This window comes from Aliihoeflea sp., assembly GCF_052435475.1.
Lineage (GTDB): Bacteria > Pseudomonadota > Alphaproteobacteria > Rhizobiales > Rhizobiaceae > Aliihoeflea.
Genome location: NZ_JBQVMV010000003.1, coordinates 1 through 227,269, shown reverse-complemented (window position 1 = coordinate 227,269; position 227,269 = coordinate 1). Strand labels below are relative to the sequence as shown.

At 64.5% G+C, this 227,269-nt stretch carries 206 protein-coding genes, 1 other RNA gene and 4 pseudogenes (1 of these 211 cut by a window edge); 76 read left to right on the top strand and 135 right to left on the bottom strand.

The genetic code is table 11. The features are described 5' to 3' along the window. The 10 genes in view from ACT6QU_RS06575 to ACT6QU_RS06530 are tightly spaced (at most 60 nt apart) and all read right to left on the bottom strand, a layout consistent with a single transcriptional unit that may run on beyond the window. Positions 1 to 110, bottom strand: partial view of a hydantoinase B/oxoprolinase family protein gene (locus ACT6QU_RS06575; protein WP_444563319.1) — the 5' portion only. 1,582 nt of this gene lie to the left of the window's left edge; 110 of the gene's 1,692 nt are visible here — the first part of the coding sequence; its start codon is at positions 108 to 110; its stop codon lies off the left edge, out of view. Continuing rightward, positions 103 to 981, bottom strand: a complete 879-nt coding sequence (locus ACT6QU_RS06570) for an isocitrate lyase/PEP mutase family protein (RefSeq protein WP_444563320.1) — start codon at positions 979 to 981, stop codon at positions 103 to 105. Before ACT6QU_RS06570 ends, ACT6QU_RS06575 begins: the two co-directional genes overlap by 8 nt. Further along, positions 978 to 1,481 carry a LeuD/DmdB family oxidoreductase small subunit gene (locus ACT6QU_RS06565; RefSeq protein ID WP_444563321.1) on the bottom strand — a complete coding sequence of 168 codons (504 nt, stop codon included), beginning with the start codon at positions 1,479 to 1,481 and terminating at the stop codon, positions 978 to 980. The genes ACT6QU_RS06570 and ACT6QU_RS06565 overlap by 4 nt, the downstream gene beginning before the upstream one ends. Beyond that, on the bottom strand, positions 1,478 to 2,755 hold the full coding sequence (locus ACT6QU_RS06560) for a 3-isopropylmalate dehydratase large subunit (protein WP_444563322.1): 1,278 nt from the start codon (positions 2,753 to 2,755) through the stop codon (positions 1,478 to 1,480). Before ACT6QU_RS06560 ends, ACT6QU_RS06565 begins: the two co-directional genes overlap by 4 nt. A gap of 2 nt (positions 2,756 to 2,757) precedes the next feature. Beyond that, positions 2,758 to 3,459, bottom strand: a complete 702-nt coding sequence (locus tag ACT6QU_RS06555; RefSeq protein ID WP_444563431.1) for an ABC transporter ATP-binding protein — start codon at positions 3,457 to 3,459, stop codon at positions 2,758 to 2,760. Positions 3,460 to 3,470: 11 nt separating this feature from the next. After that, positions 3,471 to 4,220: an ABC transporter ATP-binding protein gene (locus ACT6QU_RS06550; RefSeq protein WP_444563323.1), complete on the bottom strand. Its 750-nt coding sequence runs from the start codon at positions 4,218 to 4,220 to the stop codon at positions 3,471 to 3,473. Beyond that, positions 4,213 to 5,190 carry a branched-chain amino acid ABC transporter permease gene (locus ACT6QU_RS06545; protein WP_444563324.1) on the bottom strand — a complete coding sequence of 326 codons (978 nt, stop codon included), beginning with the start codon at positions 5,188 to 5,190 and terminating at the stop codon, positions 4,213 to 4,215. Before ACT6QU_RS06545 ends, ACT6QU_RS06550 begins: the two co-directional genes overlap by 8 nt. A 9-nt stretch (positions 5,191 to 5,199) precedes the next feature. Continuing rightward, positions 5,200 to 6,072, bottom strand: coding sequence for a branched-chain amino acid ABC transporter permease (locus tag ACT6QU_RS06540; protein ID WP_444563325.1), 873 nt, complete (start codon positions 6,070 to 6,072; stop codon positions 5,200 to 5,202). Positions 6,073 to 6,132: 60 nt separating this feature from the next. After that, complete coding sequence (locus tag ACT6QU_RS06535; RefSeq protein ID WP_444563326.1) at positions 6,133 to 7,353, bottom strand: ABC transporter substrate-binding protein; 1,221 nt, start codon at positions 7,351 to 7,353, stop codon at positions 6,133 to 6,135. Positions 7,354 to 7,382: 29 nt separating this feature from the next. Then, positions 7,383 to 8,252, bottom strand: coding sequence for a GntR family transcriptional regulator (locus ACT6QU_RS06530; RefSeq protein ID WP_444563327.1), 870 nt, complete (start codon positions 8,250 to 8,252; stop codon positions 7,383 to 7,385). 114 nt (positions 8,253 to 8,366) lie between these two features. Here ACT6QU_RS06530 and ACT6QU_RS06525 point away from each other — a divergent pair, with 114 nt between their 5' ends. From ACT6QU_RS06525 to ACT6QU_RS06515, 3 genes are all read left to right on the top strand, one after another. Then, positions 8,367 to 8,942: a tautomerase family protein gene (locus ACT6QU_RS06525; RefSeq protein ID WP_444563328.1), complete on the top strand. Its 576-nt coding sequence runs from the start codon at positions 8,367 to 8,369 to the stop codon at positions 8,940 to 8,942. Positions 8,943 to 9,110: 168 nt separating this feature from the next. After that, on the top strand, positions 9,111 to 10,133 hold the full coding sequence (locus ACT6QU_RS06520) for a TAXI family TRAP transporter solute-binding subunit (protein WP_444563329.1): 1,023 nt from the start codon (positions 9,111 to 9,113) through the stop codon (positions 10,131 to 10,133). A 97-nt stretch (positions 10,134 to 10,230) separates the two neighbouring features. Then, entirely contained in the window at positions 10,231 to 12,273 is a 2,043-nt protein-coding gene (locus ACT6QU_RS06515) for a TRAP transporter permease (protein ID WP_444563330.1), read from the top strand. Positions 12,274 to 12,283: 10 nt separating this feature from the next. Here ACT6QU_RS06515 and rfbD read toward each other — a convergent pair whose 3' ends face one another. From rfbD to ACT6QU_RS06490, 5 genes are all read right to left on the bottom strand, one after another. Next, positions 12,284 to 13,165 carry a dTDP-4-dehydrorhamnose reductase gene (rfbD, locus tag ACT6QU_RS06510; protein WP_444563432.1) on the bottom strand — a complete coding sequence of 294 codons (882 nt, stop codon included), beginning with the start codon at positions 13,163 to 13,165 and terminating at the stop codon, positions 12,284 to 12,286. Positions 13,166 to 13,172: 7 nt separating this feature from the next. Beyond that, on the bottom strand, positions 13,173 to 14,231 hold the full coding sequence (gene rfbB, locus ACT6QU_RS06505; RefSeq protein WP_444836569.1) for a dTDP-glucose 4,6-dehydratase: 1,059 nt from the start codon (positions 14,229 to 14,231) through the stop codon (positions 13,173 to 13,175). Then, positions 14,228 to 14,830: a dTDP-4-dehydrorhamnose 3,5-epimerase gene (gene rfbC, locus ACT6QU_RS06500; protein WP_444563332.1), complete on the bottom strand. Its 603-nt coding sequence runs from the start codon at positions 14,828 to 14,830 to the stop codon at positions 14,228 to 14,230. Before rfbC ends, rfbB begins: the two co-directional genes overlap by 4 nt. Beyond that, positions 14,823 to 15,701, bottom strand: a complete 879-nt coding sequence (gene rfbA, locus ACT6QU_RS06495) for a glucose-1-phosphate thymidylyltransferase RfbA (protein ID WP_444563333.1) — start codon at positions 15,699 to 15,701, stop codon at positions 14,823 to 14,825. The genes rfbC and rfbA overlap by 8 nt, the downstream gene beginning before the upstream one ends. A 126-nt stretch (positions 15,702 to 15,827) precedes the next feature. Continuing rightward, positions 15,828 to 17,198 carry an aspartate aminotransferase family protein gene (locus tag ACT6QU_RS06490; protein ID WP_444563334.1) on the bottom strand — a complete coding sequence of 457 codons (1,371 nt, stop codon included), beginning with the start codon at positions 17,196 to 17,198 and terminating at the stop codon, positions 15,828 to 15,830. A 164-nt stretch (positions 17,199 to 17,362) separates the two neighbouring features. Here ACT6QU_RS06490 and doeA point away from each other — a divergent pair, with 164 nt between their 5' ends. The 4 genes from doeA (at position 17,363) to ACT6QU_RS06470 (ending at position 22,149) form a co-directional block, all read left to right on the top strand. Continuing rightward, the gene (gene doeA / locus ACT6QU_RS06485) at positions 17,363 to 18,547 is read left to right on the top strand and encodes an ectoine hydrolase DoeA (protein WP_444563335.1); all 1,185 of its coding nucleotides are present in this window, start codon (positions 17,363 to 17,365) and stop codon (positions 18,545 to 18,547) included. 4 nt (positions 18,548 to 18,551) lie between these two features. Further along, complete coding sequence (argE, locus tag ACT6QU_RS06480; protein WP_444563336.1) at positions 18,552 to 19,718, top strand: acetylornithine deacetylase; 1,167 nt, start codon at positions 18,552 to 18,554, stop codon at positions 19,716 to 19,718. 109 nt (positions 19,719 to 19,827) lie between these two features. Then, positions 19,828 to 20,355: an LPS assembly lipoprotein LptE gene (gene lptE / locus ACT6QU_RS06475; RefSeq protein ID WP_444563337.1), complete on the top strand. Its 528-nt coding sequence runs from the start codon at positions 19,828 to 19,830 to the stop codon at positions 20,353 to 20,355. 213 nt (positions 20,356 to 20,568) lie between these two features. Continuing rightward, positions 20,569 to 22,149, top strand: coding sequence for an alginate lyase family protein (locus ACT6QU_RS06470; protein ID WP_444563338.1), 1,581 nt, complete (start codon positions 20,569 to 20,571; stop codon positions 22,147 to 22,149). 6 nt (positions 22,150 to 22,155) lie between these two features. Here the strand turns inward: ACT6QU_RS06470 and ACT6QU_RS06465 are convergent, their stop codons facing one another. Further along, positions 22,156 to 22,740 carry a sugar transferase gene (locus ACT6QU_RS06465; protein WP_444563339.1) on the bottom strand — a complete coding sequence of 195 codons (585 nt, stop codon included), beginning with the start codon at positions 22,738 to 22,740 and terminating at the stop codon, positions 22,156 to 22,158. 3 nt (positions 22,741 to 22,743) lie between these two features. Here ACT6QU_RS06465 and ACT6QU_RS06460 point away from each other — a divergent pair, with 3 nt between their 5' ends. Further along, on the top strand, positions 22,744 to 23,598 hold the full coding sequence (locus ACT6QU_RS06460) for a glycosyltransferase family 2 protein (RefSeq protein ID WP_444563340.1): 855 nt from the start codon (positions 22,744 to 22,746) through the stop codon (positions 23,596 to 23,598). On the opposite strand, the gene ACT6QU_RS06455 is transcribed toward ACT6QU_RS06460, so the two are convergent. Genes ACT6QU_RS06455 through wecB form a run of 3 tightly spaced genes read right to left on the bottom strand, consistent with a single transcriptional unit; the run spans position 23,577 to position 27,135 of the window. Continuing rightward, positions 23,577 to 24,683, bottom strand: a complete 1,107-nt coding sequence (locus tag ACT6QU_RS06455; protein WP_444563341.1) for a glycosyltransferase family 4 protein — start codon at positions 24,681 to 24,683, stop codon at positions 23,577 to 23,579. The genes ACT6QU_RS06460 and ACT6QU_RS06455 overlap by 22 nt on opposite strands. Before the next feature lie 51 nt (positions 24,684 to 24,734). After that, entirely contained in the window at positions 24,735 to 25,991 is a 1,257-nt protein-coding gene (gene wecC / locus ACT6QU_RS06450) for a UDP-N-acetyl-D-mannosamine dehydrogenase (protein WP_444563342.1), read from the bottom strand. A gap of 4 nt (positions 25,992 to 25,995) precedes the next feature. After that, positions 25,996 to 27,135 (bottom strand): non-hydrolyzing UDP-N-acetylglucosamine 2-epimerase, encoded by a 1,140-nt coding sequence (wecB, locus tag ACT6QU_RS06445; protein ID WP_444563343.1) that lies wholly within the window; start codon positions 27,133 to 27,135, stop codon positions 25,996 to 25,998. Between the two features lie 228 nt (positions 27,136 to 27,363). On the opposite strand from wecB, the gene ACT6QU_RS06440 reads away from it, so the two are divergent. Together ACT6QU_RS06440 and ACT6QU_RS06435 are read left to right on the top strand one after the other, a co-directional pair. After that, positions 27,364 to 28,443 carry a DUF2793 domain-containing protein gene (locus ACT6QU_RS06440; protein ID WP_444563344.1) on the top strand — a complete coding sequence of 360 codons (1,080 nt, stop codon included), beginning with the start codon at positions 27,364 to 27,366 and terminating at the stop codon, positions 28,441 to 28,443. Positions 28,444 to 28,534: 91 nt separating this feature from the next. Continuing rightward, the gene (locus ACT6QU_RS06435; RefSeq protein ID WP_444563345.1) at positions 28,535 to 29,971 is read left to right on the top strand and encodes a hypothetical protein; all 1,437 of its coding nucleotides are present in this window, start codon (positions 28,535 to 28,537) and stop codon (positions 29,969 to 29,971) included. Here ACT6QU_RS06435 and ACT6QU_RS06430 read toward each other — a convergent pair. The 7 genes from ACT6QU_RS06430 to ACT6QU_RS06400 all read right to left on the bottom strand — a co-directional run bounded on the left by ACT6QU_RS06430 (position 29,955) and on the right by ACT6QU_RS06400 (position 42,767). After that, positions 29,955 to 31,148, bottom strand: coding sequence for a polysaccharide pyruvyl transferase family protein (locus ACT6QU_RS06430; protein ID WP_444563346.1), 1,194 nt, complete (start codon positions 31,146 to 31,148; stop codon positions 29,955 to 29,957). The two genes, ACT6QU_RS06435 and ACT6QU_RS06430, sit on opposite strands and share 17 nt — an antisense overlap. A 51-nt stretch (positions 31,149 to 31,199) precedes the next feature. Continuing rightward, positions 31,200 to 33,179 carry an acyltransferase family protein gene (locus ACT6QU_RS06425; RefSeq protein WP_444563347.1) on the bottom strand — a complete coding sequence of 660 codons (1,980 nt, stop codon included), beginning with the start codon at positions 33,177 to 33,179 and terminating at the stop codon, positions 31,200 to 31,202. Positions 33,180 to 33,297: 118 nt separating this feature from the next. Then, complete coding sequence (locus ACT6QU_RS06420) at positions 33,298 to 33,876, bottom strand: methyltransferase domain-containing protein (RefSeq protein WP_444563348.1); 579 nt, start codon at positions 33,874 to 33,876, stop codon at positions 33,298 to 33,300. Between the two features lie 72 nt (positions 33,877 to 33,948). Further along, the gene (locus tag ACT6QU_RS06415) at positions 33,949 to 37,314 is read right to left on the bottom strand and encodes a glycosyltransferase (RefSeq protein ID WP_444563349.1); all 3,366 of its coding nucleotides are present in this window, start codon (positions 37,312 to 37,314) and stop codon (positions 33,949 to 33,951) included. Between the two features lie 33 nt (positions 37,315 to 37,347). Then, on the bottom strand, positions 37,348 to 39,180 hold the full coding sequence (locus tag ACT6QU_RS06410) for a hypothetical protein (RefSeq protein WP_444563350.1): 1,833 nt from the start codon (positions 39,178 to 39,180) through the stop codon (positions 37,348 to 37,350). 115 nt (positions 39,181 to 39,295) lie between these two features. Continuing rightward, the gene (locus tag ACT6QU_RS06405) at positions 39,296 to 40,600 is read right to left on the bottom strand and encodes a glycosyltransferase family 4 protein (protein WP_444563351.1); all 1,305 of its coding nucleotides are present in this window, start codon (positions 40,598 to 40,600) and stop codon (positions 39,296 to 39,298) included. A gap of 223 nt (positions 40,601 to 40,823) precedes the next feature. Continuing rightward, positions 40,824 to 42,767, bottom strand: a complete 1,944-nt coding sequence (locus ACT6QU_RS06400; RefSeq protein WP_444563352.1) for a polysaccharide biosynthesis protein — start codon at positions 42,765 to 42,767, stop codon at positions 40,824 to 40,826. Positions 42,768 to 42,937: 170 nt separating this feature from the next. Between ACT6QU_RS06400 and ACT6QU_RS06395 the strand changes: the two genes are divergently transcribed. Next, entirely contained in the window at positions 42,938 to 43,879 is a 942-nt protein-coding gene (locus tag ACT6QU_RS06395) for an NAD-dependent epimerase/dehydratase family protein (protein ID WP_444563353.1), read from the top strand. On the opposite strand, the gene glmS is transcribed toward ACT6QU_RS06395, so the two are convergent. Both glmS and ACT6QU_RS06385 read right to left on the bottom strand, forming a co-directional pair. Then, positions 43,866 to 45,689: a glutamine--fructose-6-phosphate transaminase (isomerizing) gene (gene glmS / locus ACT6QU_RS06390; RefSeq protein WP_444563354.1), complete on the bottom strand. Its 1,824-nt coding sequence runs from the start codon at positions 45,687 to 45,689 to the stop codon at positions 43,866 to 43,868. The two genes, ACT6QU_RS06395 and glmS, sit on opposite strands and share 14 nt — an antisense overlap. A 158-nt stretch (positions 45,690 to 45,847) precedes the next feature. Continuing rightward, the gene (locus ACT6QU_RS06385) at positions 45,848 to 47,212 is read right to left on the bottom strand and encodes a phosphomannomutase (protein WP_444563355.1); all 1,365 of its coding nucleotides are present in this window, start codon (positions 47,210 to 47,212) and stop codon (positions 45,848 to 45,850) included. A gap of 120 nt (positions 47,213 to 47,332) precedes the next feature. Here ACT6QU_RS06385 and ACT6QU_RS06380 point away from each other — a divergent pair, with 120 nt between their 5' ends. After that, positions 47,333 to 48,736, top strand: a complete 1,404-nt coding sequence (locus ACT6QU_RS06380) for a mannose-1-phosphate guanylyltransferase/mannose-6-phosphate isomerase (RefSeq protein WP_444563356.1) — start codon at positions 47,333 to 47,335, stop codon at positions 48,734 to 48,736. On the opposite strand, the gene ACT6QU_RS06375 is transcribed toward ACT6QU_RS06380, so the two are convergent. Genes ACT6QU_RS06375 through ACT6QU_RS06365 form a run of 3 tightly spaced genes read right to left on the bottom strand, consistent with a single transcriptional unit; the run spans position 48,721 to position 55,292 of the window. Continuing rightward, on the bottom strand, positions 48,721 to 49,605 hold the full coding sequence (locus ACT6QU_RS06375; protein ID WP_444563357.1) for a transglutaminase family protein: 885 nt from the start codon (positions 49,603 to 49,605) through the stop codon (positions 48,721 to 48,723). The two genes, ACT6QU_RS06380 and ACT6QU_RS06375, sit on opposite strands and share 16 nt — an antisense overlap. Before the next feature lie 6 nt (positions 49,606 to 49,611). Then, positions 49,612 to 51,990, bottom strand: a complete 2,379-nt coding sequence (locus ACT6QU_RS06370) for a circularly permuted type 2 ATP-grasp protein (RefSeq protein WP_444563358.1) — start codon at positions 51,988 to 51,990, stop codon at positions 49,612 to 49,614. Continuing rightward, positions 51,987 to 55,292, bottom strand: coding sequence for a transglutaminase family protein (locus ACT6QU_RS06365; RefSeq protein WP_444563359.1), 3,306 nt, complete (start codon positions 55,290 to 55,292; stop codon positions 51,987 to 51,989). Before ACT6QU_RS06365 ends, ACT6QU_RS06370 begins: the two co-directional genes overlap by 4 nt. Positions 55,293 to 55,430: 138 nt before the next feature. On the opposite strand from ACT6QU_RS06365, the gene ACT6QU_RS06360 reads away from it, so the two are divergent. Continuing rightward, entirely contained in the window at positions 55,431 to 56,165 is a 735-nt protein-coding gene (locus ACT6QU_RS06360; RefSeq protein WP_444563360.1) for an SDR family oxidoreductase, read from the top strand. Here ACT6QU_RS06360 and ACT6QU_RS06355 read toward each other — a convergent pair. The 3 genes from ACT6QU_RS06355 to ACT6QU_RS06345 form a co-directional block, all read right to left on the bottom strand. Further along, positions 56,143 to 57,375 carry an O-antigen ligase family protein gene (locus ACT6QU_RS06355; RefSeq protein ID WP_444563361.1) on the bottom strand — a complete coding sequence of 411 codons (1,233 nt, stop codon included), beginning with the start codon at positions 57,373 to 57,375 and terminating at the stop codon, positions 56,143 to 56,145. The two genes, ACT6QU_RS06360 and ACT6QU_RS06355, sit on opposite strands and share 23 nt — an antisense overlap. Beyond that, entirely contained in the window at positions 57,372 to 58,130 is a 759-nt protein-coding gene (locus tag ACT6QU_RS06350) for a glycosyltransferase family 25 protein (protein ID WP_444563362.1), read from the bottom strand. Before ACT6QU_RS06350 ends, ACT6QU_RS06355 begins: the two co-directional genes overlap by 4 nt. Before the next feature lie 91 nt (positions 58,131 to 58,221). Beyond that, positions 58,222 to 58,791, bottom strand: coding sequence for a TetR/AcrR family transcriptional regulator (locus ACT6QU_RS06345; protein ID WP_444563363.1), 570 nt, complete (start codon positions 58,789 to 58,791; stop codon positions 58,222 to 58,224). A 138-nt stretch (positions 58,792 to 58,929) separates the two neighbouring features. Here ACT6QU_RS06345 and ACT6QU_RS06340 point away from each other — a divergent pair, with 138 nt between their 5' ends. The 5 genes from ACT6QU_RS06340 to ACT6QU_RS06320 all read left to right on the top strand — a co-directional run bounded on the left by ACT6QU_RS06340 (position 58,930) and on the right by ACT6QU_RS06320 (position 75,316). After that, a complete protein-coding gene (locus ACT6QU_RS06340; RefSeq protein WP_444563364.1) occupies positions 58,930 to 60,081 on the top strand; it encodes an efflux RND transporter periplasmic adaptor subunit in 1,152 nt (383 codons plus the stop codon). Then, entirely contained in the window at positions 60,078 to 63,155 is a 3,078-nt protein-coding gene (locus ACT6QU_RS06335; protein ID WP_444563365.1) for an efflux RND transporter permease subunit, read from the top strand. The genes ACT6QU_RS06340 and ACT6QU_RS06335 overlap by 4 nt, the downstream gene beginning before the upstream one ends. Positions 63,156 to 63,365: 210 nt before the next feature. Beyond that, positions 63,366 to 71,885 (top strand): GH36-type glycosyl hydrolase domain-containing protein, encoded by an 8,520-nt coding sequence (locus ACT6QU_RS06330; protein ID WP_444563366.1) that lies wholly within the window; start codon positions 63,366 to 63,368, stop codon positions 71,883 to 71,885. A gap of 215 nt (positions 71,886 to 72,100) precedes the next feature. After that, positions 72,101 to 73,876, top strand: coding sequence for a glucan ABC transporter ATP-binding protein/ permease (locus ACT6QU_RS06325; protein ID WP_024586641.1), 1,776 nt, complete (start codon positions 72,101 to 72,103; stop codon positions 73,874 to 73,876). A 252-nt stretch (positions 73,877 to 74,128) separates the two neighbouring features. Then, positions 74,129 to 75,316: an OpgC family protein gene (locus ACT6QU_RS06320; RefSeq protein WP_444563367.1), complete on the top strand. Its 1,188-nt coding sequence runs from the start codon at positions 74,129 to 74,131 to the stop codon at positions 75,314 to 75,316. Between the two features lie 73 nt (positions 75,317 to 75,389). Here ACT6QU_RS06320 and ACT6QU_RS06315 read toward each other — a convergent pair whose 3' ends face one another. The 10 genes from ACT6QU_RS06315 to ACT6QU_RS06270 all read right to left on the bottom strand — a co-directional run bounded on the left by ACT6QU_RS06315 (position 75,390) and on the right by ACT6QU_RS06270 (position 83,399). Continuing rightward, complete coding sequence (locus ACT6QU_RS06315) at positions 75,390 to 76,319, bottom strand: branched-chain amino acid ABC transporter permease (protein ID WP_444563433.1); 930 nt, start codon at positions 76,317 to 76,319, stop codon at positions 75,390 to 75,392. A gap of 65 nt (positions 76,320 to 76,384) precedes the next feature. Continuing rightward, entirely contained in the window at positions 76,385 to 77,272 is an 888-nt protein-coding gene (locus tag ACT6QU_RS06310) for a branched-chain amino acid ABC transporter permease (protein WP_024586644.1), read from the bottom strand. Positions 77,273 to 77,348: 76 nt separating this feature from the next. Continuing rightward, positions 77,349 to 78,542 (bottom strand): ABC transporter substrate-binding protein, encoded by a 1,194-nt coding sequence (locus ACT6QU_RS06305; RefSeq protein ID WP_024586645.1) that lies wholly within the window; start codon positions 78,540 to 78,542, stop codon positions 77,349 to 77,351. 45 nt (positions 78,543 to 78,587) lie between these two features. Then, positions 78,588 to 79,334: an ABC transporter ATP-binding protein gene (locus tag ACT6QU_RS06300; protein ID WP_444563368.1), complete on the bottom strand. Its 747-nt coding sequence runs from the start codon at positions 79,332 to 79,334 to the stop codon at positions 78,588 to 78,590. After that, a complete protein-coding gene (locus tag ACT6QU_RS06295) occupies positions 79,327 to 80,082 on the bottom strand; it encodes an ABC transporter ATP-binding protein (RefSeq protein ID WP_024586647.1) in 756 nt (251 codons plus the stop codon). The genes ACT6QU_RS06300 and ACT6QU_RS06295 overlap by 8 nt, the downstream gene beginning before the upstream one ends. A 255-nt stretch (positions 80,083 to 80,337) precedes the next feature. Continuing rightward, positions 80,338 to 81,048 carry an arsenical resistance protein ArsH gene (arsH, locus tag ACT6QU_RS06290; protein WP_444563369.1) on the bottom strand — a complete coding sequence of 237 codons (711 nt, stop codon included), beginning with the start codon at positions 81,046 to 81,048 and terminating at the stop codon, positions 80,338 to 80,340. Position 81,049: 1 nt separating this feature from the next. Further along, positions 81,050 to 81,454: an arsenate reductase (glutaredoxin) gene (gene arsC, locus ACT6QU_RS06285; protein WP_444563370.1), complete on the bottom strand. Its 405-nt coding sequence runs from the start codon at positions 81,452 to 81,454 to the stop codon at positions 81,050 to 81,052. A 10-nt stretch (positions 81,455 to 81,464) separates the two neighbouring features. Next, positions 81,465 to 82,532 carry an ACR3 family arsenite efflux transporter gene (gene arsB, locus ACT6QU_RS06280; protein WP_444563371.1) on the bottom strand — a complete coding sequence of 356 codons (1,068 nt, stop codon included), beginning with the start codon at positions 82,530 to 82,532 and terminating at the stop codon, positions 81,465 to 81,467. A 12-nt stretch (positions 82,533 to 82,544) separates the two neighbouring features. Continuing rightward, entirely contained in the window at positions 82,545 to 83,054 is a 510-nt protein-coding gene (locus tag ACT6QU_RS06275; protein ID WP_444563372.1) for an arsenate reductase ArsC, read from the bottom strand. 12 nt (positions 83,055 to 83,066) lie between these two features. Then, positions 83,067 to 83,399 carry an ArsR/SmtB family transcription factor gene (locus ACT6QU_RS06270; RefSeq protein ID WP_024586652.1) on the bottom strand — a complete coding sequence of 111 codons (333 nt, stop codon included), beginning with the start codon at positions 83,397 to 83,399 and terminating at the stop codon, positions 83,067 to 83,069. 100 nt (positions 83,400 to 83,499) lie between these two features. On the opposite strand from ACT6QU_RS06270, the gene ACT6QU_RS06265 reads away from it, so the two are divergent. Further along, entirely contained in the window at positions 83,500 to 84,627 is a 1,128-nt protein-coding gene (locus ACT6QU_RS06265) for an AI-2E family transporter (RefSeq protein WP_444563373.1), read from the top strand. Here the strand turns inward: ACT6QU_RS06265 and ACT6QU_RS06260 are convergent. The 6 genes from ACT6QU_RS06260 to ACT6QU_RS06235 form a co-directional block, all read right to left on the bottom strand. Next, complete coding sequence (locus tag ACT6QU_RS06260) at positions 84,591 to 85,976, bottom strand: MATE family efflux transporter (RefSeq protein WP_444563374.1); 1,386 nt, start codon at positions 85,974 to 85,976, stop codon at positions 84,591 to 84,593. The genes ACT6QU_RS06265 and ACT6QU_RS06260 overlap by 37 nt on opposite strands. A gap of 97 nt (positions 85,977 to 86,073) precedes the next feature. Beyond that, a complete protein-coding gene (msrB, locus tag ACT6QU_RS06255) occupies positions 86,074 to 86,592 on the bottom strand; it encodes a peptide-methionine (R)-S-oxide reductase MsrB (RefSeq protein WP_444563375.1) in 519 nt (172 codons plus the stop codon). A gap of 216 nt (positions 86,593 to 86,808) precedes the next feature. After that, the gene (locus ACT6QU_RS06250; protein WP_444563376.1) at positions 86,809 to 87,369 is read right to left on the bottom strand and encodes a fasciclin domain-containing protein; all 561 of its coding nucleotides are present in this window, start codon (positions 87,367 to 87,369) and stop codon (positions 86,809 to 86,811) included. Positions 87,370 to 87,531: 162 nt separating this feature from the next. Continuing rightward, the gene (locus ACT6QU_RS06245) at positions 87,532 to 87,684 is read right to left on the bottom strand and encodes a hypothetical protein (RefSeq protein ID WP_161632250.1); all 153 of its coding nucleotides are present in this window, start codon (positions 87,682 to 87,684) and stop codon (positions 87,532 to 87,534) included. A 116-nt stretch (positions 87,685 to 87,800) separates the two neighbouring features. Continuing rightward, a complete protein-coding gene (locus ACT6QU_RS06240) occupies positions 87,801 to 88,523 on the bottom strand; it encodes an anti-sigma factor (protein ID WP_444563377.1) in 723 nt (240 codons plus the stop codon). After that, entirely contained in the window at positions 88,520 to 89,059 is a 540-nt protein-coding gene (locus ACT6QU_RS06235) for a sigma-70 family RNA polymerase sigma factor (RefSeq protein ID WP_024586658.1), read from the bottom strand. The genes ACT6QU_RS06240 and ACT6QU_RS06235 overlap by 4 nt, the downstream gene beginning before the upstream one ends. Positions 89,060 to 89,191: 132 nt before the next feature. Between ACT6QU_RS06235 and argB the strand changes: the two genes are divergently transcribed. From argB to ACT6QU_RS06220, 3 genes are read left to right on the top strand one after another with little or no spacing between them, the layout of a single operon-like run. Beyond that, positions 89,192 to 90,088, top strand: a complete 897-nt coding sequence (argB, locus tag ACT6QU_RS06230) for an acetylglutamate kinase (RefSeq protein WP_444563378.1) — start codon at positions 89,192 to 89,194, stop codon at positions 90,086 to 90,088. Between the two features lie 4 nt (positions 90,089 to 90,092). Continuing rightward, a complete protein-coding gene (locus ACT6QU_RS06225; protein ID WP_444563379.1) occupies positions 90,093 to 90,344 on the top strand; it encodes a DUF4160 domain-containing protein in 252 nt (83 codons plus the stop codon). Continuing rightward, positions 90,319 to 90,579 (top strand): DUF2442 domain-containing protein, encoded by a 261-nt coding sequence (locus tag ACT6QU_RS06220; protein WP_444563380.1) that lies wholly within the window; start codon positions 90,319 to 90,321, stop codon positions 90,577 to 90,579. The genes ACT6QU_RS06225 and ACT6QU_RS06220 overlap by 26 nt, the downstream gene beginning before the upstream one ends. Here the strand turns inward: ACT6QU_RS06220 and ACT6QU_RS06215 are convergent. Further along, the gene (locus ACT6QU_RS06215; RefSeq protein ID WP_444563381.1) at positions 90,576 to 91,481 is read right to left on the bottom strand and encodes an EamA family transporter; all 906 of its coding nucleotides are present in this window, start codon (positions 91,479 to 91,481) and stop codon (positions 90,576 to 90,578) included. The two genes, ACT6QU_RS06220 and ACT6QU_RS06215, sit on opposite strands and share 4 nt — an antisense overlap. 92 nt (positions 91,482 to 91,573) lie before the next feature. Here ACT6QU_RS06215 and ACT6QU_RS06210 point away from each other — a divergent pair, with 92 nt between their 5' ends. Then, entirely contained in the window at positions 91,574 to 92,278 is a 705-nt protein-coding gene (locus ACT6QU_RS06210; RefSeq protein WP_444563382.1) for a pyrimidine 5'-nucleotidase, read from the top strand. On the opposite strand, the gene ACT6QU_RS06205 is transcribed toward ACT6QU_RS06210, so the two are convergent. Genes ACT6QU_RS06205 through ACT6QU_RS06195 form a run of 3 tightly spaced genes read right to left on the bottom strand, consistent with a single transcriptional unit; the run spans position 92,275 to position 94,001 of the window. Then, positions 92,275 to 92,541, bottom strand: coding sequence for a hypothetical protein (locus ACT6QU_RS06205; RefSeq protein ID WP_444563383.1), 267 nt, complete (start codon positions 92,539 to 92,541; stop codon positions 92,275 to 92,277). The two genes, ACT6QU_RS06210 and ACT6QU_RS06205, sit on opposite strands and share 4 nt — an antisense overlap. A 50-nt stretch (positions 92,542 to 92,591) precedes the next feature. Beyond that, positions 92,592 to 93,128, bottom strand: a complete 537-nt coding sequence (locus ACT6QU_RS06200) for a copper chaperone PCu(A)C (protein ID WP_444563384.1) — start codon at positions 93,126 to 93,128, stop codon at positions 92,592 to 92,594. Positions 93,129 to 93,149: 21 nt separating this feature from the next. Next, a complete protein-coding gene (locus ACT6QU_RS06195) occupies positions 93,150 to 94,001 on the bottom strand; it encodes an LOG family protein (RefSeq protein WP_444563385.1) in 852 nt (283 codons plus the stop codon). 189 nt (positions 94,002 to 94,190) lie between these two features. Between ACT6QU_RS06195 and dapD the strand changes: the two genes are divergently transcribed. From dapD to ACT6QU_RS06175, 4 genes are read left to right on the top strand one after another with little or no spacing between them, the layout of a single operon-like run. After that, the gene (dapD, locus tag ACT6QU_RS06190) at positions 94,191 to 95,045 is read left to right on the top strand and encodes a 2,3,4,5-tetrahydropyridine-2,6-dicarboxylate N-succinyltransferase (protein WP_444563386.1); all 855 of its coding nucleotides are present in this window, start codon (positions 94,191 to 94,193) and stop codon (positions 95,043 to 95,045) included. A 4-nt stretch (positions 95,046 to 95,049) separates the two neighbouring features. After that, positions 95,050 to 95,418, top strand: a complete 369-nt coding sequence (locus ACT6QU_RS06185; RefSeq protein WP_024586668.1) for a DUF805 domain-containing protein — start codon at positions 95,050 to 95,052, stop codon at positions 95,416 to 95,418. A 12-nt stretch (positions 95,419 to 95,430) separates the two neighbouring features. After that, the gene (gene dapE, locus ACT6QU_RS06180) at positions 95,431 to 96,618 is read left to right on the top strand and encodes a succinyl-diaminopimelate desuccinylase (protein ID WP_444563387.1); all 1,188 of its coding nucleotides are present in this window, start codon (positions 95,431 to 95,433) and stop codon (positions 96,616 to 96,618) included. A gap of 7 nt (positions 96,619 to 96,625) precedes the next feature. Then, on the top strand, positions 96,626 to 97,219 hold the full coding sequence (locus ACT6QU_RS06175; RefSeq protein WP_444563388.1) for a transporter: 594 nt from the start codon (positions 96,626 to 96,628) through the stop codon (positions 97,217 to 97,219). Here the strand turns inward: ACT6QU_RS06175 and truA are convergent. The 4 genes from truA to def are packed head-to-tail and all read right to left on the bottom strand — an operon-like array spanning position 97,210 to position 99,926. Then, on the bottom strand, positions 97,210 to 97,956 hold the full coding sequence (gene truA / locus ACT6QU_RS06170) for a tRNA pseudouridine(38-40) synthase TruA (protein ID WP_444563389.1): 747 nt from the start codon (positions 97,954 to 97,956) through the stop codon (positions 97,210 to 97,212). The genes ACT6QU_RS06175 and truA overlap by 10 nt on opposite strands. Next, complete coding sequence (locus ACT6QU_RS06165) at positions 97,956 to 98,459, bottom strand: GNAT family N-acetyltransferase (protein WP_444563434.1); 504 nt, start codon at positions 98,457 to 98,459, stop codon at positions 97,956 to 97,958. The genes truA and ACT6QU_RS06165 overlap by 1 nt, the downstream gene beginning before the upstream one ends. Beyond that, positions 98,459 to 99,391: a methionyl-tRNA formyltransferase gene (gene fmt, locus ACT6QU_RS06160; protein ID WP_444563390.1), complete on the bottom strand. Its 933-nt coding sequence runs from the start codon at positions 99,389 to 99,391 to the stop codon at positions 98,459 to 98,461. Before fmt ends, ACT6QU_RS06165 begins: the two co-directional genes overlap by 1 nt. Positions 99,392 to 99,395: 4 nt before the next feature. Continuing rightward, complete coding sequence (gene def, locus ACT6QU_RS06155; RefSeq protein ID WP_444563391.1) at positions 99,396 to 99,926, bottom strand: peptide deformylase; 531 nt, start codon at positions 99,924 to 99,926, stop codon at positions 99,396 to 99,398. Positions 99,927 to 100,028: 102 nt separating this feature from the next. On the opposite strand from def, the gene ACT6QU_RS06150 reads away from it, so the two are divergent. Continuing rightward, positions 100,029 to 101,264, top strand: a complete 1,236-nt coding sequence (locus ACT6QU_RS06150; protein WP_444563392.1) for a DNA recombination protein RmuC — start codon at positions 100,029 to 100,031, stop codon at positions 101,262 to 101,264. Positions 101,265 to 101,339: 75 nt separating this feature from the next. After that, a complete protein-coding gene (locus tag ACT6QU_RS06145) occupies positions 101,340 to 102,395 on the top strand; it encodes an Atu2307/SP_0267 family LLM class monooxygenase (RefSeq protein ID WP_444563393.1) in 1,056 nt (351 codons plus the stop codon). A gap of 299 nt (positions 102,396 to 102,694) precedes the next feature. Here the strand turns inward: ACT6QU_RS06145 and ACT6QU_RS06140 are convergent, their stop codons facing one another. Then, positions 102,695 to 103,480 carry a tetratricopeptide repeat protein gene (locus tag ACT6QU_RS06140; RefSeq protein ID WP_444836568.1) on the bottom strand — a complete coding sequence of 262 codons (786 nt, stop codon included), beginning with the start codon at positions 103,478 to 103,480 and terminating at the stop codon, positions 102,695 to 102,697. A 131-nt stretch (positions 103,481 to 103,611) separates the two neighbouring features. Between ACT6QU_RS06140 and ACT6QU_RS06135 the strand changes: the two genes are divergently transcribed. After that, a complete protein-coding gene (locus tag ACT6QU_RS06135) occupies positions 103,612 to 104,988 on the top strand; it encodes a leucyl aminopeptidase family protein (protein WP_444563395.1) in 1,377 nt (458 codons plus the stop codon). Continuing rightward, the gene (locus tag ACT6QU_RS06130; protein WP_444563396.1) at positions 104,985 to 105,842 is read left to right on the top strand and encodes a C40 family peptidase; all 858 of its coding nucleotides are present in this window, start codon (positions 104,985 to 104,987) and stop codon (positions 105,840 to 105,842) included. The genes ACT6QU_RS06135 and ACT6QU_RS06130 overlap by 4 nt, the downstream gene beginning before the upstream one ends. Before the next feature lie 158 nt (positions 105,843 to 106,000). On the opposite strand, the gene ACT6QU_RS06125 is transcribed toward ACT6QU_RS06130, so the two are convergent. From ACT6QU_RS06125 to ACT6QU_RS06095, 7 genes are all read right to left on the bottom strand, one after another. Next, the gene (locus ACT6QU_RS06125; RefSeq protein ID WP_444563397.1) at positions 106,001 to 106,951 is read right to left on the bottom strand and encodes a 2-hydroxyacid dehydrogenase; all 951 of its coding nucleotides are present in this window, start codon (positions 106,949 to 106,951) and stop codon (positions 106,001 to 106,003) included. A 22-nt stretch (positions 106,952 to 106,973) separates the two neighbouring features. Continuing rightward, positions 106,974 to 108,602 (bottom strand): ABC transporter ATP-binding protein, encoded by a 1,629-nt coding sequence (locus ACT6QU_RS06120; protein WP_444836864.1) that lies wholly within the window; start codon positions 108,600 to 108,602, stop codon positions 106,974 to 106,976. Beyond that, the gene (locus ACT6QU_RS06115) at positions 108,599 to 109,750 is read right to left on the bottom strand and encodes an ABC transporter permease (protein WP_444563399.1); all 1,152 of its coding nucleotides are present in this window, start codon (positions 109,748 to 109,750) and stop codon (positions 108,599 to 108,601) included. Before ACT6QU_RS06115 ends, ACT6QU_RS06120 begins: the two co-directional genes overlap by 4 nt. Then, a complete protein-coding gene (locus ACT6QU_RS06110) occupies positions 109,750 to 110,838 on the bottom strand; it encodes a microcin C ABC transporter permease YejB (RefSeq protein ID WP_444563400.1) in 1,089 nt (362 codons plus the stop codon). Before ACT6QU_RS06110 ends, ACT6QU_RS06115 begins: the two co-directional genes overlap by 1 nt. Before the next feature lie 36 nt (positions 110,839 to 110,874). Next, positions 110,875 to 112,749, bottom strand: coding sequence for an extracellular solute-binding protein (locus ACT6QU_RS06105; RefSeq protein ID WP_444563401.1), 1,875 nt, complete (start codon positions 112,747 to 112,749; stop codon positions 110,875 to 110,877). Continuing rightward, positions 112,746 to 114,641: an extracellular solute-binding protein gene (locus ACT6QU_RS06100; protein WP_444563402.1), complete on the bottom strand. Its 1,896-nt coding sequence runs from the start codon at positions 114,639 to 114,641 to the stop codon at positions 112,746 to 112,748. The genes ACT6QU_RS06105 and ACT6QU_RS06100 overlap by 4 nt, the downstream gene beginning before the upstream one ends. Positions 114,642 to 114,799: 158 nt before the next feature. Then, on the bottom strand, positions 114,800 to 115,759 hold the full coding sequence (locus ACT6QU_RS06095; protein ID WP_444563403.1) for a c-type cytochrome: 960 nt from the start codon (positions 115,757 to 115,759) through the stop codon (positions 114,800 to 114,802). Positions 115,760 to 115,966: 207 nt separating this feature from the next. Here ACT6QU_RS06095 and ACT6QU_RS06090 point away from each other — a divergent pair, with 207 nt between their 5' ends. Beyond that, positions 115,967 to 116,692, top strand: a complete 726-nt coding sequence (locus ACT6QU_RS06090) for a 3-deoxy-manno-octulosonate cytidylyltransferase (RefSeq protein ID WP_444563404.1) — start codon at positions 115,967 to 115,969, stop codon at positions 116,690 to 116,692. Positions 116,693 to 116,709: 17 nt separating this feature from the next. Then, on the top strand, positions 116,710 to 117,573 hold the full coding sequence (locus ACT6QU_RS06085) for a prephenate dehydratase (protein WP_444563405.1): 864 nt from the start codon (positions 116,710 to 116,712) through the stop codon (positions 117,571 to 117,573). Here ACT6QU_RS06085 and nudC read toward each other — a convergent pair. Then, complete coding sequence (gene nudC, locus ACT6QU_RS06080; RefSeq protein WP_444563406.1) at positions 117,570 to 118,508, bottom strand: NAD(+) diphosphatase; 939 nt, start codon at positions 118,506 to 118,508, stop codon at positions 117,570 to 117,572. The two genes, ACT6QU_RS06085 and nudC, sit on opposite strands and share 4 nt — an antisense overlap. Beyond that, complete coding sequence (locus ACT6QU_RS06075) at positions 118,505 to 118,927, bottom strand: HIT family protein (RefSeq protein WP_024586693.1); 423 nt, start codon at positions 118,925 to 118,927, stop codon at positions 118,505 to 118,507. The genes nudC and ACT6QU_RS06075 overlap by 4 nt, the downstream gene beginning before the upstream one ends. A gap of 118 nt (positions 118,928 to 119,045) precedes the next feature. Between ACT6QU_RS06075 and ffs the strand changes: the two genes are divergently transcribed. From ffs to ACT6QU_RS06040, 7 genes are all read left to right on the top strand, one after another. Continuing rightward, positions 119,046 to 119,143, top strand: an RNA gene (gene ffs, locus ACT6QU_RS06070) — signal recognition particle sRNA small type. A 120-nt stretch (positions 119,144 to 119,263) separates the two neighbouring features. Beyond that, a complete protein-coding gene (locus tag ACT6QU_RS06065; RefSeq protein WP_444563407.1) occupies positions 119,264 to 121,105 on the top strand; it encodes a DNA polymerase III subunit gamma/tau in 1,842 nt (613 codons plus the stop codon). Between the two features lie 15 nt (positions 121,106 to 121,120). Then, on the top strand, positions 121,121 to 121,444 hold the full coding sequence (locus ACT6QU_RS06060; protein WP_444563408.1) for a YbaB/EbfC family nucleoid-associated protein: 324 nt from the start codon (positions 121,121 to 121,123) through the stop codon (positions 121,442 to 121,444). 173 nt (positions 121,445 to 121,617) lie between these two features. Next, positions 121,618 to 122,397 (top strand): cell wall hydrolase, encoded by a 780-nt coding sequence (locus tag ACT6QU_RS06055; protein WP_444563409.1) that lies wholly within the window; start codon positions 121,618 to 121,620, stop codon positions 122,395 to 122,397. A 43-nt stretch (positions 122,398 to 122,440) separates the two neighbouring features. After that, the gene (gene recR, locus ACT6QU_RS06050) at positions 122,441 to 123,046 is read left to right on the top strand and encodes a recombination mediator RecR (RefSeq protein ID WP_444563410.1); all 606 of its coding nucleotides are present in this window, start codon (positions 122,441 to 122,443) and stop codon (positions 123,044 to 123,046) included. A gap of 172 nt (positions 123,047 to 123,218) precedes the next feature. After that, positions 123,219 to 124,415, top strand: a complete 1,197-nt coding sequence (locus ACT6QU_RS06045; RefSeq protein ID WP_444563411.1) for a lytic murein transglycosylase — start codon at positions 123,219 to 123,221, stop codon at positions 124,413 to 124,415. 78 nt (positions 124,416 to 124,493) lie between these two features. Further along, a complete protein-coding gene (locus ACT6QU_RS06040; RefSeq protein ID WP_444563412.1) occupies positions 124,494 to 124,952 on the top strand; it encodes a Kazal-type serine protease inhibitor family protein in 459 nt (152 codons plus the stop codon). A 44-nt stretch (positions 124,953 to 124,996) separates the two neighbouring features. Here ACT6QU_RS06040 and ACT6QU_RS06035 read toward each other — a convergent pair whose 3' ends face one another. The 10 genes from ACT6QU_RS06035 to ACT6QU_RS05990 all read right to left on the bottom strand — a co-directional run bounded on the left by ACT6QU_RS06035 (position 124,997) and on the right by ACT6QU_RS05990 (position 135,914). Continuing rightward, on the bottom strand, positions 124,997 to 126,007 hold the full coding sequence (locus ACT6QU_RS06035) for an LLM class flavin-dependent oxidoreductase (RefSeq protein ID WP_444563413.1): 1,011 nt from the start codon (positions 126,005 to 126,007) through the stop codon (positions 124,997 to 124,999). A 59-nt stretch (positions 126,008 to 126,066) separates the two neighbouring features. Then, the gene (locus ACT6QU_RS06030) at positions 126,067 to 127,230 is read right to left on the bottom strand and encodes an AI-2E family transporter (protein WP_444563414.1); all 1,164 of its coding nucleotides are present in this window, start codon (positions 127,228 to 127,230) and stop codon (positions 126,067 to 126,069) included. 99 nt (positions 127,231 to 127,329) lie between these two features. Beyond that, the gene (locus ACT6QU_RS06025) at positions 127,330 to 128,319 is read right to left on the bottom strand and encodes a type II secretion system F family protein (protein ID WP_444563415.1); all 990 of its coding nucleotides are present in this window, start codon (positions 128,317 to 128,319) and stop codon (positions 127,330 to 127,332) included. A gap of 9 nt (positions 128,320 to 128,328) precedes the next feature. Then, entirely contained in the window at positions 128,329 to 129,333 is a 1,005-nt protein-coding gene (locus ACT6QU_RS06020; RefSeq protein WP_444563416.1) for a type II secretion system F family protein, read from the bottom strand. A 22-nt stretch (positions 129,334 to 129,355) separates the two neighbouring features. Next, positions 129,356 to 130,846, bottom strand: coding sequence for a CpaF family protein (locus ACT6QU_RS06015; protein WP_024586704.1), 1,491 nt, complete (start codon positions 130,844 to 130,846; stop codon positions 129,356 to 129,358). Between the two features lie 70 nt (positions 130,847 to 130,916). After that, positions 130,917 to 132,200 carry an AAA family ATPase gene (locus ACT6QU_RS06010; protein WP_444563417.1) on the bottom strand — a complete coding sequence of 428 codons (1,284 nt, stop codon included), beginning with the start codon at positions 132,198 to 132,200 and terminating at the stop codon, positions 130,917 to 130,919. 21 nt (positions 132,201 to 132,221) lie between these two features. Next, positions 132,222 to 132,920: a CpaD family pilus assembly protein gene (locus ACT6QU_RS06005; RefSeq protein ID WP_444563418.1), complete on the bottom strand. Its 699-nt coding sequence runs from the start codon at positions 132,918 to 132,920 to the stop codon at positions 132,222 to 132,224. A 14-nt stretch (positions 132,921 to 132,934) separates the two neighbouring features. Beyond that, entirely contained in the window at positions 132,935 to 134,467 is a 1,533-nt protein-coding gene (locus ACT6QU_RS06000; RefSeq protein ID WP_444563419.1) for a type II and III secretion system protein family protein, read from the bottom strand. Next, entirely contained in the window at positions 134,464 to 135,279 is an 816-nt protein-coding gene (gene cpaB / locus ACT6QU_RS05995) for a Flp pilus assembly protein CpaB (RefSeq protein WP_444563420.1), read from the bottom strand. The genes ACT6QU_RS06000 and cpaB overlap by 4 nt, the downstream gene beginning before the upstream one ends. A gap of 116 nt (positions 135,280 to 135,395) precedes the next feature. Next, positions 135,396 to 135,914 (bottom strand): A24 family peptidase, encoded by a 519-nt coding sequence (locus ACT6QU_RS05990; RefSeq protein ID WP_444563421.1) that lies wholly within the window; start codon positions 135,912 to 135,914, stop codon positions 135,396 to 135,398. Between the two features lie 161 nt (positions 135,915 to 136,075). Between ACT6QU_RS05990 and ACT6QU_RS05985 the strand changes: the two genes are divergently transcribed. The 11 genes from ACT6QU_RS05985 to moeB all read left to right on the top strand — a co-directional run bounded on the left by ACT6QU_RS05985 (position 136,076) and on the right by moeB (position 146,792). Next, positions 136,076 to 136,507 carry a pilus assembly protein N-terminal domain-containing protein gene (locus ACT6QU_RS05985; RefSeq protein ID WP_444563422.1) on the top strand — a complete coding sequence of 144 codons (432 nt, stop codon included), beginning with the start codon at positions 136,076 to 136,078 and terminating at the stop codon, positions 136,505 to 136,507. 106 nt (positions 136,508 to 136,613) lie between these two features. Beyond that, the gene (locus ACT6QU_RS05980) at positions 136,614 to 137,195 is read left to right on the top strand and encodes a TadE/TadG family type IV pilus assembly protein (protein ID WP_444563423.1); all 582 of its coding nucleotides are present in this window, start codon (positions 136,614 to 136,616) and stop codon (positions 137,193 to 137,195) included. 10 nt (positions 137,196 to 137,205) lie between these two features. Next, a complete protein-coding gene (locus ACT6QU_RS05975; RefSeq protein ID WP_444563424.1) occupies positions 137,206 to 137,805 on the top strand; it encodes a TadE/TadG family type IV pilus assembly protein in 600 nt (199 codons plus the stop codon). An 80-nt stretch (positions 137,806 to 137,885) separates the two neighbouring features. Then, positions 137,886 to 139,115 (top strand): phosphopentomutase, encoded by a 1,230-nt coding sequence (locus tag ACT6QU_RS05970; protein ID WP_444563425.1) that lies wholly within the window; start codon positions 137,886 to 137,888, stop codon positions 139,113 to 139,115. Beyond that, positions 139,108 to 139,980, top strand: coding sequence for a bifunctional DNA-formamidopyrimidine glycosylase/DNA-(apurinic or apyrimidinic site) lyase (mutM, locus tag ACT6QU_RS05965; RefSeq protein ID WP_444563426.1), 873 nt, complete (start codon positions 139,108 to 139,110; stop codon positions 139,978 to 139,980). Before ACT6QU_RS05970 ends, mutM begins: the two co-directional genes overlap by 8 nt. 43 nt (positions 139,981 to 140,023) lie before the next feature. Next, positions 140,024 to 140,797, top strand: a complete 774-nt coding sequence (locus ACT6QU_RS05960) for an enoyl-CoA hydratase (protein WP_444836567.1) — start codon at positions 140,024 to 140,026, stop codon at positions 140,795 to 140,797. Between the two features lie 143 nt (positions 140,798 to 140,940). Then, entirely contained in the window at positions 140,941 to 141,207 is a 267-nt protein-coding gene (rpsT, locus tag ACT6QU_RS05955; protein WP_444836566.1) for a 30S ribosomal protein S20, read from the top strand. 798 nt (positions 141,208 to 142,005) lie between these two features. Beyond that, positions 142,006 to 143,553 carry a chromosomal replication initiator protein DnaA gene (dnaA, locus tag ACT6QU_RS05950; RefSeq protein ID WP_024586717.1) on the top strand — a complete coding sequence of 516 codons (1,548 nt, stop codon included), beginning with the start codon at positions 142,006 to 142,008 and terminating at the stop codon, positions 143,551 to 143,553. Positions 143,554 to 143,721: 168 nt separating this feature from the next. After that, positions 143,722 to 144,840: a DNA polymerase III subunit beta gene (gene dnaN / locus ACT6QU_RS05945; protein WP_444836565.1), complete on the top strand. Its 1,119-nt coding sequence runs from the start codon at positions 143,722 to 143,724 to the stop codon at positions 144,838 to 144,840. Between the two features lie 16 nt (positions 144,841 to 144,856). Beyond that, the gene (recF, locus tag ACT6QU_RS05940) at positions 144,857 to 145,996 is read left to right on the top strand and encodes a DNA replication/repair protein RecF (protein ID WP_444836564.1); all 1,140 of its coding nucleotides are present in this window, start codon (positions 144,857 to 144,859) and stop codon (positions 145,994 to 145,996) included. A gap of 31 nt (positions 145,997 to 146,027) precedes the next feature. After that, the gene (gene moeB, locus ACT6QU_RS05935) at positions 146,028 to 146,792 is read left to right on the top strand and encodes a molybdopterin-synthase adenylyltransferase MoeB (protein ID WP_444836563.1); all 765 of its coding nucleotides are present in this window, start codon (positions 146,028 to 146,030) and stop codon (positions 146,790 to 146,792) included. Here the strand turns inward: moeB and ACT6QU_RS05930 are convergent. Continuing rightward, positions 146,782 to 147,783, bottom strand: a complete 1,002-nt coding sequence (locus tag ACT6QU_RS05930; RefSeq protein ID WP_444836562.1) for a 2-hydroxyacid dehydrogenase — start codon at positions 147,781 to 147,783, stop codon at positions 146,782 to 146,784. The genes moeB and ACT6QU_RS05930 overlap by 11 nt on opposite strands. Before the next feature lie 142 nt (positions 147,784 to 147,925). Between ACT6QU_RS05930 and ACT6QU_RS05925 the strand changes: the two genes are divergently transcribed. After that, a complete protein-coding gene (locus ACT6QU_RS05925) occupies positions 147,926 to 148,501 on the top strand; it encodes an SH3 domain-containing protein (RefSeq protein WP_444836573.1) in 576 nt (191 codons plus the stop codon). A 14-nt stretch (positions 148,502 to 148,515) separates the two neighbouring features. Here the strand turns inward: ACT6QU_RS05925 and irrA are convergent, their stop codons facing one another. Next, positions 148,516 to 148,944 (bottom strand): iron response transcriptional regulator IrrA, encoded by a 429-nt coding sequence (irrA, locus tag ACT6QU_RS05920; protein WP_444836561.1) that lies wholly within the window; start codon positions 148,942 to 148,944, stop codon positions 148,516 to 148,518. A 224-nt stretch (positions 148,945 to 149,168) separates the two neighbouring features. Between irrA and fabA the strand changes: the two genes are divergently transcribed. From fabA to ACT6QU_RS05900, 4 genes are all read left to right on the top strand, one after another. Continuing rightward, a complete protein-coding gene (gene fabA, locus ACT6QU_RS05915; RefSeq protein ID WP_024586724.1) occupies positions 149,169 to 149,684 on the top strand; it encodes a 3-hydroxyacyl-[acyl-carrier-protein] dehydratase FabA in 516 nt (171 codons plus the stop codon). A 53-nt stretch (positions 149,685 to 149,737) separates the two neighbouring features. Continuing rightward, the gene (gene fabB, locus ACT6QU_RS05910) at positions 149,738 to 150,958 is read left to right on the top strand and encodes a beta-ketoacyl-ACP synthase I (protein ID WP_444836560.1); all 1,221 of its coding nucleotides are present in this window, start codon (positions 149,738 to 149,740) and stop codon (positions 150,956 to 150,958) included. A gap of 4 nt (positions 150,959 to 150,962) precedes the next feature. Continuing rightward, positions 150,963 to 151,784, top strand: coding sequence for an enoyl-ACP reductase FabI (gene fabI / locus ACT6QU_RS05905; protein ID WP_444836559.1), 822 nt, complete (start codon positions 150,963 to 150,965; stop codon positions 151,782 to 151,784). 72 nt (positions 151,785 to 151,856) lie between these two features. Continuing rightward, a complete protein-coding gene (locus tag ACT6QU_RS05900) occupies positions 151,857 to 153,380 on the top strand; it encodes a putative bifunctional diguanylate cyclase/phosphodiesterase (RefSeq protein WP_444836558.1) in 1,524 nt (507 codons plus the stop codon). Here the strand turns inward: ACT6QU_RS05900 and ACT6QU_RS05895 are convergent, their stop codons facing one another. The 11 genes and pseudogenes from ACT6QU_RS05895 to rimP form a co-directional block, all read right to left on the bottom strand. After that, complete coding sequence (locus ACT6QU_RS05895) at positions 153,381 to 154,373, bottom strand: class I SAM-dependent methyltransferase (RefSeq protein ID WP_444836557.1); 993 nt, start codon at positions 154,371 to 154,373, stop codon at positions 153,381 to 153,383. Positions 154,374 to 154,436: 63 nt separating this feature from the next. After that, positions 154,437 to 156,587 (bottom strand): polyribonucleotide nucleotidyltransferase, encoded by a 2,151-nt coding sequence (gene pnp, locus ACT6QU_RS05890; RefSeq protein WP_444836572.1) that lies wholly within the window; start codon positions 156,585 to 156,587, stop codon positions 154,437 to 154,439. Between the two features lie 248 nt (positions 156,588 to 156,835). Then, positions 156,836 to 157,219 carry a 30S ribosomal protein S15 gene (gene rpsO, locus ACT6QU_RS05885; protein WP_444836571.1) on the bottom strand — a complete coding sequence of 128 codons (384 nt, stop codon included), beginning with the start codon at positions 157,217 to 157,219 and terminating at the stop codon, positions 156,836 to 156,838. 38 nt (positions 157,220 to 157,257) lie between these two features. Then, positions 157,258 to 158,970, bottom strand: a complete 1,713-nt coding sequence (locus ACT6QU_RS05880; RefSeq protein ID WP_444836556.1) for a sensor histidine kinase — start codon at positions 158,968 to 158,970, stop codon at positions 157,258 to 157,260. Positions 158,971 to 159,131: 161 nt separating this feature from the next. Beyond that, positions 159,132 to 159,362: pseudogene (locus ACT6QU_RS05875) on the bottom strand (tRNA pseudouridine(55) synthase TruB); the annotation flags it as partial. 42 nt (positions 159,363 to 159,404) lie between these two features. Then, positions 159,405 to 160,031 (bottom strand): annotated as a pseudogene (gene truB / locus ACT6QU_RS05870) (tRNA pseudouridine(55) synthase TruB); the annotation flags it as partial. A gap of 70 nt (positions 160,032 to 160,101) precedes the next feature. Next, positions 160,102 to 160,509: a 30S ribosome-binding factor RbfA gene (gene rbfA / locus ACT6QU_RS05865; RefSeq protein ID WP_024586732.1), complete on the bottom strand. Its 408-nt coding sequence runs from the start codon at positions 160,507 to 160,509 to the stop codon at positions 160,102 to 160,104. Between the two features lie 104 nt (positions 160,510 to 160,613). After that, positions 160,614 to 163,271, bottom strand: coding sequence for a translation initiation factor IF-2 (gene infB / locus ACT6QU_RS05860; RefSeq protein ID WP_444836555.1), 2,658 nt, complete (start codon positions 163,269 to 163,271; stop codon positions 160,614 to 160,616). Then, the gene (locus ACT6QU_RS05855; protein ID WP_444836554.1) at positions 163,268 to 163,942 is read right to left on the bottom strand and encodes an RNA-binding protein; all 675 of its coding nucleotides are present in this window, start codon (positions 163,940 to 163,942) and stop codon (positions 163,268 to 163,270) included. The genes infB and ACT6QU_RS05855 overlap by 4 nt, the downstream gene beginning before the upstream one ends. Positions 163,943 to 163,953: 11 nt before the next feature. Then, positions 163,954 to 165,567: a transcription termination factor NusA gene (gene nusA, locus ACT6QU_RS05850; RefSeq protein WP_444836553.1), complete on the bottom strand. Its 1,614-nt coding sequence runs from the start codon at positions 165,565 to 165,567 to the stop codon at positions 163,954 to 163,956. A 53-nt stretch (positions 165,568 to 165,620) separates the two neighbouring features. Further along, on the bottom strand, positions 165,621 to 166,253 hold the full coding sequence (rimP, locus tag ACT6QU_RS05845; protein ID WP_444836552.1) for a ribosome maturation factor RimP: 633 nt from the start codon (positions 166,251 to 166,253) through the stop codon (positions 165,621 to 165,623). A gap of 234 nt (positions 166,254 to 166,487) precedes the next feature. Here rimP and ACT6QU_RS05840 point away from each other — a divergent pair, with 234 nt between their 5' ends. Next, positions 166,488 to 166,649, top strand: coding sequence for a hypothetical protein (locus ACT6QU_RS05840; protein WP_444836551.1), 162 nt, complete (start codon positions 166,488 to 166,490; stop codon positions 166,647 to 166,649). Here ACT6QU_RS05840 and trmB read toward each other — a convergent pair whose 3' ends face one another. The 17 genes from trmB to ACT6QU_RS05755 form a co-directional block, all read right to left on the bottom strand. Next, entirely contained in the window at positions 166,650 to 167,351 is a 702-nt protein-coding gene (gene trmB, locus ACT6QU_RS05835) for a tRNA (guanine(46)-N(7))-methyltransferase TrmB (RefSeq protein WP_444836550.1), read from the bottom strand. A 2-nt stretch (positions 167,352 to 167,353) separates the two neighbouring features. Continuing rightward, entirely contained in the window at positions 167,354 to 168,640 is a 1,287-nt protein-coding gene (gene metK / locus ACT6QU_RS05830; RefSeq protein WP_444836549.1) for a methionine adenosyltransferase, read from the bottom strand. A gap of 123 nt (positions 168,641 to 168,763) precedes the next feature. Continuing rightward, positions 168,764 to 169,183 (bottom strand): helix-turn-helix domain-containing protein, encoded by a 420-nt coding sequence (locus tag ACT6QU_RS05825; RefSeq protein ID WP_024586739.1) that lies wholly within the window; start codon positions 169,181 to 169,183, stop codon positions 168,764 to 168,766. Between the two features lie 130 nt (positions 169,184 to 169,313). Continuing rightward, positions 169,314 to 170,906 carry an apolipoprotein N-acyltransferase gene (gene lnt / locus ACT6QU_RS05820; RefSeq protein ID WP_444836548.1) on the bottom strand — a complete coding sequence of 531 codons (1,593 nt, stop codon included), beginning with the start codon at positions 170,904 to 170,906 and terminating at the stop codon, positions 169,314 to 169,316. A 143-nt stretch (positions 170,907 to 171,049) separates the two neighbouring features. Then, positions 171,050 to 172,099 (bottom strand): hemolysin family protein, encoded by a 1,050-nt coding sequence (locus tag ACT6QU_RS05815; RefSeq protein WP_444836547.1) that lies wholly within the window; start codon positions 172,097 to 172,099, stop codon positions 171,050 to 171,052. A gap of 29 nt (positions 172,100 to 172,128) precedes the next feature. Further along, a complete protein-coding gene (gene ybeY / locus ACT6QU_RS05810) occupies positions 172,129 to 172,599 on the bottom strand; it encodes an rRNA maturation RNase YbeY (protein ID WP_444836546.1) in 471 nt (156 codons plus the stop codon). A 2-nt stretch (positions 172,600 to 172,601) separates the two neighbouring features. Next, entirely contained in the window at positions 172,602 to 173,597 is a 996-nt protein-coding gene (locus ACT6QU_RS05805; RefSeq protein WP_051375802.1) for a PhoH family protein, read from the bottom strand. A 74-nt stretch (positions 173,598 to 173,671) separates the two neighbouring features. Further along, positions 173,672 to 175,057, bottom strand: coding sequence for a tRNA (N6-isopentenyl adenosine(37)-C2)-methylthiotransferase MiaB (miaB, locus tag ACT6QU_RS05800; protein WP_444836545.1), 1,386 nt, complete (start codon positions 175,055 to 175,057; stop codon positions 173,672 to 173,674). 49 nt (positions 175,058 to 175,106) lie between these two features. Further along, positions 175,107 to 175,886 (bottom strand): lysophospholipid acyltransferase family protein, encoded by a 780-nt coding sequence (locus tag ACT6QU_RS05795; RefSeq protein WP_444836544.1) that lies wholly within the window; start codon positions 175,884 to 175,886, stop codon positions 175,107 to 175,109. Between the two features lie 3 nt (positions 175,887 to 175,889). Continuing rightward, positions 175,890 to 176,378: a GNAT family N-acetyltransferase gene (locus ACT6QU_RS05790; protein ID WP_444836543.1), complete on the bottom strand. Its 489-nt coding sequence runs from the start codon at positions 176,376 to 176,378 to the stop codon at positions 175,890 to 175,892. Beyond that, positions 176,375 to 177,049, bottom strand: coding sequence for a tRNA (adenosine(37)-N6)-threonylcarbamoyltransferase complex dimerization subunit type 1 TsaB (tsaB, locus tag ACT6QU_RS05785; RefSeq protein ID WP_444836542.1), 675 nt, complete (start codon positions 177,047 to 177,049; stop codon positions 176,375 to 176,377). Before tsaB ends, ACT6QU_RS05790 begins: the two co-directional genes overlap by 4 nt. 234 nt (positions 177,050 to 177,283) lie before the next feature. Then, positions 177,284 to 179,455, bottom strand: a complete 2,172-nt coding sequence (locus ACT6QU_RS05780; protein ID WP_444836541.1) for a malate synthase G — start codon at positions 179,453 to 179,455, stop codon at positions 177,284 to 177,286. Positions 179,456 to 179,571: 116 nt separating this feature from the next. Beyond that, on the bottom strand, positions 179,572 to 181,587 hold the full coding sequence (locus ACT6QU_RS05775) for a hydantoinase/oxoprolinase N-terminal domain-containing protein (RefSeq protein WP_444836540.1): 2,016 nt from the start codon (positions 181,585 to 181,587) through the stop codon (positions 179,572 to 179,574). 59 nt (positions 181,588 to 181,646) lie between these two features. Then, positions 181,647 to 182,267: a DUF1236 domain-containing protein gene (locus ACT6QU_RS05770; protein ID WP_444836539.1), complete on the bottom strand. Its 621-nt coding sequence runs from the start codon at positions 182,265 to 182,267 to the stop codon at positions 181,647 to 181,649. 112 nt (positions 182,268 to 182,379) lie between these two features. Then, entirely contained in the window at positions 182,380 to 182,688 is a 309-nt protein-coding gene (locus ACT6QU_RS05765) for a hypothetical protein (protein WP_444836538.1), read from the bottom strand. A 12-nt stretch (positions 182,689 to 182,700) separates the two neighbouring features. Continuing rightward, positions 182,701 to 183,084, bottom strand: a complete 384-nt coding sequence (locus ACT6QU_RS05760; protein WP_444836537.1) for a hypothetical protein — start codon at positions 183,082 to 183,084, stop codon at positions 182,701 to 182,703. 556 nt (positions 183,085 to 183,640) lie between these two features. Then, the gene (locus ACT6QU_RS05755; RefSeq protein ID WP_444836536.1) at positions 183,641 to 183,913 is read right to left on the bottom strand and encodes a type II toxin-antitoxin system Phd/YefM family antitoxin; all 273 of its coding nucleotides are present in this window, start codon (positions 183,911 to 183,913) and stop codon (positions 183,641 to 183,643) included. A gap of 101 nt (positions 183,914 to 184,014) precedes the next feature. Between ACT6QU_RS05755 and ACT6QU_RS05750 the strand changes: the two genes are divergently transcribed. After that, complete coding sequence (locus ACT6QU_RS05750) at positions 184,015 to 185,703, top strand: ATP-dependent nuclease (RefSeq protein WP_444836535.1); 1,689 nt, start codon at positions 184,015 to 184,017, stop codon at positions 185,701 to 185,703. Between the two features lie 154 nt (positions 185,704 to 185,857). On the opposite strand, the pseudogene lepA reads toward ACT6QU_RS05750, so the two are convergent. Next, positions 185,858 to 187,666: pseudogene (gene lepA / locus ACT6QU_RS05745) on the bottom strand (translation elongation factor 4). Between the two features lie 68 nt (positions 187,667 to 187,734). On the opposite strand from lepA, the pseudogene ACT6QU_RS05740 reads away from it, so the two are divergent. The 5 genes and pseudogenes from ACT6QU_RS05740 to proX all read left to right on the top strand — a co-directional run. Beyond that, positions 187,735 to 188,502: pseudogene (locus ACT6QU_RS05740) on the top strand (type IIL restriction-modification enzyme MmeI); the annotation flags it as partial. A gap of 111 nt (positions 188,503 to 188,613) precedes the next feature. Then, the gene (locus tag ACT6QU_RS05735) at positions 188,614 to 191,388 is read left to right on the top strand and encodes a class I SAM-dependent DNA methyltransferase (protein ID WP_444836865.1); all 2,775 of its coding nucleotides are present in this window, start codon (positions 188,614 to 188,616) and stop codon (positions 191,386 to 191,388) included. Positions 191,389 to 191,605: 217 nt separating this feature from the next. Continuing rightward, positions 191,606 to 192,802 carry a quaternary amine ABC transporter ATP-binding protein gene (locus ACT6QU_RS05730; protein WP_444836532.1) on the top strand — a complete coding sequence of 399 codons (1,197 nt, stop codon included), beginning with the start codon at positions 191,606 to 191,608 and terminating at the stop codon, positions 192,800 to 192,802. 32 nt (positions 192,803 to 192,834) lie between these two features. Next, positions 192,835 to 193,755 carry an ABC transporter permease gene (locus ACT6QU_RS05725; RefSeq protein ID WP_444836531.1) on the top strand — a complete coding sequence of 307 codons (921 nt, stop codon included), beginning with the start codon at positions 192,835 to 192,837 and terminating at the stop codon, positions 193,753 to 193,755. Positions 193,756 to 193,831: 76 nt separating this feature from the next. Further along, the gene (proX, locus tag ACT6QU_RS05720) at positions 193,832 to 194,860 is read left to right on the top strand and encodes a glycine betaine/L-proline ABC transporter substrate-binding protein ProX (RefSeq protein WP_444836530.1); all 1,029 of its coding nucleotides are present in this window, start codon (positions 193,832 to 193,834) and stop codon (positions 194,858 to 194,860) included. A gap of 60 nt (positions 194,861 to 194,920) precedes the next feature. Here the strand turns inward: proX and ACT6QU_RS05715 are convergent, their stop codons facing one another. The 4 genes from ACT6QU_RS05715 to ACT6QU_RS05700 form a co-directional block, all read right to left on the bottom strand. Then, on the bottom strand, positions 194,921 to 196,552 hold the full coding sequence (locus ACT6QU_RS05715; protein ID WP_444836529.1) for a BCCT family transporter: 1,632 nt from the start codon (positions 196,550 to 196,552) through the stop codon (positions 194,921 to 194,923). Between the two features lie 119 nt (positions 196,553 to 196,671). After that, positions 196,672 to 197,436 carry a CPBP family glutamic-type intramembrane protease gene (locus tag ACT6QU_RS05710; protein WP_444836528.1) on the bottom strand — a complete coding sequence of 255 codons (765 nt, stop codon included), beginning with the start codon at positions 197,434 to 197,436 and terminating at the stop codon, positions 196,672 to 196,674. 15 nt (positions 197,437 to 197,451) lie between these two features. Then, a complete protein-coding gene (locus ACT6QU_RS05705) occupies positions 197,452 to 198,456 on the bottom strand; it encodes a cytochrome d ubiquinol oxidase subunit II (RefSeq protein WP_444836527.1) in 1,005 nt (334 codons plus the stop codon). Between the two features lie 194 nt (positions 198,457 to 198,650). Continuing rightward, positions 198,651 to 200,012 (bottom strand): cytochrome ubiquinol oxidase subunit I, encoded by a 1,362-nt coding sequence (locus ACT6QU_RS05700; protein ID WP_444564336.1) that lies wholly within the window; start codon positions 200,010 to 200,012, stop codon positions 198,651 to 198,653. 165 nt (positions 200,013 to 200,177) lie between these two features. On the opposite strand from ACT6QU_RS05700, the gene ACT6QU_RS05695 reads away from it, so the two are divergent. Then, complete coding sequence (locus ACT6QU_RS05695; protein ID WP_444564335.1) at positions 200,178 to 201,755, top strand: cryptochrome/photolyase family protein; 1,578 nt, start codon at positions 200,178 to 200,180, stop codon at positions 201,753 to 201,755. A 228-nt stretch (positions 201,756 to 201,983) separates the two neighbouring features. On the opposite strand, the gene ACT6QU_RS05690 is transcribed toward ACT6QU_RS05695, so the two are convergent. Next, positions 201,984 to 202,955, bottom strand: a complete 972-nt coding sequence (locus ACT6QU_RS05690; RefSeq protein WP_444564334.1) for an adenosine deaminase — start codon at positions 202,953 to 202,955, stop codon at positions 201,984 to 201,986. Positions 202,956 to 203,071: 116 nt separating this feature from the next. Here ACT6QU_RS05690 and ubiE point away from each other — a divergent pair, with 116 nt between their 5' ends. The 7 genes from ubiE (at position 203,072) to ligM (ending at position 209,691) form a co-directional block, all read left to right on the top strand. Then, complete coding sequence (gene ubiE / locus ACT6QU_RS05685) at positions 203,072 to 203,848, top strand: bifunctional demethylmenaquinone methyltransferase/2-methoxy-6-polyprenyl-1,4-benzoquinol methylase UbiE (RefSeq protein WP_444564333.1); 777 nt, start codon at positions 203,072 to 203,074, stop codon at positions 203,846 to 203,848. A 13-nt stretch (positions 203,849 to 203,861) separates the two neighbouring features. Further along, the gene (gene ubiB, locus ACT6QU_RS05680) at positions 203,862 to 205,436 is read left to right on the top strand and encodes a 2-polyprenylphenol 6-hydroxylase (protein WP_444564332.1); all 1,575 of its coding nucleotides are present in this window, start codon (positions 203,862 to 203,864) and stop codon (positions 205,434 to 205,436) included. Between the two features lie 59 nt (positions 205,437 to 205,495). Further along, complete coding sequence (locus tag ACT6QU_RS05675; RefSeq protein WP_444564331.1) at positions 205,496 to 205,774, top strand: FitA-like ribbon-helix-helix domain-containing protein; 279 nt, start codon at positions 205,496 to 205,498, stop codon at positions 205,772 to 205,774. After that, a complete protein-coding gene (locus tag ACT6QU_RS05670) occupies positions 205,774 to 206,178 on the top strand; it encodes a type II toxin-antitoxin system VapC family toxin (protein WP_444564330.1) in 405 nt (134 codons plus the stop codon). The genes ACT6QU_RS05675 and ACT6QU_RS05670 overlap by 1 nt, the downstream gene beginning before the upstream one ends. Positions 206,179 to 206,188: 10 nt before the next feature. Beyond that, positions 206,189 to 207,412: a bifunctional phosphopantothenoylcysteine decarboxylase/phosphopantothenate--cysteine ligase CoaBC gene (gene coaBC, locus ACT6QU_RS05665; protein ID WP_444564329.1), complete on the top strand. Its 1,224-nt coding sequence runs from the start codon at positions 206,189 to 206,191 to the stop codon at positions 207,410 to 207,412. A 5-nt stretch (positions 207,413 to 207,417) separates the two neighbouring features. After that, positions 207,418 to 208,149 carry a GntR family transcriptional regulator gene (locus ACT6QU_RS05660; RefSeq protein WP_029660312.1) on the top strand — a complete coding sequence of 244 codons (732 nt, stop codon included), beginning with the start codon at positions 207,418 to 207,420 and terminating at the stop codon, positions 208,147 to 208,149. Between the two features lie 144 nt (positions 208,150 to 208,293). Then, positions 208,294 to 209,691 (top strand): vanillate/3-O-methylgallate O-demethylase, encoded by a 1,398-nt coding sequence (gene ligM, locus ACT6QU_RS05655; protein ID WP_444564328.1) that lies wholly within the window; start codon positions 208,294 to 208,296, stop codon positions 209,689 to 209,691. Between the two features lie 62 nt (positions 209,692 to 209,753). Here ligM and ACT6QU_RS05650 read toward each other — a convergent pair whose 3' ends face one another. The 12 genes from ACT6QU_RS05650 to ACT6QU_RS05595 form a co-directional block, all read right to left on the bottom strand. Continuing rightward, the gene (locus ACT6QU_RS05650; protein ID WP_444564327.1) at positions 209,754 to 209,918 is read right to left on the bottom strand and encodes a VOC family protein; all 165 of its coding nucleotides are present in this window, start codon (positions 209,916 to 209,918) and stop codon (positions 209,754 to 209,756) included. Further along, a complete protein-coding gene (locus ACT6QU_RS05645) occupies positions 209,915 to 210,145 on the bottom strand; it encodes a VOC family protein (protein ID WP_444564326.1) in 231 nt (76 codons plus the stop codon). Before ACT6QU_RS05645 ends, ACT6QU_RS05650 begins: the two co-directional genes overlap by 4 nt. Next, on the bottom strand, positions 210,142 to 210,615 hold the full coding sequence (locus tag ACT6QU_RS05640; protein ID WP_444564325.1) for an SRPBCC family protein: 474 nt from the start codon (positions 210,613 to 210,615) through the stop codon (positions 210,142 to 210,144). Before ACT6QU_RS05640 ends, ACT6QU_RS05645 begins: the two co-directional genes overlap by 4 nt. Further along, a complete protein-coding gene (locus tag ACT6QU_RS05635; protein ID WP_444564324.1) occupies positions 210,612 to 211,598 on the bottom strand; it encodes an SRPBCC domain-containing protein in 987 nt (328 codons plus the stop codon). Before ACT6QU_RS05635 ends, ACT6QU_RS05640 begins: the two co-directional genes overlap by 4 nt. Next, on the bottom strand, positions 211,591 to 211,941 hold the full coding sequence (locus tag ACT6QU_RS05630; protein WP_444564323.1) for an ArsR/SmtB family transcription factor: 351 nt from the start codon (positions 211,939 to 211,941) through the stop codon (positions 211,591 to 211,593). The genes ACT6QU_RS05635 and ACT6QU_RS05630 overlap by 8 nt, the downstream gene beginning before the upstream one ends. Before the next feature lie 113 nt (positions 211,942 to 212,054). Continuing rightward, positions 212,055 to 212,714, bottom strand: a complete 660-nt coding sequence (locus ACT6QU_RS05625; protein ID WP_444564322.1) for a peroxiredoxin — start codon at positions 212,712 to 212,714, stop codon at positions 212,055 to 212,057. Between the two features lie 167 nt (positions 212,715 to 212,881). Next, the gene (locus ACT6QU_RS05620) at positions 212,882 to 214,468 is read right to left on the bottom strand and encodes a peptide chain release factor 3 (RefSeq protein WP_444564321.1); all 1,587 of its coding nucleotides are present in this window, start codon (positions 214,466 to 214,468) and stop codon (positions 212,882 to 212,884) included. 51 nt (positions 214,469 to 214,519) lie between these two features. Next, positions 214,520 to 215,416: a ribokinase gene (locus ACT6QU_RS05615; protein ID WP_444564320.1), complete on the bottom strand. Its 897-nt coding sequence runs from the start codon at positions 215,414 to 215,416 to the stop codon at positions 214,520 to 214,522. Positions 215,417 to 215,548: 132 nt separating this feature from the next. Then, positions 215,549 to 216,427 (bottom strand): methylated-DNA--[protein]-cysteine S-methyltransferase, encoded by an 879-nt coding sequence (locus tag ACT6QU_RS05610; RefSeq protein WP_444564319.1) that lies wholly within the window; start codon positions 216,425 to 216,427, stop codon positions 215,549 to 215,551. A gap of 71 nt (positions 216,428 to 216,498) precedes the next feature. Next, positions 216,499 to 216,780, bottom strand: a complete 282-nt coding sequence (locus tag ACT6QU_RS05605; protein WP_444564318.1) for a helix-turn-helix domain-containing protein — start codon at positions 216,778 to 216,780, stop codon at positions 216,499 to 216,501. Beyond that, positions 216,777 to 217,118 (bottom strand): type II toxin-antitoxin system RelE/ParE family toxin, encoded by a 342-nt coding sequence (locus ACT6QU_RS05600; protein WP_444564317.1) that lies wholly within the window; start codon positions 217,116 to 217,118, stop codon positions 216,777 to 216,779. Before ACT6QU_RS05600 ends, ACT6QU_RS05605 begins: the two co-directional genes overlap by 4 nt. 48 nt (positions 217,119 to 217,166) lie before the next feature. Next, positions 217,167 to 217,652 carry a DUF2244 domain-containing protein gene (locus tag ACT6QU_RS05595; protein ID WP_444564316.1) on the bottom strand — a complete coding sequence of 162 codons (486 nt, stop codon included), beginning with the start codon at positions 217,650 to 217,652 and terminating at the stop codon, positions 217,167 to 217,169. Between the two features lie 22 nt (positions 217,653 to 217,674). Here ACT6QU_RS05595 and nth point away from each other — a divergent pair, with 22 nt between their 5' ends. Then, positions 217,675 to 218,460 carry an endonuclease III gene (gene nth, locus ACT6QU_RS05590; protein ID WP_444564315.1) on the top strand — a complete coding sequence of 262 codons (786 nt, stop codon included), beginning with the start codon at positions 217,675 to 217,677 and terminating at the stop codon, positions 218,458 to 218,460. Here the strand turns inward: nth and ACT6QU_RS05585 are convergent, their stop codons facing one another. The 4 genes from ACT6QU_RS05585 to ACT6QU_RS05570 all read right to left on the bottom strand — a co-directional run bounded on the left by ACT6QU_RS05585 (position 218,461) and on the right by ACT6QU_RS05570 (position 221,896). Continuing rightward, positions 218,461 to 219,534 carry a GGDEF domain-containing protein gene (locus tag ACT6QU_RS05585; protein WP_444564314.1) on the bottom strand — a complete coding sequence of 358 codons (1,074 nt, stop codon included), beginning with the start codon at positions 219,532 to 219,534 and terminating at the stop codon, positions 218,461 to 218,463. Between the two features lie 207 nt (positions 219,535 to 219,741). Continuing rightward, positions 219,742 to 220,686 (bottom strand): CHAD domain-containing protein, encoded by a 945-nt coding sequence (locus tag ACT6QU_RS05580; RefSeq protein ID WP_444564313.1) that lies wholly within the window; start codon positions 220,684 to 220,686, stop codon positions 219,742 to 219,744. Further along, positions 220,683 to 221,147 (bottom strand): CYTH domain-containing protein, encoded by a 465-nt coding sequence (locus ACT6QU_RS05575; protein ID WP_444564312.1) that lies wholly within the window; start codon positions 221,145 to 221,147, stop codon positions 220,683 to 220,685. Before ACT6QU_RS05575 ends, ACT6QU_RS05580 begins: the two co-directional genes overlap by 4 nt. Before the next feature lie 239 nt (positions 221,148 to 221,386). Next, positions 221,387 to 221,896, bottom strand: coding sequence for a YciE/YciF ferroxidase family protein (locus tag ACT6QU_RS05570; RefSeq protein WP_444564311.1), 510 nt, complete (start codon positions 221,894 to 221,896; stop codon positions 221,387 to 221,389). A gap of 318 nt (positions 221,897 to 222,214) precedes the next feature. Between ACT6QU_RS05570 and ACT6QU_RS05565 the strand changes: the two genes are divergently transcribed. After that, positions 222,215 to 222,355 carry a hypothetical protein gene (locus tag ACT6QU_RS05565; RefSeq protein ID WP_173401401.1) on the top strand — a complete coding sequence of 47 codons (141 nt, stop codon included), beginning with the start codon at positions 222,215 to 222,217 and terminating at the stop codon, positions 222,353 to 222,355. Positions 222,356 to 222,362: 7 nt separating this feature from the next. Here ACT6QU_RS05565 and ACT6QU_RS05560 read toward each other — a convergent pair whose 3' ends face one another. The 5 genes from ACT6QU_RS05560 to ACT6QU_RS05540 form a co-directional block, all read right to left on the bottom strand. Further along, a complete protein-coding gene (locus ACT6QU_RS05560; RefSeq protein WP_444564310.1) occupies positions 222,363 to 222,977 on the bottom strand; it encodes a LysE family translocator in 615 nt (204 codons plus the stop codon). A gap of 127 nt (positions 222,978 to 223,104) precedes the next feature. Beyond that, positions 223,105 to 223,668, bottom strand: coding sequence for a type 1 glutamine amidotransferase domain-containing protein (locus ACT6QU_RS05555; protein WP_444564309.1), 564 nt, complete (start codon positions 223,666 to 223,668; stop codon positions 223,105 to 223,107). 106 nt (positions 223,669 to 223,774) lie between these two features. Then, positions 223,775 to 224,239 carry a dUTP diphosphatase gene (gene dut, locus ACT6QU_RS05550; RefSeq protein ID WP_444564308.1) on the bottom strand — a complete coding sequence of 155 codons (465 nt, stop codon included), beginning with the start codon at positions 224,237 to 224,239 and terminating at the stop codon, positions 223,775 to 223,777. A 32-nt stretch (positions 224,240 to 224,271) separates the two neighbouring features. Continuing rightward, complete coding sequence (locus ACT6QU_RS05545; protein ID WP_444564307.1) at positions 224,272 to 224,724, bottom strand: pyridoxamine 5'-phosphate oxidase family protein; 453 nt, start codon at positions 224,722 to 224,724, stop codon at positions 224,272 to 224,274. A gap of 55 nt (positions 224,725 to 224,779) precedes the next feature. Further along, a complete protein-coding gene (locus ACT6QU_RS05540; RefSeq protein ID WP_444564306.1) occupies positions 224,780 to 225,250 on the bottom strand; it encodes an Lrp/AsnC family transcriptional regulator in 471 nt (156 codons plus the stop codon). Positions 225,251 to 225,352: 102 nt separating this feature from the next. On the opposite strand from ACT6QU_RS05540, the gene ACT6QU_RS05535 reads away from it, so the two are divergent. From ACT6QU_RS05535 to ACT6QU_RS05525, 3 genes are all read left to right on the top strand, one after another. Further along, entirely contained in the window at positions 225,353 to 225,574 is a 222-nt protein-coding gene (locus ACT6QU_RS05535) for a DUF6356 family protein (protein ID WP_444564305.1), read from the top strand. Positions 225,575 to 225,658: 84 nt separating this feature from the next. Beyond that, positions 225,659 to 226,288 carry a uracil phosphoribosyltransferase gene (upp, locus tag ACT6QU_RS05530; protein ID WP_024586792.1) on the top strand — a complete coding sequence of 210 codons (630 nt, stop codon included), beginning with the start codon at positions 225,659 to 225,661 and terminating at the stop codon, positions 226,286 to 226,288. A gap of 103 nt (positions 226,289 to 226,391) precedes the next feature. Continuing rightward, on the top strand, positions 226,392 to 226,943 hold the full coding sequence (locus ACT6QU_RS05525) for a TIGR02281 family clan AA aspartic protease (RefSeq protein ID WP_444564304.1): 552 nt from the start codon (positions 226,392 to 226,394) through the stop codon (positions 226,941 to 226,943). Positions 226,944 to 227,269 lie beyond the last annotated feature (326 nt).

Below are 227,269 nucleotides of genomic sequence, written 5' to 3'. Positions count from 1 at the left end.
GCCTCGGCGATGATCGGGTTGAACGCGGAGCGGAACAGGGTCGCGTCCATCTCGTCGGCGATCTGCTCTAACCGGCCTTTCAGGATCGCCAGAAGGACGGGATCAATCATGGGTGAACCTCTTTTCGTCATAGGCGTTTCCGGCTTCGAGCAAGTCGTCGGTGCCGACGACATCGTTGATGCCGGCAAAATCGTACATCTGGTCGCGGAACGGCGCGTTGGAGCCGGATTTCAGCAGGCTGTCGAAATAGGCGCGGCTGATCTTGGCGACCGCGCGGGTCAGCCCGCCGGGGAAGATCACCAGCGAAAAGCCAAGCGCCTCGAGATCCGTCGCCGTCATCGGCGGCGTCTTGCCGCCTTCCACCATATTCGCCATCAGCGGCACGCGCTCGCCAAGGGTGGCGACGATCTGCTTCATCTCGTCCAGCGAGCGCGGGGCCTCGACGAACACCATGTCCGCGCCGGCCTCGGCATAGGCAGCGGCCCGGTAGAGAGCAGCCTCGAACCCCTCGACGCCGATGGCATCGGTACGGGCGACGACGACGAAGTCATCAGCCGCCCGAGCATCAGTCGCGGCCTTGATCTTGCCCATCATCTCGCCGGTGGAGATCAGCGACTTGCCGTTCAAATGCCCGCAACGCTTGGGCATGGTCTGATCTTCGAGCTGGATTGCCGCAGCGCCCATGCGCTCGAACATGCGCACCGTGCGCTGCACGTTGAGCGCGTTGCCGAAGCCTGTGTCGCCATCGACAATCAGCGGTAGTGCGACGCGGTCGCAGATGACGGCGACCGCGTCGGCGACCTCGCTCATCGAGACGAGGCCGATATCGGGGCGGCCGAAGCGCGTATAAGCGAGCGAGGCGCCGGACAGGTAGATCGATTCCGCGCCGGCCTGCTCTGCGATCAGCGCCGAAAGGCCGTCATAGACACCGGGTGCGACGATTATGCCTTCGTCGCCGAGGCGCGCTTTCAGGCGCTTCATTGTTGTTCTCCTCGGTTCATGCGCTCGCGCGCGAAGCGTTTTTCGAGATGCGGCACCAATCCGCCATCGGCGATCATCTCGATCAGAAAATCAGGCAAAGGCTCTAGTTCGATCGTCCCGCTTACGGTCGTTAGCCGGCTGTTGCGAACGTCCAGTTCTACGTCGTCGCCAGCCTCTATGCCGCCGATCTCGTCGCCGCCGACAAAGGCCGGCAGGCCGAGATTGATGGCGTTGCGCTGGAAGATGCCGGCAAAGGATCGCGCGACGATGCCGGCGACGCCCAGATGCTTGAGCGCCTGCGCGGCCTGCTCGCGCGACGAGCCCATACCGAAATTTTTGCCTGCAACGATGACGTCGCCCGGCTTCACCGACGATGCGAAGTCGGGATCGACGGCTTCGAGGCAGTGCTGCGCCAGCACCTCGATTCCGCCGCCCATATATTGGCCGGGGGCGAGCGCGTCGGTGTCGATGTCGTTGCCGAAGACGAAGGCCCGGTTCATGCCGCGTCCCCGAATTCGCGGGGGTCCGCGATGCGGCCGGCGATGGCGGAGGCTGCGACCGTGTATGGCGAGCCGAGATAGACCATCGAGGACTTCGCGCCCATGCGGCCCTTGAAGTTGCGCGCGGTGGTGGAGATGCAGGTCACGTCCTCGCCGAGCCGCGCCGACCCATAGCCGGCGCAGATGCCGCAAGCGTTCGGCAGCACCCTGGCGCCGGCATCCTCCAGCACCTTCATGATGCCGTCTCGCTCCGCGCGCTCCTGGTCACGCTTTGACGAGGGCGCGACGAGGAGTTCGACGCCTTTGGCCAATGTGTGGCCACGGATGATGTCGGCGGCGGCTTTCAGGTCGACATATTTCGCGCCGGTGCACGCGCCGATATAGGCGACGTCGATGCCGGTCGGCTCGTAGTCGGATATGCCTGCGGAATTCGCTGGCGAATGCGGCGCGGCGACCTGCGGTTCCAGCGTCGAGGCGTCGAAGCGATGCGTTTCGGCAACCGTCGCGCCTTCGTCGCTCTGCCAGTCTGCCGCGTCCGGCAAATCGGTCGCGCCATGCTCGGCGAGCCAGCGCATCGTCATCTCGTCGGGCGCGATCAGGCCGGCTTGTGCGCCAAGTTCGGCGGCCATGTTCGACATAGTCATGCGCTCCTGCATCGGCAGCGCGCGGACCGTTTCGCCGGCATATTCGATCGCCTGATAGCGCCCGCCATCCATGCCGAGCTTGCAGCACATGGCAAGGATCATGTCCTTCGCCATCAGCCGTTCGCCGAGCGTTCCCGACCATTCGATGCGGATGGTCTCGGGCACTTTCAGCCAGATTTCGCCGGTTGCGAGCACGCCTGCCATCTCGGTCGCGCCGACGCCGAACATGTAGGCGCCGAACGCGCCGCCGGTCGGCGAATGGCTGTCGCCGCCGACGACGAGCATTCCGGGCTTCAGATGCCCCCGCTCGGGTAGGACGACATGGCAGATGCCCTCGCCGTCATAGAAGGACACGCCCTTTTCCTGCGCCCAAGCCCGCGTCAGAGCAAGGATCGCCGCGCCCTCCTCCGTGTCGCCGGGCACATAGTGGTCGGAAATCAGCACAACCTTGCTCGTATCGAACAGCCCGACACCGAGCCGTTTCAGGATCGGCTCGACCCGGCGCGGGCCGCCGGAATCGTGGATCATCGCGAGGTCGACCTTCGTCGTCACCACCTCGCCCGGGGTGACCGCCTTGCGGCCGGCAGCGCGGGCGATGATCTTCTCGGCAAGGGTCATCGGGCGGGACATGGTCATATCCCCAGATAGGAACGCTGGAGGTTCGGATCGTCCATCAGCGTCGCAGCGGGGCCGGAGAGGCTGATCGCGCCATTTTCCAGCACGTAGCCGGTGGTCGCGATCTCCAGCGACTGCGCAACGTTCTGCTCGACCAGCAGGATCGTCAGGCCCTCGGCGTTCAGGCGCTTGATGAGGTTGAACATTTCCTCGACCAGCAGGGGTGACAGGCCCAGCGACGGCTCGTCGAGGATCAGCAATTCCGGCTCCGCCATCATGCCGCGCCCGATCGCCAGCATCTGCTGCTCGCCGCCGGACAGCGTCCCGGCCTTCTGCTCGAAACGCTCCTTCAGGCGCGGGAAGATCGCGACGATCTTGTCGATATTGGCGTCACGATTGTTCTTCGCGCGGCGATAGGAACCGAGGATCAGGTTCTCCTTCACCGTCATACTCGGGAAGATCAATCGGCCTTCCGGCACGAGGCTCATGCCCGCATCGACGACGCCTGGAGCATCGACGCCCGTCATGTCTCTGCCCTTGAAGGACACGCTGCCCGCCCATGGACGCAGGAGGCCCGACAACACCGAATTGAACGTCGTCTTGCCGACGCCGTTCGAGCCCAGGAGCGCGACGATCTCGCCGCGCCTAATGGTCAGGTCGACGCCGCGCAGCACTTCGACGGCGCCGTAGCCGGCGCGCAGGCCGGAGACTTCGAGAATGGCTTCACCGCTCATGCCTGCACCTGTGGCGTTTGCGCTTTCAGGCGGGCGGCCATTCCCGGCCCGAGATACGCCTCGATGACGGCCTGGTCGTTCGCGACAGCGCGCGGCTCGCCTTCGGCGATCAGCCGGCCCTGATTGAGCACGAAGGTGTATTCCGACAGGCTCATGACGGCCTGCATGACATGCTCGATGAGCAGGATCGTGACGCCGCTGTCGCGCACCGCCCGGATCACCGGAATGACGTCGCGGATTTCGCTTGGATTGAGACCGGCCAGCACCTCGTCGAAGAGGACGAGCTTGGGGTCGGTCGCCAAAGCGCGCGCGACTTCGAGGCGTTTGCGCCCCGCCACCGTCAGATCGGCGGCGTCCTGGTCGAGCCGATCGCCAAGGCCGACCTTCTCTGCCACTTCCCGCGCCCGGTCGAGCGCATCGCGGCGCGAGGCGTGGCGCAGATGCGCGCCGACGGCGATATTCTCGCGCACGGTCTGGCCGGCGAAGGGCTGCACGATCTGGAAGGTGCGAACCATGCCGGCGCGGGCGATATCACTCGGCTTGACGCCCAGAATGTCGTTGCCGGCAAACTTTACCGTGCCGCTGTCGGGCTTGTGGAAGCCGGTCACGAGCGCGAAGAACGTCGTCTTGCCCGCACCGTTCGGCCCGATCAGCGAGACTAGGCTGCCTTCCGCGATCTTCATCGACACGTTGTCGACCGCCTTCAGCCCGCCGAAGGATTTGGAGATGCCGCTGACTTCAAGCATTGGCCGGCCTCCGCTTCGAAAATACCCGTCGCGCGACCGAGAAAATGCTGATCAGCCCGCGCGGCAGGAACATGACGATGACGATCAGAAGCACGCCGTAGATCGCCAGCGCGACGCCGGGCACGTCGCCAATATTGTGACGCGTGACTTCGGACAGCGTGTGGATGACGGCGGCGCCAATCAGTGGACCGAACAGCGTCCCCATGCCGCCGATGATCGGCACCAGCAGCGACTCGATCGAGATCGCCGAGCCGTAGGCGATCAGCGGGTCGAGATAGAGATAGAACTGCGCGTAGAAGACGCCCGCGAGCCCGGAGAAAAAGCCGGAGAGCGCGACCGCGCCCATCTTGGTCTTGAACACGTCGACGCCCAATGCACGCGCTGCATCCTCATTGTCGCGCACGGCCATCAGCCAGGCGCCGAAGCGCGAGCGACCGAGCCACCAGACGGTGAGGAAGCAGGCAAGGCACAGCGTCCAGATCAGCCAGAAATAACCGCGATTGTCGGCGAACTGCATGTTGGCGATGTCGCGATCGAGCGGGATCAGAATGCCGACGCCGCCACCGGTGAAGCCGACCGAGTTCGACAGGATGCGCAGCACTTCTGCGAAGGCGAGCGTCACCAGCGCGAAATAGGAGCCGCGCAGGCCGTAGCGGAACGAGGCGAAGCCGACGAAGAGCGCGACTGCCATGGCGAGCAGTCCGCCGGCGACCATGCCCAGCCACGGATTGATGCCGAACTGGATCTGAAGCACCGCCACCGTATAGGCGCCGGTGCCGAAGAAGGCCGCGTGGCCGAACGAGAACTGCCCGCCATAGCCGCCGAGGATGTTCCACGCCTGGCCGAGCAGCGCGATGTAGAGGATCGCGATCACCGTGTTCAGCGTCGATGGCGAGACGATCCAGAATGGACAGGTTGCGATCAGGCCGAAAATGACGAGAAGCGCGACGAGTTGCTTGGTGTTGATCATCAGCCAGCCTCAGACCTTGTGGCCCAGAAGTCCCGTCGGGCGGAACATCAGGATCAGGATGAAGATGGCGAAGATGCCGAACTGGCCGAGACTGTCGCCCAGGAACAGGCCGCCCATGGCTTCGACCACGCCGATCACCAGCCCGCCGATCATCGCGCCGACGAAGGAGCCCATGCCGCCGAGCACGACCGTGGTGAAGGCGATCAGCACGAAGCCGTAGCCGACCTGTGGGTTGACGTAGTAGCTCGGCATCAAGAGGCAGGCCGCTACGCCGAGGCAGGCGACGCCGATGCCGAAGCTCATCGCAAAGACGTGGTCGACATTGATGCCGACGAGCCGCGCGCCCTTGCGTTCCTTGGCGAGCGCGCGGATGGCGCGGCCGAGATCAGTCTTCGACATGAAGGCCCAAAGCAGCGCGGCCGTCACCAGCGCGCCGAAAAAGGCGACGACCTTGGCTACGGGAACGAATGCACCGGCAAACTCGACCACCTCGAAGGAATAGGGCGTCTCGATGGTTCGCGTGTCGGAGCGGAATAAATAGAGCGCCATGTTCTCGATGATGATCGACAGGCCGAGCGTGACGAGCAGGATGTTCTCGTCGCGGCCATGGCTGGCGCGGCCGATGATGCCGCGCTGGAGCGCGTAGCCGATCGCGAACATGGCCGGCGGCACGATCAAAAGCGCCACATAGGGATCGATGCCGAACAGGCGGTTCAGGAAGAAGACGCCATAAAGCGCCATCATCAGCATCGCGCCATGGGCGAAATTGATGATGTGCAGGACACCGTAGATCAGCGTCAGGCCGAGCGCGACGAGCGCATAAAGCGCGCCCGTCGTCAGCCCGTTGATCAGCGATGGTATCAGGATGACCGGATCGATCATGTCACAACCTGTGATGCGGCGCGGAGCCCTGCCCCGCGCCCGTTTCGTTCAGGCGGAAGGTCAGGCCGGGACCGGGAAGATCACCTCGGCGGAGGCGAACTCTTCCGGCAGGACCACCTGGATCTCCCCGCCCTGCACCTGCGTATTGACCGCCTGCGCCCCAGTGTTCTGGCCGTTCTCGATCTTGGTCGGCCCGTAGGGCATGCCGTGATTGTCCCAGGTCGAGGCGTTGAGCGCCTCGATGATGGCCTCGTTCTCGGTCGAACCCGCGCGTTCGATCGCATCGGCGAGGAAGGCGACGGCGTTGTAGGCAAGGAAGATCTCGTAAGTGTAGAACAGGCCCTTCTCCTCGGCGGCTGCGCGACGCTGCACCGCGACTTCGGAATTCGGGTCGTACCAGTGGTTGCAGTCCATGATGTTCTCGGCCGCTTCCGGGAATTCCTGGACGAATTGCAGGTTCGAGGCCGCGCCGCCGAGCACCGAATAGATGCCCTTGGCCGCGATGCGCTGCTGGCGCAGCGTGCGGGCGAGGAGCACGTATTCGTTGTAGTAGTTGGCGGGGATGATGAGGTCCGGCTGCAGCGAGCGGAGCTGGAGCGCGATGTTGGTGAAGTCCCGCGTCGGGTTCGCGTGGCGAATGACCTCCAGAACCTCGATGCCGATATTCGGCAGTTCCTTGGCAAGGAGTTCGGCGGTGCCGGTGCCGAACAGCGACTCCTCGTGGATGATGACGGCGGTCTTGGCTTCGCCGCTGGCATTGATCGCCTTCAGCGCCTCGACGGCCGAGCTCGCCACGGAGCCGAAGCCCGGCGCGAAGCGGAACGTGTTTTCGAGGTTGCGCTCCATGATGTTGTCGGCGACGCCGACATCGACGATGTGGGGCGTCATCGTCTTGGCCGCTTCCTGCGAGGTCGCCAGCGAAATCGCCGACGAATAACCCGCGATGATGCCGGTCGCGCCGGCCTCGATCAGGCGGGCAGTCTCGGATGCGCCGAGTTCCGGGCGACCCTGGCTGTCGGCGAGCATCGCTTCCAGCTTGGCGCCGTTCATCGACTGGATGCCGCCGGCGGCATTGATGTCGGCGATGGCCATCTCGGCGCCGACACGGCACTGCGTGCCGGAAAACGAGACGAAGCCGGTCACTGGATGAACCAGGCCGAGACGGATCGCGTCCGGCTCCTGCGCACGCAGGACGGCCGGAAAGCCCGTCACGAGGGCTGCGGTTCCCGCTCCTGCCAGAAACTGCCGGCGTTTGATGGGCGTATGGATAAGCGTCTTCATGTCAGTTCCTCTCTTTTCTTATGATTGGATCACTTGTCGTTCGAACGGCCGGACGGGTCCTGGCCGAGCGATTGCCACTGCATTCCCTCGCGGCGGCGCACGCGTTTCAGGTTCATCTCGAACTGGTACTTGTCGGGCCGGTAGAGCACGCGGATGAACTCGACCGGCCGGTCGTCGACATCGCGGACGATGCGCCTGACGTCGATGAGCGGCGAGCCGGCATGGATCGACAGCGCGCGCGCGATCTCCGGTTCGGCCAGGGTCGCGGAGACGCTCTGGCGCGCATCGGCGACCTTGACGCCGTGACGCTCCATCAGCGTCAGGAGCGGGAAGCTTCCCATCTCGTCACGATCGAAGGACCGTCCGATGTCCTCCGGGACGTAGGTAACCAGATGCGACATCGGTTCGCCGTCCAGCGAGCGCACGCGCACCGTCCGCTGGACGATCGTGCCCTGCTTGACGAGCAAGGCCTCGGCCACCTCGGCCAGAGCCGGGACGTAGTCGAACTCCAGCACCTCGACATCGGTCGCTACGCCCATCAGCGAAATGTTTTCCAGCCAGCCCTCGACCGAGGTCTTGATCGTCGGCGCGGGCGGCGCATCGGAAACGCGCGTTCCGCGACCACGCTCGCGCACCGCAAGCCCGGCATCGGCAAGTTCGTTCAGCGCACGCTTGGCCGTGATGCGCGATACGGCGAAGCGCTCGGCCAGTTCCTGCTCGCCCGGCAGTGCCGCGCCGGGACGCAGTTCACCCGAGAAGATCTGGTTACGCAGGATGATCAGGATCTGGTGGTAGAGCGGCACGCGCGACGTCGGGTCGATCAGCACACGGCGCGGAACGGCCGTGCCCGCCGACTGCGACTTCTGCTCCCGATCCGTATCGCCCGTGAATTCCGCCATGCCCTCTCCCGCTCGACCGAGCTCCGCGACGGCATTGCCGCTGCGTCATTGACTAATGATATAACAATATACCATTATAGCAAGCAACTAAATTCGCCGAAACGGAGCCAGACCATGCCGATCATTCGCGGAACGCTGATCCGGGGCTATGCAGCCGACGTGCGCAGGCGTCTTGCGGAGCGGCTGACCGATGCGGTCGCGGCGACGCTGCACGCACCGCTCGACGCGATCACCGTGGTGTTCGAGGAGGTCGATGCGGACAGCTATATGCGCGGACGCACGCCACGCTCGCCCGGCGCAGCCCTGCGTCCAGCCGGCGATATCGTGCTCGAATTTCTGCGCCTGATGGAAGCGCGCGACCTCGACGGGGCGCGCAGGCATTTGAGCCCGGACTTCGAGATGGTGTTTCCCGGCCCGACTAACGGTACGCGGATGACCCGACTGGAGGACCTGGTCGCCTTTTCCGCGCCGCGCTACCGCTTCGTGCGCAAGACGGTCGACAGCGTGAACGAAAGCCATTCGGGCACGACGACCACTGTGTTCGTTTCTGGCACGCTTCACGGCGAACAGCCGGACGGCACGCCGTTCGCCGATGTCCGGTTCATCGACCGGTTCGAGGTGGAAGCCGAGAAGATCCGCCGGCAGGAGGTCTGGAACGACTTGGCGACGGCGCTTCGACCGGCCACTTGAGAGCGCTGGCACAGGGCGACAAATCGACTGGCGCAGCGGCGCAATTGCCCGCAAATCGGTGGGCTGGCGTCAATGATGGCGAGAATGAGGCTTGCACTCCCACGTTCGAACGGAAACATTGCGGCCCTGGGAACATCCGGGAACGTCTCGGCCAATGAGGAGAGAACCATGAGCCTTTCATTCACCGGGCTTGCGAAAGCCGCAGCCATTCTTTCGATCGCGGGCGGCCTTGCCGCGCTGCCGGCCGTGGCGCAGGACATCCAGTTCTTCCGCATCGCGACCGGCGGTACGGCCGGCACGTATTTTCCGATCGGCGGCCTATTGTCCAACGCCATCTCCAACCCGCCCGGCTCGCGCGCCTGCGAGGAAGGCGGGAGCTGCGGCGCGCCCGGCGTGATCGCGACGGCCCTTGCGTCCAACGGCTCGGTCGCCAACATCAACGGCATTGCCAGCGGCCAGATCGAATCCGGTTTCTCGCAGTCCGACGTCGCCTACTGGGCGCACACGGGGACAGGCGTCTTCGAGGGCAAGGGAGCGCTCGAAAACGTGCGTGCCATCGCCAATCTTTATCCCGAAAGCATCCATCTGGTCGCACGCGCGGATGCCGGCATCGCCTCGGTCGCCGATCTTGCCGGCAAGAAGGTTTCGCTCGACGAGCCGGGTTCGGGAACGCTCGTCGATGCCCGCATCATCCTCGAGGCCTATGGCCTGTCCGAAGACGACGTCGAGGCCGAGTTCCTCAAGCCGAACCAGGCTGCGGACCTCATGCGCGACAACAACATGGACGCCTTCTTCTTCGTCGGTGGCTTCCCGGCCGGTGCGATCACCGAACTGGCGACCAGCCAGGACATCGTCCTCGTTCCGATCGAAGGACCCGAAGCAGACGCGCTGCTCGAAGAATACGGCTTCTTCGCCGAGCACACCATCCCCGGCGGCACCTATGAAGGCGTGCCGGACGACGTCCAGAGCATCAGCGTCGGCGCCCAGTGGGTGACCAGCGCGGAGCAGCCCGACGATCTCATCTACGAGATCACCAAGGCGCTTTGGAACGACAATTCGCGCGCGCTGCTCGACAATGGACACGCCAAGGGCGCGTCGATCGTGAAGGAAACCGCGCTCGAAGGTATCGGCATCCCGCTCCACGCCGGCGCCGAGCGCTTCTACAAGGAAGCCGGCCTGCTTCAGGAATAGCCGGCGCGCCATCGTTGCCGACGACCGCAATGCCCTGCCATTCGCCGAGCTTCGGCGAATGGCATCTTCTTTTCCATGAACCGACGAAACGACGCCGATGACCCAGTCCGCAAGCCAGATCGACCAGCCCGACCTTGCGGAACTGGAGGAGAAGTTCGACCCGGAGGTGCGGTTTCGCCCGCTGGGCCCGGCAGTCGGCTGGCTGGTAGCGGCTCTCCTCTTTACCCTTTCGGTCTTCCACTACTACACGGCCGGCTTCGGCCTCCTGCGCGAGGTCACGCATCGCGGCGTCCACATGGCGTTCGTGATCGGGCTGATCTTTCTCGTCTTCGCAGCGACCCCCACCGGCCAGAAGTCGCTCTACCGATCGTCATTGCTGCGACCGGGCGGCATTCCCCTCATCGACTGGGCATTCGCGCTCGCAGGCGCGGTATCCGTCATGTACGTGCCCTGGATTTTCAACGATCTCGCCTTTCGCGTCGGCAATCCCCTGCCGATCGACGTCGCGATGGGCACCATCCTGATCGTCGTCCTGCTCGAGGCCACGCGGCGCTCGATGGGCTGGCCGCTGCCCGTCATCGCGTGCCTCTTCATGGCCTATGCGCTGTTCGGGCGCAGCGCACCCGGCATTCTGGTCCATCCGGGCACGAGCTGGTCGGGGCTGGTGAACCACCTCTATCTGACCAGCCAAGGCATCTTCGGCCTGCCGGTCGGCGTCGTCGCCACCTATGTCTTTCATTTCGTGCTGTTCGGCGTGCTCGCGACCCGGATGGGCCTAGGCAAGCTGTTCATCGATCTCGCATCGGCCGTCGCCGGGCGCTTCTCGGGCGGGCCGGCCAAGGTTTCCGTCCTGTCGTCTGCACTTCTCGGTTCGATCTCGGGTTCTTCGATCGCCAATACGGTGACGACGGGATCGTTGACCATCCCGGCGATGATCCGCGTCGGCTATCCACGGCACTTCGCTGCCGCCGTCGAGGCCGCGGCCAGCACCGGCGGCCAGATCACGCCGCCCGTCATGGGCGCCGCCGCGTTCCTGATGGTCGAGTTCCTCGGCATTCCCTATACCGACATCCTCATCGCCGCCCTCGTGCCCGCCTTCATGCACTTCTTCGGTGTGTTGATGCAGGTCCATTTCGAAGCGAAACGGCTCGGCCTGCGCGGCCTGACCGCCGACGAACTGCCCCGCGTCTGGCAGGTGCTGCGCCACGATTGGCCGACGGTGATCCCGCTCTTCGTCCTGATCGGCGTTCTGATGAACGGCTACACGCCCTATCTCGCCGCCTTCTGGGGCATCACCGCGTGCATGGTCATCGGCATCGCGAACCCGAAGAACCGCATCACGATCCGAGACATCTTCGACAGCTTCGTCCTCGGCGCGAAATTCGCGCTCGCGGTCGGCGCCGCGGCCGCGACGGTCGGCATGGTGATCGGCGTCGTCACATTGACGGGCGTCAGCTTCAAGGTGTCCTACATCGTCACCTCGACGGCTGCCGCATGGGCCGGCGCCCTTCAGCCCTTCATACCGTTCGAACTGCTCCAGCCGCAGACGCTGACGCTGGTGATCACGCTCGTACTGACGGGGGTCGTGTGCGTGCTCATGGGCTGCGGCATCCCCACGACCGCCAACTACCTGATCATGGTGACCGTGGCCGCGCCGATCCTGGGAATGCTCGGGGTCCAGCCGCTCGTGGCACATTTCTTCGTCTTCTATTACGGCGTTCTCGCCGACATCACGCCGCCCGTCGCCCTCGCCGCCTACGCGGCCGCCGGCATCGCCAACGCCAACCCGTTCCGGGCCGGCAATACGGCCTTCAGGCTGGGCATCGGCAAGGTGCTGATCCCGTTCGTCTTCGTCTTCTCGCCGTCCCTGCTGATCGTCGTCGAAGGCTTTTCGCTCGACGCATTCCTCCTCGCCATTACAGGCGCAGCGCTGGGTATCACCGCCCTGTCGGCGGCGTTTTCGGGCTACCTCATCCAGCCCCTGCGCGCGTTCGAGAGACCGCTGCTCGCGGTCGCGGCGATCCTGATGGTCGCGCCTGAACTGACGACGACGCTGATCGGAGCGGCAGTTCTCTTCGCCGTAGCGCTGATGCAGATCGTCCAGATGCGCATGGCGAGGGTCGGCGCGGGAACGCGCTGAACGAGGATGTTCAGCCTTTGCGTATGGCGTCCATGAAGCGGCGGACGCCATCGCGCCAGTGCGGCAGCTCATGTCCGAACGTCGCGTTGAAGCGGCGATTGTCGAGACGCGAATTCGGCGGCCGCTTCGCGGGGGTCGGATATTGCGCGGTGGCGATCGGCTCCACCGCGGCAAAGGCTCCGCCCGCTTCCCGCGACCGCGCGAACACCTCCTCGGCAAAGCCAGCCCAACTCGTTTCCCCGCCATTCGTCATGTGAAAGACGCCGTGCCAGTCGGCTTGCACGGGCCGCTCGGCGATCGCACCGCAGACCGCGAGAATGCCGGCCGTGATGTCGGGCGCATAGCTCGGCGCCCCCCACTGGTCGGCGACGACGCGGACCACGTCCCGATCCTCGGCCAGACGCAGCATCGTCCGGGCGAAATTGTTGCCCCAAGGGGCATAGACCCAGGACGCGCGCAGGATCACATGTCGGTCGTTGGCGCGTGCGACCGCCGCCTCTCCGGCCAGCTTGGACGCACCATAGACTCCGACCGGACCGGTCGCGTCCGTCTCGACATAGGGTGCGCTCCCTTCGCCGGAAAAGACATAATCCGTCGAGAGATGGATGATCGCCAGTCCCGCTTGAGCCGCCTCCTTCGCAACGTTGCCCGCTCCATCGCGGTTCACCGCGAAGGCGATATCCGGATCGCTCTCGGCCTTGTCGACCGCGGTATAGGCGGCAGGGTTGATGACGATGTCGGGGCGATGGCGCGCGATCGCGGCGCGGATCGAGGCGGCATCGGTGACGTCGAGTTCGGGCCGGCCGGCGCAGACGATTTCGACTTCCCCTGACGCCGCCCGGGCAAGCGCCATAGCAATCTGCCCATCCCTGCCCGTCACGAGAAGCCGCAGCGCCATGTCAGGCGACCTTGCCGAGCCTTTCCCCGGCATAGGAGCGCTCCCGGATCGGCTGCCACCAAGACCTGTTGTCCAGGTACCAGTCGATGGTCCTCGCGATGCCGGTCTCGAACGATTCCTGCGCCCGCCATCCGAGTTCGCGCTCGATCTTTGAGGGGTCGATGGCATAGCGGCGATCGTGGCCCGGGCGATCGGCGACGAACCGGATCAGGTCGCGATAGCTCCTCGCTCCGCCCCGCGGCCGGCGCTGGTCGAGAAGATCGCAGATCGTCTCGACGACCTGAAGATTGGTGCGCTCCGCACGTCCGCCGACATTGTAGCTTTCGCCCGGCCGACCCTTCGTCACCACGAGTTCGAGCGCACGCGCATGGTCTTCCACATAGAGCCAGTCGCGCACGTTGCTGCCTTGCCCGTAGACGGGAATTTCGCACTCGTGCAGCGCGTTCAAGATGACGAGCGGGATGAGCTTTTCGGGAAAGTGGCAAGGACCGTAGTTGTTGGAGCAGTTCGAAAGGACGACCGGGAGGCCGTATGTCACATGCCAGGCGCGGACCAGATGATCGGACGCGGCCTTGGAGGCCGAATAGGGCGATGACGGATCGTAGGGCGTGTCTTCCGTGAAGACGCCGCTCTCGAATGGCAGATCGCCGAAAACCTCGTCGGTCGAAACGTGATGAAAGCGGAACGCATCGCGCCGTTCGCCGGGCAATTCGCGCCAATAGGCCAAGGCCGCGTTCAAGAGCTTGAACGTGCCGACGATGTTGGTCTGGATGAACTCGGCTGGCCCGTCGATCGAGCGGTCGACATGGCTTTCTGCAGCCAGGTGCATGACATGCGTGATCTCTTCGGCCCTCAGGATGTCGAGCACCGCAGCATCGTCGCAGATGTCGGCCTGGTGAAAGCGATAGTGCAGCGACGACGCTGCCGCACCGAGCGAGGCGGGATTGCCGGCATAGGTCAGCTTGTCCAGATTGACGATCCTGACACCCTGTCTTCCGGCCAGGTGGCGAATGACGGCAGAGCCGATGAAGCCCGCACCGCCGGTGACGAGAATGTTCATGCCATCCCCTCCTGCTCGCGTTCGCGAAGGCCGGGCGTCGCTGCCCGGCCGAAAAGCTCGGCTGCCTTGAACGAAGGCGCCGCCTCGTCCTTGGTGGAAAGCTGGAGATCGGCCGCATCGACCGGCCACGCGATCCCGATCTGCGGATCGTCGTAACGAATGCTCCGGTCGCAGGCCGGGACGTAGAGGTCCGTCACCTTGTAGACGACCTCCGTGTCCGGCTCGAGCGTGACGAAGCCGTGGGCAAAGCCGCGCGGGATGAGGATCTGGTTCCATCTGGCGGCAGAAACCTCGAGGCCCACCCAGCGGCCGAAGGTCGGCGACGCCGCGCGGATATCGACCGCGACATCGAAGATGGCGCCTCTGACGACGCGAACCAGCTTGTCCTGCGCATGGGGCGGCAACTGATAGTGCAGCCCGCGCAAAACGCCCCTGGCGGCAGAATAGGAATGATTGTCCTGGACGAAGACGAGATCGATCCCGGCTTCCTGCAGGTGCTGCGAATTGTAGGTTTCAGAAAAGAAGCCGCGCGCATCGCCGAACTTGCGCGGCACGATTTCCAGCACTTCGGGAATGGCGAGCGGGCGCACCTCAAGCACGGACGATATCCTTCAGTCGCCGCAGATAGGCCGCGTATTCGGTCTTGCCGAGCGCATCGGCCCGCTTCATGAGCTGCTCGTCGGTCAGGTAGCCCAGCCCGAAGCCAATCTCCTCGGGGCACATCACCTTGATGCCCTGTCGCTTCTCGATCGTCCGCACGAAGGCGGTGGCTTCGTGCAGGCTGTCATGCGTTCCGGTGTCCAGCCACGCATAGCCGCGGCCGAGCCGCGCAACGTTGAGGTCGCCGCGTGCGAGATAGGCGTTGTTGACGTCGGTGATTTCCAGTTCGCCGCGGGCCGATGGCTTGATGCCGGCCGCGATGTCGAGCACGTCGTTGTCGTAGAAATAGAGCCCGGTCACGGCCCAGTTCGACTTCGGGACGGCGGGCTTTTCCTCGATCGTCTCGGCCATCCCGGATTGGGGATCGAACGAGACGACGCCGTAGCGCTCCGGATCGTCCACCCAATAGGCGAAGACCGTCGCACCTGACGTCCTCGCCCGCGCGTCGCGGCAAAGCTCCGAAAGCCCCGCGCCGTGGAAGATGTTGTCGCCGAGAACGAGGGCGACGGAGTCGGTGCCGACGAAATCCCGCCCGATGATGAAGGCCTCGGCCAGGCCGTTGGGGCTTGGCTGTTCCGCATAGGAGATGTCGACGCCGAACATCGAGCCGTCGCCCAGCAACATCTCGAATGCGGGCCTGTCCCGCGGCGTGCTGATGATGAGAATTTCACGAATTCCCGCAAGCATCAGAACGCCGATGGGATAGTATATCATCGGCTTGTCGTAGACCGGCAGAAGCTGTTTCGACACGGAAATGGTCAGCGGAAACAGCCGCGTGCCGGTGCCACCCGCGAGGACGATACCCTTCAAGACCCCACCCCAAACCCTAGTATTCATTGATCGAATTACATCAATAATACTTCAGGTTTGGGGCCGCAATTATATATATATATAGACCGAATTACCTATATAAGATCAGATCGACGTCAACCGGGGTCAACCGAGCACTTCGCCCACCGCCTCCGCGGTCTTTTGCACGATCTCGTCGGCTTCCGCGCGCGTCAGGCAAAGTGGCGGGGCAAAGCCGAGGATATCGCCCTGCGGCATCGCTCTGGCGATGACGCCGCGCTTGAGCAGAGCGGCCGCGACCGACGGCCCGATCTTTCTCGCCGGATCGGAGAACGAGCGCTTGTCGCGATCCTCGACGAACTCGACCGCGCAAAGCATCCCCTCGCCGCGCACGTCGCCGACATGGGCGTGGTCGCTCACCGCCTTGCGCATTTCGGCGTTCAGATACGCCCCCGTCTCGCCGGCATTCTTCACCAGCCCCAGGCTGTCGATCAGCTTCAGGTTGGCAACGCCCGCCGCCGCCCCGATCGGGTGCGCCGAATAGGTCCAGCCATGGCCGATCGGTCCGTTCTCATCCGTCCCACGTGCCAGCACGTCCCAGACCTTCTGCGAAATGATCGAGCCCGAGAGCGGCGCATAGGCCGAGGTCAATCCCTTGGCGATCGTGATCATGTCGGCCTCGATGCCGTAATGGTCCGAGCCGAACATGGTGCCGAGGCGGCCGAAACCGGTCACGACCTCGTCGGCGATCAGCAGGATGTCGTGCTTGCGCAGCACCGCCTGGATCGCCTCCCAGTAGCCCGCCGGCGGCGGCACGATGCCGCCCGTGCCCAGCACCGGCTCGCCGATGAAGGCGGCGATCGTGTCGGCGCCTTCGCGGGCGATCAGCTTTTCCAGTTCGCCTGCGCAATGCGCAACGAAATCGGCCTCGCTCATGGCCGCATCGGGCCGACGGAAATAATAGGGCGCCTCGGTGTGCAGGATGCGTTCCAGCGGCAGGTCGAACTTGTCGTGGAAGAGCTTCAGCCCAGTCAGCGAGCCCGTCACGAGCCCCGAGCCGTGATAGCCGCGCCAGCGCGAGATGATCTTCTTCTTTTCTGGCCGGCCGAGGATGTTGTTGTAATACCAGACGAGCTTGACGTTGGTCTCGTTCGCATCCGAGCCGCCGAGGCCGAAATAAACTTTCGACATGTTCTTGGGCGCCCGCTCCAGCACCATCTGCGCCAGCGTGATCGAGGCCTCCGTGCCGTGGCCGACATAGGCGTGATAGTAGGCGAGTTCCTTCGCCTGGGCAGCGATCGCCTCGGCGATCTCGGGCCGCCCATAGCCGACATTGACGCAATAGAGCCCGGCGAAGGCGTCGAGCAGACGGTTGCCGTCGCGATCCTCGATATGGACGCCCTTGCCCCCGGTCACGATCCGGTTCGGCGTCTCGCCCCGCTCATGCTGGGCGAGATGGGTCGACGGGTGGAAGAAATGCGCACGGTCCCACTGGTCGAGCATGTCGTTCTTCAGCATCGCTTGGGCTCCTTGAGTTGAGGTCGCTCCGGTTATGGACCAGCGGTGGGGGATAAGAAAACCCTTGTGCCAATGATCCGTCACCGATAGTCGCAACTGCCGCTTTTCATCGCGGCTGCGGTTCGGATAGCGTGCAGCGTCACTTCCTCCTTGCGAGCCCTGCGATGCCAGCGATCGACCTGCCCTTCTCCCGCCCCGAATATGACCGCCGCCTCGCCAAGGTGCGAAAGGCGATGGCCGACAAGGAGATCGACGTCCTTTTCGTCGAGGACCCGTCCAACATGTCGTGGATCACCGGCTATGATGGATGGTCGTTCTACGTCCACCAGGGCGTGATCGTCTTTCATGACCGCGACCCGATCTGGTGGGGCCGTGCGCAGGACGGCAACGGCGCGCTGCGCACCGTCTGGATGTCGCCCGACAACGTGCAGCCCTATGGCGAGCAATATGTGCAGTCGACCGTGCGCCATCCGATGCAGGATCTGGCAGAGATCCTGACCCGCCATGGTTATGCCGGCAAACGCATCGGCCTCGAACTCGAAAACTATTACTTCTCCGCCAAGGCATATCTGACGCTCGAAAAGGCGCTTGCCAATGCGACCTTCGTCGACGCCACGGCGCTTGTGAACTGGCAGCGCACCGTCAAGTCCGAGGAGGAAATCGTCTTCATGCGCCGTGCCGCGCGCATAGCCGAGGTGGTCGTCGACGGCATCGCCGAGCGCATGGAGCCGGGACTGAAGAAGAACGAGCTCGTCGCCGAAATCTATCGCGATGCGATCCGTGGCGCGGACGGCCACTGGGGAGACTACGCCGCCATCGTGCCGCTTCTCCCCTCGGGCACCGATGCCGCAGCGCCGCATCTTTCCTGGGACGGGCGCGAGTTCAAACGCGGCGAGGCGACCTTCTTCGAGATCGCCGGCTGCTATCGTCGCTACCACACTCCGTTCTGCCGCACCGTCTTCCTCGGCAAGCCGCCGCAATATCTCGTCGACGCGGAAAAGGCGCTCGTCGAAGGGTTGGAGGCCGGCCTCGAGGCCGCGCGGCCCGGCAATCGCGCCTGCGACGTCGCCAATGCGCTTCACGCCTCGCTGCTCAAGGCCGGCATCAAGCGCGACGCGCGCTGCGGCTATCCGATCGGCATTTCCTATCCGCCGGACTGGGGCGAGCGCACCATCTCTTTCCGCAAGGAGGACGAGACCGTTCTGGAAGCCGGCATGACCTTCCATTTCATGCCGGGCCTTTGGATGGACGATTGGGGGCTCGAGATCACCGAAAGCATCCTGATCCGCGACAACGGCGCGGCCGAATGCTTCTGCGACCGCCCGCGCAAGCTCATCGTCAAGGACTAGGCCGTTGAGCGATCTTGCCCGGACCCGCGCGATCCTCGCCGATCTCGTCGCTTTCCCGACGGTGTCGGCCGACAGCAATCTGCAACTGATCGCCTATGCCGGCGATCTGTTGTCGAGCGCGGGCGCGCGGCTTTCCGTCTCGCTCGATCCATCCGGCACCAAGGCCAACCTCTTCGCCACGATCGGCCCGGAAGGCGATGGCGGCATCGTGCTTTCCGGTCATTCGGACGTCGTCCCGGTCGAGGGACAGGACTGGTCCAGCGACCCATTCACCCTCACCGAGCGCGACGGAAAGCTCTACGGGCGCGGCACCTGCGATATGAAGGGCTTCATCGCGGCATCGCTCGCGATGGCACCGCGCTTCGCCGCCGCGAGGCTGAGGCGCCCGCTCCACTTCGCCTTCACCTATGACGAAGAGGTCGGCTGCCTCGGCGGCCAGGCGCTCGTCGCCGAACTCGCCAAGGCCGACATCAAGCCGTCGGTCGCCATTGTCGGCGAGCCGACGCTGATGGGCGTCATCGAGGGTCACAAGGGCTGCTACGAATACACGACCGAATTCACCGGCATGGACGGCCACGGCTCGCAACCGGACAAGGGCGTCAACGCAATCGAATACGCGGTGCGCTACATCATGCGCCTCCTCGAACTCGGCGAGGAACTGAAGCTGCGCGCGCCTGCCGGCAGCCGGTTCTCGCCGCCCTGGACGACCGTGCAGGTCGGCAAGATGGCCGGCGGCAATGCCCGCAACACCATCGCCGGCCAATGCTCGGTCGAATGGGAGATGCGGCCGGTCCACACCGACGATTCCGACCATGTGAAGGCCGAACTCGCCGCCTATGTCGACGACGTGCTGCGCCCCGCCATGCGCAAAGTCTGCGCCCATGCCGACATCGTTACCCATGTCGTTGGCGAGGTGCAGGGCCTTTTGCCGGTTTCGCAGTCCGAAGCCCGCGACATCGTCTTCGAACTGACCGGCGCGCATGAGGCCGAACTCGTCTCTTTCGGCACCGAAGCCGGCCTCTTCCAGAGCATGGGCATGTCGGCCGTCATCTGCGGCCCCGGATCGATCGCGCAGGCGCACAAGCCGGACGAATTCGTCGAAATCGCCCAGCTCGACGCCTGCCTCGGCATGCTGGAAAGGCTGCAACAGCAGCTCAGCGCGAAAGACTGACGATCGAGCCCTCGCCTGCCGAGGCTGCGGCAACTCACTGGTGTCTTTCGTGTTGCCCGGTGGCGGATTTTCACGGTAGGTGTACGCAACGGCGAGGGAACCACACGGTATGATGCGCGGAATTACACTAGCTGCGACCCTGATCGCCTTGTCAGGATGCACGGTACAACCTCTCTACCAGGGCGATGGATCGGTCGTGGCGAGAACGGTCTCGAACGCCGGCGTGGTCGATCTGTCCAGGATTTCGATATCCCCGGCCCGAGACCGCACGACGCAGGACGTTCGCAATCATCTGATATTCCTTTTCAGCGGCGGCGCGGGCGAGCCGGCGCAGGCGGATTATGATTTGGCGATTTCGGCGCGGACCTCACGAACCTCTGCAGCCGCCATCCAGCGCAGCCGAGAGCAGGAGCCGACCTCGGCCGTATCGACGGTCACGGTGCAGTACAGCCTGCGCGATCGCGATGGTCGCGTCGTTGCCGAAGGGCGCACGTCTTCCCGCGCTGCCTTCGACGTCAGCCGGCAACAGTTCGCCGCAAGGAGAGCCCAACAGGACGCACAGGACCGGGCAGCACGAGAGGCTGCCGAAGCCGTTCGTCTTTCCCTGATACGGGACCTCAACAGGACGGGTAGCTGAGCCTTTTGCGCGCCAGCCAAAGGCTTCGCACAATGAGGCATCGGAGGGACTGACGCAGCGTCGTGGACATCACGGCGCAGGCCGCTTGGCCATAGTTTTGATTCAGAAAGACGTGGCGGCGGAAGCGTGAACACACAATTGGAACTTGTCGACCGGAAGCCTGCGCCTTCCAGCAGGATTTTTCTTTTTGCCCTCGTGGCGCTAGTCGCGACCATGATCGGGCCGAAGAGCACTTTCGCCATCGAGCGCGACGACCTGTTCCTGATGCAGACCGCACACAATTTCGAGCAGCAACGCGAGCTCGGCTTTCGGCCGAGGCGCGACGTGGAGCCGTGGCCACTCGAACTTCCGCTGAACTGGGCGGCCGATCCGTTCGAAGATCGCAATTGGCGCTTTCAGCTCAATGCGTGGCGGATGGTCGATCCCTACATCGTCGAGTATTTCAAGAGCGGCGACGTGCAGCTTCTCGCCGAAGCGCTCACATACGTGGAAGACTGGCACGCTTTCCACGCCGATGACGATCATGGCAACAATTTCGCCTGGTACGACATGTCGACCGGCATCCGGGCACTGCGGATCGCATTCTTCCTCGACCTCATCGAGAAGTCGGAACTGGTGGTCACGCCGCAGCAGCGGCAAGCGCTGGACGAAATGGCGGGGGAGCATGCCGAACGCCTGCAGGACCTCAACTTCCTGACCACCGGCAATCACGGCCTGTTTCAGGTCTTCGGGCTGAACCTCCTTTGCCTCGTCGCCTCCGATGTCGAGGAGTGCGAAGGTGGTCGCGAGCTTGCCGCCACCTACCTCAAGGACGAAATCCTGCCGGCGCAGTTCACGCCACAGGGCGTTCACAAGGAAAATTCGCCGACCTACCATTATTTCACGATCCGCTCGATCGAACGGCTCGGGGGCACACGGCACATCGACGTGCCGGAGATCCGCGAGATCCTCGACAGGGCGGCGGCGATCACGCCGTGGTTCAGTTTTCCGAGCGGAAACGTGGCGCGGATCGGCGACAGCGAGGGCCGGCTGGCAACGCTGGCGGAAGATCCGGCCGAGCCGGAATGCCTGACCGACGACGCCTGCTATGCCGTCGGCGACTTCACGGATTCGGGCTATGCCATCGTCCGTTCGCTTCCCTCAGGCGACCCGCAATCGATGATCTTCATGGCGGGGATGGGTTTTTCGACCTCGCACAAGCACGCTGACGACCTGAGTTTCGAGCTCTTCGAGTTCGGACAGCTCATCTTCGCCGACAGCGGAAAATACGGCTACAATGAAGATGCCATGCGGTCTTACGTCGTCAGCGCCGCCGCTCACAACACGATCAGCATCGACGGCGTCGAAACGCGCCCGAAGGATGTCGACCTGACCGGCTCGCAACTCGATCCGATCGACGTGACGGATGACGGTTTCGTTCTTGCGGGACGGATCAACCGACCGTCGAATTTCTCGCAGGACCGCACGATCATCTACTGGCCCGGCCGGCATCTGAAAATCAGCGACGAAGTGGCCTCCTTTCCATGGCGCCGGCAGTTCGTCAGCAGCCTCCACCTCGCGCCGGACCTCGAGCCCGAGCTGACGGAAAACGGGTTCACGATCGCCGTCGGCGAAAACCGCGTCGAAGCGGTCCTGGTCGAGGATGATTGCCGCATCGAAACCGTTCGCGGGCAGCAAGAGCCGCTGCTCGGGTGGTTTTCCGAATCTTACCTGAAAATGACGCCAACGAGCGTCGTTCGCGCCATCTGTCCCGGCTGGCGGCGCTCGATCTCGTGGGAGATCGGCTTCAAATAAGCTGCGCTATGCCGTCCGGTCGCCCTGCCCCTTGCCAATAAGGGTCTGCGCCAGGATGCCCAGATCGCCCGCGATCGACATCGTTTCGACGTAGCGCGCGTCGAGCTCGGCGAGCCGCTCCGGGTCCGACATGTCGATCCCCCTCACCTGCGCAAGGCCGGTGATCCCCGGGCGGGCGAGGAACACGCCACGCCGGCGGCGGGCAGCGATCAACTCGTCCTGCGAGGGAAGGCAGGGGCGCGGACCCACCAGGCTCATCTCGCCCTTGAGAACGTTCCAAAGCTGGGGAAGCTCGTCGAGCTTGGTCCGCCGCAGGAACCCGCCCATGCGCGTTACCTGTTCGGCCGAGGTCAAATGCGTGGCGCGATCGCCCGTATCCGCCCGCATGGTCCTCAGCTTCAGGCACGTGAACGCACGCTCCCCTTGCCCGACCCGCATTTGCCGGAACAGCCCCGGCCCCGTCGAATCCCACCTGATCGCAAGCACGAGGACGGCGAGCACCGGCGAGGCGACGAGCAGGAGCGGCAGCGCGACCGCGATGTCGAGCAGGCGCTTGCCGCCGGGGGCCGGATCGCGAGAGACGGCGGTCATGCCATGTCCTGTGTGAAGCTGCGCATCAAGGTGCTATCACGAGCGGAGCACCCGTTTGTCAACCTCGCCGTTCTTCGCTCCAAGGCCGATTCCATGCCCCTCGTCAGCGTCGTCATGCCCGCCTTCAATGCCGAAGCGACGATCGCGCAGTCCATCGAGTCCGTCCTGTCGCAGACCGTTCAGGACTTCGAACTGATCGTCGTCGACGACATGTCGAGCGACGGCACGGCCGATGTCGTCGGGCGCCATGCGGAGCGCGACGCGCGTATCCGCCTCCTGTCGACCGGGCGCAACAGCGGTGGTCCTGCCGTGCCGCGCAATCTGGCGCTGGCCGAGGCAAATTCGCGCTACGTCGCCTTTCTCGACGCCGACGATTTGTGGTCGCCGCGCAAGACCGAGCTCCAGTTGAGCGCAATGGAAAAAGCAGGCGCGGCGATCTCCTGCACGGGCTTTGACGTCGTCGATACCAGCGGCGGAAAGATCGGCGCCTTCATGCCGCCTGCCTTCGCCGACTATGCGAGCCTCCTCAAAGGCAACAGCATCGGCTGCCTGACGGCCGTCTACGACGCGGAAAAGTTGGGCCGTCCGCCCTTCCCGATCTGCGGCCATGAAGACTACGCGCTGTGGCTGGAACTGACGCGCGACGGCACGCGCATCCTCGGATTGCAGCAGAAACTCGCGACCTACCGCGTGGGCGCGCAGAGCGTGTCGTCGGACAAGATGAAGGTGCTGCGCTTCTTCTGGCACATCTACCGCCATCGCGAAGGCTTCGGGGCGCTTCGAAGCGCCTATCTGTGCGGGCGCTATGCAGTACTCAATCGCGCCAAATATTCTCGCTACGCCGCAAGTTCCTCGTAGAACGCGACGAGCTTTTCGGCCTCGGCATTCCAGTTATAGCGCGCGACCACCGCCCGCCGACCAGCTTCGCCCATGCGCCTCGCGCGTTCTGGATCGGCGTTCAGGGCGTCGATCGCCGCGGCGATGGCGCGCGGGTCGGTCGGGTCGACGCAGATGCCGCATTCCTCGCCTTCGATGATGGTCTTCCATAGCGGGAAATCAGAACCGATCACCGCAAGTCCGGCGGCCATGTATTCGAACAGTTTGTTAGGCTGCGCCGCGACATGGTTCGCGACGGGAAGGAACGTGACGAGACCGGCCACGCACCGCGCCATCTGATCCCTCATCGCCGCGCGATCGAGCCTGCCGAACGCCTCGACCCGGCTCCAGCCGGGGCTCACCTCGCACATCGCCTGCCCGCGCCTTTCCGTGAACGGGCCGACGAGCAGCAGTTTCACCGGCGTCCTGCAAAGCGTCATGGCGTCGACGAGCTTCGGAACGCCGCGAATTTCCGTGACCGCACCCGTGTAGCAGACGAAACCAGGGGCGATCGTTCGGCCGCCTTCAGGGACGATTTCCTCTTCGATCGGATAATTGTTGATGACGCGCGACGCGATACCCCGCGCGCGGTAGGCATCGGCGATGGCGTCGTAGGCCGAAACGACGCCGTCGAACCGGGAAAGCGCCCCTTTCTCGAACCAGCCGAACGCTGCCGACACCGCCCGCGCGGAACCGAATTTCAGATAGGGCTTGGTCAGGATGTCGGTGATGTAGTCTTCGTGGGAATCGAAGACGATCTTCGCGCCGTCGCGCTTCAGCCGCAGCCCGGCCGGAATCAGTTCGGGGTCGTGCAGATGATAGATGTCGGCGCCGGTCGAACGCGCCGTCTCTTCCACGCGGCGCGTCGTCTGTGTCATGCGCTGCGGGCGCGATGCAGCCCGTCGGCCGGCATCGACGATGCGGACGCCCTCTCGCGTCTCCGGCCCACGGCCGTCCGCAACGACCAGCGTCACCTCATGACCGGCCCTTGCAAGGGAGCGGCACTGCTTGAGGAAGATGCGGATATCGTAACGCTCGTGAACGGATGTGAGATGGCATATCTTCATGACGTCTGTCCGTTCTGCCGAGCCGCCCTCCCGCCTGTCTTCCAACTGCCGCTAGAGCGCGGTCGCCTTGAAGAGCGTCTGGCCGGGGCGGACCATGGTGCCGAGCTTCTTGAACTCGTTATGCGCCACCAGCAAGAGCAGGACGTCGGCCGTCTCGACAGCCGTCGCGAGATCGACCTTCTCGCGGCCTGCAAGGCCCTTCGGCAGTTCTTCCACGTTCGGCTCGACGAAGAGCAGCCGGCTTTCCAGCGTTCGCGCCAGTTCCTCGGCGATCTCGACGGCGGGGCTTTCGCGCAGATCGTCGATGTTCGGCTTGAAGGTCAGGCCGAGGCAGGCGATCGTCACATCCCGCGCCGTGCGGTCGGGATTGTCGAGAAGAAACGCGCCGACCGCTTCCTTGACCTTCGAAATCACCCAGTGCGGCTTGGCGTCATTCACCTCGCGTGCGACGCGCACGAGACGCGCCTCGTTCGGCGTGCGCGCGACGATGAACCACGGATCGACCGCGATGCAGTGACCGCCGACGCCGGGGCCCGGCTGCAGGATGTTGACGCGCGGATGCCGGTTCGCAAGGCTGATCAGTTCCCAGACATCGATGTCCAGCTTGTCGCAGATCAGCGAGAGTTCGTTGGCGAACGCGATGTTCACGTCGCGAAAGCTGTTCTCCGTCAGTTTGCACATCTCGGCCGTCCGGGCGTCGGTGACGATGCACTCGCCCTCGACGAAGATCTTGTAGAGATCGACCGCCGCCTGCGAGCATTTCGGCGTCATGCCGCCGATGACGCGGTCGTTCTGGACGAGTTCGCGCAGAACGTGGCCGGGCAGGACGCGCTCGGGACAATGGGCGATGCGAATGTCGGACGCCTCGCCATGTGTCTGCGGGAAGGTCAGGTCAGGCCGCGCCTCGGCCAGCCATGCCGCCATCTCCTCCGTCGCACCGACGGGCGAGGTGGATTCCAGGATGACGATGTCGTCCGCCTTCAGAACCGGCGCGATCGCCTTCGACGCCGCCTCGATATAGGCGAGGTCCGGCTGGTTGCCGTCCTTGAACGGCGTCGGCACCGCGATCAGGAACGCATCCGCCGGCTTCGGCGTCGTCGTCGCGCGCAGCCATCCTTCCGTCACCACCGCGTGGACCACCACGTCGAGATCGGGCTCGACGATGTGGATCTTGCCCTGGTTGATCGCCTCGACGGCGCGCGTGGAGACGTCGACGCCGATCACCTTGGTCTTGCGCGAGGCGAAGACGGCGGCGGTGGGAAGGCCGATATAGCCGAGGCCGATGACGGAAATTGTCTTGTAGGTCATGAAATCAGTGCTTCTCAAATCTAGTGGCCAGCGCGTCGAGGATGCGCTCGCAGGCCTTGCCGTCGCCATAAGGATTGTGTGCCATGCTCATCCGGTCGTAGGCGTCGCGATCGCGCAGCAATTCGCCGATCTCGCCGACGATCCGGTCGACATCCGTACCCACCAGCCGAACCGTCCCCGCATCGACCGCCTCGGGCCGCTCCGTCGTCTCGCGCATGACGAGGACGGGCTTGCCAAGCGAAGGCGCCTCTTCCTGGATTCCCCCCGAATCCGTCAGGATCAGATGCGCCCTGTTCATCAGCCAGACGAAGGGCAGATAGTTGACCGGCTCGATGAGATGCACGCGATCGACGCCGGCGAGCAGCCGGTTGACCGGCTCGCGGACATTCGGATTGAGATGAACCGGGTAGAGGATTTCCACGTCGTCGAAATCCTGCACGATCTCCAAAAGCGCCTGGCAGATGCGCTCGAACCCGCCGCCGAAGCTCTCGCGACGATGGCCGGTGACGAGGATCAGCTTGCGATCGTCGCTGAGGAAATCGAACTCCCCGGCGAACTCGCCCTGCAGCGTCGCGTCGGTCTGCGTCTTGTCGACGACATGCAGCAGCGCATCGACCACCGTGTTGCCGGTGACGTGGATGCTGGCCTCGTCGATGCCCTCGCGCAGAAGGTTGGTGCGCGAGCCGTCCGTCGGGGCGAAATGCAGCGCGGCGAGCGCGCCCGTCAGCTTGCGGTTGGCCTCCTCGGGCCAGGGCGAATAGAGATTGCCTGTGCGCAGGCCCGCTTCGACATGGCCGACCGGAATCTTGTGATAATAGGCGGCCAGCGTGGTCGCCAGCGTCGTGGTCGTGTCGCCGTGCACCAGCACGATGTCCGGCTTGAAGCTCTCGAAAACCTCGCCGATCGCGGTCAGGATCGAGGCCGTGATGCCCGACAGGTTCTGTCCCGGCTTCATGATGTCGAGGTCGAAATCGGGCACCAGATCGAAAAGTTCGAGCACCTGGTCGAGCATCTGGCGGTGCTGGGCGGTGACGCAGATGGCCGATTCGAATCTCGCGTCGCGCGCCAGCGCCTGGATCAGCGGCGCCATCTTGATGGCCTCGGGTCGCGTGCCGGTAACGGTCAGCACTTTGAGTGCACTCACGGACAAACTCCTGGGTCGGTTCTGGAAAAGCCCCACACGAGGTCCTTGTGGACGTCAAGCATGATGGAAGGCCGGCCGGCGGCATTGAATGGCGGGTCGGGTGTTACGCGATCTGGTTCCCCCTGACAATCCCCGCGCCCGCACCGTGCAGAACCGGGCGGGGCGCATTCGGCGAACTTATCCCCTTTCCTTCCCGCTGCATTAGGATCGGCACAAAAGGAGAACCCGATGACCGCCACCCCCCATCTCGACCTGCCCTTCATCCTCCCGTCCCAGGCGCAGAAGCACGTCACCCACAATGAAGCGCTGCGCATCCTCGACGCCGTGGTGCAACTGAGCGTCGCCAGCCGGACCGAATCGACACCCGAAGGCGCCGTTTCCGAAGGCGCGCGCTACATCGTGCCTGCGGGCGCAGAAGCACCATGGGCCGGCCAGGACGGGCGCGTCGCCCTTGCACAGGACGGCGGCTGGACGTTTCTGATGCCCCGCGAAGGCTGGCTTGCCTGGGTCCGCGACGATGGCGAGTTCGTCGTCCATGACGGCGCTGCGTGGACCAACGTCACCTCGGGCGGCACCGATGCCGACATGCTCGGCCTCAATGCCACGGCCAGCGAAGCCAACCGCCTCGCGGTCAGCTCGCCCGCCAGCCTGTTCAGCCACGACGGTGACAGCCACCGGCTCACCGTCAACAAGGCGGCCACAACCGATACGGCGAGCCTCCTCTTCCAGACGGGCTTTTCCGGGCGGGCGGAAATGGGAACGGCTGGAACGGACAATTTTCATATCAAGCTGTCGCATGACGGCACGACATGGAAGGAAGCGGTCGTCATCGACGCCGCCGATGGCGCGCCCGCCCTGCCGCACGGCCTGCGAATCGGCGATGGCTCGCTTCTTTCGACCTTCCAATCGGGTGATTTCACACCGACGCTCACCTTCGCCTCGCCCGGCGACCTTTCCGTCAGCTATGCGACGCAAGCCGGCGCCTACTGGCGCATCGGCGATCTCGTCATTGCCTTGGTGCATGTTGCTGCCACCCCGGTTTACGGAACCGCCTTCGGCCAGCTTCGCATCGCCGGCCTGCCCGTCCTCGTCGACGACCCGATGGTCGCCAACACGTTCCAGCACGGCAGCGGCACGACCTATCCAGCCAATGCGCAGACGCTGGTCACGCGGCCGGAATCGGGCACGACCTACTTCACCTGCCTTGGCCTTGGACCCGGCGTCGCGAGCGCCCTCACGGTCGCCAACGTGCCGTCCGGGCAAGGTTTCGTCGCGCGCGGATTGCTGGTCTACCGCGCCGCGAGCTGAGCGAACCCTGCCGTCGGGCTGGTCAGGCGGCGGCACTCCTCATATATGGGGGTGCCTGCCGCATGAGGGCTTGCTACAGCAAGAGGACGACTTGGCCGAAGCCGCATTCGACGAAAGTGCCATCGCGCGAATCAAGCAGCCGCTAGCACGTGGGCGAGCATATCAGCGCGCCGGCCAATGGGCGGCAGCCGCGCGAGCGTACGAAGAGGCCGTCACGATCGAAGAAGCTAAAGAACGACCGAGGCGCAATCCGTTCGCGCGTACTTTTCCCGGAGGGGGATACCGTCTGGACGGCAGACATCGCGTCGCATTCGCTTTGGCCATGGATCGAGATATGGTTGGCGCCCGCAGTGCCTGGCTGGACGCGTCACGCACCGATGAAGCACTGGCTTCCTGGGTCGACCGGTTCGGCCACCTGCTGCAGCAGGACAGTCACCGCACGACCGCAACGTCACTCTGGCGATTGATCGACGACACGCCCGCAATGGAAGGGGAAGCAGCGGCCCTGGCGCTCATCCAGTCCGCGCGTGACCCCGAGGTTCTTCCCGAGAGTTGGTGGTTCGTCGCCTATGTGCATCTGTACCGCCAGGGTTGGCCGCGCGCGGCCTATGCGGCGAAGGCACAGGCATCCATGGTCGCGCGGCGTTCAAGCGCTCCGCCATCGACAATCCTGGATACGCTGCGATGCGATACGGCGACTGCATTTGCCGATGCTGGCGACCTGCCCACGGCACAATCCTATCTCAATGGTCACCAGACAGATGAGGCGCGCGAACTCGCCATCGGCCTTGCACGTCTTGCCGCAAACACGAATACCGCTGCCGCACTTGGTGCGAACGCTGGCCGTGACGACGATGACGAGAGGTTTTGCCGGCTTGTGGCCGGTCGAAGCATCGCGATCGTGGCGCCCGGCAATACCGGCATTGCGCATGGCGCCGAAATCGACGCTTTCGATCTCGTCGTACGCACCAATTTCCGCGCTCACGAGACCATTTCCGCCCATGCACCCCTAATCGGCACGCGCACCGACGTCACCTATTTCAACGGCAATTTCGAGCCGGAAAACCGCGAGGAGATTCTGACCAGCCTGCGCGAGCGGCCCTTGTCCTTTGCAGTGATGCGCTTTGACGATCCCGAGGCTCTCGCCCTTTATCGGGCGATCCTGCCGGTGCGCGTCGGCACGATCTTCAATCCATACTACCGGATGAACGCCTACGCGGTGCCCAAGATCGTGCACGATCTGAGCCGTTTCGGCCCCGCCCGCATAAAGATTTTCAACGCCGATTTCTTCCTCGGCGACGCTCCGCATTACAGCGGCTATCTGAATTACGACATCAAGCTCGTTCAGTCTTTCCTCGGCCATGACGTGCTGCGCAACTTCCGGCTCGTTCAGAAATGGTTTCGCGCTGGCATCGTCGAGGCAGACGACGTCCTTACCGCCATTTTGAATCTCTCCGAAGACGAGGTGATCAACCGTGTAGCAAAACGCCTTGCGGCTCCTGAGGGGTCAGCTACGCCACAGGTTTAGGACCGTTGAGAACTCGGAAGTAGTCAGCGTCCTCGACGACGGGCTCGTCCACCGATCCGGTAGGCCGGAAATCGACGTCCGCCGATGACGCTTCGAAAATATTCGCGCTGTCCAGGAAGCGCGAGATCGCATCGCGGCTCTTTACCAGCGTCCCGACCAGTTCATCGCGATGCGCCTCGATCCAATCGAGGTCAGCGCGGAGATCGTAATTCTCGTCCAGCAGTTTCGGGCTCAGAGGATATCCGAGCATCTGATTGAGCCCGTGGTTCTTGTGCGTGTTCGAAAGAAACGACAAAAACGGCGTTACTGCTTTGGCCGCGAAAATGTTCATGTGGTAGCGGCCACTGACGAATACTTCCGCATCCCGGATGGCCTCATAGGCGCGCTGACGTGGTTGGTCAGCTCCGATGATCTCCAACTGATCGCCGAAGCGAGCCTTGGCCCGAGCCGCCATTTCAGTATCCATATTGGTGGATGCCACTATCACAACGCGCGAATAGCGATCGATCAACTGGCCGGCGATGTTCAGAAAGGTCGCTTCGGGGAGACGTTCGATACGGGCCATGCCGGACAGCGCGGCATAGGTTCCGCTGGCGGCCGACTGCGTACCGTCGCTGGCAAGATCGTCGTAGAACGCCATGTCCGGCACGAGCGAGCACTCAACACCCATTTCTTGCAGATATGACCGGGAAGCAGCTTCACGGACGAAGTTTCGCTCGAACACGGTCCGATAGACTTCGGCCATGAAGCCGGTGAATGTCGGCTCGATTGAAAAGACGGTTTGATTGATTGACCAGACCGGCTTTTCAAAAAGCTTGGTGCACACGATGGGAGCGACGAGCAGATTCTCCCCATTGTAGAAAGTCGTCCCAACCATAGTCCCTTCGCCTTGAAAGAGGACGAGGTCGGCGTGCTCCAACTCATGAAGCTCTTCTTCGGTGTAGATCGCGCGCGCGATACGGAGCGATTGGCTTCGCCCGTGCAGGATATCGTCGAGCTCTTGCCTCAGCTCGGCACGCGGAATTCCTTTTAGATCGGGAAATTTCGAACGCAGTGGAAGAGTCGTGATCTCTGCACCCGGTGCATGCTTCGTCAAGAAGCGCTCCAGTCCACGGCTGGTCGATTGGCACCCCCAATTCTGACGGTCGCCGGTATAGTTCGTGATGGCAATCTTCAAATCTTCATCCTCGGAGCCCGCGTTACGCCTTCGCCGTTTAACGCGATCCCGTCAACTCCCCGCCTCCACCCTCGGCAAGCGCTCCGCCAGGTAGGGCGCGAGCATTCGCGAGTAGGTGGCCGTCAGATGATGGGCGTCGCGCCAGACGACGACGTTGCCGATGACCATCGGGCACTCGGTTTCGGTGCACAGCCCGTCATTCATGTCGATGAGTTGCGGCGATGAAGCGTCGCCGAGCGCGGCGATCATCGGGTCGGGACGCATCACCTCGGCGCGCGGCGAGGCGCAGGCCGGGTCTTCCTCGATACATTCGGCCGGCTTCACCTTGTGCCGCGGCGTGTCCGCGATGAGGACGAGGCGCGTGCCTGTCTCCTCGATCCGGGCCCAGGTGCGGCGAAGGCTGTCGCCCAGCTTGGCTTTCCGGTCATCGAGCCGCGCGCCGGCGGACATCGACAGAACGACCATGTCGGGCTTTTCGGCCTCGATCATCTCCAGCACGCGCTCGCCCCAGTCGCGGCATTCGTCATAGGTGCGGCCCGCCGTGCGCAGTGCGTCGACCATCACCGGGCAGCCCGACTTCGTGTGCGTTTCGACCGACCAGTTTTGGCGGCCGGCGATGGCCTCGAAGGCGGGTATCCAATTCGCGGCGTGGGAATCGCCTGCCAGAACGACGCGAACCGGGCTGTCGGCGGGGCCGAACCGGCACGGATTGAGTTCGGTCGTCTCGATGTCGAGGTGACAGCCGGAGCCATAGGCTTCGGGCAAATCGTCCCAGGAGTCGATCTCGACCGGCATGAAAGCGTCGACCTGCGGCACCGATGCGCCATCGATCAGGGCGGCTGGCCCCGGATAGGAACCCGCAGCGGCGACCGCGCTGGATGCAGGCTGCAGTGCGGACGAGCCATAGATGGCGAAGGCCGCGGCGATGCAGGCACCGATCGAGGCCGCGCCGGCTGCCACCACGCGCAGCGGCGGCGTTGCGCCGGGGCGGCGGAAGCGGTCTTCCAGATGGTGTTTCGTCAGATGCGCCAGAACGATGGTCGCCGCGATCAGCGCCAGTCCGACATGCAGCGGCATCGGCCCTTCCAGATGCACCGTCGCGAACACGATGAGCGGCCAATGCCACAGATAGGCCGAATAGGAGATGTCGCCGACATATTGCGCGGGACGGGCTTCGAGAAGTCGCATCGGGCTGAAGCACACGGATGCCGAGCCGGCGAGGATGACGGCGGCGCAACCGAGGGTCGGCAGGAGTGCGGCATAGCCGGGAAACGCCGTGGCGCCTGAAAGGACGAGCGCAGCGGCGAGGATCGCGAGAAGTCCACTCCAGCGCAACAGCTCGGCCAATAGCGGGCGCGGCGCAGGCAGGCGAGCCATCGCCAGAAGCCCGCCGATGCCCATTTCCCAGATGCGGGTGTGGGTGACGAAATAGGCCTGCGCCGGGTCGGTGCGCGTCAGCACCAGCGAGGCGACGAAGGAGATGGCGGTGACGAGCGCCAGGAGCGCCAGAAGCACGCTGCGCACCTGCGCGCCCATGCGCCGCGCCAGAACCGCGCCGGCGACCATCAGCAGCGGCCAGAAGATGTAGAACTGCTCCTCGATCGACAGCGACCAGTAATGCTGGATCGGGCTCGGCGGGTTTTCAGCGCCGAGATAATCGACCGCCAGCCAAGCGAGGCGCCAGTTCTCGACATAGAGCGCGGACGCCGCGATTTCGATCGCCGTGTCCTCCCAGCGCGATTCGGGCAGCAGCGGAATGGCGAGCGCGACGGCCAGAAGAACGAGCGTCGCGGCCGGAACCAGCCGGCGCACCCGCCGCTCGTAGAATTGCAGGATCGATATGCGCCCGCTCGCCTCGATCTCGCGCAGCAGCAGCCCGGTGATCAGATAGCCGGAGATGACGAAGAACACATCCACCCCGACATAACCGCCGGGCAGGGCCCACGGCCAGACGTGGAAGACCACCACGCTGACGACGGCGATGGCTCGCAATCCTTGGATTTCAGCGCGAAACGAACGGTCTGGCGTCATAAAATGGTCTCTGGTGAGGAAGGTATAGGGGCGCAAGCGATCAGAATCGCGACATATCGAGTGCGCAAGTCATCGCCGACCAGCGCTCCCAAACAGCTTGGTGCGACCACCGTGCTTGCTACACGCTCTTGTAGATATCCACCAGCGCCCATGCAGTGCCGCCACCCTTGTCCATGACTTCGATGGTGCCATCTGGAAACAGGGAATTGAGGCGATCCAATGTAAATCTCTGGTGGTGATACGGCGGAATGGGCTCCGGCTCCTCATATGGAACCGTTATGATGAGACGTTCGGTGGCAATATTCCGCAGATGGTCGACTGCGAGGTCGAACGCTGGATTCGGAATGTGCTCAATGCACTCCAAACACGTCACGACTTGGGAACGCAGCTCGTTTGGAGGCTGAGCAAGGTCGTAACTTACGACCTCGAAACCGCTGAGATTGCGAAAGGCGCTGTGCAGCTTCTTGTCAGCTCCGCGCACTCTGGAGAAACGACCACTTCGAGCGGCAGCATCGCAGAACTGGCCCATGCCCATGCCTATATCGAGGAGATCACCCTTACCTAAGCGGTCCAGTATAACCGACCAGCGGCGGTAATCCGCAATCCTCAAGCCATTCGCAGGCGTTTTGCCATCGTTGTAGGCAGCGTAGGTCTGTTGAACTTCGGGCGACAAATTAACTGAAGCATCGAGTTTCATATTTCGGCCTATGGCAACGTCATCCCAATTGGTCGCCAATGTACCCGCCAACTAACTAGACCGGAAGAAGGTCTAAGATTTTCCCTGCATAATAGTTGCGATTCTGTCGGCCGCGATCTTGGCGGTAGCACCCCACGTACGCTCTGCTACCACCCATCGGCGTCCCTCTTTGCCGAGCCGTGCGCGCAATTCGGGATCACGGATCAGCCGGGCCAGCGCGTCAGTCAGGCTGCCAACGTCATCCTTTTCGAAAACCAGCCCGGTCTTGTCGTCCAGAACCATCTCACGAAGTGCGCCAACGCTCGATGCAACGACCGCCTTTTCCATGGCATATGCTTCGAGCGGCTTCATCGGCGAGACCATTTCCGTCACCGGCTGAGCTTTGCGCGGGAATGGCGCGATGTCGATCAGAGAGTAATAGGATTCAACCTGATCGTGCGGCACGCGGCCAGGCATGATCAACCAGTCCTCTAGCCCGCGCTCTTGCGAAATGTGCTGAACCTCGGTGGTGATCGGACCGGCATCGCCTGCCGAGACGTTCTCGTTTCCGACAAGTAGCAGCCGAAAAGCAAGGCCGCGGTCGCGCAGATTCGCTGCCGCCTCGACGAGAAGCTCGAGGCCTTCGTACTGGACGAACGTGCCGATGTAGCCGATCACGGCAACGTCTTCCGGAATTCCAAGCTTTGCCGCAAGCACCGCGTCGCGTGGGCGCGGGACGAAACTTTCGGGCTCGCAGGAATTTGGGAGAAGCGTGATATGATCGGCTGGAACGCCGCGGCGTACCAATTCCTGCTTCATCGGGCCGGTCAGCGTGAAGACGTGATCGGCATGTTTGGCGGTTTCGGCTTCGAGGAGCTCCTGGATTTTGTAGCTGGGCGTGTGGATGAATTCCGGCTCGCGGGATATGCGCGTGATCTCCCAAAACCCACGGATTTCGTATGCGAACGGAATTCCCAGCCGGCGCGCCGCGATGAGGGCGGGCAACGCTGTCTGATAGTTCGACGCCGCCATCACGAATGCGGGCCGAATGACTTCAAACTCGGCTGCTATGGAGTCGGCAGCGGCCTCCATGTATCCCACGGCCGAACGTCCTTGCCGAGAAGGCGTGAGTAGCCGACGGTAGGTTATACCTTCTATCTCGTCCTGAAACGGAACTGCATCTGCTGTGAGTTCGGGCTTGGCATCCAAAGGAAATCCGGGTCGCGTCAAAGCGACGACATCGAACCCAGCCTCTTTCAGGCCGAGAGCTACACCTTGCGCGCGTGTTGCGTATCCCCCAGACGCGAACGGCAAACTGTTGTGAAGAACGTAGCAAATCCGGTTATGGATCGGTGCAATCTGGGCGAGCGGGCTCGACGGGATCTTGTCGACCACTGACAACTGAGAAGCGGCACTTCTACGGAGTTTGTCGAGTATCTCATTTTGAGACGCTGACGGTGCGTCTCCATAAATTCTTTGCAGTCTGCGGATCGTCTGCCAAGCCTCCTTAAGATCGCCATCACGTTGCAAAGCCCAGTAAAGGGCGCGAAGCGACGCATCAGACACGTCAGAGGCAGCCGCTTCCCGCAAGAGCGTGATTTCGTCTTGGGGATGACCGTCGTCCCGCAATGCTTTCCCCGCGGCAATTAGTGCATTGCGAAGCCCAACCTCGTCCGACGAGTACTTTGCGGCAAGCACTTGACTGACCCCAACCACACCTCTGTCGCGATGTAATTGCAGGAGATGGTCGCGTTCTCGAGCTTTAGTCGTAACGTGGGGCGTTCCGTCCGCAACGTTTTCGCGGTCCTTGCTTGATCGATAGATGCCCCAAATCCGGCGGGGCAGCTTGGCGGCACTTCTCGGCTGTTTGGCAGCGAGCACCAGTGCATTTCCGATCTGGAAGGACGTCGAATCTTCCAACGCCACCAGACGCCGTTCAAGCGAAACGATTTGCTGGTCGCGTTTTCGTATTTTTGATTCAAGCTGAGTGTGTTTCGACAGTTCTTCCCGGTACGCGATACATTTGGCGTGCTCGGCGTCGAGCTTCTCTTTCAAAGAACGGCATTGGGCGGTCAGTTCGTCGACCTCGACGGACCGCTGCGCCAATCGTTCTTCCATGCTGATTTGCTTTCGACGCGAAGCATAGGCATCCGCGCTGAACTTCCCCGCCTGCTCTTGATAGAAACCGCCAGCAATCGCCGTCAGGGCGGCAATATCCGTCGGGGTCATCTCAGCCCCCCGCCGCTCCGGCCAATCCGCCTCCAGCCAATCCATCGTCGCAGCGCGCAACGCTTCGAGCCGGGCGGCGGTCTGGGAGAAGTCGAGCGGGGCCGTCGCTGCGTCGAACGCCGCCTGCACGGCCGGGCCGACCTCCATAGCAGACAGGTCGAGACAGTCGCCGGGGCGGCCGACGAGTTCCATCAGGCCGGGGATCTTGTGGCCGTGGCTTGCGAAATAGAGCCCGTAGCCCGACTTGCCGCAAACCATGCCCAAAATGAGCGCGTGGAAACGGGAGGCGACGACGTGGTCGGCTGCGTTCAGTGCGTCGAGATAGTCGTCGATCGTCGCGACTGGGCGCTTGAGGAAGCGCGCGGCATGCGGGGAGCCCGAAAGCTCGCGCTCCACCGCTTCTGCGATCGCGCGGTCGGCATCGGTCTGGACGAACATGGTGACGCGGTGTTCCGTCTCCTCCAGGACCTTGCGACAGAAGTCGAGGCTGAAACGGTATGCGGTCTCCTGCGCGGCCATCTGGGGATCGTCGGCCTTGATGTTCAGGCGCGCGTCTTCGGCAATGCGCATGCCCCAATGCCCCGAGCGCATGACGAGGGCGATGTTGCGCGCGGCCTCGTTTTGCGGCCGCGCCGGCGGCGGGACGATGAAGAAGGCCGGATCGAGCAGCGCCTGCGGTTCGAGCCCCGGCGCAAGGTCGCGCAAGACATTAAGCGAGCGCGTCTCCCGCGCCGCAATGCGCGGCCCGCCCGCAACGAGCGCTTCCATCAGGGCGCGGGCGGATTTCGTCTCGTAGGGACCGAAGGTCGAAGGCATGACGAGGCATGCCTTGCCGGCCTGTCGGGCCGCGAACGCTGGCAGCGTGCGCCAGAAGAGATTGCGCGGGTTCGCATTGCCCTCGTAGCTGAACAGATGTTCGCCGGCGGCAAGCACGATCAGATCGGCCTCCGCGACCCCGCAATGGTCGAGCCAACGCTCCGGCTCGAGCGCCATGTCGACGCCGCTGACGTCGCTGTCGGAGACTTCGACCAGTCGCACCGCGCCTTCGGGGCCGAACGACGCCTTCGACGTCTCCATGTAGCGCGAGTTCTTCACGTTCAGGAGGACGGCCGCTATCTGCGCTTGCGGATAGGCCGCCTGCAGAAGATTCACCTCGCCGCGATTGATCGCGATGTCGCCGACATTGCTGGCAACGTGCCCATAGAAAATGGCTATCGACTTGATGTTCATCTGGTCCAATCGGGTTGCGTGAAGTTCGGCGCGTCAGGCGGCGGTGGATGTCCGTGCGGCAACGAGGTCGGTGCCGGAGGGCACGAGGGCGGGATGGCGGGCGGGTTCAGGCGGCGCGTCGGCAGGCTTTCCTGCCATCATTGTCGTTTTGGCAAAAGCCAATTCGATCCTGCTCACCAGGTTGATCGCGGTGCGGTATTTCTGGCCGGCAAAGGCTCGTTCGAACTCGGACAGCAGCGCGACGAGCATGACGTCGTCGGCCGATACTCCTGCAAGATCGTCGCGCGCCTGACCGGCATGAGCGAGCCATTCCTGCGCCCGCGCATGGTCGCGCTTGCCGGTCGACCAGCCGACGCCGATCGGCTCCAGCGCCCAGCGTGCCCAGTGCGTGGCGACGGGCGGTTCGCTCTTGCGGTGCTTGACCTTGTCGATCGTGACGTCGGGATTGTGGATCGCGAGCGGCATCCGCTCCAGCCACTCGATCAGCGGCTGGCGGATGACGCGCAGGCGCTCGACGTTGCTGCGCTCCTTCGCGCTCGAGGCGACCAGTCCCATACGCTCGATGTCGATGCCTGCAAGCCGCTGCGGCAGCAGGCGGTGCGAACGGCGAAAGCGCAGCACCATGTCGCGCGGCAACTGACACGCCCAGCAACGGCCGCGGATTTCCGCCAGATCGGCCGACCATTCGCGCGCAGTCGGCGCCCGCCCCCTGCCGCGGCGATAGACGAGGCAGGTCATGCCGTCGACATCGGTCGCGCCAAGGAATTCCTGCGCGGGCAGTTGGCCATCCGACAGGGCCTTCAGGAGAGCGGTCTCGTGGACGGCGGCATGGGCACGCCCTGCGCTGAAGAGCTTGACGAAATAGCGGCTCTCGCCGCCCGCGGCTTCAGCACGCACGTCGAAGACCAGCAGATCGGACTGGCCGGTCTGATGCCAAAGGTCCATTCGCGCCGTGTCGACCTGCGCGCCCGTCGCCGCCGTCAGCGCTGCGGGAAGCCATTTCTCGGGCTCGCCCATGCCAAGAAGGTCCCAGACGCCCTTGCCGGCGATCGCCGATGCCCCCTGCCAGACATGCCCGCGAAAGAACAGCGAGTTGATCTGCAGCTTGATCGGAGACAGCGCGATGGCGTTGTTGACGATGCGGGCGAGGCTCTGGAACGTCTGCCGACCGAGCAGCAGGCTGATAATCGCGAACAGGATGTGGAAGGACGCGCCGCTGATGAATTCGACCACGATCAGGGTCGTGATCGCGAAGAAGCCGGTCGAACTCGCCTTCGAGACATATTGCGTGCCGTTCGCCTCCAGCCACTGGCGAAAACCGGGGCTGACCGCTCCACCGATCGCGGCGACGGCGAACCAGGTGCCCGCCCACGCGACCACGACGAACCCGACGCTCGGGTGAAGGTAGCCGATGAGCACGATGACGAGCGCCACGAAAATCGTCGCCGCCAGCGTGTCGGCGAAGCGCCGGCAGGCCTTGTGGACCATGTTGTCCTGGTTGGCGAAGATCGGAAGCTTGTCAGCTTTGGCCAGCACCAGGTCCCCGGTTCGCTCGGAGAAGATGTCGATGATCTTGTCGGCGATGAGATGCACGAAATAGATGCCCACGGTCGCCGCGCCGAGGGCGGCGACGAGCACTTCGCGCTCGATCGCCTGGAACGAGTTCGGGAAGTAGCTCGGCACGTGCGGCGAGCCGACGAGGATGATGAGCTTCAGCGGCAGGAAGAATGCGAGCAGGTTCGACACGCGCGAGACGAGCGTCGCCACGACGATGACGGCGAGTGAGACCGGCGCGATCCGCACGAGCCGGTTGCAGATCGAGAGCGCCCAGCCCGCATAGGCGCGCACGTTCCGGATCAGCCACATATCGCTATCCCATTTCGATCGGTCGACTTGCCCTGCATGCGGCCTCGGCAGATGTTGGCGCGCGGCAGCATAGCGTCATGAGCGACATGTTTCACCATGATTTGACCCACCATCACTACGGGTGGTCCGCCGGCGTAAGGGCGCGGGGCGTGGCTTGGGTATCGGCCCCGTCCCTGCCGGACGGCTGCGCGATTCCCGCCGCGCCGGTCAGGCGGGCATACATCTCCACCAGAAGATGCTCCTGCGCTTCCCAGTTCAGCCGTTCGGTGGCGTTGCGTGCATTGGCCGCGAAGGTCTCGCGCAGCCCGCGATCCTCGACCATCCGCCGCAGCGCCGCCGCCAGTGCGTCGGTGTCGTCGGAGGGCACGAGGATGCCGAGACTGTCGGCCTGGACGATCTTGCGGATCTCCGGGAAATCCGACGCCACGACCGGCAGTCCGGCCATGACGTACTCGAACAGCTTGTTGGAGTCGGTCGTGTAGTGGTTGAGGCAGGTGTTCTCGATCGGCTGCACGCCGATATCGGCCGATCGCGTGTAGTCCGGCAACTGGTCGAGATCGACCTTCGGGATCAGCTTCACCCGTTCCTCGAGCTTCAATTCGGCGATCACCTTGCGGACGGCGGGTTCCGACTTGCCGCTGCCGACATAGACGACATAGGCGCCCGGAACCGATGCCGCCGCAGCCGCGAGCCGCTCGAGGCCCCGGCCGGACTGAATGCCGCCCTGATAGACGATGATCGGCCAGTCTTCGCGCAGTCCCAGTTCGTCGCGAATGCGGGTCGACGGCGCCCAAGGCTGCCGGCGTGGCCGGTTCTGGAGAACCATCGGCCGCGGCACCTTATAGGCGCGGGCGAAGAATTGCGCGCGCGCGTCGGTGGTGGTGATCGTCGCGTCGGCGCGGGGCATCAGATGCTTCTCGATCCAGCCGATGAACTTGCGCTCACGCGCATAGCCCTCGCGATCGGTGCTGATCTCGTGCGCGTCATAGACGAGCGAGGCACGGGCGAACACGGAGGCGAGCCAGGCGGTCGGAAGCGTGTTGAAATCGTGTGCGTGGACGACATCGGGGCGCGATGCGACGAGCGCGGCGAGGAGCGCGCTGTGCGTCGTCCCACGCGTGACGATGCCGGCCGCCAGACGAAGCTTGCTGCGCGGCGCCGGCTTTGTCGGGACAGACGAGGCCGCATTTGGCGCAGGATCACCTGCCGGCCTTGCAGTGAGGCCAAGACGCTGGCGCAGGGTCCAGAACGGGCTGCGCATCACGCGGACGACCTTGACACCGGACCCGAGCGTCTCGCGCCGCTGCGTTTCGCCCGGCGTGTAGAGCGCGAACACCGTCACCTGGTGTCCGGCTGCCTGAAGCGTCTCGGCTTCCTTCAGCACGCGCGCGTCGTTGCGGAAATTATTCCACACGATCATGGAAACTCGAGACATACCGAACTTTCTCTTGGGGCCGATCGCGGTGTTGCCGCTCAGAAGCAAGCGTCAGCGTAACCGTCGCGCCCTATCGAATTGCGCCGTGTCTGCCGCATTCGAAACAAGTCAATAGGGAGGCGCGGTTGCACCTCCCCGTCGAAACTTTGCAGATAAGCCATCGGGCTATCGAGGAAAAGAGGCGGAAGGTGGACCCTCGCACCGCATCTCACTCGGCCGGGCGCACCGGCGCAAGCGCGCGGTCGATATTCGCATCGTCCAGTCGGGCCTGCTGCGATGGTGGGGCCGGCTGGTATTCGGGCACGATATGCCGCAGCAGGTCGATGACCCGCCCGGCATCCTCCGCCTCGGCGGCTTTCTGCAAATTGTTGAGCGTGCGCTTCATCAAGGTGCCGTCGATAATGCGCGGCAGAGCGATGACATAGCCGTCGTCGAGATGCGAATCCTTGAGTTCGCTCGGATCGAAAAGCTCCTCGTAGAGCTTTTCGCCCTGGCGCGGGCCGATGAATGAGATTTCGATGTCGATGCCGGGCCGCAGCCCCGCAAGCTGGATCATCCGCTCGGCCAGGTCGAGAATCCGCACCGGCTTGCCCATGTCGAGGACGGTGATCGTGCCGCGCTCCGGACCGGTGTCCAGCGTCTTCGCGGTGGCGTGGAGAACCAGGCGCACCGCTTCGGGAATCGTCATGAAATAACGGACGATCTGCGGGTGCGTGACGGTCACCGGACCGCCGGTCAGGATCTGTTCCTGAAAGCGCGGCACGACCGAACCGTTCGACCCCAGGACATTGCCGAACCTCACGGTCTTGAACCGGGTCGTCGCCGACGTCACGTCGATCGCCTGACAGTAAGCCTCGGCAGCCCGCTTCGACGCGCCCATGATATTCGTCGGATTGACGGCCTTGTCGGTCGAGATCATCACGAAGATGGCGGTGCCGTGCTTCAGCGCCGCATCGGCCGCGTTGCGCGTGCCGATCACGTTGGTCTTGATCCCTTCGATCGGATTGTCTTCGACGATCGGTACATGCTTCAGCGCGGCCGCGTGGAAAACGATCTGCGGACGGTGGGTGGCGAAAACCGCATCGAGCCGCAGGGCGTCGCGCACGCTGACAAGCTGGGTGACGATATCGAGATGCGGAAAGCTGTCGCGGATTTCGGTGTCGAGCAGGTAGGTGTTGTGCTCGGAATTGTCGGTCAACACCAGGCGGCTGGGATCGAACTGCGCGATCTGCCGGACGAGTTCGGAGCCGATCGACCCGCCCGCGCCGGTCACCAGCACGACCTTGCCGCGAATGAGGTCGGCGACCGAACTCACGTCGGTGACGATCTCGGTCCGGCCGAGGAGTTCGCGTATCTCGATCGGGCGCGGTTCAAGCACGCCGGTCGGGCCGACATGCGACATTTCCATCTGGTCGGGAATGCGCGTCGTCCTGAGGCCGGCGGCCGTTGCCCGGTCGACGATCTCGATCAGCCGTTGCCGATCCGGCCGCGATTCCGCGACGACCAGTTCCGAAACGTGAACCCGCTGGCGCTTCAAACGGGCCACGACGGCATCGATCTCGTCGAGCCGGCCATAGACGCGCACGCCCTGCATCGACTGCGAAGTGATGCGGTCGTCGAGTATGCCGACGACGTCGAACTGATTGACGGGCGAGCGCCGCGTCGCTCGGATGAACGCATCGGCCTCGGATGTGTAGCCGAGGATCAACACGTAGCGGGTGCCTGCCGCATGCTTGCGGATGCCGCGGCGCAGAAACCCGCCCTCGACCGCCAGCCGATACATGATGCGCGGACCCGCAAGCCCGGCGAACATCAGGAAGCTGGTCAAAATCAGTACGCTTCTGGGCACGTTGCTGCCGCGCGAAACGAGAAACGCGCCGGCCGTGTAGACGACCACTGCAAGGACCGTGGCCTTGCCGAGATTCATCATCTCCGGCAGCGAAACGAAGCGCCAGGAGCCGCGATGCGTGGCGAAGAGGATGAAGGAGACGGCGCAGATCGCCGTAAACATCAGCGTCTTTTCGGCGATTCCCGGCACGGAAGGCACGAATTCGATGCGAAACACGATGCCGTAGGCCGCCAGAAACGCAATGGCCGCGACCGCGCAGTCCAGGAGGAAGCTGAGCGGCCTCCACAAAACCGTTCTGGGCATTGACAGTTTCATACTCGAACCAATCCAGGCATCGCCCTCAAGGGATGGTCAATGAACTGAGCGCCGCGACGATCCAGCAAAGCCACAGGTTGCATCACCTCAGCGAAGAAGGCGATAAACAATGTTACAGATTCCGGTCCAATGCGCGTCGAAATGCGAGAATTCCCCAGATGAAGCGGATCGTGATTACCGGCGCCAGCGGAATGATCGGCACCGCGCTACTCGATAATATGCGGGAGACAGGCGACGCGATCACGGCCGCATCAAGGCATGACGCGCATTTCCCACCGGGCGTCCGGCATGTCAAGGTCGGGGAGGTCGGCGCCGAAACCGACTGGCGCGACGCTCTCGAGGGTCAGGACGCGCTCGTCCATCTGGCTGCCCTCCTCCCAAGCCCCGCGCATTCGCCCGACGATTTCGACCGCGTGAATGCGGCCGGTACGGCGCGAATCGTCGAGCAGGCGGAGCGATACGGCATCAAGACCATCATATTCCTGTCGAGCATCGCCGTCGTGACCGCCAACGCGAACGACCTGCCCATCGACGACGCGACGCCGCCCAATCCCGCAAACGCCTATGGGCGGTCCAAGCTCAGGGCGGAAGAATCCATCATGCGCTTCGCGTCGATCGGCCGGACCGGCATTTGCCTGCGCCCGCCGCTCGTCTACGGCGCGCAATCGCGCGGCAACTGGCGCGCGATGATGACGCTGGCCGCATCCGGCCTGCCGCTGCCTTTCGGGGCCGTCGACAACCGGCGGACCATGATCAGCGTCGGTAACCTCGTCAGCGCCATCCGCCACTGCCTTGAAAACACCGCGCCCGAAAGGAGCGGCGCATATGCAGTTGCCGATCGCGAAAGCGTCAGTCTTGCGCAGATGCTGCGGCACCTGCGCGAAGGCATGGGGCGGCGGCCCTTGCTCTTGCCCGCTCCCGCCTCGCTTCTGGCTGCCCCGCTTCGCCTTGCCGGCAAGGGGCAGATCGCGGACAGCTTGTTCGGCGATCTCAAGGTGGACTCAAGCCGCTTTCGCCAAGCGTTCGGCTGGTCGCCGCCGGAAAGCGCGCGCGACGCGATCCACCGCTCCGGCCGCGAGTTCGCCGCTACTCGACGGTGACGGACTTGGCGAGGTTGCGCGGCTGGTCGACGTCCGTGCCCTTGAGCACGGCCGTGTGATAGGCGAGCATCTGGAGCGGCACGGCGAAGACGAGCGGCGCGAGAAGTTCGGGTGCGGTCGGCACGACGATCGTCTCCAGCGTCTCTATGCCGGCCTTCTCGGCGCCCTTCTCGTCGGTGATCAGGATGATCTTGCCGCCGCGCGCCGCCACTTCCTGCATGTTCGACACGGTCTTTTCGAAGACGCGGTCATGCGGCGCGACGACGATCACCGGCATGTTCTCGTCGATCAGGGCGATCGGACCATGCTTCAGTTCGCCGGCGGCATAGCCTTCGGCGTGGATATAGGAGATTTCCTTCAGCTTCAGCGCGCCTTCCACAGCGAGCGGATAGCTGGTGTCGCGACCGAGATAGAGGGCGTGGCGGGTGTGCTGGAGTTCGCGCGCAACCTTCTCGACCTGCTCGACGACCTTGAGCGCGGAGTTGATGTAGCGCGGGGCCTCGGCAAGCTGGCGCACCAGCCGCGCCTCCTCCTCAGCATTGATCGTGCCGCGTTGGACGCCGGCGCGAACGGCGAGCGAGGCGAGAACGGCGAGCTGGCAGGTGAACGCCTTGGTCGAGGCGACGCCGATTTCCGGACCCGCGAGCGTCGGGAAGGTCCCGTCGGATTCGCGGGCGATGGTCGATTCGCGAACATTGACGACGGCGCCAATCTTCATGCCCGCCTGGCGGCAATAGCGCAGCGAGGCGAGCGTGTCGGCGGTCTCGCCGGACTGCGAGATGAACAGCGCCGCGTCCTTGGCCGCCAGCGGCATCTCGCGGTAGCGGAACTCCGAGGCGATGTCGATGTCGACCGGCAGGCGCGCATGGCGCTCGAACCAGTATTTGCCGACGACGCCGGCAAGGTAGGCCGTACCGCAGGCCGAGATGGCGAGGCGGTCGATCGTCGAAAAATCGAACGGCGCGGCCATGTCGCGGGTGCGGCCGGTGGAGAAGTCGAGATAGTGGGCGAGCGTGTGGGAGACGACCTCCGGCTGCTCGAAGATCTCCTTCTCCATGAAGTGGCGGTAGTTGCCCTTGTCGACGACATAGGCCGCGTTGGCCGCCTGCCTTCTTTCGCGATTGACCGCATTGCCGGCAGCATCGAACACGGCGAAGCTGTCGCGGCGAACCACGGTCCAGTCGCCGTCTTCCAGATAGGTGACGGCATTGGTGAAGGGCGACAGGGCGATGGCATCGGAGCCGAGGAACATTTCGCCCTTGCCGTGACCGATCGCCAGAGGGGGGCCGTTGCGCGCGCCGACGATCAGGTCGGCATCGTCGGCGAACATGATGGCGAGCGCGAAGGCGCCCTCCAGCCGCCGGATCGCGGCATGGGCGGCCTCGACCGGGGTGGCGCCGTTCTTCACGCCATGCGCGACGAGGTGGGCGACGACTTCGGTGTCCGTCTGCGAGGCGAAGGAATACCCGTCGCGCTTCAGTTCCTCGCGAAGCTCGGCGAAATTCTCGATGATGCCGTTATGGACGACCGCGACGCCGCTGGAAAAGTGCGGGTGGGCGTTGGTCTCGTTGGGAACTCCGTGCGTGGCCCAGCGCGTGTGGCCGATGCCGATCGTGCCGTCGAGCGGCTCCTCGTCGAGGCGGCGTTCCAGATTGACGAGCTTGCCCTCCGCGCGCCGACGGTCGAGCCCGACGTCCGACAGCGTCGCGACGCCGGCGGAATCATAGCCGCGATATTCGAGGCGCTTGAGCGCATCCACGATCAGGGGGGCGACAGGGCGCGTGCCCACGATTCCAACGATACCGCACATATCAGGACCTCATCGGGAGAGTACCGTCCCGCGTGACGGCATCCATTTCGGTTAAAGCTGCATTGCGACTCCAAAAACCCGTTCGAGGCCGCGCAGATCGATGTTTCGGCGGCCATAGCATTGCGGTTTTGGCGCCGCAAGGCTGCCGACCCCGCCTGTCAGGTGCGTTCGTCCCGGATCATCGCTTCCACGATCGCCTGTCTGTCGGCGAGAAGCGCGACGTCGCCGCGCGTCTCCAGATTGAGCCGTAGTAGCGGCTCGGTGTTCGATGCGCGCAGGTTCAGGCGCCAATCGTCGAATTCCATCGACAGCCCGTCCAGCCAGTCGGTCGTGCGCGCCTTGCCGGCCAGATTGTCGGCGATGCGCTCCTGAACCCTGCGGCTGTCCGGTACGGTGAAATTGATCTCGCCCGAACACGGAAACGCCGCGATGCGGTCGGCGAGGAGATCGGCCAGCGGCACGTCGCGCGCGGAGAGTTCCGCGACGACCGCGAGCCAGGCCAGCATGCCGGAATCGCAATAGGCGAAATCGCGGAAATAGTGATGCGCGCTCATCTCGCCGCCATAGATGGCATCCTCCTCGCGCATCTTCTGCTTGAAGAAGGCGTGCCCGGTCGGGCAGGCTTTCGCGACGCCGCCCATCTGGCCGACGATGTCGATCGTGTTCCAGCAGACGCGCGGATCGTAGATGATCGGCGAGCCGGGATGGTCGCGCAGCATGGTCGCCGCGATCATGCCGACGAGGTAGTAGCCTTCGACGAATTCGCCGCGATGGTCGTAGAGGAAGCAACGGTCGAAATCGCCGTCCCAGGCGATACCGAGATCGGCACCCGTCTCGCGCACCGCGGCGCTCGCGCGCAGGCGCTTTTCCGGCAACAGCGGGTTCGGGATGCCGTTGGGCAGGCGCGGATCGGGCTCGTGGTCGACGCGCACGAACTCGAATGGCAGATGCGGCTCGAGCATGTCGAGAACGGGCCCGGCACAACCATTGCCGGCATGGACGACGATCTTCATCGGCCGCAAGGGCTTGGCTACGACGGATGATAGCAGCCGGTCGACATAGGCCTGGCGCGGCAGGATGTCGCGCAGGTGCCCGCGCGCGGCGTAGTCCGCCACCGCCGGCAGCGGGATTTCGGAGAGGACGACGCTTTCCAGCGCATCGAGCGCATTTTCACGCGTGGCGGCGCGCGCGCCCGAAAGCACCATCTTCAGCCCATTGTAGTCGGCCGGATTGTGGCTCGCCGTGACCATCAGCCCGGCATCGGCACCGCTTGCGGCGGTGTGGAAATAGACCTCTTCCGTGCCGCACATGCCGAGCGGCAGAACGTCGACGCCGACGTCCAGCAGTCCCTGCGCCAGCGCCAGGGCGAAGGCCGGGCTTTCCTGGCGCATGTCGTGGCCGACGACGACTGCGCGGGGTCCGAGTTCCCGCCCGACAGCCTTGCCGAAGCGATGCATGAAGGCGACGTCGATTTCCTGCGGGATGCGGCCGCGAACGTCATAGGCCTTGAAGGGCGATCCCAATGGCGTACTCCGCTGAAGACTTGATGGGGCAAGTTGCACAATTTGCGTTCACGACATGTAAATTGGACTTTGTCATGAATACTCCGGAACGGAACCGGGAAAGACAGCGGGGACGCGCGAATGCTCTTGCCTATCATCATGGCTGGCGGGTCGGGGACCCGGCTCTGGCCGCTTTCGCGACAGCTCTACCCCAAGCAGTTCCACGCGCTGGTCGGCAACGAAACCATGCTGCAGGCAACCGTCTCGCGCCTCGATGGCCTCGACGCGCAGACGCCGCTTGTCATCTGCAACGAGGAACAGCGCTTTCTCGCTGCCGAGCAGATGCGCGTCGCGGACGCGGGGGATGCGACGATCCTGCTCGAGCCGGTCGGCCGCAACACGGCGCCCGCGATCGCACTCGCTGCGATCCGCGCGTCGGCAGCCGGGCACGATCCGGTCCTGCTCGTCCTTGCCGCCGACCATCACATCCGCCAATCCGAGGCGTTCCGCGATTGCGTGCGCGCTGGCGTGAAGCTGGCCACGGAAGGCAAGCTCGTCACCTTCGGCATTGTCCCGGCGAGCGCCGAGACGGGCTATGGCTACATCCGCAAGGGCAATCCGCTCGGGGCGGGCTTCGAGGTCGCCGCCTTCGAGGAAAAGCCCGACGCTGCCACCGCCGGGCGCTACGTCTCGGAAGGCAATTACCTCTGGAACAGCGGCATGTTCATGTTCCGCGCCCGCCGATACCTTGAGGAACTCAAGAAATTCCGGCCCGACATCCTCACCGCCTGCCGCCAGGCGATGGCCGCGACGACGCCCGACATGCAGTTCGTGCGCGTCGACGCCAAGGCGTTCGCCGAGTGTCCCTCCGAATCCGTCGACTATGCGGTCATGGAAAAAACCAAGGACGCGGTCGTTCTGCCGCTCGACGCGGAGTGGAACGACATCGGTTCATGGTCGGCGCTGCTGTCGGTGCAGGAGCGCGACGCGGACGGCAACTCGTTCTCAGGCGATGTGCTGTCGATCGGTACGCGCAACACGCTGGTGCGCGCCGATGGCCGCCTCGTCGCCCTCGTCGGCATCGAGGACCTCGTCGTCGTCGAGACCAAGGACGCGCTGCTCGTTGCGCACCGGGACAAGGTTCAGGACGTCAAGGGCATCGTCGACCAGTTGCGCGAAGCCGGCCGCACCGAGCACCTGAACCATCGCGACGTCTACCGTCCGTGGGGCCACTACGATTCCATCGATGTCGGGGAGCGCGACCAGGTCAAGCGCATCACGGTCAATCCCGGCGCCAAGCTTTCGGTGCAGATGCACCATCACCGCTCCGAGCATTGGGTCGTCGTGCGCGGCACGGCGCGGGTGCACAAGGGCGAGGAAACGATCATGCTGACGGAGAACGAATCCGTCTACATCCCGCTCGGCGAAATTCACGCACTGGAAAATCCCGGCAAGATCCCGCTCGAACTCATCGAGGTGCAGACCGGCTCCTATCTCGGCGAAGACGACATCGTGCGCTTCGAGGACCGCTACGGCCGGTCCTGATCGAGCGGCAGCACGTCAACCGCTTGCGTTGCCGTCTGGCCACCGGCGGTCCGGATGACGCCGCGCACCGGCGGCACGTCGGCGTAGTCGCGGCCATAGCCGACGACGATGTGGTCGGCGCCGACCACGAGGTCGTTGGTCGGGTCGAACTCGACCCAGCCGGTCTTCGCCCCGCACCAGGCCGACACCCAGGCGTGCATGGCATCCGCGCCTTCGAGCCGCTCCTCGCCCTTCGGCGGAATCGTCCGCAAATAGCCGCTGACGTAGGCGGCGGGTATGCCGAGGTGCCGCAGGGCGGCGATCATGATGTGGCTGAAATCCTGGCAGACGCCGTGCCGCGCCTCGAAGGCCTCGGCCAGCGGCGTGTCGACATCGGTCGCCTCGGCGTCGTAGCGCATGTCTTTGTAGAGTGCGGCGTTGAGCGCCAGCGCCGTATCGAAGACCGTGCGCGCTGAATGTTCCCGCGCATAGTCGCGGATGCCCGCATGAGGCGGGACGAGCGCCGACGCGTTGAGAAAATGCGCCGGCGAGCGCCCCAGGAGTGTCCGGTCGGCATCGAGTTCGGCACGCAGATCGGCAAGGGAAACCGAATCCGAAATGGCATAGGACGGCGCCGTGCGCTCCACCCGCGCCTGCGCGGTGTAGACCAGATCGTCGGGGATAGCGTCGAAGGCGCAGTCGGTGACGGGATTGCCGAAAAAGTCCACCCGCGCCGAGCGCTCGCGCGGCATCGGATCGACGTCGACATGGCCGGCGATCATCCGTTGATGTGTACCGAGTGTCTGCGGCAGCACCCGGATCGCATGGCGCCCGCCGCCGGCAAGACCGGAATAGTCGAAGCGCATGGTCAGCTTGATGTCATAGAGCATAGCGCGTCATCCCAGATAGGCCGCGGCGACAAGGTCGGAGATGATCTCCAACTCGCCATGCACGCGTTCGAGGCAGGCGGCATCGACCTCCTGCGCCTGCGCGGTCGCAAGTTCGGTGTGGAGCCGCAGCGTCGCGCGCGCCAGGTCGCCGGCGCGACCGGCAAGCCCGCCATCGGGCAGCAGTTGCACCTGATCGTTGATCTCGGCGACCTGGAACAGGATGGAGCGCGGATTCATCGGGTCGAGCGCCAGCAGCGCCACGACGCTTTCAGCGCTTGCTTCGAGCGAAAAGCGGCGGCGATGGGTCAAGACGCTGTCGCCGATCTCGATCGCGATGTCGAGCGCGCCTTCCGGCGCATCGTCGGCGATCATGAAGCCGAGCATGGAGGCCGTCGCGATGGCGCGCTCGATCGAGCGGCCGATCCGCATGAACCGCCAGCCGGTGAAACGATACATATTCTCATGCGCAAGGCCGGAAAAACCGGTGATTTTGCGCAAAAGAACACCCATTATCCGCCCGTTTGGGTCCGAAACCTCGTCTTTTTCGCTCATATTCCGGGTCGTTGCGGCCAAATCCTTGAGCGCTGCCCAGCCATCGATCGAGAAACGGTCGCGCACTTTCGAGGCGCTGAAGACGGCCGAGCCGATGGTCGCGGACAGCGCTTCGGGAATGCGCTGGGCAAGGTCGATCCCGGCATCGTCGAGAAGTTCGGCAAAATGGACGAGCAGCGGCGTTTCCTCGCCGCCCGCTTCCGCCGCGCGGACGCGATAGGCACGCACGAGCCGCATCGTGTCTTCGGCGCGTTCCACATAGCGCCCGAGCCAGAACAGATTGTCGGCGGCGCGGGCCGGCAGCGCGCCCTGCTGCGCCTTCAGATTGGCCGCGTGCTCGCCGGAGAGAAGGCTGATCGCCTCGACCGGCTTGTCGGCGACGACCCAGACATCGGCGACCTTGCCGCCGAGCGCCAGGCTCGCCGCACCGCCCTCGCCTGCCGCGATCCGCGCATAGCCGCCGGGCAGCGCCTGCCAGCCATCGGCCGTGCGCGCCAGGAAAACGCGCAGGCTGAACGGCCGCGCGGCCAGCGTTTCGCCATCGAGCGCCGGCGTCGAGCCGAGCGAGACGATCTCCTGCGCGACGAAGAGTTCGGGATGCGTCGCGGGCGATGCGTCGACCGAGAAGCCGTGGGTGGACAGCGGCACGTCGCCTTCATAGGGAAGGCTGGTGGAGAGCGCCGACGAGCGATGGAGGTCGCCCCTCCCCGCCACGGCGTTGCGGGCTGCCTCGTCGCCGCACCACCATGTCGCGACATTGTGCAGCGCGAGCGGTTCGCCATGAAGGACCTCGCTCAGCCGCGGCATGAAGGCCAGGAGCGCGCGGGTTTCGAGCACGCCGACCCCGAGCGCGTTGACCATGGCGAGGCTCCCCTGGCGCAGCGCCGAGACGAGGCCCGGCGTGCCGAGCCGCGAGCGGTCGTCGAGTTCGAGCGGATCGGCGTAGCTGGCGTCCAGACGCCGCCAAAGCACGCCAACGGGCTGCGGGCCGGAGACGGTGCGCACCATCAGGCGGCCGTCGCGCACGGTCAAATCCTCGCCTTCGAGAAGCGACAGGCCGAGATAGCGCGCGATATAGGCGTGCTCGAAATAGGTGTCGCTGTGCGGGCCCGGCGTCAGGATCGCGGCGCGTCCCTCGCCGCCCGGCGCGAGCGACTGAAGGCTGGAGCGAAAATCCCGGAAGAAGCCGGCGAGCCGGTGGACGTTGGTATGGGTGTAGAGTTCGGCAAAGATGCGTGCGGTCGCGACGCGGTTTTCGAGCGCGAAGCCCGCGCCGGAGGGCGCCTGCGTGCGGTCGCCGAGCACCCACCAGCTTCCATCGACCGAGCGCGCGACGTCGAAGGCGACGATATTCAGCCGGTGGCCGGAGGCGGGCGGCACGCCGACCATCGGGCGCAACCATTCGGGGCTCTGCGCGACGATCGCCGCCGGCAGGTGCCCGTCCGCGACGAGGCGGTTGTCGCCATAGATGTCGGCCGCGACGGCTTCCAGAAGCTCGGCACGCTGGACGAGGCCGGAAACGAGGCCGGACCAGTCGGTCTCGTGGATCAGCACCGGCAGATGGCTGAGCGGCCAGACGCGCTCGGCATCGCCGGCGCCGAATTGGCGCAGATACACGCCGGCATCGCGCAGATATTCGTCGCCGCGCGCGACGCGGCCTTCGATCTCGCCCGGCTTCATCCGGGCCAGATCGTCGACGAGACCGCGCCACAGCGGACGCACCGCGCCGTCGCCATCCAGAAGCTCGTCATGCGTTCCGGGGAACGCACGATAGGTTTCCAGAAGCGCGGAGCGCCTTTTCGGCAGGGATGGGCGGGGAGACGGGGCGGTCATAGGTTCGCCGGACGCCTCAGATCGAGGGTGGACGGGAACTCGGGATGCGGCGTCTCGCGCACCGCTTCGAAGCGGCCGGGCGTGTGCCCCCACGGCTCGAAACGCGACAGCCGCCGGGCCTCTGCCTCGTTGTTGTTGATCGGGAACGTTTCGAAGTTGCGCCCGCCCGGATGGGCGACGTGGTAGACGCAGCCGCCGAGCGAGCGGCCGGTCCAGTTGTCGTAGATGTCGAAGGTCAGCGGGGTATCGACCTTGAGGACCGGGTGAAGCGCCATCGAGGGCTGCCAGGCTTTGTAGCGCACGCCCGCCACTGCGATGTCATTCCCCACCTTTTCCAGCGGCATGCGCCGGCGGTTACAGGTCACGGCATAGCGCGAGGGGTCAGCCGCTTGAAGCTTGACTTGAAGGCGCTCTGTCGAACTGTCCGTGTAGCGAACCGTGCCGCCAATCGCGCCGGTTTCGCCGAGCACGTGCCACGGCTCAAGTGCCTGGCGCAGTTCGAGCCTGACACCCTCGACCTCGATTTCACCGCAGAACGGGAAGCGGAACTCGGCCTGCGCCTCGAACCATTCGGATCGGAACGCGAAACCGTGGTCCTTGAGGTCAGCCAAGACGTCGAGGAAATCGGTCCAGGCATGGTGCTGGAGCATGAAGCGGTCGTGCAAAGCCGTGCCCCAGCGCGTAAAGGCGCCCTTCACCGGCGCCTGCCAGAGCCGGGCAATGATGGCGCGGACGAGCAATTGCTGGGCGAGCGACATGCGCGGATTGGGCGGCATCTCGAAGCCGCGAAATTCCACCAGCCCCAGCCGGCCGGTCGGCCCGTCCGGCGAATAGAGCTTGTCGATGCAAATTTCCGCGCGGTGCGTGTTGCCGGTCACGTCAGTCAGAAGATTGCGCAACAGGCGATCCGTCAGCCAGGGCAGCGGCTGGCCGCCCTCCTGCGGATCGGGAATCTGCGCCATCGCGATCTCAAGTTCGTAGAGCCCGTCATGCCGGGCCTCGTCGATGCGCGGCGCCTGGCTGGTCGGGCCGATGAAGAGGCCGGAGAACAGGTAGGAGAGTGACGGATGGCGCTGCCAGTAGAGGATCAGGCTGCGCAGCAAATCGGGACGACGCAGGAACGGACTGTCCATCGGCGTGCGGCCGCCGACGACGACATGGTTGCCGCCGCCGGTGCCCGTATGGCGGCCGTCGATCATGAACTTGTCGGCGCCGAGCCGGCACTGGCGCGCCTCCTCGTAGATCGCCTCGGTCGTCGCCACGCAATCCCGCCAGGACGAAGCCGGATGGATGTTGACCTCGATGACGCCCGGATCGGGCGCGACGCGGATCACGTTCATGCGCGGGTCGGCCGGCGGGGCATAGCCTTCGATGTGGACCTTGACGCCCAGCTTCTCCGCTGCGTTCTCGGCCGCGGCGACCAGTTCCAGATAGTCCTCGATGCGCTCGACCGGCGGCATGAAGACGCACAGGCGCCCATCGCGCGGCTCGACGGAAATCGCCGTGCGCACCGCGCCGCCGAGTTCGCCGATCTCCTGCTCGACGATGCCTTGCTGCGCACTTGCGGCGGTGAAGGAGGCGACCGCCTGCGCCGGCCTTTCAGGCGCGGGCAACGGACCACGCTCGACGGTCGGATCAGTCGGATGCACGTATGGATATTGCGATGGCGGGACGTAAGGCAGCGAGCCGAGTGGCAGGCGATAGCCGACCGGGCTGTCGCCGGGCACCAGAAAGAGATGACCGCGACGCACATTCCAGACTTCCGACATCCAGCGCGGCGCGACCGCAGCCGCCTGCCAACGCTGAACCGGCAGCACGAAGCCGGACGGCTCCGTCAGGCCGCGCCCGAAGACACGCGCAATGCGATAGCGCTCCTCGGGGTCGTCCAGTTTTGAGTTCTCCGGCGTGACGTTTTCGGGGAGTTGCCCCTCCTTTAAAAGCCATTCGGCCGGGTCCTCGTAAGCGGGTACGACGTTCTCCGACGCCACGCCCAACTCGCTGGCGATCGTCTGAAGCAACTGCTCGGCCTCCTGCGGCGTCGCGCTTCCGCCGCCCGCTTCCGTCGCGATCCGATCGGCATCGCGCCAGATGTGCTTGCCGTCCTCGCGCCAGTAGAGCGAAAACGTCCAGCGCGGCAGCGTCTCGCCCGGATACCACTTGCCCTGCCCATAATGCAGGAAGCCGCCCGGCGCGAAACGGTCGCGTAGGCGGCGGATGAGCTGATCGGCCAGCGCGCGCTTGGTCGGGCCGACGGCGTCCGTGTTCCACTCGCCTGCCTCGAAATCGTCGATCGACACGAAGGTCGGCTCGCCGCCCATGGTCAGGCGCACGTCACCGGCCTTGAGCGCCTGGTCGACCGTTTCACCGAGTTGGTCGAGCGCGGTCCAGGCCTCGTCCGAGAACGGCTTGGTGATGCGCGGATGCTCGGCCACGCGCGTGACCTTCATGTGGAAATCGAAGTCGACCTCCGCATAGCTCGCCAGTCCCGAAATCGGCGCGGCATTGGAATAGTGAGGCGTCGCGGCCAGCGGAATATGGCTTTCACCGGTCAGGAGACCCGAGGTCGGGTCAAGCCCGATCCAGCCGGCACCGGGCAAATAGACCTCCGCCCAGGCGTGAAGATCGGTGAAGTCGTGATCGGTGCCGGGCGGTCCGTCGAGCGCGGTCAGATCCGGCTTCAGCTGGATCAGATAGCCGGAGACGAAGCGGGCGGCAAAGCCCAGATGCCGCAGGATCTGGACGAACAGCCAGCTCGTGTCGCGGCACGAGCCCGTTGCCCGCTCGAACGTTTCCTCCGGCGTCTGGACGCCGGGCTCCATGCGGATGACGTAGCCGATTTCGCTGGCCAGCCGCGCATTGAGATTGACGACGAAATCCACCGAACGCTGCGGCACGCGCGGGATCGTGTCGAGGAACGCCTGCAGATGTGGGCCGGCGGGCTCCGGGTTTCGGTAGATCACGAGATCGGGCGCCAGCGCTTCGGGATAGTCGAAGGGCCACTGCTCCGCCTCTTCCTCGACGAAGAAGTCGAAGGGGTTGAACACGGTCATGTCGGCGACGAGATCGACCTCGATCTTCAGTTCGCGCACCGGCTCGGGAAAGACGTAGCGCGCCAGCCAGTTGCCGTAGGGGTCCTGCTGGTAGTTCACGAAGTGATTGTCCGGCGAGACCTTCAGCGAATGTGAGACGACGCGAGTGCGGCTGTGCGGCGCGGGGCGCAGCCGGATGATCTGCGGGCCGAGCGTGACCGGGCGGTCATATCGGTAGTGGGTCAGGTGGCTGATGGCAGCGAGGATCGACATCGGGCGATGAAGCTTCCATGTGGGAGAGGGTCGTGCGGACGTTTCCACAAATAGGTGCGTTGCACCACAGCTTTGTTGGAAATGAGTTGCATGGTCCGTTCGCGACCATCACCTTGCGCACCGACCATGGAGAGAACGATGAAAACGAAGGCAATCGTTACCGGACACAGCCGCGGGCTCGGCGAGGCGATCGTTGCCGCACTGCTCGACAAACAGGTCGACGTGCTCGGCCTGTCGCGGCGCGCATCGACGCATCTGGCGCCAAGCGACGGGGCGAAGCTGACGCAGGTCGCGCTCGACCTCGGCGATGTGGGCGCGCTGACCGACCGGTCGCTTTCCGACCGGATCGAAGCGTTCTGCGCCGGGGCCGACCGCGTCATCCTCGTCAACAATGCCGGCATGGTCAAGCCGATCGGCCCGCTTGGGACCGGCGGGGCGGCAGACATCGCCAAAGCGGTGACGCTGAACGTGACCGGCCCGCTGGTTCTGGCCGACCTCTTCCAGGCGGCCGCGGCGCCGGTGAAGGATCGCCGACTTCTGCACATCTCGTCGGGTGCAGGGCGGCGCGGCATGGCGGGCTGGAGCATCTATTGCGCGACCAAGGCCGCCCTCGACAACCATGCCCGCGCGATCAAGGAGGATGCGGTTCCCGGCCTGCGCGTCGCCAGCCTCGCCCCCGGCGTCATCGACACCGACATGCAGGCCGACATTCGCGGCTCCAGCGTCGAGCAGTTCCCGGCCATCGACCAGTTCAAGGCGATGAAGGCTGACGGCGTTCTCGCCTCGCCCGCCGAGGCGGGAGCGAAGATCGCAGCCTATCTGTTGTCGGATGCCTTCGGCGCCGAGACCCTCACCGACCTTCGGACGCTTTGAGCCTCACCTGCGCGCGCTGCCTGTTGCGCGCCGCGACAGCGATCATGATGCCCAGATAGAGGAAGATGCCGCAGATCGTCGTCTCGTGCAGGAACGGATTGTGGAGCGAGCCGTAGGACAGAAGCGCTGCCAGGAAATAGAAGGCGTTTCGCTTCGCAGCCATGTCGCCGACATGCCGATAGACATAGCCGAGCCCGGCGACGAGCAGGCCGGACAGGATGAACAGCCCCGGCAGGCCATGCGTCAGCGCCTCGTCGAGGAACATGTTGTGCGCGTGCTTGAACTCGCGCAGAACCTCGTGCATCGCGGGGGCGTGATGGATGATGTGCGCCATCCGGTCCTCCCCATAGCCTAGAAAGGGCCGCTCCGCGATCGAGACCACCGCGCCCTCCCACAGGGCGAGACGGATGTCGCCCGTCGCGCTGTTCCATTCGACGTCTTGGCCGGTGTAGTGGAGGATGACGGGCGTGAAGACCCGTTCGATCAGATCGTGGACCGGGCCGGCGGACAAGAGGCCCGCGCTTAGAACCACGCCCGCAACTGCTCCCAATATCTGCGACCCACGCGGCTTCGTCCGCAGCCAGACCAGATATTCGACGACCAGGACGAGCGGGACGATCACCAGCAATGCGCGTGTTTCAGAAAAGAAGATCGGAACCGCTCCGATCAGGGCGTAGATGATCGAATTCGGTGCCCAGCGAGGCGGATTCCTGACGGGAAGGACCGCAGCGATCATGCAGATTGCGGCAACCATCGCGAATGGCGCGGGGTTGCCGCCAAGACCGACGCGGCTTTCGCCGAGCAGATGGAAACTCAGTGCGGCGACGGTCGCGGCCACCACGCCCACCCGGCTGCCGACGACGAAGAATCGCAAAGGGTCGCGGACCAGGACGAGCCCGTTGGCGATGAACGCCAGACTGCCGATGAGGAGGGAATAGCTCATCTGCTGGTTGTTCATGAAGGGATCGCCGCGCACGAATACGAGCACAAGCGACCAGACGAGATAGGCAAGGGCGAGACCGGTGAACCAAGGCGCGAGCGCGCGGGCCCGGCGATGATTGATGGCGACCAGATAGATGCCGACCGCCGCGAAGAAGACCGTCACGAAGGGCGTGACGCCATGGCGCAGCGGCATCGCCGCGCCGCCGAGCGCCGTCAGCCAGGAGTCCCAGCGTCTGCGCTGCAGGAAATGTCGCGTGGTCCATTTCATCGCGACGATCCCGTCGCAGCGCCACGCAAGGCGAACGCCATGCGGCGAACGTACTCGGTGCCGCGGAAGACAAGCGTGCCGCCGCGACGGTAGAACGGATATTTGATGAGGCCGCCCTGGCCCACGATCGTGCTCGCCTCGCCGCGCTGCAGACCGATTGCCCGCCGATCGGTCGTGTAGAACCGGATCGCGCCCTTCCAGCCACGCTCCAGCGCGACGTCGAATGGCAGCATCATCGGCAGCAGATTGTCGCGAAGCCGCCGCGCGCCCTCTCGCGTCACGGCGTAGGCCGCCGAACTGCCCGACGGCCCGTGCAGGCAGCGCCCGATCGCCCATCCGTCCTGAAGATGGCGATGGGGGAGGAAGCCGCGATATCGGAAATTGAACAGCTTGACGACATCCCAGCCGGATGTGGCCGCGAGAGTGGTCATCAGTGGCAATGTGTTATCGGTGAAGGCGATGTCGTCTTCGCAGATCAGGCCGATCTCGCATCCATCGGCCAGGAACGCGTCGAGCGCCTTGATGTGGCTGAGATAGCAGCCGAGTTCCCCCGGCACGAGGGTACGGCCGTTGACGCGCTCGAACCGCGCCACGTCGACGCCCGGATGGTTTTCGGCGGAAATCGCGCGGCCTTCGACGGCGGCGACCCGGTTGACGGGAATCGCGTAGACGTCCGCACTCGCCTTCACGGCGGCGAGGCGCGCGGGCGACCGATCGAGGTTGATCACATAGACCTGAAAGGCGTTGGCAGACATCGAACCTGCGAAAATCGGCACTCGGCAAAAACCGATGCGCACGCGTTTCGCGGCGACCGGCAGCGTGCCCTAGCCCCAATATCCCCGGACGTCAAACAGTCGTCGGTCGCGCAGCGCCTTCCAGTTCGCGCTCCAGTCGGTCGAGCACGCGCTGGATTTCGTCGGGGCGGATGCAGTCGCTTTCCATCAAACGGAGCGACCAGAACCCCTCGATCGCCAGAAATGCGATCGTCGACAGTTCGAAATCGGCCGAGCGCTCGCGCAGCCGTTCCATCACCTGCTTTTGATAGCGGCGCACCGGATCGATGAATTCGGGGTTCTCCGCGATCGCCGCCAGCACGCCGGATGCCGGCTCCGGCCGATCGATCATTTCCTGGCGACAGTAGCGCAGATAAGCCAGCGCCATGGCGTTGCGGCCTTTCGGACCGGCTTCGACGCTCTGCGCAAGCGCCGCTTCGGCGCGTTCGATATGCATCTCGACCAGCGCTTCCAGCAATTTGGCCTTGGTCGGGAAATTGTAGAGGAGGCCGCCTTTCGACAGGCCTGCCCTTGCGGCAACGGCGTCGAGCGATATGTTGCCGGGACCTTGTTCGCGAGCCAGCGCCTCCGCCGCCTCGAGGATGCGTTGTCGGGAGCTGGGTCGGCCAACTGGAAGCTTCAATTCGTCACGCGCTGCCTTTGCAGATTAGCAAATGTTGACAATACCGTCCGGACGGTACAGTAATGCGCCGCACAATTGCAAGTCCTCCACGCATCATAGCGCATTTGAGCGCCATCCAGCTTCGTCACGGGCCCACCGATGATCAAACGTTTTCTCATTGCCATCGTCTTCGTCGCAATCGTCGTCGGCGGCATCGTCGGCTTCAACATGTTCCGCGATCAGGCCATCCAGGATTTCTTCGCCAACCGCCAGGCGCCCGCCTTCCCGGTCGATTCGGTCGTTGCCGAGCCAGCCGACTGGCAGCCCGGCATCGAGGCGATCGGTACGGTCTATGCGGCGCGCGGCATCGATCTCGCCGTCGAAGCGACCGGCGTCGTCCGCGAGATCAACTTCCGGGCCAATGACGAGGTCGACGAGGCCATGCTGCTGGTCCAGATCGACGACACGATCGAGCGCGCGGAGATCGCCGCCGCCCAGACGCAGGTCGATGTGAGCACGCAGGCGCTCACGCGTGCGCAGACCCTTTCGGATCGCGGGGTCAGTTCCGCCTCGACCGTGCAGGAGGCCGAGGCTGCCGCCGCGTCCGCCCGCGCACAGATCGAGCGGCTGCAAGCGGTGCTCAGCCAGAAGGCGCTCGAAGCGCCGTTCTCCGGAACGATCGGCCTGCCGCGCGTCGAGGTGGGACAATACATCGCCGCCGGCACGACGGTCGCCACCTTGCAGGCGCTGGATACGCTGCGGGTCGATTTCACCGTTCCCGAACAGCAGCTTGGACGCCTCTCGATCGGCCAGACCGTCAACATCGCGACGGAAGCTGGCGGCGCCGTCTCGTCGGGCACCATTACCGGCATCGAACCGCGAATCGACCCGCAGACGCGGCTCGTCAGCGTGCGCGCCGAAGTCGACAACCAGGAAGGTGCGCTCAATCCCGGCCAGTTCGTGCGGGTTCGCGTGGAAATGCCGGTCGAAAGCGACGTCATCGCCCTGCCGCAAACAGCCGTGACGACCAGCCTCTACGGCGACTTCGTCTATGTCGTGAGTGCGCCGGAAGAGGCGCAGGAGACCGCGGAAGGTGAGGCCGAGCGCTTCGTCGCCCGCCAGGTCTTCGTCCAGACCGGACGGCGCAACGGACAGCTCGTCGAGGTGACCGATGGCGTCAGCGCGGGCGACCGTGTCGTGGTGGCGGGCCAGAACCGCCTGTCGAACGGCGCACCGGTGACGCTCAGCCCATCTGCCGACGCCCCGGATGGCGCAGACGCTTCCGTCGAAGCTGCGGAGAGCGACCAGTGAACATTTCCGAACTCTTCACGCGCCGCCCGGTCCTTTCGACGGTCCTCGGGGCACTCATCCTGCTCCTGGGTTTCCAGGGCCTCTTCAACCTGTCGATCCGGGAATATCCCGAGGTCGAAGAGACGGTCATCACCGTCAACACCGTCTATCCGGGCGCGAGCGCGGAGCTCATCCAGGGCTTCGTCACGGCACCCATCGCGTCAGCGGTCTCGACGACGGAGAATATCGACTATGTGACGTCGGCCAGCCGCCCCTCGTCGAGCACGGTGACGGTCCAGATGCAGCTCGGCGCCGATCCCGACGTGGCGCTGACCGAGGTCATGTCCAAGGTTCAGCAGGTGCGCGGGCAGTTGCCCTCGGACTCCGAAGACCCGGTCATCGTCAAGGGAACGGGCCAGCAATTCGCCATCATGTATCTCGCCTTCCAGAACGAGAACATGACGGCCGAGCAGCTCACCGAGTATCTGGAGCGCGTCATCCGGCCGCGCATGTCGACCATCGAGGGCGTCGCCGAGGTGCAGATCCTCGGTGCGGCGAACTATGCGATGCGCGTGTGGATCGACCCGATCCGGCTCGCCAGCCGCGGCGTGACGGCATCGGAAGTCCTGCAGGCCATCAACGCCTCGAACTTCCTGTCGGCCCCCGGCCAGACCCGCAACGAATATGTCGCCTATTCGATCACGCTCGAATCGACGCTGCAGACGCCCGAGGCCTTCGGCGCCCTGCCACTGCGCTCGGACGGCGACGAGGTCGTGCGGCTGCGCGACGTCGCAAATGTCGAGCTTGCAGCCGAGAACACCGACACGGTCGTCAACTTCAACGGCAATCCGGGCACGTTCATCGGCATCTTCCCGACGCCGTCCGCCAACCCGCTCGACACCGCAGATGCCGTCAACGCGGAACTGCCGGCGATCCAGGCGACGCTGCCGGACGGGATGAACGTCTCGCTCGTCTACAACGCGACCGACACGATCCGGGCCTCCATCGACGAGGTGTTCGTCACCATCGCGGAAGCGGTCGCGATCGTGGTCGTGGTCATCCTTCTGTTCCTGGGATCGTTCCGCTCCGTGCTTATGCCGGTGGCGACGATCCCGCTGTCGCTGATCGGCGTCTGCTTCTTCCTCCTGATGATGGGCTATTCGATCAATCTGCTCTCGCTACTGGCCATGGTGCTCGCCATCGGCCTCGTGGTCGACGACGCGATCATCGTGGTAGAAAACATCCACCGGCATATCGAGGAAGGCCTGTCCCCGATGGCCGCGTCCATCAAGGGCATGCAGGAAATCTCGCTCGCCATCGTTGCCATGACGCTGACGCTCGTCGCCGTCTTCATGCCGCTCGGCTTTACCGGCGGTCTGACCGGGGCGCTTTTCCGAGAGTTCGCCTTCACCCTCGCCGGCGCGGTCGTCATTTCGGGCATCGTCGCGTTGACCATAACGCCGATGATGTCCGCGCGGCTCTTGAAGTCGGGTGGACACAGCCGCTTCCAGATGTTCGTCGACCGCACCTTCGACCGCCTGTCGAACTGGTATGGCCGCATGGTTTCGGGCTCGCTGAACTATCGCCCGGTGACGCTCTTCATCTCGGCTGCGCTGGTGGCCGTGACCGCCTTCATGTTCTTCAACACGTCGAGCGAACTCGCGCCCGAAGAGGATTCGGGAGCGCTTTTCTCGCTCGTCACCGCGCCGCGCTATGCGACGACGCCCTATACCTCCGGCTATGCGGGACAGATCGAGGCCGCGACCACCGACCTCGAGGAAGTGCGCTCGCGCTTTTCCATCGTCGGGCTCGGAGGTCAGACCAATTCGGGCTTCGTGGTCTGGGCTCTGAAAGATTGGGCCGAGCGCGACCGGAGCCAGGCCGAAATCCAGCAGGACATCCAGGCCCGGATCGGCACGGTCGACGGCGTCGAGGCGCTCGTCTTCGCGCCGCCCTCGCTGCCGGGCGCCGGCGGCGGCCTGCCGATTTCGCTCATCGTCCAGTCGACCGGCGATCCGAGCCAGGTCTACGAAGTCGCCGACCAGATCCGCCGCGAGGCGGAAGCGACCGGCCAGTTCATCGTCGTCCAGAACTCGCTCGCCTTCGACGCGCCGCAGGTGACCATCACCATCGACCGCGAACGCGCGGCCGCGCTCAACGTACCCGTCAGCGATGTCGGCACGACGCTCGGCGCTCTGGTCGGCGGCGGGGCCGTGGCGCAGTTCGACCGCGAGTCGAACAGCTACGACGTCATCACCCAGGTGCCGCAGGAATATCGCGACAACCCGGAAAGACTGGGCGAGTTCTTCATCCGCGCGACCACCGGTGAGATGATCCCGCTCTCCTCGGTCGTGACCATCTCGACCAATGCCGCACCGGCCGCGATCGAGCAGTTCAACCAGTTGAACTCGGCCACGATCTCGGCGCTGCCGCTGCCCGGCATCACGACGGGTGCAGGTCTGCAGACCATCACCGAAATCGCGCAGGCGGCGCTGCCGGATTCGTTCTTCATCGAATATTCCGGCCAGTCGCGGCTCGAGGTCCAGCAGGGCAATACGATCCTGGTCGCCTTCTCGCTGGCGATCGTGGTGATCTACCTCCTGCTCGCGGCGCAGTTCGAAAGCTTCCGCGATCCGTTCATCATCCTGATGTCGGTGCCGCTGTCGATCTTCGGCGCGATCCTGCCGCTCAATCTGGGGCTGGGGACGCTGAACATCTATACGCAGGTGGGCCTCATCACGCTTATCGGCATCATCACCAAGCACGGCATCCTCCTGGTCGAGTTCGCCAACCAGAAGCGCGACGAGGGCATGTCGATCCGCGAGGCGATCGTCTATTCGGCGACCGTGCGCCTGCGGCCGATCCTGATGACGACCGCCGCGCTGGCGCTCGCCGTCATTCCGCTGATGATCGCGGCCGGCGCGGGTGCAGCGGCCCGCCAGGCGATGGGTCTCGTGATCTTCTCAGGGCTGCTGATCGGCACCTTCTTCACGCTGTTCGTGGTGCCGATGTTCTATACGTTCATCACGTCGAAGGAGCGTTCCGAGGCAACGCGCAAGCCTGTCGCGAACACGTCGCCGCAGCCGGCGGAATAGCAATTCTGGCTTCCGGCCCCCAGATGAAGGGGCGGCTCGCTATCGCGGGCCGCCCTTGGCACTTTTGGCCCACGGTCTTATGTCGCGCCGATACGAATTGTGTAGCGGCCTCCCCCTTACCTTCGTGAAACCAATCGCGTTTGAATCGGTTTAGCGTCGGCCCGACATGCGTCGGGCGTTCGACAGCGCTTAGACGGATTCTTTTTGAGCATGAACATCCAGACCGATCCGGCCCGCATCCGCGACGCCGCTCCGCTCCTGCCTGCTGCAGTCGATACGCCCATTCGCTTCGCCCCCGGAAAAGACCTGACCCTGCACGCGCTGGGCTACGACCTCGCGGCCGGGCGCTTCGAGGCCGAGTTCGACCTTTTCGAACTGGATCTGCGCCAGCGCGCCAACGAGAACGCCGACACGATCCTCGCGGTCGTGACCTATCTGGGAACCGCCCAGCAGAATGGCGAGCCTGTCACACCCGCTGCAAACTGGCTGCTCGACAACCACTATCTTGTCGAAGACACCATCCTGCAGGTGCGGCGCGACCTGCCGCCGCGCTTCTTCAAAAAGCTGCCCGTGATGACGCTGCCGGACGGGAGACAAGTCCCCCGGGCGCTCGTTCTGGCCTGGACCTATGTAGCGCAATGCGACAGCGCGATCTCCGTCGCCGGGTTCGAAACAATGGTCGCCGCCTTCCAGGACGTCGATCCGCTTTCTATCGGCGAATTGTGGGCGCTGCCGTCGCTGCTTCGCTTCGTGCTGGTGGAGAATCTGCGCCGGTTGGCCGTGCGTGTGAAGCGCGCGCACCAGATGCGCGCCGTGGCCAACAAGGTGGCCGACGAGGCGCTTGCACAGGGCTCCGTGGAAGAGGAACTTCGCGTGCTTGGCACCTACGAGGCCCATGCGCGCGACACGACCTTTGCCACCCAACTTCTGTTCCGCCTGCGCGACGGCACCCAATACGCCGCCAGCGCGCTCGGCTGGCTGGAAACGGAACTCGAGCGCTTCGACCTCGATGCCGAGGAAATCGCGCGGCGCGAGCACTCCACCCTCTCCGCAGGCAACGTCACCACCGGCAACATCATCAAGGGCCTGCGGCTCGTCGACGACACGGACTGGACCGTGTGGTTCGAGGAATTGAGCCATGTCGACCGGACATTGCGCGCGCATACCGACTTCGCCGAACTCGACTTCCAGTCGCGCGACCAGTATCGCCGCGCGATCGAGGAACTGGCCGGCGGGACCGAGCTTTCCGAACGCGACGTGACCGAGCGGGCGATCGCCATGGCCGCAGACCGCGCGGTCGCGATGGGCCAGCAGACCTGTCCCGACATCGGCATCTTCGTCGTCGGCCCGCGCCGCGCCGAATTCGAACATGCGATCGGCTTTTCGCCGAAATGGCCCACCAGATTGCGCAGGTTCTACAAGCGCACGAGCTGGACGGGCATCGTCGTTCCGGCGGCGCTTCTGACCGCGCTCCTGCTCATCGCCGTCGGCTTCACGCTCGAAGGCATCGGCCTGTCGACCTTCGCGGTGACGCTGCTTCTGGCGCTGTTCCTCCTGCCGGCGAGCGAGGCGGCACTTGGCCTTTTCAACACCGTCGCATCGCTGCTCGTCGAGCCGACGCGGCTGATCGGCTACGAATACAAGGACGGCGTGCCCGCCCATGCGCGCACGCTGGTCGCGCTGCCGATCCTGATCGGATCGCGCGACGACGTGGAGGACGCGCTCCACAATCTCGAGGTGCATTATCTCGCCAACATGCAGGGCGAACTCGACTTCGCGATCCTCTCGGACTGGCGCGACAGCCAGTCGGAGCAGACCGTCGAGGACATGGAAATCCTCGAACACGCCCGCAAGCGTGTCGCGGCGCTGAACGCACGCTATCCGCGAGAGGATCGACCGCGTTTTCACGTCCTCCACCGCCGCCGGCTCTACAACGAGGCCGAAGGCGCCTGGATAGGGTGGGAACGCAAGCGCGGCAAGCTGCACGAACTGAATGCGCTCCTGCGCGGCGACCTCGACACGACCTTCATCGCACCGACCACGCCGCTGCCGGCGAACGTGCAATATGTGCTGACGCTCGATGCCGACACGCGTATGACGCGCGACGCGGTCGCCAAGCTCGTCGGCAAGATGTCGCATCCGCTGAACCGACCGGTCATCGACGCCAGGACGGGCCGCATCCTCGCCGGCTACGGCATCCTGCAGCCGCGCGTGACGCCGTCGCTGACTACCGGCAACGAGGCGTCGTTCTTCCAGCGCATCTTTTCGGCCAACCGAGGCATGGACCCCTACGTCTTCGCCGTCTCGGATGTCTATCAGGACCTGTTCGATTCCGGCACCTTCACCGGCAAGGGTCTCTACCACATCGACGCGATGGAGGCCGCGCTCAAGGACCGGATTCCCGAGAACGTCGTCCTCAGCCATGACCTTCTGGAAGGTGCATGGGCGCGCTGCGCGCTCGTGACCGACGTCGAACTGATCGAGGATTACCCGACCCGCTATTCGGTTGACGCCTCGCGCAACCATCGCTGGATCAGGGGCGACTGGCAGCTTCTGCCCTTCATCCTCGATCCGCGCTCGGAAATTCCGGGCCTGTCGCGCTGGAAGATGATCGACAATCTGCGCCGCTCGCTGACGCCGATCTCCTGGGTGCTGGCCTCGATCGCCGGCTGGACGCTGCTGCCCTTCGCCTATGCCGCGCAATGGCAGGCGCTTTTGATCCTGAGCCTCGTCCTCGCGCTGACCTATTCGATCGTCGACGCGCTCATGCCGCGCAATTCAGAGGCGACCTTGCGCAGCCATTTCTCGGCACTGGCGCGCGAATTCGCATTCGCGACCGCGCAGGTCGTGCTCAAGGTCCTGCTCATCGCGCATCAGGCATGGGCGTCGGCGGACGCGATCGTGCGCACGCTCACCCGGGTCTTCTTCACCCGTCGCAAGCTGCTCGAATGGCGGACGGCCTCCGATGCGGCGCGCGGCGGCGAGACGCTGCCGACCTACCACGCCATGATGATCGGCTCGCTCGTGATCGCGCTGGTCGGCTTTTCGATCGCGGTCATCGGCGAGCGAACCGGCGTCATCGTGGCCGGCATCTTCCTGCTTTTCTGGGCCGGCGCTCCAAGCTTCGCCTGGCTGATCAGCCGATCGGCGGAGACGGAGGACCAACTCGTCGTCGATCCGGCCGATGCCGCTAAGCTGCGCACTGCCGCCCGCCGGACCTGGCTCTATTACGAGACCTTCGTCACGGCCGAGCACAATTTTCTGCCGCCGGACAATTTCCAGGAGACCCCCTCCCCGGTCGTCGCACCGCGCACCTCGCCCACGAATATCGGCATCTATCTTCTGTCGATCGTCTCGGCCCGCGACTTCGGCTGGATAAGCTTGGCGGATGCCGTGCGGCAGATGGAAAGCACGATCTCGACGATCGAGCGCATGGAGCGTCACCGCGGACATCTCTACAACTGGTACGACACGCAGACGCTGAAGCCGCTCCTGCCGCTCTACGTCTCGTCGGTCGACAGCGGCAATCTGGCCGGGCACCTCGTCACCGTGGCGGCGACGTGCAACATCTGGGCGCAGGCGCCCGCCGCGCATCTCCAGGGCGACTACACCGGCATCCTCGACTGCGTGACGATCCTCGAGGAAAGCCTCGACGAACTGCCGGACGATCGCCGTCCGCTCCGGCCGCTTCGCCAGCGCCTGCGCGAGCGCGTGGACGGGATGCGCCGCGCGGTCGAAACGATCCGCAGCGAGCCGGAAACCGCCGCGATCCGCACCATCAACCTCGCGGTCCTCGCCGCCGACATCCGCAAGCTGGCGCGATCCATCGACGAGGAAATCGGTTCGCGTGCCAGCGAGACGCTGGCGCTCTGGGCAAACAAACTCGAAGCGACCTGCCAGTCCCACATTGCGGATTCCCACATCGAGGACGCGCATGTGACGGCACTGCGCCGCGACCTGATCGCGTTGCGCGACCGTGCACGTCAGTTCGCCTTCGAGATGGAGTTCTCCTTCCTGATGCGCGCCGACCGCAAGCTGCTCTCCATCGGCTATCGCGTCGACCAACGCCAGCTCGACGAGGCCTGCTACGATCTGCTGGCCTCCGAAGCGAGGCTGACGAGCCTCTTTGCCATCGCCAAGGGCGACCTGCCGACGGACCACTGGATGCGGCTCGGCCGTCCGGTGACGCTCGTCGGCTTTTCCGGCGCGCTCGTCTCCTGGTCCGGCTCGATGTTCGAATATCTGATGCCGCCGCTGGTGATGAAGGAGCCGCTCGGTGGCATCCTCAACCAGACCAACAATCTCATCATCGCCCGCCAGATCCGCTATGCGCGCTCGAAGGGCATTCCGTGGGGTATCTCGGAAAGCGCCTACAATGCGCGAGATCGCGAGATGACCTACCAGTACACGAACTTCGGCGTACCCGGCCTTGGCCTCAAGCGCGGCCTCGCGCAGAACATCGTCATCGCGCCCTATGCGACGCTGCTCGCCGCGCAGTTCAAACCGCGCGAGGCGGTGCTCAACTTGGCCGAACTCGAATCGATCGGCGGACGCGGGCGCTACGGCTACTACGACGCGATCGACTTCACGCCGACGCGCGTGCCGACGGGCGCCGCCTGCGCCGTCGTGCGCAACTACATGGCCCACCATACCGGCATGTCGATCGTCGCGATCGCCAACGTCGTCTTCGAAGGCCGCATGCGCGACCGCTTTCATTCCGACGCGGTGATCGAGGCGGCAGAGCTGCTGCTGCAGGAGAAGGCGCCGCGCGACGTGCCGGCCACCAAGGCGCGCGCGGAAGCGGGCGACCGCACGACGGCGGAAGAGGTAGAGACGAGCTCGGACATCCGCGTCGTCGCCGACCCCGTGCACGCGCTGCCTGCCACGAGCCTGATGTCGAACGGCTATTACAGCGTCATGCTCACTGCCAAGGGCACCGGCTACAGCCGCTGCGGCGACATCGCGGTCACGCGCTGGTCGGGCGATCCGGTCGAGGACCGCTCCGGCACTTTCATCTTCGTCTCGGACCCGGCGACGGGCGCATGGTGGTCGGCGACCGGCGACCCGAAGGCCGCGGAGAACGAGCGGACCGAGGCGATCTTCAGCGACGACAAGGCGACGTTCATGAAGCGCGTCGGCCCGATCACGACCAAGGTCGAGGCGATCGTCACCTCCGAAGCGAATGGCGAGGCGCGGCGGATCACCATCTCCAACAATGGCGACGTCGACCAGCATCTCGAGATCACCTCCTATGGCGAACTGGCGCTGGCGCCGGAAGCTAGCGACCAGGCGCATCCGGCCTTCTCCAAGATGTTCGTCAAGACGACCATCGCCAACGAAGGCAGCCTGATCCTTGCGCGGCGCAACAAGCGCGCGCCGGGCGAGGCGGACGTCGCCTTCGCGCATTTCGTCACCGCCGGCGCCGGCATCTCGCGCGAGGCGCGCGCCCAGACCGACCGGCGCGAATTCCTCGGGCGCGGCCGCTCAATCGTCGACCCCGCCGCCTTCGACCGCAATGCGGCGTTCGAGGGCAAAGACGGGTTCACCCTCGACCCGATCCTGTCGATCCGCTGCAAGGTGCGCGTGCCGGCTGGCAAGGAAGTCTCGCTGACCTTCTGGACCGTCGTGACGGCGACGGAGGACGATGCGCGCGCCGCCGCGACCCGCTTCGACAATCCCGAATCCTTCGAACGGCAGGCGATGCTCGCCTGGACGCGCTCGCAGGTGCAGACCCGCCATGTCGGTCTCTCGCTTGCCGACGCCGCCGGCGTCCAGAAGCTCGCGCGCTACCTCCTCTATCCCGACCCGGCGCTGCGTGCGCCGTCGGAATCGATCATCGAGGGTCTTGGCTCGCAATCCGCGCTCTGGCCGACCAGCATCTCCGGGGATTTTCCCATCTTCGCGCTGCGCATCGCCGACGTTGCAGATCTCGAAATCGTCGCCTCCGCGCTGCGGATGCAGGAATATCTGCGCACGCACGGCCTCGTCGCCGACCTCGTCATCGTCAACGAGCAGGCCTCGTCCTACGTGCAGGATCTGCAGCAGGCGATCGAGCAGTTGTGCGACAACAGCCGCATGCGCGGCCGCGAGCTCGGACCGCGCCAGCACATCTTCGCCGTGCGCCGCGACCTGATGGACGACCGCACCTACAAGACGCTGCTCGCTGTGGCGCGCGTCGTTCTGCATACGCGCAACGGCACGATCTTCGACCAGATCGACCGCGCCGAGGCGATCGCGCACCAGGAACTCGGCCAGCGCCGGGCGCTGGCGCCCGCGCAAACGGCGAAGCCGATCGCGCGGCTGGCGCCGGTGGCCGCAGCCGACGGAAGCGGCCTTGCGATGTGGAACGGCTATGGCGGTTTCGCCGATGACGGGCGCACCTATGTCGTGCGGCTCGACGGGCGCAGCCACACGCCGCAGCCCTGGATCAACGTGATCGCCAACGAGAATTTCGGGTTCCACGTTTCGGCCGAAGGCGCCGCCTTCACCTGGAGCCGCAACAGCCGCGATTTCCAGATCACGCCGTGGACGAACGATCCGGTGACGAACCGACCGGGTGAAGGCCTCTATATCGTCGACCGGGATACGAACGAGGCGTTCTCGCCGATCGCCGCCGTTCTGCGCGACCCCTCGCTGATCTACGAAGCCCGGCATGGGCAGGGTTCCTCGACCTTTTCGGTCGAGCGCAGCCGGGTTGCGGCCGAGCTGACGCACATCGTCGATCCGTCCGATCCGGTCCGCATCTCGCGGCTCAGGCTTTCCAACACTGGCGACACGCCGAAGCGCCTGCGCGTCTATGCTTATGTCGAATGGGTGATGGGCGTGAACCGCACCCGCAGCAGCGCGACCACGGTGCCGGGGCATGACGCGACGGCCGACATGGTGACAGCGACGAACCCTTATCATCTCGACTATGGCGACCGCGTCGCGTTTCTCGCCGGTGACCGGGCGGTCCAGTCCTTCACCTGCGACCGGGCCGAGTTCCTCGGCCTGCGCGGCTCGTCGGAGCGGCCGGCGGCAGTCGTATCGGCTGCCTCCCTGTCCCGGACGGCGGAGGCCGGACGCGACATCTGCGGCGCCGTCGCCTTCGACATCGACATCGGCGCGGGCGCCGAGGAGACGCTGACGCTCTATCTGGGCGATGCGGGCTCGCTCGCCGAGGCGCGCAATCTCGTCCAGCATCACCGCCAGCAATCCTTCGACGAGCGCCTTCGACGCAACGGTGAAAGCTGGCGGGATTTCGCCGATGCGCTGCAGGTGGAGACACCCGATCCAGCCTTCGATGCGCTGGTCAATACGTGGCTGCCCTACCAGGCCTTCGCCTGCCGCATCCGCGCCCGCGCGGCCTTCTACCAGGCAAGCGGCGCCTATGGCTTCCGCGACCAGTTGCAGGACACGCTGGCGCTTCTCCTTCACGACCCGTCGCTCGCCCGCGCGCAAATCCTGAATGCTGCCGGACGCCAGTTCCGCGAAGGCGACGTGCAGCACTGGTGGCTGCCGCGCTCGGGCGCCGGCGTTCGCACCATGATCTCGGATGACGTGGTTTGGCTGGCGCATGGCACGCATCGCTATGTGACCGTCACCGGCGATGCGGCCGTTCTCGACGAAACTCTGCCCTTCCTCGAAGGCGAGATGTTGCAGGAAGGCCAGCACGATGCCTTCTTCACACCGCAGCCCTCGAAGGACAGCGCGTCGCTCTACGAACATTGTGCGCGCGCGCTCGACCTTGCCGTCAGGCGCACCGGGCCGCATGGCCTGCCGCTGATCCTCGGCGGTGACTGGAACGACGGCATGAACCGGGTGGGCGAAGCGGGCCGCGGCGAGAGCGTCTGGCTCGGCTGGTTCCTGGCAGCCACGCTGCGCGACTTCGCGGCGATTGCGGACGAACGCGGCGACGCCAAGCGCGCCGAGGCATGGCGCCGCCATCTCGACCAGCTCAAGATCGCGATCGAGGATGCCGGATGGGACGGCGAATGGTATCGCCGCGGCTATTACGACGATGGCTCGCCGCTCGGCTCCAGCCAGTCCGACGAATGCCGGATCGATTCGCTGGCGCAGTCCTGGGCGGTGCTATCGGGCTTCGGCCCGAAGGACCGCGCGAGCCAGGCGATGACGAGCGCGCAGGACTGGCTTCTCGACGAAGAGCACGATCTGATCCGTCTTTTCACCCCTCCCTTCGAGAACACGCCGAAGGAGCCGGGCTATATCAAGGGCTATCCGCCGGGCGTGCGCGAGAATGGTGGGCAGTACACACATGCCGCCACGTGGTTCGTCCTTGCCCTTGCGGCACTCGGTCGCAGCGACGACGCCTACCACGCCTTTTCCGTGATCAACCCGGTCAACCATTCGCGTGATCGGGCGGCAGCCGACGCCTATCGCGTCGAACCCTACGTCGTCGCCGCGGACGTCTATTCGGAAGCGGACCGCGCCGGACGGGGTGGCTGGACGTGGTATACCGGGTCGGCAGGGTGGCTCTATCGGGCCGCGGTTGAAGGAATTCTCGGCATCGAGCGGAGCGGCGACACGATCTCCATCGATCCGCGCCTTCCCTCCAACTGGCCGGGATTCCACGCGAAAATGCGTTTCGGCCAGGCCGAGTATCGAATTTCGATCGTGCGCGGTACGGCGAAATCGATTGTTCTTGACGGAACGCAGGTGCAGCAAATAAAGCTTGCCGATCAAGGCCATCACGAGGTCGTCGTTACCGTCGCAAACGGTGAATTGGGCTAGTCATCACGCGCCGCATTGGTACCGCATTTGCGGCGCACGCTCCCAATTGATCAAACATTTCCGATTGTTAAAGCATCACGGAAAGTAACGACCGTTCGCTCTTCTTGTAGCGAAATTCGAAACCCGTCCCCCACATACCCGATTGTCCAAGTCCGCAACCTGACGTAGCGTCATTTATGTTGCGGCGCACAATGAACGCTGAAAGGCCTGATGCCGTGTCCCTAGTGGAAGTGTACTGGAGAGCGCTGACCTATCTTGCCGTTGCCCGCGGCAAGGTCGCGATCATCTGCGGCTCCAACGTCCTGCTCGCGATCGTCGCCATTGCCGAGCCGATCCTCTTCGGCCGCATCATCGACTCGATCTCGGAAAAGACGGACGTGACGCCGGCGCTGGCCATGTGGGCGGGTCTTGGCGTGTTCAACATCATCGCCTTCGTGCTCGTCTCGCGCGGCGCCGACCGGCTCGCGCACGCCGTGCGCGGCGACGTCCTTGCGCGTTCCTACGAAAACGTCATCACCATGCCGCTCGCCTGGCATTCCAAGCGCGGCACGTCCAACTCGCTGCATACGCTGCTGCGCGCAGTCGAGGCGCTTTTCAGCCTGTGGCTGGAATTCATGCGCCAGCATCTGTCGACGGCCGTCGCCCTCGTGCTTCTCGTGCCGACCGCGATCTCGCTCGATTTGCGCATGTCGATGGTGCTGTTCACGCTCGGCACGACTTACGTCATCATCAGCCGCCTCGTCATGAAGAAGACCAAGGAAGGACAGGCCGAGGTCGAGCAGCACTATCACAAGGTCTTCGCCCATGTGAGCGATTCGGTCTCCAACGTGTCGGTGCTACAGAGCTATGGCCGCATCCAGCAGGAGACGCAGGCGCTCAAGGAGCATATCGGCCGTCTGATCGGCGCCCAGTATCCGGTCCTCGACTGGTGGGCGCTGGCCAGCGCGCTGCAGCGCCTGTCCTCGACCATCTCGATGATGGTCGTGCTCATCATCGGCGCGCTGCTGGTCTCGCGCGGTGAACTGCGCATCGGCGACGTCGTCGCCTTCACCGGCTTCGCCACGCTGCTGATCAGTCGCCTCGACCAGGTGACGGGTTTCGTCAACCAGGTGTTCGAGGCGCGCGCCAAGCTCGAAGCGTTCTACGAGATCGAGGATTCGGTTGAGGAGCGCGCCGAGGCCTATGACGCCAAGGTTCTCGACCGGGTCGACGGCAACATCGTCTTCGATAACGTCAATTTCCGCTTTCCCGGCACGAGCGAAGGCGTGAGCGACATCTCGTTCTCCGTCGGTGCCGGCCAGACGGTCGCGATCGTCGGCCCGACAGGCGCCGGCAAGACGACGCTGATCAACCTCCTCCAGCGCGTCTATGACCCGCATTCGGGCGCTATCTACGTCGATGGCGTGGACACGCGCACGGTCACGCGCAATTCGCTGCGTCACCAGATGGCGACGGTGTTCCAGGATGCGGGCCTGCTCAACCGCTCGATCGAGGACAATATCCGTCTCGGACGCGACTCGGCGCTCAACGACGACGTGCATCACGCCGCGCGCGCCGCCGCCGCCGAAGAGTTCATCCTCGGCAAGTCCGGCGGCTACGACACGCTGGTCGGCGAACGCGGCGGGCAGTTGTCCGGCGGCGAGCGCCAGCGCATCGCGATCGCCCGCGCCATCCTCAAGGACGCGCCGATCCTCGTCCTCGACGAGGCGACGAGCGCGCTCGACGTCGAGACCGAGGAGCAGGTCAAGCAGGCCATCGACCGGCTGCGCGAAAACCGCACCACCTTCGTCATCGCCCACCGCCTGTCGACGGTTCGCGACGCCGACATGGTGATCTTCATGGATCGCGGCCGCATCGTCGAAATGGGCGGCTTTGCCGAACTCGCGCAGAGCAACGGCCGCTTCGCCGGTCTCCTGCGCGCAGGCGGGCTCTTGAACGACGAAGAAGTGCGTCGCTCCTTCCGCCTGGCGCCGGCCATCGAAGCGGCCTGATTCCAGCAACCATGAGGAATGCGAGGCCGCCATCCCGGCGGCCTCTTCCATTTCAGCGTCTGCTGAAACGAAGTTTAGCGAAACGTGATCCTCCGCGCGGATCGGATTCGGTACCTAACGCGTTGACGACATGCTTCGAGCGCTGCCTCAATTCCGTCGGGCGATGCTGTCAGAGCGGTGTCTTCACCTCAGGAAGGGACGCTTGGCCTGCGAAGCGGCATGAACCCGTTTCGCACCGTTGGAATGATTTGCATGATAAACGCCAAGCCCCCCGTTCGAGACACACGGATCGACGTCATCCGCGCCATCGCGCTCCTGTCGATCTTCATCAACCACGTCCCGGGCAATCCGATCGAGGTGATCACGCACAAGAACTTCGGCTTCTCCGACGCCGCGGAGGCCTTCGTGCTGATTTCAGGTGTCTCGGCGGCGTTGGCCTACGGGCTGAAATTCGAGGCGGACAATCGGCTGATCACGACGCTCAAGACATGGCGGCGCGCTGGGGTGCTCTACATCGCACAGCTCGGCACCACGATGGCGACGCTCGGGATCTTCTCGTTCTTCGCGCTCTATTTCGGCGCGCCGCATCTGCTTGCCAAGATCAATATCGAGCCGGTCGTCACCGACACGGCGGCGTCGCTGATCGGCATCGTCACGCTCGGCCATCAACTCGGCTACAACAACATCCTTTCGATGTACGGCATCGTGCTGTTGCTCCTGCCGCTGTTCCTGCTGATCGGAACGCTGAGCATCGGCTGGATGGTGGTCGCGTCTGGCCTGTTGTGGATGGTCGCAGGCCTGCTGCCGATCGCGCCGCCGCAATTTCCCAATGGCGGCTACTGGTTCCTGAACCCGTTCTCTTGGCAATTCCTGTTCGTCATCGGCATGGCCGTCATGATGCACGTCAAACGCGGCGGCTCGCTGCCGGTCAATCGCTGGCTGGTTGGCGCGGCGACGCTCTACCTCGTCACCGCGCTGCTATGGGTCCGTGTCCCGCTGTGGGGTATCGACGTCTCGATGGGCCTGCCGAAGATCTTCACCGGCTTCGACAAGACGTTCCTCTCCTTGCCGCGAATGCTGCACGTGCTTGCCGCCGGCTACCTGCTCTGTGCACTGCCGCAGCTTTCAAACCTCTTCCGCACGAGCTTCGACAATCCGCTGGCGGTGCTCGGACGCCACGCGCTGCCGGTGTTCGTCGTCGGCACCATCCTGTCGATGGGCGCGCAGGCCTGGCGCGGCGTCTTTGCCCCGACCGTGTTGTCCGACATCGTCATCGTGACGGCCGGTATCGCGCTTCAGTTCGCGCTTGCCTATTACATCGAATGGTATCGCCGCCTGCTGAAGAGCGCGCAGGCCGCACGCGAACCCAAGCGCGTCGTCCTGCACGGCCGCGACTTGGCAGCGGTCCCGGTGCGCAGCGGCCAGTCGCAGCACCGATAGGCGCCTGCCCCGGAAACGAAAAAGGCCCCGGCAGCGATGCCGGGGCTTTTTCGATTGGAGACATTCGCGGCGGTTACAGCGGCTTCTTGATCAGCTTGGACAGGACACCGACGATGCCCTCGCGGAACAGCAGCACGCCGAGGACGAAAATGATGCCCTGGACGATGGTGACCCAGGCGCCCCATGTCGCCAGATAGTTTTGCATGGTCACGATAACCGCCGCTCCGACGATCGGGCCGAACACCGTGCCCATTCCGCCGAGCAGCGTCATCAGCACGACTTCGCCCGACATCGACCAGTGAACGTCCGTCAGCGAGGCGAGTTGGAAGACGAATGCCTTCGTCGCCCCGGCAAGGCCGGCCAGCGTCGCCGAAAGGACGAACACGGTCAGCTTGTAGCGGTTGACGCGGTAACCGAGCGAAATCGCGCGCGGCTCGTTCTCTCGGATCGCCTTCAGCACCTGGCCGAACGGCGAGTGGATGATTCGGTAGATGATCAGGATGCCGATGAAGAAGATCGCCAGCACCATCCAGTAGACCGCGAAATGGCTCTGCAGGCTGATGATGCCGAACAGATTGCCGCGCGGCACGCCCTGGATGCCGTCCTCGCCGCCGGTGAACGGGGCCTGCAGCGCGAAGAAATACACCATCTGCGCGAAGGCCAGCGTTACCATGGCGAAATAGATGCCCTGGCGGCGAATGGCGAGCGAGCCGAAGGCAAGCCCGAGGAGCGCCGCGGTCGCGGTGCCTGCCAGGATCGACAGTTCCGGCGACAGCCCCCACACCTTGGCGGCATGGGCGGAGATGTAGCTGGCGGAGCCGAAATAGGCGGCATGGCCGAAGGACAGCAGCCCGCCGAAGCCGAGCAGAAGATTGAAGGCGCACGCGAAGAGCGCGAAGCACAGAACCTTCATGACGAAGACGGGATAGAGCATGAAGGGGGCGACGATGCCGGCCGCCAGCAGCATGGCGAAAATAGCCATGTGGTGGGTCGGCATGCCCATGGTCTTCTTGCGGATGCGCGGCTCGGCAACCGCCGAGGTCGGTTCCGTATCGGTCACTGAAACCATCAGGCGGTCCTCCCGAACAGGCCGGCGGGCTTGATCATGAGCACGATGGCCATGATGACGAAGATGACGACGGCGGAGCCTTCTGGATAAAAGACGCGGGTCAGCCCCTCGACGAGGCCGAGGCCGAAGCCGGTCAGGACCGAGCCGAGGATCGAGCCCATCCCGCCGATGACGACCACGGCGAAGACGACGATGATCAGGTCCGCACCCATGTTCGGATTGACCGAATAGATCGGCGCGGCGAGGACACCCGCAAAGCCGGCAAGCGCCACGCCGAAGCCGTAGGTCAGCGTGATCATCAAGGGCACGTTGATGCCGAAGGCACCGACCAGCGTCGGGTTCTCGGTGGCGGCGCGCAGATAGGCGCCGAGCCGCGTCTTCTCGATGACGAACCAGGTGCCGAGGCACACGGCGAGCGAGGCGATGACGACCCAGCCGCGATAGTTCGGCAGGAACATGAAGCCGAGATTCTGGCCGCCGGCCAGTTCCGCCGGAATGCCGTAGGGCAGACCCGAGATGCCGTATTCGTTGCGCAGAAGGCCCTGCATGATCAGCGCCAGACCGAAGGTCAGGAGCAGGCCGTAGAGATGGTCGAGGTGATAGAGCCTCGATATCAGAAGCCGCTCGATGATGATGCCGGTCGCGCCGACGATGATCGGAACGAGAAGCAGCGCCCACCAGTAGCCGATGCCCAGATAGTTGAGCAGCATCCAGGCCACGAAGGCGCCGAGCATGTACTGCGCGCCGTGGGTGAAATTGATGATGTTGAGCAGGCCGAAAATGATGGCGAGGCCAAGGGACAGCATCGCGTAGAACGAGCCGTTGATCAGGCCCAGCAGCAACTGGCCGAAGAGAGCTTGCGGCGGAATGCCTAGGAGCTCGAACATGTGCGCATCCCGTGGTCGAGAAATACTGGAGATGAAATGCGGCGCGGCTCAAAGGCCGCGCCGCACCGGATGACAATTACTGGACGAGCGAGCAGCCGCCGTCCTCGAGCGGACGGAACGCCTGTGCCGCCGGGGTCGTCGAGACGGTCTCGTAGTAGTCCCACGGGCCTTCCGACTCGTCCGGCGACTTGACGCGGAACAGGTAGGAATCGTGGATCTTGCGACCGTCGGCGCGGATTTCACCCTGGCCGAAAAGCGGATCGTCGGTCGGCAGTTCCTTCATCTTGGCGACGACATCCTGCGCGCCCTTGTCGCCGACAGCTTCGACGGCCTTCAGATAGTGCAGGATGCTGGCATAGACGCCCGCCTGAACCATTGAGGGCTTCTTGCCGTTCTCTTCCTCGAAGCGAGCCGACCATTCGCGGGTCTGGTCGTTGAGGTCCCAGTAGAAGCTCTCGGTGAGCAGGAGGCCCTGCGCGACGTCGAGGCCGAGCGCATGGATGTCATTGATGAAGACGAGCAGGCCGGCAAGCGACTGGCCGCCCTGGGTGATGCCGAACTCGGAAGCCTGCTTGATCGAGTTGATCGTGTCGCCGCCGGCATTGGCAAGGCCGATGACCTTGGCGCCCGACGACTGTGCCTGGAGCAGGAAGGACGAGAAGTCCGTGCCCGGGAACGGCGTGCGAACCGTGCCGACGATCGTGCCGCCGGCGCCTTCCACGACGGCCGAGGTATCGCGTTCGAGCGCATGGCCAAAGGCGTAGTCGGCGGTCACGAAGAACCAGGAATCGCCACCGTTCTCGACGACGGCGCGGCCCGTTCCATTGGCGAGCTGCCAGGTGTCATAGGTCCAGTGGATGGTGTTCGGCGAGCAGGCCGAACCGGTCAGGTCCGACGAGGCGGCGCCCGAATTCAGGAACACCTTGTCGGATTCGCGCGTGATGTCGTTGACGGCGAGCGCGACCGAGGAGGTCGGGACGTCGACGATCACGTCGACATTTTCCTGATCGTACCACTGGCGGGCGATCGTCGAGCCCACGTCCGGCTTGTTCTGGTGATCGGCCGAGACGATCTCGACATTGATCCCCTTGCTTTCGGCGTCGAAGTCCTCGACCGCCATGCGGGCGGCCACGACAGAGCCTTCGCCAGCGATGTCGGCATAGATGCCCGAACGGTCGTTCATGACGCCGATCTTGATGTCGACGGCATAGGCCGGCGCGGCGAAGACCGCGGCAGCGATCGATCCGAGAAGAATCGTCTTCAGTTTCATGTCCTCACTCCTCCACATGCGACGCTTATGAGCGCCTTTCCTCAGTCAGACGCCCAGATAGGCGTGCAGTTTCTCGATGTTGGCATCGAGTTCGTCGTTCAGGATCTGGTCGACGACCTTGCCCTGCTCGACGACGAAATGGCGGTCCGCGACGGTCGAGGCGAACCGGAAGTTCTGCTCGACCAGAACGATGGTGAAGCCCTCCTGCTTCAGCCGCGCGATGGTCTTGCCGATCTGCTGGATGATGACCGGGGCAAGGCCCTCGGTCGGCTCGTCGAGCAGCAACGTCTTGGCGCCGGTCCGCAGGATGCGCCCGATCGCCAGCATCTGCTGCTCGCCGCCGGACAGCTTGGTGCCCTGCGAGTTCAGGCGCTCCTTCAGGTTCGGGAACAGCTCGAAGATGCGATCGACCGTCATGCCGCCGGTCTTGACCTGCGGCGGCAGCATCAAATTCTCCTCGACCGAGAGTGAGGAGAAGATGCCGCGCTCTTCGGGGCAATAGGCGATGCCGGCGCGCGCGATGGTGCGTGCGGGCAGCTTGATCGTCTCGCGGCCCTCGAAGGTCACCGATCCGGTGCGCTTGGGCAGGATGCCCATGATCGCCTTCAGCGTTGTGGTCTTGCCGGCGCCGTTGCGGCCCAGGAGCGTGACAACTTCGCCCGGCTTCACGTCGAAATTGATGCCGTGCAAGGCATGGCTTTCGCCGTACCAGGCATTGAGATCGCGGACGGCAAGAAGCGGCGCGGAGGCCGACTGTGCCGCGGGCTTTGCGGCCTGGGCTGCATCATGCATGGCCGGCTCCGATATAGGCTTCGACCACGCGCGGGTCCTTGGAAACGGTGGCGTAGTCGCCTTCGGCAAGCACCTTGCCGCGGGCGAGAACCGTGATCGTGTCCGAAAGCGAGGCGACGACCGACAGATTGTGCTCGACCATCAGCACCGTGCGGTTGGCCGAGATGCGCTTGATCAGCGCCGCGATACGCTCGACGTCCTCATGGCCCATGCCGGCCATCGGCTCGTCGAGAAGCAGCATCTCGGGATCGAGCGCGAGTGTCGTCGCGATTTCAAGCGCGCGCTTGCGACCGTAGGAGAGTTCGCCGGCGAACGTATCGGCGAATTCGGAAAGGCCGACATCGGCCAGAAGCTCGTGGGCGCGGTCGTCATAGTCCGTCAGGACTTTCTCGGAGCGCCAGAAATCATACGAGTCGCCGCGTTTGCGCTGCAGCGCGATGCGGACGTTCTCCATCGCCGTCAGGTTCGGAAACACCGCAGAAATCTGGAACGAGCGAACCAGACCCAGCCGCGCGATGTCGGCCGGCGACATTGAGGTGATGTCCTCACCCTTGTAGGTGATCTGGCCGCGCGAGGGCGACAGGAACTTGGTCAGGAGATTGAAGCAAGTGGTCTTGCCGGCCCCGTTGGGACCGATGAGCGCGTGAATCGTGCCCCGCTTCACGCTCAGATCGACGCCTTCCACGGCGAAGAAGCCCTTGAACTCCTTCGTCAGGTCGCGCGCCGACAGAATGATACTGTCAGTCATGCGTATATGTTCCTCCTCGGCACCCGTGCGAGCGTTGCGTGGTTTGTTGCCGGGCTCTCCCATGGCCCACCATCGCACCGCCCTTGGTCCAGGCGCTTGTCGTTGCCGCATGAATGCACGCCGGCGCGGCAGATGCAAGTTCGTAGAAATACGCTGCCTTGCACCGCACAAAGCCTTGCAAAATCAGTCGTTTCAGCCTTCGCAAGCGCGAATTCTACGACTTAAGTCTAAGATTCTTTTCGCAGTGACCATTGGTCAGATCGCGCTCTGGTTGACGCGCCGTGACACCTCTTCAACCGTCTCGACGCGTTCGGAATACCGGTCGGTGAGATAGTCCGAGCGACCGCGCAGGAGAAGCGTGAATTTAACCAGTTCCTCCATCACGTCGACGACCCGGTCGTAATAGGAGGACGGGCGCATGCGGCCGGCATCGTCGAACTCGTTGAACGCCTTGGCAACGGAGGACTGGTTGGGAATCGTAACCATTCGCATCCAACGGCCGAGGATGCGCAACTGGTTGAGCGCGTTGAAGCTTTGCGAGCCGCCGCAGACCTGCATCAGCGCGAGCGTGCGGCCCTGCGTCGGCCGCATGCCACCCAGCGAGAGCGGCAGCCAGTCGATCTGGGCCTTCATGACGCCGGTCATGGCTCCATGGCGTTCGGGCGAACACCAGACATGCGCTTCGGACCACATGGACAATTCGCGCAGTTCGCGAACCTTCGCGTGGTCGGCACTGTCGGCGTCTGGCAAGGGAAGCCCGCGCGGGTCGAAAATCTTCACCTCGGCGCCCAACGCTTCGAGAAGGCGCGCAGCTTCGAGGGTCAGGAACCGCGAATAGGAGCGGTCGCGCAGCGAGCCGTAAAGCATCAGGACACGCGGCTTATGCGTCGCATGGTCCTGCGCAAAGAGTACTTCACGGTCGATCGGGCGGAATGCGTCGGGGCGCAAGGCTGGAAAGTCGGTCATGTCAGCCCGCCTTTACGACCTCGCCGTCCTCCTTGACGAAATCCTCGGCGAGCGGGCTTGGCAGGATATCGAGCACGCGTTCGGATGGCCGGCAAAGGCGGGTTCCTTTCGGCGTCTCGACGATGGGGCGGTTGATCAGGATCGGATGCGCGAGCATGAAGTCGACGAGTTCGCCATCGCTCCATCGGTCTTCGGCGAGGCCGAGCTCGCCGTAGGGCGTGCCCTTCTCGCGCAGGAGTTCGCGCGGCGACAAGCCCATCGCGTCGATCAGTTCGACGAGGCGCTCACGCGACGGCGGCGTCTTCAGATACTCGACGACGACAGGCTCCTCGCCCGAGGCGCGGATCATCTCCAGCGTGTTGCGCGAGGTCCCGCAGGCGGGATTGTGGTAGATCGTGACGGTCATTGCAGGCTCCTTACGCAAACCAGTGGCGGGTTCGGTTGGCGAAGGCGACCAGCGACAGCATCACCGGCACCTCGACCAGAACGCCGACGACGGTCGCGAGTGCCGCACCCGAATTCAGGCCGAACAGGCCGATGGCGACCGCCACGGCGAGTTCGAAGAAGTTGGACGTACCGATCAGCGCGCAGGGCGCGGCGACGTTGAACGGCACCTTCCAGGCGCGCGCGGCGAAATAGGCGAGGAAGAAGATGCCGTAGGACTGGATCAGGAGCGGAATCGCGATCAGGACGATGACCAGCGGATTGGCAAGGATCACATTGCCCTGGAAGGCGAAGAGGAGGACGACCGTCGCGATCAGGCCGACGACCGAGGCCGGCTTCAGCTTTGCCGTGAACGCGGAGACCGCCGCCTCGCCGCCCCGGCCATTGGCCCGGCCGATCAGGCAGGCACGCACGAGTGCGCCGGCCACGAGCGGGATGACGATGTAGAGCGCTACCGACAGGAGCAGTGTTTCCCACGGCACCACGATGTCGGTGACGCCCAGGAGCAGCGCGACGATCGGGGCGAAGGCGAAGACCATGATGATGTCGTTCACCGAGACCTGAACCAGCGTGTAGTTCGGGTCGCCGCGCGTCATCTGGCTCCAGACGAACACCATCGCCGTGCAGGGCGCGGCGCCGAGCAGGATCAGGCCGGCGATATATTGCTGGGCGTCGGCCGGGTCGATAAGCGGCGCGAAGAGATATTCGAAGAACAGAACGGCCAGGGCCGCCATGGTGAAGGGCTTCACCAGCCAGTTGACGACGACGGTCAGCACCAGGCCCTTCGGCTTGTCGCCGACATGGCGCAGGCTGGCGAAATCGACGTTCACCATCATCGGGAACACCATCGCCCAGATAAGAATGGCGACAGGCAGATTGACGGAGGCGATCTCAAGACCCGCGAGCGCGCCGACGAGGCCGGGCGCAACGGCGCCGAGGACAATGCCGGCGACGATTGCTGCCGCGATCCAGGCGGACAGCCACTTTTCGAAAAAGCCGATGCCCGCGGGCGCCGGTACGCTCAAACTCTCATGCGTCATAAGGAAATCCGTTCAGGCGAGCGCGTCGCCGCTTTGGCCGATTTCGTCCAGTCGGCGCTTCAGCGCAAGCCGGTCGACAGCCTCGAGAGGAAGTGCGGTGAAGACCGATATGCGGTTTGCCAGCATGCGGTACGCTTCGGCGAAGGCGAGGTGCCGCTCCGCTTCGGTGCCGTCCGCGCGTGCCGGGTCGGGCACGCCCCAATGCGCCGTCATCGGGTGACCGGGCCATATCGGGCATGTCTCCCCGGCCGCGTCGTCGCAGACCGTGAAGATGAAATCCATCTGCGGCGCGCCGCGCTCTGCGAATTCGTCCCAGCTCTTGGAGCGTGCGAAGCCGGTGTCGATCTTCATGCTCGAAAGTAGGTCGAGCGCGTAGGGGTGAACCGTGCCGCGCGGGTACGATCCGGCCGAATAGGCGCGGAAGCGGTCGCCGCCCAGAGTGTTGAGGATCGCTTCGGCGAGAATGGAGCGGGCCGAGTTCGCCGTACACAGAAACAGGACATTGTAGGATCGGCCGGTCATCTCATCCCTCCTTCAGCACTTGCACACGATGGCATCGAGGACGGGCCGGCAGATTTCGGGCTCCCCCTGGCAGCAATCCTCCATGAGGTAGGCCATCAGGTCGCGAAACCCTGTCATGTCGGCGAAATAACGAATGACACGGCTTTCTCGCTGAGACCGGACGAGGCCGGCCGCCGTCAGGATCTTCAGATGCGCCGAAATCGTATTCTGCACCGCCCCGAGCCGCTCCGCGATCTCGCCGGCGGGAATTCCTGCCGTGCCCGCGCGCACCAAAAGGCGAAAGACATCGAGCCGTGTTTCCTGGCCGAGCGCGGCCAAGGCCGCCAACGATCGAAACTTATCCATATATCTATCCTTCTCGATGTATGCCTATTTTGAATTGAGGATGGTGTCAATCGGCCAATCGCGGCTGGACAAGACTGCCGCGACACGCGAGACATCGGATATGGACGACATCGCAAGACCTCCGACGCCTGCCCGAAAAATGACGCGCGCCTCGCTCGGCTGGCGAACGGCGACCGTCGCAGGCGTCGTTCTGGCGATCGGGCTTTGCCTGTTCCTCATCATCTACGCTTCGAGCGGCTTCCTGCTGCTCTTCGCCGGCATTCTCTTTGCGGTCTTCCTCGATGCCTTCACCACCGGGCTCGGGCGACTCATGCCGATCCCTCGCGGCTTCAGGCTCGCGATCTCGTGTTTCCTGACCAGTGCCGCCGTGATCGGCTTCGTCACCAGCGTCGGCGTCACCGCCGTCTCGCAGACGCCAGACCTGATCCGCACGCTGGAGCGTGAAATCCGCGGCATCGAGCAGATGCTGCAGGAGTACAATGTCGTCGACGTCGTGACGGCGGAGATTACGGATCAGGACATCGACGAGGACGGAAACGGGAATGGCGAGACGTCGACGCGATCGAACGGCATCGCGGACTGGCTGCCCGATCCGTCGGGCCTCTTCGGGCAGGTCCGGGCGGCATTCGCGACGACGTTCGGCGTCATCGGCAATATCGGCGTGATCCTCGTCGTCGGCGTTTTCCTGGCGGCACAGCCGCAGCTCTATCGCGACGGCGCCGTGCGCCTCGTCTCGATCGAGAGCAGGCCGCGCTTTGCCGAAGTTCTCGACGAGATCGGTGTCACGCTGCGGTTCTGGCTCATCGGCCAGTTCGTGACGATGAGCATCATCGGCGTGGTCGTCTACGCCGCACTTGCCGCCGTCGGCATGCCGGGAGCCATTCTTCTCGGCCTGACGGCTGGCGTACTCAACTTCATTCCCGTCCTTGGGCCCATTCTTGCCGGCATCCCCATCATCCTCGTCGCCATGTCGCAGGACTGGTGGGTGGTCGGCTATGCGCTCGGCGTCTACTGTGTCGTCCAGTTCCTCGAAGGCAACATCCTGACGCCGCTGATCCAGCGTCAGGCGGTGAGCCTGCCGCCTGCGCTCATCATGGCGTCGCTGGTTATCATGGGGCTCTTGTTCGGCTTCGTCGGCATCATGCTGGCGACGCCGTTCGCGGCCGTCCTGATGGTGCTGGTCAAGCGGCTTTATATCGAGGATGTGCTGGGCGACAGGGCCGGCTGAGGCAGGAACCGTTCGCGGCCCATCCAGCGGGTGATGAAGAGCACCGCGACGACCGCGAGCCCGACCGACAGGCCGATCCAGATCCCGATACCGTCGAAGCCGAGCGGGAAGGCCAGCGCCACACCGAGCGACATGCCGATCGCCCAATAGCCGATCGCGGCATAGATCATCGGGACGGTCGTGTCGTGAAGGCCGCGCAGCATTCCCCCGCCGACGGCCTGCGCGCCATCGACGATCTGGAACAGGGCGGCGAGCGCCAGGAAGGTGATCGCCATTTCGATGACCGGCAGGTTGACCGGGTCGTCCATGTCGATGAAGGCCCAGATCAGCGCGCGCGGCGCAAGCAGCATGACCAGCGCCACCACCGCCATGAAGCCGACGCCCAGAACGAAGGCCGTCCAACCGGCGCGCGTGATGCCGTCGCGATCGTTCGCCCCGAAGGCGCGGCCGACGCGCACCGTCGCCGCCTGCCCAAGTCCCATCGGGACCATGAAGGTGATCGAGGCGATCTGGATCGCGATCGCGTGGGCGGCGAGCGAAATCGCATCGATCAGGCCCATGAGGAGCGCGGCGGCGTTGAACACCGAAACCTCGAGCGCCAGGACGCCGGCGATGGGCAGGCCGAGCCGGACGAGTTCGCGGAAACGCGGCCAGTCCGCACGCCAGAAGCGGCCGAAAATCGCGTAGCGCCGGAACCGGCGATCCATGGTCACCACCAGAACCATGCCGGCGAACATCAGCGTGCTCGACGCGGTGGTCGCGATGCCGGCGCCGACGATGCCGAGCGCGGGAAAACCCAGATTGCCGAAGATTAGCGCCCAGTTCGCCAAGACGTTGAACGAGACCGCGATGAACATGACGACCATCGCCCAGCCGGGCCGCTCGAGGGCGGAGGTGAAGGAGCGCAGCACGATGTACCAGTAGAAGGGCAAAAGGGCCCATTGCAGGGTCCGCATATAGGCACCGGCCTGCGCCGAAAGATCGGCATCCTGACCCATGGCGATGAGGATCGCCTCCGTCTGCCAGAGCAGGAACCAGATCGGGATCGCGACGAACAGGCCGACCCACATGCCCTGGCGGACGGTGCGGCGCACGTCGCGCACCGAACTCGATTTTCGCCCCAGTTCGCGCGCCATCATCGGCGACGTCGCCAGGATCAGGCCGAGGCCGAATATCATCGGTGCGAAATAGACGTTTGATCCCAGCGTGCCCGCCGCGAGGGCTGCGGGGCCGACACGCCCCATCATCATGACGTCCGTCGCCGTCATCGCGGTCTGGGCGAGATTGGTGAGCACCATCGGCCAGGCCAACAGAAGCATGGCGCGGATTTCGCCGCGCCAGGTGGACATGGACGTCGGAGCGGGCGCGGATTGAAGCATCACGGGCCAATAACGCGATTCGCGCTAGAGGCTAGACCCACCGGCGGCAAGCCGTTGGGTCACGTCGTCAACCGGCAACTGCCGCCTGCGGCTTGAAGGTCATTGCCACGCCATTGATGCAGTGGCGCTTGCCGGTCGGCTGCGGACCGTCGTCGAAAATATGACCCATATGGCCGCCGCAGCGCGCGCAATGGCATTCGGTGCGCGTCATGAACAGCGTGTTGTCTTCCTTGGTGCCGATCGCGTTCGGTTCGGCCTCCCAGAAACTCGGCCAGCCGGTGCCGGAATCATACTTCGTTTCCGAAGAATAAACCGCGAGATCGCAGCCCGCGCAGTGGAACATGCCGGCGCGCTTCTCGTCGTTCAGCGGGCTGGTGAAAGCCCGTTCGGTCGCCTCTTCGCGCAGCACCTGGTACTGCATGTCGGAGAGGATCGAGCGCCATTCGGCCTCGGTCTTCGTCACTTCGAAAGTACCTTCCGCGGCGGCCATCGCATGGCCGGGCATCAGCCGGTAGAGAAGGCTGCCGCCGAGCGCTGCGAAGCCGATGGCGCCGGCGCTGCCGTAGAGAAACTGTCTGCGTGTCATCGGTTCATCTCCTGCGATTGTCAGCACCTTACATGCGGGACCTGCGCACGGGGCAATCAATTCGCGTTGAAAGGCACGTCATGCGAGCCACGCACTCGAAACGAAAAGGCCCCGCCTTTCTCGCGGGTGCAGACGCGAACGCGAAAGGCGAGGCCAAGTCAGCCGGCGACCGATGCGGGAGCAGGGAGGTCGCCGGCCGGTTGCTGAAGACGGTTCTTACATCTGGGGCAGCAGCACCGCGTCGATGACGTGGATCACGCCGTTCGACTGGTCGACATCGGCGATCGTGACAGTCGCCTCGCCGCCGTTCTCGTCGACGAGAACGATGTTGTCGCCGTCCATCTTCGCCGTCACGGTGCAACCGCCGACGGTTTCGATGGCGTGCTCGCCGCCATCATCCGAGATCATGGTGCCGATCGCTTCCGACATCGCGTCGGCGGCAACCACATGGCAGGTCAGGACCTTGGTGAGCTGCTCCTTGTTCTCCGGCAGCAGGAGGTTGTCGACGGTTCCTTCCGGCAGGGCGGCGAACGCGTCATTGGTGGGCGCGAAGACGGTGAACGGGCCTTCGCCCTGAAGCGTCTCGGCGAGGCCGGCAGCCTGAACGGCAGCGACCAGCGTGGTGTGATCGGCCGAGTTCATCGCGTTTTCGACGATGTTCTTGTCGGCGAACATTTCGGCGCCGCCGACCATCGGATTGTCCTGCGCAAGCGCGGAGCCTGCGAGAGCGGACAGGGCGATGGAGCCGGCGAGAATGGTACGCATGAAGTTGCGCATGTTCGAAACCTCCTGAATTGGCCCTCTAGCGGGGCGACACCAGGAGTCACGAAGGAGCGCGTCAAGAGTTTCAGGCCGAACCAAAAAAACGGAGCCAAAAATGAAAATCGGCCGGCAAAGCCGACCGATCTTCATGTCTCGAAAGGCCAGGGAGGCAGTCGTTTATTCGGCCGGCGCCGTCGTCGCCGGGGGCTCCGTCATGCCGGCCGGCTGATCCGTTCCCGCATCATCCGTGCACGCGGCCATCGCCAGCAGTCCGAAAGCAATCAGCGGATACGTCAAAATACGAAACATGTCCTTCACCTCAAATTCCATTGCATTCCCTACCCGCCACCAAGGTAAGGATCGAGATGAATTTGTCGACCGGAGCGGGATAAATTCGGATCAATTCTCAAAAGATGACGTGAAGCAACAATCTACTTCGAAATCGATCAGATGCTGCGAAGATCACCAAGAGCGACCACGGCACCGGTCGGCTGCCCGGTCGGCGAGCCGCCCTCCGGCTCGAGCGATACGGCCAGGATGGCGCCGGCTGCGAACTTAGTGCGCAACTCGTCGGAAGGCCGCACTTCGAGGTGATCGGCATCGGCGAGCACGCCGAGCGAGGCCGGTGCTTCGTCGCCTTCGATAACCCAGAGCTCGAAATCCTGGCCCGCGGCGGCGGCCCCGTCGAGGCGGGTCAGGCTGATCGTCGCATGCGTCTCGTCGTAGAGGGCCAGATAGCGCACGTCCGTCTCGGGATTTTCGAGCGAGGCGACGAAACGCTGCGACGGCGCCTCCTCGCCAGGCGGCTGCAGGTTCCAGCCGACGACCAGCGCCAAGGCGACCACTGAAGCGGCGGCCAGCCCCCGCCAGACGCCGAGACTGTTCCACCACGAGGCTCCTGCCCGCGGTGCCGGCGCGACGTCGCCCGCGAAGATGCGGCTGTCGAGAGCCTGCTTCAGCGAGGCCGGGGCTTCGACCGGCGCGTAGAAATCGCCGAGGGGCGACAGCCGCGCTTCCCATTCGTCGACCAAACGCGCGAACATGATGTCGGCCTCGATGCGACGCGCGACGTCCTGCCGCTCGGACGCCGGCAGCACGCCCAGAACGTACTCGGCGGCGAGCGCTTCGTCGCCTCCAAGTTCCGGTTCGTGAGGGTCGGTCGGCGTCATCTTTCCAGACAGTCCTTCAGCTTCATGAGGCTGCGGCGCAGCCAGGTTCGCATCGTGTTCAGCGGCACGCCATGGCGCTCCGCAAGTTCGGCATAGCTCTCACCGACAAGATAGGCGCCGCGCACGGCTGCGGCACGGTCGGTGTCCAGTTCTTCAAGGCAAAGATGGATTCGCGCGCCCTCGTCGCCGGCAACCGCGAGCGCCTCCGGCCCGGGGGTGGGGTCGGCGATCTCGGCGGCCTCGTCGAGCCCGGTCTGCTTCATCCGACGCGCCCTGATCCGGTCGATCGAATGATTGCGCGCCACAGCCACCAGCCATGAAATCGGACTCAAGTCGGAGACGGCGAAGCGATCGGCCTTGGTCCATATCTTGACGTAGACTTCCTGCAGCGCTTCCTCGGCTTCGGCCCGATCGTTCAAGACACGCAGGCACACGCCAAAAAGTTTCGCGCTCGTTTGCCGATAAAGCAAATCGAACGCTGCGCGGTCGCGCATCGAGGTCCTGACGATCAGCTTCGAGATATCGGGCGGGGTCATCTGGCACCAAACTAGCGGCCAGCTTCGGTTTTGCAACGCCTGATCGCATTTCCTTTTGGGCGGCGAAGGCGTTTGCCCGTTCCGGCGAATGAAGCTAAACAGCCCCCGCCCCAATATCGTGCGAGGACGCCCATGACCCCCGAGCAGCTCGGAACCGCCGAGGAACAGGCCCGACTCCTGTCCGCCGCCCTGCCCTACATGCAGCGCTACGAGAACAAGACGGTCGTGGTCAAATATGGCGGCCACGCCATGGGCAACGTCGAGCTCGGCCGCGCCTTCGCACGCGACATCGCGCTCCTGAAGCAATCAGGCGTCAACCCGATCGTCGTTCATGGCGGTGGGCCGCAGATCGGCGCCATGCTCGCCAAGATGGGCATCGAATCGAAGTTCGAAGGCGGCCTGCGCGTCACCGACCAGAAGACGGTCGAGATCGTCGAGATGGTCCTCGCCGGCTCGATCAACAAGGAGATCGTCGCGCTCATCAATGCCGAGGGCGAGTGGGCGATCGGGCTTTGTGGCAAGGATGGCAACATGGTCTTCGCCGAAAAGGCGCGCAAGACCGTGAAGGACCCCGATTCCAACATCGAACGCGCCATCGATCTCGGTTTCGTCGGCGAGCCGGTCGAGGTCGATCGCACGCTGCTGGACCTTCTCGCCCGCTCCGAGATGATCCCGGTCATCGCGCCGGTCGCGCCTGGCCGCGACGGTCACACCTACAACATCAATGCCGACACCTTCGCCGGCGCCATCGCCGGCGCGCTGGGTGCCTCGCGCCTCCTGTTCCTGACCGACGTTCCGGGCGTCCTCGACAAGAACAAGAACCTCATCGACGAACTGACCGTCAGCCAGGCCCGCCAGCTCATCGCCGACGGCACGATCTCGGGCGGCATGATCCCCAAGGTCGAAACCTGCATCGAGGCGATCGAACGCGGCGTCGAGGGCGTCGTCATCCTCAACGGCAAGACGCCGCATGCGGTGCTGCTGGAGCTTTTCACCGAACATGGCGCGGGAACGCTGATCGTGCCGTAACCCGATGCCTGTCGTCTTTCGTCACCGCGGATTTCGGTTCCTGTTCTACGCGAATGAAGGCGACCCGCGCGAACCGATGCACATCGACGTCGTCAAGGACGGGATCGATGCAAAGTTCTGGCTTTGGCCTGAGGTAGGCGTTGCCTACAATGACGGCTATAATGCCAGGACATTGCGCGAACTGGTCGAAATCATAGCCAATCGCAGACCCGAGATTGCGAGGTCATGGAATGAGTTCTTTGGTGAAGGCAACTAACGTCAAGTTCGATGCCGACAGTTTCTGGGTCGATCTCTCTGATGGCCGCACGATCGGCGTTCCACTTGCGTGGTTCCCGCGCCTGTTGCGCGCATCGCGCGCTCAACTGGAAAGCGTGACGATCAGCACGCGGGGACTCCATTGGGAGGAACTGGACGAAGACATTTCCATCGACGGACTTCTGGCGGGCCGAGGCGATCAGACGCCGAATCGTTCTTCGGAGCATGCCGCCTAACCCACCAGCATCAGCACCACGATCCCCGCCACGATCAGTGCGCAGCCGGCGATTTCGATGCGGTTGATGGCCTCCTTGAAGAAGAAGACCGACGCGGCGAAGGTGAACAGCATTTCGACCTGCGCCAGCGCCTTGACGACGGCGGCCTGCTGCAGCGTCATCGCCATGAACCAGCCGAAAGACGCCGTCGCGCCGACGAACCCCGTGAAAAGCGAGAGCTTCCAAGCGCGCCTGATGCGGCCGATCTCGGCGCGGTCCTTCCACAGCATCCACGCTGCCATGATCACCGTCTGGAAGGTGATGACGACGGCGAGCGTCACCGCTGCCTGCATCATGAAGTTCGGGCCGCCGAGCGAAAGCGACGCGGCACGGTAGGCGACGGCCGAGATGCCGAAGGCGGTGCCCGAGGCAAGGCCGATCAGCGCGTTGCGCGCCATCATGGACGTCACCAGATTGCGCCAGGTAATCTGCATGTGGGCGACCGAGATCAGCATCACGCCAAAGACGCTGATGGCGATGGCGGCGAGCGTTCCCGCCGTCACGCGCTCGCCGAAGAAGATCAGCGCGAAAAGCGCGGCCTGCGCCGGCTCGGTCCGCGAATAGGCGGTGCCGACAGCGAAATTGCGAAACGAGAACAGGTGGATCAAGAGGAAGGTCGCGGTGATCTGGCCGATGGCGCCGACCACGACCCACGCTGCGAAGGTCGCGTTCAGCGACGGCAGGTCGAAGCCGGCGATGCCGTGCAGTCCGGCAACGAAGGCAAGCGCGAAGGGCAGGCCGAAGCCGAAGCGCACGAAAGTCGCGCCGGTCGTTCCCATGACGCTCTTCAGATGCTTCTGGCCGGCCGACCGCAGATTCTGCAGGAACGCGGCCGCGATCGTGATGGGAATCCAAAGTTCCATGTCGCCCCCTGACGCGAGAGCGGCTAGGGCATAAAGATCGTTCGCGCAAGCCGGGCGTTGCGCTCGGCCGCACGCTGCGCCAAAACACGACCATGACCAATCTTCCCGATCCCGCCCGCTTCGCCCATGTCACGGACTGGGTGTTCGACCTCGACAACACGCTCTATCCGCACCACACGAACCTCTTCGCGCAGATCGACGTGCGAATGACGCGTTACATCAGCGAGCTTCTGACGCTTCCGTCGGATGAGGCGCGGCTGATGCAGAAGGAACTCTACAAGGAATACGGGACGACGATGAAGGGGCTGATGGAGCGCCATTCCATCGATCCGGACGATTTCCTGCAGAAGGTCCACGACATCGACTATTCGCCGGTCGAGGCCTCGCCCGAACTCGGCGCAGCGATATCGGCGCTGCCGGGCCGCAAGTTCATCTTCACCAATGGCGACCGCAAGCATGCGGAGAATACGGCGCGCCGGCTCGGCATTCTCGACCATTTCGACGACATCTTCGACATCGTGGCGGCCGGGCTCAATCCGAAGCCTGCCCGCGCGACCTACGACACGTTCGTGGCCCTGCACGACGTGGTGGGGTCGAATGCGGCGATGTTCGAGGATTTGGCGCGCAATCTCCACGTGCCGAAGGCGCTCGGCATGACCACCGTGCTCGTCGTGCCGAACAATTTCGAGCCGACCTTCGCGGAAGTCTGGGAACAGGACCCGGACCACGAGGACGACGTCGATTATGTCACCGACGATCTGACGTCGTTCCTGACCTCGATCCTGGCGAAGCGCTAAACACGCGGGTCTAAGGTGCGGTACGGGACGGGGTCGACCGCGTCGTCCGGATTGGCGCCGGCGCTGCGCGAAGGCGGCAGGTTGCCGAGTTGCTCGGCACTCGACACGCCGGGCCGCTTGTCCTTGTCGAACGCGCCGTCCTTGCGCTCGGTCTCGTCGGGAAGCGAATCCTGCGGATGCTCGTCAGGCTGTTCAGCGTGGCCGAGGTCTTTTTCCTGCTGATGCTTAATGACGTCGTCGTCGGTGCTGGTGCGTCCGCCCATGGCAATTCTCCTTTGGGGGAGAAACGCCGCTCGCGCCGCGCCTGTTCCGCTCAGTGGCGGTGCGCCTTGATCATCGCCGGTTCGCGAACCGGAAACTGCAGCAGCACCCGGCCCGCCTTCTCGAACTCCAGCGTCATCTCGATCTCGTCCTCGGTGACCAGCGCTTCGTCGATGCCTGTCAGCATGAAATGCAGCCCGCCCGGCTTGAACTCGACCCTGTCACCCGGACCGATCTCGATGCCGCCCTCCACCGGCCGCATCTTCATCACCCCTTCCTCAATCGCCATCTCGTGCATCTCGACGCGGGGTGCGGCGAGCGCGGTGGCGCCGATCAGCCGGTCGGCCGTGTCGCCGCGGTTGAGGATCGACAGATAGGCAGCCGCCATCTTCTGGCCGGGCTGCATCGCCCGCACCCATGCGCCCGAAAGCTGCAGGTCGTCGGCCATCACCGTGTCGAGGTCGACGCAGCCCGCCACGTCGAAGACCTGCCCCTCCAGGCACTCCTCGTCGGCGGCGAAGGCGGGGGCGGCAAGCGCAAAAAGGGCGACACAGGCGGCCGCAATCAGCCGAAGCGGGACGAGAATCATGATGCGAAGGTCCTTTCCGACCTATTGTCCACCGTCGATCTCATAGAAACGCGCAATCACGTCCCAGGCTTCCTGCGCGGTATCGACGAAATCGATGATATCCTGGTCTCCGGGAGAAATCGTGCCCTGTTCGGCCAGAAAGTCGAGATCGACCGCCCGCTCCCAGAACGACTTGCCGAAGCAGATCACCGGGACGCGTTCCATGCGGCCGGTCTGGATCAGCGTCAGCGTCTCGAAGAACTCGTCCATCGTGCCGAAGCCGCCGGGAAATACGGCCACGGCCTTGGCGCGCATGACGAAGTGCATCTTGCGGATCGCGAAATAGTGGAAGTTGAAGCAGAGTTCCGGCGTCACGTAGGGGTTCGGCGCCTGCTCGTGCGGGAGGACGATGTTGAGGCCGATCGAGGGTGCGTCGACATCGGTCGCGCCGCGGTTGCCGGCCTCCATGACGCCGGGCCCGCCGCCGGTGACGACGACGAATTCGCGGTATCCGTAGCTGGCCGAATGCTGCGAGCAGAGGCGGGCGAATTCACGGGCCTCGTCGTAATATTTCGCATTGGCCAGGAGGTTCTTCTTCTGCACCACGTTCTTGGCCGCCCATGCCTCGCCGCCCGGTTCGGGAATGCGCGCGCCGCCGAACAGGATCACGGTCGATTCGATGCCGCGCTCCGCCAGCACCATGTCGGGCTTCAACAGTTCGAGTTGCAGGCGGACGGGGCGCAGTTCGCGCCGCGTCATGAACTCCTCGTCGTCCCAGGCCAGCCGGTAGGTTGGTGCGCGCGTTTGCGGCGTATCAGGCACGCTCTTGGCGCGCTCGCGATCCTCGTCCGAATGCGGCAGAGGCGACCAGTCGTTCTTTTTCGTCCGTTGCATGAAAGCCGAATACCCCAATCTTGCGCGAAGCGCTTCGCGCCCGTCCATTTCACCCAGTCAAACCATGAAATGGCGGCACTTGCACGTGGCTTGCGCCGATACCGCGCTTGGCCTAGTTTCCGCGCCGACCGGGAGCCGCCCATAACCCAGTAGCGAGCGGCCTTCACACCTATGCAATGGAGCAAATTGATGACCAAGCCCGATATCGGCGCGCTCGAACAAAGCATCGAAAAGGCGTTCGACGAGCGTGACGGAGTGGGCACGGGCACCAAGGGCGAGATCCGCGACGCGGTCGAGACCGCGCTCAACCTGCTCGACCGAGGCGAGGCGCGCGTTGCCGTGCGTCAGGCGGACGGCTCGTGGATGGTCAATCAGTGGCTGAAGAAGGCCGTGCTGCTCTCCTTCCGGCTTAACGACATGGAAGTCATCAAGGGCGGGCCGGGCGATTCGGTCTGGTGGGACAAGGTGCCCTCCAAGTTCGATGGCTGGAGCGCGGTCGACTTCCAGCGCGCCGGCTTCCGCGCCGTGCCGAACGCGGTCGTGCGCCGCTCGGCCTTCATCGCGCCGGGCGCGATCCTGATGCCGTCCTTCGTCAATCTGGGCGCCTATGTCGGCGAAGGCACGATGGTCGACACCTGGGCCACCGTCGGCTCCTGCGCGCAGATCGGCAAGAACGTGCATCTTTCGGGCGGCGTCGGCATCGGCGGCGTGCTCGAACCCATGCAGGCCGGCCCGACCATCATCGAGGACAATTGCTTCATCGGCGCGCGCTCGGAAGTCGTGGAGGGCTGCATCGTGCGCGAGGGATCGGTGCTCGGCATGGGCGTTTTCATCGGCAAGTCGACAAAGATCGTCGACCGTGAGACCGGGTCGATCACCTATGGCGAAGTGCCGCCCTATTCGGTCGTCGTCGCCGGCGCGCTGCCCGGCAAGCCGATGGGCAATGGCGAGCCCGGTCCGAGCCTCTATTGCGCTGTCATCGTCAAGAAGGTCGACGAGAAGACGCGCTCCAAGACCTCCATCAACGACCTCCTGCGGGCCTGATCCGGTGAACCAGTTTCCGATCCTCTGGCTGTTCTTCGGCCTCAAGGGACGCATCAGCCGCGTCGCCTTCCTGCTCGGTGGCCTGATGATGACGGTCGTCACCTTCTTCGTGCTTTATCGCATGTCGGTCGCCGAAGAGGTCGGGCAGGGGTTCGAATTCTGGAACTCCGTCCTCGGCGTCGTCGTCTTCGTGTCGCTCTGGTGCCAGGCAGCGCTCGCCGCCAAGCGGCTGCACGACATCGGACGGCCGGGGCTTTTTGCCGTCGCGATGTTCGTCCCGCTGATCAACTTCATCGCCTTCATCGCGCTTTGCGTAATTCCCGGCGAGCGCGGTCCGAACAAGTATGGCGCGGCGACCAACGCGCCCAGCTAAAGCGAGACGAGCTTGACCAAGCCGACCGATCCCGTCGAAAACCTCGCCGCCCTCATCCGCTGCCCGTCGGTGACGCCCGCTGAAGGTGGTGCGCTCACGGCGCTCGAGGCGATGCTGGCGCCCGTCGGCTTTTCCGTCGAGCGTCCGACTTTTTCGGAAGACGGCACGCCGGACGTCGAAAATCTCTATGCCCGCCTGTCGGGCAACGGCCCGCATCTGATGTTCGCCGGCCATACCGACGTCGTGCCGGTCGGCGACGAGGCGGCGTGGACGCATCCGCCTTTCTCGGCCGAGATCGCGAACGGCATGATGTATGGTCGCGGCGCGGTCGACATGAAGGGCGGCATCGCCTGCTTCGTCGCCGCCGTCGCGCGCTATGTCGAAAAGCATGGCGGGCTCAAGGGCTCGGTCTCGCTGCTCATCACTGGCGACGAGGAAGGCCCCTCCATCAACGGCACGACCAAGCTGCTCGACTGGGCTGCAAAGAAGGGCGAGGCGTGGGACGCGGCCATCGTTGGCGAGCCGACCAATCCGAACACGCTCGGCGACATGATCAAGATCGGCCGGCGCGGTTCGGTCTCGGCCGACCTGATCGTCAACGGACGGCAGGGCCATGCGGCCTATCCGCACCTCGCCGACAATCCGGTGCGCTCCATCGTGGCGCTTCTCGACGCACTTTTGCACCCCGCACTCGACGAGGGCACCGACGACTTCCAGCCGACCAACCTCGAAGTGACGACGGTCGATGTCGGCAATCCGGCGGTCAACGTCATCGCCGCCAAGGCCAAAGCCTCGTTCAACATCCGCTTCAACGACACCTGGACGCCCGAAACGCTGCAGGCGGAAATCCACAACCGGCTCGACCGCGCGGCGTCCCGCACGCGGCTGCGGCCGGGCAAGGACGAACGCATCGACTTCGAACTGATCTGGCGCGACCGGCCGAGCCCCGTCTTCCTCACCCGCAACGACAAGCTCACCGACACGCTCTCTGCCTCGGTTAGCGCCGTCACCGGCCTGACGCCGACGCTCTCGACCTCCGGCGGCACGTCGGACGCGCGCTTCATCAAGGATTTCTGCCCGGTCGTCGAATTCGGCCTCGTGGGCCAAACCATGCACATGGTTGACGAGCGCGTGGCTCTTGCCGACCTCGAAACGCTGACGCAAATCTATCTGCGTTTCCTCGAGGACTGGTTCGGATAGACCTTAAATGCCTTCGGCCGACTACGTTCAGCAATCGCTTTCCGGCGCCGCGCGCCTCATGGCCGGCAAGAAGGACGGGCTGCGCTTCCTCGACATCTCGGCCGACGGTTTCTGGACCTCGTTCTTCGCCATCGTGATCGCGCTGCCGGCGATGACGGTCGGCTGGGTGACCCTCGCCAACGAACTCGCCTTCCAGGGCGACGGCATCGGCAGCCGGTTTTCGATCGTGCTGAGGCTCGCGACCATCGACGTGCTCGCCTGGATCATCCCGCTTGCGGTCTTCGCACTCCTTGCAAAGCCGGCCGGCATTGCAAGCCGGTTCGTCCATTTCGTCGTCGCCAGCAACTGGGGCTCGGCGATCTATGTCTGGATCATGCTGCCGCCCTCTCTCATCCGGCTCTTCTGGCCGGATGCCGGAGAGGGGGTCACGGCATTTTCGCTCGGCCTGTTCTTTTTCACCATGGTCCTTGCCTGGCGGCTGACCAATGCCGTTCTCGACAAGGGACCGGCCTTCGCGACCGGGGTCTTCACCGCGATGTTCCTGGTGTCGCTCTTCGTGCTTTTCACGCTGCAGGGCGTGTTCGGGCTCGTTCAGTCGTAATCGACACGCGTGAGAAACAGCCCGTCGGGCGGCGCAACCTGGCCGCAGCGGGCGCGGTCGGCGGCATCGAGCGCCGCGCGAACATCCGCGACCGACCACGCCCCCTCGCCCGCCTTCTTCAGCGTGCCCACCATCGAGCGGACCTGATTGTGCAGGAACGAACGCGCCGAGGCGCGGATTTCGACGATGTCGCCGTCGCGCGTCACATCTAGCCGGTCCAGGGTGCGGACCGGGCTGTTCGCCTGGCACTGGACCGAGCGGAATGTCGTGAAGTCGTGCCTGCCGAGCAGCGTCTGTGCGGCTGCGTGCATCGCCTCGGCATCGAGCGCCTTCGGAACGTGCCACGCGCGGCCTAGATCGAGCGCGGCGGGCGCGCGGCGGTTGAGAATACGGAAGAGATAGTGCCGGGCGCTGGCCGAAAAGCGGGCATCGAAATCCTCGCCTACAGCCTCTACCGCGAAGACCGCGACCGGGTCGCCGGCGAGCCGAAGATGCGCGTTGAGCGCGCCCATCAGCTTGTCCGCCGTCCAACTCCCGGCAAGATCGACATGCGCCACCTGGCCCGTCGCGTGAACGCCGGTATCGGTGCGCCCCGCCCCGCGGATCGACACGCGCTCGGCGGTGAAGCGGAAGATCGCGTCCTCGATCGCCTGCTGGACGGTGGGCAGATCGGCCTGCCGCTGCCAGCCGGAATAAGGCCGGCCGTCATATTCGATGTCGAGTCGAAACCGGGCCATCACATTTCAGAAAAGGCGGCGGCGTACACGAGCCGCCCCATGGTCGGCGCCTCTGTCGAGAAGGCGAGCGCCTGCAGATATTCGCCTTGATAGTCGCTCTCGAATTTTTCCGCGCGCCGACGGGTGTAGCCGAACTTGCCGTAATAGGCCGGGTCGCCGAGGACCACCGACAATTCCTCGCCGGCATTCTTCAACAGATGATGCGCGTTCTCGATCAGCGCCTTGCCGACGCCGGTGCGCTGCTTGTCGGGCCGCACCGCCAGCGGCGCGAGCGCCACGGCATCCGCGCTGCGGTTCTTCGATTCGACGACGAGCCGCGAGAACAGGATGTGACCGTAGACCTGCTGCTCGTGCGTCGCGACGAGTTCGAGCACGTCGTCGCCCGCTGCACGAAGGGCTTCGACCAGCTCCGCCTCGCCGGGATTGCCGAACGCTTCTTCCAGAACCCAGCGCACGTCTTCCGCGTCGCGCGACTCAAAAGGCCGGATCACCAGTCCCCGCATCATAGCCTGTCGCCCTTTTTCAATCCCGCGCCGCGCAGGAAGGCCCCAGCCTCCATCGGCCTGCCGCCCGCGCGCTGCACTTCGACGAGGCGGACCGCGCCATCTCCGCAGGCGATCGTCAGCCGGTCGTCGAGGATCGTACCGGGCATGCCCGCACCCTCGCCCATTGTCGAGCGCAGCAGCTTCAACCGCTCCGGCTTGCCACCGATAGTCGCCTCGCACCATGCACCGGGGAATGGCGAGATACTGCGGATGCGGTCATGCACCTCGGGCGCAGGTTTCGACCAGTCGATCCGCGTCTCGTCCTTGGAAATCTTGGCGGCGTAGGTCGCGCCCTCGCCTGATTGCGCGACGGTCGGCAGGTCGCCGGCCTCCAGCCTGCCCAGCGCCTCGACCATCAGCCGCGCACCAACATCGCGCAGCCTATCGTGGAGTTCGCCCGCCGTCATGTCGGCGCCGATCGCGACACGCTCGGTCAGGGCGACCGGGCCTGTGTCGAGGCCTTCGTCCATCTTCATGACCATCATGCCGGTCTCGGCATCGCCGGCCATGATCGCGCGCTGGATCGGCGCGGCACCGCGCCAGCGCGGCAGGAGCGAGGCGTGGCCGTTATAGGCACCGAGGCGCGTTCCATCGAGAATCGCCTTCGGCAGGAGCAACCCGTAGGCGACGACCACAGCGACATCCGCGCCCAGCGCACGGAATGCAGCCTGCTCGGCCTCGCCTTTCAGCGAAACGGGGGTGCGGACCTCAATGCCGAGGCTTTCCGCGAGATCGTGGACAGGGGATTTCTTCAGTTCCAGTCCGCGCCTTCCGGCGGGGCGCGGCGGCTGCGAATAGGCGGCCACGACCTCGTGCCCCGCCTCGACAATCGCCTTCAACGTCGCCGCCGAAAATTCCGGCGTGCCCATGAAGATGACGCGCAGCGCCACCGGATCAGCCGACGAGGCGCTGCGGCGCCTTCTCGCGGGCGAGCTTCTTGAACTTGCGCACGACCATGTCGCGCTTGAGCTTGGAGATGTGATCGATGAAGAGCACGCCGTTCAAATGGTCGATCTCGTGCTGGAGGCACGTCGCCATCAGCCCGTCGGCCACCATTTCCTGCGCCTTGCCGTCGCGGTCGAGATAGGTCACCGTCACCGTCTCCGGCCGTTCGACCTCGGCGTAGTAGTCCGGGATCGACAGGCAACCTTCCTCGTAGACGGAAATGTCGTCGCCCGATGCCACGATCTGCGGATTGATGAACACGTGCGGGGCCTTGTCCTCACCTTCCTTGGCGAGGTCGATGACCAGCATGCGGAGCGGCTCGCCGATTTGGATCGCGGCGAGCCCGATGCCCGGCGCGTCGTACATCGTGTCGAGCATGTCATCGGCGAATTTGCGGGTCGCGTCGTCGACGCGCTCCAGCGGCTTCGACACCTGGCGCAGGACGGGATCGGGAAGGATGATGAGCGGCTTGATCGTCATGGCCGTCAGGTAATCGGTGAAACCGCGCGCGTCAACGCTCCGGCATGTGGACGTTCACGTTTTGGTCTTATTGCGACGTCGCGAATCGTCTAGTGTCGCGCGATGAACCCGTCCGAATCGCTTTTCGCCGCCCCCCTTCTCCAGCTCGGCTCGACCACGATCACGCTCGGCCACGCGCTGATTGCAGGCGCGGCCGTCGTCCTGGCGCTGGTCGCGCTCCTCGTCATGTCCGTTTCGCGTGCGGCACGGGTGCAGGCCGAGGTGGCGGAGGAGAGCGCCGCGCGGGCGCGCGAAGCCGATGCACGCCTCGCCGAGATCACCCGTGCACAAGTCGAAATGCAGGGGCGCATGGGCACGATCGCCGAAGTGTTCGGCGCGCGTCAGGCCGAGCTCAACAAGGCGATCGGCGAGCGGCTCGACGGTATGACCTCGCGGCTCGGCCATTCGATCACCGAGCAGACGAAGTCGACGCACGAAAACCTCGCCAAGCTGCAGGAACGCCTTGCGGTCATCGATACGGCCCAGAACAACATCCAGTCGCTCGCCGGCCAAGTCGTGCAACTCCAGCACATCCTTTCCAACAAGCAGACCCGCGGCGCCTTCGGGCAGGCGCGCATGGAGGCAATCATCGCCGACGGCCTGCCGCACGGCGCCTACGAATTCCAGGCGACGCTTTCCAACGGCAGCCGCCCCGACTGCACGATCCGCATGCCGAACGGCGCGCCCGACCTCGTCATCGACGCCAAGTTTCCGCTGGAATCGTGGAACGCCATTCGCACGGCTGCCGAGGCCGAAAATTCGGAGGCGCAGAAATACGCCGCGCAGAATTTCCGCCGTGATGTGGAAGTTCACCTGAAGGCCATCGCCGACAAATATCTCATCAATGGCGAGACGCAGGACACGGCCTTCATGTTCGTGCCGTCGGAATCGATCTTCGCCGAGATTCACGAGAATTTCGAGGCGCTGGTGCAAAAAGCCCATCGCGCCCGCATCGTCATCGTCTCGCCCTCGCTGCTGATGCTCTCCATCCAGGTCATCCAGGCGGTGCTGAAGGACGCGCGGATGCGCGAGCAGGCGCATCTGATCCAGGGCGAGGTCATCCGCCTGATGGAGGATCTCGGCCGCCTCGACGAGCGCGTGCGCAAGCTTCAGACCCATTTCGGGCAGGCCAATCGCGACATCGACCTGATCCTCACCTCGACGGAAAAGCTGACCAAGCGCGGCGAGAAGATCGAGGCGCTGGAACTGGACTCGCCGCAGATCGACGAGAAAGCAGACAAGAAGCCGGCAGAAGCGCGCAGCGGCTCGCTGCGCCTGCGGGTCGTCGACGACGAATAGACTGTTCACCTGCCCGCGACTGGCAATCCGCCCGCTGGTTCCATACCTCTTCTTCAAATCGAAGGGATATGAACGATGGAAATCGGCCTCTACACATTCGGCGATGTCGGCACCGACCCGGTGACCGGGAACATCGTCAGTCCGGCGCAGCGCTTCGCCAATCTCATCGAGGAAATCGAACTCGCCGATCAGGTCGGGCTCGATCTCTTTGGCCTTGGCGAACATCACCGGCCGGACTACGCCGTCTCCGCTCCCGCCGTCGCGCTCGCCGCCGCCGCCCCGCGCACCAAGAATATCAAGCTGTCGAGCGCCGTCTCAGTGCTCTCGTCGGACGACCCGATCCGCGTCTTCCAGCAGTTCGCTACACTCGACAACATCTCGAACGGGCGTGCAGAGATCATGGCCGGGCGTGGCTCCTTCATCGAATCCTTCCCGCTCTTCGGCTACGACCTCGGCGATTACGACACGCTCTTCGCCGAAAAGCTCGAAATGCTGATCAAGCTCAACGAGGGCGAAATCTTTTCATGGGAAGGCGGCAAGCACACGCCGCACGTCAGCGAGCGCGGCGTCTACCCGCGGCCGGTCAACGGCAAATTGCCCATCTGGCTCGCCGTCGGCGGCACGCCGCAATCGGTGGGGCGCGCGGCCATGCTCGGCCTGCCGCTCGCGCTCGCCATCATTGGCGGCGAGCCGGCGCGCTTCGCGCCCTTCTTCAAGCTCTATCGCGAGGCGGCCGAAAAGTTCGGCCGCGATCCGGCGACGCTGAAGACCTCGATCAACGTCCACGGCTTCGTGGCGGATACGCGCAAGGAAGCCGTCGACACGTTCTATCCCGCACAAGCTGAAGTGATGAACCGGATCGGCCGCGAACGCGGCTGGCCGCCGGCCAGCCGCCAGCAGTTCGAGGCATCTGCCGGCCCACGCGGCGCCCAGTTCATCGGCGACGCGTCGGAACTGACCGACAAGATCCTCGCGCATTACGAAATCTTCGGCTTCGACCGCTTCGTCATCCAGATGGCGATCGGCGTGATGGATCACGCCAAGCTGTTGAAGGCAATCGAGATTTTGGGAACGCGGGTGGCGCCGGAGGTGAAGAAGGCAGTCGGCAAAAGGCGGATCGCCGCGGCCTGACGGGCTGTCCCGCCCGAACCGGCTGGAGATCATTTCGCGCATTGACGCGCATCGTCCCGATTGCCGCGGTCGCTTTTTTTCCCGAAGTGACCCCCACCCTTTATCCCTCCCCACAAGGGGGAGGGAGTCGCCAGCGTCCAGCCTTTCCGTCAATTTTATCACCCGACCGAAAGCAGGGGCGCGACGTGGATGCCCTTCCTCCCCCTTGTGGGGAGGGATAAAGGGTGGGGGGTCCCCTTCAAAGAAAACAACAATTGTGAAGCTGCCGACGCCCATCGTCCCGGTAGGAACGGCGCCGGTCAGCCCTCTTCGTTCGCCAGATCATTCCAGGCGTTCTGCTGCGCGAGCATCGACCGCAGATACGCCACGTTGGCCTCGGCCTGTTCGGGCGACAATTCGCGACTGGCGATTGCTTCGGCATCCGCAAAACGCCCCTGCAGCCCGACCACCAGCGCCAAATTCTGCCGCACACGGCTGTCGGCGCCGGGCTGGGTGACGGCGTTCTGGAGCTGGGCTTCGGCCTGCTTCAGGTCGCCTTCCAGAAGATAGGACATGCCGAGGTTCGAAAGCACGCTCGGGTCGTTCGGCTGCATTTCAAGGGCGCGGGCATAGAGCCGGCGCGCCTCGCCGGCCTGCCCAAGCTGGTCGAGGATCGCGCCTTCGGCCGACATCAGTTTCCAGTCGGGATATTCGGGCGTCTGCGCACGGCGGACGGCGTCGAGCGCGGGCTGGAGGTCGCCGGCGGCGGCCAGCGCCTTGCCGTAGGCCGCGAGCACCTGACGTTCCTTGGGATGGTCGATCGCCGCCTTTCGCATCACGGCCAGCGCTTGGTCGTTGCGCCCGTCCATCTGCAGCACCGAAGCGTATTGCATGGCGACGTTCATGTCGGCCGGGTTGCGCGTATAGGCGGTGCCGAGCTGATCGGCCGTCGCGCGCAGTTCGGGCGCCGTCATCTGCGTGACCGCGCCGGTCGTCGTGCGGTCGACGGAGGCGGTCGTCATGCGCTTGTTGCCGGCGCAACCCGCCAGCGCGAGCGTTGCCGCCAGCGCCAGGATCGTCGCCGTGGTCCTCGCCTTTGCCTTCATGTTGATCGACCTCCGCATCGACATACCCTCGTGCCGAAGCACTCCTTAATGTCCCGAGCAATATTCCGTTAACCCTAACGGAGCGTTAAAAGGGTTCGCATCTGCTTCGCGCCCGCCTTTCAGGAGACCCCATGCCCATCGAAATCACGCAAACGCCGCTCGCCAATGCGAAGCCCATCCATGTCGTCGCCAAGGACGGGCTCGACGGCATCGCGATCGACGCGCGTGCCCGCGCCTGGGCGAAGGCCAGCGGCTTTTCCGGCCAGTCTGGCAAGGTGCTGGCCTTCCCCGACGCCGACGGCGAACTGGCCGGCGCGCTGGTCGGCATCGGCACCGAGGAAGGCGCGACGGCGGCGCTGGCGCTCGGCCGCCTCGCCCGCGACCTGCCCTCCGGCGAATGGGTCTTCGCGCCCGGCGCGTTCGACGCCCATCTGGCGACCCTCGCGCTGGTGATCGGCGGATACCGCTTCGAGCGCTACTGGAAGGACAGCCCGCGCGACATCCGCCTGCAGCTTTCCGCCGGTGTCGACCTCGCCCGCGTCACATGCGAGGCCGACGGCATCATCCTTGCCCGCGATCTCATCAACACGCCGACCAACGACATGGGGCCGGCCGATCTCGAGGAGGCCGCGCGCAGGCTCGCCAAGGCACACAAGGCGAAGATTTCCGTCATCGAGGGCGACGCGCTCCTGAAGCAGAATTTTCCGATGATCCACGCGGTCGGCCGCGCTTCCGATCAGACGCCTCGCCTCATCGACTTCACCTGGGGTCCGAAGGACGCGCCCAAGGTGACGCTGGTCGGCAAGGGGGTCTGCTTCGACACCGGCGGGCTCGACATCAAGCCGGCAAGCGGCATGCTCCTGATGAAGAAGGACATGGGCGGCGCGGCGAACGTGCTTGGGCTCGCCTCGATGATCATGAGCGCCAATCTCGATTTGCGCCTGCGCGTCCTCATTCCCGCCGTCGAAAACGCCATCGCCGGCAACGCCTTTAGGCCAGGCGACGTTCTGACCAGCCGCAAGGGGCTGACCGTCGAAATCGGCAACACGGATGCCGAGGGCCGACTGATCCTCGCCGATGCGTTGGCGCTTGCCGACGAGGAAAAGCCGGAACTCCTGATCGACATGGCGACGCTGACCGGTGCCGCGCGCGTCGCGCTCGGGCCGGACTTGCCGCCCTTCTTCACCGACGACGAGACGCTCGCCGCCGACCTTTCTCGCGCGGGCGATACGGTGGCCGATCCGGTCTGGCGGATGCCGCTCTGGAAGCCCTATGCGAAGAAGCTTTCCTCGCGGGTTGCCGACATGAACAACGTCACCACCGACGGCTTTGCCGGCTCGGTCACGGCGGCCCTATTCCTTCAGAAATTCGTCGAAAACGCACGAAGCTGGGTCCATCTCGACATCTTCGGCTGGAACCCGGTGGAGAAACCTCACGCGCCAGTCGGCGGCGAGGCGCAGGCGATCCGCGCGCTGATGCGCGTCCTCGAAGCGCGGTACGGAAAATGACCACGCTCGACCGCCGCCTCCACGCCTTTCGGCCCGATCTTGCAGCGGAAAGCCTGCGCGGCCGGGTCGAGGTCAGCCAGTTCGTCGAAGGACGACCGGCGCGGATCGCCGCGCCGATCGTAGATTTGCGCCCCGCCCCCCGCGCCGACAGCGGCATCGATACGCAACTGCTCTGCGGTGCCACGGTCCGCGTGTTCGACGAGCGCGAAGGCTGGGCATGGCTGCAGGCTGACGCCGACGGCTATGTCGGCTACGCGCCCGCATCGGCGCTGAGTACGGTCGAGGAGGCGACACATGTCGTTGTCGTACAGCGCAGTTTCGTCTATCGCGGCGCGGATTTGCGCCTTCCGATGACCACGGCGCATTCGATGGGCGCGGCGGTGCGCATCGTCGGCGAGGCCGAAACGCGCGGCACGCGCTACGCCCTCCTTGAGACCGGCGAGGCGATGATTTTCGATCACCTTCGGCCGGTCGGTCATCTCGAGCCGGACTACGTCTCGGTCGCGGAGCGCTTCGAGCACACGCCCTATCTGTGGGGCGGTGTTTCCGGCTTCGGCATCGATTGTTCTGGCTTGGTGCAGCTTGCGTTGCGGATGGCCGGCATATCAGTGCTGCGCGACACCGACATGCAGGCGGCGAGCATCGGCATCGCGCTCGACATCGGCGACGACCTCGCCGGCCTGCGACGTGGCGACCTCGTCTTCTGGAAGGGCCATGTCGCGATCATGCTCGACGCCGCTTCCATGATCCATGCCAGCGGCCACACGATGCGCGTCACCCGCGAGCCGCTGGCCGACGCGGTATCGCGCATTGGGCACCTTTACGGCGGTCCGACGGGGTTTCGGCGGCCCTGACTTTCTCGACTTCGCAAACACCCCCTCCACCATGCTTCGCATGGTCCCCCTCCCCCGCTTCGCAGGGGAAGAGCCGAGGTTGCGGCCTTTCTCGAGGTAGATCCTCCCCCGTTCACGGGGGAGGTGGCCCGAAGGGTCGGAGGGGGCGCTCGCCCGGCCTAATACCCCGCCTTGCGGTCCACCAGATGCTGCAGGGGATCGCCGCGCTCGAAGCGGTCCATCTGCTCCACCATCAGCGGCACGAGGTGTCGCGCGTCGGATGTGGCCGCGGCGTGGGGCGTGACGAAGACGCGTGGATGCGTCCAGAGCGGGCTCGTCGCCGCCAGCGGTTCGGTCTCGAAGACGTCGAGGCTCGCCTCCTTCAGCGTGCCGTCGTCGAGCGCGCGCAAAATGTCCGCCTCCTTCTGCAGCTTGCCGCGACCGGCATTGATCAGGCACGCGCCGCCGAGCCCGTTGTCGCGGCGCAGCTTCGACAGGAGTTCGTAGTCGACGATCCCCTCGGTCGCCGGCGTGTGCGGCAATAGCACCACGAGGATATCGGTCGCGTTGAGGAACGGCGTCAGCCCCGCCTCGCCGCTGAAGGTTTCGACCCCATCGACGGATTTTTCCGTCCGCGTCCAGCCTTTCACGTCGAAGCCGATTGCCTTCAAGGCCTTCGCTGCCGCCAGCCCGAGCTCGCCGAGGCCCAGAATGCCGACCGAGACGTCCGGCGAAGCTGGCTGCGCGATCTCGCGCCAGCTCTTCTTCGCCTGTTCGGCGCGGTAGAACATGCCCTGGCGCTGGTGGTCCAGCACGCGCCAGACGACATAGTCGACCATGTGCTGGGTTAGGTTCCCCGCCACCACGCGCACGATCGGCACGTCGGGCAGCTTCGGGTCGGCGAAGATGTGGTCGACGCCGGCGCCGATCGAGAAGATCGCCTTCAAATTCGGCAGCGTGGCGAGAATGCCGGGCTGATGCTTCCAGACCACCGCATAGTCGATTGACGGGTCGCTCTCGCCCTGCGGCTCGGTCACCACCTGCCGCTCCGCCGAAAGAAGCTCGTGCCACTTCTTCGGGTTGAACCCTTGGACGGACAGAAGAATGCGCCCCGCGCGCTGGTCGGTCATGGTCGGCTCCCTGGTCTTTTGTCTATTCGCTGACGACGCCGGCCGGCGCGGTCGCGATATCGAAGGCGGCGGCGATCAGCGCCTTCGTGTAGTCGGTCTGCGGGTTCTCGAAGATCTGCCGGCTGGTGCCGTATTCGACGACCTTGCCATTGCGCATCACGATCACCTCGTTCGCCAGCGCGCGCACGACCTTCAGATCGTGGCTGATGAAGAGGTAAGCGAGTTGGTGCTTCTTCTGCAGGTCGCGCAACAGGTCGACCACCTGCGCCTGCACGCTCATGTCGAGCGCCGAAGTCGGCTCGTCGAGCATGACGAAGCGCGGATTGAGCACCATGGCACGCGCTATGGCGATGCGCTGGCGCTGGCCGCCGGAAAATTCGTGCGGGTAGCGGAAGCGCGTCGCCGGATCGAGCCCGACTTCCTTGAGGACGCCCACCACAAGGGCGTCGCGCGCATCGGCGTCCAGCTTGGGCTGATGGATACGCAGCCCTTCCTCGATGATCTCCGAGACCGACATGCGCGGCGAGAGCGAGCCGAACGGGTCCTGGAACACGATCTGCATCTCGCGCCGCAGCGGCTTCATTTCGCGGAAGGAATAATCCTCGATTGCCTTGTCGCCGAGCATGATCCGGCCCTTCGACGAGATCATGCGCGAGAGCGCCAGGCCCAGCGTCGTCTTGCCGGAACCCGATTCGCCGACGACGCCCAGCGTCTGGCCGGCGCGCACGGTAAGGTCGATGCCGTCTACGGCCTTCACATGGTCGACCGTCTTGCGGAAGAAGCCCTGCTTGATCGGGAACCAGACCCTGATGTCGTCGCCCTTCATGACGATCGGCGCCGCGTCGTTCGCCGCCGGCGGCTCGCCCTTGGGCTCGGCTGCCAGCAGATGGCGCGTGTATTCGTGCTTCGGATTGGCGAAGACTTCGGCTGTCGGCCCCTCCTCGACGATCTTGCCCTTCGTCATCACGCAGACGCGGTCCGCGATACGCCGCACGATGCCGAGATCATGTGTGATGAAGAGCATCGACATCTTGTTGCGTGTCTTCAACTCGGCCAGGAGTTCGAGGATCTGCGCCTGCACGGTCACGTCGAGCGCCGTGGTCGGCTCGTCGGCGATCAGGAGCTTTGGCTCGTTGGCGAGCGCCATCGCGATCATCACGGGCTGGCGCTGGCCGCCGGAAAGCTGGTGCGGATAGGCGCCAAGACGCTTTTCAGGCTCACGAATGCCGACCTCGTTCAGGAGTTCCAGCGTGCGCGCCTTCGACTGCTTCTCGTTCATGCCGCGATGCAGCTTCAGGATTTCGCCGATCTGCCGCTCGATCGTGTGCAGCGGATTGAGCGACGTCATCGGCTCCTGGAAGATCATCGTGATGTCGTTGCCGCGCACCCGCATCAGCGCCCGCTCGTCGAGCGCCAGCAAGTCCTTGCCCTCGAACAGTACCTGCCCCGACGGGTGGCTGGCGGCTGGATAGGGCAGGAGCTTGAGAACCGAGAGCGCGGAAACCGACTTGCCCGACCCGGATTCACCGACGAGCGCAACCGTCTCACCCGGAGCGATGTCGAATGAAACATGATCGACGGCAATCTGCTCACGCCCGCCCTGGGCGAAGGCAACGGAAAGATCGCGAACGGAAAGAAGGGGGGTGGTCATCGGAACGTCTTCCGCGGATCGAAGGCGTCGCGGACGGCTTCGCCGACGAAGATCAGCAGCGAGAGCATGACCGACAGCGACAGGAAGCCGACGATGCCGAGCCAGGGGGCGTTCAGGTTGCGCTGGCCCTGACGGAGGAGTTCGCCGAGCGAGGCGGAGCCGGGGGGCAGGCCGAAGCCGAGGAAGTCGAGCGAGGTCAGCGTCGTAATCGATCCGTTGAGGATGAAGGGCAGGAAGGTCAGCGTCGCGACCATCGCGTTCGGCAGGAGGTGGCGGAACATGATCGTGGCATTGCCGACGCCCAGCGCCCGCGCCGCGTTTACGTATTCGAAGTTGCGCGCCCGCAGGAATTCGGCGCGCACGACGCCGACGAACGCCACCCATGAGAAGAGCAGCATGATGCCGAGCAGGATGAAGAACCCCGGCGGCAGGATCGCGGCGATGATGAGGATCAGATAGAGGACCGGGATCGACGACCAGATTTCGATCACGCGCTGGAAGATCAGGTCGGTCCAGCCGCCGAAATAGCCCTGCACGGCACCGGCCGTGACGCCGATGATCGCCGAGGCGGCCGTCAGGACGAGGCCGAACAGGACAGAGATGCGGAAGCCATAGATGACACGCGCCGCGACGTCGCGGGCCTGGTCGTCGGTGCCGAGCCAGTTGAAATTGCCGAGCGTGCAGTTCGGATCGTCCGCGCCCTCGAAATAGCGCTGGCAGCGCGTCTCGCGGTCGTAGAGCCAGGACGGCTTGGCGGGCGCAGCCTCGGGGATCTCGTTATTCACCGTGCGGTAGGAATAGCGGATCGGCGGCCAGATCATCCAGCCATTCGCCTCGATCTCTTCCTGGATGACCGGGTCGCGATAGTCCGTCACCGCGAGGAAGCCGCCGAACTTTTCCTCCGGATAGTCGACGATGGTCGGGAAGAGGATTTCGCCATTGTAGGAGGCGAGCACCGGCTTGTCGTTGGCGATGAACTCGGCGAACAGCGACAGCACGAACAGGATGAGGAAGATCCAGAGCGACCAATAGCCGCGCCGGTTTGCCTTGAAGTTCTGCCAGCGACGCTGGTTGAGCGGCGACAGCCATGGCCGCGCGACCTTCTCGCGCACTTCCTCGACCTGCGCCTTGGCGAGCATGTCGGACATCAGACGTCCCTCCGCTCGAAATCGATGCGCGGGTCGATCCAGGTATACATCAGGTCCGATAGGAGGCTGACGAGCAGCCCGATCAGCGAGAAGATGTAGAGCGTGGCAAAGACGACCGGATAGTCGCGGTCGAGCACCGAGCGGAAGCCGAGAAGCCCAAGCCCGTCGAGCGAGAAGATGTTCTCGATCAGGAGCGAGCCGGTAAAGAAGGCCGAGATGAAGGCGCCGGGGAAGCCGGCGATGATGATCAGCATCGCATTGCGGAAGACGTGGCGGTAGAGCACCTGCCGCTCGGACAGGCCCTTGGCGCGCGCGGTGACGACATATTGCTTGCGGATTTCCTCGAGGAAGGAGTTCTTGGTCAGAAGCGTCGTCGTCGCGAAGGCGGAGAGAACCATCGCCGTCAGCGGCAGCGCGAGGTGCCAGAAATAGTCGAGGATGCGCTCGGGCCAGGAGAGGTCCGACCAGTTCTCGGAGGTGAGGCCGCGCAGCGGGAACCAGTCGAAGAACGAGCCGCCGGCGAAGAGCACCATCAAGAGGATCGCGAACAGGAATCCCGGGATCGCATAGGCAACGATGACGATGCCGCTCGTCCAAACGTCGAAGCTCGATCCGTCCTTCACCGCCTTGCGAATGCCGAGCGGGATCGAGATCGCGTAGGAGATGAGCGTGATCCACAGGCCGAGCGAGATCGATACCGGCATCTTCTCGATGATCAGGTCGATGACCGAGATGTCGCGAAAATAACTGTCGCCGAAATCGAACCGTGCGTAGTTCCAGATCATGTTGGCGAAGCGTTCGAGCGGCGGCTTGTCGAAGCCGAACTGGCGTTCGAGCTGGGCGATGAATTCCGGATCGAGCCCCTGCGCGCCGCGATAGCTGGATTCGCCGCCGGTATCGAAATTCTGGAAATCGGAACTGCCGCCGCCGATGCGGTCGGCCGCGCCGCCGCCCTGCCCGGTGATGTTGGCAATCACCTGCTCCACCGGTCCGCCCGGCGCGAACTGGATGACGATGAACGAGATCGCCATGATGCCGAACAAGGTCGGAATCATCAGCAACAGACGTCGAAGGATATAGGCGCCCATCAGGTGGACTTCGCTGCGAGGGTGGTCAAATCAGTCTCAAGCCCTGCCAATCGATTTCGCCTTTTCCTCGTCGTACCACCACAAGGCCTCGACGGGGAAGCCATAGTCCGGCTTCGGGTCCTTGAAGCCGAACATGTCCCAATAGGCCGCCCGGTGATTCGGCGCATGCCAATTTGGAATCCAGTCATGGCGCGCGCGCAAGATGCGGTCCATGACCTTCAGCGTCACGACGAGGTCGTCGCGCGTCTCGGCCTTGCCGGCACGCTCGATCAGCGCGTCCAGCGCGGGCGATTTCGTGCCGGGATAGTTGCGCGTTCCCGGCAGGTCCGCCGAGCGCGAATGGAAGAAGTTGGCTAGGGAATCGCGCGTCGGGGTCGCGCCGAAGGAGGCGGCCATGCCCACCAAGTCGAAATCGAAATCGATCTGTCGCGCCTGATACTGCGCCGAATCGACCTGACGTATCGAAGCGTCGATGCCGATCTGGCGCATGTTTTCGACGAAGGGCGAGCCCGATCGGATGAAGACCTCGTCCTGGATCAGGTATTCGACAGTCAGCGGCTGCCCGGCCGCATTCCGGAGCACGCGGCCATCGGCCTGCCATCCGGCCTCCATCAGAAGACGGCGCGCTTCGCGCAGCAGGCGCCTGTCGCGGCCCGAACCATCCGACGTCGGCGCGACCACCGCCTCGCCGAAAGCTTCTTCTGGGATGTCGCTGCGGAATTGCTCCAGCAGCGCAAGTTCTGCCTCGGACGGTGCGCCCTCGGCGCGGAACTCCGATTTTTCGAACACCGAATTGGATCGCGCATACGCATCGTAGAAGAGGTTGCGGTTCGTCCATTCGAAGTCGAAGCACATGCCGATCGCCTGGCGCGTGCGCGGGTCGGCGAACTTCTCGCGCCGCTGGTTCAGCGCCCAGGCCTGCATCGAGGGCGACAATTCGCTGGGGAATTCGCGCTTTAGCACACGCCCGTCCGTGATTGCCGGGAAGTCGTAGCCCGTCGCCCAGGTTCGCGCCGTGAACTCCTGACGAAACTGGATGTCGCCCTTCTTGAACGCCTCGAAAGCCGCATTGCGGTCGCGGTAGAACTCGATGCGGATCGTGTCGAAGTGGAAAAGCCCGCGCATGACGGGCAGATCACGTCCCCAGTAATCCTCGACGCGGTCATACTCGATCGTCTGCCCGGCATTGACGCGGCCGACCTTGTAGGGGCCCGAGCCGAGCGGGGGCTTGAGCTGCGAGGCGTCGAACGGATTTTCCTCATAGAACGCCTTCGAGACGATCGGCATGGCAATGACCGAAAAGATCGTGCGCGAGGACTGGTTGCCGTTGAAGGCGATGCGGAAGGTCGCCTCGTCCTCGGCCACCGCCTCCGTCATCTCGCTCAGGGGCAGGACGAGCGACGGGTGGCCCTTTTCCTTGAAGAGGTTGAACGAATAGGCGACGTCCTCGGCCGTCAGCTTGGAGCCGTCGTGGAGGCGCGCCTGCGGCCGAAGCTTGAAGGTGAAGGAATTGCGATCGTCGGCAATCGTGATGGTTTCCGCCAGAAGTCCGTAGGCCGAGTCCGGCTCGTCGAGCGAGCCGGCCATCAGACTGTCGAAGCACAGCTCCATGCGCGGCGGCGCGTCGCCGCGGGGCACGAAGGAGTTCAGCGTGTTGAAGGTGAGGACAGACTGGTTGTAGCCCCAGTTCGGCACCGAGAAATTGAACCGTCCGCCTTTCGGGGCATCCGGGTTTGCATAGTCGAAATGCGTGAAATCAGGCCCGTATTTCAGGTCACCGAAGGCCGAGATGCCATGAAGCGGCGTTCCGGTCTGGAGCTCGGCTAGCACGGCGCGTGGCAAAAACGGCGCGGCGAAGGCGGCGCCGCCCAGCGCCAGGAAGGCACGGCGGTCGATACCTGCGCCGCTCATTCCGCTTCCTCGATCTGCTCTTCGATCTCGGCCTCTCGATCCTGCAATATCCACCAGGATTGCGGATCGATGCCGGAATATTCGGGCTGCTTTTCGGGAATGCCGAACTTGTTCCAGTAGGCGTAGCGCATGGTCGGCTGGAAATATTGCGGCACGGTGTAGTAGTTCCACAGGAGCACACGGTCGAGCGCGCGCGTTGCCGCCACCAGTTCCTCGCGGTCGGCCGCGTAGATGATCTTGTCGATCAGCGCATCCACCACCGGGTCCTTGATGCCCGGCACGTTGCGCGAGCCTTCGGCGTCGGCGGCCTGCGTGCTCCAGTAATCGCGCTGCTCGTTGCCGGGCGATTCGGATTGCGGGAAGCGCGCCGTCACGGCGTCGAACTCGAAGGCCTGATAGCGTTGGATGTATTGCGAGGTGTCGACGATGCGCAGCGTCGCGTCGATGCCGAGGCGGCGCAGATTGGCGATGTAGCCGCCTGTGATGATCTCGCTCGTCGGCGAGGACCCCAGGAATTCGATGCGGAATTGCTCGCCGCTCTCCTTGTTCACCATGCGGCCGCCCTGGATCGCCCAGCCCGCTTCGTCGAAGAGCCGGACTGCCTCGCGCAGATTGTCGCGCTGCGCCTGCGGGGTGTCGAAGACGGGCAGCTTGAACTCTTCGGTAAAGAGCTCCGGCGGCAGCGCATCGCGATGCGCTTCCAGCATTTCAAGTTCCTGCCCCTCCGGCACGCCGCTCGACGCCAGTTCGGAACGTTCGAAATAGCTGGAAAAGCGCTCGTTCATCTCGAAGAACTGAAGGCGGTTCTGCTCCTCGAAATTATAGGCCAGCGTCAGAGCCTGGCGCACACGCCGGTCCTGGAAGCGTGGCTGGCGCATGTTGAAGGCGAAGGCCTGCATGTGCTGGATGCCACCCGAGATGAACTCGCGCTTGATGACGTCTCCGCGCTCGAAGGCCGGGAAATTGTACTCGACCGCCCAGCGCCGCGTGCTCGTTTCCTGCCGAATATCCTCGAAGCCGCCGCGGGTGAAGGCCAGGAACTCGGCATTGTCGTCCTGGAAGTAGGTGTAGGTCATGCGGTCGAAATTGTTGCGCCCGATGTTGACCGGCTCCTCGGCGCCCCAATAATCCTCGACGCGCTCCCAGACGATGCGCGAGCCGGGATCGAAGGATGCGATCCTGTAAGGTCCGCTGCCAAGCGGCGCTTCGAGAGTCGGATTGGCGATGTTGCGCTTCTGGCCGCGCGCATTCTCGCCTTCCCACCAATGCTTCGGCAGAACCGCCAGATCGCCCATGATGTGCGGCAGTTCGCGGTTGCCGGTCTGGTCGAAGGTGAACTCGACTTCGCGCTCTGAAATCGCGACCGCCTCGGTCACGTTGGCATAGTAGCGGCTATAGGCCGGGCTGATCTCCTTCAGCTTCTCGAAGGACCAGACCACGTCCTCGGCCGTGATCGGCTCGCCATCGTGCCAGCGCGCATCCGGGTTCAGGCGATAGATCGCCGAGGAATAGTCGTCCGGATAGGTGAATGCCTCGGCGATCAGCGCATGGCTCGTCCCGGCCTCGTCCGGGGATTGCTGCATCAGCGTATCCCAGAGAAGTCCGCCGAACTGGCCGAGGCCGGCCGCGGGCGTGCCGCGCACGATGAACGGGTTGAAGCTGTCGAAAGTGCCGAAGGCCGCCGAATTCAGTGTGCCGCCCTTGGGCGCGTCAGGGTTCACGTAGGAATAGCGGGTGAATTCCTCAGCCGGCGGCTCGGTCTGGATCAGCGAGGAAGTCGTGCGCCATTCGGCCTCGGCGTCCTGCGCCAGCGCAGTGCTCGCACCAGCGAGCAGAACGGTCGCAACGACCCATGATTTGCGCAGATGATCGCCCCAGCGGCCCAATTCCATTCGACGCATCTCCTCTTCGTCCGAGCCCGCACCCTATCCCATCGGGCGTGATTGGAAACCGGCTACGTGGCTAAACTTTGCGTGGCCGGGCATTTTCGCAAACGCAAAAAAGCCGGGCGAAACCCGGCTTTTTCGTGATCGTCGAGATTACGGTTTGGTTAGTTCTGCGCCGGAGCCCGCTCTTCTTCCTCGCTCACCTCGCCATCGGCGGCGGGCGTCGCGGGGTCGGTCTCGGGCGAAGCGGCGGAACCGTCTTCCTCGGGCGTCGCCTCGGCCGGAGCAGCTTCGGTCTCGCTTGCAGCATCGGCATCGGCCGGCTCTGCGGCATCGTCAGCCGGAGCGGCTTCATCGGCGCCAGGCGCAGCCTCTTCGGCCGCCGGCGCGGCGTCCTCGGCGGGAGCGGCCTCTTCGACTTCAGCGGCAGGTGCAGCTTCTTCGCCTTCGGCAGCCGGAGCAGCGTCGTCACCTTCTGCGGCCGGAGCAGCGTCTTCACCTTCGGCGGCTGGCGCGGCTTCTTCGCCCTCGGCGGGAGCAGCTTCCTCGCCCTCGGCCGACTCTTCTTCAGCGGCGGCCGGCTCAGGCAGCGGCATCGGGTTGTCCGACTGGGCGTTGATGTAGGCGATCAGGTTGGCTTCTTCCTGCGGATCGCGGATACCGGCGAAGGCCATCGTCGTTCCCGGCACGTAGGAGCGCGGGTTGACAAGGAATGCGCTCAGGTTCTCGAATTCCCAGGTCTTGGAGCCGCCCTCGGAATATTCGGTCATCGCGGCGGAATAGGAAAAGCCTTCGTGCGACGCGACGACACGGCCCAGCACGTCGTGCAGGTTCGGGCCGACGCGGTTCGCGCCGCCAGCCTCGATCGTGTGGCACGAGGCGCAGCGGCGGAAGGCTGCTTCGCCGGCTGCCGGATCGGCGCTGGCGAGAAGGTCGAGCGCGCTCGGGCCCGTTTCGGCCGGCGCTCCACCGCCTGCGGGCTCCTCGGGAACCTCGATCGCATAGCCCGGGGTTTCGGGAGCATGGGACGCAAAGATCGCGTCCGACACAAGGCTGACCGAAAAGACGACGAAAACGACGCCCAGAAACGCGCCGATCAGCTTGTTAAGTTCAAAAGAGTCCATCTACCCAAGGCTCCAAGGTTCGACCGGGGTGATGCGGCGTGCGGCCGGCGCACACGCGTCAAAGGGTCCCCCACCCGGTCGTGCCGGTGAAAATCGCGCGGAAACTAGGTCTTTTGCTTGGATGTTGCAACACATATAAGGGCCTTTCCACGTGAGACCTTTTGCCACTTTTCCGACCTTCCCGAGAGCCGCACCATCGCTTCGCGCATGTCCAGACTGATCCTCATTCCCGCCCGCATGGCCTCCACCCGCCTGCCCGGCAAGCCGCTGGCCGATATCGCCGGGCTGCCGATGATCGTGCAGGTCACAAGGCGCGCTGCCGAAAGCGGCGCGGGCGAGATCGCCATCGCGACCGACAGTGACGAAGTGGCGCGCGCCGTCGAGGCCCTCGGCTTCGTGGCCGTGATGACGGCGGCAAACCATCAGTCCGGCTCCGACCGCATCTTCGAGGCGCTGCAGAAGCTTGATCCCGACGGGCGCTACACGACGATCGTCAACCTCCAGGGCGACCTGCCGACCATCGATCCCGCACTGATCGCGAGCACGGCCGACGTGCTCGAAGAGGGCGACGCGGACATTGCTACCCTGGGCGTCGAGATCGAGGACGAGGCGGAGAAGACCAATCCGAACGTGGTCAAGATCGTCGGCTCGCCGCTCGCGCCCGATCGTCTGCGCGCGCTCTATTTCACCCGCGCGACCGCACCATGGGGCGACGGCCCGCTCTACCACCATATCGGCATCTACGCCTATCGCCGCGCCGCGCTGGAGCGCTTCGTCGGCCTCGGCCCGAGCCCCTTGGAGACGCGCGAGCGGCTGGAACAGTTGCGCGCGCTCGAAGCGGGCATGCGCATCGATGTCGGCCTCGTCCGTTCCGTTCCGCTGGGCGTCGATACGCCCGAAGATCTCGAGCGCGCCCGCGCCATGTTATCGTAAGGAAGAGCAGAAGCCGCATGTCCAGGACCAACCGCATCGCATTTCAGGGTGAACCCGGCGCCAATTCCGACACCGCCTGCCGCAACATGTTTCCCGGCATGGAGCCGATGCCCTGCGCGACCTTCGAGGACGCGTTCAACGCGGTCGAGAGCGGTGCGGCCGAACTTGCGATGATCCCGATCGAGAACACGATCGCCGGCCGCGTCGCCGACATCCATCACCTCCTGCCCGAGTCGAGCCTGCACATCGTCGGCGAATATTTCCTGCCGATCCATTTCCAGCTCATGGTCCTGCCGGGCGTGAAGATCGACGAGATCAAATCCGTCCACAGCCACATCCACGCGCTCGGCCAGTGCCGCAACGTGATCCGCAAGCACAAGTGGAAGCCGGTCATCGCCGGCGACACGGCCGGCGCCGCGCGCCAGGTGGCCGACGAAGGCGACCGCACCGCCGCCGCACTCGCGCCCGTCCTTGCCGCCGAACTCTACGGCCTCGACATCGTCGCAGAGAATGTCGAGGACACCGACAACAACGTCACCCGCTTCGTGGTGCTGGCGAAGGAGGAATCCTGGGCTCCGCGCAAGTCGGCCGACGATCTGATGATGACGACCTTCATCTTCCGCGTGCACAACATCCCGGCCGCGCTCTATAAGGCCATGGGAGGCTTCGCCACCAATGGCGTCAACATGACGAAGCTCGAAAGCTACCAGCTCGGCGGCACCTTCTTCGCCTCGCAATTCTACGCCGACATCGAAGGCCACCCCGACGACGCCAATGTCGCGCAGGCGCTCAAGGAACTCGACTTCTTCTCGCGCGAAGTGCGGGTGCTCGGGGTCTATCCGGCGGCGGATTTTCGAATTGCGCAACGCAACGGCGGCTAGCTGTCCACCCACGCCCGGATCAGATGATTGGCGATCGCCGCGTTCGGCGGGACGATCAGGCCATCGGTGTGTGCGCCGGCGATCATCGCGCGCACTTCCTCGCGCGTGAACCAGCGGCAGGCTTCGAGTTCGGTGAAGTCCGGCGTCAGATCTTCGTTCAGCGCCTCACCGAAGCAGCCGATCATCAGCGAATGGGGAAACGGCCAGGGCTGGCTGGCGTGATAGGCGACGCGGCCGATCTTGACGCCCGATTCCTCCAGCGTTTCCCGGCGCACCGCATCCTCGATCGTCTCGCCCGGCTCCACGAAGCCGGCGAGCGTCGAAAACATGCCCGGCACGAAATGCGGGCTGCGGCCCATCAGGCAGCGATCGGGCGTGACGGTCAGCATGATGACGACGGGGTCGGTGCGCGGGAAATGCTGCGCGCCGCAGCCGGTGCACACGCGCTTGTAGCCGCCGATGCGGGCTTCGGTCGCGGCCCCGCAGCGGCCGCAGAAGCGGCAATTGGCGTTCCAGGCCAGAAGCGACGCGCCCTGCCCTACGGCACCCATGTCCTCGGGAGCGAGCAAGCCCTGGCTGTTGAGCGAGCGCAGGTCGATCGCCTTGATGCCGTCCGGCAGGTCCTCGGGCTCGAGACTACCAGGGGCAGCGATGACCGGACCGTCGGGGCCATGACCGAGCAGCACCGCATGCTGCAGCTTGGCCTTGAGGGCTTCGGCTTCCGATGCCGAAAAATGGCAGTCCGGACCAGCGCCGTTCATCTTCAGGCAGAGGCGGCCTCCGCGCAAAATCAGCACCGACAGCCGCGGGTCGGCGAGCGCATCCGCCAGCGCCGTCTCGGAGCGGTTCTCAGCCTGCCGGTCGATGCGGTTGCCGGCAAAGCCGACGAAGCGGCTCGGCTCTTTGGCCGGCCGGTCGAACAGTGCGAAGTTCACAGGCGGCCCTTGATGTCGTTGATCAGGCCGTGGAGGTCTTCACGGCGATAGGGCTCGGGCTGGCCGTGGCCCCAGACGGGCCCGGGCCAGTTCGCATCGCCTTCCCTGCGCGCGATGACGTGGACGTGGAGTTGGCGCACGATGTTGCCGAGCGCGCCGATGTTGATCTTGTCGCAGCGCGTGACCTCTTTCAGCGCCTTCGACACCATGGTCGTCTCGAAGGAAAGCATCGCCTGGTCGAGCGGCGTCAGGTCGTGGATTTCGACGGCGCCGCGGCGTTGCGGGATCATGATGAGCCATGGCCAGCGCGCATCATTCATGATCCGAAGCTCGCAAAGGCCGAGCCAGATCACTTCGCGGCTGTCGCGTTCAAGCTTCCTGTCGAGCTCGAAACCGCCAGCCCTGTGCGGCATGTCCATGTCTCCCTCCTCTGCCAGGGTTGCGAGGCTAGAGCGTTTCCCCGCTCGATGGAAGCGAATCGTTCCAGCTTTCGATCCGGCCTTGCATTCGCCTTTCGAATTGCCGATATGGGGCGCGGGAGGTTGGTGGTGGACGAGCCACTCGCCAACCGGGTCAGGTCCGGAAGGAAGCAGCCCTAACGAGCCCCGGCACGGGTCACCGTGCCAGCCTCCCACCTTATTTCCCCGGCCTTGCGTCCGAGCCGTTTGCGGCATTGACGCCTGGCCATGTCGGGGACGACACTCGCGCCGCGAGGATGATCCGGGCCTTAGGGCTCATGGCACGAGCGAGACTTGATGGACGAAACTCCGCAGATCGAGACGAGCCGTCCGCAGGGACCCTACCGGGTTCTGGCGCGCAAATATCGCCCGCGCGACTTTTCCACCCTGATCGGCCAGGAGCCGATGGTGCGCACGCTCACCAACGCGTTCGCCACCGGCCGCATCGCGCAGGCCTGGATGCTGACCGGCGTGCGCGGCGTCGGCAAGACGACGACCGCCCGCATCCTCGCCCGCGCGCTCAACTACAAGACCGACGCCGTCAGCCAGCCGACCGTCGATCTCTACGTCCCCGGCGAACATTGCGAAGCGATCATGGAAGGCCGCCATGTCGACGTGGTCGAGATGGACGCCGCCTCGCATACCGGCATCGACGACATTCGCGAGATCATCGAGCAGGTTCGCTACGCGCCGGTTTCCGCGCGCTACAAGGTCTACATCATCGACGAAGTGCACATGCTCTCGACGCAGGCCTTCAACGGCCTGTTGAAGACGCTCGAGGAGCCGCCGCCGCACGTCAAGTTCATCTTCGCGACGACCGAAATCCGCAAGGTGCCGATCACGGTCCTGTCGCGCTGCCAGCGCTTCGACCTGCGCCGCGTCGATGCGGGCCTCCTCACAGCCCATCTGCGCGGCATCGCTCAAAAGGAGGACGTGTCGATTGACGACGACGCGCTCGCGATGATCGCGCGGGCGGCGGAAGGCTCGGTGCGCGATTCGCTGTCGATCCTCGACCAGGCGATCGCCCACGGTTCGGGCACCGTGACCGCAGAGGCGGTGCGCGACATGCTCGGCCTTGCTGACCGTGCACGCGTCATCGATCTCTTTGAACTCCTGATGAAGGGCGATGTGGCCGGCGCGCTGGATGAATTCCGCGGCCAGTACGATGCCGGCGCGGACCCCGCGACCGTGCTCACCGACCTTGCCGAATTCAACCATCTCGTCACCCGCATCCGCTTCGTGCCGACTGCCGCCGACGATGCTTCCATTTCGCAGGAAGAGCGCCAGCGCGGGCGCGAATATGCGGACGGGCTTTCCGTGCGTGTCCTGTCGCGCACTTGGCAGATGCTTTTGAAGGGCATCACCGAGGTTCAGACCGCCTCGCGACCGGTCAGCGCCGCCGAGATGGTGCTGATCCGCATCGCGCATGCCGCGACCCTGCCGACGCTCGACGAGGCGCTGAAATCGCTGGAAGGCGACGCGCCGGTTCGCACGCTCCCGCACGGCACGCCGACATCTTCCGCAGGCAGTGCTCCGAACCGTGCGCCGGCACCGGTCGATGCAGTCGCCGCCCAGCCCGTCGCGGTGGCAACGAATGGCGGTGGCCAGACGATGCGCCTCGTGCGCACCGAGCCCGAACCCGCACCGGTTGCCGCGCCGAAGCCGCAGGTCGAGGAAGCGCCGGTCGAGCCCCGTATCGCCTCGATGACCGATCTCGTCGCCTTGTGCGATGCCAATCGCGACATGGCGCTGAAGGTTCAGATCAAGCAGTTCCTGCGACCCGTGAAGTTCGATCCGGGCCGCATCGAGGTCAGCCTCACCGAACACGCTCCGCGCATGCTCGTCAGCGACCTGACGACGCGGCTCCACACCTGGACCGGGCGGCGCTGGGTCGTCACGATCTCGCGCGAGCGCGGCGGCGACACGCTGTCCGAGATCGAACAGGCGCGGCGAGACGTCGCCCTCCTCGACGCCAAGAACGACCCGTCCGTCGCCGCAATCTTCGCCCGCTTTCCCGGCGCGAAGATCATCGACGTTCGGCTGCCCGACGCGGTCGAGACGGCGGAGATCGAGATCGAAAGCGACGAAGTGCCGGTCGATCCGGGCATCGGCGATCTGGGCGATGACGACGAAATCTGACCAACGGAGATCACGATGAAAGACCTTCTCGGCATGATGGGCAAGGCCCGCGAGATGCAGGCCAAGTTCCAGCAGATGCAGGAAGAACTGGCCAATGTCGAAGCGTCCGGCCAGTCCGCGGGCGGGCTTGTCCAGGTCACGCTTGCCGGCAAGTTCGAGATGAAGTCGCTCAAGATCGACCCCTCGCTCTTTAAGGAAGACGACGTCGAGATTCTCGAGGATTTGATCCTCGCCGCGCACAACGACGCCAAGACCAAGGTCGAGGCGATCATGCAGCAAAAGACGCAGGAACTGACCGCCGGCCTGCCGATCCCGCCCGGCATGAAGCTGCCCTTCTAGGTTGCGACTAACGCGTTAATAACCATTCGGGCGATAGGATCGGGCATATCCGGTTTTGATCGCGGAGCTCCGGCACAGGCGCGTTTGTTGGCGCACCTGCCCCTTTTTTGCCGCAAATCACCCTTTCAAAATCATCGACGAAACGGCGGGGGCCGTTCGGAGAGGTTTGTAACGTGTTCTTTCGGCTCCCGGCCGCGGCCTGCGCGGTCGCCCTTTCGCTTGTTGTTTCCGCCTGCACGTCCAGCAGCGACTTTCTCGACGACGTGGTGACGTCCTCGGTCAAGCCCGTCGCGGCAACGGCCAGCAATCGCGACTGCATGGCGCGCGCGATGTTCTTCGAATCGCACCGATCGAGCCGCGAGGGCCTTGTCGCCGTCGGCACGGTGGTGATGAACCGGGTCAATTCGGGCGAGTATCCGAACACGATCTGCGGTGTCGTCGGCCAGAAGAACCAGTTCGCGCCCGGCGTGATGACGCGCAAGATGAATTCCAAGGCGATGCCGGACGTGATGGCCGCCGCCGATGCGGTGCTTGCCGGCGAGCGCCACCCGATGGTGCAGAACGCCAAGTTCTTCCACACGGCCGGTCTGAACTTCCCCTATCCCAACATGCACTACGTGCTGAAGGCCGGCGGCAACGCGTTCTACGAGAAGCGCGGACGCGAGGAGCGCGCCGCAAACGGCGTCCGCCCGCAGTCGCAGCTTGCCGCCGCCGGCCGCATCGAGGGCAAGCAGGCGCGCGTCCAGGTCGCCGCCGCGCCGCAGCCCCAGCCGCAGGCCGAGCGCTTCGGCACGCCGCAACCGGCGCCGGCCGTCCCGCAGATGGAAACTGCCGAAGCGGCAGCCCCGACGAACACGGCCTCCGAGGCACTCTCTTTCGCCGTCGACCAGACCAAGGCGGATGCGATCGGCGCCCTGATCCTCGACCAGACGCGGACCGGCTCGACCAACTGAGTTCGACCTACACATCGGCCGGTTTCGGCGTTAAACCGGAGCCATGTCGAAGAGAATCGCCGGCCCCGAAATCGAACGTCTGGTCCAGCTCCTGGCCAAGGTGCCGGGGCTCGGGCCGCGCTCGGCGCGGCGCGCGGCGCTGCATCTCATCAAGAAGAAGGAACAGCTCTTCGTCCCGCTCACCGCCGCCATGGGCGAAGCGGTGGAAAAGGTGCGCGTCTGTTCCACCTGCGGCAATGTCGATACGTCCGACCCCTGCACGATCTGCACAGACCCGCGCCGCGAGGATGCGACGCTGATCGTCGTCGAGGACGTCGCGGACCTCTGGGCGCTGGAACGCGCGGCGGCCATGAACGTGCGCTACCACGTCCTCGGCGGCACGCTCTCGCCGCTCGACGGCGTCGGGCCGGACGACCTCAACATCAAGACGCTGATCGCGCGCGTCGCGTCGGGCGTGGTGTCGGAGGTGATCCTCGCCGTCAACGCGACCGTCGAGGGCCAGACGACCGCGCATTATATCACCGACCAGTTGTCGAGCTTCGAGGTCAAGGTCACGCGGCTGGCGCACGGCGTGCCGGTCGGGGGCGAGCTCGACTATCTCGACGAGGGAACGCTGACGGCGGCGCTGAAATCGCGCACGGCGTTTTGACGGAGGACCGATGAAAAGCCGCGCTCTACGTTGCCCCCCTCTGTCCTGCCGGACATCTCCCCCGCAAGGGGGGAGATCACGCTGTGTCGATGACGAGACTAATCTCCCTCCATGCGGGGGAGATGTCCGGCAGGACAGAGGGGGGCGCCATAGAGCGCTGGCTTTCCTGATCTTGCTCCTCCTCCTCCCCCTCCCCGCTCTCGCCCAATCCATCGACCAGCAGTTCCGCACCTGGCTCCAGAACGACCTCTGGCCCGAAGCCTCCCGCGCCGGCGTTTCGCAATCGACCTTCGACACCGCCTTCGCCAATGTCGGCCCCAATCTCGACCTGCCCGACCTCGTCATGCCCGGCCAGGCCGTGCAGACGCCGCAGCGCCAGCATCAGGCGGAGTTCGGCTCGCCCGGCAACTACTTCGCCGAGAATATCGTCTCCAGCGTCACCGCAGGCGGGCGCCAGCGGGCGGGCTATCTTTCGGGTGTCCTCAAGGACCTCGAAACGCGCTACGGCGTGCCGCGCGGCATCCTTCTCGCCGTCTGGGGGCGCGAGAGCGGGTTCGGGACGGCGCGCATCCCGCACAACGCGTTTCAAGTGCTCGGCACCAAGGCATTCATGGCGACGCGCAAGGAGATGTTCCGCGCCGAGGTCATCGCCGCGCTGTTGATGGTCGAGCGCGGCCATGCGCGCGTTGGCGACATGAAATCGTCCTGGGCCGGCGCGCTCGGCCAGCCGCAATTCCTGCCGACCTCCTATCTCGAACATGCCGTCGGCCACGCCGGCGGTCGCGCGGACATATGGAACTCCGAGGCGGACACGCTCGCCTCGATCGCCAACTATCTCGCCCATTTCGGCTGGGTGCGCAGGCGCGACTGGGGCTTCGAGGTCAACGTTCCGGCAAGCGTCTCCTGCGCGCTCGAAGGTCCGGACCGGGGGCGCCCAATCGCCGAATGGGCGTCGATGGGCGTCACACGCGTCTCTGGCCGGCCCTTCCCCGAGCACGAGCAGCGCGGCGAAGGCTTCCTCATGATGCCAGCCGGCCGCTCCGGCCCCGCCTTCCTCGTCACCCCGAATTTCTACGTCATCAAGGAATACAACGAGAGCGACCTCTATGCGCTCTTCGTCGGCCACGCAGGCGACCGCATCACCTATGGCGACAGCCGCTTTTCAGGCGCGTGGGGCAATGTCGGCGGGCTGATGCGATCCGACGTCGCGGCGATGCAGCGCGGGCTGCAGGCGCTAGGCTACGACACTGGCGGCGCCGACGGCTTAGCTGGATTTCGCACCCGCCGTTCGATTGGGGAATGGCAGCAGAAAGCAGGTCAGGCGCCGACCTGTTTCCCCGACGGTTCGATCGTGCGCGCGCTGCGATGATTTTTTTATCGGCGGCGGGAACCACAACGCGTCCAGCGTCTTGAAGCATTCGGGACGGGTCTGTTTTGGAGTGAACTCATGAAATTCGAATTTTCCGGATTGAAGACCGGGTTGCTGGCAGTCGTCGGCGCCGGTCTGCTGGCCTCGTGCGTCGTCGTCGAGGAAGGCCCGCGGCCCCTGCCGCCGCGCCCCGGCCCCGAGCCGATCTGCACGCAGCAATACGATCCCGTCTGCGGCGAGCGCGGGCGTGACCAGCAGACCTTCCCCAATTCCTGCGTGGCGCGCGCCGAAGGCTATCGCATCGCCTATGGCGGCGAATGCCGTCGCGGCGGCGGCTCGAACTGGGATCGTCCGGGACGTCCGGGCGGTGGCGCGGGCTGGGATCGTCCGGGCCGGCCGGGCCCCGATCGGCCGCAGTTCTGCACGCGCGAATATGCCCCGGTCTGCGCCGTGCAAGGCAACCGCCAGCAGACATTCGGCAACGGCTGCGAGGCGGAGGCTGCCGGCTGGCGCATTCGCCGCGGCGGCGAATGCTGATCTGAACAGGAAAAAGGCCGGCGCGATGCCGGCCTTTTTCTTTGCTATTCGGCGGCCGCGCTCATCGCGGCCAGTCCTTGGACCTCCGCCAGTATCTGGAAAGAACGCACCCGCGCCGCGTGATCGTGGATCTGTGCGGTCACCATCAATTCGTCCGCGCCGGTACGCGCGATGAAGGCGTCGAGCCCTTGGTCGATCCGCTGCGGCGAGCCGACGATGGCGCAGGTCAGTGCCTGGTCGAGCATCGCCTTCGCCATCGGATCGATCTGCTGCTCGAACCCTTCGACGGGCTTCGGCAGCTTGCCGGGGCGACCGGAGCGCAGATTGACGAAAGCCTGCTGCAGCGACGAAAACAGATAGCGCGCCTCCTCGTCGCTCGGCGCCGCGACGACGTTCAGCCCCGCCATGACATAAGGCTTGTCGAGATATTCCGACGGCTCGAAACGCGTCCGATAGACTTCCAGCGCATGGTCGAGTTCGGCCGGGGCGAAATGCGAGGCGAAGGCGTAGGGCAGGCCGAGAGCGGCCGCGAGCTGCGCGCCGTAAAGGCTCGACCCAAGAACCCACACCGGCACGTTCGTCCCCTCGCCCGGTACCGCGCGCACGCGCTGGGTGGGCTCGGCAGGCTTGAAATAGGCGAGCAGTTCGAGGACGTCGTTCGGGAACTGGTTGACGTCTCCCGAAAGAGAGCGACGCAGCGCGTGGGCGGTCAACTGGTCGGTGCCGGGCGCGCGGCCAAGCCCGAGATCGATGCGTCCGGGATAGAGCGAAGCCAGCGTACCGAACTGCTCGGCGATGACGAGCGGCGCATGGTTCGGCAGCATGATGCCGCCGGCGCCGACGCGGATGCGCGACGTGCCGCCCGCGACGTGGCCGATGACCACGGACGTCGCGGCGCTTGCGATCCCCGGCATGTTGTGGTGCTCGGCAAGCCAGTAGCGATTGTAGCCGAGCCGGTCGGCGTTTCGTGCCAGGTCGAGCGTGTTGGCAAGCGCCTCGGCGGTCGTCGCGCCGTCCGGCACGGGGGAAAGGTCGAGTACGGAAAGGAGGGTCATCGCATCATCCGGTCATTTTCACTGCCCGGATATAGGGAAGCCGTTCGCCGCTCGCCAACTCACGGCGTGACGTGCTGCGCCTCTTCCTTGCTTTCTTCCTCTTCCTCGGCCGTCTGCTGGGCCGAGAGGAAATTGCCGACATGGCTCAGACTCTCGAAATGGTCGCAGAAGACCTTGATGACGACCAGCAGCGGCACGGCAATCAGCGCGCCGACGAAGCCCCAAAGCCACGACCAGAACGCGACCGCGATGAAGATCGCGACCGCGTTGATCTCCAGCCGGCGGCCGACGATCAGCGGGTTGATGAAATTGCCTTCGAGGATATTGCACATCAGGACGAAGGCGGGCGGCACCAGCGCGTAGGCGAGACTGTCGAACGAGACGATCGACAGGACGGCGACGAGGATGATGGTGATCGCCGCGCCGACATAGGGCAGGAAATTCAGGAGGCCCGCCGCCACGCCGAAAACGAACGGCATCGGCATGCCCAAGGCCCAAAGGCCCGTGCCGACGGCGATGCCGAGGCAGGTGTTGATGGCGGCCACGGTGAGCAGATAGCGCGAGATTTCGCGCTCGACGTCATAGACGACGCGCAGCGCACGCTTCTTCTCGCTCAGTTTGGTGAAGGACTGGACGATCTTCTCGTAGAACATCGTCCCCGAAGCGAGCAGGAACAGCGACAGGACGAAGGTGATCGCCGCCGTCGTCGAGCCGGAAAGCAGATTGCCGGCCGCGCGCGAGACGATGCCTGGCTGCGAGACGACGACGCGCTGGACATCCGGCTCCGAGGTGGTTTCGGCCGCCTCGTCCACCTGCCGCGACACTTCCATGAAGCGCTCGAACGGGCGGCGCACTTCCTCAAGCCGTTCGGTCAGCCGGCGGCCGATGGCCGGCGCGTCGTTGACGAGTTCCACCACCGGCCCGGACAGGAAGTAGCCAGTCGTTCCGATCGCTGCCATCGACATGAAGACCAAAAGCGTTGCCGACAGCGCTTCGGGAACGCGGCGCTTGCGCAGGAAGCGCACGATGGGCGTCAGCATCAGCGCCAGCAGGAAGGCAAGGACGATCGGCATGAAGAAATCGCGCGCGAAATAAAGCGCATAGACGACCGCGAACAGGAAAAGGCCGAGCATGAACGTGCGAATGAGACGCAGGTCCCGATCGCGCGCAGGAACGGGCTCGGGCGGCACGGACGGCCCCGCTGGATCGAATTCGCTTTTCATGACCGTTCCCCGGACTGCCATCCGCGAGTGCCGGCGGCAATCGGGCGGATTGAGGCTGAAACGCGGCGCCCGGCCTTTCGTTCCGGCCTTTAGAAGGGGTCAGAAGATGTTCTGCTGGGAAATCTGGATGCCGGCAGGCCCGAGGATGACGGCGAAGAGAACCGGCAGGAAGAACAGGATCATCGGTACGGTCAGCTTTGGCGGCAGGGCCGCCGCCTTCTTCTCGGCCGCAGTCATCCGCGCCTCGCGGCTTTCGGCCGAAAGCACGCGCAAAGCGTGGGCGACGGGCGTGCCGTAACGCTCGGCCTGGATCAGCGCCTGAGAGACGGAACGGACGGTTTCGAGACCGGTGCGGCTCGCCAGGTTTTCGTAGGCCTGCTTGCGCTCCGGCAGGAACGAAAGCTCGGCGTTGGTCAGCACCAGTTCCTCGGCGAGCTCGACCGATTGCGAGCCGATTTCCTCGGCCACCTTGCGAAAGGCCGCCTCGACCGAGATGCCGGATTCCACGCAGATCAGCATCAGGTCCAGCGCATCGGGCCAAGCGCGCTGGATCGATTGCTTGCGCTTGGTCGCCTTGTTGGAAACGTAGAGGACGGGGACGTAGAAGCCGGCATAGGCCGCGATGATGCAGATGACGCCGCGGATCAGATCGGGCTGATCGGCGAAGGCGCCCATGCCGAAGACGTAGACGAGCGCGGCGGCCAGGAAGACGAAGGGCAGGACGAGGCGGAAGAACAGGAACTTCGTCAGCGGATTCTGGCCGCGATAACCGGCCATGCGCAACTTGGCGACCGTCGCATCGTCGGCGAGCGCGCGGCGCAAGTCGAGCTTTTCGACGATGGACCTCATGCCCACCGATTCCTGCTCGCGAAGCCCCTTGCGCCGGCGCTCCGCCTCACTTGCGAGCCGTACCTTCTGCTGCGCGCGCAACTGGTCGCGCTCCAGCGCCACGGCCTTCATGCGTGTCTTCAGCGGATTGCCCGAAAGCGCCGGCAAGGCCGTGAACAGCGTAGCGAACACCGCCACCGAGACGAGAACCGCCAGGAGGAAGCTGGGATCGGTAACGATGCCGACGACTGAGCCTGTCATGACCGGTTCCTAGAAATCGAAGTTCATCATCTTGCGCATCACGAGCAGGCCCATGGCCATCCAGATGCCTGAGATGAGAAGGATGAGATGGCCCGTGCTGGTGGTGAAAAGCGGCATGATGTAGCCGGGGCTCGACAGGTAGACGAGGATCGCGACCACGATTGGCAGCGCGCCGATGATCACGGCGGATGCCTTGGCTTCCATGGACAGGGCGTCGATCTTGGCCTTCATCTTTTTGCGGTCGCGCAGCACCTTGGACAGATTGCCGATCGCTTCCGACAGATTACCACCGGCCTGGCTCTGGATCTGGATGACGATGCCGAAGAAGCTCGCTTCCGCCGCCGGCATGGATTCTGGCATCCGCATCACCGCTTCGGGGAGTGACAGGCCGAGTTGCTGATGCTCGACGACGCGTTTGAACTCGCTCTTGACGGGCTCCGGCGATTCACCTGCGATCATGCGCACGGCATCGTTGAGAGGCAGGCCGGACTTCACCGCGCGAACGATCACGTCGAGCGCGTTCGGGAATTCATTGAGGAACGCCTTGACGCGCCGCGCCCGCTTGAAGGTGACGAACCAGCGCGGCAGGCCAAGACCACCCGCGATCATCGCGCCGGCGGCCAGCAGCAGCGGCGCGCCCAGGAACACGAACAGCACGAAGGTCACGAGGCCGGCGGCGACCGAGACTATGTAGAACTGGCGCATCGACATGGTGAGGCCGGCCTGGCGGATCTGCACCTTCAGCGGCGGCTTGTGCCGGCCCTGCCCGCGCGCCTTCTGCTTTTCCTCGAGGTCCTTCAGCGTGTCCTGCACCGATTTGCGGCGCTTGGCGGCCTCGGCCACGCGGTCGCGCGAGGCGCGGACGATGTTGCGGTCGGCCTCGGCATTGCGGACCGTCTCGAAGCGCCGCTCGATGGTGCGTTCGCTCTGCACGCGCGAAAACAGCAGTCCGTAGGCGAGCGCCCCGGCGCTGACCGTTGCGAGCGCGATGAAGAGCAGCAGGTTCATGTCCATCGCGCGTTCCCCGTCCGGCCGGTCACGACTGAACTTCCATCGCTTCGAGTGCTGCGGCCAGACGCGCCTCCTCGCCATAGTAGCGTGCACGGTCCCAGAAGCCGGGACGGCCGACGCCGCTGGAGACGTGGTTGCCGATCAGGCGGCCATTGGCGTCTTCGCCCTTGATCTCGTAGGTCATCAGATCCTGCGTGATGATGACGTCGCCTTCCATCCCGATCACCTCGGTGATGTGGGTGATGCGGCGCGAGCCGTCGCGCAGGCGCGCGGCCTGGATGATGACGTCGATCGAGCCGACGATGATCTCGCGCACCGTCTTCTGCGGCAGCGTGAAGCCGCCCATGGCGATCATCGATTCCATGCGGTTCAGGCATTCGCGCGGATTGTTGGCGTGGATGGTGCCCATCGAGCCGTCGTGACCGGTGTTCATCGCCTGCAAGAGATCGAACACTTCGGGTCCGCGCACTTCGCCGACGATGATGCGCTCGGGACGCATGCGCAAGCAGTTCTTGACGAGATCGCGCATGGTGATCTCGCCTTCGCCTTCAAGATTGGCAGGGCGGGTTTCGAGGCGCACGACATGCGGCTGCTGAAGCTGCAGCTCGGCCGAATCCTCGCAGGTGATGACGCGCTCCTCGCGGTCGACATAGTTGGTCAGGCAGTTGAGGAGCGTCGTCTTGCCCGAGCCGGTGCCGCCGGAAATGATGACGTTGCAGCGCACCCGGCCGATGACCTTCAACACCTCCGCGCCTTCCGGCGAGATCGAGCCGAACTTGACGAGCTGGTCGAGCGTCAGCTTGTCTTTTTTGAACTTGCGGATGGTGAGCGCGGTGCCGTCGATGGCGAGCGGCGGCGCGATGACGTTGACGCGCGAGCCGTCGGGCAGGCGCGCGTCGCAGATCGGCGAGGATTCGTCGACGCGGCGGCCGACCTGGCTGACGATGCGCTGGCAGATGTTCAGGAGCTGCTGGTTGTCGCGAAAGCGGATCTGCGTCTGCTCGACACGGCCGGCGACTTCGATGAAGACCTGCCTTGCGCCGTTGACCATGATGTCGGCGATGTCGTCGCGCGCCAGAAGCGGCTCCAGCGGGCCGTAGCCGAGGACGTCGTTGCAGATGTCCTCAAGCAGTTCCTCCTGCTCGGAGATCGACATCGCGAAATTCTTGATCGCGATGATGTCGTTGACGATGTCGCGGATTTCCTCGCGCGCGGCGTCCGGCTCAAGCTTGGCGAGCTGCGACAGATCGATCGTGTCGATGAGGGCGGAGAAGACCTGGCTCTTGGTGTCGTAATAGGCTTCCGAACGAGGCCGGGCCTGCGTTGCGACGCGTTTCGGCTCAGGCGCCAGCGGGGGCGTCGGATCGACCGCGCGCTTGGGCGCGGCGGAGCTTTCCGGCCCGCGCTCCACCGGACGTTCGTCAAGCGTCAGCGATTCGGAGACGGGCGCCGCGGGGGCGGGCCTGAATTCCGGAGTGTTGCGGCTTCCGCCTTCGTTTCCACGCTTGCCAAACATCGCTATGCCTGTCGTCCCCCGGCCCCGCCATCGGTGCCCAAGATGGATTTCTGCCGTCGATCGGCAGCGCTCACGCGCTCTTCTTCTTCATCTTCAGGCGGCCCAGCAGATCGCCGATGCCGGCCTTCCTTTTCGATTTCATCTCGCTGCGCCCCGTCAGCACATGCGCCATCTCGTGCACGATCTTGACGATGGCGTGCTGCGCGTCCGTCTCGCCCAGCATCCGGCCATTGTTTGCCGCATTGCCGAAGAGCAGCGGCTCGAACGGGATGACGGCCAGCGGCATGACGCCGAGCGGCTCGGAGAAATCGTCCGGGGAAATCTCCGGCCGCTTCGGCACGCCGGCCTGATTGATGATCAGCTTGGGCGGCGCATCGTTCGGACGCAGCTTGCGCAGCATGTCGATCAGGTTCTTCGTGTTGCGCAGATTGGCGAGTTCGGGCGTCGCCGTGATCACGATCTCGTCGGCCTGGGCCAGCGTCTGCCGGGTCCACCCGGTCCACACATGGGGAACGTCGAGGATCACGGTCGGCGCGCTGCGCTGCGCGGTCTCGATCAGCGATGCGAACGCGTCCGCGTCGAAATCATAGATCCGGTCGAGCGTCGAAGGCGCGGCCAAGAGCGACAGGCGCTCGGCGCACTGGGCCAGCAGGCGGTCGAGATAGACCTCGTCGATGCGCTCGGGCGAGAACACCGCCTCGGCAATGCCCTGTGCGGGGTCCTGGTCGAAATTGATGTTGGCGGTGCCGAAGGCGAGGTCCATGTCGGCCACGACCACTTCCGACTGGAACAGCGTCGACAGCGTCCAGGCGACGTTGTGCGCGATGGTCGAGGAACCGACACCGCCCTTGGCGCCGATGAAGGCGATGGAGCGGCCGATCGGCTCGGCATCGGGATCGACGAAGATCTTGGCAATGTCGGCGACGATGTCGGCCATCGAAATCGGCGCGACGATGTATTCGGAGATGCCGAAGCGGATCAGTTCGCGGTAGAGCGAGACGTCGTTGTGATGGCCGATCACCACCACCTTGCTCGCGGGGTCGCAGACTTCGGCCAGCTTCTCGAGCCTGCCGATCAGGTTTCGCGGTTCGTCGCGCGATTCGATGATGATCAGGTTGGGCGTCGGCGCCGTGTGATAGAACTCGATCGCCGTCTGGATGCCGCCCATGTGAACCTTCACATGCGCCTTGGCCATCCGGCGATCCTCGGCGGCGCGCTCGATCGGCTGCGCCACGCCGTCTGTTTCGCAGAAGGCCTGGATCGAGATGCGCGGAACGGGCCGCAGCGCCTGCATCGCGGCGGCATCTGGCACGACGGCGTCGTTCGGATCGGTGGTGTAGGCCAGGTTCGTCATGTTGTTGCCCCCACGCTGTCCTTAGTAGTTGATCTCGGACGTGCCGATGAATTCCGGCGCGACTTGGCGGCGCTGATACTGGTCGATGGCGTTCGAGCGGTTCTGTGCATCGATCGGCGTCGTCTCGCGCGGCGTCAGGAGATCGGCCGGGTTTGCGATCTGGGCCGCGAGGTTGTTCTGGTAAGAACAGCCGAAATTCGCCCAGTGCTTGTTGTCGACCCGCGCCAGCATGTCCTCCGGCCAGCGGCCGCAATTGGAGGCGACCTGCGCGCGCATGTTGGCGTAGGTGATGCGGATCGGGGCGGAGGCGTCGGCGGGTGCCTGATAGTGCTGCTGGACGACGCGGTTCTGTGGCACGCCGGCCTTGTGCAGATGGCTGGCGAACTGTGCGGCGATGCGCGATGCAGCCGCCGAGTTGGCCGAACCGTAGGGGACCATCAGATGGACCATGGGCGCGGCCTTGCCGTCGTAGCGCGACATGAAACCGGTCAGCGCCGTGCGCTGCACGCGCGTCATCTGATAGTCGTTGAGACCGACCGGGATGTCGATCTTCTCCTGCTTTTCCGCGATGACGATCGGGTGGTTGGTCCGGTAGTCGTCCGGGATCGCGCCGACCACGATGCTGTCGCGCTGCGTGCAGCCGGCGGCGAAGGCGGCCGAACCGACGAGCGCGAGGGCGATCAGGAAGCGGGAATTCCGGTTGGTTTTCTGGGCAGACATCGTTCGGTCCCCGCTCACTTGTAGATGAACCCGACCACGCCGTGGTAGCGGCCGGCGGGCCGATCGGTCTTCATGGTTCCGTAGACGCGGTTGACGCGGCCAAGGAAGTTGCCCGCACCTTCAGAGGTGGGGTTGAAATTGTCGGTCGGAGCGGCGAGCTCGTTGCGGGCCACCGGCCGCGCCAGATAGGGCGTGACGATGATGACGAGCTCGGTCTCGTTGCGCTCGAAGGCCCGGCTGCGGAAGAGCGCGCCGAGGATGGGCACCCGCGAAAGACCAGGCAGGCCGTTGATCGACTGACGCACGTCGTCGCGGACAAGTCCGGCGATCATCATCGAGCCGCCCGAGGGAAGTTCGACCGTGGTGTCCGCCAAGCGCTTGCGGATGGAGACGATGTTCATCCCCTGCAAATTGCCGCCCTGGTTTCTGCGCGATGCTCCTTCGAAGAGAACCGACCCTTCGGTCGTCGGCTCGGAAACCTGAGTGCGCAGCTTCAGGCTGATGCGGCCGGGCGACAGGACGGTCGGCTGGAATTCCAGGCCGATACCGTACTCGACCTGCTCGACCTCGTAGGTCAGCGCGCCGTCATCGTCCTGATCACGGTCCCGGACCATGTTGAACTCGCCGCCGACGCGGAAGGTGGCTTTCTCTCCGGAGACGGCCGTCAGCGTCGGCTCGGCGAGGGTCTTCATGACCCCCGACTGTTCCATCGCATTGAAATAGGCGTCGAGCGCCGAGCCCCCGATCCCGAAACCGCTGTTCGAAAGCGGCTTCCCAAGACCCATCGAGCTTTCATTAATCATCGACCAGTTGATACCGTTCGACCCGCTGCCGACCATGTTCACGCCCAACTGGCGCATGACGGACCGACTGACCTCGGCGATCGTCACCTTCAGCGTGACCTGATCCTCGCCGACGATCGACAGCATGTTGACGATCTGAGAGACGCGGCGTTCGTTGTCAGGATTGTTGATGTCGACGCCGCCCGTCGCGGCGCCGCCGGCGGCGGTCTGCGCGAACTGGCCTGTGGTCGCTTCACCGCCAGAGACGAAGAGCTGAGCGATCTGTTCGGCGCGCTTGGCGTCGAGCGGCGTATCCACCGTTCCCGACAGAACGACGTTGTCGTTGATGAGTTCGACCTTGATCGCCGAGTTCGGCAAATAGCGCTTCAAATGGTCCTCGAGACCTGCCACGTCGCGCTCGATCGAGAGGTCGAGGCTGACGATCTGCTCGCCATTGGCGCCGAAGACGAAGATGTTGGTCTCGCCGACCTGCTTGCCGAACAGATAGATCCGTCGCGACGTGCGCGTCACCGCGTCGGCAACGGCCGGATTGGCGACGAGAATGTCGTAGGCATCCGCCGGCAGGTCGATGACGATCGACTTGTTGAGGCCGAGCTTGACGCGCTGGTTCGCGGCCTGCGACGCGATCCGCACCTGCGCGCTCGCGCCCGCCGGATCGGCAAGGATCATGACGCCGGCCAGCGGCGCCGCCAGTGCAACGGCTGCGGCGGTGCCGATCAACGCTGTCTTGAAGGTGCGGATCATTGGCGGCCCCCTACTTCGGACACCTGTCCGGACTTGATCAATCGAATGGCACCGCGGTGCCCGCTGCCCGACAGAAGGTGATCGGCCTGATCGGTGACGACTTCCTGCGTGTCGACGACGGACCGCAGCGCCAGGCTCAGCCGATCCGCCATCTGCTGGGCGACCGTGATGATTTCCGCCTGCTCGGGCGAAAGCTCCAGCGTCGCCGTTTCGCCCACCTTCACCCTGCGACCTTCCTCGTCCTCCTGGATCGCCTGGTCGATCGCGAGAACGCGGATGTTGCGCAGCACGGTTTCGGTCGAATAGCTCTCCGTGCCCGAACTGTTGGTCTGGCGGCGGGTCATGATGACGTCGACATAGTCGTTCGGAAGGATGAAGCCGCCAGCCGACGTGTCGGCCGAAATCTGCGTCGCGACCGCCCGCTTGCCGGACGGCAGGATCGACGACATAAAGCTCTGGCCCTCGCCGATCAGCTTGGAGCGACGCAGCGGCTCGCCTGCATAGATCGGAACGCGCGCGATCGCGGTCTGCAGTTCCTCCAGCGCATTCGGGTCGGTGTCGCGGCGGATGAAGTAGTCATAGACGTTGCTCGACGGCCAGGACTGCCAGCTCAGTTGCTGGCCGAGCTCGCCGCCCATCGGCACGTCACCGCTGAGAACGAGCACCTCCGTCAGCGCGATGGCGGGCTCGGACGGGCCGGAATCGACGAAGACCTGTTCGGGCGGCGTGGACGCCATGTTCCTGGCAATCATGCCAGCCCCCGCGGCGGCCACGACCGCAACGCCAAGGATGATCACTCTGGATGGAGCCATGTCTGCGCCCTTTACCCGACAGTTCCTCTAAGCCAGGGCAGACCTTGCAACATCAATCGTCAAATTAAGGTTAACGGCTCGCTTACACTTATGCTTAACAAGCGGTTGACGGCATTTTACCTGGTCAAGGCCTGCACGGCCCAGACGCCGAGCGGGGAGCTTGGAAAAACCATCAGTCCCGCCGCGCCGAGCGCCACGCCATACGGGATTCCCACGCGCCGGTCGGCGAACTTGCGCAGCAAGAGGAAATTGCCCGTGACGTCCGAGATCGGCGAGTTGCGATAGACGAGGATGGCCAGCGTCAGCATCCCGCCCCAGATCGCGCCGAGAACGGCATATTCTGCGAGCGGTGTCCCGATCCCCATCCACAGCGCCGTTGCCGCCAGAAGCTTGGCATCGCCGCCGCCCATCGTGCCCAGCGCGAAAAGCCCGAACGTGACCGCCAGCACCGCCATCGCCGCCAGCACGTGAAATCCGATCGCCGCCAGCGGCATTCCGGTCAGCGGGGCGACGATGAGGAAGGTCGCGACGAGGAGAACCGACACGCGATTGGCGATCGTCATCGTGATCATGTCCGAAATGGCGGCATAGACCATGCAGAACGGAAAAATGACCAGGATCAGGGCTTCGATCATGACGGGTCCTCGACACAAAGGCCAAATCTAGACATGTCGCGCTTAAGCATTGGTGAAATCGGTCGTCCGCTTTCAAGCAATCCGCGTCTCCTGGAGCGATTAACCGGCAATTCACCATTCCGCTTCATCTTGTGCGGATTGCCGAACAGGAGAGCCCAAACGTGGCGCGGTCGACAAAATCCATTCGATTCTTCGCAGGCCTGACGCTGCTGGTTGCGACCTCGGTCCTCGCGGCGCCGGCATTCGCCGAAGCGGGCATCAGCGTCCTCGTGAACCAGGCCAAGATCGTCAAGCTGGCGCGCAACGCCGACACGATCATCGTCGGCAATCCGGAAATCGCCGACGCCTCGGTCCAGGACGCCTCGACGCTGGTCCTGACGGGCAAGGGTTTCGGCGTCACCAATCTCGTCGTGCTCGACGCCGAAGGCCGGCCGATCGTGGACGAGCAGGTGACGGTCTCGCGCCAGTCGGTGAACTCGGTCCGTATCTACCGCCGCGCCGCCGTTCAGACGCTGTCCTGCACGCCGGTCTGCGAAGCGGCCTATGTCACGGATGCCGAAGCCATGTCCGACACGACGATCGGCGCACCCTGAACGCGACGTTAATTCTTTCCAGCGCATCCTAGCGACCGCCACAACCTCAATTCAACGCGCGTGCGATAGCCTCGATCGTGGAGTTGAACAGGCGGGACCCTGAAGAATGACGACACATGCCTCCGTCAAGACGCGCGCCGGCCGCAAGGGGCTGCTGCGCGCATTTGCCCGGCAACGCGACGGCAGCACCGCGATCGAGTTCTCGATCCTCGTCATCCCTTTCGCCCTTCTCGTCTTCGCCATCCTGGAAAGCTGCATTTCCTTTGCGGCGCAGCAAGTGATGACCAACGCGACGGATGACGTCGCGCGGCTCTACCGCACCGGGCAATTGCGGGCTGGTGCGGGGCCGGCACCCAATCAACTCACGCATGACCAGCTTCGCGACCGGATATGCGAGCGGATGGAGATTCTCGTCTCCGCGGGCTGCCCCGGCCTGGCCGTCGATCTGCAGACATTCACCACCTTTGCCCAAGCGGCGGCCTTGCGCACGCCCTACAGCAATGGCGATCTCGACGACACCGGCTTCGGTGCTAACTCGGGCGGCGCGACGTCGAAGAACGTGCTGCGCGTCTATTACCGCTGGCCGATCATCACCGACATGATGCGCCTGTCCATGTCGACCATCAATGGCGGGAAGGTTCTCCATTTCGCCTCGGTGACGTGGCAGAACGAACCCTATGCGGAGTGAGGCGAAGCCGATGATGCAGGCCTTGGGTAATTCCGCCAGACGCTTCCGAACCGACCGCCGCGGCGCGGCCGCCATCGAATTCGCCTTCATCGCCCCGATCCTGCTGGTCCTCTACTTCATGACCATGGAGGTCTCGCAGGCCATCGAGACCAACAAGAAGGTGGGCCGGATCGCGTCCATGGTGGGTGATCTGGTCGCCCAGCAGCCAAAGGTGGGAACAACGGATCTCGACAACATTCTCGACATCGGCGCGGCCATCATCCAGCCCTATGGACGCTCGCGCCCGACGATTATCATCGAGCATATCGAGGTCGAGGCCGGCAATGCCAATCCGAAGGCATTTGTCCGCTGGTCGCGCAAGATCGAGGGCGCCAACAAGTCCGAGGCGGTGGCCAAGAATACCGAAACGCTGGTTCCCGAGCAGTTGCGCGTCGGCGACACCCACCTCGTGCGGGTGACGACACAGCTTGGCTACAAGCCCGTCATTGCGTGGACGGCCGAACAGAAGACCGCGCTCGGGCTGGCATCGGCCTTCAGCACTCTGAACATGAGCGAGCAGTATTATCTGCGCCCGCGCATGTCGCTCAAAGTAGCCTGCGACAATTGCTGATCAGGCGCCGGCCGAGATGAATTGCAACGGTGGCGGCATCGGCCTATCTGTCGCGAAACGTCCGACAGAAGGATCGATAGATGCGGCGCGCCTTCCTCTTCGTGCTGGATTCCTTCGGCATCGGCCATGCGCCGGATGCCGACAAGTTCGGTGATGCCGGCTCCGATACGCTCGGCCATATCGCGGAACGCTGCGCGCGCGGCGAGGCCGACAGGCCGGGCCTGCGCGAGGGGCCGCTCGATCTGCCGCACCTGACACGGCTCGGTCTGTTCCATGCGGCCGACCTCGCCGCGGGCCGCAATCAGGCCGCGACGCAGGTGTCGGGCTTCTTCGGCTCGGCGCAGGAGGTTTCGAGCGGCAAGGACACGCCGTCCGGCCATTGGGAGATGACGGGCGTTCCCGTCGCGTTCGACTGGGGCTACTTCCCCGAGGAAGGCCCGGCCTTTTCCGACGAACTCGTCGCCGCGGTCATCGCCGAGAGTAAGGTTCCGGGCATCCTCGGCAATTGCCACGCCTCGGGCACCGACATAATCGCGCGCCATGGCGAAGAGCATATCCGCACCGGCAAGCCGATCTGCTACACCTCGGCCGACAGCGTCTTCCAGATCGCCGCGCACGAGACCCATTTCGGGCTCGACCGGCTCTACGCGCTCTGCGAGACCGTGCGGCGTCTTCTCGATCCGCTCAATATCGGCCGGGTCATCGCCCGACCTTTCGTCGGCGAGACGGCCGCGACGTTCAAGCGGACGGCCAACCGCCGCGACTATGCCGTGCCGCCCCCCGAGCCGACGCTGATGGACCGCGTGATCGCGGGCGGCGGGCGCTCGCTCGCGGTCGGCAAGATCGGCGACATCTTCGCCCATCGCGGCATTTCGCATCTGCGCAAGGCGCCGGACAACATGGCGATGTTCGACCGTGCGCTCGAGGCGATGGCCGATGCGCAGGATGGCGATCTCGTCTTCGCCAATTTCGTCGATTTCGATACGCTGTTCGGCCACCAGCGCGATGTAGCCGGCTACGCAGCGGCGCTCGAGGCTTTCGACCGCCGGCTGCCCGAGGCACTCGAACGGCTCCGCTCCGGCGACCTCCTGATCCTCACTGCCGATCATGGCTGCGACCCGACCTTCCGGGGCACCGACCACACGCGCGAGCAGGTTCCCGTCATAGGCACTGGGCCGGGGCTCGGCACCGGCTCCGTCGGCGTTCGCAAAAGCTTCGCCGATATCGGCGAGACGATCGCGGAGCATCTGCGCCTTGCGCCCGGAGCGCACGGCCGGTCCTTCTACGGCGACATCGCCGCCAATGCCTGAGCTGCCCGAAGTCGAGACCGTCCGGCGCGGCCTTGCCCCCATCATGGAGGAGGCGACCATCGTCGCGGTCGAGCAGCGCCGACCGGATTTGCGCTTCCCCTTTCCGCACGACTTCGCAGCACGGCTTCAGGGCCGGCGCATCGTCTCCGTCGGGCGGCGGGCGAAGTTTCTCGTCATCCATCTCGACACCGATCCGGTGCTGATCGCGCATCTGGGCATGTCGGGCTCGTTCCGCATCCATGACGGCACGAGCGAGGAGATGCCGGGCGACTTTCACCACGAACGCTCCAAGCTCGCTGCGCACGATCATGTCGTCCTTCACCTGGAACGAGACGGCAGGACGCATCGCGTCGTCTACAACGACCCGCGCCGCTTCGGCTTCATGGTCTTCGCCGAGGCCGGCAGTCTCGACGCACATCCCTTTCTCGCCTCACTCGGGATCGAACCCACCGGAAACGCCCTCGACGGCGCGGTGCTGGCTGCGCTCCTCGCCGGTCGTCGCGCGCCGCTCAAGGCCGCGCTTCTCGACCAGAAGCTGATCGCCGGGCTCGGCAACATCTATGTCTGCGAGGCGCTCTGGCGAGCCGGTCTGTCGCCGAAGCGGCTCGCCGGGACGGTGTCGGGCCAGCGCGCCGCGCGCTTGGCGGACGCCATTCGCGCCGTCATCGCTGACGCGATCGCCGCCGGCGGCTCGACCCTTCGCGACCACCAGTTGACCGATGGCTCGCTCGGCTATTTCCAGCACTCCTTCAGCGTCTACGACCGCGAGGGCGAGGCCTGCCGGCGCGAGGGATGCGGAGGAATCGTCAAAAGGGTTGTGCAGTCGGGCCGCTCCACCTTCTATTGCTCCGCCTGCCAGCGTTAGCTATCCCATAGCCATTCGAATTGTCGGCGTTCAGGAGGAAAACTTGGCCTACGAAACCATTCTCGTCGAAACCCGCGGCCGCGTCGGTCTCATCACGCTGAACCGCCCCAAGGCGCTCAACGCGCTGAACTCCGAAGTGCTCAAGGACGTGGTCGCCGCAGCCGAGGCGTTCGAGGCCGATCCCAAGATCGGCGCGATCGTGCTGACCGGCTCCGAAAAGGCGTTCGCGGCAGGCGCGGACATCAAGGAGATGCACTCGAAGTCCTATATCGACATGTATATGGAGGACTTCTTTTCCGGCTGGGATGCGTTCACCCGTATCCGCAAGCCGATCATCGCGGCCGTTTCCGGCTATGCGCTGGGCGGCGGCAGCGAACTCGCCATGATGTGCGACTTCATCATCGCCGGCGACAATGCCAAATTCGGCCAGCCCGAGATCACGCTCGGCGTCATGCCCGGCATGGGCGGCTCGCAGCGCCTCACCCGCTTCGTCGGCAAGTCCAAGGCAATGGACATGTGCCTCACCGGCCGGATGATGGACGCTGCCGAGGCCGAGCGCGCCGGCCTCGTTTCCCGCGTCGTGCCGGCAGGCGAACTGATCGAGGAGGCCATCAAGGCCGCATCCAAGATCGCCGAATTCTCGCTGCCCGCCGTGATGATGACCAAGGAAGCGGTCAATCGGTCCTACGAGACGTTTCTGGGCGAAGGCCTGCGTTTCGAACGCCGCGTCTTCCACGCCATGTTCTCGCTCGACGACCAGAAGGAGGGCATGGCCGCCTTCTCCGAAAAGCGATCGGCGAATTTCCGCAATCGATAGGCCGGTTAGGCGTTGACGCATGGGGGGATGTTCGACTATAAGCCCCCACGACTGAGGCAGCTTGCGGGCTGCCCCAATTGTTTTTGCGCCCGGCTTCTGCTCGTTCGGCGCGTCCACGCAAAAGAACTGAAGAGAGGCATTCGATGGCCAATACGTCTTCGGCCAAAAAGGCAACGCGCAAGATCGCTGCCCGCACGGCTGTTAACAAGAACCGCCGCTCGCGTGTTCGCACCTTCCTGCGCAAGGTCGAGGAAGCTCTTCTGTCCGGCGACAAGACCGCCGCGCAGGAAGCCTTCCGCGCCGCCCAGCCGGAACTGATGCGCGCCGCATCCAAGGGCGTGTTCCACAAGAACACCGCCTCGCGCAAGGTCTCGCGCCTCGCCAACCGCGTGAAGGCTCTCGAAGCCTGAACCGACAGCGATCTGCATTCAGAAAAACCCGGCCTCGAGCCGGGTTTTTTTGTGCCCGATCGCCGGCATCCCCTGCCCTTGGGGAACGCAAATGTCATCGATTGCAACAACTTGCCGACGAAAGAATCAGCGGCATTCGCGATCCTTCCCCATCGTTATGCACAGGCATCGGGCCGTCATGTTTTTCTGTTGAAAATCAATAGATTAGACGGGGTGTCTTGGAGCCGCTCAAATGAGGGCCTCACCCCGCGAAGAGGTCGGTGAGTCAAGCTGCGATTCGGAAAATTTTTTGGAGCCCACAACCAAAATCCTTCGCCTGGCAAAAAGGTTTTGAATCAAAACGGTTTATGCGCCGGCGACAGACGTCGGAGGGCTGACAGGGGGCGCGAACGGGGCCGCAGAAATGAAGAATCCGTTACGCCGGTCTTGCCTGTCCGCCACCGGCTTTTGTAATGTCCCTCCTGTTGAGAGGGGCAGGGAAAACCTGCGGATTTAAGCCAAATCCGGCATGTCGGGCAACGTGGAAGCGATTCCGCGCACGCTATCGGCTTGATCGCTTTCAAGACATTGCAAATCGAAACGCCGTCGCGTCCGACGGCCCTGCCGCGCCGGCTCCGCGCCGGACGGACAACTATTGCCCTGAGGGGGGCTGACGAAGCGCGCGACGATCGCACGCCGCGCGAGCACGAGGATCGATGGACCCGGCAGCGACCGGGACCGAGCGGAAACGAACGAGGAAGCGGCAGGCGTCTCGACGAGGAGATGCGCCATGCCGCTCGCACAACAGGGACACTCATCATGCAAAGCGGCGTCGAAGCGGGTGCGCGGGCAAGCACCTCCTTTTCGAAGATCAAGATCGAGGGACAACAACAGATGGATGGCGACAGCACGGCGGGGGCCGGAGCGACGTTCGAACGCGTGACCGCACAGTTGAAGGCGCGACTTGGCAATGATGTCTATTCGAGCTGGTTCGGCCGGATGCAGGTCGCCGAAGCCTCGCGTGGCATCGTGCGCCTCTCGGTGCCGACCGCCTTCCTGCGCCAGTGGATCAACGGGCACTATCGCGACCTGATTGGCGAATTGTGGAAGCAGTCGGACCCGTCCGTGCTCAAGGTCGAGATCGTGGTGCGCAGCGCCACGCGTCCGGTCAAGGGCCTGGAAGACGAAGATGCGCAGGCGACGAAGGCCCGTGCGCTCCCGAGCGCCACCGTCATGCAGATGCCGGTCCGAACGGGCGCCCCGGCCGGACAGCCTGCCCGCTCGAACGGCAACGAGCCCTTCGTGCAGCGCCAGTCCGTTCTCGGCTCGCCGCTCGACAGCCGCTACACCTTCGCATCCTTCGTCGACGGCCCGTCGAACCGCGTGGCTTTCGCCGCAGCGCGTGCCGTCGCCGAGAGCGCGTCGAACGCGGTGCGTTTCAACCCGCTGTTCCTCCATGCTTCGGTCGGCCTCGGCAAGACGCACCTTCTTCAGGCGATCGCGGCCGAGGCGCTGCAGCGCCGTCCGCAGTCGCGCGTCGTGTACCTCACGGCCGAATACTTCATGTGGCGCTTCGCCACCGCGATCCGCGACAACAATGCGCTGACCTTCAAGGAACAGCTTCGTGACATCGACCTTCTGATCATCGACGACATGCAGTTCCTGCAGGGCAAGTCGATCCAGCACGAGTTCTGCCATCTCATCAACACGCTGCTCGACAGCGCGCGCCAGGTCGTCGTCGCCGCGGACCGGCCGCCATCCGAGCTGGAATCGCTCGAGCCGCGCGTGCGCTCGCGCCTCAATGGCGGCGTCGCGCTCGAAATGGCGACGCCGGACTTCTCGATGCGGCTTTCCATGCTGCAGCAGCGTCTTGCCTCCGCCTCCGCCGAAGATCCGTCGATCGCGATCGCCGACGGCATTCTGGAACATGTCGCCCAGACCGTGACCGGCTCGGGCCGTGAGCTCGAAGGCGCGTTCAACCAGCTTCTGTTCCGCCAATCCTTCGAGCCGCAACTGTCGGTCGACCGGATCGACGAACTGCTCGGCCACATGTACCGCTCGGGCGAGCCCAAGCGCGTGCGCATCGAGGACATCCAGCGCATCGTCGCGCGCCACTACAACGTGTCGAAGACGGAACTTCTGTCCAACCGGCGCACCCGCACCATCGTCAAGCCGCGCCAGATCGCCATGTATCTCGCCAAGATCATGACGCCGCGCTCGCTGCCGGAGATCGGCCGGCGCTTCGGCGGGCGCGATCACACGACGGTCCTGCACGCTGTGCGCAAGATCGAGGGAATATCGGAGGGCGACACGAAAATGGCGCAGGAGCTCGAACTTCTGAAGCGGCTGATCTCCGATCAGGCCTGACCGGCGCCGGGCATAGACTATCCACGCTTTTGACAGGGTTCCGGGCCGCCATTTTCGGCCCGGACTTGCGTTTTCGCCGGATTTCCTGTCAGTCTGCCCACCCGTTTCCGGCGCCGTTCCGGCCGCCAGGAAGCCCTGCCATCAAGTCCTTCGCGAGTATAATCGGTCATGCGCGTCATCCTCGAACGGTCGAACCTCCTCAAGTCGCTCAACCATGTTCACCGGGTGGTCGAGCGGCGCAACACGATCCCGATCCTGTCGAACGTGCTGCTCGGCGCCGACGGCGAAAGCCTGTCCCTGAAGGCGACCGACCTCGACCTCGAAGTGACCGAGGCGACGCCTGCCCGCGTGGAACAGGCCGGCGCGACCACCGTTCCGGCCCACCTCCTCTACGACATCGTGCGCAAATTGTCGGATGGGTCGGAGGTCATGCTCAAGCTGGATGAGAGCGGCAATGCCATGTCGGTCGTCTCCGGCCGCTCGTCCTTCCGCCTCCAGTGCCTGCCGCAGTCGGATTTCCCGGAACTGACCGCCGGCTCCTTCACCCACCGCTTCCAGATGCCCGCAGAGGCGCTGAAGCGGCTGATCGACAAGACGCAGTTCGCGATCTCGACCGAGGAGACGCGCTACTATCTCAATGGCATCTATCTCCACGCCATCGAGGCGGACGGGCGCCTTCGCCTGCGCTCGGTCGCGACCGACGGCCACCGCCTGGCACGCGCCGAGACAGAAGCGCCCTCGGGCTGCGAGGGCATGCCGGGCATCATCATCCCGCGCAAGACGGTGTCGGAGCTGCAAAAGCTTGTCGACCAGCCCGACCTCCAGGTCTCCGTCGAGCTGTCGGATACCAAGATCCGCTTCACGATCGGCTCCATCGTGCTGACCTCGAAGCTGATCGACGGCACCTTCCCCGACTACCAGCGCGTCATCCCAACCGGCAACGACAAGAAGCTGCTGATCGACCGTCAAAGTTTCGCGCAGGCCGTCGACCGCGTCTCGACCGTCTCGTCCGAGCGCGGCCGCGCCGTGAAGCTGTCGATCGGAGACGGCATGGTGACGCTCGCCGTCAACAATCCGGATTCGGGCAGCGCGACGGAAGAAGTCGCCGCCGACTATGCCGCCGACCCGATCGAGATCGGCTTCAACGCCAAGTACCTTCTCGACGTCGCCGCGCAATTGTCGGGCGGCGAGGCGCAGTTCATGCTCGCAGATGCCGGCTCGCCGACGCTCATCCAGGACGGATCGGATGCCGATACGCTCTACGTCCTGATGCCGATGCGCGTCTGATCGCCGGACACGGAGCTTGGCCGACCAAACCGCAATCCGTAAGCTAACGCTTACGAACTTCCGGAACTACGGCCAGTTGTCGCTGTCGCTCGAGCGCGGCCCCGTCGTGCTGACCGGCGACAACGGCGCCGGCAAGACCAACCTCCTCGAAGCCATCTCATTCCTCACGCCCGGCCGCGGCCTGCGCCGTGCCCCGCATGAGGAGATCGCGACCGCCTCGGCCACTGCCGGCTTTGCCATCAATGCAAAGGTCGAGGGGCCGTTCGGCGAGGCGTCGATCGGCACCGGCACGCTTTCCGACCAGCCCGGCATGGTCGAGCCCGCGCGCCGCGTCCGCATCAACGGCGTGCCGGCAAAATCCGCCGACGACCTTCTCGAATGGCTGCGCATAATCTGGCTCGTCCCGTCGATGGACGCGCTTTTCAACGGCCCGGCCGGCGATCGCCGCCGTTTTCTCGACCGGCTGGTCCTTGCCATCGACCCGCAGCATGGCCGGCGCGCGCTCGACTATGAAAAGGCGATGCGCGGGCGCAACCGGCTCCTTGCCGAGGGCAGCCGCGACGACCGCTGGTTCGACGCCATCGAAACGCAGATGGCCGAGACCGGAACCGCCATCGCATCGGCGCGCATGGAACTCGTCGGCCTCCTCGCCGGCATGGTCGAAAAGCTGCCCGATGACGGCCCGTTCCCGAAATCCGACATCGCCCTAGACGGTGTGATCGAGGCGTTGGTCGGCACCGCCCCCGCCGTCGACATCGAGACGGCTTTCATCACCCGCCTCGCCGACAACCGCGCGCGCGACCGCGCGGCCGGGCGCACGCTCGAAGGTCCGCACCGCTCGGACCTGACCGTCACGCACCGGCCCAAAGCGATGCCCGCCGCGCTGTGTTCGACCGGCGAGCAGAAGGCGCTTTTGACCGGCATCGTGCTCTCGCAGGCCCGCCTCGTCGCCGAGATGACCGGCGCGACGCCCGTCCTGCTCCTCGACGAGATCGCGGCCCATCTCGACCCCGGCCGTCGCGCCGCGCTCTTCTCGATCCTCATCGACCTCGACTGCCAGGCCTTCCTGACCGGAACCGATGCGGCGCTGTTCTCCAGCCTCGAAGGCCGCGCGCAATTCCTGGATGTGAAGACCGGCACAGTCTCGCCGCGATGACAAGCGGCCCTCCCGCAGCTACCATCCAGCCATGACCCAGCCCCCTGTCCTTTCCGACGACGAACTCGAGCGCTACGCCCGTCACATCGTGCTGGCCGAGATCGGCGGCCCGGGACAGCAGAAGCTGAAGCGGGCGCGCGTCCTCGTCATCGGTGCCGGCGGGCTCGGGGCACCGGTCCTGCAATATCTCGCTGCCGCCGGCATCGGCACGCTCGGCATCGTCGACGACGACCACGTCTCGCTGTCCAACCTTCAACGCCAGGTGATCCACGCGACCGAGGCGGTCGGCACGGCCAAGGGGGAAAGCGCCGCCGAGGCGATCGGTCGGCTCAATCCGAACGTGAATGTCGAGATCCACGCCCTGCGCATCACCGCCAAAAATGCCGCCAACCTCCTCGAAGGCTACGACATCGCTGTCGATGGATCGGACAATTTCGACACGCGTTATGCGCTGGCCGATGCCTGCGCTGCAGCCAACATTCCGCTCGTCACCGGCGCGGTCGGCCGCTTCGACGGGTCGCTGACCGTCCTGAAACCTTTCGAGGCGGGGCCGGACGGGCGGCAGAACCCGTCCTACCGCGACCTCTTTCCCGAGCCGCCGCCGGCCGGCCTCGTTCCGTCCTGCGCGCAGGCCGGCGTCGTCGGCGCGCTGACAGGCGTCATCGGCACGTTGCAGGCGATGGAAGTCATCAAGCTCGTCACCGGCGCTGGCGAACCGCTGGTCGGCCGGCTTCTGCTTTACGACGCGCTCGGCGCGCGCTTCGACGTCGTGAAATACCGCGCGGCTAAACCTTGAGCGGCAACACCCTGTCCGGCGGGCGGTGGCCGTCGAAATAGGTGCGGATGTTGATGATCACCTTCTCGCCCATGTCGATGCGGCCCTCGATGGTGGCCGAACCCATATGCGGCAGGATCACGACGCGGCCCTTGGCCGCCAGTTTCAGCAGCTTCGGGCTCACAGCCGGCTCGTGTTCGAAGACATCGAGCCCGGCGCCAGCCAGCTTCCCCTCCTGCAGCATCCTGATCAGCGCATCCTCGTCGATGATGTCACCTCGGGCGGTGTTCACGACATAGGCCGAAGGCTGCAGCAGCGCAAGGCGGCGGGCCGAGAGCAGATGGAACGTCGCCGGCGTCGACGGGCAGTTGACCGAGATGATGTCCATTCGGGCCAGCATCTGGTCGAGGCTCTCCCAATAGGTCGCCTCCAGCTCGTCCTCGATCTTCGGCGCGACGCGCTTGCGGTTATGATAGTGGATCGACAGTCCGAACGCCTTGGCGCGGCGCGCGACGGCAGTGCCTATGCGGCCCATGCCGACGATGCCGAGCCGCTTGCCCCAGATGCGGTGCCCGAGCATCCAGGTCGGCGACCAGCCCGGCCATTTGCCATCCTCGCTCAAGACATCCGCGCCCTCGACGAGCCGGCGTGGCACGGCAAGCATCAGCGCCATCGTCATGTCCGCCGTGTCCTCGTTGAGGACGTTCGGCGTGTTGGTGACGGTGATGCCCTTCTTTGCCGCGCTCGCGACGTCGATATTGTCGACGCCGTTGCCGTAATTGGCGATCAGCTTCAGATTGGGTCCGGCCTGCTCGATCAGCGCCGCGTCGATCCGGTCGGTGACCGTGGGCACCAGCACGTCGGCCTCGCGCATCGCGGCCACGAGCTGGGGCTGCGCCATCGGCCGGTCGTCGACGTTCAAGCGCGCGTCGAAAAGCTCGCGCATCCGCGTTTCGACCTGATCGGGGAGCTTGCGGGTAATGACGACCAGGGGCTTCTTGCGGCCTGCCATGGGTTCCTCGAATCCTGACGCGTTGAGACCTCTTTAACCAAGAACGCCGATAGTTCAAACCGGAATCACCCGCATTTCCTGGCGTGGCGCCGTCCGCTACGGTGGCGCTGGAGATGATATGTCAGAAAGGCCCGTTTCGACCATGCAGGACCACATCCCCTCTTCCTCGCGCCCGCGCCGCCTTGCCCTGGCGGGCCTCGCGGTTCTGCTGGCGTTCGGCGGCCTGGGGCTTGGCGGGCTCGCACCGGCGTCGACGGCCAGCGCCCAGGAAGTCGGGCCGAGCGGCCTGCCGCTTCCGCGTTTCGTCAGCCTGCGCGCCAACCGCGTCAACCTTCGCGTCGGCCCCGGCACGAATTACGCCGTCGAATGGATGTATCTGAAGTCGGGCCTGCCGATGGAGATCATCCAGGAATACGACAATTGGCGCCGTGTGCGGGATGCCGAGGGCGCGGAGGGGTGGATCAACCAGTCGCTTCTTTCGGGAAGCCGCACCGCCGTCGTCGCCCCGTGGCACAAGGGCAAGGACGACGTCCAGATCAACCTCTACGGCGAAGCCAACCGCGCCGCCGCCATCCGGGCCTATATCGAGCCGGGCGTCGTCGGGTCGATCCGGGCCTGCAATGGTGAATGGTGCGAGATGGAGTTTGCCGGCAACCGCGGCTGGATCGAGCAGGCGCAGGTCTGGGGCGCCTATCCGGGCGAAACCTACACCAACTGACGGATCAGATCGGGTCAGCCGCGCTTCGGGCGCAGGCGAATGACGATATCGACATTCGCGATTTCCATGCCTTCCGGCGGTTCGGGCAGGTTGGTGACGGTCACCGGTCCATGCTCGATATCCATCACCCGGTTCTCGCCTTCGACGAAGAAGTGGTGATGGTCGGACGTGTTCGTGTCGAAATAGGTGCGCGCACCTTCGACGGCCAGAATGCGCAGCAATCCCGCCTCGGTGAACTGGTGCAGCGTGTTGTAGACGGTCGCCAGCGAAACGGCGACGCCGGCGCCCTGCGCCTCCTCGTGCAGTTCCTCGGCCGACAGGTGACGATCGCCCTGCGCGAAAAGAAGATCGGCAAGCGCGATGCGCTGGCGCGTGGGCCGAAGCCCTGCACGCCTGACGCGCGCTTCGATCTGTGCTGCGGAGGTCTCGCTGCCTGAGGCCATTCTCTCGCCGGTAAACTCGTTCATACAAACCGTGTTGCTGCCGAACTTTCCGGGCAGCGTTGTCAAGAAGATATATTCGGTAAGCCGGCCGCGATCAATAGCGGCGCATTGACCGGCGCGGACGGGCGCGTTAAGCGCGAAGCGCGGTTTCCTCGGGCAAACCGACTATGCTAGGGACTTTCTCAAACGGTCGTGAAGCGACCGTGCCAACGGGACGGAGCGATATGGCTGACCAGAAATCGAGCTACGGTTACGAGGATCTTCTCGCCTGCGCCGAGGGCAAACTGTTCGGTCCCGGAAACGCCCAGCTCCCCGCTCCCCCGATGCTGATGTTCGATCGCATCACGCAGATCAGCGAGACGGGCGGCGAATTCGACAAGGGCTTCGTGCGCGCCGAACTCGACATCAAGCCCGACCTCTGGTTCTTCCCCTGCCACTTTCCCGGCAACCCGATCATGCCCGGCTGCCTCGGTCTCGACGCGATGTGGCAGTTGACCGGCTTCTTCCTCGGCTGGCTCGGCGAAGAGGGCAAGGGCATGGCCCTTTCGACCGGCGAAGTGAAGTTCAAGGGCATGGTGACGCCATCGGTGAAGAAGGTCGAATACGGCGTCGACTTCAAGCGCGTCATGCGCGGCCGCCTCGTCCTCGGCATCGCCGATGGCTGGCTGAAGGCCGATGGCGAACAGATATACAAGGCGACCGACCTCAAGGTCGGCCTGTCGAAGCAGGAAGCCGCGTAAGGCATCCCGACACAATCGCGGACATTCGTGCCCGCCATCAAATGGAGCGCCATATGAGACGCGTCGTCATCACGGGTTTGGGGATCGTGTCCTCGATCGGAAGCAATGCCGAGGAGGTGACGGCCTCGCTGCGCGACGCGCGCTCGGGCATCTCCTTCTCCGACGAGTTCGCCGAGCACGGCTTCAAGTGTCAGGTCTGGGGCAAGCCCGATCTCGACCCCACCGAGGTCGTCGACCGTCGCGCCATGCGCTTCCTGTCCAAGGGCGGCGCGTGGAACCATGTCGCCATGGAACAGGCGATTGCCGATGCGGGCCTCGGCGAAGCCGAGATCACCAACGAGCGCACCGGCATCATCATGGGCTCGGGCGGTCCGTCCACCCGCCAGATCGTCGAGGCCGCCGACATCACTCGCGAGAAGGGCAGCCCCAAGCGGATCGGACCGTTCGCAGTGCCGAAGGCGATGTCGTCGACCGCGTCCGCAACGCTCGCCACCTGGTTCAAGATCCACGGCGTCAACTACTCCATCTCGTCAGCCTGCTCGACCTCGGCGCACTGCATCGGCAATGCCTACGAACTGATCCAGTTCGGCAAGCAGGACCGCATCTTCGCCGGCGGCCACGAAGACCTCGACTGGACGATGTCGAACCTCTTCGACGCCATGGGCGCCATGTCGTCCAAGTACAACGACCGCGCCGAAGTCGCCTCCCGTGCCTATGATGAAGGCCGCGACGGCTTCGTCATCGCCGGCGGCGCGGGCGTCCTCGTCCTCGAGGACCTCGAGACGGCCAAGGCGCGCGGTGCGAAAATCTATGCGGAAGTCGTCGGCTACGGCGCGACGTCGGACGGTCACGACATGGTCGCCCCCTCGGGCGAAGGCGCGGTGCGCTGCATGCGCCAGGCGCTCGCCAACGTGAAGGGCGACGTCGACTACATCAACACCCACGGCACCTCGACGCCGGTCGGCGACTCCAAGGAAATGGGCGCCATTCGCGAGGTTTTCGGTGAAAAGATCCCGCACATCCAGTCGACCAAGTCGCTGACAGGCCACTCGCTCGGCGCTGCCGGCGTGCAGGAGTCGATCTATTCGCTCCTGATGATGCAGGCCGGCTTCATCGGCGAGAGCGCTCATATCGAGAACCTCGATCCCGAGTTCGAAGGCATGCCCGTCGTGCGCAAGCGCATCGACGACGCCAAGTTCGACATCGCGCTGTCCAACTCGTTCGGTTTCGGCGGCACCAATGCGACGCTGGTCTTCCAGCGTTACCAGGGCTGATCCGATGGATGGTTTGATGAAGGGCAAGCGCGGCCTCGTCATGGGCGTCGCGAACGATCACTCGATCGCCTGGGGCATCGCCAAGCAACTCGCCGAGCACGGCGCCGAACTCGCCTTCACCTATCAGGGCGAGGCGTTCGGCCGCCGCGTGAAGCCGCTCGCCGAAAAGGTCGGCGCGAAGCTCGTCCTACCCTGCGACGTCGAGGATTCCGCCTCGATCGACAGCGTTTTCGATGCACTGAAGGCCGAATGGGGGACGATCGATTTCGTCGTCCACGCCATCGGTTTTTCCGACAAGAACGAGTTGAAGGGCCTCTACGCCAACACGACGAAGGACAACTTCACCCGCACGATGGTGATCTCGTGCTATTCCTTCACGGAAATCGCCCGCAAGGCCGCCGAGATGATGAATCCCGGCGGCTCGATGCTCACGCTGACCTATGCGGGGTCTGTGCGCGTCATGCCGAACTACAATGTCATGGGCGTCGCCAAGGCGGCGCTTGAAGCATCGGTGCGGTATCTGGCGGACGATTACGGACCGCGCGACATCCGCGTCAACGCGATCTCCGCAGGTCCCGTGCGCACGCTCGCCGGCGCCGGCATTTCGGATGCGCGGCTGATGTTCTCGTTCCAGAGCCGCAACTCGCCGCTTCGCCGCACAGTCACGATCGACGAGGTCGGCGGCTCGGCCCTCTATCTACTGTCCGGCCTGTCCTCGGGCGTGACCGGCGAGATCCACTATGTGGATTCGGGCTACCACATCACCTCGATGCCGCAGCTTGACGAGTTGAAGTCGACCGACAGGATCGTTGGTGAAGGCGCGTAAATCCCGTTCAAGGTTGCAAAATATATCTTAAGGAGTCGGCGGTAATACATCTGTGAAACAGGGTGTTACCGCATGACGTCTCGAAATCCGATCCGGACGAAGGGCTTCCGGCTGCTGACGATCGCAGCCTGCACGCTCGGCAGTTTCGTGATCGGATTGGCCGCCGCCCGCTACGGCATGGGCGGCGTCGGCGGCATCCCGGCCGAGATCGTCGGCCTCAGCATGGCGGCGCTCTGCGCCTTCGCGGCGGCAAGTTCGGCCGCTTCCTTCTTCGCCGGCGTCGATGAATCCGTCCAGTATGTCTACCACGAGACCCAGCACGACAAGCTGACCGGCCTGCCCGGCCGCCAGGCGATGATGTCGAAGATTCGCGAGGCGGCGGACCGCACGCGATCGACCGGCGCGCCCGTCTTCCTGATCGACATCGACATCAATCGCTTCAAGTCGATAAACGATGCGATCGGCTATTCCAACGGCGACGAACTGGTCCGCGTCTTTGCTGAACGGCTGCGGCAGGTGGTGCCGGTCGGCACGGCGATCGGCCGGATCGGCGCCGGAGAATTCGCCCTTCTCTATCAGGACGAAGGCAAGGCGGAGCGGGTCGACCTCTTCGTCGAATGCCTGCTCGACCTGATGACCAAGCCCTACCGGCTGGCCACGCATCTGCAGTCGATCAATCTGTCGATCGGCATCGTCTCTCTGCCCAAGGACGGCTTCGAGCCGACGCGCCTGTTGCGCCTGTCAAACCTTGCGCTTCAACACGCCCGCGTCTCCGGCGTCGGCGGCTGGGCGGTGTTTCATCCCGAAATGGGCGAGGTCGCCGATTATCGCCAGTGGATCGAGGCCGAACTCAACGGCGCGTTCGAGCGCGGCGAATTTTCCCTGCACTATCAGCCGCAGCACGATCTTTCGAGCGGGCGGATCGTGGGCTACGAGGCCCTGATGCGCTGGACCCATCCTGCGCGCGGGATGATCCCGCCGGCCGAGTTCATCCCGATCGCCGAAGAAACGGGCATGATCGCGCCGATCGGGGCGTGGGCGCTTCGCCAGGCTTGCCTCGACGCGCGCCGCCTGCCGCAGGATTGCTTCGTGGCGGTCAACATCTCGGCGGTCCAGTTCATGACGCGCGACTTCATCGCCCAGGTTGCCGCCGTCGTGGCGGAGACGGGGATCGATCCCTCCCGCCTGGAAATCGAAATCACCGAAACGGCGATGATGCAGGACCGCGACCGCGCCGCCGCGATCCTGAAGGACCTGACGGCGATGGGGCTGACGGTCGCCGTCGACGATTTCGGCACCGGCTATTCCAATCTGAGCTATCTGATCGACTTCTCGTTCCACAAGCTGAAGATCGATCAGTCCTTCATCCAGCGGCTGGAGACGGATGCAAGCACCGGCGCGGTCGTCTCGACCATCGTCGGCCTGTCGCGCGCGCTCGGCGTCCACACGATCGCCGAGGGCGTCGAGACCGAGCATCAGGCGACGCTTCTGCGCGCCGCGGGCTGCCATATCGTCCAGGGCTATTATTACGGCCGGCCGGCACCGCTGTCCGTCGCCGCGGTCGAGCAGAAGCCGTTCCTGCGCGCGGTAAGCTGACTACTTCCGGGCCCAGAGGACCTTGAACCCAGCTTCGCGCACGCTCAGGCCCGTCGCGGCGAACATATCCGACAGAGTCGCCTCGTAAGGCAGGTGCACATTGGCGACGAGATGAAGCCGGCCACCCGGTTTCAAGAGCCGCCAAGCGCCTGCGATCATTGCCCGTCCGACGTCCGGGTCGCCGCTGCGCCCTGTATGGAAAGGCGGGTTCATGACCACCGCGTCGTAGCGTTCGCGCGGGTCTTCGGCCGCGACGTCGAGCCAGCGCGTCGTGCTCGCCATGGCACCCGCCAACCGCTTCATGTTTGCTTCCGCCGCCTTTGCCGCGGCGTGGCTCGCCTCGTAGAGATCGATCCGCTTCACCTTCGGGCAGCGCGCGGCGATCTCCACCGACAGGTATCCCCACCCGGCGCCGAGATCGGCGACCGCGCCGTAAAGGTCCTTCGGCAGATGCTCCACCAGAAGGGCCGAGCCCGGATCGATCCGATCCGCCGAGAACATGCCCGGCATCGTCTCGTACCGATCGTCGACGACGATGGTTTCGAGCTTTTCGGCCGGCGCGCCATCGGCACGGAACCAGAAGACGTTGCCATGGTGCTTGGCCGCCTGGCCTTCGATCTCGAAGCGATCCTTCAGCCGTTTGCGCAGGCTGTCGGCACCGTCGGTCTTGAGGCCGGCGACGACCACGAGGCCGCCTGGCTTTACGCGCGCACTGGACTCCAGCACGTGATGCTCGTTCATCTGCCGGTGCCGGCCGCACAGGACCAGCGCCAGCGCATAGCCGTCGCCGTCCAGAGCTGGCGTCACGCGACAGCCCGTACGCTCGATCTTCAGGAACTCGGGGCGGAAATCCTGCACGGCATCGACGCTCGCCGCCTTGAGCCCGCGCACCAGCGCTTCCGTGGCGTTCAGCGCAAGCAGGCGCCCGCTCTCGGGCAGGTCGAGCATCCCGGTCTCGAATGGATGCAGCAGCGTCTTCGTCGCGTCGTTCACGGCAACCTCACAAAAAAACGGGCGCGAAGATCGCGCCCGTTCCATCTCAGATATCGGCGAGGATCAGGCGTCGGCCTCTTCGGCGTCGGCCGACTTCTTCTCGCGGACGAGTTCCTTGCCGGTCTCCTGGTCGACGACCTTCATCGACAGGCGGACCTTGCCGCGCTCGTCGAAGCCGAGCAGCTTGACCCAGACCTTCTGGCCTTCCTTGACGACGTCGCCGGTCTTGGCGACGCGGTCGGCGGCGAGCTGGCTGATGTGGACCAGTCCGTCCTTCGGGCCGAAGAAGTTCACGAAGGCGCCGAAATCGGCAACCTTGACAACCGTGCCCTCGTAGATCTCGCCGACTTCCGGCTCGGCCACGATGGTGTGAATCCACTTGCGTGCCGCCTCGATCTCCTTCGCATTCGACGAAGCGATCTTGACCGTACCGTCGTCCTCGATGTTGATCTTGGCGCCGGTCTTTTCGACGATCTCGCGGATGACCTTGCCGCCCGAGCCGATCACGTCGCGGATCTTGTCGGTCGGGATGTTCATCACTTCGATGCGCGGTGCGAATTCGCCGAGCTCCGAGCGGCCCTCGGTGATGGCGTTGGCCATCTCGCCCAGGATATGAACGCGACCGTCCTTGGCCTGGCCGAGCGCGATCTTCATGATCTCCTCGGTGATGCCCTCGATCTTGATGTCCATCTGCAGCGAGGTGATGCCGGCTTCGGTGCCTGCCACCTTGAAGTCCATGTCGCCGAGGTGATCCTCGTCGCCGAGGATGTCGGAGAGAACCGCGAAGCGCTCGTCTTCCTTGATCAGGCCCATCGCGATGCCCGCGACCGGCTTGGCCAGCGGAACGCCCGCATCCATCAGCGCGAGCGACGTGCCGCAAACCGTCGCCATCGAGGACGAGCCGTTGGACTCGGTGATCTCGGAGACGATGCGCAGCGTGTAGGGGAACTGCTCGACGGCCGGAAGCATCGGACGGATCGCGCGCCAGGCGAGCTTGCCGTGACCGATCTCGCGACGACCGGGCGAACCCATGCGACCCGTTTCGCCGACCGAGTAGGGCGGGAAGTTGTAGTGAAGGAGGAAGCGCTCCTTGTAGGTGCCGGTCAGGGCGTCGACGAACTGCTCGTCTTCGCCGGTGCCGAGCGTGGCGACGACGATCGCCTGCGTCTCGCCGCGGGTGAAGACGGCCGAGCCGTGCGTGCGCGGAAGGACGCCGACTTCGGAGACGATCGGGCGGACCGTCGAGAGGTCACGGCCATCGATGCGGCTCTTGGTGTCGAGGATGTTCCAGCGGACGATCTTCGCCTGGAGCGACTTGAACACGGTGCCGATCTGTTCGGAGGTCCACTTGGCCTCTTCGCCCTCGGCTGGTGCGAAATGCGCCTTGACCTTGGCCTTGACGGTGTCGACAGCGCTGTAGCGCTTCATCTTGTCGGTGTTCTTGTAGGCGGTGCGCAGCTCGTCTTCGACGAGGCCCAGCATTTCGCCTTCGAGCGCCGAATAGTCGGCCGGCTTGAACTCGCGCGGCTCCTTGGCGGCGACTTCGGCCAGCTTGATGATCGCGTCGATCACCGGCTGGAAGCCGCGATGGCCGAACATGACGGCGCCGAGCATGGTCTCTTCGTCGAGTTCCTGCGCTTCCGACTCGACCATCAGGACCGCATCGCCCGTTCCGGCGACGACGAGGTCGAGCTTGGACTCGGGCATCTCGTCGACATGCGGGTTGAGCACGTATTCGCCGTTGATGAAGCCGACGCGCGCGCCGCCGATCGGGCCCATGAAGGGCACGCCCGAAAGCGTCAGGGCTGCCGAGGTCGCGACGATCGCCAGGATGTCCGGATCGTTTTCGAGGTCATGCTGCATGACGGTCACGACGACCTGCGTGTCGTTCTTGTAGCCGTCGGCGAAGAGCGGGCGGATCGGACGGTCGATCAGGCGGGAAACCAGCGTTTCCTTCTCGCTCGGACGGCCTTCGCGCTTGAAGAAGCCGCCGGGGATCTTGCCGGCCGCGTAGGTCTTTTCCTGATAGTTGACGGTCAGCGGGAAGAAGTCGAAGCCGGGCTTCGGCTCCTTGGCGGAGACGACGGTCGCCAGAACGACGGTCTCGCCATAGGTTGCCAGAACGGCGCCGTCGGCCTGGCGGGCGATCTTGCCCGTCTCCAGAACCAGCGGGCGGCCTGCCCATTCGATTTCCACGCGATGGTGATTGAACATGTAGTGTCCTTTCATGGCCGAACCTTGCAAAGCCTTCGCCTTGCCGATCCCGGCCTGTCTTTGGCGGGACGAGCCACGGGCAAGACAACGGGAGGCTCTCGTCTGCGCCTAAAGCGCGAGCATCCTGCAATCCTGCCCCATGACCGATCCCATGGAGCGTCCCGGCCTTCATGGCCACTGGGACGGGTCGGGCACCGTGCCCGAATGCGAAAATCGGCGGGAGCGCAAGCGATCCCGCCGAAAAACTGTTAGCGGCGCAGGCCGAGCTTTTCGATCAGCGTCTGGTAGCGGCCTTCATCCTTGCCCTTGAGATAGTCAAGGAGCTGACGGCGCTGCGAGACGAGAGCCAGAAGACCACGGCGGGAATGGTTGTCCTTCTTGTGGTCCTTGAAGTGCTCGGTCAGGTTCTTGATACGCTCGGAGAGCAGCGCGACCTGAACTTCCGGCGAACCGGTGTCGTTCTTGGTGGTCGCGTATTCGGCGAGCAGTTCCTGCTTGCGTTCAGCGGTGATCGACATCTCATGCTTCCTTTCGATTGGGAGGAATGGGGTCGCCCACGGCCGGGATGTCGTCCAGCGGGGGCCAGTGGTCGCGGCAGCAAAGGCTGCGGCGATGGCGCGCATATAGTCCATATGCGCCGACATTGCCAGCTAATTCAGCGAAGCGGGCCTCAGCCGCCGAACCGACGCTCGGCCTTCATCGCGTCGGGGTCGGGCAGAAGCTTTTCGACCGGCATGGTGAAGCGACAATGCAGCCCGTCCGGCGTGATCTCGCGGTCGATCACCGCATCGAGGGTGCCACCCAACATCCGCTCGATGACTTCGGTGCCGAAGCCGCGTCCCTCCTCACGCGGCTCCAGCCGCGCCACGGTTTCGCGCCAGTCGATCACCAGATTTTCGCTGCCGATCGTCCATTCGACGGCGAGGCGGCCGCTATTCGTCGAAAAGGCACCGTATTTCGACGCATTGGTCGCCAGTTCGTGGACCGCGAGCCCGATCGTCTGCGCCGCCTGGTTGGACAGGCGAAAATGCGGCCCTGTCATCGTCAGTCGCGAGGCTTCGCCCGGGCGGAACGGCTCGATCTGCGCCTCGAGCAGTTCACGCAGTTCGACGCCCGCGACGCCGCCGGCGATCAGGAGATCGGTCGAGCGCGCCAGCCCCTGTACGCGTTTCTGGAACGAATCCTGGAAGGCGTCGAAATCGGGCGCATGGCGGGCCGTCTGCTTGGCGATGGACGATACGACGGTCAACTGGTTCTTCGATCGGTGTGCGACCTCGCGCATCAGGAACCGGATTTCACCTTCCGCCTCCTGCCGGTCGTGCGACGCTTCGGCAAGCGCGGACGAGACGGTCGCGATTTCCGACACCTTGTACGGCTTGGCGGTCACTGCATCGCCCGAGCCGAGCCGACGCGCGTCGACGGCCAATTCGCGCACCGGGCGCGTCACCTGACGCGCGAGCACCCAGGCGAAAAGCGCACTGAGCGCCGCGAGGAGAAGCCCGCCGAAGGCGAATGTCTGCAAGGCGCGCGTCAAAGGCGCAGCCACGACTTCGGTGGGAGACCAGACGACCACCTTCCAGCCGCTCAAGCGCGAATTGACCGTGAAGGTCTCGTAGTTCGCACCGTCGACGGCCAGGGTCTGGCGCGAGGGGGCGCTGTCGGAACGGCCCTCCTCCCAGAGCAGGAACGGCTTGCCGATGTCGGACGACATGAAGGTCGTCGCAACGACGATGCCGTTGCCATCGACGACCGAGGCGTTCCAGCCGCCGCGCAGGTTCTGCCCCGCGATGAGGCTCGTCAGGTCCTCGGCATTTTGGGTCAGGACCAGCACATGCCGCTTTTCGTCTTCATCCCAGGGCACCATGACGTTGAAGACCCATTTCTGGGCGACCTCACCGTAGAATGCGTTCGAGATGACCGTATTGCCCGTATCGAGCGCACGCTGTGCCGGTATCGGGTCGGATGTCTGGCCGAGATCGGCGCCGAAGTCGACGCGCGTATTGATGAGCTGGTCGAGATTTTCGTCGAGCAGGATGAAGTAGGACCGGGTGTCGCGAAGCGCGCTTCTGGCCCGGTCGTACAATTCAACGAGATCGTCGGTGTCGAGCGAGCGCGACGTCGACAGCACCCGCAGCGTCGTCGTCATGCCGGCGAGTTCGCGGTCGATCGTCTCGACGATCGATCCGGCCGTGGCTTCGGCCAGCGTCGTCAGTACGTCCTGCTGGGCCCGGTTGTTGCGTTCGAGCAGGACAGCGGTGAACAGAAGTGTCGGAATGAGCGCGACCGCGACGAGTGCGCCGAGATACGCGCCGATCGGCAGCGGCCACGAGAAGAGGCGAGTGCGCACGTTTTCGGCAGGCTTGTCGGTCGCTCCGTCGCTCAAATCATTCCCCCGGCTCGCGAGCGATTCGAGCTCGTCTCGTCTGCAGGTTAGCGCATGTGTCGACGTCGAGGCGCTAACAATTGATGAACGTTTTCCCCTTCCGGAGAATCGTTCACCGATTGCTAAAATTCAATTAGGGCGAAAAACCGGGCGCGTCGCGCTCAGCCGACGAAAACGCGCTTCGGCTTGAACATGCCCGCCTCGATCATGCCGATCGCGACGAGCTTGCCGCGCGCTGTCGCGCAGGCTTCGTCGGCTTCGAGCGGCGCGTCGCGGCCGCGGATGATGACCGGGTTGCCGAGCCGGATGCGCGCGGCGGCATCATCCGTCAGCGCCACCTGCGGCAGGCAGTCGAGCGCGGCGCCAGTGTCGACGAGCAGGTCGTCGAGCGCCTTCAGTTGCGCGCCTTCCGGCCGTCGGGGCGCCTCGCCCTCGGCCAGTTCCGGCGCGTTCGAGGCCACGGCCGCTTCCAGTTCGGCGAGCGTGACCAGATCATCGGCGGTGAACGGGTCGACCTCGGTGCGCCGCAGCGTCGAGATGTGACCGTAGCAGCCCATGTCGCGGCCCATGTCGCGGGCGAGCGAGCGCACATAGGTGCCCTTGCCGCACTCGATCTCGAACACCGCGCTGTCGTCGTTGCGTTCGATCAGGTCGAACCGGCCGATCTCGACCTCGCGGGCCGGAATGTCGACCGTTTCGCCTTCGCGGGCGAGATCATAGGCGCGCTCACCGGCGATCTTGATGGCGGAGAATTGCGGCGGCGTCTGCATGATGACACCGGTATAGTTCGGCATGACCGCGCGAATGTCGGCCTCGGTCGGCCGTGCATCGGAGCGTTTCGTGACATCGCCCTCGAGGTCGTCGGTCGCCCGCTCCTCGCCCCAGGTCACCGTGAAGCGGTAGACCTTGGCGCCGTCCTGCACATAGGGCACCGTCTTGGTCGCCTCGCCAAGCGCGATCGGCAGCATGCCGGAAGCGAGCGGGTCGAGCGTGCCGGCATGGCCGGCCTTTTCGGCGTTGAACAGCCACTTCACCTTCGAGACCGCATCGGTGGAGCCCATGCCCACCGGCTTGTCGAGGATCAGCCAGCCGGAAACCGGACGCCCCTTCTTCTTTCCGCGCCGCGCCATACTAGCTCTTGTCCTCGTCTTCGTCGTCAAGGTCGCGCACCACTTCCGGCGAGCGGAGGAGCGCATCGATCTTGGCGAAATTGTCGTAGCTGGTGTCGAGCCGGAACCGGAATTCGGGCATGTATTTCATCTGGCGCAGCGCGCCCGAAACGCGGCCGCGAATGAACTTCGCGTTCTTCGCCAGCGCCTTGATCACGGCCTGGTCGTCCTTGGCGCCGAGCGGCGAGACGAAGGCCGTCGCGATCTTGAGGTCGGGCGACATCCGCACTTCGGAAATCGAGATCACGGTGCCCTCGATCACGTCGTCGCGCACCTCGCCGCGCTGGATGACGTCGGCGAGCGCATGGCGAACCTGCTCGCCAATGCGAAGCTGGCGCTGGGACGGGCCGTCCGAAGCGAAGCGGGACATGGGATTACCTCGATCTCGCGCGAACGGGGTCAAACCGTCGCGACTTCGTTCAAACGGATGCAACGGCGGGGGGCCCGCCGCTGCTTCGTTTCATGTGCCGCGCACTAGAGCGTGCGCGTGATCATCTCGACGCGGAAGCACTCGATGACGTCGCCGGCACGAATGTCCTCGTAGTTCTCGAAGGCCATGCCGCACTCCTGGCCGACCGGCACTTCGGAGACTTCGTCCTTGAAGCGCTTGAGCGTCTTGAGCTTGCCTTCGTGGATGACGACGTTGTCGCGCACCAGGCGCACGCCGGCGCCGCGCTCCATCTTGCCTTCCGTAACGCGGCAGCCCGCCACCTTGCCGACCTTGGTGATGTTGAACACTTCGAGAATCTCGGCATTGCCGAGGAAGGTCTCGCGGCGTTCGGGCGACAGGAGGCCGGACATGGCGGCTTTGATGTCGTCCACGAGGTCGTAGATGATGTTGTAGTAGCGGGTCTCGATGCCGGCCTGCTCGGAAGCCTCACGCGCCTGCTTGTTGGCACGCACGTTGAAGCCGAGGATGACCGCGCCGGACGTTTCCGCCAGCGACACGTCGCTTTCGGTGATTGCGCCAGCGCCCGAATGGACGATGCGCGCGCGCACTTCGTCGGTGCCGAGCTTGTCGAGCGCGGAGATGATCGCCTCGATCGAGCCCTGCACGTCGCCCTTGATGACCAGCGGGAACTCCTTGAGTCCCGAGGTCTGGAGCTGCGACATCATCTGCTCCAGCGAACCACGCTGCCCAGCCTGGCGTGCGACGGCCTTCTCGCGGGCGAGACGCTGGCGATACTCGGCGATCTCGCGCGCCTTGGCCTCGTTTTCGACCACGGCGAAGCGGTCACCGGCCTGCGGCGTGCCCTGGAGACCCAGGACCTCGACCGGCAATGCCGGACCGGCTTCCTTGATCTGGTCGCCCTTGTCGTTGACGAGCGCACGAACGCGGCCCCACTCGTTGCCGGTGACGATGATGTCGCCGATCTTGAGCGTACCCGCCTGGACGAGCACGGTCGCGACCGAGCCGCGGCCCTTGTCGAGCTTGGCCTCGATGACGACGCCCTCGGCGGTGCGGTCCGGATTGGCCTTCAGGTCGAGAATTTCGGCCTGCAGCAGGATCGCCTCGAGAAGCTTGTCGAGATTGGTGCCCTTGGCCGCCGAAACCTCGACGTCCAGCACTTCACCGCCGAGCGATTCCACGAAGACCTCGTGCTGAAGGAGCTGCGTGCGCACCTTCTGCGGGTCGGCCTGCGGCTTGTCGATCTTGTTGATCGCCACGATGATCGGCACACCGGCCGCCTTGGCGTGGCTGATGGACTCGATCGTCTGCGGCATGACGCTGTCGTCGGCCGCAACCACGAGGATGGCGATGTCGGTGGCCTGCGCGCCGCGGGCACGCATCGCCGTGAAGGCTGCGTGGCCGGGCGTATCGATGAAGGTGATCTTCTGACCGTCCTGCTCGACCTGATAGGCACCGATGTGCTGGGTGATGCCGCCGGCCTCGCCCGAGACGACATTGGCCTTGCGGATGGCGTCGAGCAGCGAGGTCTTGCCGTGATCGACGTGACCCATGATGGTGACGACCGGCGGACGCGACTTCAGGTCCTCGGCATTGTCGGCGATGTCGAACATGCCGGTCTCGACGTCGGATTCCGACACGCGGCGAACGGTGTGCCCGAATTCGGACGCGACGAGCTCGGCCGTATCGGCATCGATGATGTCGCCGGGCTTCATGATCTGGCCCTGCTTCATGAAGTACTTGACCACGTCCACGGCACGTTCGGCCATGCGCTGTGCAAGTTCCTGAACCGTGATCGTTTCGGGCAGAATCACCTCGCGGGAAATCTTCTCGCGCGGCTCCTGCATCTGGGCGCGCTTGAATTTTTCCTGACGGCGGCGCATCGACGAAAGCGAGCGACCGCGCGCATCGCCGTCATCCGACGTGGCGACGGAGAGCGTCAGCTTGCCGCGACGACGGTCGTCGTCGGTGCGGGGCTTGGCCGGGCGCGGCGCCTCGACGGCAGCCTTGACCGGACCACGCTTGATGGCGGTTGCCGGGCGTGCCTTGGCGCGCGAATCCGCTTCCTCTTCCTCGGCGACTGCCGGGGTGACGGGCGCACGGCGACGGGCTTCCTCTTCGGCGCGGCGGCGCGATTCCGCCTCGGACTGGAGCCGGGCTTCCTCCTCGGCCTGGCGGCGGGCGGATTCCTCACGCTCCTTGGCGCGCCGGGCATCTTCCTCGACGCGGCGCTTGGCGTCCTCGGCGGCGCGCACGCGCTCTTCCTGCTCGCGCACGCGGGCACCTTCAAGCGCACGACGGCGGGCATCCATCTCGCCGCTCGACAGCGAGTTCAGGACCATGCCCGAACCGCGATTGCCGACCGGACGGGGTGCGGGACGCGGAGCCTGCTGGGAGGGTGCGGGGCGCTGCGGCTGAGGCTGCGGCGCGCGCACGACCGGCTCGATGACGGGAGCGGGCGCTGCCTGGACGGGCGCAGCCGGCTTGGGCTTGGGCGCAACGACGGGCGCAGCCGCCGGAGCGGCAGCAGCAACCGGCGCTTCCGGCTTGTCGCCCGGCATGGAGAACTTGCGCTTCTTGGTCTCGACGACGACGGACTTGGTGCGGCCGTGCGAGAAATTCTGGCGCACGGTTCCCTGTTCCACGCCGGGGCGCTTCAGCGTCAAGGTCTTCTTGGTGTTGACGCTCAACGTCTTGTCGTCACCCGATTTCGTATCACTCATTCCGTATCCTCTGCGGCCTCTCGGTGGTCGACGACCGCCGCATTCGCATTCCGCTCGTCCGGGGTTCCGCCCCGATATCGGTCAAGCGCACCCACGCGCTTTGCCGCCGCTTTGCCGGCATCCAAGCCGAGCACGGCAGCATGTATCACATTTGCCCCCCCCAATGCCAAACCCAATTCGGCCTGCGAAAAGAGTTTGTAGGCAGGGATATCCGGCCCTCCCAGATGCACCACGGAACGCCGTGCCTGGGTAATCTTGCGCACGCCGTCCTCCGACGCTTCGATGGCGTGAAGGACGAGTTTCGCATTGCCGCTGCGCACTGCGGCCTCGACTTTCGCAGCGCCGAGCACCAGTTGCCCGGCTTTGCGCGCCAATCCGATCGACCCGAGCGCCTGCCGGGCCAGAAGCCGGTCGACGAGATCGCCGAGATCGGACGATACGGTGACCTTTTCCTTCAAAGCGCGGGCGAAGAGGTTCTTCGCCACCGCCTTGTCCAGGATGGTCCGCTCCGCCGTCACCCAGCAGCCGCGACCGGGCAGATTGCGCTTGAGATCGGGAACGACGTCCATATCGGGACCGGCCACGAAGCGGATCAAGCCGTCAGGCGATCCGCCCTGCCTCGTCACTATACATGTGCGTTCGCTGGCCGCGTTCAAGTGCGCTCCGTCCATCCGGCACCCGATCAGGCGCCCTGCGTTTCGTCCTGGGCCTCGCCCTCGGCAGTGGCTTCCTCTTCGGAAGCCAGATCGTCCTCGGTGATCCAGCCGGCCTTGAGGCGGGCGGCGACGACCATCTGCTCGGCATCGGCGCGGGTGACGCCGAAGGGCGACAGCACGCCCTCGAACATCTTCGTCTCGCCGTCCTTGCGCTCCTTCCAGCCGACGAGATCGTCGACGGCGTAGCCGGCGAAGTCTTCGATCGACTTGACGTCGTCCTCGCCGACCGCGACCAGCATCGCGGTCGTCATGCCGGGAATTTCGCGCAATTCGTCGAGGACGCCGAGCGTGCGGCGCTTCTCGTCATATTCGGATTCGATGCGCTCCAGATGCTCGCGGGCCCGCTCCTGAATCTCGGACGCCGTGTCCTCGTCGAAACCGTCGATCGACGCGATCTCGTCCGAGTCGACATAGGCGACTTCCTCGACGCTCGTGAAGCCTTCCGAGGCCAGAACCTGGCCGACCATCTCGTCCACGTTGAGCGCGTCCATGAACAGGTTCGAACGCTCGACGAATTCCTTCTGGCGGCGCTGCGATTCCTCTTCCTCGGTCAGGATGTCGATGTCCCAGCCGGTGAGCTGCGAGGCAAGGCGCACGTTCTGGCCGCGGCGGCCGATGGCCAGCGAGAGCTGGTCGTCCGGCACCACGACTTCGATGCGCTCGGCATCCTCGTCCAGAACGACCTTGGCGACTTCTGCCGGCTGCAGCGCGTTGACGATGAACGCGGCGGCGTCCTGGCTCCACGGAATGATGTCGATCTTCTCGCCCTGAAGCTCGCCGACGACGGCCTGAACGCGCGAACCGCGCATACCGACGCAGGCGCCGACCGGATCGATCGACGAATCCCGCGAGATGACCGCGATCTTGGCGCGCGAACCTGGGTCACGGGCGACCGACTTGATCTCGATGATGCCGTCGTAGATTTCCGGCACTTCCATCTGGAAGAGCTTGGCCATGAACTGCGGATGGGTGCGCGACAGGAAGATCTGCGGGCCGCGCTGCTCGCGACGCACGTCGTAGACGTAGGCGCGGACGCGGTCGCCATACTTGTAGTTCTCGCGCGGGATCAGTTCATCGCGGCGGATGATCGCCTCGCCGCGGCCGAGGTCGACGATGACGTTGCCGTATTCGACGCGCTTGACCGAACCGTTGACGATCTCGCCGACGCGGTCGCGATATTCGTCATACTGGCGGTCGCGTTCGGCTTCGCGGACCTTCTGGACGATGACCTGCTTGGCCGACTGGGCGGCGATACGGCCGAAATCCATCGGCGGCAGAAGGTCCGCGATGAAATCGCCGACCTGCGCGTCCGGATTGCGGTGGCGGGCATCCTCGATCGAAATCTCGCGGGCGTATTCCTCGACGGTCTCGACCACTTCGAGCAGGCGCTGCAGCTTCATCTCGCCGGTCGTCGGGTTGATGTCGGCGCGGATGTTGGTTTCCTGGCCGTAGCGCGAGCGCGCCGCCTTCTGGATGGCGTCGGCCATTGCGGCGATGACGATCTGCTTGTCGATCGACTTCTCGCGGGCGACGGCGTCGGCGATCTGCAGAAGCTCGAGCCTGTTTGCACTCACTGCCATGGTAAGTCTCCTTGGGCACTTTGCCTGCGCAGCGCGCCAGGCGTCCGTCTCAATCAGTTGTCGTTGTCGGCGTCGGGTCCGTCGCCTTCGAATTCCACGTCGTCGTCGAGCTTGCGCGCCTTCTTGGCGGCCTTGTCGCGCTTCAGCGTCTCGCGGATCAGATCGTCTGTCAGGATCAGCTTGGCGTCACCGAGCGCGTCGTAAGGGATGCGCGCGACAGGCTCCTCGCCATAGCTGAGCTGATCGCTCTCGAGCGTGATGCCATCCTCGTCCGCCTCGACGATCTTGCCCTTGAAGCGCTTGCGCCCGGCGACCATCAGGCTGGTCTCGATCTTCGCCAGATGCCCCTTGGCCAGGACGAAGTCGGACTTGCGCACCATCGGCCGGTCGATGCCCGGCGAGGACACTTCCAGATGATAGGCCTTTTCGATCGGGTCCTCCACGTCGAGAACCGGCGAGACGGCGCGGCTGACCTCCTCGCAATCCTCGACCGTCATCGTGCCGTCGAAGCGCTCGGCCATGATCTGCAGCGTCAGGCCGTTCTGGCCCGACAGGCGCACCCGCACGAGCTGGTAGCCCATCGAACGCATCACCGGTTCGATGATCTGCGCAATGCGCGCATCGATGCCCGTCTCGCGGATGATGCGGTCGTCGCCCGAAGGTTTGGAAGTGCCGGTTTCGCTCAATTGGTGACCCTGATCGTGCGGCCGGTAACAAAAAAGAGCGGGACCGGGTGGACCCACTCTTTGCCATACCGACCAAGAATTTGACGCTCCTATACGCCAACCGGCCCGCCCGATCAAGTGCCGCGTCCGCTCTCCCATCCCCGCATGGCTGCCCTGCCGAAGCGGCGATGGCGCGAACGCCGCAGCGCAGCTATATTTGCTGCAATGCACCATTCCTGTCGAGGTCAATCCCGGATGTCCCGTTCATTCCGCCGCAATCTTTCCGAAATCTATGGCGTGTTCCGCAGCGCGATCGCGGTGTCGGCCGCGGTGGAAGCCGGCCGTCCCGCCCGCACCGGCGATCTCGTCCGTCTCGGGCTCGACCCGGAACAGTTCGGCACCATCCGGCACCGCTGATCAGCGCCGCCTGAACGTCAGGTAGCCAGGGGTACGCCCCTCGCGGATCGCCTTCGCCTCATAGCGTGTGCCCGGCCAGCCTTCATAGGGCTGGCGCCAGTCGTCCGGCCCTTCCGCCTGCCACTCGAAATCGTCATGCGCACGGCAATGCGCCAGCGTCCAGTTGACGTAATGCGGGATGTCGGAGGCGAAGCGGAACCGCCCGCCCGGCTTCAGGACGCGCGCGAAACGGTCGAGATTGACCGGGCTTACGAAGCGCCGCTTCCAGTGCCGCTTCTTCGTCCACGGATCGGGATAGAGAAGATCGATCCCCGACAGCGATGCCGCCGGCAGCCAGTCGAGAAGTTCGGTGGCGTCGTCGTCATGAACGCGCACATTGGCGAGCGGCGCCGCATCGAACTGCGACACGAACTTCGCCATGCCGTTGACGAAGGGCTCGACGCCGATGAAGCCGGCTCGAGGAAAACGCGACGCCTCGTGATGAAAGTGCTCGCCGCCGCCGAAGCCGATCTCCAGCCTGACCTCATCCACCGGCGCTGCGAACAGCGTGCGCAGATCGGCGGGTGCCGGCGTCTTCAGATCCAGTTTCAGCCGCGGCAGGTGGGTCGCCATATGCGCCACCTGCTTCGGGCTCATCGTCTTGCCGTGCCGGCGGCCGAAAAAGGCTTCGGTCGCCCGCTCTCCCCAAACGTGTCCCGACATTTTCAGGCGGCGACCGCTTGCCTGAGAGCCTTTACGAGGTCCGTCTTCTCCCAGGAAAACGAACCGTCGCGGCCGGCCTTACGGCCGAAATGGCCATAGGCGGCGGTGCGCGCGTAGATCGGCTTGTTCAGGTCCAGGTGCCGGCGAATGCCGGACGGCGACAGGTCCATCACCTCGCGCAGCGCCTTTTCCACCACCTCTTCGGCGACCTTGCCCGTGCCGTGCAGGTCGACATAGACCGACAGCGGCTGCGCGACGCCGATGGCGTACGAAAGCTGGATGGTGCAGCGGTCCGCGAGCTTCGCCGCGACGACGTTCTTGGCAAGGTAGCGGGCGGCATAGGCCGCCGAGCGGTCGACCTTGGTCGTGTCCTTGCCCGAGAACGCGCCGCCACCATGCGGAGCCGCGCCGCCATAAGTGTCGACGATGATCTTGCGGCCCGTCAGGCCGGCATCCCCATCCGGTCCGCCGATGACGAACTTCCCGGTCGGGTTGATGTACCAGTTGCAGTCGTCGGCGATCGACAGGCCGCCCGAGGACAGCGCCTCGCGGATATAGGGCTCGACGACCTTACGCACCTTCTTATTGTCCCACTCGGGATCGATGTGCTGGGTCGAGAGCACGATCTGCGTCGCTTCCTTCGGCTGGCCGTCGACATAGCGCACGGTCACCTGGCTCTTGGCATCGGGACCGAGCCGCGCCACGTCGCCGTCGCCGTTCTTGCGGGCGTCGGCCAATAGCTCGAGAATCTTGTGACTATAGTAGATCGGCGCCGGCATCAGGTCCGGCGTCTCGCGGCAGGCATAGCCGAACATGATGCCCTGGTCGCCCGCGCCTTCCTCGCCCTGCTTGTCGGATGCATTGTCGACGCCCTGAGCGATGTGGGCGGACTGGCCGTGCAGCAGAACGTCGATCTTCGCCGTCTTCCAGTGGAAGCCGTCCTGCTCGTAGCCGATCGCACGGATCGCCTTGCGCGCCACCGACTTGAACTTGGCCGGATTGACCATCGGGTTGCCCGCGGCATCCTTGACGAATTCACCGTCCTTCGACTTCTTCAACAGCGTATCGGGAACGCGGACCTCGCCGGCGATGACGACACGGTTGGTGGTGGCCAGCGTTTCGCAGGCGACGCGCACCTTCCACGCATCCATCTGCGGCTTGCCGCTGCCGTTCTTCTTCGCCGCCTCGCGATAGACCAGGTCCACGATCTCGTCGGAGATGCGGTCGCACACCTTGTCGGGATGGCCTTCGGATACGGATTCGGAGGTGAAGATATAGTTCTGGCGCAAGATCGGGTGTCCCCTCTGGAAAGCGCTCTGCCGAAAGGGCAGGCGGAAAGACGTGTAGCCAAGCGCAGAAGGCCCGGTCAAGACATGCTCGACCGAGTCCTCAAATCCGCCGGGCTCTTCCCTCTACGGCGTTTCGTCGTCGTCGGATGCGAGCGACTTGACCAGATCGATGATCCGGCGCCGAACTTTCGGATCGGAAATCTTGATGAAGGCGCGGGTGAGTTGCAGGCCTTCGGAACTGTTCAGGAAGTCGACCACATAGGTCGATCCGTCATCCTCCGAAAACCCGCTGCGGTTCTCGTCCTGCCCCGGCGCATCCTCGAAGAAATAGGATACCGGAACATTCATGACGGTTGAAATCGCCTGCAGGCGACTGGCACCGACACGGTTCGTGCCCTTTTCGTATTTCTGGATCTGCTGGAACGTGATCCCAAGCATTTCGCCAAGCTTTTCCTGGCTCATGCCGAGCATGTTACGACGCAACCGCACCCGACTGCCGACGTGTATGTCGATCGGATTCGGCTTCTTCTTGTTGGTTATCATGATGTTAGCCCATTGGAGCAGGCCATTGTCGTTGAGCTTTGCGCTTCTGGCCGCGTGTCGTGCGAGCGCCCCAAGGCCCGCCCGACTCTAGATCGCGGTAACCTGACTATGAGTCGCTAATATATGTGTGTCAATTGACACGATGGCGCGACCGCAGGTTGTTTGCTGTGGCAGCGATGCCAAGTGCGATCAGCAGGCTCCAGCCAACGAGGCCGGGGCGCAACGACGGCAGGAAAGCTCCGGCCTCGCCGAGCGGAACGTCCACGTCGAGCACGCCGACGGCATCGACGGCCAGTCCGTCGACCACGCGGCCATAGCCGTCGACCACCGCCGAGATGCCGTTGTTGGCGGCCCGAACGAGCGGCAGGCCCGATTCGACGGCGCGGAACTGGGCCTGGCGAAAATGCTGGTAGGGTCCGGGCGTATCGCCGAACCAGGCATCGTTGGTGACGTTGATCAGAAGCCTCGCATCGCCGCCGCCGCGAGGCGCGATGCCGGGGAAAATCACCTCGTAGCAGATGAACGGCAGGCCGGAGACGCCGCCGCCCAGATCGAGCGGCCGACGTGTCGAGCCTGCGGAAAAGCCGCCGATGTTCTGCGCCAGTTGCCGCAGACCGAAGCGGGACAGGAATTCCTGGAACGGCAGGTATTCGCCGAACGGGACGAGCCGCACCTTGTCGAAGGCATCGACGATCTCGCCCGACCCGTCGATGACGACGATCGAATTGTAATAGGAAGTCTCGCCCTCCCCGCGCGCTTCGGCGCGCACGATGCCGGCGAGCAGGCGCTGGTCGTCGTCGATGGCGGCGCCGAGCGCGGCGAGGGCGTCCGGCCTGTCCCCGAAGAGGAACGGCACCGACGTTTCGGGCCACACGACGATGTCCGCCTTCTCGCCACCTTCCTCCACCGGCCGTGTCGTCAGGTCGAGATGCGCCTGGAATATCCGGTCGCGCTCGGCCATGTCCCATTTCTGGCTCTGCAGGATCGACGGCTGGATCACGCGGATCGCGATCGTCTCGGCACCATCCGTCGCCTCTGCCTGCGAAAGACGAAGCCCGCCATAGCCGAGATGAATTGCGACCAGCCCGACGCCGAGCGCCGCACCCAGCTTCAGATGCACGCGACCTGCAAGCAGCGCGGGCAGCGAAAAGACGAAGACGGCCAGGACGTTGATGCCGACCGCGCCGACGATAGCGATCGACTGCATGGCGAGCGGCACAGGCATCGCCGCATAGCCGACGGCGTTCCAGGGAAATCCGGAAAAGAGAACCGAGCGCAGCCATTCTGCCAGCGCGAAGGCGACGGCAAGCGCTGCGATGCGCCCGATATCGTCGCTCCAGGCGATCTTCGCGAGCGCCGCTGCAAACGCATAGAAAAACGCCAGAAGTGCCGGCAGTCCGATGATGGCCAGCGGCAGAGCCCAGGCGAAGAGATCGGCCTCGACCAGAAGCGCGTTGCCCGTCCACCAAAGTCCGACCAGGAAATAGCCGAAACCGAACAGCCAGCCGACCAGAAGGGACGGTCCGAGCCGGCGCAGGCCGCGCCGTTCAGGTGCGGCAACGGCGCCGTCAAGCAGCCAGACGAGAACCGGAAAAGCGACGAAAGCAGCAAGCGGAAAATCGAACGGCGCCTGAGACAGGCTCGCGAGCGCACCAGCAGCCAAGCCAACCAGCGCCCTGCCGGCCCCCGACAGGAGAATTATCTTGCCCGCAAGGCGCTCCATTCACCCGTCCGCTGCCAGAATCAAACCCCGCACCTCTTTAGCAAAGGCGCGTAGGCTTTCCAAACGGACGTGAAAACTGCGCTTTCATCGCTGATGGCATTCGCCGTTTTCGACTCGTTTGGTCGAAAGGGGACCCCCACCCTTTAATTCGTCGCCTGACGCACCTGACGCCGGCGGCGATCCGTTCCGCGGCTCTGCACGATCCGGACGCGTTTGACCCGTCGCGGGTCGGCGTCGAGCACGTGGAACTCGAAGCCCGGGATCGCCTGCACCACTTCGCCGCGCGCGGGCACGCGGCCGAGTGCGTTGAAGATCATGCCACCGATCGTGTCGACATATTCGCCGTGCTCGCCGGCCGAGAATGCGTCGCCGATCTTTTCGGCGACGTCGTCGATTTCGGCCTTGGCGTCGACGATGAAGACGCCGTCGCCCGCTTGGGTGATCATCGCCTCGTCGTCGTCATGCTCGTCCTCGATGTCGCCGACGACCATCTCGACGATGTCCTCCAGCGAAACGAGGCCGTCGGTGCCCCCATATTCGTCGATGACCAGCGCCATCTGCAACCGTTCGGCCTGCATCCGCGCCATCAGGTCGGAGGCGAGCATCGACGGCGGCACGAAAAGCAGCTTCCGGACGAGGCTCAGTTCGCCGATGCTCTTTCCCAACTCGACATTCGACAGGTCCAGCGTCGCGGCGTTGAGCGGTTTCTTCGTCGCGCGCGACTTCTTCTGTCCGGCCGTACGCGTGATGTGGGCGATGACGTCACGGATGTGAACCATGCCGCGCGGATCGTCGAGCGTCTCCCCATAGACCGGCATGCGCGAGTGACCCAGGCGCTCGAAGGTCACCATCAGGTCGCCGAGCGTCATGGTGATCTCGACCGACTGGATGTCGGCGCGCGGAATCATGACGTCCTCGACGCGCAGTTCGCGCAGCCGCAGGATGTTCTTGAGCATCGCGCGCTCGCCCGGCGAAAAGCCGGCCGAATCCAGCGAGTGCTCGTCCAGCGCATCGGCCAGATCCTCGCGGATCGACGAGCCGTTCCTGGGCTTGAACAGCCCCGAGAGCCTGTGGAGGAAGGTTGTGGACTTGCCGGCAGTGCCAGCGGTCCTACTTTGGGCGTCCGAACCTTCGTCGGAGCCGCCTGCTTCTGCCCGTTCGGGGGAAGCCTCAATCTGCGTTTGTTCGTTCATTGTCCCTAAGGCCATGTTGGCCCTACCAGTTAGACATACGGATCGGGAATGGCAAGACGCGCGAGCACCTTGCGTTCCAGCCCCTCCATCTCGTCCGCGTCTGCGTCATTTTCGTGGTCGTAGCCCAGAAGATGAAGCAAGCCGTGGACGATCAGGTGGGTCAGATGGTGCGCGAACGGCTTTGCTTCCAGTACCGCTTCGGCCGAAACCGTCTCGAAGGCCAGAATAACGTCTCCGAGCATCGGCGGCAACGGATCGCCCGGCGCGACCTCGAATGCCGGGAAGGAGAGGACGTTGGTCGCCTTGTCCTTCCCGCGCCAGTCCCGGTTGAGGACGCGGATCGAGGCGTCGTCGGTGAAGAGCAGGCTGAGTTCGGAGGCCGGATCGGCGATATCGAGCTCGGCGAAGACGGCGTCGGCCGCCCGTTCGGCATGGCCGCGCAGTTCGTCTTCGGCCGGCCAGTCGCCGGCCTCCATGGCGATGTCGATCTCGATCGTCATTTTCAGACCTGAAGCGGCCCCCGGCCGGGCATGCCCGCACCCTCACGGTCATAGGCGCGCACGATTTCGGCGACGAGCGAATGACGCACGACGTCGACATCGTTGAAGCGGCAAGTGACGATGCCCGGAACGTCGGTGAGGATGCGTAGCGCCTCGACGAGGCCCGATTTGGTGTTGGGCGGCAAGTCGATCTGGCTCGGATCGCCGGTGACGATCATGCGCCCGCCCTCGCCGAGGCGGGTCAGGAACATCTTCATCTGCATCGGCGTCGTGTTCTGCGCCTCGTCGAGGATGATCGCGGCATTGCGCAGTGTGCGCCCGCGCATGAAGGCGAGCGGTGCGATCTCGATCACTTCGGCGGCGATGGCGCGTTCCACCTTGTCGGCCGGCATCATGTCGTAGAGCGCGTCGTAGAGCGGGCGCAGATAGGGGTCGACCTTCTCCTTCATATCGCCCGGCAGGAAGCCGAGCCGCTCGCCCGCTTCCACCGCTGGCCGCGACAGGATGATGCGCTCCACGGCGCCGCGTTCCAGAAGCATCGCGGCGTGGGCGACGGCGAGATAGGTCTTGCCGGTGCCGGCGGGCCCGATGCCGAAGACGAGTTCGGAGCGTTCCAGCGCGCGCATATAAGCGTCCTGGTTGACCGAGCGGGCATAGATGGTGCGCTTGCGCGTCGCGATCTGCGCCGCCGCCATCTTGCCCTTGCGCTCGAGCGTCGGCAGCGTCAACTGGTCGTCGGCCGCGATCGAGATGCGGATCGCCCCGTCAACCTCCGACGGCGAGACGTCGTGGCCCTTCTGGAGGAGGCCGTAGAGATAATCCAGCGCGCGACGCGCCTGTTCGGCCGCGCCCGGCTCGCCGCGGATCGAGAGCTGGTTGCCCTTTGAACGGATGTCGAGGCCGAGCTTTTGCTCGATGCGCGCCAGGTTCTCGTCGAACTGACCGTAAAGGGCGGAGGCAAGTCCGTTGTTGTCGAAGGTGAGTACGATATGCGCCATGTCCGACGCCCCCTGGGGGCCGGGCTTCAGTTCCGGTGCGACGCTCAATCGGCTCTCCTCATTGGTGCCTGACCTCAAACCGGCTCGGCAAACAGGCTGTTGCGGCCGGCGCTCAATACCTTCACCCGGACAATGTCGCCGATTCGGCCGACGGTTTCATCAAGAATCACCGGCTGCAGCCAGGGCGAGCGTCCAACGATCTGTCCCTCGCGCCGTCCCGGCTTCTCGATCAGCATGTCCATCACCATGCCGACGCGGGTCTGCGTGAACGCTTCGAGTTGGTTTGTCAGCAAAGCCTGCAGTTCCTGCAGCCTTTCGTCCTTCACGCGCTCCTCGACGTGCAACTTCATCTCGGCGCCCGGTGTTCCCGGACGCGGCGAATATTTGAACGAGAAAGCCTGTGCATAATCCACCTCGCGCACCAGCTTCATCGTCGCTGCAAAGTCCTCGTCGGTCTCGCCGGGGAAGCCGACGATGAAATCGCCCGACATGGCGATATCGCCGCGCACGCCGCGAATGCGATCGACCAGCCGCAGATAGTCGTCGGCCGTGTGCTTGCGGTTCATCGCCCTCAAGATGCGATCCGAGCCCGACTGAACGGGCAGATGGAGATAGGGCATCAACTGTTCAAGGTCGCGATGCGCCGCGATCAGCGCGTCATCCATGTCGCGCGGATGGCTGGTCGTGTAGCGCAGCCGGGCGAGCCCCGGAATTTCGGCCAGCCGGAAAAGTAGCTCGCCGAGCCCCCACTCCCTGCCGTCTGCGCCCTCGCCATGCCAAGCATTGACGTTCTGGCCGAGCAGCGTGATCTCGCGCACGCCGCTTTCGGCCAAACGCTCGGCCTCCGCCACGATCTGCGCGACGGGCCGCGAGATTTCGGAGCCGCGCGTATAGGGCACCACGCAGAAGGTGCAGAACTTGTCGCAGCCTTCCTGGACGGTCAGAAAAGCCGTCACGCCGCGTGACCGGACTGCCGCGGTCTTCGGCTGCGGCAGATGCTCGAACTTGTCTTCGAGCGCATATTCGGTCTCGACCACCTTTTCGCCCGCGCGCGCCTTCCTCACCACCGCCGGCAGGCGATGATAGGTCTGGGGGCCGACCACGAGGTCGACTGCCGGCGCACGGCGCAAAATCTCGTCGCCCTCGGCCTGCGCCACGCAGCCGGTCACGCCGACGACCATCTGGCGGCCTTGTGCGGCGCGTTCGTTCTTCAGGTCGCGGATGCGTCCAAGCTCGGAATAGACCTTCTCGGCCGCCTTCTCGCGGATATGGCAGGTGTTGAGCAGCACCAGATCGGCGTCCTCGATCGTCTCCGTCGGCTGGTAGCCATCGGCGGCCAGCGCATCGGACATGCGCTGACTGTCGTAGACGTTCATCTGGCAGCCATAAGTCTTGACGAAGACCTTGCGAGCCTGCGCCAAACCTGTTTCCCGCTGAGCGATCGTATCTGTCTGTTCCATGCGGCGAGCCTCTAACGCTTTTTGGCGCCGAAGGACAGACCGTGCGTGATCACAGCTTCGCGCCGCGCCTGACGTCGGTCACGAGATCGCGGATCGCAGCTTCCGAACGCGCCGAGACCTGCTTGCGGTTCGCGCCGGCAAAGCTGATCGGCTCGCCGAAATGCACCTCGACGTCGACGGGACCGCTTTCGATGATGCGCAACAGATGCGGAACCAGGTCCTCGTCGCCGATCCAGGCATAGCGCGCACGGTGCCTGCGCCCCATCGCCATGCCGTGCAGCCGCGAATAGAAGAGTGCCGCCGGCTGCACCGCGAACGCCTCGTCGGAGAGTTGCGCCGCCGCACCGAAGAGCGTCGACTTGAACGGCAGGAGCCGGTTGCCGCAGGCCGTCGTACCTTCGGCGAACAGCACCAGCGGATCGCCCGATTTCAACGTTTCCGCCACCTCGCGCGTCTGGTGACCGGAGCGATGGCGTGCCTCGCGCTCGACGAAAACGGAGTTCTGCGAGCGAAAGAGCCGGCCCAGCACCGGCCATGTCGCCACCTCCGCCTTGGCGATGAAATTGACCGGCGCGATCGAGCCGAGGACCATGATGTCCGTCCACGACACATGGTTCGCCGCGATCAGCAGCGGGCGTTGCGGCGAGAGTGGCCCGGTCACGTGGACGCGGATGCCGAGCAGCGCCAGCACCATGCGATGCCAGAGCAGCGCCGGCTTTCGCGGATCGCCGATGCGCGTCATTTTCATCGCCGTCTGCCACGCCACGAGACCCGCCGTGCCGAGCGCGAAGCCGATCAGGGCAATGGCAAGCTTCGCCTTGGCGCGCATGGGTCAGTGCAGGTCGCGGCGCATGACGATCGCGCCGGTGCGCCCGCCGCCAGGTTGCTTGTAATAGTCCGGCCGCTTGCCGACCTGGATGAAGCCGAGCCGCCGGTAGAGCGCGATCGCCGGCGCATTCGTCTCGTCGACTTCGAGGAAGAGCGAGGCGGTGCGTTCGGCGTGGAGCGCGCGCAGAACGGCGTCCATCAAGCTGCGCCCCAGCCCCAGCCGCCGCGCCGAGCGCGCGACCGCAACGGTCAGGATTTCCGCCTCGTCCGCCGCCTGCCGCACCAGCACGAAGCCGACCGGTCCGAGATGCCGCTTGCCGACCTCGCGCGCGGCGAAACCGAACACGTTGCCCTGCGCCAGAAGATCGGCGAACTCGTCCTCCGACCACGGCCGGATGAAATCCTCCTCATGAATGCGCGGCAGCGCCGCCGCATCCTCGATCTCCAGCGGCTCGATGGCGAATTCACGCGGCGTCGACCAGGGCATCTTCATGACGCCGCCTTTCGCGCGACGGCGAAGCCTGCGTTCACCTTGGCATCGGCGGAGCGCAGATAAATCGGCGCCGGGCGCGCGCCGGTGTCGGGCTTGCCCGAACCGATCACGGCATAGGCTGCGATGTCCGCCGTCGCTTGCCGGCCGGCAATGTCGAGCGCCCCGCCTGCCGCAGTGTGGATCGCATCCGCCGCCGTGCCGACGAGGAGTGCGTTCGCGCGCGTCGCAACTTCGCAAGCCCTTGCCAGGTCGATCGCGGCCGGCGTTGCGATTTCTTCGCCGTCAGGGCCGTAGAGCGCAGCATGGATTTCGCCGCGCCCCCCATCGAGCGCAGCCATCACGTTCCGCCCGGCATTGGTCTGCCGCGCCTCTAATGCGAGCGCTTCGAGCGTCGTTACTCCGATGGCCGGGATTTTCAGCGCCAGCGCCAGCCCCCGCACGGCGGAAACGCCGACGCGGATGCCGGTGAACGAGCCCGGCCCGACCGAAACGGCCAGCCTGTTGAGATCGGCGTAAGTCTTCCCCGCCGCCGCCAGCGCCTCATCGACCACGGCCATCAGATGCTCGGCATGGCCCTTGCCGAGATCGCGCACGCAACGGCCGAGTTCATGGTCGGCGTGGACCGAGGCGGCGCAGAGATTGGCGGAGGTGTCGATGGCGAGGATGATCATGGGTCGCAATCCGGGGAAAGCTCATGTCGATAGCGCTCGACGTTGCCCCCCTCTGTCCTGCCGGACATCTCCCCCGCAAGGGGGGAGATCAGTCTCGTCGCCCGAAGACCATTTCTTGCGAACTCGAAGGTTGAGGCTGCCATTTCAAACGGGTGATCTCCCCCCTCGCGGGGGAGATGTCCGGCAGGCCAGAGGGGGGCAACGTCGAGCACGATCATTTCAGGACAAGTCCGATCACGCGTCCCGCTTCGCCTTCAGCTCCAACCGACGCCGATGCAGCACCGGCTCCGTATAGCCGTTCGGCTGCTCGCGCCCCTTCAGCACGAGATCACACGCCGCCTGGAACGCGATCGAGTTGTCGAAATCCGGCGCCATCGGCCGGTAGAGCGCATCGCCCTCGTTCTGCCGATCCACCACGGCCGCCATGCGCTTCATCGTCTCCATCACCTGATCACGCGAACACACGCCGTGATGCAGCCAGTTCGCCATGTGCTGGGCCGAGATGCGCAGCGTCGCGCGGTCTTCCATCAGGCCGACATCGTTGATGTCCGGCACCTTGGAGCAGCCGACGCCCTGGTCGACCCAGCGCACGACGTAGCCCAGAATGCCCTGCGCGTTGTTGTCGAGTTCCCGCTGGATGTCCTCCGGCGTCCAGTTCGGACGCGTCGCGACCGGGACCGACAGGATGTCGGCCAGCTTGGCACGGGCGCGGGCCTTCAGCTCGGCCTGCACCTTGGCGACGTTGACCTTGTGGTAGTGCGTCGCATGCAGCGTCGCGGCCGTCGGCGACGGCACCCAGGCAGTGTTGGCGCCGGCCTTCGGATGGCCGATCTTCTGCTCCAGCATCGCGGCCATCAGGTCCGGCATCGCCCACATGCCCTTGCCGATCTGCGCATGGCCGGCCAATCCGCATTCGAGGCCGATATCGACGTTCCAGTTCTCGTAGGCGCCGATCCAGGCCGCTTGCTTCATGTCGCCCTTGCGGATCATCGGGCCGGCTTCCATAGAAGTGTGCATCTCGTCGCCGGTGCGGTCGAGGAAGCCGGTGTTGATGAACACGACGCGCGACGACGCCGCGCGGATGCACTCCTTGAGGTTCACCGTCGTTCGGCGCTCCTCGTCCATGATGCCCATCTTCATCGTGTTCGGCGTCATGCCCAGCATCGCCTCGACGCGGCCGAAGAGTTCGGAGGCGAAGGCGACCTCCTCCGGGCCGTGCATCTTTGGTTTCACCACATACATGGAGCCCTTCGGCGAATTCGCGCGGCGGCCGTTCGGACCGATGTCGTGCAGCGCGATCAGGCCGGTGATCGCGGCATCCATGATGCCTTCCGGCACCTCGTTGCCTTGCGCATCCAAGATCGCCGGGTTGGTCATCAGGTGGCCGACATTGCGCACCAGCATCAGCGAGCGACAGCGCACCGTGAAGGTCGAGCCGTCCGGCGCGGTGTAGTCGAAATCGGGGTTCAGCTTGCGCGTGAAGCTCTTGCCGCCCTTGGTCACTTCCTCGGTCAGGTCGCCCTTCATCAAGCCGAGCCAGTTGCGGTAGACCTCGACCTTGTCCTCGGCGTCGACGGCCGCGACCGAATCCTCGCAATCCTGGATCGTGGTCAGCGCGGATTCGAGCCAGACGTCGGAAATATGCGCCGGGTCGGATTTACCGATGTCCGATGCCGCGTCGATCAGCACCTCGATATGGATGCCGTTGTTCTTCATGAGGAACTGCGTCGGGGCAGCCGCCTCGCCGACATAGCCGGCAAACTGCGCGCCATTCTTCAGCCCGGTGCTCCCGTTCGCCGTCTTGACGACCAGCTTGCCGCCCTCGACCGCGAAGGACCGCGTATCGGTCCAGCTCGCACCTTCCAGCGGCACCGCGCCGTCAAGGAAGTCGCGCGCCCAGGCGATCACCTTCTCGCCGCGCTTCGGATTGTAGCCCCTGCCCTTTTCCGCGCCGTCGGTTTCGGGGATCGCATCGGTGCCGTAGAGCGCGTCATAGAGCGAGCCCCATCGCGCATTGGCAGCGTTCAGCGCATAGCGCGCATTTATGACCGGGACGACGAGCTGCGGTCCCGCGATAGTCGCGATCTCGTCGTCGACGTTCTCGGTCGATACCTTAAAGCCGGGGCCTTCGGGAACGATGTAGTCGATCGAGCGCAGGAAGCGTTCATAGGCCGCCAGATCCGTTGGCGCGCCGTTCTCGCGGTGCCAGGCGTCGATCTTCTCCTGGATCGCGTCGCGCTTTTCAAGAAGCGCCCGGTTCTTCGGCGCGAGATCGGCGACGATCGCTGCAAAATCCCGCCAGAAGTTTTCCGCATCGATGCCCGTGCCGGCCACGGCCTCGTTGGCGATGAAGTCGTAGAGAACCCGGTCGATCTTCAACCCATTGGCGTCAACGCGGTCATTCATGCAGAAAACCTCCCTCAAAAGCGCATGGCGATGGCCTTTGAAGGCCCTGATCGCTTTCACCACGCGCGGGGCGGTCGGTCAATTCGGCAAAAGGCGAAACTGCCTTGCGAAAAATTCTAACGCAGCGTGATCCGCGGCCGGCCCGTCGCCACCGCGCGCAGGCTCGCTTCGATGAAGGATCGCTGCCCTTCGATCGTCGCGATGCGCAAATCGGTCGCGACGTCGATCTCGACATCGTCACTGCCGGCCCGCCGCGCCGCCTCTCGCGCGAGGTCACGCAGATGCGCGCTCGCGACCGAAAGTGCATCATCCTCCGAGCGGTGATCCGAGATCGTCTCGCCCGCGCTGACGCGGAAAATGCCCTCTACCGGCTGGGTGACAACCGCCTCGGCGCTGACGCGCACCTGGCCCACCACCGCACCGATGGCGTTCGCCACGTCGGCATCCTCCGGCACGACGCAGCCCTGCCCGACAAGCGCCGGCAGACCGGCATAGTGCAGGCCGGCCGATGCGCCGAGGCCGATGACCTGCCGGTCCAGACCGACGGCGAGCCTTGCGATGCCGGCCTTGCCGTCAAGCGCGCGCTGGACGAGCGGCCCGGCGACAATCACCGCGCCGTCGAGCCCGTCATCGGCGAGAGCCGCCTCCAGCATCAGTTCGGCCGAGCGCCGCGTGACAGCGTGGAGCACGCGCTGCGAAATCTCCGCCGCGCCTGCCGCGATCGGCTGCCCGCGCCCGTCGCGCCGCCGCGCTACGAGTTCCGCGCCAAGGCGCGCCGCGCGTTCGTGCCAGTTGTCCTGCCGTCCGAGCACATGGGCGGCGTCGGATGGGGTGAAGCCGCACAGATGAACGAGGCCGCGCGAAACGAGGCGTTGGAGCGTCGCCACTTGCGCTGTCGAGGTCAGCAACTGGTCGAGCGGCAACGGCGTCGCCGTCACCTTCTCGTAAAGCCGCGCTTCGGCAGTCGAGAGCCCGGCTGCCAGCCGATCCGGGACGCCAGTTCGCATCGCAAAACGACCATCCATGCGGCCGGGATTGGCGGCGCGGAGCTGGCGTTCCAGCGTTTCCGCGATGGCCGCGCCGTGCTGGAGGGCTGCGAGGGACAGCGGTACGAGGCGGCGGGGGCCGAGCAGGATCGCCGGATCGAGCCCGCCATCGGCGATCGTCACTTCCGAATCCCCGCCCAGCCCAAAGGTCCGCATCGCCACAGCCTCGACCATCGTCCGAAACCCGCCCACAGTCGCCCCGTCCGGGTCGAGCCGCGGGACGCCCTTGTCGAGGATCGCGATGTCGGTCGTTGTGCCGCCTATGTCGGAGACGACGGCATCGTCGAGCCTCGTCAAATGACGGGCGCCGACGATGCTCGCAGCCGGTCCCGACAGGATCGTTTCGATCGGCCGTTCCCGGGCGAAGCGGGCGGAGACGAGGGCGCCGTCACCGCGCACCACCATCAAAGGGGCGTCGATGCCTCGGTTTTCGAGGAAACCTTCGGTGGCGGCGATGAGGTGGTCGATCATCGAGATCAGCCGGGCATTGAGAAGCGTCGTCAGGGCGCGGCGGGGGCCGCCGAGTTTGGATGAGAGTTCGTGAGATGTGGTGACCGGCAGACCCGTACTCTCCCGGATCAGGTCGCGGGCCAGTATCTCATGCTTCGGATTGCGGGTGGAAAAGTAGCCGCAGACGGCGAAGCCGGAAACGCTCGTGGCCAGTTCCGGCAGGGCGTTTTCCAGAGCGGCAAGGTCGAGCTTTGTCTCGTTGCCGTGGACGTCGTGGCCGCCGGGGACGAAAATTACCGGGTCGGAGCCGAGGGCGGTTTTGAGGCCGTCCTTGTCGAGATCGGTTTCGGAGAAGCCGATCATCACCAGACCGACCCTGCCGCCCTGCCCTTCGACGAGGGCGTTGGTGGCGAGGGTGGTGGACATCGACACCAGGCGGATCGTTCTTGGCGCGATGCCGGCCAGCGCGATGACGCGGTCGGCGGCCTCGGCGATGCCAACGGCGAGGTCGTGCCGCGTCGTCAGCGCCTTCGCCTTGGCGACGACGCCGCGCTCCTCACTGAAGAGCACGGCGTCGGTATAGGTGCCGCCCGTATCGAAACCCAGATAGAGCGGCGCGTCGTCAGATCCGGCCATGGAGATCGCCCGTTGAAGACGATCTCCTTAACGCGGCCGGTTCGGCCAGGAAAGGCCGATTACTCGACCCAGATGACCTCGCGCGTGCCGCGCTCGACCACGATCGGGCCCTGCTCGGTGTAGACGTAGCCGTAATACGGATCTTCCGGCACCTCGATGATCTGGACGTCGGCCGGCAGGATCGCGCCGGTCGAAATCTCGGCGTCGATGACGACCGGATCAGCCGGGTTCTCGGTGATGTAGGTCACGGTGCGCTCCGGCACGACGTAGCCGGGCGAATAGACGACCTCGCGGCTCTCATACTCGACCAGGACCGGGCGGCCGTTGACGTAGATGTAGCCATATTCCGGGCTGTCGGGCACCTGCACGACCTCGACCTCGGCCGGGATCACGGCGCCGGCTGCGATCTCGCCTTCATAGGTGACGGTCGGGACCGGATTGTCTACGACATAGCCGACGACCTCGTCCGGAACGGCGGTTTCCGCGCCGATCACGGCACCGGCGAAGCCGCCGACGATCGCGCCGATCGGGCCGCCGACGACGGCACCGGCAACGGCACCCGTCGTGCCGCCAGCCGTCGCGCCGAAGCCGCGGGCCGAATCATCGCTGGAAGTCTGGGCGTGCGCGGCACCGACCGACAAGGCGGCGATGGCAGCGGTCGCAAGAAGGAACTTACGCATGGTGGGTACTCCTTTGATGGTGGCGCGGTCCCCTTTTCCAAGGCGTCCGCGCCGCAAACGTTCAGTGACGTCCCTCGGCTTCAAAAATGCGTGAGGGCGAGGTGCGTTCCCCTCAAATGACATCACGGAACGTAACAAAAGAGCCGCCGAGCGATAGCGGATACCCGTCGAGCATGTCGCGCTGGTCCTCTGTCAGCGGCCTTATTCCCGGCGCGGCAGGCGCGGCGGGTGTGGCCGGCGCGACCAGCGCTGCGGGGGCGACCGTAGCCGTGGGAACGGGCGGCGAGCCGGCATCGAAGGTCGAGCAGGCGGGAAGGGCGAGGATGGGAAGGAGCCAGATGCGCATCTTCCAGCCCTGCCCTGCGATCGTGGCGCAGTTGGGGTGGCGAGCGGCGCGCATCGAAATCGGTCCTATCCTCATCTCTTCTCCTCATCACCACGGCACTTCGTTCCGCCATTTGCCGGGGTTCGACACATGGTTCAACATGCGCACCTCCTCACCGCGCTCGGGGGTGTCGCAGCAGGGCGGGAAGATGCGGCCCATATGGGCGAGCGCATCGGTTGGCCGCAGCGGCCCGACGCAGCGCCGCGCGCGCCGGCAGACCGACCACTTGCAACTCGCCATCAGGCCGAGCCAGGTCGCCGCGTGGCGGCACTTGGCCTGGAGGATCGCATCGATCTGCGCTCGCTCCTCGTCCCACTGCCGGGTGACGGCATACTGCGCGTCGGTCTGGTGCGGCTGGCGCGGATGGTAGATTACCGGCAGCGGCGGTATGTTCCGCGGCGGTTTTTGCCTGCGTCGCTTGCGCCTTGCCATGTCCATTCCTCCGCTCATGGGTGATTCCGCCCGCGCGGCGCGCGAGGCCAAGTGAAAGGGCTCGGGAAGACGGGCGGCTGCGGCATCGCTCATCTGTAGGTATGACTGCGATCCCGCAGCCGCCCATCCGGCGTTCTTTCCAAAGCCGCGCCCGTCCCGCTGCCCCGCCGCGCTTTTTGGCCTTCGCCGCCAAGCATCGACAGGTTGCGTGCTCGTCCAGCACACCCGGCCCGTAGTGGCCGGAGGGGGACCCTCGACGCGGCCCTCCCCGGCCGCCGGCTACGTTTGCCGAACGGCGGAGGCGCCGATCCCCGCCCGCATGACACCGTCGCGACAGGCGTTCCCGAAGACGGGGACGCGGTGGAGTATGGCGGAGGTTTTGGGGAGGGGGATAAGTTTTTGGTGGAGTGGGCGCGCGTTTCCTTCTCCCCTTGTGGGAGAAGGTGGCCGAGCGCAGCGAGGTTGGATGAGGGGTTGCCTGGCGCGAACGTCTCACCCCTCATCCGTCGCCTGCGGCGACACCTTCTCCCACAAGGGGAGAAGGGAGGGTGTCGCGCTATTTCGCCAGCGCCGCGTAGACGCTTGCCCAGCGCTTGGCGCCTTTGGCGTGAAGGTGCTCGACGGCGGGATTGACCTTACCGCGTGCGGCTTCGGCAATGCGGTGGAATTCTTTCGGGGACAGGACGATGGCGACGTCGCGGCCGTAGCGCTGGATGCGGATGGGCTCGGCCTGCACCGTATCGATGAGCTGGCGGAAATGGTTCTTGGCATCCGAGGCGGAGAGGAACTTCATCCGCGCATGATTAGCTGCCTTTGTCGATTCTGCCATCGCCCACTTTCAATTGCCGGAACTGCTAGCTCTTTCTGTAGACCACCTCTAGATGATGGTTATAGTGTTAAAGCCATTTGATTGAAAATACAGGATATTCGATGATTATCGAGGAAATGATTTTTAAATTTGGCGCAGGCATCGGTGAGGCGCCGCTAAATTTGGCATCACCAAGTTGCACTATTTTCGTCGGTCCAAATAATTCTGGTAAAAGTTTGATTTTAAGAGAAATAGTGAATTTCTGCAGCATTGGACAGAACCGCACAAATTTTATTCTAGATCAACTTCGATTTAGGCCACACTCCGACGATGACGCCAAGTCCACACTTGCCGATTGGATGCTTGAACCAAAGCATGGCGAAGATGTGAACGCCGATACCGCGATCATTAAGTACGGCTCATCCAGGAACCATGTGCACATTCCGCATTTCTTGGATGCGATGAAAGCACCGAACGCAAATGATCATCGTCGTTCGCATTACGCTAAATACTATGCTCGGAAATTTTTGCTAAATCTTGACGGGCCCGGAAGAATTCAGCTGGTCAACGCACAAGACCGCGGCGACCTAAAAGACCCATCAAATTCATTTGCACGCATTTTTACAGATGATTCCCGTCGCGCGAATATACGCGATATGCTTCACGACGCGCTCGGTCTGTATCTCGGATTCGATATGTCGGAAGGCAGCCAGCTTGTTTTACGTTACGGTAATTCGGAGCCGCCGCCTGAACGGCGAGTGGAAGATGATACGCTGAACTGGATGAAACAAGCATTGCACATCGATCAGGTGAGCGATGGCGTGAAAGCCTTTACGGGCATTCTAATTGAATTGAGGGCTGGTGATCCTCGCGTCATTGTAATCGACGAACCGGAAGCGTTTTTGCATCCTGCTTTAGCATTCAAGCTAGGCAAAGAGATTGCGCGAACTGCAGGCGACGTTGGCAAACACGTTTTTGTGTCAACACATAGCCCCCAGTTTCTGATGGGTGCTATCCAGTCCGGAGCGGCAATAAACGTAGTTCGGCTGACATTCCAGAACGGCGTCGGTACTGCCCGAGTCCTTGAGAACAATGACGTTCAGTTGATGATGCGTGATCCCCTTCTCCGCTCTGCCAATGCTCTTGCAGGTGTCTTTTATGAAAATGTTTTGGTAGCGGAGTCTGATGCGGATAGAGCGTTCTACCAAGAAATAAATGAACGACTGATCGAACACTCGACCAACCGTGGCGCACCCAACACTCTCTTTCTGAATGCTAACGGGAAAGACTCAGTGCATCGCATCGTGCGTCCCCTCCGTAAGCTCGGAATTCCAGTCGCGGCGGTACTTGATATCGATGCGCTGAATCCTGCAACCGATCTTGGACCACATCTCGAAGCGTGTGGGTATCCAAAGCCATTTGACTACGTTCGGCAACAGCGCGGCAGTTCCTGGCAAGCATTAATTGAAACCGGAAAATCTCCAAAATCGGATGGTGGAATATCTTTGCTTAGCGGAACTGAACTTGAGAAGGTCGAAAACCTCCTCGATACGTTGGATAAGTATGGCTTATTTATTTTGCGTCACGGAGAGGTGGAGCATTGGCTTCCCGGTCTTCGAGTCAAACGGAACAAGAAATGGCTGCACCAGATATTTGCAGCGCTCGGAAGCGATCCAAAATTGCCATCCTACATCCTCCCCGATGATAAAGATGTATGGGCGTTCCTAGACAAAGTATCAGCGTGGCTTCAGGACAAGAACCGGCGCGGAATTCCTGGGCCGGGCCGCGAAAGTCAACTGAGTAAGAATTAAATAAGCCATCCTTAACCCGCTGTCCTGCCGGACATCTCCCCCGCGAGGGGGAGGAAGATCATGCTCTGTGAGGTTCGCGAGAAAGGCCCCCCTCTCCGTCTCGGGCTGCGCCCGAGCCACCTCTCCCCCGCAAGCGGGGGCGAGGAAAGGCGCTTTAGCTGTCGCCCATTTTGAGGGCTTCGATGAAGGCCGCCTGCGGAATCTCCACCTTGCCGAACTGGCGCATGCGCTTCTTGCCTTCCTTCTGCTTTTCCAGAAGTTTGCGCTTGCGGGTCACGTCGCCGCCGTAGCATTTGGCCGTCACGTCCTTGCGCAGAGCCGAGAACGGCTCGCGGGCGATCACCTTGCCGCCGATCGCCGCCTGGATCGGGATCTTGAACATGTGCTTGGGGATCAAATCCTTCAGCTTTTCGCACATGGCGCGGCCGCGCTTTTCGGCCGCAGCGCGGTGGACCAGCATTGAGAGGGCGTCGACTGGTTCGTCGTTGACGAGGATCGACATCTTGACGAGGTCGACTTCGCGGTAGTCGGTCAACTGTTAGTCGTTGGAGGCGTAGCACTAGGAGATCGACTTCAGGCGGTCGTAGAAATCGAACACCACCACGATCAGCGGCAGGTCGTAGGTGACCATGGCGCGCTTGCCCACATAGGAGAGGTCGACCTGGACGCCGCGGCGTTCCTGGCACAGCTTCAGGATCGCGCCGAGATAGTCGTCCGGGGTCAGGATCGTCGCCTTGATCCACGGCTCCTCGATGCCGGCGATCTTCATCACGTCCGGCATGTCGGCCGGGTTGTGGAGCTCGATTTCCGAGCCGTCATTCATGGCGAGCTTGTAGACGACCGACGGGGCGGTCGCGATCAGGTCGAGGTCGAACTCGCGCTCCAGCCGTTCCTGGATAATTTCCAGGTGCAGGAGGCCGAGGAAGCCGCAGCGGAAGCCGAAACCCAGGGCAGCGCTGGTTTCCATTTCGAACGAGAACGACGCGTCGTTGAGGCGCAGCTTGCCCATGGCGGCGCGCAGATCCTCGAAATCGGCGGCGTCGACGGGGAAGAGGCCGCAGAAGACCACCGGCTGCGCCGGCTTGAAGCCCGGAAGAGCGGTCGCGGTCGGCTTGCGGTCGTCGGTGATGGTGTCGCCGACGCGGGTGTCGGCCACTTCCTTGATCGAGGCGGTGATGAAGCCGAGCTCGCCGGGGCCCAGATCATCGACCATCACCATCTTGGGCGTGATGACGCCGACGCGGTCGACCGTGTAGCGCGCATTGGTGCCCATCATGCGGACCTGCTGGCCCTTCCTCAGCCGGCCGTCGATGATGCGCACCAGGACGATGACGCCGAGATAGGCGTCGTACCAGCTATCGACCAGCATGGCCTTCAAGGGCGCGGTCTCGTCGCCCTCCTTCGGCGGCGGGAGTTTCGTGACGATCGCCTCCAGCACGTCCTCGATACCGATGCCGGTCTTGGCCGAGATCATCACCGCATCGGACGCGTCGAGGCCGATCACCTCCTCGACCTGCTCCTTGATGCGCTCGGGCTCGGCGGCGGGAAGGTCGATCTTGTTGAGGACGACCACGATCTCGTGGTCGGCGTCGATGGCCTGGTAGACGTTGGCGAGCGTCTGCGCCTCGACGCCCTGGGAGGCGTCGACGACGAGGAGCGAGCCTTCGCAGGCGCGCAAGGAGCGCGAGACCTCGTAGGCGAAGTCGACATGGCCGGGCGTGTCGATCAGGTTCAGGACGTAATGCTCGCCGTCCTTGGCGTCATATTCGAGCCGGACGGTGTTGGCCTTGATGGTGATGCCGCGCTCGCGCTCGATGTCCATCGCGTCGAGCACCTGCTCCTTCATCTCCCGGACCTCCAGCGATCCGGTCATCTGGATCAGCCGGTCGGCAAGCGTCGACTTGCCGTGATCGATATGGGCGACGATGGAGAAATTGCGGATCTTGGAAAGGGGCGTCTTCATGAGCCGCGCTTTAGCAGGGCGGCGGGGGGTTCACAAGCGCGGTGGATGACGCAGGCGGGACGTTCGGGATGGTGTCCGTGCTCTTTTTGGTTGCATTTTTCTGGTATGCAACTTTAACTGGGCGCTCGACGGGACGGGCAGCAAACCGGCGTTGCAAAAGGGGCATCCCTTTGCGCGGTGATTTCGTGCGCCCTCGTTCGGGAGGGGCGCTTGGAGGTCGAGACTTTCATCTCACGCTGGACGGACCGCGATGGCGGCGCCGAGCGCGCGCCAACTACCAGATGTACCTGTCCGAGTTCTGCGACGCCATCGGCGTGTCCCGCCCCGACCCGGCCTGTGCGGAACACGCGCTCAACAATTACGCGTTCGAGCGCGGAGTGAAGCGGCGGGCGAGCGACCCGGTCGTGTCGACGCGGCGCATCGATCTCTACAAGAAGGGCTGCTTCATTCTCGAAGCCAAGCAGTCGCGGCTGCCCGGCGCCAAGAATGCGTTGCCGGACCAGCTCGCCCTGCCCGACATCGCGCCCGAGCGGCTCGGTCGGCGCGGATCGGGGCGCAACTGGGATGCGATGATGTCGAGCGCGCGCAAGCAGGCGGAGGAATACGTCTTCCTGCTCGACGCCGACCATCCGGCACCGCCCTTTCTGATCACCTGCGATGTCGGCCACGCGTTCGAGATCTTTGCTGATTTCAGCGGCAACGGCCGGTCCTACGAGCAATTCGGCGGCCGCAAGGGGTTCCGGGTCTATCTCGAAGATTTGCGCCGGCCCGAAATCCGCCAGATGTTCGCCCGCATCTGGAACGATCCGCTCAGCCTCGATCCGACGCGGCAATCGCTTCAGGTCACCCGGCATATTGCCGAGCGGCTCGCGGCCGTGACACGCTCGCTGGAGCGCCACTATCCACCGGAAGACGTCGCGATCTTCGTCATGCGATGCATCTTCTGCATGTTCGCCGAGGATGTGGACCTTCTGCCCAAGGGCGAGTTTACGCGGCTTCTGGAAGACAGCGCCAAATCTCCCCGATCCTTGGTGCCGCTGCTCGAGGAGTTGTGGTCGAAAATTGATCAGCCGCGCGAGGAGATGCGATTCTTCTCGTATTTTCGCACTCATCTGCGCCACTTCAACGGGAATCTCTATCGCGACGCACGCGCGCTGCCCTTGGAGCGGGAGGAGATCGGCGAACTCGTCGCGGCCGCCCGGCACGAATGGACCAAGGTCGATCCCGCGATTTTCGGGACGCTCCTCGAACAGGCGCTCGACCCCCAAGAAAGACGCAAGCTGGGCGCGCACTACACCCCGCGCGCCTATGTCGAACAACTCGTCTCCGTAACGGTGATGGAGCCTCTTCGCGACGACTGGCGTCGGGCAATGACAAAAGCCGAAGCTGCGAAAGAGGAAGGCGACGACCGCCGCGCGATCGCGCTCGTCCGCGCGTACCACCATCAGCTCTGCACGACGCGCGTGCTCGATCCGGCATGCGGAACGGGCAACTTTCTCTATGTCGGCCTCGAACTGATGAAGAAGCTCGAGGGCGAGGTGCTGGAGACGCTCGCCGATCTGGGCGCCAACGAAATGCTGGGGCTCGAGGCGGAGACGGTCAGCCCACATCAATTTCTCGGGCTGGAGCTCAATCCACGCGCGGCGGCCATTGCCGAACTCGTCGTGTGGATCGGCTATTTGCAACAGCACTACAAGACCCATACCGGCCATCCGGGCGAGCCGATCCTCAAGGCCTTCGAGAACATCAATTTCGGGCGCAAAGACGGATACGATGCCGTTCTGGCTACCGACGACCCGGGCGTTCAGGATCAATGCGCGAGCAGGCCGCCGACGCGCGATCGAACTTTTGCCCACCCGCGACGGCCCGACTGGCCGGAGGCGGAGTTCATCGTCGGCAATCCCCCGTTCATCGGCGGCAAGGATTTGCGGGCACGGCTTGGGTCCAATTATGCGGAGGCCTTGTGGAAGGTGCACGACCACATGAACGAAAGCGCCGACTTCGTCATGTATTGGTGGGACCGGGCGGCCGAACTGCTGACGGCGAAGAAGACGCCGCTCAAGCGCTTCGGGCTCGTTACGACCAATTCGATCAGCCAGATTTTCCAGCGCCGGGTGATGGAACGGCATCTGACGGCGAAGAAGCCGGTCAGCCTGATCTATGCCATTCCCGACCATCCGTGGACCAAGGCCACAAAGGACAGCGCCGCGGTGCGGATCGCGATAACCGTGGGCGAGGCGGGCAAGCGCGAAGGCTTGCTGCTGGAGACGACGCGGGAGGACGGCTTGGGCAGCGACGAACCCAGGATCGAGTATGCCGGGCGTTCCGGCGCCATCAATTCCGATCTTTCGATCGGGGTAGACGTCACGAAGGCAACGGAACTGCTGGCCAATGCAGGGCTGTCATCGCCCGGCGTGAAGCTACATGGGGCTGGGTTCATCGTTACCCGGTCCGAAGCGCAACACCTGGGTTTTGGGCGCATTGAGGGCCTTGAGACCCATATCCGAGAATATCGCAACGGCCGTGACCTCACCGCGCGCTCACGTGATGTGATGGTCATCGATCTTTTCGGATTATCGGCGGCGGAAGCGCGTCAAAAATTTCCGGCTGTCTACCAACATCTTTCAGAGCGCGTGAGATACGACCTCGATGCTAACGGCCAGCCCCGTGTAGACAAAGAGGGTCGGAAACTCGGTCGCGAGTGGAATGCCCGACAAAGCTACAAGGATAGTTGGTGGGTTTTTGGAGAACCGCGGAAGGATCTGCGGCCGGCACTTGAGGGGATTTCTCGCTACATCGGAACGGTCGAGACCACCAAGCACCGTGTCTTCCAGTTTCTCGACGCCTCCGTGCTGGCCGACAACATGATTGTCGTGATCGCCGATGCGGACGCTGCCACGCTGGCCATCCTGTCCAGCCGAATTCACGGAAGTTGGGCCTCCAAGGCCGGCGGCATGCTTGAAGATCGACCCCGATACACAAAGGCGTTTTGCTTCGACCCCTTCCCTTTTCCAGAGATATCGGACGACAACCGCCAGCAACTCCGCGCCACCGGCGAGGAACTCGCCGCGCTGCGCAAGCGTGTGCTCGCCGACCATTCCGACCTGACGCTGACCGGGCTCTACAACGTCCTCGAAAAGCTTAGGGCAGGCGCTCCCTCCACCGCTTCGCGGTCCCCCTCCCCCGTAAACGGGGGAGGATCTGCCCTTACCGACAAGGACGAGGATGTGAAGGCGCGCGGGCTGGTGCTGATCCTGAAGGAACTGCACGAGACGATCGACCGGCTGGCGGCCGAGGCTTATGGCTGGCCGGCGGACCTTTCCGACGAGCAAATCCTGGAGCGGCTGGTGGCGCTGAATGCCGAGCGGGCGCGGGAGGAGGCGGAGGGCCATGTGCGCTGGCTGCGGCCGGACTACCAGATTCCGCGGTTCGCCAAAGGCGCCAAGACCAAAACAGGTGAACTGGACCTCGGAGAGACGGTCGTCGCCATCGATGCGGGCAAGCCCGCCTGGCCGAAGGACCGCCACGAGCAGCCATTGGCCGTCGAGGCGGTGCTGGCTGCGCATGCAGGCCCGATGGACGCGACCACGATCGCCCGCGCATTCAAGGGCGGCGGCAGGAAGATCGAGCCGCGCGTGATGCAGGCCCTCATCAATCTAGCCCGCTATGGGCGCGTGACCGCCCTGGCCGATGGCCGCTTCGCGGCGCGACGGGCGGCGTAGGGCATGGTGCAGACGAGAGGTTTCGGCGCACCATAAAGTATCAATGCGATATATTTCGTGCCGCATGGGTTGTCAGGCCGTCCAGCGGCGGTTAGGTTCCGGCCAAACAAGCCGCAGAGACGTTTTCGTTGAGCCGTGATCTTTTCGAGATCGCGGGCGCGGCGCATTTTGTCTTAATCATATCCAGTGCCGATCGCGATCGGTGGAAAGAGATGTTTTGCAGGATCGAACGAATATCAAGGTAGAGGCCAGATCCATCTTCAAGGTATTTGGCCAGAAGCCGGACGAGGCACTCGGCCTCCTGCGCGACGGGCAGACGAAGGAAGAGATTTTCGAGGCGACGGGCAACACGATCGGAGTGCAGGACGCTTCGTTCGAGGTCGGCGAAGGCCAGATCTTCGTCGTGATGGGGCTTTCGGGTTCCGGCAAGTCGACGCTGGTGCGGATGATCAATGGTTTGATCGCGCCGACCTCCGGGCAGATGCTGATCGACGGAACCGACGTCGCCAATTGCGCACCCAAGGTGCTGCGCGACGTGCGCCGCTCGAAGATCGCGATGGTGTTCCAGCATTTCGCGCTGTTCCCGCACATGACCGTCGCCGACAACGTTTCCTATGGATTGAAGATCAAAGGCATAGGTGCGGACGAGCGGCGTCGCAAGGCCGAGGAGGCGCTGGCGCAGGTGAGCCTCGGCGCCTATGCCGACAGCTATCCCGACGAGCTTTCGGGCGGTATGCAGCAGCGCGTCGGGCTTGCCCGCGGGCTCGCGTCCGACGCTGAAATCCTTCTGATGGACGAGCCGTTTTCGGCGCTCGACCCGCTGATCCGCCGCGACATGCAGGAAGAACTGCTGGAGCTCCAGCGCTCCCTGAAGAAGACCATCATCTTCATCACGCATGATCTCAACGAGGCGCTGATCCTGGGCGACCGCATCGCCATCATGAAGGATGGCCGCTTCGTGCAGGTCGGCACGGCGGAAGAAATCGTCGACCGGCCGGCGGACGACTATGTCGCCGCCTTCACCTCCGACATCGACCGCTCGCGCGTCTTCACCGCCGGCAGCGTCGCCGCGCCGGCAGAGGCGCTCGACATCCGCACCGACACGGCCGAGACGGCCATCGCGCGGATGGAAGCGCTGGGGCGCGACGCGCTGCACGTCACCGAGGGCGATGCGATCCTCGGCGTCGTCGCCTATCGCGACCTGTCCGCCTCGCTGCGCGAGAATGGCGGCGCGCTCCAGGATGCGCTGGTGACCAACTTTCCCAAGGTCGGGCGCACGACGCAGCTCTTCGAGCTCTACCCGCTCGCCGAAAGCGGGCTGCCGATCGCAGTCACCGACCGCAAGGGCAAGCTGATGGGCGTCGTCGCCCCGCAGGACGTCTTCGCCAAGCTCGCCACGCCGGTCGCCGCTTAATCCATCCGCTTGCATTTTCGAAAGGAGGCGCTGTGTTCAGCCCTTCCGACATACTCACCATTCCGCTGGCCGACTGGGTCAACAGCCTCGTTCGCGACTGGCTCGTGCCCAATTTCCGACCGTTCTTCCGCTCGTTGCAATGGCCGATCACGCAGGTCCTGAACGGCCTCGACGGCTTTCTCAACGCCGTTCCGATGCTGCTCTTCACCGCCGTGCTCGCGTTCATCGCCTGGCGCACGGCGGGCCGGGGCGTCGCGATCTTCACGCTGATCGCGCTCGCCTTCATCGACATGATCGGGCTTTGGCCCGAGACGATGACGACGCTGTCCATGGTCATCACGTCGGTTCTGTTCTGTACGGTGATCGGCATTCCGGTCGGCATCCTCGCCGCCGGCAGCGACCGTTTCCAGGCCGTGCTGCGCCCGGTGCTCGACATCATGCAGACGATCCCATCCTTCGTCTATCTGGTGCCGATCGTGATGCTGTTCGGCGTCGGCATGGTGCCGGGCATCATCGCCACCATCATCTTCGCGCTGCCGCCGATCGTGCGGCTGACGAATCTCGGCATCCGCAACGTACGCGAGGATCTGGTCGAGGCGGCGCAATCCTTCGGCTCGACACGCTGGCAGATGCTGTGGGACGTGCAGTTTCCGCTCGCGCTGCGCACCATCATGGCGGGGCTCAACCAGACGCTGATGCTGGCACTTTCGATGGTCGTCATCGCTGCGCTGATCGGCGCGGGCGGGCTCGGCCTCGCCGTCTTCACCGGCCTTGGCCGACTGGACGTGGGTGGAGCGACGGCGGGCGGTGTCGGCATCGTGCTGCTCGCGATCATCCTCGACCGCATCACGCAATCGCTCGGCGAGCCGGCGCGCATGAAGAAGACGTCGCTGCGCGCCACCTTCGCCAATTTCTTTTCCTCCGCCCGCGCGACGCCGGCGAAGGAAGCCTGACGGCCGGTCGATCCGGACCGGTCCGCAAAGTCCTGCCTTCGCAGGCATACCTGAAATGCAAAAGGAGACTTCACCCATGAAGACATCCAACCTGAAAAGACTTCTCGTCGGCACCGTTTCGGCCGCCGCCATTTTCGCAAGCCCGCTTGCCGCATCCGCGCAGGACATGCCGGGCGAAGGCACGACCGTGCGCATGGCGCAGGCGACCTGGGACACCGGCTGGTTCCACGCGGCGATCTACAAGCAGCTCATCGAAGAGCTCGGCTATGCAGTCGAAGGCCCGACCACGCTCGACAACCCGCCCTTCTACCAGGCAGTCGCCCAGGGCGACATCGACCTTTGGGTCAATGGCTGGTTCCCGCTGCACAACACCTACCAGCCGACCTTCGAGGGCTCGGCCGAGATCGTCGGCGCGGTGGCCGAGGGCGGCGCGCTCGAAGGCTACCTGATCTCGGCGGCGGCGGCCGAGGAGTTCGGCATCACCTCGCTGGAAGACTTCAAACGCGACGAGGTCAAGGAAGCCTTCGACCGCGACGGCGACGGCAAGGCCGACATGGTCGCCTGCCCGCCCGGCTGGGGCTGCGAGATCATGATCGAGCACCATATGGACGCCTATGAGCTGCGCGACCACGTGAACACGATCAAGGCCGGCTATTCGGCCTCGATGGCCGATGCGATCGCGGCGCACGAGGCGGGCGAGCCGATCCTGTTCTACACCTGGACGCCGAACTGGACCGTCAACGAATTATCGCCCGGCGAGGACGTCGTGTGGATCGAGGTGCCGGAAGTCAACCTGCCGGACGACATGGCGGACCTCGCCGACGCCGCCACGCGCGAAGGCGTTGCGGGCTGCGTCGCCGATCCGTGCACGCTCGGCTTCCCGGCCAACGACATCGTGCCGGTGGCCAACACGGCGTTCCTGGACGAGAACCCGGCCGTGCGCGTGCTGCTGGGCGAGGCCAGCGTGCCGCTCGATGACATCTTCGCGCAGAACGCTGCCATGAATGACGGCGACGACGACGTCGAGGCGCAGGCCGCGGCATGGATCGAAGAGAACCGCGATCTGGTCGACGGCTGGCTGGAGACGGCGCGCAACGCGTCGTAAGCCTCGGCACTTCCGCGCCAAGGAAAAAGGCGGGCCCTGCGGCCCGCCTTTTTTGCGTCGTCAGTTGCCGGCGGCGATCTTCGGCGGACCCGAAAGAGCGTCCTCGCCGGCATAGGCCTTCGGCAGATTGGCCTCGGCCTCCTTCTCGGTGGCGTACCACTGCTCGTAACGGTAGAGCACGAGATGGTCGCGCGAGAGGCCGCGCACGAGCCCGTACATCATCACGAGGATGACGAAGGCGAAGGGAAAGCCCGCCACGACCGCCGCCGCCTGCAATGCAGACAGCCCGCCGGCAAGCAAGAGCACGGCCGCGATTGCGCCTTCGCTGACGGCCCAGAAGATGCGCTGCACCTTGGGCGGATCGGCCTCGCCGCCGGCCGTCAGCATGTCAATGACGAAGCTGGCGCTGTCGGAGGAGGTGACAAACCACATCACGATCATGACGATCAGCAGACCGGTGACGATCTCGGTCAGCGGATAGAATTCGACGAGGCGGAAGATGGCGTTGCCATAGGCCTCGCGTGTGACGTCGATCAGTCCCGGATTTCCGCCGAGTTCCATCTGGATCGCCACGCCGCCGAAGGCGGTGAACCAGAAGAACATGATCGTCGCCGGAACGAAGAGCACGCCAAGCGTGAATTCGCGCACAGTGCGGCCACGCGAGATGCGCGCGATGAAGATGCCGACGAACGGCGACCAGGAAATCCACCACGCCCAGTAGAAGATCGTCCAGTCGACCTGCCAGTTGGTGCCCGAATAGGCTTCCGACCAGAAGGAGAAATAGACGAACTCGTTGATGTAGTTGCCCATGTTCTCGACGAACGAGTCGAAGATGTAGAGTGTCGGCCCGGCGATCACCATGAAGGCGAGAAGCACGAAGGAAAGCTGGACGTTGAAATTCGACAGGCGTTTGATGCCGCCGTCGAGGCCCAGCATGACCGAAACCGTCGCGAGAAGCGTGATGAAGGCGATCAGGCCGATCTGGATGAAGACGCTGTCGGCGATGCCGAAAAGCGTGCCCAAGCCGGAATTGATCTGCATGACGCCGAGGCCGAGCGACGTGACGACGCCGAACATGGTGCCGAAGACGGCCAGGATGTCGACCGCGTGTCCCCACGGACCGTAGATCCGCTCGCCGATGATCGGATAGAGCGCCGAACGGATGGAGAGCGGCAGGCCCTTGCGGTAGTGGAAATAGGCCAGCGCGCAGCCGACGACGCAGTAGATCGCCCAGCCGTGAAAGCCCCAGTGCAGGAAGGTCAGCACCATCGCCTGCTCGGCGGCGGCGACGCTTTCAGGCTCCTGGAGCGGTGACTCGTAGAAATGGGTCAGCGGTTCGGCGACGCCCCAATAGATGAGGCCGATGCCGATACCGGCAGAGAACATCATCGCGACCCATGAAAAGAGGCCATACTGGGCCCTTTCCGTCTGTGCCCCAAGGCGGATCGAACCGTAGGGGCCGAGGGCGAGATAGAGACTGAGCAGGACGGCCAGATTGGTGACGACGATCAGGAACCAGCCGAAATTGTCGGCTATGCCCGTCTGGGCGCCGAGAAACACCACGCCGGCGGTTTCGGGAAAGATGGCTCCGAAGATGATGAAGCCGACGATGAGAAGTGCGGAAATGGAAAATACCGGGATCGAAACATGGGGAAACGGCCCCAGCCTCCCGGTCGCTACTTTTTCGGCCATACTTTTTCTTGTCCCCCGGGTCCGGGGACCCGTTCAAGCTTTTCGCTCAGGCGCACGAGAACAGGGCTCGCGCGCCACCCCAATCAGAATGTGGCAAAAGCGCGATAGTTCCGAACTTGCTAAAGGAGAGACGCGAGCGGGGACGCCGGCAACAGGCCGACATGAAAGCCTGCATGCGCAATCATCGCGGCCTCGAGATCGTAGCGGGCGAAGAGCGCGCCAAAGAGAAGGCCGAGCGTGGCGTTCCAGAAAAGCGTGCGAAACACGAGTGCCTGCGTGAGGTCCGCGCCGCTCGAGGCGAGGGCCGGCAGATGGCCGAGCGCGAACAGGATCGCGGCGATTGCGATGCCGATCCAGACCTGGTTCGCGGAGGGCCGCGGGGCGTTACGGCCGAATGCTTTCCAGACGAGGAGGACGGCGAGACTCATGACGCCCCAGCGAACGGTGATCTCCTCGACCACGCCGCCATAGAAGATGCCGACGGTGAGGCTTGCGATGCGCCAATTGTCGGTCAATGCCGGGGTCAGACCGTGCGGGTCCTGCCAGAGCGTGCGGGTGGCGTGATCGGCAAGGCCAACGGCGATTCCGGCCGCGATGCCCATGACGGCGAAGAGCGCCGCGCGTGGCGGCAGAAGCGGGACGGCATGGCCAGACGCGCGTTCGGCGATGCGTGAGCGAAAGCCGCAGGCCGGGGCGATGAAGACGCCGGCGATGACGAAGATGGCGAGCATCAACGTCGGGTTGACGACATAGGCCCAGCGCGGCAGGTCGGTGACGGCCGGCAGCGCCAGATAGAGCGCGGCGATGCCGGTAAGCCCGACCGCGAAGAGCGCGAGGGCGGCCGGCAGGCGGCGGATTCTGGGGGCCGGAGCCTGCGCGTTCATGGGTGGATCAGCCTGTCAGTCGTAAGTCAGGTCCGTCGCCTTACCACCGAATATGCGGTAGGCATAGAAGGAATAGCCGATGATGACGGGCAGCACGAAACAGGTTCCGACCAGGATGATGGCGAGGCTTTCCGGCGCCGACGCCGCCTCCCAGATCGTCATCTGGTCCGGCACCACATAGGGATAGAACGAGTAGGCGAGACCGGCAAAGCCCAGCGCGAAAATGCCGGCGAGCACGAGGAACGGCGTGATCGAATGGCGATCATCCTTGTGCGGCAGCTTGAAGGTCAGGAACCAGAGCCAAAGGAACATGGCGCCGGTGATGACCGGCAACGGGGCGACGTAGAAAATCTCCGGCCAGGTGAACCATTTTTCGAAGATGCGCGGGCTGGCGAAGGGTGTCGCCAGCGAGATCGCCACCATGCCGACCGCCGTGAAAACGAGGGCTGACCGCAGGAATCGCACCGCCTTGCGCTGCAACTCGCCCTCGGTCTTGTAGATCAACCAGGCCGCGCCCATCGCGGCGTAGGAGGCGGCGAGGCACAGCGCCACCAGCGCGCCGAAGCCGAACGTCGCCGCGCCGCGCTCCAGCCCCAGCACATAGACGCCGAGCATATAGCCCTGCGCCAGCGAGGCCGTCAGCGAGCCGGCGAAAAACAGGAAGTTCCAGCGATGCTTGCGGTGGAGCGGCACCTTTGCGCGGAAATCGAACGCGACGCCGCGGATGATGAGGCCGAGCAGCAGCACGAAAACGGGCAGGTAAAGCGAGGTCAGGATGATGCCGTGCGCGACCGGGAAGGCGACGAGCAGAAGGCCGACAGCCAGGACGAGCCAAGTTTCGTTCGCGTCCCAGAACGGGCCGATCGAGTTGATCATCGTGTCGCGCTCCTCGTCGGTCGCGACGGAGAACAGGATGCCGATACCGAGGTCGAACCCGTCGAGCACGACATAGATCAGGATCGACAGCCCCATCAGGCCGGCGAAGATCAGGGGCATGGCGATTTGCCAGTCGATGGTCATTTGGCAACCTCCATGCGGGGAAATGCGGAGGAGTTTGGTGCTCGACGGCGTCCCCCTCTGCCCTGCCGGGCATCTCCCCCGCGAGGGGGGAGATCAGTCTCGTCATAGAATCCGCGTGATCTCCCCCCCTGCGGGGGAGATGCCCGGCAGGGCAGAGGGGGGCGTGACAAAGCGAAACCCTTCAACGTCATGACCTATTCCCCCGCCACAGGCTGCGACAATGGCTCATCCTCCACCGCCGGATCGGGCTCGTCGTCGCCTTCCTTGCCGGCTTTCAGCGCCAGATGCGTCAGGACGCCGAGATAGACGACCATCAGGACGAGGTAGAGAACGACGTAGATCGCCAGCGTCAGGGCGACATGGGCGCCGGGGACGGGGGCGACGGCGTCGGCGGTTTTGAGGACGCCGGCGACGAGCCAGGGCTGGCGGCCGATCTCGGTGGTGTACCAGCCGGCGAGCGTGGCGACCCAGCCCGAGAATGCCATGCCGGCAAAGCCATAGGCGAGCGGGACGGGAAGCGCGCCGCGCCGATAAAGGAAGAACGCACCCGCCCATGAGAGCGCCAGCATCGCCATGCCGGTGCCGACCATGATGCGGAAGCCCCAGAAGACGGGCGCGACCGGCGGGTGTTCGCCCTCATAGTCGTTGAGGCCGGGCACGACGCCGTCGGGCGAGTGCTTCAGGATGACGCTCGCCATGTTGGGTATGGCAATTTCGAAACGGTTCTCGCGCGCCTCCTCGTCGGGCCAGGCGAACAGGACGAGCGGCACGTTGGGGCGCGTCTCCCAATTGGCCTCCATCGCGGCGACCTTCTGCGGCTGGTGCTCGAGCGTGTTGAGGCCGTGCATGTCGCCGACGAAGATCTGCACCGGGATCAGGATCGCACCCATATAGATGCCAGTCTTCAGCGCCTTGTGCATCGATGCGGAACGGTCCCCGCGGATGTAGCGCAGTGCCGAGAGGCCGGCGATGAGGAAGGCGACCGTCAGGCCGGACGCGATCAGCATGTGGGTCAGGCGATAGGGGAAGGACGGGTTGAAGACGATGGCGAACCAGTCCGTCGCGTGCGCCACGCCGTCGCGCATCTCGAAGCCGGCTGGCGTCTGCATCCATGAATTCAGCGCCAATATCCAGAAGGCCGACATGGTGGTGCCGAAGGCGACGAGAAAGGTTGCAAGCGTGTGGACGCGGTTCGACACGCGGCGGAAGCCGAAGAGCATGATGCCGAGGAAGACGGCCTCGAGGAAGAAGGCGGTCAGGACCTCGTAGGCGAGAAGCGGGCCGGCGATGTTGCCGACTGTTTCCATGTAGCCCGGCCAGTTGGTGCCGAACTGGAAGCTCATCGTGACGCCGGAGACGACGCCGAGCGCGAAAGACAGCGCGAACACCTTCACCCAGAAGAAATAGGCCTTCATCCAGGCATGGTCGCCGGTGCGGTCGAAGCGCAGCTTGAAGAAGAGAAGGACCCAGCCGAGCGCGATCGTGATCGTCGGGAACAGGATGTGAAACGAAATGTTCGCCGCGAACTGAATCCTGGAGAGGATGAGCGGGTCCATGACGTGGTCCTTGTCGGTTGCCTGAGAGGAACATAGGCCAAGCGGACGGGGCGTCAAAGGCGCGGGCTGTCGCAGGGGCGCCTTGTCGCGCTGCGGCATTTTGACGGGCGGCAACCGTTCGTGGGTTCCTGTCGTATGCGTTGTCTAACCTGTCTGGAGACACGCATGACCCTCGACCGACGCAAGGCGCGGCATCTGATCTTCATTCTCGGCGACCAGCTCTCGCCGGCGATGTCGAGTTTGGCGGATGCCGATCCGGCGCAGGACGTCGTGCTGATGTGCGAGGTCGCGGACGAGACGACCTATGTGCGCCACCACAAGCAGAAGATCGCCTTCATCCTCTCCGCCATGCGCCACTTTGCCGAGGAAATACGGCAGGCCGGGTTTGTCGTCGACTATGTGAAGCTTGGCGACCGCGGCAATTCGGGCAGCTTCAGCGGCGAACTCAAGGGCGCGGTGGAGCGGCATCAGCCGGAATGCGTGATCGTCACCGAGCCTGGCGAATGGCGGGTGATGGAGATGATGCGCGGCTGGGAAGCGGCCGTTGGCTGCCCGGTCGAAATCCGTCCCGACACGCGCTTTCTCGCCAGCCATGACGACTTCGCCGAATGGGCGGCCGGTCGCAAGCAGCTCACCATGGAATATTTCTACCGCGAGATGCGCCGGAAAACCGGGTTCCTGATGGAGGGCGACGAGCCTGCGAGTGGCAAATGGAATTACGATTCGGAAAACCGCAAGCCGGCCGCCGACGATCTCTTCATGCCGCAGCCGAAGCGCTTTCGGCCCGACGAGGTCACGAAGGAGGTCATCGCGCTGGTCGAGAACCGCTTCGCAGACCATTTCGGCACGCTGGAGAAGTTCGGCTGGGCGGTCACGCGCAAGCAGGCGGAGGCGGCGCGCGACGTGTTTCTAGGCGACGCGCTTTCTGCGTTCGGCGACTATCAGGACGCGATGCTGGCCGGGCAGCCTTTCCTCTACCACTCGCTGCTCTCGCCCTACATCAATGTCGGCCTGATCGATCCGCTCGACCTGTGCCGCCGCGTCGATGCTGCATGGCGGGCGGGCGACGTGCCGCTCAATGCCGCCGAGGGCTTCATCCGGCAGATCATCGGCTGGCGGGAATATGTGCGCGGCGTCTACTGGCTGAAGATGCCGGCCTATGGCGAGATGAACTTCTTCGGCGCGACGCGCGCCCTGCCCGATTTCTACTGGACGGGCGAGACCGACATGAATTGCGTGCGGCACGTGGTCGAGGAGACGCGCGACCATGCCTATGCGCACCACATCCAGCGGCTGATGGTGACGGGCACGTTCGCGCTTCTCGCCGGCATCGATCCGCGGCAGGTGCATGAATGGTATCTGGAGGTCTATGCCGATGCCTATGAATGGGTAGAACTGCCGAACGTCATCGGCATGAGCCAGTTCGCCGATGGCGGTATCCTCGGCACCAAGCCCTATGCCGCCAGCGGCGCCTATATCGACCGGATGTCGGATTATTGCGGGTCGTGCCGCTATGACGTGAAGAAGAAGACAGGGCCGGACGCGTGCCCGTTCAACCCGCTTTACTGGGATTTCATGGACAGGAACGCGAAGAAGCTGGCTGGCAATCACAGGTTGGCGCAGGTCTATCGAAACTGGGCGCAGATGGATGGGGAGAAGCGCAGGGCGCATCTGGAAAGCGCGGCGGGGGTGCTGAAGGTGCTCGATGACGCGCCGAAGACTTATGGGCAAGAGCGGGGGTAAGCGGTCGGGGCGAGCGCCCCCTCCACCGCCTTCGGCGGTCCCCCTCCCCCGCGTGGGGGGGGGGGGGGAAAGGGGCGGGCCGGCCGCCCCGGGGGGCCCCCCCCCCCCGTTTCGCGGGGTTGTAACAGGGTCGCGGACGTCCGCAACGGTGGGTCCTCCCCTGCGAAGCGGGGGAGGTGCCGAGCGACTGCGAGGCGGTGGGGGCGTCTTGGCAATGACCCGACCGGATCAGCGCCTGGCATCCACCTTCGCCAGCAGCGCCGTCTTCGTCTTGCGATCACAAAAAGCCGCCTCGATAGCCGTGCGGGTTAGGGCGGTCAGTTCCTTGTCCGACAGGCCGAACTCGTCGCGGCCGATTTCGTATTCGCGCTTGAGCGAGGTCCAGAAATAGGGTGGATCGTCGGAATTGAGCGTCACCTTACAGCCGGCGGCGCGCAGTTTCGAGAAGGGATGCTCGGCGAAGGACGGGTAGACCTTGAGCTCGATATTGGATGCGGGGCACACCTCCAACACCACGCCTTCGTCGACGATGCGCTTGACGAGGTCGGCATCCTCGATGGCGCGGACGCCGTGGCCGATGCGCGAGGGACGGATGTGGTCCAGCGCGTCGCGGACGCTTTGCGGCCCGCCGAACTCGCCGGCATGGACGGTGATGCCGAGGCCGGCCTCGCGGGCGATCTCAAAGGCGCGGACATAATCCTCCATCGTGCCCATGCGTTCGTCGCCGGCGACGCCGAAGCCGGTGACCAGCGGGTGGCCGCACTTGGCGGCGAAGCGCGCGGCCTTCTCGATCGATTCGACGCCGACATGGCGCACCCCGGTGACGATCATGCGGCCCTCGATGCCGGTCTTGGCCTTGGCGCGTGCCATGCCTTCGCCGAGCGCGTCGGTATAAGCCTTGGGCGACAGGCCCGCCGCCTCGGCATGGTCGGGCGAGGTGAAGACCTCGGAATAGATCGCGCCGTCGCGGGCGATGGAGGTGAGGTAATGCTCGGCGAGGCGGGCGTAGTCTTCTTCCGAGCGGAAGAGATCGGCGGCCTCGTCATAGGCTTTCAGGAAGCTGGTGAAATCGTGCCAGACGAACGAGCCGTCCTTGATGAAATGGGAAACGTCCTTGCCGTATTTGCGGGCTTGCGCTTCGACCAGTTCGGGCGCGGCCGCGCCCTCGATATGACAATGCAATTCTGCCTTGAGAACCATTACGGACTTTCTAACTTCGTTGTTCGGCGCGGCTCTTCATCGCGGGCGGGAAGATAGCGCCCCGATGGTCGATCGGCTATGGTCGCCGCGATCTTCAGGACGAAACAGGTGAATTGATGTCGGACGCACGCACCACCGCCCAAGGCGGGATGGAAACTTCCTACGGCTTCCGGCAGGTGGGCGAAGGCGAGAAGCAGCCGCTCGTCAACGACGTGTTCCACAAGGTCGCCGAACGTTACGACGTCATGAACGATTTGATGTCGGCGGGCCTGCACCGGGTGTGGAAGAACGCGATGGTGACGTGGCTGAACCCGCCGCCCCGCCCCGGCTGGAGCGTGCTGGACGTTGCTGGCGGCACCGGCGACATCGCGTTCCGCATCGTCGAGGCGTCCGACCGCAATGCGCAGGCGACCGTGCTCGACATCAATGGCTCGATGCTCGCCGTGGGGCAGGATCGCGCGGTGAAGCGCCAGCTCGACACGCATGTCAATTTCGTCGAGGCAAATGCCGAAGAACTGCCGTTCGAGAACGCGACGTTCGACGCCTATACGATCGCGTTCGGCATCCGCAACGTGCCGCGTATCGACAGGGCGCTGTCGGAAGCCTATCGCGTGCTCAAGCCCGGCGGTCGCTTCCTCTGCCTCGAATTCTCCGACGTCGAGATGCCCGTCCTCGACAAGGTCTACGAGGCGTGGTCGTTCAACGCGATCCCGCAGATCGGCAAAATCGTCGCGGGCGATGGCGAGCCCTATCGCTATCTGGTCGAATCCATCCGCAAATTCCCCAATCAGGCGAATTTCGGCGCGATGATCCGCGAAGCCGGCTTCGACCGGGTGACGTGGCGCAACTATTCGGGCGGCATCGCCGCGCTCCATTCGGGTTGGAAGCTGTGAGGCCGGCCGCTCGATGACCACGCCTGCAGCCTATTTTCGCCTGGCCCATGCCGGCTGGATTCTCGCGCGCGAGGGCGTGATCGCCGCGCTTCCCGGCGATCAGCTCATCGGCGCGCCGCGCGTTGCGTGGCAGTTCGCGCGCAAGCTCGCGCGGCGGCGCTCGCGCGGCCATGACGCCGCCGACCGCATGTCGAAGGCGGTCGACCGGCTCGGCCCGTCCTACGTCAAGCTCGGCCAGTTTCTCGCGACGCGACCCGATGTCGTCGGCACGGACGTCGCCGACCAGCTCGCCCGCCTTCAAGACCAGATGTCGACCTTCCCGACCGCGCTTTCTCGCGCGGAGATCGAGGAATCGCTTGGCCGGCCGGTGGACGAGCTGTTCCTCACCCTCGAAGAGCCGATCGCCGCCGCCTCGATCGCGCAGGTCCATCCCGGCACGATCGATCGGCAGGGACGCGTGGAAAAAGTCGCGGTCAAGGTGATCCGGCCGGGCGTGCGGCGACGGTTCGCCAATGACCTCGAAGGCTTCTTTCTTGCCGCACACATGCAAGAGCGGTTCATTCCTTCCGCGCGCCGGCTGAAGCCGGTGGAAGTGGCCAAGACGCTCGCCCAGACGACGCGGATCGAGATGGACCTGCGGCTGGAGGCGGCCGCGCTTTCCGAACTCGGCGAGAACACGGCCGCCGATCCCGGGTTTCGCGTGCCCTGGGTCGACTGGGAGCGAACGGGCCGCGATGTCATCACGATGGAGTGGATCGACGGCATCAAGATGTCGGATGTCGAGGCGATGCAGGCCGCCGGCCACGACTTCAAGCGCATCGCCGCGAACCTGATCCAGTCCTTCCTGCGCCACACGCTGCGCGACGGCTTCTTCCATGCCGACATGCACCCGGGCAACCTCTTCGTCGAGCCCGACGGCACCATTGTCGCGGTCGATCTCGGCATAGCCGGGCGGCTCGGCAAGAAGGAGCGCCGGTTCCTCGCCGAAATCCTCTACGGCTTCATCACGCGCGACTATGTGCGCGTCGCCGAGGTGCATTTCGAGGCCGGCTACGTGCCGCGCACCCATGACGTGCGTGCCTTCGCGCAGGCGATCCGCGCGATCGGCGAGCCGATCCACGGCCAGCCGGCCGAGACGATCTCGATGGCGCGGCTTTTGACGCTGCTTTTCGAGGTGACCGAACTCTTCGACATGGAGACGCGCTCCGAACTGCTTCTCCTGCAAAAGACCATGGTCGTCGTCGAGGGCGTCGCCCGCTCGCTCGACCCGGCGTTCAACATGTGGAAGACGGCCGAGCCTGTCGTCGGCGACTGGATACGCGCCAATCTCGGTCCGCGCGGCTTTGCGGAAGACGCCCGCGATGCCGCCTTCGCGCTCGCCGCTCTCGCCCGCCAGGCGCCCGACATCGCCGCACGCACCGAGCGCCTGTCGCGCGAGGTCGACGCCATGGCCGAAAACGGGCTGCGCTTCGACGACGAAACAGCGGCGAAGATCGGCAAGGCGGAAGCGCGGCATACGCGCTCCGGGCGGATCGCGCTTTGGGTGATCGCCGCAACGTTGGTGTGGATCGCGGTCCAGGCGACCTGACGGAACCCCAATTTGACTGCAATGACAGCATTGCCTACATTGCAGTCAAGGAGACTGTCATGGCCACAATGACCATCAGGAATGTCCCGGACGATGTGAAGCAGACCCTTCGCGTCATGGCAGCGGAGGACGGACGTTCTCTGGAGGACTCCCTGCGCCAACTCGTGCTCGACAAGGCGAGAGGGCCTGAGGGGCGTACCACCCGCATCGATGCCAGCGAAATCATGCGACGCGCCGCCGCGCTTGAAAGCGACCCGCCAAAAGACCGCCGGTTCGAGCACTACTCGCAAAAGGAACTGAGCGACACCCTCTGCGGCGTCTACGACGATTTGATCTGATGGTCATCGATTCGTCCGCGATCATTGCGATTGCGAGGAGGGAGCCGGAGGCCGCCGAGTTCGCCGCCGCACTCGCCAATACGCCGGGTAAGATCATGGCGACACCGACTTATCTCGAATGCGCCTTCGTGCTCGCGGGAATCGCACCTAATTTGGGAATGCCGTTCCTCCGCGATCTGGTCGCCGACACGCTGATCACACTGGTTCCCTTTGGACCGGCCGAACTCGACGTCGCGCTTGACTGCCGGCTCCGGTTCAGCCGCGGCTCCGGCCATCGGGCCAAGCTCAGTTTCGGCGACTGCTTCTCCTACGCGCTGGCGAAGTCGCGGAACATGCCGCTTCTGTTCAAGGGCGACGATTTCGTCCATACCGACATCGAGCCGGCGCTGAAGCCGGCGCGATGACGAGCGCAGCATGACCCTTTCGAATACGCGCATTCTCCTGATCATTTCCGGCGGGATCGCGGCGTACAAGTCGCTGGACCTGATCCGCCGGTTGCGCGAGCGCGGGGCGAAGGTTCGGTGCGTGATGACGAAGGGGGCGCAGGAGTTCGTGACGCCGCTTGCGGTCGGTGCGCTGTCGGCTGATCACGTTTTCACCGAACTCTTCGACCGGCAGGCCGAGCACGATGTCGGCCATATCCGGTTGTCGCGCGAGGCCGATCTGATCGTCGTCGCGCCTGCCACCGCCGACCTGATGGCGAAGATGGCGCATGGGCTGGCGGACGATCTCGCCTCGACCGTGCTTCTGGCGACGAACAAGCCGGTGCTGGTCGCGCCGGCGATGAACCCGGCGATGTGGCGCCATGCTGCGACGCGCCGCAGCCGGGCGACGCTGGAGGCCGACGGTATCCGCTTCGTCGGGCCTGCGCGGGGCGAGATGGCGGAGAGCAACGAGGCGGGCGAAGGCCGGATGGCCGAGCCGCTGGAGATCGTTGCGGCGGTCGAGGCGCTCTTGGGCGACGTGGAAAAGCCGCTTGCCGGCAAGCGCGTCATCGTCACGTCGGGCCCGACGCAAGAGCCGATAGACCCGGTGCGCTATATCGCCAACCGCTCGTCGGGCAAGCAGGGCCACGCGATCGCCGCGGCGCTGGCAAGGCTCGGCGCGGATGTGCGGCTCGTCTCCGGTCCCGTCTCTATCCCTGATCCGGCCAACGTGACGACGGTGCATGTCGAGACGGCACGGCAGATGAAGGCGGCGGTCGACGCCGCGCTGCCGGCCGATGCCGCGATCTTCGTCGCCGCCGTCGCCGACTGGCGCCCGGAGGCCGAGAATGGCGAGAAGATCAAGAAAGTGACCGGCGCGGGTGCTCCGAGCCTTTCCATGACCGAGAACCCCGACATCCTCGCGGCGATCGGCCACCATGCCGAGCGGCCCAAGCTCGTCATCGGCTTTGCCGCCGAGACCGAGAAGCTGCTCGACCACGCGGCAGCCAAGCTCGATCGCAAGGGCGCGGACTTCATCGTCGCCAACGACGTCTCGGCCGCGGGCGCGACGTCGGCGGGCGGCATCATGGGCGGGGCGAACAATCGCGTCACCATCGTCTCGCGCGCTGGCACCGATGCCTGGCCCGAAATGACCAAGGACGAAGTCGCGGCAAAGCTCGCCAGCCTCGTCGCCGAGCGGCTGCGCGACTGATCGGGATGGAAAAGCGGCGCGACAGCCAGGCATTGAAAGCGCTCCTCGGAGTCCGCCAGCTCGTGCTCGGCGGTTCGGTCCAGCCCGGCCAACGTCTTTCCGAAATCGGCCTCTCCGAACAACTCGAAATCTCGCGCACGCCGCTGCGCGCCGCCCTCGCGCGGCTGGAGCAGGAAGGATTGCTGGAGCCGCTGCCCTCGGGCGGCTACACCGTTCGCGCCTTCACGCTCGCCGACGTGATCGACGCGATCGAGCTGCGCGGTGTGCTTGAGGGAACGGCGGCGCGGTTGGCGGCCGAGCGCGGCGTCGCGCCCGAGCGGCTGAAAGCGATCCGCGACCTCGTCGACGAGCTCGACACCTGCTTTCGCGAACGGCCGGAGGACATGCTCTTCGACCAGTATGTCGAGCTCAACACCGAGTTTCACGCCATGCTCGCAGGGCTTGCGGGCAGCGAGACCATGCGGCGCGAGGTCGAGCGGGCGATGCACCTGCCCTTCGCCTCGCCCAGCGCCTTCCTCGAAAACCAGGCGGACGTGCTCGCCTTTCGCCGCTCGCTCAGCCATGCCCAGCGCCAGCACCGCGACATCGTCGAGGCGATCGCGATGCGCGAGGGTGCGCGGGCAGAGGCGCTCGGCCGCGAACATGCACGGCTCGCCCGCAAGAATCTCGACTTCGTGGTCGGCGAGGCGCCGAACCTGATCGGCCGCGTGCCCGGACTGTCGCTGATCGCAACCTGATCTCTGTATACAGAAATTCATTGATTGCGGCCATGTCAGCTTGACTTCGGTCATTTCCGCGCCATTCTGTATCCAACGACGCGCGTTGCCGGCCTTCCAAGCCTGCCGACGACGCGTCGCATCATCATTCCCGGGAGGAAATCCATGAGCAATCTCGAACAGAAGCTGAAGTCTGCCGGCAGCACGGTCGACATGCTGCGCAATTCCAAGATCGGCGCCTATGTCTATCCGGTCGTCGCGCCCGAATTCACCAACTGGCGCGACGAGCAGCGCGCCTGGCGCGAAAGCGCGGTGTTGTTCGACCAGTCGCACCACATGGCCGAACTGAAGGTCGAGGGACCGGACGCCGAAAAGCTCCTCTCCTATCTGGCGATCAACTCGTTCAAGAATTTCACACCGGGCAAGGCGAAGCATTTCGTCCCGGTGACGCCGGAAGGCTACGTCATCGGCGACGTGATCATGTTCCGCGAGAGCGAGACAGAGTTCAACCTCGTCGGCCGCGCGCCGACGGTGAGCTGGGTGCAGTATCACGCCGAGACCGGCGACTATGACGTCAAGCTGACCGAAGACCCGCGCTCGCCCTCGCGCCCGCAGGGCAAGCCGGTGCTGCGCCGTCACTACCGTTTCCAGGTCCAGGGCCCGAATGCGCCGGCGATCCTCGAAAAGCTCAACGGCGCCCCTGTGCCGGAGATCAAGTTCTTCAACATGGACTGGATCAACGTCGCGGGCAAAAAGGTGCGCGCTCTGCGGCACGGCATGGCGGGCGTGCCCGGCCTCGAACTCTACGGCCCCTATGAGGATTACGACGTCATCCGCGACGCCATCATCGCGGCCGGCGAGGAGCATGGGCTTGTCGCAGTCGGCAGCCGCGCCTATGCGACCAACACGCTCGAATCGGGCTGGATTCCCTCGCCGCTGCCGGCGATCTACACAGGCGAGAGCATGAAGGGCTATCGCGAGTGGCTGTCGGACAAGAGCTACGAGGCGACCGGCGCCATCGGCGGCTCTTACATTTCCGACGACATCGAGGACTATTACCTGACCCCGTGGGATCTCGGCTACGGCATCTACGTCAAGTTCGACCACGACTTCATCGGCCGTGAGGCGCTGGAGAAGATGGCCGACGGTCCGCATCGCCGGAAGGTCACCTTCGAGTGGAACCCGGACGACGTGATCGCCGCCTTCGCGACCATGTTCCAGGAAGGCGACAACGCCAAGTTCATGGATTTGCCGCTCTCGAACTATGCCTCGTCGAGCTACGACCGCATCATGAAGGATGGCAAGATGGTCGGCCTGTCGATGTTTGCCGGCTACAGCTACAACGAGCGACGCATGCTCTCGCTCGGCACAGTCGACGCCGACATCAAGGAAGGCGACGTTCTGACCCTCGTTTGGGGCGAGCCGGATGGCGGCTCGGGCAAGACCACGGTCGAGCCGTCGAAGCAGATCGAAATCCGCGTGCGCGTTTCGGCCGTGCCCTACTCGCGCGATGCGCGCGAGAGCTATGTCGATAGCTGGCGGAGCCGCAAGACGGCCGCCTGACAGCGTCCAGGAATGAGAAAAGGCCGGGAGCGATCCCGGCCTTTTGTTTTTGCCGTCGCGGATCAGGCTTCCTGCGTCAGCATGACGAGATTGCCGCAGCCGTCCTCCAGCAAGGCGATGCGCACGCCGCTGCCTTCTTCCTCCGCAGGCGAGCCACGGAAAACGACGCCCAGCGCCGTCAGCCTGTCGTAGTCCGCGTCGATATCGTCCGAGCCGAAGGACGTCACCGGAATGCCGTTGTCGTAAACGCCTTCTGGTAGGTCCTGGCGAAATCGAAGCCCGCCGGCTCGAGCAACAACTCCACACCCGACCCGTCCGGATTTTCAACCGTGAGCCAGCGTCCGCCATCGAACGGGATGTCGCGCTTTTTCACGAAGCCGAGCATGTCGACATAGAAGCGCTCGGCCTTTGCCTGATCGTTGACGGGGATCGCGGATACGTTGATGCGGATCACGATGGCGCTCCTTCACTCAAGCGGGAAGCTTGCTCGATGTTGTCCGGGTGGCCGATGCCCGTCTCGATGCGATCCCTCAGGCTGCCATGGATGAGGCCGGTCCAGGCATCGGTGCAGATGTCGAAGCATTCGACGTCGGGAACGAGGCCGACATGGGCGAAGCGGATTTCGGTGCCCTCGCCCTGCGGTGTCAGATCGAACGCCAGTTTCGTGCCCTTCCACTCCGAGACGTCGCGCAGGAAGCTCATCCGGGCCTCGACGATCTCCCAGACGATCCGCCGGCCAGGAACGAGTTCGGCCGTCCGTTGCCGGCTGACATGTAGGTCCTTGTAGCGGTAGGTCCAATCCTGCCCAAGGACATCGGCGTGTCCCTCGATATCAGCACCCCACCAGGATCTCGGATCGACGATCGCGCGGAACGCCTCCAGCGGCGATTTATCGACGGACACGGTCGTGGAAAAATGGGTCATGACGATTGCTCCTTCACACCGAATTTCTGGCGATAGACCGTCTCCAACGCCTGGAAGGTCGACCAGAAGCCGCGCGGCACATCGCTCGACAGCACGTCGATCAGAACGCCCAGATGCGCGTCCCAGCCGGACGCGACGAGCACCATCTCGCCGGGGGCCGCCAGCCGGCGATGGGTGAGGATCAGCTTGACCGCATCGCCTTGCGGGAAAAGCTCGAACGTCACCTCGCTGGTCTGCTCGTCACCGCCCGGCCACAAATAGGAAAGTCGCGAATGCGGCTCGAATTCCGTCACCGTACCGACGCGGACCCTCGGTCCGTCCGAATCGCCGAAGCCTGCCGGCGTCGGCTCGTGCGACAGCTCGCCATTGCGGAAGATGTGATCGACACGGCCGCCCTTGTGCGGCTCCATCATGCCTTCCGCGAGCCATTGGCGGCGCTTCGTCGAGTCGGTCAGAAAATCCCAGATGCGCTCGGCCGGCCCGGGCAGGATGCGCTCGATGCGGACCGTGTTCGGGGCGACGATCATGCCGTTGCCCTCGTCCGGCCGCCGGCGAAGCTGCGCGGCGAGCGCGCCCAGCATCGTCGTCCAGCCTCCGATCGAAGCTTCGCCCCATTCGTCGTAGAGCGCCGCGTCCATCTCATGGATCAAGGTGAGTTCGCAGCCTCTGTCGAGACGCGCGATGTCGACGGTCACGCGGTCGAAACTCGGCGAAAACTGCGGGACGGCGAAGGTGAATACCAGTCGCCGCGGCCGGTCGATCTCGAGATATTCGCCGACATGGCGGATATCGCCATCGGTGCGCCTGTCGACGAAGGCGAAGGCTCCACCGACGCGTGGCTCGTTCTCGGCCACCACGATTTCGCCGCCGGGAACGGTGAAGAGCCATAGCCGTGCCATTTGCGGATCTAGCCAGGCGTCGAATACGCGTTCCGGCGCGGCGTCGAACGTGCGGGTGATCGTCAGGTTTCTGGTGTCAGTCATCGGTCGATCCTTTGTCGGCATCGGCAGCCAGCAGCGCTTCCAGCGCATCAAGCCGCGCATTCCAGAACTTCTCGTAGCGGGCGAGCCAGTCCTGCGCGTCGCGCAGGCGGGCGGCATCGAGGCTACAGCGATGGGTCCGGCCGCGAACTTCGCGCATGACGAGCCCTGCACCTTCGAGCACGCGGATGTGCTTCGACGCGCCGGCAAGCGACATGTCGAAGGGCGCGGCAAGATCACCGACGCTTTGCGGCCCCGAGACAAGGCGCTCCACCATCGCGCGCCGCGTCGCATCGGACAAAGCGTGGAAGACGGCGTCGAGATGGGCGGGCTGAGATTGAACCATATGGTTTAGTATCGCGCATCACCGCCATTGTCAACCAATTGGTTTATTATTGACGTGCGGCGACAAAAAAGGCCGGCATCGCTGCCGGCCTTTCAAATACTCAAGGATGTGGCTCAGGCACCGGGCTGCTTCGTCTTGCGCAGATAGGGCAGCACGGTCTCGTAGTCGCCGAAGCGGGCCTTAGCGTCTTCGTTGGAGACGGCGGCGGTGATGATGACGTCTTCGCCCTGCTTCCAGTTGGCCGGCGTCGCGACCTGGTGCTTGGCGGTCAACTGCATGGAGTCGATCGCGCGCAGGATCTCGTCGAAGTTGCGGCCGGTCGTCATCGGGTAGGTGAGGATCAGCTTGATCTTCTTGTCCGGGCCGATGACGTAGACCGAGCGGACGGTCGCGTTGTCGGCGGGCGTGCGGCCTTCGGACGACGAGCCGGCATCGTCCGGCAGCATGTCGTAGAGCTTGGCGACCTTCAGATCCTTGTCGCCGATCAGCGGATAGTCGACCGAATGGCCGGTCGCGATCTTGATGTCTTCCTTCCACTTGCCGTGGTCGGCGACAGGATCGACCGAGATGCCGATGATCTTGACGCCGCGCTTGTCGAACTCCGGCGCAATGCCGGCCATGGTGCCGAGTTCGGTCGTGCAGACCGGCGTGAAGTTCTTCGGGTGCGAGAAGAGGACGGCCCAGCCGTCGCCGATCCACTCGTGGAAGTTGATCTGGCCCTTGGTGGTGTCTGCGGTGAAGTCGGGCGCGGTCTGGTTGATGCGCAAGCTCATGGTCGTCTCTCCCTTCGCGGATTGTCGTTCAAAAGCCATATGGCGTTGGCGACATCCTAGCGCAACGGCGGAGCCAAGCGAGCAAAATCCGGCTGCGCGAAAGCGGCTTGGCGCGACGAGGCGCGCTAAACCGGCTGAGAGTTGGAAAATCATTTCCAGGCGGCCGATCAGGCCGCGTCGCGAACCTGATAGTCCTTGATCGCCGCGAACGTGACCTGCTTCCAGCGGTCCGCCTCGTAGTTGAGGCCGAAGGCGTGTTGCGCGAGGAAGACGGGGTCTCCGTCGAGATCGCGGGCGATGTCGCCCTTATGCGCGTCAATAAACCTTTGCAGCTCCGCCTTCTCCGCCGCAATCCAGCGGCAGACCGAAAAGCGGGCGATCTCGAAATCGACGGGCAGCGAATATTCGGCCGACAGGCGCTCCTTGAGGACGTCGAGCTGCAGTGCGCCGACCACGCCGACGATGGCGGGCGAGCCGTCCTCCGGCAGGAAGAGTTGCACGACACCCTCTTCGGCCATCTGCTGGAGGGCCTCTTTCAGCTTCTTGGCCTTCATCGGATCGCCGAGGCGAACGCGGCGCAGGATTTCGGGCGCGAAGTTCGGGACGCCGCGGAAGAGGATTTCCTCGCCCTCGGTCAGCGTGTCGCCGATGCGCAGCGTGCCGTGGTTGGGGATGCCGACCACGTCGCCGGCGAAGGCCTCGTCGGCGGTGATACGGCTCTTGGCAAAGAAGAATTGCGGGGCCGAGAGGCTCATCTGCTTGCCGGTACGCACGAGCTTGGCCTTCATGCCTCGCTCCAGCGTGCCCGAGCACACACGAACGAACGCGATGCGATCGCGGTGGTTCGGGTCCATGTTCGCCTGGATCTTGAAGACGAACGAGGTCATCTTCGGCTCGGTCGCATCGACACGACGGGAATCCGCCTCTTGCGCGCGCGGCGGAGGCGCCCAGTCACCGAGCGCCTCGATCAGGTCGCGCACGCCGAAGTTGCGCAGCGCCGAGCCGAAGAAGACCGGTGTGAGGTGCCCTTCCCGGAACGCGTTTTCGTCGAACGGCCGGCACGCCTCGCGGGCAAGGTCTAGTTCCTCGATGAACGCCTCGCGCTCGTTTTCCGGCAGCTTGCCGGCGACGCGGTTGGAATCGGGGCCATTGACCTTCGACCATTCCATATCGGCATCGCCATGACGCACGGCGTTGTCGGCAAGGTGATAGGTCCCGGCGAAGTTCTTGCCCTTGCCGATCGGCCAGGTGATCGGCGCAGTGTCGAGCGCCAGCTTTTCCTCGATCTCGTCGAGAATCTCGAACGTATCGCGCGCCTCGCGGTCCATCTTGTTGACGAAGGTGACGATTGGAATGTCGCGCAGGCGGCAAACTTCGAAAAGCTTCAAGGTCCGCGGCTCGATGCCCTTGGCCGCGTCGATGACCATGACGGCGCTGTCGACCGCGGACAAAGTGCGATAGGTGTCGTCGGCGAAGTCTTCATGGCCGGGCGTGTCGAGAAGGTTGAAGACGTGGTCGCCATATTCGAACGTCATCACCGAAGTGACGACCGAAATGCCGCGCTCACGCTCGATCTTCATCCAGTCCGAGCGGGTCTGGATCTTGTCCTTCTTCGCCTTGACCTCACCGGCGAGCTGAATCGCACCACCGAAAAGCAGGAGCTTTTCGGTCAGCGTCGTCTTGCCCGCGTCAGGGTGCGCGATGATGGCAAACGTACGGCGGCGCGCTACCGCCTCTTCGATTTTCTCGGCCATGTCAGGAATCCGGTTCGTTGTCGGGCTTCTAACAAAGCCCGGCCCCGAGCGCTAGCCCATCGCCTCCTGGACATCCTTCGCCTGCGGGATCGCGGATTGGGCGCCGGGTTTCAGGCAGGCAAGCGAACCGGCGACGGCAGCACGGCGCAGCGCATCCTCCAACTTCATGCCCTCGGCAAGCGAAGCGGCGAGGTAACCGCAGAAGGTGTCGCCTGCGCCCACCGTGTCGACCGGCTCGATCTTCAGTCCCTGCGCTTCCAGCATGCCGCCCTGGACGGCTGCCATGACGCCGGCTGCGCCAAGCGTGACGACGATGGTCGTGCCGGTCTTGTCGGCCATTTCGCGCATCGCCGCGCGGCGGTCGGAGGCACCAATGCCCCTGAGTTCGGCATAGGCGTCGAATTCGGTCTCGTTGGCGACGACGTAGTCGGCGATTTGCAGGAACTCGGCCGCCTCGGGCCGGAATGGCGCCGTGTTGAGGATCGAGGTCGCGCCGACGCGCTTGGCCTCCTCCAGCGCAGCCTTGACGGTGCGCATCGGGATTTCGTGCTGGAGGAGCAGCCAATCGCCCTTTTCCAGATGCACGTTCTTGATGTCGCCGGGAACAAGCGAGCCATTGGCACCGGGCACCACCGCGATCATGTTCTCCCCATCCTTGGCGACGAGGATCGTCGCCGTGCCGGTGGTGGAATGGGATTCGCGTACGCCCGACAGGTCGACCAGCCCCTCGCGCAGGCACGCCAGCGCCTCGTCGGCAAAGGCATCCTGCCCGACCGCGCCGACCATGCGGACCTCGCCGCCGGCGCGCTTGACGGCCAGCGCCTGATTGGCGCCCTTGCCGCCGGGCGAAGTCTTGAAGCCGTCGCCGGGAACCGTCTCGCCGGGGCGTGGCAAGAGGCCGACATTGGCAACGAGGTCGAGATTGATCGAGCCGATCACCGTGATCATGGAATTTGAGGCCTCCGCAATGTCCCTTCGCGAAACGCCTCTAGTCGATTTTCGCTGCAAGGGGCAGCAAAATCGTCATTCTTGGCGCGCATCGGAACTGCCGAAAATCGGGGGCCACTTTTCGGTCCGATGCTAGGTCGACACCTGCCCGGCCTCCCAGCCGAGGATCGCGCGCTTGCGCGTCAGGCCCCAGTGATAGCCCGTCAGCGCACCGGACTTGCCGAGCGCGCGGTGACACGGCACCACGAAGGAGACCGGATTGGCACCGATCGCCGCACCCACCGCGCGGCTCGCCTTCGGCGCACCTATCTCGCCGGCGATGGCTGAATAGGTCTTCGCCTTGTGCATCGGGATTTTCAACAGTGCCTGCCAGACGCGAACCTGAAAATCGGTGCCGATGAGGACGACGCGCAGCGGCTCCTCCTCGCGCCAGCGGGCCGGATCGAAGATGCGGGCGGCATAGGGCGCGGTCGCGCTCATGTCCTCGACATAGGCTGCGTTCGGCCAGCGGCTCGACATGTCGGCGAACGCCTCGCGCTCGCCGCCGGCATCGTTGAACGAAAGACCGGCAAGGCCGCGATCTGTGACCATGACCAGCGCCACGCCGAAGGGCGAGAGGTGCCAGCCGTAGCGGATCGTCAGGCCCGCGCCGCGCGTCTTGTAGTCGCCCGGCGACATCGCCTCATGGGTGACGAAGAGATCGTGCAGGCGGCCGGGACCAGACATTCCGACCTCCATCGAGGCTTCGAGCAGCGGCAGGCCCTCGTCGAGCAGGCGGCGGGCGTGATTGAGCGTGACGGCCTGCAGGAAGGCCTTGGGCGACAGGCCGGCCCAGCGGGTGAAGAGCTTCTGCAGCCCCATCGGCGTCTCGCCGACCTCGGCCGCCAATTCATGGAGCGAGGGCTGGTCGCGGAAATCGAGGCTGATCTTCTCGATGACGCGCCGGACGGTATCGTAGTCGGAGCCTTCCGGCGTGATGTCCTTTTGAAGCACGGCGCTGTGGGCATTCATGGCGATGATCTCCTGATGCCGCGAATATCGCGCGCCGGAAGGGTCGCCGCCACCCGATTCTTGACGGTCGCTCAGGCTGCCTTCTCGATCCTCAATTCGACGTGCAGGCCCGCGGCCACCGCCATGTTGACGAGCGTGTCCAGTCCGAACAGGCCAACCTTGCCGCGGAGCAGATCGGAAATGCGCGGCTGCGTGACACCCAGGCGTTGTCCAGCCTCGGCCTGCGTCCAACCTTCCGCTCGGATATGCTGCTCGAGGGACATCATCAGCGCCGAGCGCAGCTTCATGTTCTCGGCCTCGACCGGCGTGTCCTCGATCGCGTCCCAAACGCTTGTGAAGCTTTCCTTCGTCATCGCTCAATCTCCTTCAGGAGGTCTCGATACCGCTTCGTTGCAAGATCGATGTCCGGCTTGTCGGTAGCTTGTGACTTCTTCTGGAAACAATGCAGGACGAAAACGGAACCCTGAAGCTTTGCGACGTAGACGATCCGGAACGCACCGGCTTCATCCCTGAGACGAATCTCGCCTACGCCTCGGCCGATCGTCGTCATCAGCTTCCAGTCGATGGGGTCAAGACCCTGCTGCACCCTGTCCAATTGGTAGCCTGCATCGCGCCGTACTGTCGACGGAAACGCTCTCAAATCGTCGAGCGCGCTTCCAATGAATGTGACGGTTCTCGCGCGTGGAGTCATGCACGCACAATATACAAGTTTTTGTATTTATCGCAACGTCTCGCAGCTCTACCGCATCTTCGCCGTCGCCAGCGCCTGGCCGAATGCCGCCGCAAAGCTCTCGCGGTCGTCGGGGTTGAGGAACGCGCCGATGGCCACGCGCCGGCCTTCGCCTTCCACCGTCATGTCGGTGATCCCGATCTCGTCGTGGCGGGCGATGCGGAATTTGGTCCAGAACGGGTTGAACGCGTGCGCTTCCGCGCGGCCGGACGGCGCGACCTTGCGGATGTCGAGGCGGGTGCGCGAGACGGCGACCTCCTCGCGGGCACGGCCGGAGCGGTAGCTGGCGCGGAAAGCGAGATAGATCAGCAGGACGTCGAGGCCGAAGAAACCGAAGACCGGCCAGGCGCCCATCGACAGAAACATCCCGCCCATGCCGATCCAGATGGCGACGAGCAGGCCCATCAGGACGAAGAAGCCCGTGCGCCCGAGCGAGCGGTGCGGCGTCAAAAGCGCCTTGAAGATCGGCGCGTCTTCGGCATTTGTGTCGGCCATCCCTCAAATCTATAGAAGCCGCATGGAAAAGCCCAAGACGAAAAACGCCGTTCCGGCGGCCGCCCGTTCAAATCTGCGCGACGCTGCGAAACGCAAGGCGAAGACGCCTGCCCGGCGCACGCGCTACACGCGGGCGGAGATCTCCGAGATTTTCCGCCGCTTCCATGTCCAGCGGCCCGAGCCGCAGGGCGAACTGGAGCACGTCAATGCGTTCACGCTGCTGGTCGCGGTCGTGCTTTCGGCGCAGGCGACGGATGCCGGCGTCAACAAGGCGACGCGGGCGCTTTTCGCCATCGCGGAAACGCCGCAAAAGATGCTGGCGCTCGGTGAGGCGAAGGTCGGCGAACATATCAAGACGATAGGGCTGTGGCGCAACAAGGCGAAGAACGTCATCGCGCTCTCGGAGGCGCTGATCCGCGAGCATGGCGGGGAGGTGCCGGGCGACCGCGACGAACTGGTGAAGCTGCCGGGCGTCGGGCGCAAGACGGCAAATGTCGTGCTCAACATGGCGTTCGGCCAGCCGACCATGGCGGTCGACACGCACATATTGCGGATCGGAAACCGGATCGGGCTTGCGCCGGGCAAGACGCCCGACGAAGTGGAAGACATTCTCGTCCGCATCATTCCGGACGAATACATGCGCCACGCCCATCACTGGCTGATCCTGCACGGACGCTATGTGTGCAAGGCACGAAAGCCGGACTGTCCGGCCTGCCTGATCGCCGATATCTGCAAGTCGGCGGAAAAGACGACATCCGTGCCCGCGCCGCTGGTCCCGATCGAGCCGCTGGAAGAGGCGTCCGTCTGATCAGTTCGAGCTGTAGAGCTTCCAGCCCTTGGTGAACTTGCCGTCCTTCAGGTCGGAATGGGTCGTGACGCGGTTGCGACCGCCATTCTTCGAGGCGTAGAGCGCCCGATCGGCCTTGCGGTAGAGTTCGTCCGGCCCCTTGGCTTCGGAGGCCATGCAGACGCCGAAGGAGACGGTGATCGGCCCGTAGTCGGTTCCCGTCTTGGCGTTGACGAAGGGAGTCTGCTCGACCGTTGCGCGGATTTCCTCGGCCAGGTCCATGACCGCCTTTTCGCTCATGCCGGTTACGATGACGCCGAATTCCTCGCCGCCGGTGCGTGCGGCCGTCACGTTGGTCGACATGGAGGCCTTGAAGACCGAGGCGACGATCTGCAGGATGCGGTCGCCGATCGGGTGACCGTGCTTGTCGTTGACCGGCTTGAACCGGTCGATGTCGGCCAGGACGAGCGCGCCGAACATCGCCTCGCGGCGGTCGACATAAATCCCTTCCATCGCGCGGTCGAAGGCGCGGCGATTGGCCAGCCCGGTCAGCGCGTCGGTCTCGGACAGCTTCTTGTATTCCTCGAGTTCGGCCTTCACCGCCTCCAGTTCGCTCGACTTGTCCTGCATCGTGGAGGCGACCCGGCGTGTACTGTCGAGCGCCGTATCGGTCGCGCTCGACATGACGTTGGCGACCTTCTGCAGAAAGTCCTGGGAAACCGTGCTGCGCGCGCGCAGGCCCTGCGACGTCACGTCGAGGATCTCGCCGTATTTCTCGCGCGACGACCGTTCGCTCCGGAGCAGCAGCAGGATTTCGTCGAGCTTGAGGCTCATCGAGGCATGCGCCGTCTCGATGATCCTGTCGCCGCGCCCGCGGCCAAGGCACCGCTCGGCCATGCGGTCGAAAGCGTCCTGACCCGGTGTCTGGCCGATTGCGGCAATCGCTTCCACCAGTGCCGGATTGGCGCCGCTCAGAGCCTCGTAGACGACTTCATAGTTTCTGGGGAGCGCTTCCAAATGCATCTGGCGCAGCCGTGCGAGCACGTTTGCGCCAATATCGGCCGCAAGCGGCTCGGGCATTTCCGAAAGCTGCATTCGTACGTGACCCCCAAATGCCACCTCCCACGCAAAGCGCGGTCAGCGGGCGGACCCTAAGTCTCGCCTTTCGCTAGACTAACGTAACGTCATTGAACGGTCCGTTAATCGGCATGGAAGTCTGGCAAAGGGCTGATGCCTTCTTGAAGACCCCTGAATCCCCGCGGTCTTTTAGTGACAAAGCTGGAGTCGAGGCAAGAGCATTTCTCACATGGGGCGCCCAAAAGGAGCGCTGTCAGCCGCTGCGGCAAGCTCGCCATCAGCTTGAAGTCGTTCGACAAATGCCGATTCGAGGTGTTTTGGAGGCGATCCGACCAGACGCCGAGCCGATTTGGTGGTCGAATGTGCGAGAACTGCCTTGGTCTTTGCCGAAATTCTGCGAAGGCGCTTCAAGCGAGACGTGGTCAGATCAAGTTCCCGTGAACGAAAAAGCAGGACGAGTGCAGCGAGGTCGTTGTGCTCGCCCAGTCTCTCGCCGAGTTCCTCAAGACGCGCCCGCTTTTTCTTTACCCGTTGCGGCCACAGCTCGCGCAGGAGCCCAAGCTGCGTCCAATGGGCCTTCACGGCTTTTCGCAGGTCGTGAAAATCCTCGTCCTGCGTCTGCGCCTCGGCTCTTTTCAGCGCCCGCTGCGCCCGTCGCAAATTGGCCTTCACGCCCGCAGCGAGAACGGCCGCAGCCGCGTCGGGTTCGGCCGGCAATTGCCAGCGATCCATGTCGAGACGCATTTGCTCGACGCGTTCGAGCCCCTCTTCGATGCGCCCACCAAGCACATCGCCATCGATGACATGCGCGTCGCGCCGCATTTCGAGCCGCGCCTTCAGGGCGATGAGCGCCTTCGCGTGATCGGGATACGCGGCCCGGAGCCGCTCGACCGCCTCGACCAGAGACGCTGCATTGCGAGCGTCGGCGAATGAGCGGGAGAGGTCGCGCAGGCGCGCATTTTCAACGGCGTAGAACGGCTCGTCGGCAGTGCGAAGGAGCTTGAGCAGCGCGCGTGCCTTCTTGATCGCCTTGCGTGCGTCGTGAAGGCCTTCGTCGCGGTGCTCGCGCGCATGGGCAAGTCCCGCGGCGATCGCGGCCAGGTCATTTTGCAGGAGACGCCGCGCTTCCTCGGCGAGCGGCCGCTGCGGGTCGATCCGGCGGCGCGTCATTGCCGACCTTCCGGCAAGCCGTCGCGCACGAGAACGGCATTGTAGTAGCGCGGGTCGTCGGTGACCTCTCGTCCGATCCAGTCAGGAAGCGGCCCGTCATGGACGCGCTCGGTCTCCAGTTCGGCGATCACCAGTCCCGCCAGCCGGCCGTGAAACTCGTCGATCTCGAAGGTGAGGCCCTGCCACGGCACGATATGGCGCTGCTTGTCGATCGTGTCGGCCGCATGAGCGAGGATCGCCTCGGCGTCGGCGAGCGGGATCGCGTACTCGAACTCTTCGCGCGCCGGTCCCGCAGGGCCGAATTTGAGCGTCAGCCACGCATCCAGGCCAGATATGCGCACACGAACCGACCGATCAGGGGCGCTGCAGACATATCCCTGACGCAACGCCTGGACGGAGACCGCGTGGCGGCGCCAGGTGTCCGAAGCGAGCAAAAACTTGCGTTCGATCTCGATGGCCATCGCGCTTCATATGAAACCTGCCGCCATCAAGGCAAGTGTGGCCCGGCTTCGCCGCGAAGCCGGGCCACCAAATTCCGCTCCCCGCTATCCCGCTGACCGCCCGGGGCGAGGGAGAAGGGTTGATCTGCCGTCAGGCGGGTGATGGACGAAATGCCCGTCACCCCGGCAGCACCGCAACGGCCCAAGCACCCTGCGCGGGATACCGGCGCGGCGAATGACGTTGCTGCCTGAGATTTGACCTATTCGGCAGCCGCCAGATTGACGCCGCCGCGTTCGGCGAGTTCGGTCAGCTTCTTGTCGGTGGCCTTTTCCTCATCGAGCGTCTGTTGGAGGATCGCTGCGCAATCGCTGCGCCCAAGCTTGTTCGCCCAGGCGATCAGCGTTCCGTAGCGCGTCATCTCATAGTGCTCGACGGCCTGTGCGGCAGCGACGAGCGCGGCATCCAGCACCTGCTTGTCCTCGACCTCGCCGGCGATCTCGTCGGCTTCCTTGAGGATGCCGTCGATCGCGGGGCAGTTTACGCCCTTCGCCTCGACGCCGTGAAGCTCGAACACGCGCTCGAGCCGCGAAACGTGGCCTTCCGTCTCGCGCAGATGCGTTTCGAAGCCCCTGCGCAGCTCGGGGCTCGTCGCCTTCTCGATCATCTTGGGCAGATTTTTCACGATCTGCTTTTCGGCATAGTAGATGTCGCGCAAGGTATGGACGAAGAGATCGTCCATCGTCTTGATGTCTTTCGAAAAGAGACCCATTCGTCGGTCCTTCCTCGTCTCGATTGGTGGCGGGATTGCCCGTGCCTGATGCTGATCCAACGCCGGTTTCAGGGGCATGTTCCGAAACGATGCCGATCGTGATCGAATGTTTCAGGCCTTCTGAAACCGTGGCATTTACGCAACACTCAAGCCGAAGCCGAATTGTGGCGCAAATGCGCCACCAAACCCGCGCATTTCCGCCATTCTTGAGGGCAGAAATGCCGCATGAATTAATTTTCGATTCATCGGAAATTCATCTGATTTCGCTATTTTGGAGCCATTCGGAAGGGACAACCGACTGGTCAGGGATTTTGGGTCATGCGTATCTGGGCTCGCCTCAACAATCTTCCCCGCGCGCTGCGCGAGTTTCTGCTGCCGACCTATCGGCCCGAGCGCCATTACATGCGTGGCCCCGGCCCGGCCTGCGCGCGCCGTGGCGGCAGTGCGGTCATGCGCTGATTGATGATCAGGTGCGTGTGGCGATCGCAGCCGCCGCGCCGACCATGATGGCCGCAGCGGTGCGGTTCAGCCGCCTGAGTGCATGCGGCGTCGACAACAGGCCCCGAGCCCGCGCAGCAAGCGCCACATAGGGCAAAAGCACCACCATCAGGATCGCGAAGGTCAGACCGGCGAGCACCAGGAAATCGCCGGCGGAGACCGTCCGCAAATCGAGGATGGTGGGCAGCAGCGCCAGATAGAACACCATCACCTTGGGATTGCCGAGCGTGACCACGAGCCCGCTCAGGAAGGAAGCCGCAAAGCCCTCCGCTCGCCTGGCCTCAACGCGCTCCGCCGAAAGACCGGCATTCCAAAGCTTGAAGGCGAGATAGAGCAGGTAGGCGATGCCGGCATATTTGACGACGAGAAAGGCCGTGCCGAACGTCTGGGCGACGAAGGCGAGGCCCATGACGGCCGCCGCCAGATAGACGATGTCGCCAACCGCCAGACCCATCGCCATCGGCACGGTGGAGCGGACGCCGGAGCCCAGCGCGCGCGCAACGAGCGCGATGATGCCGGGACCGGGAATGGCCGCGGCAATGGCGAGGGCGGCGCTGTAGGCGACGAAGCCTGCGAGTGTCATGAGCCGAAATCCGCTGGAAACGGCGCCTTATGACACAAGGCGCGACCAACGAGAAGCCCGCAAAAAAGAAGCGGCGCGGCAGCCACGAAGGCGCCAGCGCCGCTTGCCCGGCCGCGAGACTGATCCGCTACTCGGCAGCCGAACGCTGTGCCGAACCACCTTCCACCGCCTCGATGATGGCGGCGCAGAAGGCGTCCAGATCTCCGGGATTTCGTGCCGTGATCAAATTGCCGTCGCGAACGGTGGTGGAATCCTCCCACCGCGCTCCGGCGTTGATCATGTCGGTCTTGATCGACTTGTAGGACGTCGCCTTGCGGCCCTCGACGAGCCCGGCCTCGATCAGGAGCCAGGGCGCGTGGCAGATGGCCGCGAGCGGCTTGCCGGTCTTGTCGAACGCCTTGACGAACGAGACCGCCTTTTCCTCGACCCGCAGCAGGTCGGGGTTGATCTGGCCGCCCGGCAGGACGAGCGCGTCATAATCCGAAGCGGAGGCGTCGGCGAGCACCTTGTCGACCGGGACGGCCTTGCCCCAGTCGTCCTTGTCCCAGCCGGTAATCTCGCCCGCTTCGAGCGAGACGATTTCGACTTTCGCGCCGGCCTCTTTCAATTTCTGCAGCGGAACCTCCAGTTCCGACTGCTCGAAACCGTCGGTGGCGAGGATCATGATCTTCGATTGACCGATAGCCGGCATGGTGCGTCTCCTTAACTTGAATGCGCGTCCCGAACGGGCGCTGCATCCAAACGTGGAGCATCAGCTTTTGTTCACCATGATCTTGCCGGTGCCGACACGAATTGTTTCAGGTCCCGGTCGAGCCGAAGCCGCCCGTCGCGCGCGCCGTCTCACCGAGATGCGAGCGCTCTTCCAGGCGCGGGCGCACGACCGGCGCCACGACGAGTTGCGCGATGCGCATTCCGCGCGTCACCGCAAACTCCTCGTCGCCCAGATTGACCAGCAGCACCTTCACCTCGCCGCGGTAGTCGCTGTCGATGGTGCCGGGCGTGTTGAGGCAGGTGATGCCGTGCTTCAGCGCCAGCCCGGAGCGCGGGCGCACCTGCACCTCGTATCCGGCCGGGATTTCCATGACGAAGCCTGTCGGAACCAGAACGCGCCGCCCGGGCAGGACGAGCATTTCGCGATCGGCCGGAACGGCGGCGCGGACATCCATGCCCGCCGCCTCCTCGCTCGCATAGGAGGGAAGATCGAGCCCTTCGCCGTGGGGAAGACGCTGGAAACCGATGGTGGGGGAGGTGGCGCTGGTCATGGCGGCCTCTATTCCCCGTCGCGCGCGGCGCGTCAATCGTCGTCGATCGATTCCCTACCCGATATCTCGTCGATGGAAATGCGGAAGAAGACCTGTTCGGACTTGAAGGCGAGCGCCGGCGCGACGGGCTTGTACGCACCCGGCTCCCACCACGCTGCATGACGGCTGAGCAACTGCCACGCCTGATCGCGCAGGCGCTTGAAGCCGATCCGGTCGGGCAGTTCCTCGAACCGGCCGCGCACTATCACCGTGCGCCAGTGCTGCGGCGTTTCGATCTCCTCGACGAGGATGGCGACCCCGGCATCGGCCCGCATTGCCTCGATCTTCCGGCCCGGCATCGAGAAGGCATAGAGATGATCATCGGACCGCGCATAGTGGATCGGGACGACATAGGGCAACCCGGCGCTGACGCAGGCGAGCCGGCCAAGCCGGTTCTTCGCGACGATGTCGAGACATTTCTCCCGGTCGAGCTGTCGAACGATCATCGCAAATCCCTCCGGCCAGCGATGATGCGCCCGAACGAGGGACGTGTCACCAGCCCTATCGGACAATCGGCGGCAGCATCATCGTCTCCTTGATCTCTTCCATGACGAAGGAGGCCGAAACGTCCGACAGCGGCACCTTGGCGATCAGTCGCTGATAGAGCCGGTCATAGGCCTTCACGTCCGGCACGCGGGCGCGCAGCACATAGTCGAGATCGCCCGACATGCGGTAGACGCCCTGGATTTCCGGGATCGACTGGACGGCGCTGCGAAACCGGTCGAGCCAGCCCGGCTCGTGATGGGTGGTGCGCACGAGGATGAAGACTGAAAGCCCGTAGCCGAGCCGCTCGGCATCGACCAGCGCGACGCGGCCGGTGATGATACCCTCCTCCTCCATCAGCTTCACCCGTCGCCAGCAGGCGTTGCGCGACAGATGGACCTCTTCCGACAACTGGTCGATCGACAGCGATGCGTCGCTCTGAAGGGCGGCGACGATACGCCGGTCTATTTCATCGATTTGATAAGCCATATTGGGATGATGTCCCAATATACGACCCTTCACAAGGAATCTTTGGGACATTCGAGGCCGCTTGCCGTGCGATCCTGTGCATCACAAATCGGGGAATCAGACATGACCACGCGCATCGCACGCATCTTCACCGACCATCCGGCCAATGTCGGCGAGACCTATTTCGGCCACATGGCCTTTGCCGCCTGGTTCGCCTCGCGGCTCAGCATGGCGGCCGGCGCGGCGCTGATCCACGCGGTCCTGCCCTTTGCCTTCGAGACGACCGCCAGCCGCATCGTGCGCGAGCTTTACGAGCGCACCTCGAAGCGCGCCGGCACGCACTGACGCCAGATCAGGGTTTGACTCCCGCGCGCCAGGCGTTATGCGTCCTCGCATCAGCCGCTTGAACGCTATCCGGAGAGACAGACCATGCAGGGCGTGACCGTCGTCGACCACCCGCTTGTCCAGCACAAGCTCACCATCATGCGCGACAAGGCGACGTCGACCGCCAGCTTCCGGCGGCTCCTGCGCGAGATTTCGCTGCTTCTCTGCTACGAGGTGACGCGCGAACTCGAGCTGACGACGCGCGAGATCGAGACGCCGATGCAGCCGATGACGGCCCCGACGCTGGAAGGCAAGAAGCTGGTCTTCGCCTCGGTCCTGCGCGCCGGAAACGGCCTTCTCGACGGCATGCTCGACCTCGTGCCCGCCGCCCGCGTCGCGCATGTCGGGCTCTATCGCGACCACGAGACGCTGCAGGCGGTCGAGTATTTCTTCAAGGCCCCGAGCGATCTGGCCGACCGGCTCGTCATCGTCGTCGATCCGATGCTCGCCACCGCCAATTCCGCGATCATGGCCGTCGACAAGCTCAAGGAACGCGGCGCGACCAACCTGCGCTTCCTGTGCCTTCTCGCCGCGCCCGAGGGCATCGACCGCTTCACCAAGGCCCATCCCGACGTGCCGGTCGTCACCGCCTCGATCGACGAGAAGCTGAACGAGAAGGGCTATATCGTGCCGGGCCTCGGCGATGCGGGCGACCGCATGTACGGCACGAAGTAGGCTCTTAACCGCCGCTTAACGCTTCGCCCATGTAGCGCGCGGCGTTAAGCGCGCGGGAGGTTCCTGCGCGGTAGTTTGGGCCAGTTCCGTGCCGGAGTGGCCCATGCTTCGCAATCTCATGCTCGTCGGAGCGGCTGTCGTCGCGGCCGCGATCGCCGTCCCCGCCATCCACGACGCCAATCCGGACCTGTTGCCGGGACTGGCGCAAGCCGGGCTCGGGCGCGGTGAAGCGGACGCACCGCCGACGATCTCTATGCTGGCGCACCCGCCGGCGACCGCGACCGGACGCCGCGTACGCCTCGAACCCGACGGCCGTGGTCACTTCATCGGCGACTTCCGCCTGAACGGCCGCACCGTCGAAGCCATGATCGACACCGGCGCCAGCGTCGTCGCAATCAACACGACAACTGCGCGGCGGATCGGCGTGAGCGTCTCGACCGCTGATTTCAAGCACCCGGTCAACACCGCCAACGGCACCATCCATGCCGCGGCCGCCACGCTGTCCCGGCTGGAAATCGGCGGCATCGTCGTGCGCGACGTCCAGGCCATGGTGCTTGACGACGAGGCGTTGTCGGGGACGCTGATCGGGATGAGTTTTCTCAACGGGCTGCGCAGGTTTGGGGTGGAGAACGGACGGTTGCTGCTGGAGCAGTAAGGGCGTGAGGTTTTGTTTGAAGTTCATGACCACCGCATGCGGTGGTCATGAGACCCCCACTCTATATCCCTTCCCACAAGGGGGGAGGGAGGCCGTCAGCGTAGCGATTGTTCGACAACGCTGCACCTGGATTGAAGAGAGGGCGCGACGCTCACGTCTCCCTCCCCACAAGGGGGATCGTTGCAAAATTGGTTGTTTGTGATTCAGTCGTCTTGGTTTGGAGGCGGTTTGATGAGCGGTCAGCTTGGTTTTGGCGATGGGTGGATATCGGCCAGGGTCGGCCACAATGCGATGTTGGAGCGCCTGGCGGGCGAGGTGAAGTGGTA

Bases quoted from the DNA above. Each gene is read 5' to 3' on its own strand.
- ACT6QU_RS06540 (WP_444563325.1), bottom strand. From the start codon at position 6,072: ATGATCGATCCGGTCATCCTGATACCATCGCTGATCAACGGGCTGACG.
- ACT6QU_RS06520 (WP_444563329.1), top strand. From the start codon at position 9,111: ATGAGCCTTTCATTCACCGGGCTTGCGAAAGCCGCAGCCATTCTTTCG.
- ACT6QU_RS05540 (WP_444564306.1), bottom strand. From the start codon at position 225,250: ATGGCTTATCAAATCGATGAAATAGACCGGCGTATCGTCGCCGCCCTT.
- cpaB (WP_444563420.1), bottom strand. From the start codon at position 135,279: ATGGCTCCATCCAGAGTGATCATCCTTGGCGTTGCGGTCGTGGCCGCC.
- ACT6QU_RS06565 (WP_444563321.1), bottom strand. From the start codon at position 1,481: ATGAACCGGGCCTTCGTCTTCGGCAACGACATCGACACCGACGCGCTC.
- ACT6QU_RS06195 (WP_444563385.1), bottom strand. From the start codon at position 94,001: ATGCAACGGACGAAAAAGAACGACTGGTCGCCTCTGCCGCATTCGGAC.
- ACT6QU_RS06275 (WP_444563372.1), bottom strand. From the start codon at position 83,054: ATGACCGGCCGATCCTACAATGTCCTGTTTCTGTGTACGGCGAACTCG.
- dut (WP_444564308.1), bottom strand. From the start codon at position 224,239: ATGACCAGCGCCACCTCCCCCACCATCGGTTTCCAGCGTCTTCCCCAC.
- ACT6QU_RS06340 (WP_444563364.1), top strand. From the start codon at position 58,930: ATGATCAAACGTTTTCTCATTGCCATCGTCTTCGTCGCAATCGTCGTC.
- ACT6QU_RS06535 (WP_444563326.1), bottom strand. From the start codon at position 7,353: ATGAAGACGCTTATCCATACGCCCATCAAACGCCGGCAGTTTCTGGCA.
- ACT6QU_RS06295 (WP_024586647.1), bottom strand. From the start codon at position 80,082: ATGACTGACAGTATCATTCTGTCGGCGCGCGACCTGACGAAGGAGTTC.
- ACT6QU_RS05775 (WP_444836540.1), bottom strand. From the start codon at position 181,587: ATGGCCGGATCTGACGACGCGCCGCTCTATCTGGGTTTCGATACGGGC.
- ACT6QU_RS06330 (WP_444563366.1), top strand. From the start codon at position 63,366: ATGAACATCCAGACCGATCCGGCCCGCATCCGCGACGCCGCTCCGCTC.
- ACT6QU_RS06355 (WP_444563361.1), bottom strand. From the start codon at position 57,375: ATGAAATGGACCACGCGACATTTCCTGCAGCGCAGACGCTGGGACTCC.
- ACT6QU_RS05750 (WP_444836535.1), top strand. From the start codon at position 184,015: ATGATTATCGAGGAAATGATTTTTAAATTTGGCGCAGGCATCGGTGAG.
- glmS (WP_444563354.1), bottom strand. From the start codon at position 45,689: ATGTGCGGTATCGTTGGAATCGTGGGCACGCGCCCTGTCGCCCCCCTG.
- ACT6QU_RS05565 (WP_173401401.1), top strand. From the start codon at position 222,215: ATGCGTATCTGGGCTCGCCTCAACAATCTTCCCCGCGCGCTGCGCGAG.
- dnaA (WP_024586717.1), top strand. From the start codon at position 142,006: ATGCAAAGCGGCGTCGAAGCGGGTGCGCGGGCAAGCACCTCCTTTTCG.
- ACT6QU_RS05545 (WP_444564307.1), bottom strand. From the start codon at position 224,724: ATGATCGTTCGACAGCTCGACCGGGAGAAATGTCTCGACATCGTCGCG.
- ACT6QU_RS06085 (WP_444563405.1), top strand. From the start codon at position 116,710: ATGTCCAGGACCAACCGCATCGCATTTCAGGGTGAACCCGGCGCCAAT.
- ACT6QU_RS06410 (WP_444563350.1), bottom strand. From the start codon at position 39,180: ATGTGGCTGATCCGGAACGTGCGCGCCTATGCGGGCTGGGCGCTCTCG.
- ACT6QU_RS05825 (WP_024586739.1), bottom strand. From the start codon at position 169,183: ATGATAACCAACAAGAAGAAGCCGAATCCGATCGACATACACGTCGGC.
- ACT6QU_RS06515 (WP_444563330.1), top strand. From the start codon at position 10,231: ATGACCCAGTCCGCAAGCCAGATCGACCAGCCCGACCTTGCGGAACTG.
- coaBC (WP_444564329.1), top strand. From the start codon at position 206,189: ATGACCCTTTCGAATACGCGCATTCTCCTGATCATTTCCGGCGGGATC.
- pnp (WP_444836572.1), bottom strand. From the start codon at position 156,587: ATGTTCAATCACCATCGCGTGGAAATCGAATGGGCAGGCCGCCCGCTG.
- ACT6QU_RS06525 (WP_444563328.1), top strand. From the start codon at position 8,367: ATGCCGATCATTCGCGGAACGCTGATCCGGGGCTATGCAGCCGACGTG.
- ACT6QU_RS06365 (WP_444563359.1), bottom strand. From the start codon at position 55,292: ATGTCGATCCTCGCTGCCATCAGCCACCTGACCCACTACCGATATGAC.
- msrB (WP_444563375.1), bottom strand. From the start codon at position 86,592: ATGACACGCAGACAGTTTCTCTACGGCAGCGCCGGCGCCATCGGCTTC.
- ACT6QU_RS05660 (WP_029660312.1), top strand. From the start codon at position 207,418: ATGGAAAAGCGGCGCGACAGCCAGGCATTGAAAGCGCTCCTCGGAGTC.
- ACT6QU_RS06105 (WP_444563401.1), bottom strand. From the start codon at position 112,749: ATGAGCGGCGCAGGTATCGACCGCCGTGCCTTCCTGGCGCTGGGCGGC.
- ACT6QU_RS05755 (WP_444836536.1), bottom strand. From the start codon at position 183,913: ATGGCAGAATCGACAAAGGCAGCTAATCATGCGCGGATGAAGTTCCTC.
- ACT6QU_RS06570 (WP_444563320.1), bottom strand. From the start codon at position 981: ATGAAGCGCCTGAAAGCGCGCCTCGGCGACGAAGGCATAATCGTCGCA.
- miaB (WP_444836545.1), bottom strand. From the start codon at position 175,057: ATGGAACAGACAGATACGATCGCTCAGCGGGAAACAGGTTTGGCGCAG.
- ACT6QU_RS06465 (WP_444563339.1), bottom strand. From the start codon at position 22,740: ATGACCGCCGTCTCTCGCGATCCGGCCCCCGGCGGCAAGCGCCTGCTC.
- ACT6QU_RS06395 (WP_444563353.1), top strand. From the start codon at position 42,938: ATGAAGCGGATCGTGATTACCGGCGCCAGCGGAATGATCGGCACCGCG.
- ubiB (WP_444564332.1), top strand. From the start codon at position 203,862: ATGACCACGCCTGCAGCCTATTTTCGCCTGGCCCATGCCGGCTGGATT.
- ACT6QU_RS06115 (WP_444563399.1), bottom strand. From the start codon at position 109,750: ATGTCCGACATGCTCGCCAAGGCGCAGGTCGAGGAAGTGCGCGAGAAG.
- ACT6QU_RS06560 (WP_444563322.1), bottom strand. From the start codon at position 2,755: ATGTCCCGCCCGATGACCCTTGCCGAGAAGATCATCGCCCGCGCTGCC.
- trmB (WP_444836550.1), bottom strand. From the start codon at position 167,351: ATGTCGGGACACGTTTGGGGAGAGCGGGCGACCGAAGCCTTTTTCGGC.
- ACT6QU_RS05630 (WP_444564323.1), bottom strand. From the start codon at position 211,941: ATGGTTCAATCTCAGCCCGCCCATCTCGACGCCGTCTTCCACGCTTTG.
- infB (WP_444836555.1), bottom strand. From the start codon at position 163,271: ATGAGTGATACGAAATCGGGTGACGACAAGACGTTGAGCGTCAACACC.
- ACT6QU_RS06350 (WP_444563362.1), bottom strand. From the start codon at position 58,130: ATGTCTGCCAACGCCTTTCAGGTCTATGTGATCAACCTCGATCGGTCG.
- ACT6QU_RS05690 (WP_444564334.1), bottom strand. From the start codon at position 202,955: ATGGTTCTCAAGGCAGAATTGCATTGTCATATCGAGGGCGCGGCCGCG.
- rpsO (WP_444836571.1), bottom strand. From the start codon at position 157,219: ATGGACTATATGCGCGCCATCGCCGCAGCCTTTGCTGCCGCGACCACT.
- ybeY (WP_444836546.1), bottom strand. From the start codon at position 172,599: ATGACGATCGAGATCGACATCGCCATGGAGGCCGGCGACTGGCCGGCC.
- ACT6QU_RS05925 (WP_444836573.1), top strand. From the start codon at position 147,926: ATGCAGGACCACATCCCCTCTTCCTCGCGCCCGCGCCGCCTTGCCCTG.
- ACT6QU_RS06260 (WP_444563374.1), bottom strand. From the start codon at position 85,976: ATGTCCACCTGGCGCGGCGAAATCCGCGCCATGCTTCTGTTGGCCTGG.
- ACT6QU_RS05815 (WP_444836547.1), bottom strand. From the start codon at position 172,099: ATGAACGAACAAACGCAGATTGAGGCTTCCCCCGAACGGGCAGAAGCA.
- ACT6QU_RS05990 (WP_444563421.1), bottom strand. From the start codon at position 135,914: ATGATCGAAGCCCTGATCCTGGTCATTTTTCCGTTCTGCATGGTCTAT.
- proX (WP_444836530.1), top strand. From the start codon at position 193,832: ATGAAGACATCCAACCTGAAAAGACTTCTCGTCGGCACCGTTTCGGCC.
- dnaN (WP_444836565.1), top strand. From the start codon at position 143,722: ATGCGCGTCATCCTCGAACGGTCGAACCTCCTCAAGTCGCTCAACCAT.
- ACT6QU_RS06110 (WP_444563400.1), bottom strand. From the start codon at position 110,838: ATGGGCGCCTATATCCTTCGACGTCTGTTGCTGATGATTCCGACCTTG.
- ACT6QU_RS06240 (WP_444563377.1), bottom strand. From the start codon at position 88,523: ATGACGCCGACCGACCCTCACGAACCGGAACTTGGAGGCGACGAAGCG.
- ACT6QU_RS05560 (WP_444564310.1), bottom strand. From the start codon at position 222,977: ATGACACTCGCAGGCTTCGTCGCCTACAGCGCCGCCCTCGCCATTGCC.
- ACT6QU_RS05605 (WP_444564318.1), bottom strand. From the start codon at position 216,780: ATGACGAAGGAAAGCTTCACAAGCGTTTGGGACGCGATCGAGGACACG.
- ACT6QU_RS06225 (WP_444563379.1), top strand. From the start codon at position 90,093: ATGCCTGTCGTCTTTCGTCACCGCGGATTTCGGTTCCTGTTCTACGCG.
- ACT6QU_RS06120 (WP_444836864.1), bottom strand. From the start codon at position 108,602: ATGACCACCCCCCTTCTTTCCGTTCGCGATCTTTCCGTTGCCTTCGCC.
- argB (WP_444563378.1), top strand. From the start codon at position 89,192: ATGACCCCCGAGCAGCTCGGAACCGCCGAGGAACAGGCCCGACTCCTG.
- ACT6QU_RS05760 (WP_444836537.1), bottom strand. From the start codon at position 183,084: ATGGCAAGGCGCAAGCGACGCAGGCAAAAACCGCCGCGGAACATACCG.
- ACT6QU_RS06245 (WP_161632250.1), bottom strand. From the start codon at position 87,684: ATGGAATTTGAGGTGAAGGACATGTTTCGTATTTTGACGTATCCGCTG.
- lnt (WP_444836548.1), bottom strand. From the start codon at position 170,906: ATGGAGCGCCTTGCGGGCAAGATAATTCTCCTGTCGGGGGCCGGCAGG.
- ACT6QU_RS06440 (WP_444563344.1), top strand. From the start codon at position 27,364: ATGACCGCCACCCCCCATCTCGACCTGCCCTTCATCCTCCCGTCCCAG.
- ACT6QU_RS06400 (WP_444563352.1), bottom strand. From the start codon at position 42,767: ATGCCCAGAACGGTTTTGTGGAGGCCGCTCAGCTTCCTCCTGGACTGC.
- ACT6QU_RS05635 (WP_444564324.1), bottom strand. From the start codon at position 211,598: ATGACTGACACCAGAAACCTGACGATCACCCGCACGTTCGACGCCGCG.
- ACT6QU_RS05700 (WP_444564336.1), bottom strand. From the start codon at position 200,012: ATGGACCCGCTCATCCTCTCCAGGATTCAGTTCGCGGCGAACATTTCG.
- ACT6QU_RS05765 (WP_444836538.1), bottom strand. From the start codon at position 182,688: ATGAGGATAGGACCGATTTCGATGCGCGCCGCTCGCCACCCCAACTGC.
- ACT6QU_RS05610 (WP_444564319.1), bottom strand. From the start codon at position 216,427: ATGAATGCCCACAGCGCCGTGCTTCAAAAGGACATCACGCCGGAAGGC.
- lptE (WP_444563337.1), top strand. From the start codon at position 19,828: ATGATGCGCGGAATTACACTAGCTGCGACCCTGATCGCCTTGTCAGGA.
- ACT6QU_RS06235 (WP_024586658.1), bottom strand. From the start codon at position 89,059: ATGACCCCGCCCGATATCTCGAAGCTGATCGTCAGGACCTCGATGCGC.
- ACT6QU_RS05570 (WP_444564311.1), bottom strand. From the start codon at position 221,896: ATGGGTCTCTTTTCGAAAGACATCAAGACGATGGACGATCTCTTCGTC.
- def (WP_444563391.1), bottom strand. From the start codon at position 99,926: ATGACGATCAAGCCGCTCATCATCCTTCCCGATCCCGTCCTGCGCCAG.
- ACT6QU_RS06455 (WP_444563341.1), bottom strand. From the start codon at position 24,683: ATGAAGATATGCCATCTCACATCCGTTCACGAGCGTTACGATATCCGC.
- rbfA (WP_024586732.1), bottom strand. From the start codon at position 160,509: ATGTCCCGCTTCGCTTCGGACGGCCCGTCCCAGCGCCAGCTTCGCATT.
- ACT6QU_RS06205 (WP_444563383.1), bottom strand. From the start codon at position 92,541: ATGGGCGGACGCACCAGCACCGACGACGACGTCATTAAGCATCAGCAG.
- ACT6QU_RS06010 (WP_444563417.1), bottom strand. From the start codon at position 132,200: ATGACGAACCTGGCCTACACCACCGATCCGAACGACGCCGTCGTGCCA.
- ACT6QU_RS06220 (WP_444563380.1), top strand. From the start codon at position 90,319: ATGAGTTCTTTGGTGAAGGCAACTAACGTCAAGTTCGATGCCGACAGT.
- ACT6QU_RS06360 (WP_444563360.1), top strand. From the start codon at position 55,431: ATGAAAACGAAGGCAATCGTTACCGGACACAGCCGCGGGCTCGGCGAG.
- ACT6QU_RS05600 (WP_444564317.1), bottom strand. From the start codon at position 217,118: ATGACTCCACGCGCGAGAACCGTCACATTCATTGGAAGCGCGCTCGAC.
- ACT6QU_RS06250 (WP_444563376.1), bottom strand. From the start codon at position 87,369: ATGCGCAACTTCATGCGTACCATTCTCGCCGGCTCCATCGCCCTGTCC.
- ACT6QU_RS06065 (WP_444563407.1), top strand. From the start codon at position 119,264: ATGGACGAAACTCCGCAGATCGAGACGAGCCGTCCGCAGGGACCCTAC.
- ACT6QU_RS05555 (WP_444564309.1), bottom strand. From the start codon at position 223,668: ATGCCGGCTATCGGTCAATCGAAGATCATGATCCTCGCCACCGACGGT.
- ACT6QU_RS06315 (WP_444563433.1), bottom strand. From the start codon at position 76,319: ATGGGCATGCCGACCCACCACATGGCTATTTTCGCCATGCTGCTGGCG.
- ACT6QU_RS05695 (WP_444564335.1), top strand. From the start codon at position 200,178: ATGACCCTCGACCGACGCAAGGCGCGGCATCTGATCTTCATTCTCGGC.
- ACT6QU_RS06270 (WP_024586652.1), bottom strand. From the start codon at position 83,399: ATGGATAAGTTTCGATCGTTGGCGGCCTTGGCCGCGCTCGGCCAGGAA.
- ACT6QU_RS05790 (WP_444836543.1), bottom strand. From the start codon at position 176,378: ATGAAGATGCCCTGGTCGACGCCGCGTGAATTCGCCATCGAGCCGCTG.
- rfbB (WP_444836569.1), bottom strand. From the start codon at position 14,231: ATGAACATTCTCGTCACCGGCGGTGCGGGCTTCATCGGCTCTGCCGTC.
- arsB (WP_444563371.1), bottom strand. From the start codon at position 82,532: ATGACGCATGAGAGTTTGAGCGTACCGGCGCCCGCGGGCATCGGCTTT.
- ACT6QU_RS06135 (WP_444563395.1), top strand. From the start codon at position 103,612: ATGCCCATCGAAATCACGCAAACGCCGCTCGCCAATGCGAAGCCCATC.
- ACT6QU_RS06420 (WP_444563348.1), bottom strand. From the start codon at position 33,876: ATGAAACTCGATGCTTCAGTTAATTTGTCGCCCGAAGTTCAACAGACC.
- ACT6QU_RS06210 (WP_444563382.1), top strand. From the start codon at position 91,574: ATGACCAATCTTCCCGATCCCGCCCGCTTCGCCCATGTCACGGACTGG.
- ACT6QU_RS06125 (WP_444563397.1), bottom strand. From the start codon at position 106,951: ATGACCGACCAGCGCGCGGGGCGCATTCTTCTGTCCGTCCAAGGGTTC.
- nusA (WP_444836553.1), bottom strand. From the start codon at position 165,567: ATGGCAGTGAGTGCAAACAGGCTCGAGCTTCTGCAGATCGCCGACGCC.
- ACT6QU_RS06175 (WP_444563388.1), top strand. From the start codon at position 96,626: ATGCCTTCGGCCGACTACGTTCAGCAATCGCTTTCCGGCGCCGCGCGC.
- irrA (WP_444836561.1), bottom strand. From the start codon at position 148,944: ATGGCCTCAGGCAGCGAGACCTCCGCAGCACAGATCGAAGCGCGCGTC.
- ACT6QU_RS05805 (WP_051375802.1), bottom strand. From the start codon at position 173,597: ATGGCGCATATCGTACTCACCTTCGACAACAACGGACTTGCCTCCGCC.
- ACT6QU_RS06100 (WP_444563402.1), bottom strand. From the start codon at position 114,641: ATGGAATTGGGCCGCTGGGGCGATCATCTGCGCAAATCATGGGTCGTT.
- ACT6QU_RS06090 (WP_444563404.1), top strand. From the start codon at position 115,967: ATGTCCAGACTGATCCTCATTCCCGCCCGCATGGCCTCCACCCGCCTG.
- arsC (WP_444563370.1), bottom strand. From the start codon at position 81,454: ATGACCGTCACGATCTACCACAATCCCGCCTGCGGGACCTCGCGCAAC.
- ACT6QU_RS05975 (WP_444563424.1), top strand. From the start codon at position 137,206: ATGATGCAGGCCTTGGGTAATTCCGCCAGACGCTTCCGAACCGACCGC.
- ACT6QU_RS05840 (WP_444836551.1), top strand. From the start codon at position 166,488: ATGTCCCGTTCATTCCGCCGCAATCTTTCCGAAATCTATGGCGTGTTC.
- ACT6QU_RS06005 (WP_444563418.1), bottom strand. From the start codon at position 132,920: ATGTCTGCCCAGAAAACCAACCGGAATTCCCGCTTCCTGATCGCCCTC.
- ACT6QU_RS06380 (WP_444563356.1), top strand. From the start codon at position 47,333: ATGCTCTTGCCTATCATCATGGCTGGCGGGTCGGGGACCCGGCTCTGG.
- arsH (WP_444563369.1), bottom strand. From the start codon at position 81,048: ATGACCGACTTTCCAGCCTTGCGCCCCGACGCATTCCGCCCGATCGAC.
- ACT6QU_RS05855 (WP_444836554.1), bottom strand. From the start codon at position 163,942: ATGGACGGAGCGCACTTGAACGCGGCCAGCGAACGCACATGTATAGTG.
- ACT6QU_RS06415 (WP_444563349.1), bottom strand. From the start codon at position 37,314: ATGAACATCAAGTCGATAGCCATTTTCTATGGGCACGTTGCCAGCAAT.
- tsaB (WP_444836542.1), bottom strand. From the start codon at position 177,049: ATGATCATCCTCGCCATCGACACCTCCGCCAATCTCTGCGCCGCCTCG.
- fabA (WP_024586724.1), top strand. From the start codon at position 149,169: ATGGCTGACCAGAAATCGAGCTACGGTTACGAGGATCTTCTCGCCTGC.
- ACT6QU_RS06375 (WP_444563357.1), bottom strand. From the start codon at position 49,605: ATGCTCTATGACATCAAGCTGACCATGCGCTTCGACTATTCCGGTCTT.
- ACT6QU_RS06550 (WP_444563323.1), bottom strand. From the start codon at position 4,220: ATGCTTGAAGTCAGCGGCATCTCCAAATCCTTCGGCGGGCTGAAGGCG.
- ACT6QU_RS06075 (WP_024586693.1), bottom strand. From the start codon at position 118,927: ATGGACATGCCGCACAGGGCTGGCGGTTTCGAGCTCGACAGGAAGCTT.
- ACT6QU_RS06025 (WP_444563415.1), bottom strand. From the start codon at position 128,319: ATGACAGGCTCAGTCGTCGGCATCGTTACCGATCCCAGCTTCCTCCTG.
- ACT6QU_RS06265 (WP_444563373.1), top strand. From the start codon at position 83,500: ATGGACGACATCGCAAGACCTCCGACGCCTGCCCGAAAAATGACGCGC.
- ACT6QU_RS06060 (WP_444563408.1), top strand. From the start codon at position 121,121: ATGAAAGACCTTCTCGGCATGATGGGCAAGGCCCGCGAGATGCAGGCC.
- ACT6QU_RS06490 (WP_444563334.1), bottom strand. From the start codon at position 17,198: ATGCTGAAGAACGACATGCTCGACCAGTGGGACCGTGCGCATTTCTTC.
- ACT6QU_RS05640 (WP_444564325.1), bottom strand. From the start codon at position 210,615: ATGACCCATTTTTCCACGACCGTGTCCGTCGATAAATCGCCGCTGGAG.
- ACT6QU_RS06530 (WP_444563327.1), bottom strand. From the start codon at position 8,252: ATGGCGGAATTCACGGGCGATACGGATCGGGAGCAGAAGTCGCAGTCG.
- ACT6QU_RS06470 (WP_444563338.1), top strand. From the start codon at position 20,569: ATGATCGGGCCGAAGAGCACTTTCGCCATCGAGCGCGACGACCTGTTC.
- ACT6QU_RS06150 (WP_444563392.1), top strand. From the start codon at position 100,029: ATGAACCCGTCCGAATCGCTTTTCGCCGCCCCCCTTCTCCAGCTCGGC.
- ACT6QU_RS06095 (WP_444563403.1), bottom strand. From the start codon at position 115,759: ATGGACTCTTTTGAACTTAACAAGCTGATCGGCGCGTTTCTGGGCGTC.
- ACT6QU_RS05930 (WP_444836562.1), bottom strand. From the start codon at position 147,783: ATGGCAGGCCGCAAGAAGCCCCTGGTCGTCATTACCCGCAAGCTCCCC.
- ACT6QU_RS06140 (WP_444836568.1), bottom strand. From the start codon at position 103,480: ATGAAGGCAAAGGCGAGGACCACGGCGACGATCCTGGCGCTGGCGGCA.
- nth (WP_444564315.1), top strand. From the start codon at position 217,675: ATGGAAAAGCCCAAGACGAAAAACGCCGTTCCGGCGGCCGCCCGTTCA.
- fabB (WP_444836560.1), top strand. From the start codon at position 149,738: ATGAGACGCGTCGTCATCACGGGTTTGGGGATCGTGTCCTCGATCGGA.
- ACT6QU_RS06460 (WP_444563340.1), top strand. From the start codon at position 22,744: ATGTCCTGTGTGAAGCTGCGCATCAAGGTGCTATCACGAGCGGAGCAC.
- wecC (WP_444563342.1), bottom strand. From the start codon at position 25,991: ATGACCTACAAGACAATTTCCGTCATCGGCCTCGGCTATATCGGCCTT.
- truA (WP_444563389.1), bottom strand. From the start codon at position 97,956: ATGGCCCGGTTTCGACTCGACATCGAATATGACGGCCGGCCTTATTCC.
- ACT6QU_RS05900 (WP_444836558.1), top strand. From the start codon at position 151,857: ATGACGTCTCGAAATCCGATCCGGACGAAGGGCTTCCGGCTGCTGACG.
- ACT6QU_RS06040 (WP_444563412.1), top strand. From the start codon at position 124,494: ATGAAATTCGAATTTTCCGGATTGAAGACCGGGTTGCTGGCAGTCGTC.
- upp (WP_024586792.1), top strand. From the start codon at position 225,659: ATGCAGGGCGTGACCGTCGTCGACCACCCGCTTGTCCAGCACAAGCTC.
- fabI (WP_444836559.1), top strand. From the start codon at position 150,963: ATGGATGGTTTGATGAAGGGCAAGCGCGGCCTCGTCATGGGCGTCGCG.
- ACT6QU_RS05980 (WP_444563423.1), top strand. From the start codon at position 136,614: ATGACGACACATGCCTCCGTCAAGACGCGCGCCGGCCGCAAGGGGCTG.
- ACT6QU_RS06305 (WP_024586645.1), bottom strand. From the start codon at position 78,542: ATGAAACTGAAGACGATTCTTCTCGGATCGATCGCTGCCGCGGTCTTC.
- ACT6QU_RS06300 (WP_444563368.1), bottom strand. From the start codon at position 79,334: ATGCATGATGCAGCCCAGGCCGCAAAGCCCGCGGCACAGTCGGCCTCC.
- ACT6QU_RS06030 (WP_444563414.1), bottom strand. From the start codon at position 127,230: ATGAAAAGCGAATTCGATCCAGCGGGGCCGTCCGTGCCGCCCGAGCCC.
- ACT6QU_RS06425 (WP_444563347.1), bottom strand. From the start codon at position 33,179: ATGACGCCAGACCGTTCGTTTCGCGCTGAAATCCAAGGATTGCGAGCC.
- ACT6QU_RS06165 (WP_444563434.1), bottom strand. From the start codon at position 98,459: ATGCGGGGACTGGTGATCCGGCCTTTTGAGTCGCGCGACGCGGAAGAC.
- ACT6QU_RS05705 (WP_444836527.1), bottom strand. From the start codon at position 198,456: ATGACCATCGACTGGCAAATCGCCATGCCCCTGATCTTCGCCGGCCTG.
- ACT6QU_RS06405 (WP_444563351.1), bottom strand. From the start codon at position 40,600: ATGATCGTGTGGAATAATTTCCGCAACGACGCGCGCGTGCTGAAGGAA.
- ACT6QU_RS06320 (WP_444563367.1), top strand. From the start codon at position 74,129: ATGATAAACGCCAAGCCCCCCGTTCGAGACACACGGATCGACGTCATC.
- dapD (WP_444563386.1), top strand. From the start codon at position 94,191: ATGACCAAGCCCGATATCGGCGCGCTCGAACAAAGCATCGAAAAGGCG.
- ACT6QU_RS06370 (WP_444563358.1), bottom strand. From the start codon at position 51,990: ATGACCGCCCCGTCTCCCCGCCCATCCCTGCCGAAAAGGCGCTCCGCG.
- ACT6QU_RS06200 (WP_444563384.1), bottom strand. From the start codon at position 93,128: ATGATTCTCGTCCCGCTTCGGCTGATTGCGGCCGCCTGTGTCGCCCTT.
- rpsT (WP_444836566.1), top strand. From the start codon at position 140,941: ATGGCCAATACGTCTTCGGCCAAAAAGGCAACGCGCAAGATCGCTGCC.
- ACT6QU_RS05585 (WP_444564314.1), bottom strand. From the start codon at position 219,534: ATGCAGCTTTCGGAAATGCCCGAGCCGCTTGCGGCCGATATTGGCGCA.
- ACT6QU_RS05735 (WP_444836865.1), top strand. From the start codon at position 188,614: ATGTTCGCCGAGGATGTGGACCTTCTGCCCAAGGGCGAGTTTACGCGG.
- ACT6QU_RS06000 (WP_444563419.1), bottom strand. From the start codon at position 134,467: ATGATCCGCACCTTCAAGACAGCGTTGATCGGCACCGCCGCAGCCGTT.
- ACT6QU_RS06310 (WP_024586644.1), bottom strand. From the start codon at position 77,272: ATGTTCGAGCTCCTAGGCATTCCGCCGCAAGCTCTCTTCGGCCAGTTG.
- ACT6QU_RS06130 (WP_444563396.1), top strand. From the start codon at position 104,985: ATGACCACGCTCGACCGCCGCCTCCACGCCTTTCGGCCCGATCTTGCA.
- ACT6QU_RS06035 (WP_444563413.1), bottom strand. From the start codon at position 126,007: ATGACCCTCCTTTCCGTACTCGACCTTTCCCCCGTGCCGGACGGCGCG.
- ACT6QU_RS05535 (WP_444564305.1), top strand. From the start codon at position 225,353: ATGACCACGCGCATCGCACGCATCTTCACCGACCATCCGGCCAATGTC.
- ACT6QU_RS06020 (WP_444563416.1), bottom strand. From the start codon at position 129,333: ATGGACATGAACCTGCTGCTCTTCATCGCGCTCGCAACGGTCAGCGCC.
- ubiE (WP_444564333.1), top strand. From the start codon at position 203,072: ATGTCGGACGCACGCACCACCGCCCAAGGCGGGATGGAAACTTCCTAC.
- ACT6QU_RS05615 (WP_444564320.1), bottom strand. From the start codon at position 215,416: ATGATCACGGTGATCGGCTCGATCAATCTCGACCTCGTTGCCAATGTC.
- ACT6QU_RS06145 (WP_444563393.1), top strand. From the start codon at position 101,340: ATGGAAATCGGCCTCTACACATTCGGCGATGTCGGCACCGACCCGGTG.
- ACT6QU_RS05670 (WP_444564330.1), top strand. From the start codon at position 205,774: ATGGTCATCGATTCGTCCGCGATCATTGCGATTGCGAGGAGGGAGCCG.
- ACT6QU_RS05675 (WP_444564331.1), top strand. From the start codon at position 205,496: ATGGCCACAATGACCATCAGGAATGTCCCGGACGATGTGAAGCAGACC.
- ACT6QU_RS05580 (WP_444564313.1), bottom strand. From the start codon at position 220,686: ATGACGCGCCGCCGGATCGACCCGCAGCGGCCGCTCGCCGAGGAAGCG.
- ACT6QU_RS05780 (WP_444836541.1), bottom strand. From the start codon at position 179,455: ATGAATGACCGCGTTGACGCCAATGGGTTGAAGATCGACCGGGTTCTC.
- ACT6QU_RS05620 (WP_444564321.1), bottom strand. From the start codon at position 214,468: ATGGCCGAGAAAATCGAAGAGGCGGTAGCGCGCCGCCGTACGTTTGCC.
- ACT6QU_RS06015 (WP_024586704.1), bottom strand. From the start codon at position 130,846: ATGTTTGGCAAGCGTGGAAACGAAGGCGGAAGCCGCAACACTCCGGAA.
- ACT6QU_RS05575 (WP_444564312.1), bottom strand. From the start codon at position 221,147: ATGGCCATCGAGATCGAACGCAAGTTTTTGCTCGCTTCGGACACCTGG.
- ACT6QU_RS06215 (WP_444563381.1), bottom strand. From the start codon at position 91,481: ATGGAACTTTGGATTCCCATCACGATCGCGGCCGCGTTCCTGCAGAAT.
- mutM (WP_444563426.1), top strand. From the start codon at position 139,108: ATGCCTGAGCTGCCCGAAGTCGAGACCGTCCGGCGCGGCCTTGCCCCC.
- ACT6QU_RS05770 (WP_444836539.1), bottom strand. From the start codon at position 182,267: ATGCGTAAGTTCCTTCTTGCGACCGCTGCCATCGCCGCCTTGTCGGTC.
- recR (WP_444563410.1), top strand. From the start codon at position 122,441: ATGTCGAAGAGAATCGCCGGCCCCGAAATCGAACGTCTGGTCCAGCTC.
- ACT6QU_RS05525 (WP_444564304.1), top strand. From the start codon at position 226,392: ATGCTTCGCAATCTCATGCTCGTCGGAGCGGCTGTCGTCGCGGCCGCG.
- doeA (WP_444563335.1), top strand. From the start codon at position 17,363: ATGCCAGCGATCGACCTGCCCTTCTCCCGCCCCGAATATGACCGCCGC.
- ACT6QU_RS05715 (WP_444836529.1), bottom strand. From the start codon at position 196,552: ATGGCCGAAAAAGTAGCGACCGGGAGGCTGGGGCCGTTTCCCCATGTT.
- ACT6QU_RS05595 (WP_444564316.1), bottom strand. From the start codon at position 217,652: ATGGCCGACACAAATGCCGAAGACGCGCCGATCTTCAAGGCGCTTTTG.
- ACT6QU_RS05970 (WP_444563425.1), top strand. From the start codon at position 137,886: ATGCGGCGCGCCTTCCTCTTCGTGCTGGATTCCTTCGGCATCGGCCAT.
- ACT6QU_RS05710 (WP_444836528.1), bottom strand. From the start codon at position 197,436: ATGAACGCGCAGGCTCCGGCCCCCAGAATCCGCCGCCTGCCGGCCGCC.
- ligM (WP_444564328.1), top strand. From the start codon at position 208,294: ATGAGCAATCTCGAACAGAAGCTGAAGTCTGCCGGCAGCACGGTCGAC.
- ACT6QU_RS05625 (WP_444564322.1), bottom strand. From the start codon at position 212,714: ATGAGCTTGCGCATCAACCAGACCGCGCCCGACTTCACCGCAGACACC.
- ACT6QU_RS06545 (WP_444563324.1), bottom strand. From the start codon at position 5,190: ATGATCAACACCAAGCAACTCGTCGCGCTTCTCGTCATTTTCGGCCTG.
- ACT6QU_RS05795 (WP_444836544.1), bottom strand. From the start codon at position 175,886: ATGCGCGCCAAGGCGAAGCTTGCCATTGCCCTGATCGGCTTCGCGCTC.
- moeB (WP_444836563.1), top strand. From the start codon at position 146,028: ATGACCCAGCCCCCTGTCCTTTCCGACGACGAACTCGAGCGCTACGCC.